Annotated in this window: 201 protein-coding genes, 7 tRNA genes and 3 pseudogenes (1 of these 211 cut by a window edge); 147 read left to right on the forward strand and 64 right to left on the reverse strand. The window is 71.4% G+C overall.

The annotated features are described in order from the left end of the window. Positions 1–47 precede the first annotated feature (47 nt). A complete protein-coding gene (locus ACF062_RS27770; RefSeq protein WP_392142288.1) occupies positions 48–1,103 on the forward strand; it encodes an LLM class F420-dependent oxidoreductase in 1,056 nt (351 codons plus the stop codon). 228 nt (positions 1,104–1,331) lie between these two features. Next, positions 1,332–2,117: pseudogene (locus ACF062_RS27775) on the forward strand (ferritin-like domain-containing protein); the annotation flags it as partial. A gap of 46 nt (positions 2,118–2,163) precedes the next feature. Here the strand turns inward: ACF062_RS27775 and corA are convergent. After that, entirely contained in the window at positions 2,164–3,162 is a 999-nt protein-coding gene (gene corA / locus ACF062_RS27780) for a magnesium/cobalt transporter CorA (protein ID WP_392142290.1), read from the reverse strand. 61 nt (positions 3,163–3,223) lie between these two features. On the opposite strand from corA, the gene ACF062_RS27785 reads away from it, so the two are divergent. The 5 genes from ACF062_RS27785 to ACF062_RS27805 all read left to right on the forward strand — a co-directional run bounded on the left by ACF062_RS27785 (position 3,224) and on the right by ACF062_RS27805 (position 9,853). Next, on the forward strand, positions 3,224–3,910 hold the full coding sequence (locus tag ACF062_RS27785; protein WP_392142292.1) for a histidine phosphatase family protein: 687 nt from the start codon (positions 3,224–3,226) through the stop codon (positions 3,908–3,910). A 70-nt stretch (positions 3,911–3,980) separates the two neighbouring features. After that, positions 3,981–4,571, forward strand: a complete 591-nt coding sequence (locus ACF062_RS27790; protein WP_356579244.1) for a DUF3090 domain-containing protein — start codon at positions 3,981–3,983, stop codon at positions 4,569–4,571. Further along, positions 4,535–5,356 (forward strand): SCO1664 family protein, encoded by an 822-nt coding sequence (locus ACF062_RS27795; protein ID WP_392142294.1) that lies wholly within the window; start codon positions 4,535–4,537, stop codon positions 5,354–5,356. The genes ACF062_RS27790 and ACF062_RS27795 overlap by 37 nt, the downstream gene beginning before the upstream one ends. 112 nt (positions 5,357–5,468) lie before the next feature. Then, a complete protein-coding gene (mshC, locus tag ACF062_RS27800) occupies positions 5,469–6,698 on the forward strand; it encodes a cysteine--1-D-myo-inosityl 2-amino-2-deoxy-alpha-D-glucopyranoside ligase (protein WP_392142295.1) in 1,230 nt (409 codons plus the stop codon). Positions 6,699–6,790: 92 nt separating this feature from the next. Continuing rightward, positions 6,791–9,853 carry an NPCBM/NEW2 domain-containing protein gene (locus tag ACF062_RS27805; RefSeq protein WP_392142296.1) on the forward strand — a complete coding sequence of 1,021 codons (3,063 nt, stop codon included), beginning with the start codon at positions 6,791–6,793 and terminating at the stop codon, positions 9,851–9,853. A gap of 61 nt (positions 9,854–9,914) precedes the next feature. On the opposite strand, the gene ACF062_RS27810 is transcribed toward ACF062_RS27805, so the two are convergent. The 10 genes and pseudogenes from ACF062_RS27810 to ACF062_RS27855 form a co-directional block, all read right to left on the reverse strand. Continuing rightward, positions 9,915–10,985: a PAC2 family protein gene (locus ACF062_RS27810; protein WP_392142298.1), complete on the reverse strand. Its 1,071-nt coding sequence runs from the start codon at positions 10,983–10,985 to the stop codon at positions 9,915–9,917. A 159-nt stretch (positions 10,986–11,144) separates the two neighbouring features. Further along, the gene (locus ACF062_RS27815) at positions 11,145–11,816 is read right to left on the reverse strand and encodes a FadR/GntR family transcriptional regulator (protein ID WP_223773707.1); all 672 of its coding nucleotides are present in this window, start codon (positions 11,814–11,816) and stop codon (positions 11,145–11,147) included. A gap of 78 nt (positions 11,817–11,894) precedes the next feature. Then, complete coding sequence (locus tag ACF062_RS27820; RefSeq protein WP_392142300.1) at positions 11,895–12,665, reverse strand: ferredoxin reductase; 771 nt, start codon at positions 12,663–12,665, stop codon at positions 11,895–11,897. Beyond that, complete coding sequence (locus tag ACF062_RS27825; protein WP_392142302.1) at positions 12,658–13,296, reverse strand: sulfite oxidase-like oxidoreductase; 639 nt, start codon at positions 13,294–13,296, stop codon at positions 12,658–12,660. Before ACF062_RS27825 ends, ACF062_RS27820 begins: the two co-directional genes overlap by 8 nt. Next, entirely contained in the window at positions 13,293–14,648 is a 1,356-nt protein-coding gene (locus tag ACF062_RS27830) for an amidohydrolase (RefSeq protein ID WP_392142304.1), read from the reverse strand. The genes ACF062_RS27825 and ACF062_RS27830 overlap by 4 nt, the downstream gene beginning before the upstream one ends. A gap of 34 nt (positions 14,649–14,682) precedes the next feature. After that, positions 14,683–15,453, reverse strand: a complete 771-nt coding sequence (locus ACF062_RS27835; protein ID WP_392142306.1) for a purine-nucleoside phosphorylase — start codon at positions 15,451–15,453, stop codon at positions 14,683–14,685. After that, positions 15,450–16,415, reverse strand: coding sequence for an ABC transporter permease (locus ACF062_RS27840; protein ID WP_392142308.1), 966 nt, complete (start codon positions 16,413–16,415; stop codon positions 15,450–15,452). The genes ACF062_RS27835 and ACF062_RS27840 overlap by 4 nt, the downstream gene beginning before the upstream one ends. Then, entirely contained in the window at positions 16,415–17,488 is a 1,074-nt protein-coding gene (locus ACF062_RS27845; RefSeq protein ID WP_392142310.1) for an ABC transporter permease, read from the reverse strand. Before ACF062_RS27845 ends, ACF062_RS27840 begins: the two co-directional genes overlap by 1 nt. Positions 17,489–17,855: 367 nt before the next feature. After that, a pseudogene (locus tag ACF062_RS27850) lies at positions 17,856–19,346 on the reverse strand (ABC transporter ATP-binding protein); the annotation flags it as partial. After that, entirely contained in the window at positions 19,330–20,388 is a 1,059-nt protein-coding gene (locus tag ACF062_RS27855; protein WP_392142312.1) for a BMP family ABC transporter substrate-binding protein, read from the reverse strand. The pseudogene ACF062_RS27850 and the gene ACF062_RS27855, both read right to left, overlap by 17 nt. Before the next feature lie 351 nt (positions 20,389–20,739). On the opposite strand from ACF062_RS27855, the gene mtnA reads away from it, so the two are divergent. Continuing rightward, on the forward strand, positions 20,740–21,798 hold the full coding sequence (gene mtnA, locus ACF062_RS27860; protein WP_392142314.1) for an S-methyl-5-thioribose-1-phosphate isomerase: 1,059 nt from the start codon (positions 20,740–20,742) through the stop codon (positions 21,796–21,798). Positions 21,799–21,873: 75 nt separating this feature from the next. Here mtnA and mtnB read toward each other — a convergent pair whose 3' ends face one another. The 7 genes from mtnB to ACF062_RS27895 all read right to left on the reverse strand — a co-directional run bounded on the left by mtnB (position 21,874) and on the right by ACF062_RS27895 (position 29,111). Further along, positions 21,874–22,488 carry a methylthioribulose 1-phosphate dehydratase gene (gene mtnB / locus ACF062_RS27865; RefSeq protein WP_392142316.1) on the reverse strand — a complete coding sequence of 205 codons (615 nt, stop codon included), beginning with the start codon at positions 22,486–22,488 and terminating at the stop codon, positions 21,874–21,876. Then, positions 22,485–23,219: an acireductone synthase gene (mtnC, locus tag ACF062_RS27870; RefSeq protein WP_392142318.1), complete on the reverse strand. Its 735-nt coding sequence runs from the start codon at positions 23,217–23,219 to the stop codon at positions 22,485–22,487. Before mtnC ends, mtnB begins: the two co-directional genes overlap by 4 nt. After that, a complete protein-coding gene (locus tag ACF062_RS27875; protein ID WP_392142320.1) occupies positions 23,216–23,827 on the reverse strand; it encodes an acireductone dioxygenase in 612 nt (203 codons plus the stop codon). Before ACF062_RS27875 ends, mtnC begins: the two co-directional genes overlap by 4 nt. Positions 23,828–23,976: 149 nt before the next feature. Further along, a complete protein-coding gene (locus ACF062_RS27880; RefSeq protein WP_356579217.1) occupies positions 23,977–25,587 on the reverse strand; it encodes a glycerol-3-phosphate dehydrogenase/oxidase in 1,611 nt (536 codons plus the stop codon). A 4-nt stretch (positions 25,588–25,591) separates the two neighbouring features. Continuing rightward, the gene (gene glpK / locus ACF062_RS27885; RefSeq protein WP_392142323.1) at positions 25,592–27,154 is read right to left on the reverse strand and encodes a glycerol kinase GlpK; all 1,563 of its coding nucleotides are present in this window, start codon (positions 27,152–27,154) and stop codon (positions 25,592–25,594) included. A 98-nt stretch (positions 27,155–27,252) separates the two neighbouring features. Next, positions 27,253–28,044 carry an MIP/aquaporin family protein gene (locus tag ACF062_RS27890; RefSeq protein WP_392142325.1) on the reverse strand — a complete coding sequence of 264 codons (792 nt, stop codon included), beginning with the start codon at positions 28,042–28,044 and terminating at the stop codon, positions 27,253–27,255. 302 nt (positions 28,045–28,346) lie between these two features. Next, complete coding sequence (locus tag ACF062_RS27895) at positions 28,347–29,111, reverse strand: IclR family transcriptional regulator (protein WP_392142327.1); 765 nt, start codon at positions 29,109–29,111, stop codon at positions 28,347–28,349. A 275-nt stretch (positions 29,112–29,386) separates the two neighbouring features. Between ACF062_RS27895 and metH the strand changes: the two genes are divergently transcribed. From metH to ACF062_RS27915, 4 genes are all read left to right on the forward strand, one after another. Continuing rightward, complete coding sequence (gene metH, locus ACF062_RS27900; protein ID WP_392142329.1) at positions 29,387–32,926, forward strand: methionine synthase; 3,540 nt, start codon at positions 29,387–29,389, stop codon at positions 32,924–32,926. Between the two features lie 101 nt (positions 32,927–33,027). Then, on the forward strand, positions 33,028–33,774 hold the full coding sequence (locus ACF062_RS27905) for an HAD family hydrolase (protein WP_392142331.1): 747 nt from the start codon (positions 33,028–33,030) through the stop codon (positions 33,772–33,774). Positions 33,775–34,112: 338 nt separating this feature from the next. Then, positions 34,113–35,720, forward strand: a complete 1,608-nt coding sequence (locus ACF062_RS27910; protein WP_392142333.1) for an ABC transporter substrate-binding protein — start codon at positions 34,113–34,115, stop codon at positions 35,718–35,720. 78 nt (positions 35,721–35,798) lie between these two features. Then, positions 35,799–37,385: an ABC transporter substrate-binding protein gene (locus ACF062_RS27915; RefSeq protein ID WP_392142335.1), complete on the forward strand. Its 1,587-nt coding sequence runs from the start codon at positions 35,799–35,801 to the stop codon at positions 37,383–37,385. Positions 37,386–37,467: 82 nt separating this feature from the next. On the opposite strand, the gene ACF062_RS27920 is transcribed toward ACF062_RS27915, so the two are convergent. After that, positions 37,468–38,139 carry a response regulator transcription factor gene (locus ACF062_RS27920; RefSeq protein WP_127912309.1) on the reverse strand — a complete coding sequence of 224 codons (672 nt, stop codon included), beginning with the start codon at positions 38,137–38,139 and terminating at the stop codon, positions 37,468–37,470. 14 nt (positions 38,140–38,153) lie between these two features. Continuing rightward, positions 38,154–39,035: a RecB family exonuclease gene (locus tag ACF062_RS27925; RefSeq protein WP_223773688.1), complete on the reverse strand. Its 882-nt coding sequence runs from the start codon at positions 39,033–39,035 to the stop codon at positions 38,154–38,156. A 495-nt stretch (positions 39,036–39,530) separates the two neighbouring features. On the opposite strand from ACF062_RS27925, the gene ACF062_RS27930 reads away from it, so the two are divergent. From ACF062_RS27930 to ACF062_RS27945, 4 genes are all read left to right on the forward strand, one after another. Beyond that, a complete protein-coding gene (locus ACF062_RS27930) occupies positions 39,531–41,042 on the forward strand; it encodes a site-2 protease family protein (RefSeq protein ID WP_392142686.1) in 1,512 nt (503 codons plus the stop codon). 58 nt (positions 41,043–41,100) lie between these two features. Then, positions 41,101–41,325, forward strand: a complete 225-nt coding sequence (locus tag ACF062_RS27935; RefSeq protein ID WP_223773686.1) for a cold-shock protein — start codon at positions 41,101–41,103, stop codon at positions 41,323–41,325. A 47-nt stretch (positions 41,326–41,372) separates the two neighbouring features. Then, a complete protein-coding gene (locus ACF062_RS27940; protein ID WP_223773685.1) occupies positions 41,373–42,275 on the forward strand; it encodes a tRNA (adenine-N1)-methyltransferase in 903 nt (300 codons plus the stop codon). A gap of 214 nt (positions 42,276–42,489) precedes the next feature. Then, complete coding sequence (locus tag ACF062_RS27945; protein ID WP_392142338.1) at positions 42,490–43,077, forward strand: hypothetical protein; 588 nt, start codon at positions 42,490–42,492, stop codon at positions 43,075–43,077. Positions 43,078–43,096: 19 nt separating this feature from the next. On the opposite strand, the gene ACF062_RS27950 is transcribed toward ACF062_RS27945, so the two are convergent. Continuing rightward, entirely contained in the window at positions 43,097–43,411 is a 315-nt protein-coding gene (locus tag ACF062_RS27950; protein ID WP_320591415.1) for a ferredoxin, read from the reverse strand. Positions 43,412–43,664: 253 nt separating this feature from the next. On the opposite strand from ACF062_RS27950, the gene arc reads away from it, so the two are divergent. The 6 genes from arc to prcA all read left to right on the forward strand — a co-directional run bounded on the left by arc (position 43,665) and on the right by prcA (position 49,750). Continuing rightward, the gene (gene arc / locus ACF062_RS27955; RefSeq protein WP_223773682.1) at positions 43,665–45,431 is read left to right on the forward strand and encodes a proteasome ATPase; all 1,767 of its coding nucleotides are present in this window, start codon (positions 43,665–43,667) and stop codon (positions 45,429–45,431) included. Between the two features lie 213 nt (positions 45,432–45,644). Further along, entirely contained in the window at positions 45,645–47,156 is a 1,512-nt protein-coding gene (dop, locus tag ACF062_RS27960; RefSeq protein ID WP_392142341.1) for a depupylase/deamidase Dop, read from the forward strand. A 123-nt stretch (positions 47,157–47,279) separates the two neighbouring features. Continuing rightward, complete coding sequence (locus ACF062_RS27965) at positions 47,280–47,498, forward strand: ubiquitin-like protein Pup (RefSeq protein ID WP_327174843.1); 219 nt, start codon at positions 47,280–47,282, stop codon at positions 47,496–47,498. Then, entirely contained in the window at positions 47,437–48,126 is a 690-nt protein-coding gene (locus ACF062_RS27970) for an endonuclease VII domain-containing protein (protein ID WP_392142687.1), read from the forward strand. The genes ACF062_RS27965 and ACF062_RS27970 overlap by 62 nt, the downstream gene beginning before the upstream one ends. Next, complete coding sequence (gene prcB / locus ACF062_RS27975) at positions 48,078–48,923, forward strand: proteasome subunit beta (RefSeq protein ID WP_392142343.1); 846 nt, start codon at positions 48,078–48,080, stop codon at positions 48,921–48,923. The genes ACF062_RS27970 and prcB overlap by 49 nt, the downstream gene beginning before the upstream one ends. Before the next feature lie 53 nt (positions 48,924–48,976). Further along, on the forward strand, positions 48,977–49,750 hold the full coding sequence (gene prcA / locus ACF062_RS27980) for a proteasome subunit alpha (RefSeq protein WP_392142345.1): 774 nt from the start codon (positions 48,977–48,979) through the stop codon (positions 49,748–49,750). A gap of 83 nt (positions 49,751–49,833) precedes the next feature. Here prcA and ACF062_RS27985 read toward each other — a convergent pair. Then, positions 49,834–50,865, reverse strand: a pseudogene (locus ACF062_RS27985) (LacI family DNA-binding transcriptional regulator); the annotation flags it as partial. Between the two features lie 128 nt (positions 50,866–50,993). Here ACF062_RS27985 and ACF062_RS27990 point away from each other — a divergent pair. From ACF062_RS27990 to ACF062_RS28075, 18 genes are all read left to right on the forward strand, one after another. Further along, positions 50,994–52,253 (forward strand): MFS transporter, encoded by a 1,260-nt coding sequence (locus ACF062_RS27990; protein WP_392142347.1) that lies wholly within the window; start codon positions 50,994–50,996, stop codon positions 52,251–52,253. A gap of 9 nt (positions 52,254–52,262) precedes the next feature. Then, complete coding sequence (pafA, locus tag ACF062_RS27995) at positions 52,263–53,624, forward strand: Pup--protein ligase (RefSeq protein ID WP_055567245.1); 1,362 nt, start codon at positions 52,263–52,265, stop codon at positions 53,622–53,624. Positions 53,625–53,795: 171 nt separating this feature from the next. Beyond that, positions 53,796–54,794, forward strand: a complete 999-nt coding sequence (locus ACF062_RS28000; RefSeq protein WP_356579184.1) for an FKBP-type peptidyl-prolyl cis-trans isomerase — start codon at positions 53,796–53,798, stop codon at positions 54,792–54,794. A 57-nt stretch (positions 54,795–54,851) separates the two neighbouring features. Beyond that, entirely contained in the window at positions 54,852–55,226 is a 375-nt protein-coding gene (locus tag ACF062_RS28005; protein WP_392142349.1) for an FKBP-type peptidyl-prolyl cis-trans isomerase, read from the forward strand. Positions 55,227–55,361: 135 nt separating this feature from the next. Beyond that, positions 55,362–56,315, forward strand: coding sequence for a helix-turn-helix transcriptional regulator (locus ACF062_RS28010; RefSeq protein ID WP_392142350.1), 954 nt, complete (start codon positions 55,362–55,364; stop codon positions 56,313–56,315). Positions 56,316–56,331: 16 nt separating this feature from the next. Continuing rightward, entirely contained in the window at positions 56,332–57,378 is a 1,047-nt protein-coding gene (locus ACF062_RS28015; protein ID WP_392142351.1) for a helix-turn-helix transcriptional regulator, read from the forward strand. Between the two features lie 11 nt (positions 57,379–57,389). After that, positions 57,390–57,647: a hypothetical protein gene (locus ACF062_RS28020; protein ID WP_223778944.1), complete on the forward strand. Its 258-nt coding sequence runs from the start codon at positions 57,390–57,392 to the stop codon at positions 57,645–57,647. Positions 57,648–57,656: 9 nt separating this feature from the next. Continuing rightward, positions 57,657–57,854 (forward strand): hypothetical protein, encoded by a 198-nt coding sequence (locus tag ACF062_RS28025; RefSeq protein ID WP_223773670.1) that lies wholly within the window; start codon positions 57,657–57,659, stop codon positions 57,852–57,854. A 206-nt stretch (positions 57,855–58,060) separates the two neighbouring features. Further along, positions 58,061–58,345, forward strand: coding sequence for a Sec-independent protein translocase subunit TatA (gene tatA / locus ACF062_RS28030; RefSeq protein ID WP_392142352.1), 285 nt, complete (start codon positions 58,061–58,063; stop codon positions 58,343–58,345). 92 nt (positions 58,346–58,437) lie between these two features. Continuing rightward, positions 58,438–59,331 carry a twin-arginine translocase subunit TatC gene (gene tatC / locus ACF062_RS28035; RefSeq protein WP_392142688.1) on the forward strand — a complete coding sequence of 298 codons (894 nt, stop codon included), beginning with the start codon at positions 58,438–58,440 and terminating at the stop codon, positions 59,329–59,331. Positions 59,332–59,354: 23 nt separating this feature from the next. Then, positions 59,355–60,245, forward strand: coding sequence for a diacylglycerol kinase (locus ACF062_RS28040; RefSeq protein ID WP_392142354.1), 891 nt, complete (start codon positions 59,355–59,357; stop codon positions 60,243–60,245). An 87-nt stretch (positions 60,246–60,332) separates the two neighbouring features. Next, a complete protein-coding gene (locus ACF062_RS28045; RefSeq protein WP_392142356.1) occupies positions 60,333–63,146 on the forward strand; it encodes a DEAD/DEAH box helicase in 2,814 nt (937 codons plus the stop codon). Between the two features lie 108 nt (positions 63,147–63,254). Beyond that, positions 63,255–64,313, forward strand: coding sequence for an alpha/beta fold hydrolase (locus tag ACF062_RS28050; protein ID WP_392142357.1), 1,059 nt, complete (start codon positions 63,255–63,257; stop codon positions 64,311–64,313). Positions 64,314–64,627: 314 nt separating this feature from the next. Further along, positions 64,628–66,286 carry an ATP-binding protein gene (locus tag ACF062_RS28055; protein ID WP_392142358.1) on the forward strand — a complete coding sequence of 553 codons (1,659 nt, stop codon included), beginning with the start codon at positions 64,628–64,630 and terminating at the stop codon, positions 66,284–66,286. Beyond that, positions 66,283–66,690 (forward strand): roadblock/LC7 domain-containing protein, encoded by a 408-nt coding sequence (locus tag ACF062_RS28060; protein ID WP_392142359.1) that lies wholly within the window; start codon positions 66,283–66,285, stop codon positions 66,688–66,690. The genes ACF062_RS28055 and ACF062_RS28060 overlap by 4 nt, the downstream gene beginning before the upstream one ends. Next, positions 66,687–67,115: a DUF742 domain-containing protein gene (locus tag ACF062_RS28065; protein WP_392142361.1), complete on the forward strand. Its 429-nt coding sequence runs from the start codon at positions 66,687–66,689 to the stop codon at positions 67,113–67,115. The genes ACF062_RS28060 and ACF062_RS28065 overlap by 4 nt, the downstream gene beginning before the upstream one ends. Continuing rightward, positions 67,096–67,719 carry an ATP/GTP-binding protein gene (locus ACF062_RS28070; protein WP_392142363.1) on the forward strand — a complete coding sequence of 208 codons (624 nt, stop codon included), beginning with the start codon at positions 67,096–67,098 and terminating at the stop codon, positions 67,717–67,719. Before ACF062_RS28065 ends, ACF062_RS28070 begins: the two co-directional genes overlap by 20 nt. Before the next feature lie 76 nt (positions 67,720–67,795). Then, entirely contained in the window at positions 67,796–69,280 is a 1,485-nt protein-coding gene (locus ACF062_RS28075; protein WP_392142365.1) for a cytochrome P450, read from the forward strand. Here ACF062_RS28075 and ACF062_RS28080 read toward each other — a convergent pair. Then, positions 69,274–70,251, reverse strand: a complete 978-nt coding sequence (locus ACF062_RS28080) for an RluA family pseudouridine synthase (protein WP_392142367.1) — start codon at positions 70,249–70,251, stop codon at positions 69,274–69,276. The genes ACF062_RS28075 and ACF062_RS28080 overlap by 7 nt on opposite strands. 103 nt (positions 70,252–70,354) lie before the next feature. On the opposite strand from ACF062_RS28080, the gene ACF062_RS28085 reads away from it, so the two are divergent. Next, on the forward strand, positions 70,355–70,945 hold the full coding sequence (locus ACF062_RS28085; RefSeq protein ID WP_392142369.1) for a GNAT family N-acetyltransferase: 591 nt from the start codon (positions 70,355–70,357) through the stop codon (positions 70,943–70,945). Positions 70,946–71,514: 569 nt separating this feature from the next. Here ACF062_RS28085 and ACF062_RS28090 read toward each other — a convergent pair. Together ACF062_RS28090 and ACF062_RS28095 are read right to left on the reverse strand one after the other, a co-directional pair. After that, positions 71,515–72,351 carry a siderophore-interacting protein gene (locus ACF062_RS28090; RefSeq protein ID WP_392142370.1) on the reverse strand — a complete coding sequence of 279 codons (837 nt, stop codon included), beginning with the start codon at positions 72,349–72,351 and terminating at the stop codon, positions 71,515–71,517. 52 nt (positions 72,352–72,403) lie between these two features. Continuing rightward, complete coding sequence (locus ACF062_RS28095; RefSeq protein WP_392142689.1) at positions 72,404–73,363, reverse strand: 5'-3' exonuclease H3TH domain-containing protein; 960 nt, start codon at positions 73,361–73,363, stop codon at positions 72,404–72,406. Positions 73,364–73,560: 197 nt separating this feature from the next. Between ACF062_RS28095 and ACF062_RS28100 the strand changes: the two genes are divergently transcribed. From ACF062_RS28100 to ACF062_RS28120, 5 genes are all read left to right on the forward strand, one after another. Continuing rightward, the gene (locus ACF062_RS28100) at positions 73,561–74,631 is read left to right on the forward strand and encodes a glycine betaine/L-proline ABC transporter ATP-binding protein (protein WP_392142371.1); all 1,071 of its coding nucleotides are present in this window, start codon (positions 73,561–73,563) and stop codon (positions 74,629–74,631) included. Continuing rightward, on the forward strand, positions 74,624–77,236 hold the full coding sequence (locus ACF062_RS28105; RefSeq protein ID WP_392142373.1) for an ABC transporter permease/substrate binding protein: 2,613 nt from the start codon (positions 74,624–74,626) through the stop codon (positions 77,234–77,236). The genes ACF062_RS28100 and ACF062_RS28105 overlap by 8 nt, the downstream gene beginning before the upstream one ends. A gap of 142 nt (positions 77,237–77,378) precedes the next feature. Then, positions 77,379–78,368 carry a hypothetical protein gene (locus ACF062_RS28110; RefSeq protein ID WP_392142375.1) on the forward strand — a complete coding sequence of 330 codons (990 nt, stop codon included), beginning with the start codon at positions 77,379–77,381 and terminating at the stop codon, positions 78,366–78,368. A 92-nt stretch (positions 78,369–78,460) separates the two neighbouring features. Then, positions 78,461–79,036 (forward strand): helix-turn-helix domain-containing protein, encoded by a 576-nt coding sequence (locus tag ACF062_RS28115; protein ID WP_223773654.1) that lies wholly within the window; start codon positions 78,461–78,463, stop codon positions 79,034–79,036. A 1-nt stretch (position 79,037) separates the two neighbouring features. Continuing rightward, positions 79,038–79,790 carry a helical backbone metal receptor gene (locus ACF062_RS28120; RefSeq protein ID WP_392142377.1) on the forward strand — a complete coding sequence of 251 codons (753 nt, stop codon included), beginning with the start codon at positions 79,038–79,040 and terminating at the stop codon, positions 79,788–79,790. On the opposite strand, the gene ACF062_RS28125 is transcribed toward ACF062_RS28120, so the two are convergent. Then, positions 79,717–80,883: a TDT family transporter gene (locus ACF062_RS28125; RefSeq protein ID WP_392142379.1), complete on the reverse strand. Its 1,167-nt coding sequence runs from the start codon at positions 80,881–80,883 to the stop codon at positions 79,717–79,719. The two genes, ACF062_RS28120 and ACF062_RS28125, sit on opposite strands and share 74 nt — an antisense overlap. Positions 80,884–80,954: 71 nt before the next feature. Between ACF062_RS28125 and ACF062_RS28130 the strand changes: the two genes are divergently transcribed. From ACF062_RS28130 to ACF062_RS28140, 3 genes are all read left to right on the forward strand, one after another. Further along, a complete protein-coding gene (locus ACF062_RS28130) occupies positions 80,955–81,935 on the forward strand; it encodes a LysR family transcriptional regulator (protein ID WP_392142380.1) in 981 nt (326 codons plus the stop codon). 93 nt (positions 81,936–82,028) lie between these two features. After that, positions 82,029–82,544 carry a DNA-binding protein gene (locus ACF062_RS28135; RefSeq protein ID WP_392142382.1) on the forward strand — a complete coding sequence of 172 codons (516 nt, stop codon included), beginning with the start codon at positions 82,029–82,031 and terminating at the stop codon, positions 82,542–82,544. Between the two features lie 41 nt (positions 82,545–82,585). Then, positions 82,586–83,554: a phosphotransferase family protein gene (locus ACF062_RS28140; protein ID WP_392142384.1), complete on the forward strand. Its 969-nt coding sequence runs from the start codon at positions 82,586–82,588 to the stop codon at positions 83,552–83,554. Here ACF062_RS28140 and ACF062_RS28145 read toward each other — a convergent pair. From ACF062_RS28145 to ACF062_RS28155, 3 genes are all read right to left on the reverse strand, one after another. Then, positions 83,523–84,239 (reverse strand): gamma-glutamyl-gamma-aminobutyrate hydrolase family protein, encoded by a 717-nt coding sequence (locus tag ACF062_RS28145; protein WP_392142386.1) that lies wholly within the window; start codon positions 84,237–84,239, stop codon positions 83,523–83,525. The genes ACF062_RS28140 and ACF062_RS28145 overlap by 32 nt on opposite strands. Before the next feature lie 5 nt (positions 84,240–84,244). Beyond that, positions 84,245–85,690 carry an ethanolamine permease gene (gene eat, locus ACF062_RS28150; RefSeq protein ID WP_392142388.1) on the reverse strand — a complete coding sequence of 482 codons (1,446 nt, stop codon included), beginning with the start codon at positions 85,688–85,690 and terminating at the stop codon, positions 84,245–84,247. 137 nt (positions 85,691–85,827) lie between these two features. After that, a complete protein-coding gene (locus tag ACF062_RS28155; protein WP_392142690.1) occupies positions 85,828–86,568 on the reverse strand; it encodes a FadR/GntR family transcriptional regulator in 741 nt (246 codons plus the stop codon). A gap of 120 nt (positions 86,569–86,688) precedes the next feature. Between ACF062_RS28155 and ACF062_RS28160 the strand changes: the two genes are divergently transcribed. From ACF062_RS28160 to ACF062_RS28185, 6 genes are all read left to right on the forward strand, one after another. After that, positions 86,689–88,059 (forward strand): glutamine synthetase family protein, encoded by a 1,371-nt coding sequence (locus ACF062_RS28160; protein ID WP_392142390.1) that lies wholly within the window; start codon positions 86,689–86,691, stop codon positions 88,057–88,059. A gap of 7 nt (positions 88,060–88,066) precedes the next feature. Beyond that, positions 88,067–89,443, forward strand: coding sequence for an aldehyde dehydrogenase family protein (locus ACF062_RS28165; protein WP_392142392.1), 1,377 nt, complete (start codon positions 88,067–88,069; stop codon positions 89,441–89,443). Then, entirely contained in the window at positions 89,440–90,222 is a 783-nt protein-coding gene (locus ACF062_RS28170; protein ID WP_223773644.1) for a 3-oxoacyl-ACP reductase, read from the forward strand. The genes ACF062_RS28165 and ACF062_RS28170 overlap by 4 nt, the downstream gene beginning before the upstream one ends. Positions 90,223–90,322: 100 nt before the next feature. After that, on the forward strand, positions 90,323–91,642 hold the full coding sequence (locus ACF062_RS28175) for a haloacid dehalogenase-like hydrolase (RefSeq protein ID WP_392142394.1): 1,320 nt from the start codon (positions 90,323–90,325) through the stop codon (positions 91,640–91,642). Positions 91,643–91,692: 50 nt separating this feature from the next. After that, positions 91,693–92,991, forward strand: a complete 1,299-nt coding sequence (locus ACF062_RS28180) for a haloacid dehalogenase-like hydrolase (RefSeq protein ID WP_392142396.1) — start codon at positions 91,693–91,695, stop codon at positions 92,989–92,991. Between the two features lie 28 nt (positions 92,992–93,019). Next, positions 93,020–93,976 carry a DUF2510 domain-containing protein gene (locus ACF062_RS28185; RefSeq protein WP_392142398.1) on the forward strand — a complete coding sequence of 319 codons (957 nt, stop codon included), beginning with the start codon at positions 93,020–93,022 and terminating at the stop codon, positions 93,974–93,976. 13 nt (positions 93,977–93,989) lie between these two features. On the opposite strand, the gene ACF062_RS28190 is transcribed toward ACF062_RS28185, so the two are convergent. Beyond that, entirely contained in the window at positions 93,990–95,204 is a 1,215-nt protein-coding gene (locus tag ACF062_RS28190; protein WP_392142400.1) for an amino acid deaminase/aldolase, read from the reverse strand. Between the two features lie 171 nt (positions 95,205–95,375). Here ACF062_RS28190 and ACF062_RS28195 point away from each other — a divergent pair, with 171 nt between their 5' ends. From ACF062_RS28195 to ACF062_RS28205, 3 genes are read left to right on the forward strand one after another with little or no spacing between them, the layout of a single operon-like run. Continuing rightward, positions 95,376–97,487: a hypothetical protein gene (locus tag ACF062_RS28195; RefSeq protein ID WP_392142402.1), complete on the forward strand. Its 2,112-nt coding sequence runs from the start codon at positions 95,376–95,378 to the stop codon at positions 97,485–97,487. Then, positions 97,487–98,680, forward strand: coding sequence for a type VII secretion-associated serine protease mycosin (gene mycP / locus ACF062_RS28200; RefSeq protein ID WP_392142403.1), 1,194 nt, complete (start codon positions 97,487–97,489; stop codon positions 98,678–98,680). The genes ACF062_RS28195 and mycP overlap by 1 nt, the downstream gene beginning before the upstream one ends. 46 nt (positions 98,681–98,726) lie before the next feature. Continuing rightward, positions 98,727–99,461 carry an SseB family protein gene (locus tag ACF062_RS28205; RefSeq protein ID WP_392142405.1) on the forward strand — a complete coding sequence of 245 codons (735 nt, stop codon included), beginning with the start codon at positions 98,727–98,729 and terminating at the stop codon, positions 99,459–99,461. Between the two features lie 25 nt (positions 99,462–99,486). Here the strand turns inward: ACF062_RS28205 and ACF062_RS28210 are convergent, their stop codons facing one another. Continuing rightward, positions 99,487–99,882: a DUF1844 domain-containing protein gene (locus tag ACF062_RS28210; RefSeq protein WP_392142407.1), complete on the reverse strand. Its 396-nt coding sequence runs from the start codon at positions 99,880–99,882 to the stop codon at positions 99,487–99,489. A 392-nt stretch (positions 99,883–100,274) separates the two neighbouring features. Between ACF062_RS28210 and infC the strand changes: the two genes are divergently transcribed. The 10 genes from infC (at position 100,275) to ACF062_RS28260 (ending at position 111,436) form a co-directional block, all read left to right on the forward strand. Further along, positions 100,275–100,937 carry a translation initiation factor IF-3 gene (infC, locus tag ACF062_RS28215; RefSeq protein WP_223778940.1) on the forward strand — a complete coding sequence of 221 codons (663 nt, stop codon included), beginning with the start codon at positions 100,275–100,277 and terminating at the stop codon, positions 100,935–100,937. Between the two features lie 107 nt (positions 100,938–101,044). Further along, a complete protein-coding gene (rpmI, locus tag ACF062_RS28220) occupies positions 101,045–101,239 on the forward strand; it encodes a 50S ribosomal protein L35 (RefSeq protein WP_007829094.1) in 195 nt (64 codons plus the stop codon). A 96-nt stretch (positions 101,240–101,335) separates the two neighbouring features. After that, positions 101,336–101,719 carry a 50S ribosomal protein L20 gene (gene rplT, locus ACF062_RS28225; protein ID WP_030783035.1) on the forward strand — a complete coding sequence of 128 codons (384 nt, stop codon included), beginning with the start codon at positions 101,336–101,338 and terminating at the stop codon, positions 101,717–101,719. Between the two features lie 192 nt (positions 101,720–101,911). After that, positions 101,912–102,757, forward strand: a complete 846-nt coding sequence (locus tag ACF062_RS28230; RefSeq protein WP_392142408.1) for a TrmH family RNA methyltransferase — start codon at positions 101,912–101,914, stop codon at positions 102,755–102,757. A gap of 95 nt (positions 102,758–102,852) precedes the next feature. After that, positions 102,853–103,995, forward strand: a complete 1,143-nt coding sequence (locus tag ACF062_RS28235) for an ATP-binding protein (protein WP_392142410.1) — start codon at positions 102,853–102,855, stop codon at positions 103,993–103,995. Positions 103,996–104,163: 168 nt separating this feature from the next. Then, positions 104,164–105,294 (forward strand): phenylalanine--tRNA ligase subunit alpha, encoded by a 1,131-nt coding sequence (gene pheS, locus ACF062_RS28240; protein ID WP_392142412.1) that lies wholly within the window; start codon positions 104,164–104,166, stop codon positions 105,292–105,294. After that, entirely contained in the window at positions 105,294–107,804 is a 2,511-nt protein-coding gene (gene pheT, locus ACF062_RS28245) for a phenylalanine--tRNA ligase subunit beta (RefSeq protein WP_392142414.1), read from the forward strand. Before pheS ends, pheT begins: the two co-directional genes overlap by 1 nt. 193 nt (positions 107,805–107,997) lie before the next feature. Continuing rightward, positions 107,998–109,176 carry a PP2C family protein-serine/threonine phosphatase gene (locus tag ACF062_RS28250; protein ID WP_392142415.1) on the forward strand — a complete coding sequence of 393 codons (1,179 nt, stop codon included), beginning with the start codon at positions 107,998–108,000 and terminating at the stop codon, positions 109,174–109,176. Positions 109,177–109,451: 275 nt separating this feature from the next. Next, on the forward strand, positions 109,452–110,801 hold the full coding sequence (locus ACF062_RS28255) for a tetratricopeptide repeat protein (RefSeq protein WP_392142417.1): 1,350 nt from the start codon (positions 109,452–109,454) through the stop codon (positions 110,799–110,801). A gap of 92 nt (positions 110,802–110,893) precedes the next feature. Continuing rightward, positions 110,894–111,436, forward strand: a complete 543-nt coding sequence (locus ACF062_RS28260) for an NUDIX hydrolase (protein ID WP_392142419.1) — start codon at positions 110,894–110,896, stop codon at positions 111,434–111,436. Here ACF062_RS28260 and ACF062_RS28265 read toward each other — a convergent pair whose 3' ends face one another. Both ACF062_RS28265 and ACF062_RS28270 read right to left on the reverse strand, forming a co-directional pair. Beyond that, on the reverse strand, positions 111,437–111,694 hold the full coding sequence (locus ACF062_RS28265; RefSeq protein ID WP_392142421.1) for a hypothetical protein: 258 nt from the start codon (positions 111,692–111,694) through the stop codon (positions 111,437–111,439). 193 nt (positions 111,695–111,887) lie between these two features. Further along, positions 111,888–112,748, reverse strand: coding sequence for a 3-hydroxybutyryl-CoA dehydrogenase (locus tag ACF062_RS28270; RefSeq protein ID WP_356574756.1), 861 nt, complete (start codon positions 112,746–112,748; stop codon positions 111,888–111,890). A gap of 179 nt (positions 112,749–112,927) precedes the next feature. On the opposite strand from ACF062_RS28270, the gene ACF062_RS28275 reads away from it, so the two are divergent. Continuing rightward, positions 112,928–114,163, forward strand: a complete 1,236-nt coding sequence (locus tag ACF062_RS28275; protein ID WP_392142424.1) for a glycoside hydrolase family 10 protein — start codon at positions 112,928–112,930, stop codon at positions 114,161–114,163. Between the two features lie 10 nt (positions 114,164–114,173). On the opposite strand, the gene ACF062_RS28280 is transcribed toward ACF062_RS28275, so the two are convergent. Both ACF062_RS28280 and ACF062_RS28285 read right to left on the reverse strand, forming a co-directional pair. Beyond that, complete coding sequence (locus ACF062_RS28280) at positions 114,174–114,368, reverse strand: DUF1918 domain-containing protein (protein WP_392142425.1); 195 nt, start codon at positions 114,366–114,368, stop codon at positions 114,174–114,176. 107 nt (positions 114,369–114,475) lie between these two features. Continuing rightward, entirely contained in the window at positions 114,476–115,435 is a 960-nt protein-coding gene (locus ACF062_RS28285; RefSeq protein WP_392142427.1) for a DMT family transporter, read from the reverse strand. On the opposite strand from ACF062_RS28285, the gene ACF062_RS28290 reads away from it, so the two are divergent. Together ACF062_RS28290 and ACF062_RS28295 are read left to right on the forward strand one after the other, a co-directional pair. After that, on the forward strand, positions 115,434–116,870 hold the full coding sequence (locus tag ACF062_RS28290; RefSeq protein WP_392142429.1) for a PLP-dependent aminotransferase family protein: 1,437 nt from the start codon (positions 115,434–115,436) through the stop codon (positions 116,868–116,870). The genes ACF062_RS28285 and ACF062_RS28290 overlap by 2 nt on opposite strands. 54 nt (positions 116,871–116,924) lie before the next feature. Continuing rightward, a complete protein-coding gene (locus ACF062_RS28295) occupies positions 116,925–117,362 on the forward strand; it encodes a GNAT family N-acetyltransferase (protein WP_392142431.1) in 438 nt (145 codons plus the stop codon). Here ACF062_RS28295 and ACF062_RS28300 read toward each other — a convergent pair. Further along, entirely contained in the window at positions 117,313–117,825 is a 513-nt protein-coding gene (locus tag ACF062_RS28300; RefSeq protein ID WP_392142433.1) for a DUF6314 family protein, read from the reverse strand. The genes ACF062_RS28295 and ACF062_RS28300 overlap by 50 nt on opposite strands. 16 nt (positions 117,826–117,841) lie before the next feature. Then, complete coding sequence (locus ACF062_RS28305; protein WP_392142435.1) at positions 117,842–118,831, reverse strand: aldo/keto reductase; 990 nt, start codon at positions 118,829–118,831, stop codon at positions 117,842–117,844. A gap of 228 nt (positions 118,832–119,059) precedes the next feature. Between ACF062_RS28305 and ACF062_RS28310 the strand changes: the two genes are divergently transcribed. Beyond that, positions 119,060–120,538, forward strand: a complete 1,479-nt coding sequence (locus tag ACF062_RS28310) for an alpha/beta hydrolase (RefSeq protein ID WP_392142437.1) — start codon at positions 119,060–119,062, stop codon at positions 120,536–120,538. Further along, positions 120,535–121,740, forward strand: a complete 1,206-nt coding sequence (locus tag ACF062_RS28315) for a serine hydrolase domain-containing protein (RefSeq protein WP_392142438.1) — start codon at positions 120,535–120,537, stop codon at positions 121,738–121,740. The genes ACF062_RS28310 and ACF062_RS28315 overlap by 4 nt, the downstream gene beginning before the upstream one ends. 236 nt (positions 121,741–121,976) lie before the next feature. On the opposite strand, the gene ACF062_RS28320 is transcribed toward ACF062_RS28315, so the two are convergent. After that, on the reverse strand, positions 121,977–123,374 hold the full coding sequence (locus ACF062_RS28320) for an MFS transporter (protein ID WP_392142440.1): 1,398 nt from the start codon (positions 123,372–123,374) through the stop codon (positions 121,977–121,979). Between the two features lie 131 nt (positions 123,375–123,505). Next, positions 123,506–124,102, reverse strand: a complete 597-nt coding sequence (locus ACF062_RS28325; RefSeq protein ID WP_392142442.1) for a TetR/AcrR family transcriptional regulator — start codon at positions 124,100–124,102, stop codon at positions 123,506–123,508. A gap of 129 nt (positions 124,103–124,231) precedes the next feature. On the opposite strand from ACF062_RS28325, the gene ACF062_RS28330 reads away from it, so the two are divergent. After that, a complete protein-coding gene (locus ACF062_RS28330; protein WP_223773619.1) occupies positions 124,232–126,451 on the forward strand; it encodes an NADP-dependent isocitrate dehydrogenase in 2,220 nt (739 codons plus the stop codon). Between the two features lie 98 nt (positions 126,452–126,549). Here the strand turns inward: ACF062_RS28330 and ACF062_RS28335 are convergent, their stop codons facing one another. Further along, positions 126,550–127,299 (reverse strand): LysR family substrate-binding domain-containing protein, encoded by a 750-nt coding sequence (locus ACF062_RS28335; protein ID WP_392142444.1) that lies wholly within the window; start codon positions 127,297–127,299, stop codon positions 126,550–126,552. 58 nt (positions 127,300–127,357) lie between these two features. On the opposite strand from ACF062_RS28335, the gene ACF062_RS28340 reads away from it, so the two are divergent. Then, positions 127,358–127,777 (forward strand): DUF5997 family protein, encoded by a 420-nt coding sequence (locus tag ACF062_RS28340; RefSeq protein ID WP_392142446.1) that lies wholly within the window; start codon positions 127,358–127,360, stop codon positions 127,775–127,777. A gap of 80 nt (positions 127,778–127,857) precedes the next feature. Here ACF062_RS28340 and ACF062_RS28345 read toward each other — a convergent pair whose 3' ends face one another. Continuing rightward, positions 127,858–129,039, reverse strand: a complete 1,182-nt coding sequence (locus tag ACF062_RS28345; protein WP_392142448.1) for an alanine--tRNA ligase-related protein — start codon at positions 129,037–129,039, stop codon at positions 127,858–127,860. Positions 129,040–129,451: 412 nt separating this feature from the next. Between ACF062_RS28345 and argC the strand changes: the two genes are divergently transcribed. The 5 genes from argC to ACF062_RS28370 are packed head-to-tail and all read left to right on the forward strand — an operon-like array spanning position 129,452 to position 134,339. Then, positions 129,452–130,492 (forward strand): N-acetyl-gamma-glutamyl-phosphate reductase, encoded by a 1,041-nt coding sequence (gene argC, locus ACF062_RS28350; RefSeq protein ID WP_392142449.1) that lies wholly within the window; start codon positions 129,452–129,454, stop codon positions 130,490–130,492. Beyond that, the gene (gene argJ / locus ACF062_RS28355; protein WP_392142451.1) at positions 130,489–131,640 is read left to right on the forward strand and encodes a bifunctional glutamate N-acetyltransferase/amino-acid acetyltransferase ArgJ; all 1,152 of its coding nucleotides are present in this window, start codon (positions 130,489–130,491) and stop codon (positions 131,638–131,640) included. Before argC ends, argJ begins: the two co-directional genes overlap by 4 nt. Then, entirely contained in the window at positions 131,637–132,587 is a 951-nt protein-coding gene (gene argB, locus ACF062_RS28360) for an acetylglutamate kinase (protein WP_392142453.1), read from the forward strand. The genes argJ and argB overlap by 4 nt, the downstream gene beginning before the upstream one ends. Beyond that, positions 132,584–133,789, forward strand: a complete 1,206-nt coding sequence (locus tag ACF062_RS28365) for an acetylornithine transaminase (RefSeq protein WP_392142455.1) — start codon at positions 132,584–132,586, stop codon at positions 133,787–133,789. Before argB ends, ACF062_RS28365 begins: the two co-directional genes overlap by 4 nt. A 7-nt stretch (positions 133,790–133,796) precedes the next feature. Next, positions 133,797–134,339, forward strand: a complete 543-nt coding sequence (locus ACF062_RS28370) for an arginine repressor (protein WP_223773610.1) — start codon at positions 133,797–133,799, stop codon at positions 134,337–134,339. Positions 134,340–134,363: 24 nt separating this feature from the next. Here ACF062_RS28370 and ACF062_RS28375 read toward each other — a convergent pair whose 3' ends face one another. Both ACF062_RS28375 and ACF062_RS28380 read right to left on the reverse strand, forming a co-directional pair. Next, on the reverse strand, positions 134,364–135,344 hold the full coding sequence (locus tag ACF062_RS28375; protein WP_392142457.1) for a bile acid:sodium symporter family protein: 981 nt from the start codon (positions 135,342–135,344) through the stop codon (positions 134,364–134,366). A 91-nt stretch (positions 135,345–135,435) separates the two neighbouring features. Then, the gene (locus ACF062_RS28380; RefSeq protein WP_392142459.1) at positions 135,436–136,023 is read right to left on the reverse strand and encodes a pyridoxamine 5'-phosphate oxidase family protein; all 588 of its coding nucleotides are present in this window, start codon (positions 136,021–136,023) and stop codon (positions 135,436–135,438) included. A gap of 133 nt (positions 136,024–136,156) precedes the next feature. On the opposite strand from ACF062_RS28380, the gene argH reads away from it, so the two are divergent. The 4 genes from argH to ACF062_RS28400 all read left to right on the forward strand — a co-directional run bounded on the left by argH (position 136,157) and on the right by ACF062_RS28400 (position 140,882). Beyond that, the gene (argH, locus tag ACF062_RS28385) at positions 136,157–137,587 is read left to right on the forward strand and encodes an argininosuccinate lyase (RefSeq protein WP_392142461.1); all 1,431 of its coding nucleotides are present in this window, start codon (positions 136,157–136,159) and stop codon (positions 137,585–137,587) included. A gap of 94 nt (positions 137,588–137,681) precedes the next feature. Continuing rightward, on the forward strand, positions 137,682–138,656 hold the full coding sequence (locus ACF062_RS28390) for an aldo/keto reductase (protein WP_392142462.1): 975 nt from the start codon (positions 137,682–137,684) through the stop codon (positions 138,654–138,656). A 133-nt stretch (positions 138,657–138,789) separates the two neighbouring features. After that, entirely contained in the window at positions 138,790–139,341 is a 552-nt protein-coding gene (locus ACF062_RS28395) for a TetR/AcrR family transcriptional regulator (RefSeq protein WP_392142464.1), read from the forward strand. Continuing rightward, complete coding sequence (locus ACF062_RS28400; protein ID WP_392142466.1) at positions 139,338–140,882, forward strand: MFS transporter; 1,545 nt, start codon at positions 139,338–139,340, stop codon at positions 140,880–140,882. The genes ACF062_RS28395 and ACF062_RS28400 overlap by 4 nt, the downstream gene beginning before the upstream one ends. Before the next feature lie 258 nt (positions 140,883–141,140). Here the strand turns inward: ACF062_RS28400 and ACF062_RS28405 are convergent, their stop codons facing one another. Further along, positions 141,141–141,830 carry a lysophospholipid acyltransferase family protein gene (locus tag ACF062_RS28405; protein ID WP_392142468.1) on the reverse strand — a complete coding sequence of 230 codons (690 nt, stop codon included), beginning with the start codon at positions 141,828–141,830 and terminating at the stop codon, positions 141,141–141,143. Positions 141,831–142,207: 377 nt separating this feature from the next. On the opposite strand from ACF062_RS28405, the gene ACF062_RS28410 reads away from it, so the two are divergent. From ACF062_RS28410 to ACF062_RS28450, 9 genes are all read left to right on the forward strand, one after another. Next, positions 142,208–143,386 carry a glycerophosphodiester phosphodiesterase gene (locus tag ACF062_RS28410; RefSeq protein WP_392142470.1) on the forward strand — a complete coding sequence of 393 codons (1,179 nt, stop codon included), beginning with the start codon at positions 142,208–142,210 and terminating at the stop codon, positions 143,384–143,386. A 96-nt stretch (positions 143,387–143,482) separates the two neighbouring features. Continuing rightward, a complete protein-coding gene (locus ACF062_RS28415; protein WP_392142471.1) occupies positions 143,483–144,010 on the forward strand; it encodes an RNA polymerase sigma factor in 528 nt (175 codons plus the stop codon). Between the two features lie 37 nt (positions 144,011–144,047). Continuing rightward, positions 144,048–144,551 carry a GNAT family N-acetyltransferase gene (locus ACF062_RS28420; protein ID WP_392142473.1) on the forward strand — a complete coding sequence of 168 codons (504 nt, stop codon included), beginning with the start codon at positions 144,048–144,050 and terminating at the stop codon, positions 144,549–144,551. A 508-nt stretch (positions 144,552–145,059) separates the two neighbouring features. Next, positions 145,060–146,565, forward strand: a complete 1,506-nt coding sequence (locus ACF062_RS28425; RefSeq protein ID WP_392142475.1) for a VCBS repeat-containing protein — start codon at positions 145,060–145,062, stop codon at positions 146,563–146,565. A gap of 88 nt (positions 146,566–146,653) precedes the next feature. After that, positions 146,654–150,322: a LamG-like jellyroll fold domain-containing protein gene (locus tag ACF062_RS28430; RefSeq protein WP_392142476.1), complete on the forward strand. Its 3,669-nt coding sequence runs from the start codon at positions 146,654–146,656 to the stop codon at positions 150,320–150,322. Between the two features lie 98 nt (positions 150,323–150,420). Next, the gene (locus ACF062_RS28435; RefSeq protein ID WP_392142477.1) at positions 150,421–157,236 is read left to right on the forward strand and encodes a polymorphic toxin-type HINT domain-containing protein; all 6,816 of its coding nucleotides are present in this window, start codon (positions 150,421–150,423) and stop codon (positions 157,234–157,236) included. Continuing rightward, a complete protein-coding gene (locus ACF062_RS28440) occupies positions 157,233–157,529 on the forward strand; it encodes an immunity 53 family protein (RefSeq protein ID WP_392142479.1) in 297 nt (98 codons plus the stop codon). Before ACF062_RS28435 ends, ACF062_RS28440 begins: the two co-directional genes overlap by 4 nt. A gap of 215 nt (positions 157,530–157,744) precedes the next feature. Then, on the forward strand, positions 157,745–157,888 hold the full coding sequence (locus ACF062_RS28445) for a hypothetical protein (protein ID WP_392142481.1): 144 nt from the start codon (positions 157,745–157,747) through the stop codon (positions 157,886–157,888). Between the two features lie 193 nt (positions 157,889–158,081). Further along, on the forward strand, positions 158,082–158,666 hold the full coding sequence (locus ACF062_RS28450; protein ID WP_392142483.1) for a hypothetical protein: 585 nt from the start codon (positions 158,082–158,084) through the stop codon (positions 158,664–158,666). A gap of 25 nt (positions 158,667–158,691) precedes the next feature. Here the strand turns inward: ACF062_RS28450 and ACF062_RS28455 are convergent, their stop codons facing one another. Together ACF062_RS28455 and ACF062_RS28460 are read right to left on the reverse strand one after the other, a co-directional pair. Continuing rightward, positions 158,692–159,141 carry a hypothetical protein gene (locus tag ACF062_RS28455; protein ID WP_392142485.1) on the reverse strand — a complete coding sequence of 150 codons (450 nt, stop codon included), beginning with the start codon at positions 159,139–159,141 and terminating at the stop codon, positions 158,692–158,694. Continuing rightward, complete coding sequence (locus ACF062_RS28460; RefSeq protein ID WP_392142487.1) at positions 159,134–159,493, reverse strand: hypothetical protein; 360 nt, start codon at positions 159,491–159,493, stop codon at positions 159,134–159,136. Before ACF062_RS28460 ends, ACF062_RS28455 begins: the two co-directional genes overlap by 8 nt. A 139-nt stretch (positions 159,494–159,632) precedes the next feature. On the opposite strand from ACF062_RS28460, the gene ACF062_RS28465 reads away from it, so the two are divergent. The 10 genes from ACF062_RS28465 to ACF062_RS28510 all read left to right on the forward strand — a co-directional run bounded on the left by ACF062_RS28465 (position 159,633) and on the right by ACF062_RS28510 (position 173,183). Next, on the forward strand, positions 159,633–160,280 hold the full coding sequence (locus tag ACF062_RS28465) for an HAD family hydrolase (protein WP_392142489.1): 648 nt from the start codon (positions 159,633–159,635) through the stop codon (positions 160,278–160,280). Between the two features lie 408 nt (positions 160,281–160,688). After that, positions 160,689–161,750, forward strand: a complete 1,062-nt coding sequence (locus ACF062_RS28470; protein WP_392142491.1) for a methionine ABC transporter ATP-binding protein — start codon at positions 160,689–160,691, stop codon at positions 161,748–161,750. Next, positions 161,747–162,493, forward strand: a complete 747-nt coding sequence (locus ACF062_RS28475) for a methionine ABC transporter permease (protein WP_392142493.1) — start codon at positions 161,747–161,749, stop codon at positions 162,491–162,493. The genes ACF062_RS28470 and ACF062_RS28475 overlap by 4 nt, the downstream gene beginning before the upstream one ends. A 101-nt stretch (positions 162,494–162,594) precedes the next feature. After that, the gene (locus ACF062_RS28480; RefSeq protein WP_392142495.1) at positions 162,595–163,428 is read left to right on the forward strand and encodes a MetQ/NlpA family ABC transporter substrate-binding protein; all 834 of its coding nucleotides are present in this window, start codon (positions 162,595–162,597) and stop codon (positions 163,426–163,428) included. 1 nt (position 163,429) lies between these two features. Continuing rightward, the gene (locus tag ACF062_RS28485) at positions 163,430–164,272 is read left to right on the forward strand and encodes a MetQ/NlpA family ABC transporter substrate-binding protein (RefSeq protein WP_392142497.1); all 843 of its coding nucleotides are present in this window, start codon (positions 163,430–163,432) and stop codon (positions 164,270–164,272) included. A gap of 135 nt (positions 164,273–164,407) precedes the next feature. Beyond that, positions 164,408–165,052, forward strand: a complete 645-nt coding sequence (locus tag ACF062_RS28490) for a GNAT family N-acetyltransferase (protein ID WP_205034848.1) — start codon at positions 164,408–164,410, stop codon at positions 165,050–165,052. Between the two features lie 151 nt (positions 165,053–165,203). After that, positions 165,204–166,418 (forward strand): precorrin-6y C5,15-methyltransferase (decarboxylating) subunit CbiE, encoded by a 1,215-nt coding sequence (gene cbiE, locus ACF062_RS28495; protein ID WP_223773592.1) that lies wholly within the window; start codon positions 165,204–165,206, stop codon positions 166,416–166,418. Positions 166,419–166,775: 357 nt separating this feature from the next. Further along, the gene (gene cobT / locus ACF062_RS28500; protein WP_392142500.1) at positions 166,776–170,873 is read left to right on the forward strand and encodes a nicotinate-nucleotide--dimethylbenzimidazole phosphoribosyltransferase; all 4,098 of its coding nucleotides are present in this window, start codon (positions 166,776–166,778) and stop codon (positions 170,871–170,873) included. 159 nt (positions 170,874–171,032) lie between these two features. Next, positions 171,033–172,265: a uroporphyrinogen-III C-methyltransferase gene (gene cobA, locus ACF062_RS28505; protein WP_392142502.1), complete on the forward strand. Its 1,233-nt coding sequence runs from the start codon at positions 171,033–171,035 to the stop codon at positions 172,263–172,265. A 99-nt stretch (positions 172,266–172,364) separates the two neighbouring features. Beyond that, complete coding sequence (locus ACF062_RS28510) at positions 172,365–173,183, forward strand: TrmH family RNA methyltransferase (protein ID WP_392142504.1); 819 nt, start codon at positions 172,365–172,367, stop codon at positions 173,181–173,183. 9 nt (positions 173,184–173,192) lie between these two features. Here the strand turns inward: ACF062_RS28510 and ACF062_RS28515 are convergent, their stop codons facing one another. Then, positions 173,193–174,557, reverse strand: a complete 1,365-nt coding sequence (locus ACF062_RS28515; RefSeq protein WP_392142506.1) for a serine/threonine-protein kinase — start codon at positions 174,555–174,557, stop codon at positions 173,193–173,195. Positions 174,558–174,752: 195 nt separating this feature from the next. On the opposite strand from ACF062_RS28515, the gene ACF062_RS28520 reads away from it, so the two are divergent. The 4 genes from ACF062_RS28520 to ACF062_RS28535 all read left to right on the forward strand — a co-directional run bounded on the left by ACF062_RS28520 (position 174,753) and on the right by ACF062_RS28535 (position 177,059). Further along, positions 174,753–175,019 (forward strand): hypothetical protein, encoded by a 267-nt coding sequence (locus tag ACF062_RS28520; protein ID WP_223773588.1) that lies wholly within the window; start codon positions 174,753–174,755, stop codon positions 175,017–175,019. A 200-nt stretch (positions 175,020–175,219) separates the two neighbouring features. Then, on the forward strand, positions 175,220–175,423 hold the full coding sequence (locus ACF062_RS28525; protein WP_223773587.1) for a hypothetical protein: 204 nt from the start codon (positions 175,220–175,222) through the stop codon (positions 175,421–175,423). Positions 175,424–175,695: 272 nt separating this feature from the next. Then, entirely contained in the window at positions 175,696–176,628 is a 933-nt protein-coding gene (locus ACF062_RS28530; protein ID WP_392142508.1) for a phosphotransferase, read from the forward strand. A 119-nt stretch (positions 176,629–176,747) separates the two neighbouring features. Next, positions 176,748–177,059, forward strand: a complete 312-nt coding sequence (locus tag ACF062_RS28535) for a zf-TFIIB domain-containing protein (protein WP_392142510.1) — start codon at positions 176,748–176,750, stop codon at positions 177,057–177,059. A gap of 55 nt (positions 177,060–177,114) precedes the next feature. Here the strand turns inward: ACF062_RS28535 and ACF062_RS28540 are convergent. From ACF062_RS28540 to ACF062_RS28560, 5 genes are all read right to left on the reverse strand, one after another. Beyond that, positions 177,115–177,189 (reverse strand) — tRNA-Val (locus tag ACF062_RS28540). Positions 177,190–177,218: 29 nt separating this feature from the next. Then, a tRNA-Val gene (locus ACF062_RS28545) sits at positions 177,219–177,290 on the reverse strand. Between the two features lie 51 nt (positions 177,291–177,341). After that, positions 177,342–177,413: transfer RNA gene (locus ACF062_RS28550), tRNA-Val, on the reverse strand. A 1-nt stretch (position 177,414) separates the two neighbouring features. Beyond that, positions 177,415–177,488 (reverse strand) — tRNA-Cys (locus ACF062_RS28555). A gap of 40 nt (positions 177,489–177,528) precedes the next feature. Next, positions 177,529–177,601 (reverse strand) — tRNA-Gly (locus ACF062_RS28560). Between the two features lie 187 nt (positions 177,602–177,788). On the opposite strand from ACF062_RS28560, the gene ACF062_RS28565 reads away from it, so the two are divergent. The 3 genes from ACF062_RS28565 to ACF062_RS28575 are packed head-to-tail and all read left to right on the forward strand — an operon-like array spanning position 177,789 to position 180,483. Further along, positions 177,789–178,814: a chorismate-binding protein gene (locus tag ACF062_RS28565; protein ID WP_392142691.1), complete on the forward strand. Its 1,026-nt coding sequence runs from the start codon at positions 177,789–177,791 to the stop codon at positions 178,812–178,814. Further along, positions 178,811–179,632 (forward strand): aminotransferase class IV, encoded by an 822-nt coding sequence (locus ACF062_RS28570; protein WP_392142512.1) that lies wholly within the window; start codon positions 178,811–178,813, stop codon positions 179,630–179,632. The genes ACF062_RS28565 and ACF062_RS28570 overlap by 4 nt, the downstream gene beginning before the upstream one ends. Positions 179,633–179,658: 26 nt before the next feature. Then, a complete protein-coding gene (locus ACF062_RS28575; protein ID WP_392142514.1) occupies positions 179,659–180,483 on the forward strand; it encodes a GNAT family N-acetyltransferase in 825 nt (274 codons plus the stop codon). Between the two features lie 3 nt (positions 180,484–180,486). On the opposite strand, the gene ACF062_RS28580 is transcribed toward ACF062_RS28575, so the two are convergent. Further along, positions 180,487–181,014: a DsbA family protein gene (locus ACF062_RS28580; RefSeq protein ID WP_392142516.1), complete on the reverse strand. Its 528-nt coding sequence runs from the start codon at positions 181,012–181,014 to the stop codon at positions 180,487–180,489. A 205-nt stretch (positions 181,015–181,219) separates the two neighbouring features. Between ACF062_RS28580 and ACF062_RS28585 the strand changes: the two genes are divergently transcribed. After that, on the forward strand, positions 181,220–181,666 hold the full coding sequence (locus tag ACF062_RS28585) for a hypothetical protein (protein ID WP_392142518.1): 447 nt from the start codon (positions 181,220–181,222) through the stop codon (positions 181,664–181,666). An 83-nt stretch (positions 181,667–181,749) separates the two neighbouring features. Here the strand turns inward: ACF062_RS28585 and ACF062_RS28590 are convergent, their stop codons facing one another. Further along, positions 181,750–182,541 carry a DUF4832 domain-containing protein gene (locus ACF062_RS28590; RefSeq protein WP_392142692.1) on the reverse strand — a complete coding sequence of 264 codons (792 nt, stop codon included), beginning with the start codon at positions 182,539–182,541 and terminating at the stop codon, positions 181,750–181,752. Between the two features lie 276 nt (positions 182,542–182,817). Here ACF062_RS28590 and ACF062_RS28595 point away from each other — a divergent pair, with 276 nt between their 5' ends. Further along, positions 182,818–183,039 carry a hypothetical protein gene (locus ACF062_RS28595; RefSeq protein ID WP_223773580.1) on the forward strand — a complete coding sequence of 74 codons (222 nt, stop codon included), beginning with the start codon at positions 182,818–182,820 and terminating at the stop codon, positions 183,037–183,039. Here ACF062_RS28595 and ACF062_RS28600 read toward each other — a convergent pair. Together ACF062_RS28600 and ACF062_RS28605 are read right to left on the reverse strand one after the other, a co-directional pair. Further along, positions 183,036–183,593, reverse strand: a complete 558-nt coding sequence (locus ACF062_RS28600) for a CGNR zinc finger domain-containing protein (protein ID WP_223773579.1) — start codon at positions 183,591–183,593, stop codon at positions 183,036–183,038. The two genes, ACF062_RS28595 and ACF062_RS28600, sit on opposite strands and share 4 nt — an antisense overlap. 229 nt (positions 183,594–183,822) lie before the next feature. Beyond that, positions 183,823–184,236, reverse strand: coding sequence for an SsgA family sporulation/cell division regulator (locus tag ACF062_RS28605; RefSeq protein ID WP_003959770.1), 414 nt, complete (start codon positions 184,234–184,236; stop codon positions 183,823–183,825). A 191-nt stretch (positions 184,237–184,427) separates the two neighbouring features. Here ACF062_RS28605 and ACF062_RS28610 point away from each other — a divergent pair, with 191 nt between their 5' ends. Next, the gene (locus ACF062_RS28610) at positions 184,428–184,871 is read left to right on the forward strand and encodes a TIGR02611 family protein (RefSeq protein WP_223773578.1); all 444 of its coding nucleotides are present in this window, start codon (positions 184,428–184,430) and stop codon (positions 184,869–184,871) included. A 66-nt stretch (positions 184,872–184,937) separates the two neighbouring features. After that, positions 184,938–185,009, forward strand: a tRNA-Val gene (locus ACF062_RS28615). A gap of 117 nt (positions 185,010–185,126) precedes the next feature. Here ACF062_RS28615 and ACF062_RS28620 read toward each other — a convergent pair. Then, the gene (locus tag ACF062_RS28620) at positions 185,127–187,595 is read right to left on the reverse strand and encodes an SCO7613 C-terminal domain-containing membrane protein (RefSeq protein ID WP_392142521.1); all 2,469 of its coding nucleotides are present in this window, start codon (positions 187,593–187,595) and stop codon (positions 185,127–185,129) included. A gap of 102 nt (positions 187,596–187,697) precedes the next feature. Here ACF062_RS28620 and ACF062_RS28625 point away from each other — a divergent pair, with 102 nt between their 5' ends. Continuing rightward, entirely contained in the window at positions 187,698–188,144 is a 447-nt protein-coding gene (locus ACF062_RS28625) for an SRPBCC family protein (RefSeq protein ID WP_392142523.1), read from the forward strand. A gap of 39 nt (positions 188,145–188,183) precedes the next feature. Beyond that, positions 188,184–188,255 (forward strand) — tRNA-Val (locus tag ACF062_RS28630). Between the two features lie 88 nt (positions 188,256–188,343). Here the strand turns inward: ACF062_RS28630 and ACF062_RS28635 are convergent. Continuing rightward, complete coding sequence (locus tag ACF062_RS28635) at positions 188,344–189,069, reverse strand: 3'-5' exonuclease (protein ID WP_392142525.1); 726 nt, start codon at positions 189,067–189,069, stop codon at positions 188,344–188,346. A 167-nt stretch (positions 189,070–189,236) separates the two neighbouring features. Here ACF062_RS28635 and ACF062_RS28640 point away from each other — a divergent pair, with 167 nt between their 5' ends. From ACF062_RS28640 to ACF062_RS28655, 4 genes are all read left to right on the forward strand, one after another. Beyond that, positions 189,237–189,803 (forward strand): DUF4365 domain-containing protein, encoded by a 567-nt coding sequence (locus ACF062_RS28640; protein WP_392142527.1) that lies wholly within the window; start codon positions 189,237–189,239, stop codon positions 189,801–189,803. Beyond that, complete coding sequence (locus tag ACF062_RS28645; RefSeq protein WP_392142529.1) at positions 189,803–191,044, forward strand: hypothetical protein; 1,242 nt, start codon at positions 189,803–189,805, stop codon at positions 191,042–191,044. The genes ACF062_RS28640 and ACF062_RS28645 overlap by 1 nt, the downstream gene beginning before the upstream one ends. Before the next feature lie 169 nt (positions 191,045–191,213). Next, complete coding sequence (gene thrS / locus ACF062_RS28650) at positions 191,214–193,193, forward strand: threonine--tRNA ligase (RefSeq protein ID WP_392142531.1); 1,980 nt, start codon at positions 191,214–191,216, stop codon at positions 193,191–193,193. Positions 193,194–193,269: 76 nt separating this feature from the next. After that, complete coding sequence (locus tag ACF062_RS28655) at positions 193,270–193,833, forward strand: HIT family protein (protein WP_392142533.1); 564 nt, start codon at positions 193,270–193,272, stop codon at positions 193,831–193,833. Positions 193,834–193,890: 57 nt separating this feature from the next. On the opposite strand, the gene ACF062_RS28660 is transcribed toward ACF062_RS28655, so the two are convergent. Together ACF062_RS28660 and ACF062_RS28665 are read right to left on the reverse strand one after the other, a co-directional pair. After that, positions 193,891–195,546 (reverse strand): hypothetical protein, encoded by a 1,656-nt coding sequence (locus ACF062_RS28660; protein WP_392142535.1) that lies wholly within the window; start codon positions 195,544–195,546, stop codon positions 193,891–193,893. A 225-nt stretch (positions 195,547–195,771) separates the two neighbouring features. After that, the gene (locus ACF062_RS28665) at positions 195,772–197,988 is read right to left on the reverse strand and encodes an elongation factor G-like protein EF-G2 (RefSeq protein ID WP_392142537.1); all 2,217 of its coding nucleotides are present in this window, start codon (positions 197,986–197,988) and stop codon (positions 195,772–195,774) included. Between the two features lie 257 nt (positions 197,989–198,245). Between ACF062_RS28665 and pgsA the strand changes: the two genes are divergently transcribed. The 13 genes from pgsA to secF all read left to right on the forward strand — a co-directional run bounded on the left by pgsA (position 198,246) and on the right by secF (position 210,334). After that, entirely contained in the window at positions 198,246–198,917 is a 672-nt protein-coding gene (gene pgsA, locus ACF062_RS28670) for a phosphatidylinositol phosphate synthase (RefSeq protein WP_392142539.1), read from the forward strand. Beyond that, positions 198,914–199,831, forward strand: a complete 918-nt coding sequence (locus tag ACF062_RS28675; RefSeq protein ID WP_392142541.1) for a phosphatidylinositol mannoside acyltransferase — start codon at positions 198,914–198,916, stop codon at positions 199,829–199,831. Before pgsA ends, ACF062_RS28675 begins: the two co-directional genes overlap by 4 nt. After that, entirely contained in the window at positions 199,828–200,988 is a 1,161-nt protein-coding gene (locus ACF062_RS28680; RefSeq protein WP_392142543.1) for a glycosyltransferase family 4 protein, read from the forward strand. The genes ACF062_RS28675 and ACF062_RS28680 overlap by 4 nt, the downstream gene beginning before the upstream one ends. 65 nt (positions 200,989–201,053) lie before the next feature. Beyond that, positions 201,054–201,599 (forward strand): hypothetical protein, encoded by a 546-nt coding sequence (locus ACF062_RS28685; RefSeq protein WP_392142544.1) that lies wholly within the window; start codon positions 201,054–201,056, stop codon positions 201,597–201,599. 157 nt (positions 201,600–201,756) lie between these two features. After that, a complete protein-coding gene (gene pdxS, locus ACF062_RS28690) occupies positions 201,757–202,668 on the forward strand; it encodes a pyridoxal 5'-phosphate synthase lyase subunit PdxS (protein ID WP_223773565.1) in 912 nt (303 codons plus the stop codon). After that, positions 202,668–203,273, forward strand: a complete 606-nt coding sequence (gene pdxT / locus ACF062_RS28695; RefSeq protein ID WP_223773564.1) for a pyridoxal 5'-phosphate synthase glutaminase subunit PdxT — start codon at positions 202,668–202,670, stop codon at positions 203,271–203,273. Before pdxS ends, pdxT begins: the two co-directional genes overlap by 1 nt. 76 nt (positions 203,274–203,349) lie before the next feature. After that, the gene (locus ACF062_RS28700; RefSeq protein WP_223773563.1) at positions 203,350–204,108 is read left to right on the forward strand and encodes a YebC/PmpR family DNA-binding transcriptional regulator; all 759 of its coding nucleotides are present in this window, start codon (positions 203,350–203,352) and stop codon (positions 204,106–204,108) included. 149 nt (positions 204,109–204,257) lie between these two features. Next, positions 204,258–204,839, forward strand: a complete 582-nt coding sequence (gene ruvC / locus ACF062_RS28705; RefSeq protein WP_392142547.1) for a crossover junction endodeoxyribonuclease RuvC — start codon at positions 204,258–204,260, stop codon at positions 204,837–204,839. Further along, positions 204,836–205,447 carry a Holliday junction branch migration protein RuvA gene (ruvA, locus tag ACF062_RS28710; protein WP_320591465.1) on the forward strand — a complete coding sequence of 204 codons (612 nt, stop codon included), beginning with the start codon at positions 204,836–204,838 and terminating at the stop codon, positions 205,445–205,447. Before ruvC ends, ruvA begins: the two co-directional genes overlap by 4 nt. Before the next feature lie 52 nt (positions 205,448–205,499). Beyond that, positions 205,500–206,606, forward strand: a complete 1,107-nt coding sequence (gene ruvB / locus ACF062_RS28715; protein ID WP_392142549.1) for a Holliday junction branch migration DNA helicase RuvB — start codon at positions 205,500–205,502, stop codon at positions 206,604–206,606. A 196-nt stretch (positions 206,607–206,802) separates the two neighbouring features. After that, the gene (gene yajC, locus ACF062_RS28720; protein WP_392142551.1) at positions 206,803–207,282 is read left to right on the forward strand and encodes a preprotein translocase subunit YajC; all 480 of its coding nucleotides are present in this window, start codon (positions 206,803–206,805) and stop codon (positions 207,280–207,282) included. A gap of 165 nt (positions 207,283–207,447) precedes the next feature. Then, entirely contained in the window at positions 207,448–209,208 is a 1,761-nt protein-coding gene (gene secD, locus ACF062_RS28725) for a protein translocase subunit SecD (protein WP_392142553.1), read from the forward strand. A 1-nt stretch (position 209,209) separates the two neighbouring features. Next, the gene (secF, locus tag ACF062_RS28730; RefSeq protein ID WP_356574879.1) at positions 209,210–210,334 is read left to right on the forward strand and encodes a protein translocase subunit SecF; all 1,125 of its coding nucleotides are present in this window, start codon (positions 209,210–209,212) and stop codon (positions 210,332–210,334) included. 102 nt (positions 210,335–210,436) lie between these two features. On the opposite strand, the gene ACF062_RS28735 is transcribed toward secF, so the two are convergent. Next, complete coding sequence (locus tag ACF062_RS28735) at positions 210,437–210,835, reverse strand: hypothetical protein (protein WP_392142555.1); 399 nt, start codon at positions 210,833–210,835, stop codon at positions 210,437–210,439. A gap of 208 nt (positions 210,836–211,043) precedes the next feature. On the opposite strand from ACF062_RS28735, the gene ACF062_RS28740 reads away from it, so the two are divergent. The 5 genes from ACF062_RS28740 to ACF062_RS28760 all read left to right on the forward strand — a co-directional run bounded on the left by ACF062_RS28740 (position 211,044) and on the right by ACF062_RS28760 (position 217,237). Beyond that, entirely contained in the window at positions 211,044–211,583 is a 540-nt protein-coding gene (locus ACF062_RS28740) for an adenine phosphoribosyltransferase (protein WP_392142556.1), read from the forward strand. A gap of 264 nt (positions 211,584–211,847) precedes the next feature. Continuing rightward, the gene (locus ACF062_RS28745; protein WP_223773555.1) at positions 211,848–214,388 is read left to right on the forward strand and encodes a bifunctional (p)ppGpp synthetase/guanosine-3',5'-bis(diphosphate) 3'-pyrophosphohydrolase; all 2,541 of its coding nucleotides are present in this window, start codon (positions 211,848–211,850) and stop codon (positions 214,386–214,388) included. Positions 214,389–214,432: 44 nt separating this feature from the next. Then, positions 214,433–215,725, forward strand: coding sequence for a protein kinase (locus ACF062_RS28750; protein ID WP_392142558.1), 1,293 nt, complete (start codon positions 214,433–214,435; stop codon positions 215,723–215,725). Then, complete coding sequence (locus ACF062_RS28755; RefSeq protein WP_392142560.1) at positions 215,722–216,111, forward strand: hypothetical protein; 390 nt, start codon at positions 215,722–215,724, stop codon at positions 216,109–216,111. The genes ACF062_RS28750 and ACF062_RS28755 overlap by 4 nt, the downstream gene beginning before the upstream one ends. Beyond that, the gene (locus ACF062_RS28760; protein WP_392142562.1) at positions 216,092–217,237 is read left to right on the forward strand and encodes a caspase family protein; all 1,146 of its coding nucleotides are present in this window, start codon (positions 216,092–216,094) and stop codon (positions 217,235–217,237) included. Before ACF062_RS28755 ends, ACF062_RS28760 begins: the two co-directional genes overlap by 20 nt. A 58-nt stretch (positions 217,238–217,295) precedes the next feature. Here ACF062_RS28760 and ACF062_RS28765 read toward each other — a convergent pair whose 3' ends face one another. Further along, complete coding sequence (locus ACF062_RS28765; protein ID WP_392142564.1) at positions 217,296–218,528, reverse strand: DUF349 domain-containing protein; 1,233 nt, start codon at positions 218,526–218,528, stop codon at positions 217,296–217,298. 134 nt (positions 218,529–218,662) lie between these two features. After that, on the reverse strand, positions 218,663–219,487 hold the full coding sequence (locus tag ACF062_RS28770) for a peptidylprolyl isomerase (RefSeq protein ID WP_392142565.1): 825 nt from the start codon (positions 219,485–219,487) through the stop codon (positions 218,663–218,665). Positions 219,488–219,688: 201 nt separating this feature from the next. Here ACF062_RS28770 and ACF062_RS28775 point away from each other — a divergent pair, with 201 nt between their 5' ends. The 5 genes from ACF062_RS28775 (at position 219,689) to rpsD (ending at position 224,807) form a co-directional block, all read left to right on the forward strand. After that, a complete protein-coding gene (locus tag ACF062_RS28775; protein WP_392142567.1) occupies positions 219,689–220,402 on the forward strand; it encodes an MBL fold metallo-hydrolase in 714 nt (237 codons plus the stop codon). 13 nt (positions 220,403–220,415) lie between these two features. After that, positions 220,416–221,678 carry a histidine--tRNA ligase gene (gene hisS, locus ACF062_RS28780; RefSeq protein ID WP_392142568.1) on the forward strand — a complete coding sequence of 421 codons (1,263 nt, stop codon included), beginning with the start codon at positions 220,416–220,418 and terminating at the stop codon, positions 221,676–221,678. A 113-nt stretch (positions 221,679–221,791) separates the two neighbouring features. Next, positions 221,792–222,433 carry a vitamin K epoxide reductase family protein gene (locus tag ACF062_RS28785; protein WP_392142569.1) on the forward strand — a complete coding sequence of 214 codons (642 nt, stop codon included), beginning with the start codon at positions 221,792–221,794 and terminating at the stop codon, positions 222,431–222,433. 46 nt (positions 222,434–222,479) lie between these two features. Beyond that, the gene (locus tag ACF062_RS28790; protein WP_392142571.1) at positions 222,480–223,838 is read left to right on the forward strand and encodes a replication-associated recombination protein A; all 1,359 of its coding nucleotides are present in this window, start codon (positions 222,480–222,482) and stop codon (positions 223,836–223,838) included. A 354-nt stretch (positions 223,839–224,192) separates the two neighbouring features. After that, the gene (gene rpsD, locus ACF062_RS28795; protein WP_055698916.1) at positions 224,193–224,807 is read left to right on the forward strand and encodes a 30S ribosomal protein S4; all 615 of its coding nucleotides are present in this window, start codon (positions 224,193–224,195) and stop codon (positions 224,805–224,807) included. On the opposite strand, the gene ACF062_RS28800 is transcribed toward rpsD, so the two are convergent. Further along, positions 224,795–226,927 carry an ATP-binding protein gene (locus tag ACF062_RS28800; protein WP_392142572.1) on the reverse strand — a complete coding sequence of 711 codons (2,133 nt, stop codon included), beginning with the start codon at positions 226,925–226,927 and terminating at the stop codon, positions 224,795–224,797. The two genes, rpsD and ACF062_RS28800, sit on opposite strands and share 13 nt — an antisense overlap. 188 nt (positions 226,928–227,115) lie before the next feature. On the opposite strand from ACF062_RS28800, the gene ACF062_RS28805 reads away from it, so the two are divergent. The 4 genes in view from ACF062_RS28805 to ruvX are tightly spaced (at most 7 nt apart) and all read left to right on the forward strand, a layout consistent with a single transcriptional unit that may run on beyond the window. Continuing rightward, positions 227,116–227,574 (forward strand): DUF948 domain-containing protein, encoded by a 459-nt coding sequence (locus tag ACF062_RS28805; RefSeq protein WP_392142573.1) that lies wholly within the window; start codon positions 227,116–227,118, stop codon positions 227,572–227,574. Positions 227,575–227,581: 7 nt separating this feature from the next. After that, positions 227,582–227,938, forward strand: coding sequence for a DUF6167 family protein (locus tag ACF062_RS28810; RefSeq protein ID WP_392142574.1), 357 nt, complete (start codon positions 227,582–227,584; stop codon positions 227,936–227,938). Continuing rightward, positions 227,938–230,607 carry an alanine--tRNA ligase gene (alaS, locus tag ACF062_RS28815; RefSeq protein WP_392142575.1) on the forward strand — a complete coding sequence of 890 codons (2,670 nt, stop codon included), beginning with the start codon at positions 227,938–227,940 and terminating at the stop codon, positions 230,605–230,607. Before ACF062_RS28810 ends, alaS begins: the two co-directional genes overlap by 1 nt. Then, positions 230,607–230,686: the 5' end (the start) of a Holliday junction resolvase RuvX gene (gene ruvX / locus ACF062_RS28820; RefSeq protein ID WP_356574902.1), read on the forward strand. It continues 415 nt past the right edge of the window; only the first 80 of its 495 coding nucleotides appear in the window; the start codon lies at positions 230,607–230,609; its stop codon lies off the right edge, out of view. Before alaS ends, ruvX begins: the two co-directional genes overlap by 1 nt.

A 230,686-nucleotide genomic window follows, 5' to 3' on the forward strand; every position in this document is an offset into this window, starting at 1 on the left:
CCGGCACAGGCACGTTACTCACGAGTACAGCGGTTAGGGGATCGGCCATGCAGCTCGGGATCAACCTCGGCTACTGGGGCGCTGGGATGGACGCGGACAATCTCGCGGTCGCCAAGGAGGCCGACCGGCTCGGCTACGCGGTCTGCTGGGCCGCGGAGGCGTACGGCTCGGACGCCGCGACGGTGCTGACCTGGGTGGCCGCGCAGACCGAACGCATCGACGTCGGGTCCGCGATCTTCCAGATCCCGGCGCGGCAGCCCGCGATGACCGCGATGACGGCCGCCACTCTCGACTCGCTCTCCGGCGGCCGGTTCCGCCTCGGCCTCGGGGTCTCGGGCCCACAGGTGTCCGAGGGCTGGTACGGCGTGAAGTTCGACAAGCCGCTGGCCCGTACGCGTGAGTACGTCGAGATCGTCCGCAAGGCCATGACCCGCGAGCGCCTCTCCTACGAGGGGGAGCACTGGACGCTCCCGCTGCCCGGCGGCCCCGGCAAGCCCATCAAGCTGACCGTCCACCCGCAGCGCGAGCACATCCCGCTCTACATCGCCGCGATCGGCCCGAAGAACCTGGAGCAGACCGGCGAGATCGCCGACGGCGCCCTGCTGATCTTCCCGGCCGCCGAGCACCTGGAGGAGACCGCGCTGCGGCACCTGCGCGCCGGGCGCGAGAAGGCAGGCAAGACCATGGAGGGCTTCGACGTCGTCCCGACGGTGCCGCTCGCGGTCGGCGCGGACGACCAGGTCGACGCCCTCGCCGACATGTTCCGGCCCTACACCGCGCTGTACGTCGGCGGCATGGGCAGCCGCAAGCAGAACTTCTACAACCAGCTCGCGCGGCGCATGGGGTACGAGAAGGAGGCCGCCGAGATCCAGGACAAGTACCTCGCGGGCGACAAGGAAGGCGCCGCCGCGGCCGTGCCGCGACAGCTGATCGACTCGACGACGCTGCTCGGTTCCGTGGACCGGATCGCCGACCGGATGCAGGCCTACGCGGCGGCCGGTGTCACCACCCTCACGCTGTCGCCCGCGGGCTTCACGCTGGAGGACCGGATCGCCGCGCTGCGGGCCGGCACCGAGGCGCTGGAACGCGCCGGACTGGCGTAACGAGGGGAGAGGGATTTCTGCGGCCGTGGTGGGGGCTCGGGGGGTCTTCCCCGCCACGGCCGTCACGCGGAACAACGCGGCACGGGCGCCCTCGGTTACGGCCTCGGGCCCGCCATCGGCGTCCTTCGGCCGGTCCACTCGCCCCGCACACCTGTTGCCCGGTGGCGGACCTCGCATTTGACTTCGTCTTCGCGGAGGTCCACGTCCAGGGGCATGGAGGTGCCAGTGATGCTTTCGGCCAGGAGTGTCTTCGAGGAGATCCTCGGCAACGACGAGTCGTTCCGGCTCTTCTGCTCCATCGCCGCCGGCGGGGAGGCACAGGGCGGCTGGGAGAACGGCCGCATCGCCGCCCTCGTCCCGGCGAGTGAGCGCGCGCTCGTGCCCAAGATCACCCGGCACGGCGCCGACGAGGACAAGCACGGCCGGATCTTCCGCGCCCTGATGAGGAAGCGCGGCCTGCGCCCCGTCGACGTACCGCACGAGACGGACTACACGATGCTGCTGGAGAAGCACGGCATCGGCCTCGCCCACGAGCGGCTGAAGACCGACCGGGAACTGACCGTCCGGGACATCGTCACCTACCTCGCGCACAGCCGGGTCACCGAACAGCGCGCCGCCGAGCAGATGCGGCTGCTGCTCAGGTACTTCGCCGACCACCCGGACATCGGCCGTGCCGTCCGGATGATCTCGGAGGACGAGGACAACCACCTCGCGTACTGCCACGAGGAGCTGCTGCGCTTCGCGTCCGCCGGCTACGGCCACACCATCCAGCGCGTCCTGCGCGACTACGCGCTCGCCGAGATCCGCGTCCACCGCGACGTGAGCCTCGCCGTGCTGGACCACATGGGGCGCATCCTCCACTGGCCGCCCACCAAGCGGAAGGTGCTCGCCGCCGGCATCCACGCCGCGTACACGTACGAGCGGCTCGGCGGCTGGCGGCGGATGGTCTCCCTGAAGCGGCCCGAGCGGCGCGACGCCCTGGGCGGCCCCGCGGCCCCGGCGCCCGAGTACGCCGAGGCCGCCTCTCCGAAGAGAAGGGCCACCTCTCCGAAGGAGCGGCCTACAGCCAGCCGCGGTGCTTGAACATGCGGTACAGGAGCACTTCCAGGACGACCATCACGAGGATCACGGCGGGGTACGTCCACGTCCAGTGCAGCTCCGGCATGTGGTCGAAGTTCATGCCGTAGATCCCCGCGATCATCGTCGGGACCGCGGCCATGGCCGCCCACGCCGAGATCTTCCGCATGTCGTCGTTCTGCCGCACGCTCATCTGCGCCAGATGCGCGGACAGGATGTCCGACACCAGCCGGTCGAGGCCCTCCACCGATTCGTTGACGCGCGTCAGGTGGTCGTTGACGTCCCGGAAGAAGGGCTGCGCCGTCTCGTCCGCGAACGGCACCGGAGGGCCGAAGGGGCCCGCTCCGGAGAGGCGCGCCAGCGGCAGGGACAGCGGCCCGGTCGCCCGGCGGAATTCGAGGATCTGCCGCTTGAAGTTGTAGATCCTGGACGCCGTGTGGCGCGAACCGCCGCCGTCCGGTGAGAAGACCTCCGTCTCCAGGACCTCCAGGTCCTCCTGGAGCTCGTCGGCGACCTCCAGGTAGTGGTCCACGGAGGCGTCGGCGATCGAGTACAGGACCGCCGTGGGCCCGTGCCTCAGGACGTCGGGATCGGCCTCCAGGCGGTCGCGCACGGCGCCGAGCGGCGCGCCCTCGCCGTGCCGGACGGTCACCACGAACGAGTCGCCCACGAAGATCATGACCTCGCCGGAGGAGACGTTGTCGGTGTGCGGCTCGTACACGACCGGCTTGAGGACCATGAACAGCGAGTCGTCGTACACCTCCAGCTTGGGCCGCTGATGGGCCTTGAGGGCGTCCTCCACGGCCAGCGGATGGAGCCCGAACTCCTCGCTGACCTTGTCGAACTCGCTCTCGGTGGGCTCATGCAGGCCGATCCAGACGAACGCCTCGCTCGTGGCCCGCGCCTCGCCCAAGGCGTCGGAGAAGTCCTGCGGGCCCTCGCTGCGACGACCCTCGCGGTAAATGGCACAGTCGACAATCACACCGCACATAGTTCCCAGCCACCCCGGGGGTATCACTTCTCCGGCGCTTAGGCTGGTCCGCATGCCCACGCTGATCCTCGTCCGGCACGGACGCTCCACCGCCAACACCGCGGGTCTGCTCGCCGGGTGGACCCCCGGTGTGGCCCTCGACGAACGCGGTGCCGAACAGGCCGCCGCGCTGCCCGCCCGGCTGGCCGGCGTCCCTCTCGCCGAAGTCGTCACCAGCCCCTTGCAGCGCTGCCGGGAGACCCTCGCGCCGCTGCTCGCCGCCCGCCCGGGGCTCCAGGCGCACACCGAGGACCGCATCGGGGAGTGCGACTACGGCGACTGGTCGGGCCGCAAACTCGCCGAGCTGGCCGACGAGCCGCTGATGGAGGTCGTCCAGCGGCATCCGTCCGCCGCCGCCTTCCCCGGCGGCGAGTCCATGCGCGCCATGCAGACGCGCGCCGCCGAGGCGGTGCGCGAGTGGAACGCGCGCGTGGAGCGCGACCACGGCGAGGACGCCGTCTACCTGATGTGCTCCCACGGGGACATCATCAAGTCCCTGGTCGCGGAAGCCCTCGGGCTCCACCTCGACCTGTTCCAGCGCATCTCCGTGGAGCCCTGCTCCGTCACCGTCATCCGCTACACCCGGCTGCGCCCCTTCCTCGTACGCCTCGGGGACACCGGCGACTTCGCCTCGCTGGTCCCGAGGGAGGAGCCGCCGGGCGACGACGCGACGGTGGGGGGCGGTGCGGGCGCACCGTGATCGTCGCCCGCAGTAGGGTGAAGCGGTTGAAGCAGCAGCCCCCTCGCAGTCGATCCAATGGAGACAGGACGTGTCCCGTCAGGTGTTCCTCTACGACCCCCCGGAGCGTTTCGTCGCGGGAACGGTCGGACTGCCCGGACGGCGTACCTTCTTCCTCCAGGCCTCGGCGGGCGTCAGGGTGACCAGCGTCGCCCTGGAGAAGACCCAGGTGGCCGCGCTCGCCGAGCGCATGGAGGAACTCCTCGACGAGGTGGTGCGCCGCAGTGGGGGCAACGCCGCCGTGCCGGCCGTCGCGCCCGCCGAGATCACCGACAGCGCGCCGCTGGACTCCCCCGTGGAGGAGGAGTTCCGCGTCGGCACGATGGCGCTCGCCTGGGACGGCGAGGAGGAGCGGATGATCGTCGAGGCACAGGCCCTCGTCGAACTGGACGCCGACTCCGAGGACGACCTCGCCGAAGCCGAGGAGAAGCTCCTCCAGGACGAGGAGAACGGCCCGCCGATGCTCCGCGTCCGGCTCACCGGCGCCCAGGCCCGCGCGTTCGCCAAGCGGGCCCTGGACGTCGTGAACGCGGGCCGCCCGCCGTGCCCGCTGTGCAGCCTCCCGCTCGACCCGGAAGGACACGTATGCCCGCGTCAGAACGGATACCGGCGGGGAGTGTGACCACCGACCCCGCCACGCTCCTCACGCACGGCGAGCTGACCGTGCGCGGGCAGATCCGCGAGGCCTCGAACGCGGTGCTCTACTGCACGGTCGCGTACGACGGCGAGGAAGCGCCCTGCGTCTACAAACCGGTCGCCGGGGAGCGTCCCCTGTGGGACTTCCCCGACGGCACGCTCGCCCAGCGCGAGGTCGCCGCGTACGAGGTGTCGCGGGCCACCGGCTGGGACCTCGTGCCGTCGACCGTGCTGCGCGACGGGCCCTACGGCCAGGGCATGTGCCAGCTGTGGATAGAGCCCTCGGGCGACGAGGCGCTGCTCGCCCTGGTCGACGCCGACGAGCCGGAAGAGGGCTGGAAGGCGGTCGGGCGCGCCCAGATCGACGAGGACCGCACCGCGCTGCTCGTGCACGCGGACGATCCCCGGCTGCGGCGGCTCGCGGTGCTCGACGCGGTGATCAACAACGGCGACCGCAAGGGCGGCCACCTGCTGGCCGCCGGCGGGCGCCTCTACGGCATCGACCACGGCGTCACCTTCAACGCCGAGGACAAGCTGCGCACGTTGCTGTGGGGCTGGGCGGGGGAGCCGCTGACCGAGGAGGCCGTCGAGGTCCTCCAGGCCCTGCGGGAGGCCCTCAAGGAGGGTGCCGCCCTCGCCGAGCGGCTCGCCGGGCTCATCACGGCGGCGGAGACCGACGCACTGCGCGCGCGGGTGGACGCCCTGGTGGAATCCGGCCGCCATCCCGAGCCGTCGGGCGAGTGGCCCGCCATCCCCTGGCCGCCGGTGTAAGGCACCGCGCGGGGCCCTGCACAGGCCGGGCGGTGCCGCAAGAGGGCCCGTCCGGCCACCGAACGATGATCCCCACTCGTATACGGACGCCCCGTCCGGTTAGGCTCAGGTCATGCATGCCTGGCCCGCTTCTGAGGTCCCCGCCCTTCCTGGCAAGGGCCGCGACCTCCGGATCCACGACACCGCGACCGGTGAGCTCGTCACCCTCGACCCCGGTCCCGTCGCCCGTATCTACGTCTGCGGCATCACTCCGTACGACGCGACCCACATGGGTCACGCGGCGACCTACAACGCGTTCGACCTCGTGCAGCGCGTGTGGCTCGACACCAAGCGGCAGGTTCACTACGTCCAGAACGTGACCGACGTGGACGACCCGCTCCTGGAACGCGCCAACCGCGACGGCAAGGACTGGGTCGAGCTCGCCGAGGGCGAGACCGCTCTGTTCCGCGAGGACATGACCGCGCTGCGGCTCCTGCCGCCGCAGCACTACATCGGAGCCGTCGAGGCGATACCCGGCATCGTGCCGCTCGTCGAACGCCTCCGGGACATGGGCGCCGCCTATGAACTGGAGGGCGACACCTACTTCTCCGTCGAGTCCGACCCCCACTTCGGGGAGGTGTCCGGGCTCGACGCGGCCGCCATGAAGCTGCTCTCCGCCGAGCGCGGCGGCGACCCCGAGCGCCCCGGCAAGAAGAACCCCCTCGACCCGATGCTCTGGATGGCGGCCCGCGAGGGCGAGCCGAGCTGGGACGGCGCCTCCCTGGGCCGCGGCCGGCCCGGCTGGCACATCGAGTGCGTGGCCATCGCCCTGGACCACCTGGGCATGGGCTTCGACGTGCAGGGCGGCGGCTCCGACCTCGCCTTCCCGCACCACGAGATGGGCGCCTCGCACGCCCAGGCGCTGACCGGCGAGTACCCCTTCGCCAAGGCGTACGTCCACGCCGGCATGGTCGCCCTGGACGGCGCGAAGATGTCGAAGTCCAAGGGCAACCTCGTCTTCGTCTCGAAGCTGCGGCGTGACGGCGTCGACCCGGCGGCGATCCGCCTCGCCCTGCTCGCGCACCACTACCGCGCGGACTGGGAGTGGACCGACGCCGTCCTCACGGAGGCCGCGGAGCGGCTCGGCCGCTGGCGTGCGGCGGTGTCCCGCCCCGACGGGCCCGCCGCCGAGGCGGTCGTCGAGGAGATGCGGGAGGCGCTCGCGAACGACCTCGACGCGCCGGCCGCGCTGGCCGCCGTCGACCGCTGGGCCGCCCGTCAGGCCGCCGAGGGCGGTACGGACGAGGGCGCGCCCGGTGTCGTATCGCGTGCGGTGGACGCGCTGCTCGGCGTGGCCCTGTAGCACCCGCCCCCTGAATGGGCCGCTCCACAAATCCAGGAGCGGCCCAGCAAAGTCCATGGCCCGGGCGGGGGTCGACGCGCTAGACCTCCGCCATGAGATCTCCCACACGCTTCAGAACGGCGGTCGCCGCCGCCCTGCTGGGCCTCCTCGCGGCGTTCGCGGTGCCCGGCGGCGACGCCCCGGCGCAGGCCGCCGACGACGGTGCCACCACCGTCGGGGACGTCACCGGCTTCGACCACGCGGGCGGCGTCTACCGCCTGAGCGCGGGCCGTGCCGTGGCCCGCGTCAGCTTCGTCTCCCCGGAGACCTTCCGGCTCGAACTCTCCCCCGACGGCACGTTCACCGACCCGACGGGCAAGGACATCGTCCTGCCGCAGGGCCGCGCTCCGCACACCAAGTGGCGCGAGAAGAGCGACCGCTACGAGCTCAGCACCTCCAAGGTGACGCTGCGCGCCTACAAGTCGCCGCTGCGCTTCGCCCTGTACCGCGCCGACGGCACCCGCCTGTGGGCCGAGACCAAGGGGTTGTCCTGGACGAAGGACGCCACCACGCAGAGCCTCGCGCGCGGCGCCGACGAGCAGTTCTACGGCGCCGGCATGCAGAACGGCCGCGGCAACACCTCGCACCGTGGCAAGAAGGTCGAGGTCGCAGTCGACTACAACTGGAACGACGGCGGCCACCCCAACTCCGTGCCCTTCTACCTCTCCTCGGCCGGCTACGGAGTCTTCCGCAACACCTACGCCCCCAACACGTACGACTTCGCCGAGCCCGTGACCGCCACCGCGAAGGAGCAGCGCTTCGACGCCTACTACTTCGCCGGGCGCGGCGCCGACGCGGCCAAGGACGTCATCGGCCAGTACACGAAGCTCACCGGCAAACCGTTCCTGCCGCCCATCTACGGCATGGAGATAGGCGACGCCGACTGCTACCTCCACAACGCCAACCGTGGCGAGCGGCACACCCTGGACGCACTCAAGGTCGCCGACGGCTACGTGGAGCACGACATGCCGAACGGCTGGATGCTCGTCAACGACGGCTACGGCTGCGGCTACGAGAACCTCGCCGAGACCTCCAAGGGACTCGCCGAACGCAAGATGAAGATGGGCCTGTGGACCGAGGACGGCCTCGACAAGATCGCCGAACAGGTCAAGGCCGGCCAGCGCGTCGCCAAGCTGGACGTCGCCTGGGTCGGCGACGGCTACAAGAAGGCGCTGGACGGCTGCAAGGACGCGTACCAGGGCATCGAGGACAACAGCGACGCCCGCGGCTTCACCTGGGCCCCCGAGAGCTGGTCGGGCGCCCAGCGTTGCGGGGTCCAGTGGTCCGGCGACCAGAGCGGCAGCTGGGAGTACATCCGCTGGCAGATCCCGACGTACGCCGGGTCCACCATGTCCGGCCTCGCCTACACGACCGGTGACGTCGACGGCATCTTCGGCGGCAGCCCCAAGACGTACGTCCGCGACCTCCAGTGGAAGATGTTCCTGCCCGTCACCATGACGATGGACGGCTGGGCCGCCAGCGACAAGCAGCCCTTCCGGTATGGCGAGCCCTACACCTCCATCAACCGCAAGTACCTCAAGCTGCACGAATCGCTGCTGCCCTACCTCTACTCGTACGCCCACGAGGCGACCGAGACCGGCGTCGGCGCCGTGCGGCCGCTGGCCCTGGAGTACCCCGACGACCCGAAGGCGGCGACCGACGCCGCCAAGTACGAGTTCCTGACCGGCGAGGACTTCCTCGTCGCCCCCGTCTACAAGGACGCCACCACCCGCGACGGCATCTACCTCCCCAAGGGCACCTGGACCGACTACTGGAGCGGCCGCACCTACCAGGGGCCGACCACGATCGACGGCTACAGCGCGCCCCTCGACACCCTGCCGCTGTTCGTCAGGGGCGGCGCGAGCGTGCCGATGTGGCCGGGCGGCATCCGGTCCTACGAGGACAGGAAGGCGGACTCACCGCTCGCCTGGGACATCTACCCGCAGGGGAAGTCCTCCTTCGAGCTGTACGAGGACGACGGCGTGACCCGGCAGCACCGCGAAGGGAAATACGCCACGCAGCGCGCCGACGTACGGGCGCCCCGCTCCGGCGCGGGCGACGTGAGCGTGCGGATCGGCGCGAGCAAGGGCCACTTCGCCGGGAAGCAGAGCACCCGGCCCTACGCGTTCACGCTGCACACCGGGGACGCGCCGAGCCGCGTGGAGCTGGACGGGCGCGGGCTGCCGCGGCTCGCGTCGGAGGCCGCGTACGAGAAGGCGGCGCGGGGCTGGTTCTACGACCGGGACGACCGGGGCGGTGTGGTGCACGTCAAGACGGCGTCCCTGCGCACCGACCGCGCCTTCGAGCTGACCCTCGACGACACCAGCGCGGTCGGCGGCGCCGTGCCCAAAGCAGCCGCCACCGTCGGCGCGCCCGCGGGCCAGGAGCTGGGCGCGGGCACGCCGGGCAAGGTCGCCGTCGACGTCACGGCGGGCTCGAAGGACGCCACCGACGTCGAGGTCACCCTCGACGTGCCCGAGGGCTGGAGCGCCGACACCCCGAAGGCCGACCGGATCCCGGCGGGCACCACGCGCCGCGTCGAGGTGGCGGTCACTGCGGCCAAGGACGCGAAGCCGGGTGAACAGCCGCTGACCGCGAGCACCCGCTACCGCTCGGCGGGCCAGGAACGCACCGCCGTGCAGCGTTTCGCGCTCGGCGTGATGCCCGAGTCACCGGGCAAGGACACCTGGGCGAGCGACATGGTGTGGCTGAAGTCCAGCAACGGCTACGGGCCGGCCGAACGCGACCGAAGCAACGGCGAGTCGGGCGCCGCCGACGGCCGGACGCTGACCCTCGCGGGCAAGGTCTACGAGAAGGGGATCGGCACGCACGCGGACTCCGTCATCGAGGTCTACCCGGGCGGGCGGTGCACGAAGTTCACCGCCGACGTGGGCATCGACGACGAGATCAACGGCTATGGGGAGGTGGCCTTCTCCGTCGAGGCCGACGGCGAGGTGCTGTGGACCTCGCCGAAGGTGACGGGCGCCTCGGCGACCGTGCCGGTGGACGTCGACGTGCGCGGCGCCCGGCATGTGGAGCTCAAGGTGCGGGACACCAACGGCTCCAAGAGCGGGGACCACGCGGACTGGGCGGCGGCCCTGTTCAGCTGCGGGTAGGAAGTGGGTGGCAGGGGCGGATGGAGCAATCCCTCCGCCCCGTGCCGACCGGCGGAATCTCTCAGTCGTCCGAGGAATCCGAGGAATCTGAGGAATCCGAGGGGCTCTCGCCGTCGCCCTCGCTCTCACCCTCCGCGACCGGCCCCTCCGCCACGGGTCCCTCCGCGACCGGCCCCTCCGCGACCGGCCCCTCCGCGTCCTGTCCGGGCCGCTGGGTGGGCTTGGGCTTCGGGGGGCGGGTGCGGTCGCTCGGCGGGGTGTCGCGGGAGAAGGTCCCGCCGCCCTCGCCGCCGCCGTCGCGGCGCCGCAGATAGCGCTCGAACTCCCGGGCGATGGCCTCGCCCGAGGCCTCCGGGAGCTCGGCGGTGTCCCGCGCCTCCTCCAGCGACTGGACGTACTCGGCGACCTCGCTGTCCTCGGCGGCCAGCTGGTCCACGCCGAGCTGCCAGGCCCGCGCGTCCTCGGCCAGCTCACCCAGCGGGATGCGCAGGCCGATCAGGTCCTCCAGGCGGTTGAGGAGCGCGAGCGTGGCCTTCGGGTTCGGCGGCTGCGAGACGTAGTGCGGGACGGCCGCCCAGAGGCTGACCGCCGGGACGCCCGCGTGCGTGCACGCCTCCTGAAGGATGCCGACGATGCCGGTCGGACCCTCGTACTTCGTCTCCTCCAGGTCCATGGTGCGCGCCAGGTCGGCGTCGGACGTCACGCCGCTGACCGGGACCGGGCGGGTGTGCGGGGTGTCGCCGAGCAGCGCACCCATGATCACCACCAGCTCGACGCCCAGTTCGTGCGCGAAGCCGAGGATCTCGTTGCAGAACGACCGCCAGCGCATGGACGGCTCGATCCCGCGGACCAGGACGAGGTCGCGGGGCTTGTCGCCGCCGACGCGGACCACCGAGAGCCGGGTCGTCGGCCATGTGATCTTGCGTACCCCGTCGTCGAGCCAGACGGTCGGGCGGTTGACCTGGAAGTCGTAGTAGTCCTCGGCGTCCAGCGCCGCGAACACCTCGCCCTTCCATTCCTTGTCGAGGTGCGCGACCGCGGCGGAGGCGGCGTCGCCGGCGTCGTTCCAGCCCTCGAACGCGGCCACCATGACCGGGTCGACCAGCTCGGGAACCCCCTCGAGCTCGATCACCCAGGCCTCCTTCCGATGTTCCCTTGCGTACGCCCCAACCTTACGGCGTCCGAAGGGGCCCCCAGCAGCCCCCTCGGTCGGGGGAATGCGTGATCACTGCCCACCCTCGGCGGCGGGAAACAGCGGGAAACGGCAGGTTCGCGCGGGCCGGTACCACCGTCACAGCGTGGAACGCAGCCACTGCTCCACACTCGCGATGTGCACCGTCGCCCACGACCTGGCCGCCTCCGCGTCGCGGTCGCGCAGCGCCGTGAGGATCGCGCGGTGCTCGTGCAGCGTGCGGCTGACGGCGTCCTCCTGGGTCAGGCCGCGCCAGATGCGGGCCCGGGTGGTGGGCCCGGAAAGGCCGTCCAGCAGGGAGCACAGCACGGAGTTCCCCGACGACTGGACGATGCCGCGGTGGAACTCCAGGTCGCAGGCGACCAGCTCCTCCACAGAAGGGGCGGCCCCCAGCTCGTCCAACTGCTGGGTCAGCGCGTCCAGTTCCGCCTCGCTGATGCGGGCGCAGGCCATCGCGGTGGCCGCCGGTTCCAGGATGCGGCGTACGGCGAGGAACTCCAGGACCGTGTCGTCGCGGTGGAAGTCGACGACGAAACTCAACGCCTCCAGGAGGAGTTGGGGGTCCAGACTCGTCACGTACGTGCCGTCGCCCTGGCGCACGTCGAGGATGCGGATCAGCGACAGCGCGCGGACCGCCTCGCGCAGGGAGTTGCGGGAGAGGCCGAGGTCGGCGGCGAGTTCACTCTCCTTGGGCAGCCGGTCGCCGGGACGCAGCGCGCCGGAGACGATCATGCCCTTGATCTTCTCGATGGCCTCGTCGGTGACAGCCATGGGGACCTCGCCTCAGGAATCAGAGAACCAACAGACATCCGATGTGCGAGCTGATTATGTCCCCTGCGCTGCGCGGCTTCAGCCGAAGCGTTCGATCCTGATCCGGTCCACCGGCTGGCCGCCCTCCACCAGCAGCCGAGAGGCGTGCTCCGCGAACCCGTTGGAGCCGCAGACGTACGCCTCCCAGCCGCCCTCGGGCCGCCCCGCTCCGCCGAGGAAGGGCGCCAGGTGGTCGGCGTTCAACCGGCCTTCGGTGCGGGTCAGCACGACGCTGGTCTCGTCCGCGTACTCGTCGGCGTAGATCAGGTCCTCCGGCGTGCGCGCGGAGACGATCAGCCGCAGCGGCACGGTGAGACCCGCGAGGCGGTGGTGGCGGATCATCGACATCAGCGGGACCACGCCCGACCCGGCGCCGAGCAGCAGCGCGGGGCGGTCGCCCGGCCAAGCGAAGAAGCCGGACAGCGGCCCGCGCACCTCGACCGTGTCGCCGACCCGCGCGACGGTGTGCAGGTGCCCCGACACCTCGCCGCCCGGCACATGGTCGAGGGTCAGCTCGATCTCGCCGCTGCCGTCGGGCGCGGAGGCGATCGAGTAGTGCCGCTGGGCGACATAGCCGTCCGCTGCCGTGAGCCGCAGCATCAGGTGCTGGCCCGGCAGGTGCCCCTGCCAGTCGGGGGCCTTGAGGCGGAACGTCGAGACGGCCGCCGTCTCCCGGCGGATCTCCGTGATCAGCGCCCGCTGCCACAGGGCGGCGGCGCGGTTGCTCACGGCGATCCGACCGGGCACGGCGAAGCGCGTCGGCGGCACGAAACGGTCGGTGCGTGCCGCGTGATACGAGTTCTCAGTCACCTGCGTAGCGCTCCTCGGCCCATGGGTCGCCCCGATGGTGATAGCCGTTCTGCTCCCAGAACCCCGGCTCGTCGCGGTCGAGGAGGCGCAGCCCCGCGATCCACTTGGCGCTCTTCCAGAAGTAGAGGTGGGGGACGATCAGCCGGGCCGGGCCGCCGTGCTCGGCGGGCAGCGGCTCGTCCCCGTACTCCCAGACGATCCACGCCTTGCCGTCGCTGACGTCGCTCAGCGGCAGGCTGGTGGTGTAACCGGTGTGGGAGTACGCGACGACGTGTGTGGCGCCGGGCAGCGGGCGGGCGGCGGCCAGGAAGGTGTCCAGACTCACCCCGCCGAAGCGCACCCCGAACTTGGACCAGCTGGTCACGCAGTGGATGTCGCCTCGGTACTCGGAGGGAGGCAGCGCGTGCGCCTCGTCCCAGCTCCAGGTGTGCGGGGCCGCCACGAGGCCGTCCACGCGGAACGTCCAGTCGGCGGCGGCCAGGTGCGGCGTCACCTCGGCCGACAGGACGGGCCAGCCGTCGCGCGCGTCGTACTGGCCCGGCGGCAGGCGCGGGTCGCGGTCGGCGGCGCGGGCGCGGCCGGTGAAGCCGCGGGTGGGCTCGCGGGTGGTGGTCCGCTCGTCGTACGTCATACGGTGCTCGTCACTTCGGGGTCGGTCGCCGCGTCCCGCAGGGCGCGCAGGACAGCCGGTTCGTCCAGCGTACGCAGGGTGCGCCCGCGCATCAGAATCCGCCCGTCGACGACGGTGTCCCGCACGTCCGCGGCCGTGGCGGCGTACGCGAGCGTCGACCAGGGGTCGTGCCGGGGCGCGAGGTGCGGCCGGTCCAGGTCGACGACGACGAGGTCGGCGCGCTTGCCCGCCTCCAGCGAGCCCAGTTGAGCATCGAGACCGAGCGCGCGCGCCGACTCGATCGTCGCCATGCGTACGGCCTGCTCGGCGCCGACCGCCGTGGGGTCGCCGCCCGCCTTGTGCACCAGCGCGGCCATCTTCACCGCGCCCAGCAGATCGAGTGTGTTGGAGCTCACGGCTCCGTCCGTGCCGAGGCCCACCGTGACGCCCGCGTCGAGCAGCTCCGGTACGCGCGCGATGCCGCAGCCCAGCTTGAGGTTGGACACCGGGCAGTGCGCGACGGCCGTGCCGGTGCGGGCCAGCGTCGCGATCTCCGCGTCGGTGAGGTCGACGGCGTGCGCGAGCAGCGTGTCGGGGCCGAGGACGCCGAGCGAGTCGAGCAGCTCCACCGGACGCATGCCGTGCCGCTCGGTGACCATCGCCACCTCGCCCGCGTTCTCGGCGGCGTGCAGGTGCAGCAGCGCGCCGTGCTCGCGGGCCAGCGCGGATATCTCCGTCAGCTGCGCGGGGTCCAGCGTGTACGCGGAGTGCGCGAAGACGACGGGGCGGGTACCCGGCGCGGCCGTACGGGACTTCAGGTCGGCCGCCGCCCAGCCGGCGCGCTCACCGTAGGGGCGGCCGTCCGGCGGGCCCGGCACGTCCATGAACGTCGGCCCGGTCAGCAGCCGCCACCCGGCCTCGCGCGCCACCGCCTCGGCCGCCTCGTGGAACCAGTACATGTCGAGGGCGGTGGTCACCCCGCCCCGCACGGACTCGGCGATCGCGGCGCGCAGCGCGGCCGTCACCGTGGCGGGCGAGAGGATCGCGGCCTCGCGCGGGATCACGCGGGCCAGGAAGCCCTGGAGGGTGACGTCGTCGGCGATGCCCCGCATGAGGTTCATCGCGAGGTGCGTGTGGGTGTTGATGAGGCCCGGCAGCACGAGGCAGCCTTGGGCGTCGATCTCCTCGGCGGCCTCGTACGCGGCGCGCAGCCGCCCGGCGGGGCCCACCTCGACGATCCGGCCGTCCCGGACGGCCACCGCGCCGTCCGCGACGACCGTGCCCGAGGCGTCGACGGTCAGCACGTCGCCGCCGTGCACCAGCAGGTCGAGGGAGCCGCCGCGGGCCTGGGCGGGCAGGTCGGTGAGCTGCATGGGTTCTGTTCTCCCTGGTCGCCGGGGTCGGACGTCAGTGCTCGGCCGCGGCCAGCAGACGCAGCGCGTCCAAGGCTATCCGGGCGCCCCGGTCGACCCCTTCGGCCACCACGTCGCGGTGCGGGTCGTAGCCGCTCGTCGAGAACGGCGCGTCCTCGGCGACGAGTTCGTCCGCGTTCGCGCCGTCCACCACCAGCGCGCCGCCCGCCGTCAGGCCGTGCGTGGAGGCGAAGACGTACAGCGCGGACAGCTCCATCTCGATGGCGGCGATTCCGGCGGCTGTGTACGCCGCGCCGGGCAGCGGCAGGAAGCCCGGCTGGAACGCGGCCCGCGTCCACACCACGCCCCGGTGGTAGGGGGCGCCGGCCGCCCGCGCCGCGCGCTCCAGGGCGATGACCGCCTCCGGGGCGGAGAACGCCGGGTACTCGGCGGGGATCAGCTGCTGGGTCACGCCGTCGTCGCGTACCGCCGCGTCCGCGATGACCAGGTCGCCGTCGCGGATGCCGGGGCGGATCGCGCCCGCCGTGCCGAGCCGCACCATCGTGCGGACGCCCGCCTCGGCGAGCTCCTGGAAGAGCAGGATCGCGCCGGGGGCGCCGACGCCGTGCGACGAGACGACGACCTCCGTGCCCTGCCAGGTGCCGGTGAAGGTGCGGTACTCACGGTGGTACGACACCTCCTTGGCGTCGGACAGCAGATCGGCGACGGCGGCCGCGCGGCCCGGGTCGCCGACCACGACCGCCTGGGCGGGCAGCCCGGTGCGCGGGACGCGGGTGATGGGCAGGGCGTCGGTGAGCGACGTCATGAGGAGGCTCCTACCAGGGGCTCGGGGTCCCGGGGCGCCGGGCCCCGGGCCTTGGGCCCCACGGACTTGAGGCGCTTTCGCCGCTTGCGGCGCGCCGTGGACAGGAAGAGGGCGATGAGGGTCACCACGTAGGGGGCGGCGTCGGTCGCCTGCTGCGGCAGGCCGTTGCCCTGGAGCCGGAAGCCGACCGCCTCCGCGACCCCGAAGAGCAGCGCGGCGAGCAGCACGCCGAGCGGCAGCGCCCGGCCCAGCATGACCGCGACCACGGCGATCCAGCCGCGCCCCGCCGTCATGTTCTCCGAGAACAATGTGACGTTGCCGAGGGCCAGTTGAGCCCCCGCGAGGCCGCACAGCAGGCCGCTGGTGAGCACGGCCGCGTAACGGTACTTGGCCGGGCTCACGCCGAGTGTCGCCGCCGCGTCCGGCGCCTCGCCCACCCCGCGGAGCCGCAGCCCCCACGGGTGCCGGGCGAGGAACACGGCCGCGACGGCAACGGCCGCCCAGGAGACGTACACCAGAGGGGAGTGGTCGGAAAGCGCCGGCCCGACGAAGGGGACGGCCTCCAAGCCCGGCAGGCCGATGTCGCCGAGGCCCGCCAGCTGCGGGTCGGAGAAGGTGCCCTGCACGCCGAAGACCGTACGCAGCAGGAACCCGGTCAGGCCGACCGCCAGGAGGTTGAGCGCGACCCCGAGGACGACGGCGTCACCGCGCAGCGTGATGGTTCCCACGGCGAGGATCATCGCGTACGCCGCCGAGGAGAGGGCACCGAACAGGACACCGAGCCACGCGCTGCCGGTGGACCAGCTGCCCGCGACCGCGCTGAAACAGCCGATCAGCATCATGCCTTCGAGGCCGATGTTGAACACGCCCGCCCGCTCGCAGATCGCGCCGCCGAGCGCGGCGAGCAGGATCGGGGTGAGGGCGAGCAGCGCCGAGTGGAACAGCGCGGAGTCGACGGACATCACAGGTCCCCCTTACGGCGTGCGGCCTTGGTGGCGCGCCGCCACGTCAGCTGGAGGCGCGCGGCGAGGAAGACGATGACGACGGCCTGGAGCACCTGGGTCAGCTCCCGCGGCACCTCGGTGGCCCGCTCCATGGCGAGCCCGCCGACGTCGAGCGCGGCGAAGAACAGCGCGGCGAGTGCCGTGCCGAGCGGCGCGGCGGAGGCGAGCAGCGCGGCGGTGAGCCCCGTCCACGTGTGTCCGGTGGCCGTCAGCGAGCCGTCGATGAAGCGGTACGGGAAGCTGAGCACCCCGATCGCGCCGACCAGCCCGGCGACCGCCCCCGACAGACCCATCAGCCGCAGCGTCAGACGCGGCCTGTCGACGCCCGCGTACGCCGCGAAGCGCGGATTGAGCCCCGTCATGCGGATCTCGTAGCCCGTGGCGGTGCGGGCGTCCGCGAAGGCGAACACCGCGGCGGCGAGCGCGACGAGCACGAGCCCCACGGTGACCGTCGAGGAGCCGAAGGCGGGCAGCGCGACGCCGTCCGGCAGCCGCCTGGTCTGCGGCAGGCTGGAACCGTCCTCCTTGAGCGGGAAACGCGCGAGGTAGGAGGCGAACGACATCGCGGGATAGCCGAGCAGCAGACTGCTCACCAGCAGCGGTACGCCGAACCGGTTCTGGCAGACGGCGGCGAGCGCGGCGTAGGCGCCGCCGGCCAGCGTCCCGGCGAGCAGCGCGGCGGCCACGGCGAGCGGCGCGGGCAGCGGGACGTACAGCCCGGTGGCCGCGGCGGCGATCCCGCCGAGCACCAACTGGCCGTCACCGCCGAGGTTCAGCAACCCCGCCCGCATCGGCAGGGCGAGCGCCACGGCGAGCCCGAGGATGCTGGTGCCGGTCGTCAGCGTGGACCCGATGCCGTCGGGCCCGAGGGCCCCGCTGATGACGGAGCCGTACGCCCCCACGGGGTCGGCGCCGGTCCCGACGAGGAACAGCGCACCGACGAACACGGCGGCGACGACGGAGTGCAGCGCGGAGGAACGCAGCACGCGGGCCGCGCCCGCGCGCCCGGCGACCGAACTCTGAACGGCCATGTCAGGGGGCCTCCTTCGGGGGCGTGGGCGTGGGCGTGGCCGTGGGCGAAGGCGGGGGTGCGGGCGCAGGCGTGGCCGTGGGTGCAGGCGTGGGCATGGGCTGGGCCTCGGCGGGCTCGTCCGTGGGTGGTGCGGCGCTTGGGCGGTCCACGGCCCCGGTGGGCGCCTGCCGCCGCGGGCTCGGGGCCGGCCGCGGCACGGGCGAGACCACACCGCCGGGCGCTGGGACGCCGGCGGCCTGGCGGCCGGCGCTTCCGGTGTCGCTTCCGCCGCCCCGGCCACCGTCGCTGTCGCTGTCGCCGCCCCGGCCGCTTCCGCCGCCGTCACTTCCGCTGTCGCCCCTCCCGCCGCCCGCGCAGGGCCCCGCTCCCGCCATCGCCAACCCCAGCGTCCTCTCGTCCGCCTCCGCGCGCGCGTACTCCGCGACGACCTCGCCCTCGTACATCACGAGGACCCGGTCCGCGAGGCCTCGGATCTCGCTCAGCTCCGCGGAGACCAGCAGGACCGCGTGGCCCGCGTCGCGGTGGGCGATCAGCTGGTCGTGGATCGTCTGCACGGCGCCGATGTCCACGCCCCGGGTGGGCTGCTCGACAATCAACAGCGGGGAGCCGTGGGCCAGTTCGCGGCCGATGACGAGTTTCTGGAGGTTTCCGCCCGACAGGGACCTGGCCGCGTGCCCGGTCGACGCCGCCTTGATGCCGAAGCGCTCGACCAGTGCCCGCGCATGCGCGCGGAGCCAGGCCGGGCGAAGCATGCCGTGCCCGCGGTGGTGGCCCATGGCGAGGTTCTCCGCGATCGTCGCCCCCGGCGCGGTGCCGACCGCCGAGCGGTCCTCGGGGACGTACGCGAGACCCGCCGCACGCCGTTCCGCCACCGTCGCGTCCGTGACGTCCCGCCCGGCGAGCGCGACGCGCCCCGCCGTCAGTGGCCGCAGGCCGGTGACGGCCTCGATCAGCTCCGACTGGCCGTTGCCCGCGACCCCGGCCACGCCGACGATCTCCCCGGCGCGGACCGTGAGCGAGACGTCCCGCACCCCGGCCGCCGTCAGCCCGGAGACCGACAGGACCTCGGCGCCCGGCGCGCCCGCCGGATGCGTCCGGTCCAGCTGCACCGCGCGCCCCGTCATGGCCGCCGCGATGCCGTCCGCGCTCGTCTCGGCGGTCCGCATGCGCGCCGCCACCCGCCCGTCCCGCAGCACGGTCACCGCGTCACTGCCCTCCATGACCTCGCGCAGCTTGTGCGTGACCAACAGGACCGTGCGGCCCTCGGCGGCGAGAGAGCGCAGCACGCCGAAGAGCGCGTCCGCCTCGGCGGGCGTCAGCACGGCCGTCGGCTCGTCGAGGATGAGCGTACGGGCGCCCCGGTAAAGGAGTTTGAGGATCTCCACGCGCTGGCGCACGCCGACCGGCAGATCCCCGGCCTTCGCCGCCGGATCGACGGCCAGCCCGTGCTCCTCGGCGAGCGCCGCCACCCGCCGCAGCGCCTCCCGGCGGTCGGTGAGACCGAACCGGCGCGGTTCGGCGGCGAAGACGACGTTCTCCGCGACCGTGAAGGACGGGAAGAGCTTGAAGCTCTGGTGCACCATCCCGAGCCCGGCCGCGATCGCCTCGCTCGGGCTCGCGAAGGACACCTCGCGGCCGTCCAGCAGGATCTGCCCCGCGTCCGGCCGGTGAAGGCCGTACAGGACGGACATCAGCGTGGACTTGCCCGCGCCGTTCTCGCCCATCAGCGCGTGGATCTCGCCGCGCCGGACGGTCAGGTCGATCCGGTCGTTGGCGAGCGTGCCGGGGAACTCCTTGGTGATGCCCCGCAGTTCGACGGCGAGCGCGCCGCCGGTGCCCTCAGGCGGCGGGGTCATCGACGGTCAGCTTCCCGGCGACGATCGCGTCGCGCAGCTTCTCGACGCGCTTCAGCACGTCCTTGTGGGCGGGCTTCGCGATCAGGCACTTGGAGCCGGCCACCCCCGGCTCCAGACCGGTCAGCGACATACCGCCCTCCTTGAGGCCGTACGACACCGTGGTGCCGCCCTTGCCGTCGAGGATCTGCGCGATGCCCTTCTCCACGGCGACGTCGGTCTTCTTCAGTACGTTGTCGACGACGACACCCGGGCTGCCCAGGCACTGGTTGGCGTCCACGCCGTACGCCGCAAAGCCCTTGTCCTTCGCCGCCTGGAAGACGCCCGTGTTGCCGCCCGCGGCGGCGGCCATCACCTGGTCGGCCCCGCCCGAACGGAGCGTCGCCGCCTGATCCTTGGCGCGCGCCGCGTCGTTGAACGGCGACTGCCCGCCCACGAACAGCGTCCGGGCGCTCACCTTCGGGTTCACCTTCTTCGCGCCCGCCGCGAACGGCTCGCTGTACCGCCGGAACTGCGGGGTGTCTAGCACGTCGACGGCCCCCACCTTCCCGCTCTCGGTGAGCAGCCCGGCCTCGGCGCCCGCGAGATACACCGCCTCGTGCTCGCGGAACACGGCGCACGTGACGTTCTCGTACGTCTTCTTCGTGCACGCGTCGACGAGCAGGAACTGCTGCTTCGGATGCGCCTCGGCCTGCTGCGCCACGATGTCCGCGAACTCGAAGCCGACCAGCGCCACGACGTCGGGCGCGGCGTCCACGGCCGAGGCGACGTTCTGCTGGCGCGAGCCGTTGTCGCTGCTCTGGAAGACCTTCTGCGAGCCGCCCTGCGCCTTCGCCGCGGCCCGCACCCCGGTGACGGCCAGTTTGAGGAACTCGTTCTGGGCGACCGGGTCGGGCGTGACCAGCGTGAACGTCTTGCCGCCCCCGCCCTTGCCCGCATCCCCGCCCTTGGCGGCGGCGTTGCAGCCGGTGGCGAGGAGCGCGGCACAGACGACGCCGGCGGTGGCGGCGGTGAGCCTCGGGGACGTACGCGTACGCAAGGACATGAGGAGCGCCTTCGTGGAGGTGCCCGGGAGCGGCCCGGGCGGTGGCAGGAGAGTCGTACGGCGTGAGCGGCGTCGCTCAGCGAGAACAGCGGCGACAGCCACACATTCGGTGGCCACACATGTGACGGCCGCAGGACACGGCGGGGCAGCGCGGCGCGGCGAGTGTCGCGGTCATGGGCTGCCTCCTCACACCGTGGATCGGACCGATCTGTCCTGGGTGGCGGTGAGAGTAGCACCGGGTTTCGGACACCCGCACGAACGTCTCGAAATATGGTTCGCGCACGTCAGGTACGGTGACGGCACCCCTCCTCCCATGGCCGGAATCGCCCCCATTCATTCGGAGTTGAGCACATGAACAGCCAGGATCTGCGCGCCGTGACATGGACGGCCGCCGCGGAGGACGGCGCGCCGTGCCTGTCCCTCATCGACCAGACGGCCCTTCCGCACGCGCTGGAACGGCTCGACGTCACGACGGTCGACGCGCTGATCGACGCGGTCGTGCGCCTCGTCGTCCGCGGGGCCCCCGCGATCGGCGCCGCGGGCGCGTACGGAGTGGCGCTCGCCATGGCGCAGGCGGAGCGCGACGGCTGGGACCGCGCCCGCCTGGACGCCGAGATCGCCCGCGTCCGCGCGGCCAGGCCCACCGCCGTGAACCTCATGGTGTGCGTGGACCGCGTGGCGGCGCGCGTCGACGAGGGCATCGCCGCGGTGCTGGCGGAGGCCGACGCGGTCGTCCGCGAGGACCTGGACGCCAACCACGCGATGGGCGCGCACGGCGCGGACTGGCTCCTCAAGCGCGTCGCCCCGAAGGGAGAACGCCCCCTGCGCGTCCTCACCCACTGCAACACCGGCGCCCTCGCCACGGCGGGCTGGGGCACCGCCCTCGGCGTCATCCGCGAACTCCACGCCCGGGGCCGCATCGAGGCGGTGTACGCCGACGAGACGCGCCCCCTGCTCCAGGGCGCGCGCCTGACCGCCTGGGAACTCGTCCAGGAGGGCATCCCGCACTACGTCCAGGCCGACGGCGCCGCGGCCGGCACGATCCTGCGCGGCGAGGTCGACGCGGCGATCGTCGGGGCGGACCGCATCGCCGCCAACGGCGACACGGCCAACAAGGTCGGCACGGTCGCCATCGCCCTGGCGTGCGCGCACGCGGGCATCCCGTTCATGGTGGCGGCGCCCACCACGACGGTGGACCTCGGCACGGCCTCGGGCCACGGCATCCCCATCGAACTGCGCGGCGAGGACGAGGTGTTGGAGTGGTCCGGCGTCCGCACGGCCCCGGCGGCCTCGCGCGGCCACAACCCCGCCTTCGACGTGACCCCGGGCTCCCTGGTGACGGCGCTGGTCACGGAGCGCGGCGTACTGGAGGTAGCGGCGGGGGAGCTGCCGGGCACCCACCTGAGGTAGCCCCCGGAGCACCCACCTGAGGCAGTGCCCGGAGCGCCCAGCCCGGGGCCCCGCCCGGACCGGCCCGCCCGGTACTCAGCCCCGCGCCAGCGCCAGCTCCAGCAGCCACTCCACGACCTCGGCCCGGTGCCGCGCCTCGCGGGGATCCGCGCCCCAGACGTAGATCCCGTGCCCGGCGACGACCACCGCCGGCATCCCGGGCCGCAGGACGGCCTCGAGCCGGTCACCCAGCTCGGTCATGTCCTGGCTGTTGGCGATCACCGGCAGGGTGACGGACACCTCGTGCGTCGGATGCCCGAGCCCCTTCAGCATCTCCAGGCCCTCGAAGGGGATCCCGGCGGGGGAGCGCTGCCCCATGACGACCGAGGCCACCGTGTGCACATGCACCACGGCGCCCGCGCCGGTGAGCCGCACCACACGCGCGTGCAGGGCCGCCTCCGCCGAGGGGCGGCCCGGACCGACGGCCGCGCCCTGACCGTCCGTCACCACCACGTCCGACGGCGTCAGTTCCCCCTTGTCCCGCCCGCTCGCGGTGACCGCGAGCCGCAGTGGCTCCCGCGAGAGCACCACGGACAGGTTCCCCGACGTGCCCCGCATCCAGCCGAACGACGCGAACCGCGCGGCCTCGGCGGCCAGCACGGCGCCGGCCTCCTCCACGTCCAGGGCGGCGGCAGGGGTGGTCTCGGTCATGAACTGCTCCCGGCGGAAAGGGAAAGGGAAAGGGTGATGTCGAAGAAGGCCGAGGCCACGGGATGGTCACCGAACTCGGCCTCGGCATAAGGCTCCCCGGCCCGGCGCACCCCGGCCGACCGCCAGCCCGCGGCCCGCGCCGCGTCCAGCTCGCCGGGCCGGTCGGAGAGGAAGAGCAGACGCCCGGGAGTGTCACCGGTGTCCGCGGCGATCGCCCGGTAGGAGTCCGGCTCCTGCTTGGGCCCCGCGTTCACGGTGTCGTACAACCCGCTGACGAGCCCCAGCAGATCGCCCTCGGGCGAGTGCGCGAACCACGCCCGCTGCGCCGCCACCGAACCCGAGGAGTACACGTACAGCCGGACCCCGTCCGCGTGCCAGCGCCGCAGGACGCCGATGACGTCGGGGTAGAAGTGCGAGACGAGCTCGCCGCGCGCGAAGCCCTCCGCCCAGAGGATGCCCTGGAGCGTCTTGAGGGGCGTGGCCTTGCGGTCCTCGTCGACCCACGCGCCGAGGACCTCCTCGACCCGGCCGGCGTCGGCGTCGGGCTCACCGATCTCCCGGCGCACCTCGTCGACGGCCCGCGCCACCTCCGGCTCCCCGCCCCGCGCGGACAGGAGCGTGCCGAACCGCTCGCGCGCGTACGGGTAGAGGACGTCCACCACGAAACCGGTGGCGCTCGTGGTGCCCTCGATGTCGAGCACCACGGCGTCCACGTCGAACCGGAGACTCACGCCGCGGACCCCGTGGCGCCCGCGGCCCCCGCGTATCCCGAGTGGATCTCGTCGAAGTCGGGGAAGCGGTCCGCGATCGGGCTGCCGGTGAAGTTCCCGATCCAGCCGTCCTCCTCGTGGAAGAAGCGGATCGCGGTGAAGGCGGGGGAGGTGCCCATGTCGAACCAGTGCGTGGTGCCGCGTGGCACGCCGAGCAGGTCGCCCTTCTCGCAGTACACGGCGTGCACTTCGCCGTCCACGTGGAGGTAGAAGATGCCGGCGCCCGCGACGAAGAAGCGCACCTCGTCATCGTCGTCGTGCGTGTGCTCGGCCAGGAACTTCTGGCGGGCGGCGGCCGCCTTCGCGGGCCACTCGGGAGATCCGTCGGGATGCAGCGCCACCACGTCGACGGTCCGGAAGCCCTCTTCGGCGTTGAGCTTGTCGATCTCCGTGCGGTACGCGGCGAAGACGGTGTCGCTGTCCGCGTCGGCCGGGACGTCCTCGCGCACCGGCCACTGTTCGAACCGCACGCCTATCGGTGCGAGGGCGGCGGCGATCTCGGCCGGGTCCGAGGTGCGGCGGACGACGGTGTCGGGCCCGGCCTCCGGCCAGGTCGTCAGGAGAGTCATGAGTCACTCCGGGGCAGGTCGGCGGGTGTTCCCGGGATCGTAACTCCCGGCCAGGACCCGTCCCAGGGTGTCCCAGTGCGTGGACGCGTAAGGGGCGGCCTCCATGGAGGCCGCCCCTTACTACGTGACTACGTACTGCCGATGGACCGTCAGGCCTTCTTGCCCAGCAGGTCCTCGACCTTGCCCCGCACCTCGTCCGTGGCCAGGCCGCGGATCGTCAGGGTGGTGCGGCGGCGCAGCACGTCGTCCGCCGTCTCGGCCCACTCGTTGTCACGGGCGTAGACGACCTGCGCCCAGATCTCCGGGGCGTCCGGGTGGACGCGCTCGGCCAGCTCCGGGTTGTCGTTCGCCAGGCGCGCGATGTCGAAGGAGAGCGAGCCGTAGTGCGTCGCCAGGTGCTTGGCGGTGTCGGCGGCCATGCGCGGGCCGGGCGCCGGGCCGTCCACCAGCAGGCGGTGGGCGACGGCGCGCGGGTTGGCGATGCCCGGCAGCGGCAGCTTCTTCGGCAGCTCGGAGATCGGCTCGTAGTCGTCGCCCAGCGGGTGGCCCGGCAGCGACTCCAGCTTCTTCATCACCGTACGGCCGATGTGGCGGAACGTCGTCCACTTGCCGCCCGCGACCGACAGCATGCCGCCGCGGCCCTCGGTGACGACCGTCTCGCGCTTGGCCTTCGAGGTGTCGCCGGGACCGCCGGGCAGCACCCGCAGACCCGCGAAGGAGTACGTGATCAGGTCGCGCGACAGCTGCTGGTCGCGGATGGAGAACGCGGCCTCGTCCAGGATCTGGGCGGTGTCGGCCTCGGTCACCTTCACGTCCGCCGGGTCGCCCTCGAACTCCTCGTCCGTGGTGCCCAGCAGCAGCATGTCCTCCCAGGGGAGGGCGAAGGTGATGCGGTACTTGTCGATCGGCGTCGCCAGCGCGGCCTTCCACGGGGCGGTGCGCTTGAGCACCAGGTGCGCGCCCTTGGAGAGGCGGATGGAGGGCGCCGCGTCCGGGTTCTCCATCTTGCGCAGGTGGTCGACCCACGGGCCGGTCGCGTTCAGCACGAGCCGCGCGTTCACGCCGAACTCGTCGCCGCTCATGCGGTCCTTCAGCTCCGCGCCCGTGACCCGGCCCCGGGTGAAGCGCAGGCCGGTGACCTCGGCGTGGTTGAGGACGGCGGCACCGGCCTCGACGGCCGCGCGGACCGTCATCAGGGCCATGCGGGAGTCGTTCATCTGGTCGTCGCCGTAGACCGCGACGGCCTTCAGGTTGTCGGTCCGCAGCTCCGGCACGTCCTGCGCGGCCTTGGAGGGCGACAGCAGGTGGCCGACGCCGTCACCGAACGCGGACAGCGCGCTGTAGGCGAAGACGCCCGCGCCCAGCTTGGCCGCGCCGTGCGGGCCGCCCTTGTAGACCGGCAGGTAGAACGTGAGCGGGTTCGCCAGGTGGGGGGCCACCTGACGGGAGACCGCGCGACGCTCGAAGTGGTTCTCCGCCACCAGCTTCACCGCGCCGGTCTGGAGGTAGCGCAGACCGCCGTGGAGCAGCTTGGAGGAGGCGGAGGAGGTGGCGCCGGCGAAGTCACCGGCGTCCACCAGGGCCACCCGCAGTCCCGACTGCGCGGCATGCCAGGCGGTGGAGATGCCCAGGATTCCGCCGCCGATCACCAGGAGGTCGTACGTCGCCTTGGAAAGCTGCTCCCGGGTCTCGGCGCGGCTCGGGTTGAGGCCGGCAGCCGGATGCGTCCCGAGGGCAGGGACGCTCTGCAGGGTGGTCATTGTCTTACTCCTCGCCACTCTCATCGAGCCAGCCCATCGACCGTTCCACGGCCTTGAGCCAGCTCTTGTACTCACGGTCGCGGGTGCCCGCGTCCATGTTCGGGGTCCATTCGGCGGCCCGCCGCCAGTTGGCGCGCAGCTCGTCGGTCGAGGACCAGAAGCCGACGGCGAGACCGGCGGCGTAGGCGGCACCGAGGCAGGTCGTCTCGGCCACCATCGGACGCACCACGGGCGCGTCGAGGAAGTCCGAGAGGGTCTGCATCAGCAGGTTGTTGGAGGTCATGCCGCCGTCGACCTTCAGGGCCGCGAGCTCGACGCCGGAGTCCTTGGTCATGGCGTCGGTGATCTCACGGGTCTGCCAGGCCGTGGCCTCCAGGACGGCGCGCGCGATGTGCGCCTTGGTGACGTACCGGGTCAGACCGGCGATCACACCGCGGGCGTCGGAGCGCCAGTACGGGGCGAACAGACCGGAGAAGGCCGGCACGAAGTAGGCACCGCCGTTGTCCTCGACCGACGACGCGAGCGTCTCGATCTCGGCGGCGGAGTTGATCAGGCCCATCTGGTCCCGCATCCACTGCACCAGCGAACCGGTGACCGCGATGGAGCCCTCCAGGGCGTAGACCGGCTTCTGGTCGCCGATCTGGTAGCCGACCGTGGTCAGCAGCCCGGAGTAGGAGTTGATGGCCTTGTCACCGGTGTTCATCAGCATGAAGGTGCCGGTGCCGTACGTGGACTTGGCCTCGCCCTCGGCGAAGCAGGTCTGGCCGAACAGGGCCGCCTGCTGGTCGCCGAGCGCCGAGGCGACGGGGATGCCACCGAGCAGGTCGCCGAGCTTGCCGCCGGTGACCTCGCCGTAGACCTCGGCGGAGGAGCGGATCTCGGGCAGCATCTGCTGCGGGACACCGATGGACTCGCAGATGCGCGCGTCCCACTCCATCTTGTGCAGGTTCATCAGCATGGTGCGGGAGGCGTTGGTGACGTCGGTGACGTGCCGGCCGCCGTTGACCCCGCCGGTGAGGTTCCAGATGACCCAGGAGTCCATGGTGCCGAAGAGGATGTCGCCCGCCTCGGCGCGCTCGCGCAGGCCCTCGACGTTGTCGAGCAGCCAGCGGGCCTTGGGGCCCGCGAAGTAGGAGGCCAGCGGCAGGCCGGTCTCGCGGCGGAAGCGGTCCTTGCCCACGTTGCGCCCGAGCTCCCGGCAGAGCGCGTCGGTGCGGGTGTCCTGCCAGACGATGGCGTTGTGCACCGGCTCGCCGGTGTTCTTGTCCCACAGCAGCGTGGTCTCACGCTGGTTGGTGATGCCGATCGCCTTGATGTCGTCGCGGGTGATCCCGGCCTTGGAGACGGCCCCGGCGACGACCTCCTCGACATTGGTCCAGATCTCGGTGGCGTCGTGCTCGACCCAGCCCGGCTTCGGGAAGATCTGCTCGTGCTCCTTCTGGTCGACGGAGACGATCCGGCCGTCCTTGTCGAAGACGATGCAGCGGCTCGAGGTGGTGCCCTGGTCGATGGCCGCAATGAACGGCCCCGCGTGGGAAGCAGTGCCTGCGGTGTGTGCGTCGGTCACGGTGTGCTCCAGAATTCTTTGCTGACGGCTCTCAGGCGTCGGTGGCGGTCATCCGTCTTACGCGGTCATCGGTCGCTGTCGCGGTTCCACTTGAACGCCTACTTGAAGGCGACGTTGTAGAGACCACCGGCGATGGCGCCGCCGATCAGCGGACCGACGATCGGCACCCAGGCGTACGACCAGTCCGAGCTGCCCTTGTTCGGCAGCGGGAGCACGGCGTGGACGATGCGGGGACCGAGGTCGCGGACCGGGTTGATGGCGTAGCCCGTGGGGCCGCCGAGGGAGAGGCCGATGCCGACCACGACGAGGGCGGTGATGAGGGCGCCGAGGACACCGAGGCCGTTGCCGCCGTCGTTCAGGCCCTGCGTGAGGATGGCGAGGACCAGGACGACCGTGGCGATGATCTCGGTCAGCACGTTCTGGACGTAGTTCCGGATCTCGGGGCCGGTGGAGAAGATGCCGAGCACCGGGCCGGCGGCGGGGGCGGCCTTCTGGTCGACCATGCCCTCTTCGGCGGGCTGCGCGGCGAGGATCTCGGGGTCGGTCAGGTGGGCCTTGAACTGGCCCATGTACGTGACCCACACCAGGACGGCACCGATCATGGCGCCGAGGAGCTGCGAGGCCAGGTAGAGCGGAACGTTGCTCCACTTGGTGCCGCCCTCGATGGCGAGGCCGAGCGTGACCGCCGGGTTGAGGTGGGCGCCGGAGACGCCGCCCGCGAGGTAGGCACCGGTCAGTACGGCGAAGCCCCACCCGAAGGTGATGGCGAGCCAGCCGGCGTCCTTGGCCTTCGAGCGCTTGAGCGTGACGGCGGCGCACACGCCGCCGCCCAGCAGGATGAGCACGGCGGTACCGATGGTCTCGCCGATGAAGATGTCGGAGCTGGACACCCGCGACTCCTTTGTCCTTCGTCCAGGGGAAGGCGAACCCCGGGTCCCTCCGGTGGTCCGCGACCTCAGGTGAGGTCGTTGCCGGCCCTTGGCCTTGTCACACTCTAGCGCGTAATGCCGGTAGGTGTTCGACAATGCCGACCGATGGACGCGAGTCTCGCCCCGGGGTTACTTGCTCGTCAAGAGTTCTGTTATTGAAAACACGATCGTTATTGATCGTTTCGCGTTATCGATGATTCCGCAGCTCGACGGTGGCTCGGCGGGGCGGGAGAAAGGGTTTCGCGGGGCGCCTGGGGGGCGGCTCAGAAGCGGCCGGCGCCCAGGTCCCGCGAGACGGCGCGTGCGCAGTCCCGTACGGCGGCGATCAGCTCGGGGCGCAGCTCCCCGTCCTTGCAGACGCGCTCCACGGCGCCGGTGACGCCGACCGCGCCGACCGGCATGCGGCGCCGGTCGTGGATGGGCGCGGCGACGGAGGCGATGCCCTCCCAGGTCTCCTCGACGTCCGCGGCGTACCCACGCGCGCGTGTGAGGTCGAGGACGCCCTCGAAGTCTTCGGGGTCGGTCACAGTGTGTGCGGTGAAGGTCTGGCGCTCGACCTCGACGGCTTCGTTGTGCGCGACCGGGTCGTAGGCGGACAGGACCTTGCCGAGGGCCGTGGAGTGCAGTGGCTGCATGGCCCCGACCTCCAGGACCTGGCGGCTGTCGTCGGGCCGGAAGACGTGGTGGACGATGAGCACGCCCTGCTGGTGCAGGACGCCGAGGTGCACGCTCTCGCCGCTGGAGCGGGCCAGGTCGTCGGTCCATACCAGGGCACGGGCCCGCAGCTCGTGCACGTCCAGGTAGCTGTTGCCGAGGCGCAGCAGCTCGGCGCCCAGCTGGTAGCGGCCCGACGCGGAGTCCTGCTCGACGAAGCCCTCCGCCTGGAGGGTGCGCAGGATGCCGTGGGCCGTACCCTTGGCCAGGTCGAGCGCCGAGGCGATCTCCGAGAGGCCGAGCCGTCGCTCGCCGCCCGCGAGCAGCCGCAGCATCGCCGCGGCCCTTTCGAGCGACTGGATGTTGCGTGCCATCGCAGCCCCGACCTCCGTCCCCTCGCACCATTCCACGTTCGACAATGCTGAACACTATCGGTCGTTGTCGACCTCTCGCTAATGCCCGGACAGCCCGTGTTGCTCCGCTCCGTGCTGTCAAGCCCCTGTTCGAGCCAGGTCAGGGGCGCACGTCCGGGCACGTCCGCCCCGTGGACGCCTTCACAACAGGACCTTGGTCCCGGCTACCCTGGCCGAGTGCGCCCTCCAACAGAAGGCGCAAAGCCGACAGCCGTCGCACTCCAGGGAGCTCTTTCATGGCCTCGTCGCCTACCCCGTCCTCGCAGCCCACGCCTGTCACGTCCGAGAGCAGGACCCGAGCCGACGCCCTCCGCGAGGCCCTCGCCACCCGGGTGGTCGTGGCCGACGGAGCGATGGGCACGATGCTCCAGGCGCAGGACCCGACCCTGGAGGACTTCCAGAACCTCGAGGGCTGCAACGAGGTCCTGAACGTCACCCGCCCCGACATCGTGCGCACCGTGCACGAGGAGTACTTCGCGGTCGGCGTCGACTGCGTGGAGACCAACACCTTCGGTGCGAACTTCGCGGCCCTCGGCGAGTACGACATCCCCGAGCGCGTCTTCGAGCTCTCCGAGGCCGGCGCCCGCATCGCCCGCGAGGTCGCCGACGAGTACACCGGCAAGACCGGACAGCAGCGCTGGGTCCTCGGCTCCATGGGCCCCGGCACCAAGCTGCCCACCCTCGGCCACGCCCCGTACACCGCCCTGCGCGACGCCTACCAGCAGAACGCCGAGGGCATGATCGCCGGTGGCGCCGACGCGCTCCTGGTCGAGACCACCCAGGACCTCCTCCAGACCAAGGCCGCGATCCTCGGCGCCCGCCGCGCCCTGGACGCCACCGGCGCGAACCTCCCGGTGATCTGCTCGGTCACCGTCGAGACCACCGGCACGATGCTCCTCGGCTCCGAGATCGGCGCCGCCCTGACGGCCCTGGAGCCGCTCGGCATCGACATGATCGGCCTGAACTGCGCCACCGGCCCCGCCGAGATGAGCGAGCACCTGCGCTACCTCGCCCGCCACTCCCGCGTCCCGATCTCCTGCATGCCCAACGCGGGCCTGCCGGTCCTCGGCAAGGACGGCGCCCACTACCCCCTGACGGCGCCCGAGCTGGCCGACGCCCAGGAGTCCTTCGTACGCGAGTACGGCCTCTCCCTGGTCGGCGGCTGCTGCGGCACCACCCCCGAGCACCTGCGCCAGGTCGTCGAACGCGTACGCGACATGCGGCCCCAGGCCCGCGACCCGCACCCCGAGCCCGGCGCCGCGTCCCTGTACCAGACGGTGCCGTTCCGCCAGGACACCGCGTACATGGCGATCGGCGAGCGGACGAACGCCAACGGCTCGAAGAAGTTCCGCGAGGCCATGCTGGAAGGCCGCTGGGACGACTGCGTGGAGATGGCCCGCGACCAGATCCGCGAGGGCGCGCACATGCTCGACCTCTGCGTCGACTACGTGGGCCGCGACGGCGTCAAGGACATGGCCGAGCTGGCCGGCCGCTTCGCCACCGCCTCCACCCTGCCCATCGTCCTGGACTCCACCGAACTGCCCGTCATCCAGGCGGGCCTGGAGAAGCTCGGCGGGCGCGCGGTCATCAACTCCGTCAACTACGAGGACGGCGACGGCCCCGAGTCCCGCTTCGCGAAGGTCACCGCCCTGGCCAAGGAGCACGGCGCCGCGCTGATCGCGCTGACCATCGACGAGGAGGGCCAGGCCCGCACCGTCGAGCACAAGGTCGCCGTCGCCGAGCGCCTGATCGAGGACCTGACCGGCAACTGGGGCATCCACGAGTCGGACATCCTCATCGACACCCTGACCTTCACCATCTGCACCGGTCAGGAAGAGTCCCGCAAGGACGGCGTCCACACCATCGAGGCCATCCGCGAACTGAAGCGCCGCCACCCGGACGTACAGACCACGCTCGGCCTCTCCAACATCTCCTTCGGCCTCAACCCGGCCGCCCGCGTCCTGCTGAACTCCGTCTTCCTCGACGAGTGCGTCAAGGCGGGCCTGGACTCCGCGATCGTGCACGCCTCGAAGATCCTGCCGATCGCCCGCTTCGACGACGAGCAGGTCACCACCGCCCTGGACCTCATCTACGACCGCCGCGCCGAGGGGTATGACCCCCTCCAAAAGCTCATGGAGCTGTTCGAGGGCGTCTCCACCAAGTCCATGAAGGCCGGCAAGGCCGAGGAACTCCTCGCCCTGCCGCTGGACGAGCGCCTCAAGCGCCGCATCATCGACGGCGAGAAGAACGGCCTGGAGGCCGACCTCGACGAGGCCCTGACCGACACGCCCGCCCTCGACATCGTCAACAACACCCTCCTGGAGGGCATGAAGGTCGTCGGCGAGCTGTTCGGCTCCGGCCAGATGCAGCTGCCCTTCGTGCTCCAGTCCGCCGAGGTCATGAAGACCGCGGTCGCCTACCTGGAGCCGCACATGGAGAAGGTCGAGGGCGAAGAGGGCAAGGGCACCATCGTCCTCGCCACCGTCCGCGGCGACGTGCACGACATCGGCAAGAACCTCGTCGACATCATCCTCTCCAACAACGGCTACAACGTCGTCAACCTCGGCATCAAGCAGCCCGTCGCCGCGATCCTGGACGCCGCCGCGGAGCACAAGGCCGACGTCATCGGCATGTCCGGCCTCCTGGTCAAGTCCACGGTGATCATGAAGGAGAACCTGGAGGAGCTCAACCAGCGCAAGATGGCCGCGGACTTCCCGGTCATCCTCGGCGGCGCCGCCCTGACCCGCGCCTACGTCGAGCAGGACCTGCACGAGATCTACGAGGGCGAGGTGCGCTACGCCCGCGACGCCTTCGAGGGCCTGCGCCTGATGGACGCCCTCATCGCCGTCAAGCGCGGCGTGCCCGGCGCGACCCTGCCCGAGCTCAAGCAGCGCCGCGTCCCCACCAAGGCCACCGCCGCGGTCCTGGAGGTGAACGAGGACGAGGGGCCCGCCCGCTCCGACGTCGCCACCGACAACCCCGTGCCCACCCCGCCGTTCTGGGGCACCCGCGTCATCAAGGGCATCCAGCTCAAGGAGTACGCCTCCTGGCTCGACGAAGGCGCCCTCTTCAAGGGCCAGTGGGGCCTGAAGCAGGCACGCACCGGCGAAGGACCCTCGTACGAGGAACTCGTCGAGACCGAGGGCCGCCCGCGGCTGCGCGGCTGGCTGGACGAGCTGCACACCAAGAACCTGCTGGAGGCGGCCGTCGTGCACGGCTACTTCCCGTGCGTGTCCAAGGGCGACGACCTCATCATCCTCAACGACGACGGCTCGGAGCGCACCCGCTTCACCTTCCCGCGCCAGCGCCGCGGCCGCCGCCTGTGCCTCGCGGACTTCTTCCGCCCCGAGGAGTCCGGCGAGACCGACGTCGTCGGCCTTCAGGTCGTCACCGTCGGCTCCAGGATCGGCGAGGCGACCGCCGAGCTGTTCGCCGCCGACTCCTACCGTGACTACCTCGAACTGCACGGCCTGTCCGTGCAGTTGGCCGAGGCGCTCGCCGAGTACTGGCACGCCCGGGTCCGCGCCGAACTCGGCTTCGGCGGCGAGGACCCCGCCGACGTCGAAGACATGTTCGACCTGAAGTACCGCGGCGCCCGCTTCTCCCTCGGCTACGGCGCCTGCCCCGACCTGGAGGACCGCGCCAAGATCGCCGACCTCCTCCAGCCGGAGCGGATCGGCGTCCACCTCTCCGAGGAGTTCCAGCTCCACCCGGAGCAGTCCACGGACGCGATCGTCATCCACCACCCGGAGGCGAAGTACTTCAACGCGCGCTGATCCGAGCACAGTCGTACACTGGTCGGTCCAGTGCAGGCCGGTTGCCCCGTCGTCAAAAGCGGGCAACCGGCCTTCTCGTCCCTCATGGAAGGTGTGGTCGCATGACCAGTACGGTTCCGGCGCTCGGCACCCCTCTCCACTCCGTCGGCTCTCAGGCACCGGCCCCCCTCGCCCCACCCGCCCCCCTCGTCGAAGGGGCCGCGCTGCAGGGTGTCCTGCTCGACATGGACGGCACGCTCGTCGACACCGAGGGCTTCTGGTGGGACGCCGAGGCCGAGGTCTTCGCCCGCCTCGGCCACACCCTCGACGAGGCCTGGCGCGATGTCGTCGTCGGCGGCCCCATGACGCGCAGCGCCGGCTTCCTCATCGAGGCCACGGGTGCCGACATCACCCTGGACGAGCTGACCGTGCTGCTCAACGACGGCTTCGAGGAGCGCATCTCCCGCTCCCTGCCGCTGATGCCGGGCGCCGCGAGCCTGCTCGCCGAACTCGCTGCCCAGGACGTCCCGATGGCCCTGGTCTCCGCCTCGCACCGGCGCATCATCGACCGCGTCCTCGACTCGATCGGCGCCCACCACTTCGAACTCACCGTCGCGGGCGACGAGGTGGCCCGTACGAAGCCCCACCCGGACCCCTACCTCCTGGCGGCGGCGGGCATCGGCGCCGACCCCGCACGGTGCGTCGTCATCGAGGACACCGCCACCGGCGTCGCCGCCGCGGAGGCCGCCGGCTGCCGCGTGGTCGCCGTACCGTCGGTCGCCCCCATCCCGCCGGCCGCGGGACGCACCGTCGTCCCCTCCCTCGAACACGTCAACCTTCCTTTCCTGCAAGGGCTCATGACCCTGTGACAGCTCCGGCGCACACCTGCACCAGAGTGTGACGTTTCCCACTCCATCCGGGGTCGACAGTGGGGGCGGTGTGTGCAGTGACCCCTTCCGGGGCCCCTGAGGGCATGACGTTTGGTCCCGATTGGTGGAAGCATGCGCGAAACCTTCCGGTGTTGGGTTATCGGTGCGTCCACGCCCGGTTTCCCTGCGTGATTGGGGCCCGGCTCCCACCCCGACAGGTGCTCAAGTGGTGCGGACTAATGTCGTCGCGAGAACATCGCCCCACCCCCCGTGCCCCATCAACCCACACCCCGCGTTGCGGGATTCACGGGATCCAAGAGCCCTGGAGAACGTCGAGCATGAACCGCAAGACTTTGGTGCTGCCGGCTGTCGTAGGTCTGCTCGCCCCCGCTCTCGCCGCATGCGGCGGATCGGGCAGCGGAGACGGTGACGACGCGATCGCCGTCGGCACCACGGACGCGTTCGCCATCTCGAAGGAGGTGCCGGCGCCCTTCGACCCCGCGTACGCCTACGACGCCGGCTCCTGGAGCCTGCTGCGGCAGACCGTCCAAGGGCTGATGGCCCTGCCGCGCGCCGGTGGCGACCCGCAGCCCGAGGCCGCCGAGCAGTGCGGTTTCACCGACACGGGCAACGAGCGCTACTCCTGCACCCTGCGCAAGGGCCTGACGTTCTCCGACGGCGAGCCGCTGACCGCGGCCGACGTGAAGTTCTCCATCGAGCGGGTCCGGGACATCAAGATCAAGGACCCCAGCGGTTCCGACGCCCTGGTGGCGAACGTCGAGGAGATCGAGACGCAGGGTGACCGCGAGGTCATCTTCCACCTCAAGTCGCCGGACGCGACGTTCCCCTACAAGCTGGCCACCCCCACCGCGGGCATCGTCAGCAAGGACCACTACCCCAAGAACAAGCTGCGCGACGGCTTCGAGGTTTCCGGATCCGGCCCGTACATCGCGGAACAAGAGGTCGACGGCGACCGCCTGGTGAAGACGGTGTTCACCAAGAACCCCAAGTACAAGGGGGAGTTCAAGCCCCAGAGCGACAAGGTGGAGCTGCACAGCTTCGACGACACCAAGTCCATGGGCAAGGCACTCGAGGACGGCGACATCGACCTGATGGCGCGCACCATGTCGCCCGAGCAAGTCAGGGACCTCGACGCCTCCTCGGACAAGAAGATCGACCTGGTCGAGATGCAGGGCCTGGAGATCCGTTACCTGGCCTTCAACACCAACGCCCCGGTGGCCAAGAGCAAGGCCGTCCGCCAGGCCATGGCGCAGGTCATCGACCGCGGCGCGCTGGCCTCCTCGGTGTACGGCCCGACGGCCGAGCCGCTGTTCTCGCTGGTGCCCTCCACCATCACGGGCCACGCCAACTCGTTCTTCAACAAGTACGGCAACCCGAGCCCGGCCAAGGCCCGCGCGCTGCTCGACAAGGCGAACATCTCCACGCCGGTGAAGCTGACGCTGCACTACACCACCGACCACTACGGTCCCGCGACGAAGAAGGAGTTCGAGCTGCTGCGGAAGCAGCTGAACGACTCCGGTCTGTTCGACGTCTCGATCAAGGGTGTGCCGTGGGGGACGTTCCGCCCCGCCGAGCGTGACGGCAAGTACGCGGTCTACGGCATGGGCTGGTTCCCCGACTTCCCCGACGCCGACAGCTTCATCGCGCCCTTCCTCGACAAGGGCAACTTCCTCGGCTCGCCGTACGCGAACCCCGACATCATCGACCAGCTGATCCCGACCTCGCGCCGCGAGGCCGACCGCCTGGCCGCGTCCAAGAGCATCCGCAAGATCCAGGACATCGTCGCCGAGGACGTCCCCGTCCTGCCGCTCTGGCAGGGCAAGCAGTACATCGCCGCACGGGACGACATCACGGGCGTCGAGTGGGCCCTCAACTCCTCCTCGAGCCTCCAGCTCTGGGAGCTCGGCCGCGGCGTCAGCGGCTGACCCTCCCGTGCGAGGAGGCGACCGGCCTCCGCGCCCCGCGAGAACCACCGAACGAACCCAAGATCTAAAGGCACGTAAGTGAATCGTCGTAACCAGTGGCTGGCCCTTCCCCTCACGGGAGGGCTGGCCGCCGCTTTGTTGACCGGCTGCGGAACGGAGTCGGGTGGAGCCGGGGACACGGGGGACGCGGTCGTGATGGGGATGTCCGACGACGTCCTCGCCACCGACCCGGCGTCCGGCTACGACCCCGGGTCGTGGCTCCTGTTCAACAACGTCTTCCAGTCCCTCCTGAGCTTCCCCAAGGGCGCCACCGAGCCGGAGCCGGAGGCCGCCAAGAGCTGCGCCTTCACGGACACGGAGACGAAGGTCTTCAAGTGTGAGCTGCGTGACGGACTGAAGTTCAGCAACGGCAACGAGCTCACCTCGAAGGACGTCAAGTTCTCCTTCGACCGCATGCGGAAGATCAACGACGACACCGGCCCGGCGATCATGTTCCCGATGCTCGACAGCGTCCGGACCCCGGACGCCAAGACCGTCGTCTTCCGGCTCAAGTACGCCGACGCGACCTTCCCCAGCAAGGTCGCCTCGGGCGCGGGCTCGATCGTGGACCACCGCGAGTACGACATGAACGCGCTGCGCAAGGACGGCAAGGCGGTCGGATCCGGCCCCTACAAGCTCGACTCGTTCGACAAGGAGGAGGCGAACTTCTCCGTCAACTCCTCCTACAAGGGCACCGCCAAGGTCAAGAACGAGGGTGTCGCCCTCAAGTTCTTCCACGGCGACCAGAAGGGCCTGAAGAAGGCGCTCCTGGCCCACGACATAGACGTGGCCTACCGAGGCCTCGCCGCCGCCGACATCGCGGACATCGAGCAGGACACCTCCGAGGCCGGCCGGGCCGTCGACATCGTCGAGGGCAGCAGCGCCGAGGTGCAGCACCTGGTCTTCAACATGAAGGACCCGGTCGCGGGCAAGCTCGGCGTGCGCAAGGCCATGGCCTACCTCCTGGACCGGGAAGCCCTCGTCCAGGAGGTCTACCAGAACACGGCCACGCCGCTGTACTCGATCGTCCCGGCGGGCATCGGCGGCCACAACACCGCGTTCTTCGACACCTACGGCGCCCGTCCGCAGCGCGCGAAGGCCGCCTCCGCACTGCGCGGCGCCGGCATCGACGGCAAGGTCAAGCTGACGCTCTGGTCGACCCCCACGCGCTACGGCCCGGCCACCGACCAGGAGCTGAAGGCCATCGCCAAGCAGCTCAACGCGTCCGGCCTCTTCGACGCCGACGTGAAGTCCGTGGAGTTCGAGCAGTACGAGAAGGACATCGCCGCCGGCAAGTACGGCGTCTACGTCAAGGGCTGGGTGCCGGACTACCCGGACCCGGACAACTTCACGCAGCCCTTCTTCGGCAAGGGCAACGTCCTCGGCAACCACTTCGAGAACTCCGAGATCACCGGGAAGATCATCCCCGGTACGGCGACCGAGAGCGACCGCACCAAGACCGACAAGCAGTACTCCGCGCTCCAGGACATCGTGGCCGAGCAGGTGCCGGTCCTGCCAGTCTGGCAGGCCAAGCAGTACGCGGTCGTCCAGGACAACGTCTACGGCCTGGAGTCGTGCCTGGACGCCTCCACGGTCTTCCGCTTCTGGGAGATCAGCAAGGGCTGACGGCACCTGACCGCGCCTGACCGCGACGACGACGGTGGCCGCCCCTTCGGGGACGGCCACCGTCGTCGTCGGCTTTTCAGGACTACTGCGCGCCGGGGCGCACCAGCCCGCTCTCGTACGCGTACACGGCCGCCTGCACCCGGTCGCGCAGGCCCAACTTCGTGAGCACGTGGCCGACATGGGTCTTCACGGTCGTCTCGCTCACGAAGAGATCCGCGGCGATCTCCGCGTTCGACAGGCCGCGGGCCACCAGCTTCAGGACCTCGACCTCGCGGTCGGTGAGCGTGTGCAGGGTGTCCGGCACCGGCTCCTCGCCGGACGGCAGGTGCGCGGAGTACTTGTCGAGCAGGCGGCGCGTGATGCTCGGCGCGAGCATCGCCTCGCCACCGGCGACCACGCGGATCGCCTGCACCAGTTCGTTCGCCGGAGCGTCCTTGAGGAGGAAGCCGCTGGCACCGGCGCGCAGCGCCTCCACCACGTACTCGTCCAGGTCGAAAGTGGTCAGCACCAAGACCTTGGCCGGACCGTCGCGGCCGGGACCGGTGATCTGCCGCGTCGCCTCGACGCCGTCCATCCGCGGCATCCGGATGTCCATCAGCACGACGTCGGGCTGGAGCGCCCGCACTTGATCGAGAGCTTGCAGGCCGTCTCCGGCCTCGCCGACCACCGCGATGTCCTGCTCGGCCTCCAGAATCATCCGGAACCCGGTGCGCAACAGCGGCTGGTCGTCGACCAGTAGGACGCGGATCGCCACGTAACTCTCCTTAGCTAGCCCGGGCCCATTCTGCCCTGCTCGCCCTCGGCGGAGTCGGGCGCCCTCACCGGAAGCGGATACGGCGGGGGAGTCCCACCGAATTCCGGACATACGGCTTGGTGATCGCACCAACCGCACAATTTCGTCGGCCGTGGGCGCCACTCGCCCGTCGCCGTCGCCAGCTCGATCGCCTCCCAGAGCGCGAGCAGCTTCCGCTCGACCCGCTCCAGGTCCGCCACCACCGGGTCGTACGTGATCACGTCACCGCTGCCCAGATACACCAGCTGGAGGCGGCGCGGGACGACGCCCTTCAGCCGCCACACCACCAGGGCGTAGAACTTCATCTGGAAGAGCGCGCCCTCCGCGTACTCCGGACGCGGGGCCTTGCCCGTCTTGTAGTCGACGATGCGGACGTCACCCGAAGGGGCGACGTCGACGCGGTCGATGATGCCGCGCAGCTTCAGGCCCGACGCCAGCTCGGCCTGCACGAACAGCTCCCGCTCGGCCGGCTCCAGGCGCGTCGGGTCCTCCAGGGTGAACCAGCGCTCGACGAGCTTCTCCGCGTCCGACAGCCAGCGCGCCATGCGCTCGCCCTGCGGGTCGTCGGCGAACAGCTCGGTCAGCTCGGGCTTCGTCTCGCGCAGCCGGTCCCACTGGCCGGGGATGAGCGACTTGGCGCGCGGCGCCGTGCGCTCGCTTGCGGGCGCGTCGAAGAGCCGCTCCAGGACGGCGTGCACCAGCGTGCCTCTCGTGGCGGCCTCGCTCGGCTTCTCGGGCAGCTTGTCGATCACCCGGAACCGGTAGAGCAAGGGGCACTGCATGAAGTCGCCCGCCCGCGAGGGCGACAGAGATGCCGGGCGCACGGCCGCCGCGGCACCGTCGGTGCTGGTTTCCATGAGGACAGACCCTACGACCCGCCACTGACAACGGCCGCATACCATCGACGACAGACCCTCTCGCCCTGCATGATCGTGCAGGTAATCGCGCCATACCGGGGCGAGGGACGCTTCGATCGAGGGGACATCGTGGACGAAAGCGGCGAGAGCGGCAGGCCGCGGTCCGACGGCGCCGAGGGGCTGCGGCCGAACGGGACGGACGGCTCCCCCGAGCCGCCACGCCCGGACGCCACCCCCCAGCACCCGACGCTCCCGGTCGACCCGGACCCCGCGTCCCGACCGGCCCCCCCTGTGACGAACCTCGCGGAAAACAAACCCGCCCAGCCCGACCCGACCCAACCCACCTCCCCAGAAGCGAAGCCCTCGCAGGGCGACGACGGTGCGACGGCCGACGGACCGGCCTCCGGCGCCCCGCAGCATCCCGCGCCGCGCCCGGCCGTTCCTGCGGCGGAGTCGCCGCGGGGTGACGACGGCGGGGCGGGGCAGCGGCGCCGGGTGCCCACGGTCGACGAGGCAGCCTCGGCAGCCGGTCAGCCGGCAAAGGCTCCGGACGGCGGGGCGGGCGAGCGGCGCCGGGTGCCCACGGTCGATGAGGCAGCCTCGGCAGCCGGTCATCCGGCAAAGGCCCAGGCCCCCGCCACCGACACGCCGCAGCAGCCCCCCGCACGGCCCGGCATCCCCATGACCAAGCCCCCGCGCGCCGGGCACGGCCAAGATCCCGCGCCCCCCGCCACCGGGCACGGCCAAGATCCCGCGCCCCGCTCCACCGAGCACCCGCCCGCACCCCGTCCCGGTGACGCCGCCTACGGAGCCGCCGACGGCAAGGGCGGGCCCACCCCGCCCAAGACGCGGAAGAACCCGGGCGGCGGGCTGCTCATGGGCAGGCCCTTCGGCGTGCCCGTGTACGTCGCGCCCAGCTGGTTCCTCGTCGCCGCCCTCATCACCTGGGTCTTCGGCGGCCAGCTCGACCGCGTCCTGCCCGAGCTCGGAGCCACCCGCTACCTCGTCTCGCTCTTCTTCGCCGTCGCCTTCTACGCCTCCGTACTCGTCCACGAACTGGCCCACACCGTCGCCGCCCTCCGCTTCAAACTGCCGGTACGCCGCATCCAGCTCCAGTTCTTCGGCGGAGTCTCCGAGATCGAGAAGGAGTCGGAGACCCCCGGACGCGAATTCATCCTCGCCTTCGTCGGCCCGCTCCTCTCCCTCGTCCTCGCCGGTGTCTTCTACGCCGGCATGCGCGCCGTCGAGCCCGGCACCGTCCCCGGCGTCCTCCTCGCCGGCCTGATGATCTCCAACCTCATCGTCGCCGCCTTCAACCTCCTGCCGGGCCTGCCCCTGGACGGCGGCCGCATGCTGCGCGCCGTCGTCTGGAAGATCACCGGCAAGCCCATGAGCGGAACCATCGCCGCCGCCTGGGTGGGCCGCGCGCTCGCCATCTCCGTACTGATCGGCCTGCCGCTCCTCAACCAGTCCGGCGCCCTCGGCGGCGAACCCCAGGACATCGGCGGCATGGACACCGTCACCGACGCCCTGCTCGCCGCCATCCTCGCCGCCATCATCTGGACCGGCGCCGGGAACAGCCTGCGCATGGCCCGCCTGCGCGAACACCTGCCCGAACTCCGCGCCCGCACCCTGACCCGCCGCGCGGTCCCGGTCGAATCCCACACCCCCCTCTCCGAGGCGCTGCGCCGCGCCAACGACGCGGGCGCCCGAGCCCTCGTGATCGTCGACCCCGACGGCGACCCGATGGCGGTCGTCCGCGAAGCGGCCATCGTCTCGGTGCCCCAGCACCGCCGCCCCTGGGTCGCGGTCAGCGGCCTCGCCCAGGACATCACCGAAGGCATGCGGATCTCCGCCGAACTCGCGGGGGAGGAGCTGCTCGACACCCTGAGGGCCACGCCCGCCACCGAGTACCTCGTCGTCGAGGACTCCGGAGAGATCTACGGAGTCCTCTCCGCCGCCGACGTGGAACGCGCCTTCGTCAAGGCGATGGCCCGGCCCTCCTGAGCCGCTCCCCGAACCCGGACGGACTGCCACCACCGTCGGCGTCCGTAGGATGCCGCCCATGGTGACTGCGACCGTCCGTGAGTGGCGCGACGAGGAAGGCTGGGGCGTGCTCGACTCCCCCGAGACGCCCGGCGGCTGCTTCGGCCACTACTCCGACATCCAGGCGACCGGCTTCCGCACGCTGTCCCCCGGCCAGCGAGTGGACCTCACCTGGGAAGCCCCCGGCTTCAAACAGGACGGCTACGACTACCGCGCCGTGAGCATCGTGCCCCGGCCCGCCTGACCTCCGCGATGGTCCGCAGCCCCCCGCGCGGCCGGTAGGCTGTTCACATGTCCGAACCGACCGGTGCCGCCCGCCGTCGCGGGCCCTTCAAGGTCGGGGACCAGGTCCAGCTCACCGACCCCAAGGGACGCCACTACACGTTCACGCTCGAAGCCGGGAAGAATTTCCACACCCACAAGGGTTCCTTCCCCCACGACGAGCTGATCGGTGCTCCCGAGGGCAGTGTTGTCCGTACCACGGGAAACGTCGCCTACCTCGCGCTGCGCCCCCTGCTCCCCGACTACGTCCTGTCCATGCCCCGCGGCGCCGCCGTGGTCTACCCCAAGGACGCGGGGCAGATCCTGGCCTTCGCCGACATCTTCCCCGGCGCACGCGTCGTCGAGGCGGGCGTGGGCTCCGGATCGCTCAGCAGCTTCCTGCTGCGCGCCATCGGCGACCAGGGAATGCTGCACTCCTACGAGCGCCGCGAGGACTTCGCCGAGATCGCGCAGGCGAACGTGGAGCGCTACTTCGGCGGCCCCCACCCCGCCTGGCAGCTCACCGTCGGCGACCTCCAGGACAACCTCAGCGACACCGAGGTCGACCGCGTCATCCTCGACATGCTCGCCCCCTGGGAGTGCCTGGAGGCCGTCTCCAAGGCACTCGTCCCCGGCGGCATCCTCTGCTGCTACGTGGCGACCACCACCCAGCTCGCCCGGACCGTCGAGTCCATCCGCGAGATCGGCGGCTTCAACGAGCCGACCGCCTGGGAGTCGATGATCCGCAACTGGCACATCGAGGGCCTGGCCGTCCGCCCCGACCACCGCATGATCGGGCACACCGGCTTCCTCCTCACCGCCCGCCGCCTCGCGGACGGCGTGGAGCCCCCCATGCGCCGCCGCCGCCCCGCCAAGGGCGCGTACGGCGAGGACTACTCCGGACCGAACGCCGACGGCGGCACCCCGCGCTGACCCGCGCGGCGAACCCCGCCCAATGAGCAGGCGCCGCCGCCGAGTTCCCTGACCGACCAGGGAACTCGGCGGCGGCGCCGTTTCGTTGACGGAACACCAGCCGCGTACCAAAAGAGCCACGAGTACCCCCGGACCCCGGTGTTCCACCTCACTGTGACCTATGGCACGATGCTGGCCACCCCACCGGCACAGCCCTCACAGGAGACACTTCCTCGTGCAGCACCCCGCCGTCCCGGAACTGGCACACACCGCCGCCCGCCCCATCCACTGGCTGGCCACCGCCGCCGCGCTGGCCGCCGTCGTCGCGGCCTCCGCCTTCCTGGAGCCCGACCCGGCGACCGCCGCCCAGCCGACGCCCCAGGCACACACCAGGGTCACCGCGGGCGCACCCGCACCGGCCCCCGCACCCGACCCCGCCGCCGTGGACTTCCCCCTCGAATGCGGCACCGTCGGATCCGTGGTGAAGAAGAAGGCCACCGGCGACCTCGACGGCGACGGCAGGGCCGAGACGGTGGCGGTCGTCCACTGCCGGGCGGGATCGGGCACCCCACCCGACGGGGTCTACGTGATCACCCGCCCCGACACGGGAAAGCCCCGCGTGGTCGCCACCCTCGTGAACCCCAAGGACGGACTGACCACGACGGACTTCGCCGTGCGTGACGGCGCGGTGACCGCCACCCTGCTCGGCTACTCCTCGCTGGACGTCCCCCGCTGCTGCCCCGACCGCAAGGACGCGGCCAAGTGGCAGTGGAAGGACGGCGCGTTCACCCGGACCACACCCGCCGACGCGCGCAGCGTCTGACGCGGCGGCCGACGGCGGCTCACTCCGCGTCGGGCCCGTAGACCTCGACCCTGTCCGAAACGCGACGTACATGGATGCAGTCGCCCGGGCACTCCTTCGCGGAGTCGACGACATCGCGGAGCAGCGGCAGCGGCACGGGCGTTGTGGCCCCAGGGGCCTGGAGCAACTCGTCGTCGCCGCTCTTCACATAGGCCAGGCCGTCGATGTCCAGCTCGAACACCTCGGGCGCGTACTGCGCGCAGATGCCGTCTCCGGTACAGAGGTCCTGGTCGATCCAGACCTCCAGCAGATCGTGGCCCTCACTGCCGGTCTCGGCGTCGTGCCGCACGGTCATCTCTCCTGCCGGTCGCTGCGTCGAGCGGCCTGACCATCCAGTAAGTCCGGCCAGCTCTGACGGGTGTTGAACGCTTCGACGATACAACCGCCCGCTTTCCGATGTTGTTGGGTGGGTATTCACCTGGTGTGAGGGAGAGCGCAAGGGTGAAGATCGGACACACCCCCTCGTCTTTGTGATCTAGGGGTTTCAATCGACACCCACCCAGGTAGGGTCTGGAAGCGTCCAGCTCCCCTTGGAGGAGGTGAGGACCGTGGCAGCCCACGACGACGACAACAACCGCGGCATCCGGCCGGGACGAGGGTCTGAAGACCCTGCCGGTCAGGTTGCCTATCTCGAGCAGGAAATCGCCGTCCTGCGACGCAAGCTCGCCGACTCTCCGCGTCATACGAGGATTCTCGAAGAGCGGATCGTCGAGCTGCAGACCAACCTGGCCGGCGTGTCCGCACAGAACGAGCGGCTCGCCAACACGCTCCGCGAGGCCCGCGACCAGATCGTGGCCCTCAAGGAGGAAGTCGACCGGCTCGCACAGCCACCGGCCGGCTTCGGAGTCTTCCTCGTGGCGAACGAGGACGGCACGGCGGACATCTTCACCGGCGGCCGCAAGCTCCGGGTGAACGTCAGCCCCAGCGTCGAGCTCGACGAGCTCAAGCGCGGCCAGGAAGTAATGCTCAACGAAGCGCTCAACGTGGTCGAGGCCATGGAGTACGAGAGCGTCGGCGACATCGTCACCCTCAAGGAGATCCTTGAAGGCGGCGACCGAGCCCTGGTGGTCGGACACACCGACGAAGAGAGAGTGGTACGGCTCGCCGAACCCCTCCTCGACGTCACCATCCGCGCCGGCGACGCCCTCCTGCTCGAACCCCGCTCCGGCTACGTCTACGAGGTCGTACCCAAGAGCGAGGTCGAGGAGCTCGTCCTCGAAGAAGTCCCCGACATCAGCTACGAGAAGATCGGCGGCCTCGGCGGCCAGATCGAGATGATCCGGGACGCCGTCGAGCTTCCGTACCTCTATCCCGACCTCTTCAAGGAGCACGAACTGCGGCCGCCCAAGGGCGTGCTGCTGTACGGGCCCCCCGGCTGCGGCAAGACGCTGATCGCGAAAGCCGTCGCCAACTCCCTTGCCAAGAAGGTCGCCGAGGTCACCGGCCAGCCCGCGGGGAAGAGCTACTTCCTCAACATCAAGGGCCCCGAACTCCTCAACAAGTACGTCGGCGAGACCGAGCGCCACATCCGCCTGGTCTTCCAGCGTGCCCGTGAGAAGGCGAGCGAGGGTACCCCCGTCATCGTCTTCTTCGACGAGATGGAATCCCTCTTCCGCACCCGCGGATCCGGAGTCAGCTCGGACGTGGAGAACACCATCGTCCCCCAGCTGCTCGCCGAGATCGACGGCGTGGAAGGGCTGGAGAACGTCATCGTCATCGGCGCCTCCAACCGCGAGGACATGATCGACCCCGCGATCCTGCGACCCGGACGACTCGACGTCAAGATCAAGATCGAGCGCCCGGACGCCGAGGCGGCGAAGGACATCTTCGCCAAGTACCTCACCGAGCGGCTCCCGCTGCACGCCGACGACCTGTCCGAACACGGCGCCGACCGGCACGCCACCGTGCAGGGCATGATCCAGTCCGTCGTCGAGCAGATGTACGCCGAGTCCGAGGAGAACCGCTTCCTCGAGGTCACGTACGCCAACGGCGACAAGGAAGTCCTGTACTTCAAGGACTTCAACTCCGGCGCCATGATCGAGAACATCGTGGGCCGCGCCAAGAAGATGGCCATCAAGGCCTTCCTCGAGGCGAACCAGAAGGGCATCAGGGTCTCCCACCTCCTCCAGGCTTGCGTCGACGAGTTCAAGGAGAACGAGGACCTGCCCAACACCACCAACCCCGACGACTGGGCCCGGATCTCCGGAAAGAAGGGCGAGCGGATCGTGTACATCCGCACGCTCGTCACCGGAAAGCAGGGCGCGGACACCGGACGCTCCATCGACACGGTGGCCAACACCGGTCAGTACCTGTAGAACGCAGGGCGGCTGCGGGTGTCCTTCACGGGTACCCGCAGCCGTCTGCTTTTCAATGAAGGCAATGATCTCCCCACCAGCGCAAAGGCGTTCTAGGCTCTTCAATACCGCCGAGTCGCGCAGTGCGGGGACGGGCACCGCACACGCACCGGAGAACCAGCGGTACTTGAGCGCCGTTCCCGAAGGGGAGCGCCGCCGGGCAAGGAGGGCCGCATGACCGTACGGCGAGTAATGGGCATCGAGACGGAGTACGGGATCTCCGTCCCCGGCCACCCCAACGCCAATGCCATGCTCACCTCATCCCAGATCGTCAACGCCTACGCCGCGGCGATGCACCGGGCGCGACGCGCCCGCTGGGACTTCGAGGAGGAGAACCCGCTGCGGGACGCGCGGGGTTTCGACCTCGCCCGCGAGGCCGCCGACTCCAGCCAGCTGACCGACGAGGACATCGGCCTCGCCAACGTCATCCTGACCAACGGAGCGCGCCTCTACGTCGACCACGCGCACCCCGAATACAGCTCACCGGAGATCACCAACCCCCTGGACGCCGTCCTGTGGGACAAGGCCGGCGAGCGCATCATGGCCGAGGCGGCCGACCGGGCGGCCCAGCTCCCCGGCGCCCAGCCGATCCACCTGTACAAGAACAACACCGACAACAAAGGCGCCTCGTACGGCACGCACGAGAACTACCTCATGAAGCGGGAGACCCCCTTCTCGGACATCGTGCGCCACCTGACACCCTTCTTCGTCTCCCGCCAGGTCGTCACCGGCGCCGGACGCGTCGGCATCGGCCAGGACGGCCACGAGCACGGCTTCCAGCTCAGCCAGCGCGCCGACTACTTCGAGGTCGAGGTGGGCCTGGAGACGACACTGAAGCGGCCCATCATCAACACCCGGGACGAGCCGCACTCGGACGCCGAGAAGTACCGCAGGCTCCACGTCATCATCGGCGACGCGAACCTCTCGGAGATCTCCACCTACCTCAAGCTGGGCACCACCTCGCTCGTCCTCGCCATGATCGAGGACGGCTTCATCGCCGTGGACCTCGCCGTGGACCAGCCGGTGCGCACCCTGCACCAGGTCTCCCACGACCCGACGCTCCAGCACCTGGTCACACTCCGTAGCGGACGCTCGCTCACCGCGGTGCAACTCCAGATGGAGTACTTCGAACTCGCCCGCAAATACGTCGAGGAGCGCTACGGCTCAGACGCCGACGAGCAGACCAAGGACATCCTGGCCCGCTGGGAGGACGTGCTCGGCCGCCTGGAGAGCGATCCGATGAGCCTCTCCGGGGAGCTCGACTGGGTCGCCAAGCGGGAGCTCATGGAGGGCTACCGCCGCCGCGACAGCCTCGACTGGGACGCCGCGCGGCTGCACCTCGTCGACCTACAGTACGCCGACGTACGGGCCGAGAAGGGTCTGTACAACCGCCTGGTGGCCCGCGGCAAGATGAAGCGGCTCCTGGACGAGACGGACGTCGAGCGGGCCATCACCAAGCCGCCCGAGGACACCCGCGCGTACTTCCGCGGGCGCTGCCTGGAGCAGTACGCGGACGACGTGGCCGCAGCCTCCTGGGACTCGGTCATCTTCGACCTGCCCGGCCGTGACTCTCTGCAACGAGTGCCCACTCTGGAGCCCCTGCGCGGCACCAGGAACCACGTCAAGGAGCTCCTGGACCGCTGCCGCTCGGCAGAGGATCTGGTTCGGGTGCTCTCCGGCGGCTGAAAGGTCACCGGCGGGGGAATCACTGAGGTGGGTCCCGCACGTTGAATGAACGCGGGACCGATGTCGGACCCGGCTTGTAGGGTCTGATCAAGAACGTCTAACCGAGCGAGCGGGGTGAGGTAGATGGCGACCAAGGACACCGGCGGCGGACAGCAGAAGGCGACGCGTTCCACCGAGGAGACCGAGGAGCAGGCGCAGGACGCGCAGGCCTCGGAGGACCTCAAGGAGCGGCAGGAGAAACTGAGCGACGACGTGGACTCTGTTCTCGACGAAATCGATGATGTGCTCGAGGAGAACGCCGAGGATTTCGTGCGGTCCTTCGTTCAGAAGGGCGGAGAGTGAGTTTGCCTTCGAATCGAAGGTTGAAGGTGTAGGGGGAGGCGTGTCGGAGCCACCTAAGCGGTGCGCGCGATGCCGGGAGTTCAGGCCGCGCGAGGCGTTTGCATCGAATCGGGCGTCGCGTGACGGCCTGCAGTGCTACTGCAGGCCGTGCGCTGCGGAGTATCACCAGGAGCGGCAGAAGGCCAAGGGGAAGCAAGTTCGGCCCAAGGTCGCAGTTCCGGCGGGCCACAAGCACTGCCGCCGGTGCGGGCAGATCAAGCCCCATACCGAGTGGGACCGAAACAAGACAGCCGCTGACGGCCTATCCACCCGGTGCAAAACGTGTCGAGCTATCGAAGGTCGTGCTGGCCATCTCAAGCGCCAGTACGGAATTACCGAGGCCGAGCGTGACGAACTGATCGGGTCCCAGAAGGGCCTCTGTGTGATCTGTCTCGAGGCACCTGCAGTGCATGTGGATCATTGTCACAAGACAGGTAAGGTCCGAGGCGTACTCTGCTTCAACTGCAATTCAGGCATCGGCAAGTTGGGGGACGACCCTGACAAGACCCGCCGAGCCACCGCTTATCTGGAAGGAAACGCGTGGAAGCCAATCCTCGTAGCACCGGGCGTCTACCAGCTGCCTTCCTGACGCCTGGCTCGTCGTCCTTCATGGACTTCCTGTCCGAGCACCAGCCCGAGATCCTGCCGGGCAATCGCCAACTGCCGCCCACCAAGGGTGTCATCGAGGCTCCGCACGGCACCACCATCGTGGCCGTGACGTTCCCCGGCGGTGTGGTCCTCGCCGGTGACCGGCGGGCGACGATGGGGAACGTCATCGCGCAGCGGGACATCGAGAAGGTCTTCCCCGCCGACGAGTACTCGGCGGTGGGCATCGCCGGTACGGCGGGCCTGGCCGTGGAGATGGTGAAACTCTTCCAGCTGGAGCTGGAGCACTTCGAGAAGGTGGAGGGTGCCACGCTCTCCCTGGAGGGCAAGGCGAACCGCCTCTCCACGATGATCCGCGGCAATCTCGGCATGGCCATGCAGGGCCTCGCCGTGGTGCCGCTCTTCGCGGGGTATGACGTGGACCGCGAGAAGGGCCGCATCTTCTCGTACGACGTCACGGGCGGCCGTTCCGAGGAGCACGGGTTCGCGGCGACCGGCTCCGGGTCGGTCTTCGCGCGTGGTGCGATGAAGAAGCTGTACCACGACGGTCTGACCGAGGAGCAGGCGACGACGCTCGTCGTCCAGGCGCTGTACGACGCCGCCGACGACGACTCGGCGACGGGCGGCCCGGACATGGCTCGTCGGATCTTTCCCATCGTCACCGTCATCTCCGACGAGGGGTTCCGGCGGCTCACGGACGAGGAGTCGGCCGCGATCGCGCGTTCGATCCTGGAGAAGCGGCTGGAACAGCCGGACGGCCCGCGCGCGGCGCTGCTCTGATCGCTCCGAATTCGCCACTGACTGAAGTTTTTTGACAGAAAGGGACGGATCCGGTGTCGACGCCGTTCTATGTATCACCTCAGCAGCAGATGGCCGACCGGGCGGAGTACGCCCGCAAGGGCATCGCGCGCGGCCGCAGTCTGGTCGTCCTGCAGTATGCCGACGGCATCGTGTTCGTCGGTGAGAACCCGTCCCGTGCGCTGCACAAGTTCAGCGAGATCTATGACCGCATCGGTTTCGCGGCCGCCGGCAAGTACAACGAGTACGAGAACCTTCGGATCGGCGGCGTCCGTTACGCCGATCTCCGTGGTTATACCTACGACCGAGACGACGTGACGGCGCGCGGTCTGGCGAATGTGTACGCGCAGACGCTGGGCACGATCTTCTCCAGTGCGGCCGAGAAGCCGTATGAGGTGGAGCTGGTGGTCGCCGAGGTGGGCGAGACCCGCGAGGGCGATCAGATCTACCGGCTGCCGCACGACGGTTCCATCGTCGACGAGCACGGTTCGCTCGCCGTGGGTGGTAACGCCGAGCAGATCAGCCAGTACCTCGACCAGCACCACAATGACGGCATGACGCTCGCGGAGGCGCTCAAGCTGGCCGTGCGGGCGCTTTCGAGGGACACCAACGGCACTGAGCGGGAGATTCCCGCCGAGCGCCTGGAGGTCGCGGTGCTCGACCGTACGCGTCCGCAGCAGCGCAAGTTCAAGCGGATCGTGGGGCGTCAGCTCTCGCGTCTGCTGGACGAGGGCGGTGCGACGGATGCGGCCGGTGATACGGATGAGGATGCCGGGCCCGCGCCGCGGTCCGGCGGCGACGTCGAGTAGTCCGTCGAGCGGTCCACTGTGGCGAACGCCCCGTGCTCCGGCCGTCCGGCCGGGGTGCGGGGCGTTCGCGTGCGTGGGGGCGCGGGGTGGGCTAGCGGGCGGCCGGTCGAGCCGCGGACGACGAGTTCGACGGGGAGCGGGGTGGCTTCGGGGGTGCGGCCCTCGACGACGGCGACCAGGGTTTCCATGCCGCGCTCGCCGAAGTGTTCGGCGGGCAGCCGTACGGTCGTCAGCTCCGGCTCGACGGCGGTCGCGAGGGTCATGTCGTCGAAGCCGGTCACCGAGAGGTCCTCGGGGACGCGCAGTCCGAGTCGGCGGGCGGCCTTGCAGACGCCGGCGGCGAGGAAGTCGTCGTCGCAGATGACCGCTGTGGGGTGGGGGCCCGGCGGGGCCAGGGCGGCTTCTGCGGCGGTGCGGGCGGCCTCGACGGTCAGGGGTGCCGTGATGCGCCGTACGGTCGCGTCCGTGCCGTGCAGGGCCGTGGTGAGGGCTTCGGCGCGTACGTCGAAGGTCCAGGAGTCGACGGCTGCCGCGAGGTGCAGGAAGTCGCGGTGGCCGAGCGCGAGCAGATGCTCTGTCGCCTGGCGCATGCCCTCGGCGAGGTCGAGGTTGACGGTGGCGGCGCCGAGGCTGTGCGCGGGGTCGCTGTCGAGCATGACCAGGGGCAGGTCGTCGCCGCGGATGGTGGCGAGGGTGTCCGAGGCCATGGAAGAGGCGAGGACGCCGTCCAGTGAGGCGCGTGCCGACTCGAAGGGGTCGCGGGCGGGGCCGGTGCCTTCGGGGGAGGGGTAGAGGAGGACGCCGAAGCCGTGCCGGGCGGCGACGCGGGCGGCTCCGGTGTAGACGTGCGCGAAGAACTCGTTGGTGAGGGCGGGGACGACGAGCAGGGCCGTCCTGGTCCTGCCGAGGCGCAGGTTCCGGGCGGCGAGGTTCGGGCGGTAGCCGAGGTGCCGGGCGGTGGCGCGCACACGCTCGGCGGTCGGTTCGGCGACGCGGCCGCGCCACTTGTCGCCGAGTACCAGGGAGACGGTGGCCTGTGAGACGCCGGCGGCGCGCGCGACGTCGCGGCTCGTGGGGGGCCGGGGGGTTCCGGCTTCCTGCTGTGGTCCGGCCACTGTCACCTCCCTGATCGGCCCGCGGGTGCGGGCGCGGTGGACCCGCGGACTGGGCTCATGGTACGTATGACGCTCGACGTTATACGTAAAACCCCGGCCGTGGCGGCGTGGGGGAGGGGCAGGACGGTATGGCTGCGGGTTACGCGGAGATCCTCCGGACGCGATACGCGACACGGCTGCTCGCCGGGACACTGGTGGGCCGGCTGCCCAACGCCACGGCCGCGATCGCGATCGTGCTGTTCATCCGGGCCGAGGGCGGCACCTACAGCCTGGCCGGTGCCCTCGCCGCGGTGTACGGCGTGGCCAACGCGGTGGGGCAGCCGCTGCTCGGGCGCCTCGTCGACCTGTACGGCCAGCCGCGCGTGCAGTTGCCCGCGGCCCTGCTCTCCGGGCTCGGGATGGCGGCCTTCGCGTTCACCGGCCCCGACCAGCTGGCCCTGGCCTACGTGGCGGTGGGCGCGGCGGGGCTGTTCACGCCGCCTCTGGAAGGCGGCCTGCGGGCCCTGTGGCCGAGCGTCCTCGGCAAGGAGGAGCAGGTCCACACGGCGTACGCCATGGACGCGATCGCCCAGGAAGTCATGTTCACCGTGGGGCCGTTGCTTGTGACGGGCTGTGTGGCCCTGTGGTCGGAGCAGGCGGCGCTGCTGGTGGTGAACGCCGTGGGCCTGCTCGGCGCTCTCTCCGTGGTGGTGTCGCAGCCCTCGCGTGCCTGGCGTTCGGAGCCGCGCGAGGCGCACTGGCTTGGCGCCCTGCGCTCGCCGGGGCTCCTCGCGCTCCTCGGCGCGTTCCTCTTCATCGGCATGGCGCTCGGCTCCATCACCGTCGCCGGTGTGTCGTACGCGGACGGGCACGGCGGCGACGCGGTGTACGGCTGGATGATGGCGGCGCTCGGGCTCGGCGCGCTGATCGGCGGTTCGGTGTACGGCGCGCGGCAGTGGAGCGGCGTGCCGGAGAAGCGCCTCAGCGTCCTGGTGGCCCTGCTCGCCGTCTGCTACGTGCCCTTGGTGTTGGTGCCCGGCGCGCTCGCGATGATCGCGCTCTCCGCTCTCGCGGGGGTCTTCCTCGCGCCGTCGCTGGCGTGTGCCTTCATCATCGTCGACCGGCACGCCCCGCGCGGGACCGTCACCGAGGCGTTCTCCTGGCTCGTGACGACGTTCACCGTCGGGGCGTCGCTCGGAACCGCGGCCGCCGGGCCCGTCGTCGAGTGGGGCGGAACGGCGGGGGGATTCGCGGTTCCCGCGCTCGCCGGGGCGGCCGCCCTGCTGGTTTTGCTGGCCACCGCTCGGGTACTGGTTCCGGCCCGTCAATCCGGGATCGTTGCAGGTTCATCGGAAAATGATCGAAACGGTGCCGTCGAACCCGGTTTCAGTGCCGGGCATCAGGCGTAATGTTCAGTCATGGACCGCCGCATTTTCGGGCTGGAGAACGAGTACGGCGTCACGTGCACGTTCAGGGGACAGCGCCGCCTGTCGCCTGACGAGGTGGCGCGCTACCTCTTCCGCCGTGTTGTGTCATGGGGCCGCAGCAGCAACGTCTTCCTGCGGAACGGCGCCCGCCTCTATCTTGACGTGGGATCACATCCGGAATACGCCACACCCGAATGTGACAACGTGACCGAGCTGGTCACCCACGACAAAGCAGGCGAGCGCATTCTGGAAGGCCTGCTCGTCGATGCCGAACGCCGCCTGCACGAGGAGGGAATCGCGGGCGACGTCTATCTCTTCAAGAACAACACCGACTCGGCGGGAAACTCCTACGGCTGCCACGAGAACTACCTGGTGGCCCGGCACGGAGAGTTCTCCCGGCTCGCGGACATTCTCATTCCGTTCCTCGTGACCCGGCAGCTGCTGTGCGGCGCGGGCAAGGTGCTGCAGACACCGCGCGGCGCCGTGTACTGCGTCAGCCAGCGCGCCGAGCACATCTGGGAAGGCGTCTCGTCCGCGACCACCCGCTCCCGGCCGATCATCAACACCCGCGACGAGCCGCACGCGGACGCCGAGCGCTACCGCAGGCTCCACGTCATCGTCGGCGACTCGAACATGTCCGAGACGACCATGCTCCTCAAGGTCGGAGCCACCGACCTGGTGCTGCGCATGATCGAGGCCGGCACGGTCATGCGCGACCTCACGCTGGAGAACCCGATCCGGGCCATCCGCGAGGTCAGCCATGACATCACGGGCCGCCGCAAGGTGCGCCTGGCCAGTGGCCGCGAGGCGTCCGCCCTCGAAGTGCAGCGCGAGTACTACGAGAAGGCGGTGGACTTCGTCGACCGCCGCGGCATCCGCACCGGCACCGTCGAGCAGGTGCTCGAACTGTGGGGCCGCACGCTGGACGCGATCGAGTCCGAGGACCTCGACCGCATCGGCACCGAGATCGACTGGGTCATGAAGTACAAGCTCATCGAGCGGTACCGCGCCAAGAACAACATGACCATGTCGCATCCGCGGGTCGCTCAGATAGACCTCGCCTACCACGACATCCACCGCCGCCGGGGCCTGTACTACCTCCTGGAGAAGAAGGGCCAAGCCGCCCGGATCTGCAACGACTTGAAGATCTTCGAGGGCAAGTCGGTGCCTCCGCAGACCACCCGGGCGCGGCTGCGCGGCGACTTCATCCGGCGTGCCCAGGAGCAGCGCCGCGACTTCACGGTCGACTGGGTTCACCTCAAGCTCAACGACCAGGCACAGCGCACCGTGTTGTGCAAGGACCCCTTCCGGTCGGTGGACGACCGGGTGGAGAAGCTCATCGCCGGGATGTGAGCCGGTGGGGCCGTGGCATGGCCGCGTGATGGCCTCGTGATGGCCGTGTGATGTGAGCGGCGTTGTGGGAACGCAACGCGGGCGCCGTACGTTCCTCGTGCGGCGCCCTTCTCACGCCGTAGAGTTGCGCGCACTCCAACCCACAAGATCGACCGATACGAGGCCCCCACCGTGCGCCGACGCTCACTCCTTCTTGCCGTCCCGGCCGGCTTGCTCACGCTGGCAGGCTGCGGTGACGACAAGGCCGACAAGGCCAAGTCCAAGCCCAGTGACAGCCCGACCAACTCGCCGTCGGCCGCGCCGACGGCGAAGATCGTGGCCGGACCGCTGCCCGAGATCACGAAGGGCACGAAGTTCGGCCAGAAGCCGACCGTCGCCAAGGGCCCCGGCAAGGCGTCCTCCGACCTCGCGGTCAAGACGCTGATCGAGGGCAAGGGCAAGGAGGTCGCCAAGGGCGACTACCTCCAGGCCCACTACCTCGGTCAGATCTGGGCGACGGCGAAGGTCTTCGACAACTCCTACGACCGGGGCAACCCCACGGTCTTCCCGATCGGCGTCGGCCAGGTCATCCCCGGCTGGGACCAGGCGCTCGTCGGCAAGAAGCTCGACAGCCGCGTGGAGCTCGCCATCCCCCCGAAGATGGGCTATGGCGAGGAGGGCAACAAGCAGGCGGGCATCAAGGGCTCGGACACCCTCGTGTTCGTCGTCGACCTGGTGAACACCTTCAACGCCAAGAGCTCGGTGAAGGGCCAGGAGGTCGCGCAGTCCAACAAGGACCTGCCCAAGGTCGGCACGAACACCGACGGCAAGGCCCCCTCGATCGACGTCCCGAAGACCGACGCGCCCAAGAAGCTCGTCGCGTCGTACGTCCTGGAGGGCGACGGCGACGAGATCAAGGAGACCGACAGCCTGCTCTGCCAGTACAAGGGCGTGCTCTGGGCGGACGGCAAGGAGTTCGACTCCTCGTACAAGAGCGGCCGGCTCGCCCAGTTCCAGCTTGCGCAGGTCGTCAAGGGCTGGGCGCAGGGCCTGACGGGCAAGAAGGTCGGCAGCCGCGTCCTCATCGTCATCCCGCCGGAGCTGGGGTACGGCGACCAGCCGCCGCAGGGCAGCTCCATCAAGAAGGACTCCACGCTGGTCTTCTGCGTGGACATCCTGGCGAAGGCGTAGCCCTTCGGGGATGTAAGACTGTCCGCGCTGACTTTCCGTACCAAGCAGGAGCATTTCGTGAGCATTGACAAGCCCGAGGTCGACTTCCCGGGTGGCGAGCCGCCGGCCGAGCTGCAGATCAGGGACATCTGGGAGGGCGAAGGCGCGGTCGCCAAGGCGGGCGACCGCGTCAAGGTCCACTACGTGGGCGTCGCCTTCAGCACGGGCGAGGAGTTCGACGCCAGCTGGAACCGCGGCACCCCGCTGGAGTTCCAGCTCGGCGCCGGCCAGGTCATCGCCGGCTGGGACCAGGGCGTGCAGGGCATGAAGGTCGGTGGCCGCCGCGAGCTGATCATCCCCGCGCACCTCGCGTACGGCGACCGCGGCGCCGGTGGCGGCCGCATCGCCCCGGGCGAGACGCTGATCTTCGTCTGCGACCTGGTCTCCGTCTGAGGACGTCCTTGACCTGATCCTTTCGCCGAGGGTCCATGCCTGACCAGGCATGGACCCTCGGCTTTGCCCGGACACCCCGGGGCGGTACGGTCATCGGTCGGAAGCACAATGTGTAAAGGCCGAGAAAGGGCGTCGATGGCCATTGCCAAGGCCGAGCGGCTCATGAATCTGGCGCTGTGCCTGCTCGGGACCCGGCGGCCGCTCAGCAAGCGGGAGCTGCGCGAGTCGATCGAGGCCTATCTGGAGGCGGGGTCCGACGACTCCTTCAACCGGATGTTCGAGCGCGACAAGGACGATCTGCGCGAGCTGGGCCTGGTCATCGAGACCGTGGAGAACCTCGACGGCGAGGTCGGCTACCTCGCCCGGCGCGACAGCAACCGCCTGCCGCCCATCACCATCGACGCCGAGGAGGCCGCGGCCCTCGGCCTCGCCGCCAAGGTGTGGCAGCAGGCGCGCCTGGCCGGAGCCGCCAGCGGCGCCCTCCAGAAGCTGCGCGCCGCGGGCCTGCCCGAGGACGCCGACCCGTACGGGGCGCACAGCGCCCTGGAGCCGCGCATCCCCGCGCACGAGGCGGCCTTCGAGCCGCTGATGCTCGCCTGCCGCGACCGCCGCCCCGTCGTCTTCGACTACCGCAAGGCCACCGCCGCCCGCCCCGAGCAGCGCCATGTGGAGCCCTGGGCGCTGGAGTGCTGGCGCGGCCACTGGTACCTCGCGGGCTGGGACCGCGACCGGGGCGCCGAGCGCGTCTTCCGGCTCTCCCGGATCACCGGCAAGGTCCGCGCCCGCGCGGGCAAGTACACCGCCGATGTCCCGGACGTCGTCACGGTCCGCGAGACCGTCGCGAGCTGGGCCGGGGAGAGCGCCGACCGCAGCGCGCGGATCCGGCTGCGCGCCGGGGCCGGCTATCCGCTGCGCGCCAAGGCCGCCTCGGTGCGGGAACTGGGCGACGGCTGGGACGAGTTGGAGATTCCCTACGGGCACGGCCTTGACGCCTGGCTGGTGGAGTTCGGGCCCGACGTGGTGGTCATGGAGCCCGCCGAGTTGCGGGCCGACGTCGTGGACCGGCTGCGCGCCGTGGCCAAGGGCTGAGGGGGAGCGGAGACCAATGGCCTCGAACGCCATCGACCAGACTCGGCGGATGCTGTCGCTGGTGACCTATCTGCGCGAGCGCCCCGGCGCCCACGTCGGCGACGTCGCCCGCGCCTTCGGCATCACCCCGGACGAGCTGATCTCCGACCTCGATGTGCTGCCCATGTGCGGGACCAGCTTCCGCGGCGGCGACCTGCTCGACATCGACACCGACGGCGACCGGATCTGGTGGCACAACCCCGACGACGTCGCGGCCCCGCTGCGGCTCGCCGCCGACGAGGCGACCGCGCTCCTGGTGGCCGCCCGCGCCGTGGCCACCCTGCCCGGCCTGCGCGAGAGCGACCGCCTCGCGCTGCTGCGGGCCACCGCGAAGCTGGAGACCGCCGCCGGCGAGGCGGCGGGCGCCAGCTCCCGCCTGTCGGTGACCTTCGAGTCCGAGGGCGGCGTCTTCGCCGACGTCGACCGGGCCATCTCCGAGCGCCGCAGGCTCTGGATCCGCTACTACTCGCCCGCGCGCGACGAGGTCACCGAGCGCGAGATCGACCCGATCCGCCTGGTGAGCGTCGGCCACACCTACGTGGAGGCGTGGTGCCGCCGCTCCGAGGCGCGCCGCACCTTCCGCCTGGACCGGGTCGCCGAGATCAAGATCCTCGACGAGCCGTCCGCGCCGCCCGAGGTCGAGCTGCGCGACCTCTCCGAAGGCCTCGTACAGCCCGCCGCCGAGGACCCCGAAGTCGTCGTGGAGGTCGGCCCCGGCGGCCGCTGGGTCGCCGAGTACTACCCCCACGACAGCGCCGAGGAGCTGCCAGACGGCGGCCTGCGGATCACCCTGCGCACCCCCGAGCCCGCCTCGCTGCGCCGCCTCGCGCTGCGGCTCGGCGGGGACGGCCGGATCGTCTCGCCGGCCCAGCTCGCGGACAGCGCCCGGCAGGCGGCACGCGAGGCCCTCGCCGCCTACGACCAGGACAGTGCCCAAGGCGCCGACGGGTCGTACGGCCAGGCGACGACCGAACCGTCGTACGACCAGAGCCAGGGCCACAAGCGGCAGGAGCAGGGGAGTTGAGTTCACCGATCATGTCCGGACTGCCGGGAGTGCCGGCGCAGCGGCCCGCCCCCGTGCTCTTCACCGCCGCCTGCACCGACTGCCGCGCCCGCTTCGAGCTCTCCGCGGGAGCGCTGCGCCTGGTGATGGGCGCCAGCCGCCGCACCACCTTCTACTCCTTCACCTGCCCCGAGTGCGGGGCCGCGGTGCGCAAGCCCGCGGGCGAGCGCATCGTCGAACTCCTCACGGGCGGCGGGGTGCGGACCCTGCGGCTGCACTCGACCGTCTAGGCTCGGCGCATGTTCTGGGCGATGCTCGCGATCGCGGCGGGCTTCTTGGGCCTCGCCGTCCTCGGCGTAATGGCGGTCAAGGTCTTCGTGGAGGCACAGCGCCTCGCACGTCAAGTGACCGAGACCACACAGCAGATCAACCGGGCGGCCGAGGACCTGGAGAAGGCGGCGGCCGGTGTGGCCCGTGCGGGACGCGAGGCTCTTTAGCGTCCGCGACCTGTCAACTCCCCGAGACCTGCGGGTACGCTGCGAACGCGGCCCGGATCGAGGCGGGGGCCGCACTCGGAGTACGCGCGGGGATTGCCGGGCGTTTACCCCGGGGGGTTACGATCGCTGACAGCGCGGAGATCGGATGTATGTCCGGTCTGCCAAGCCCCAGACTCCTGTCGCCTCGGTGAAGAAGGTAAACAGCTATGGGTAGGCTCGGCCCCACCGAGATCATTCTCATCCTCGTCGTCATCGTCCTGCTGTTCGGAGCCAAGAAGCTGCCCGACATGGCGCGCTCCCTCGGCAAGTCGGCCCGCATCCTCAAGAGCGAGGCCAAGGCCATGAAGTCCGAGAGCAAGGACGACGCCGCCGCTCCGGCCAACCCGCCGAGCGACCCCGCCGTCCAGCAGCGCACGATCCAGGCGGCCCCCGGCGACGTGACCAGCTCGCGCCCGGTCACCGAGCCGACCGACCGTACGACGAAGCGCTGATCCAAGGCCGGCGACGGTCGGCCTGCCGCACGAGATGAGGACGTGGGTTGCTCAAGTCTGCCCGCAAGAAGGAGAAGGACCCCGAGGGACGGATGCCCCTCGCGGAGCACCTTCGCGAGCTCCGCAACCGGCTCGCCAAGGGGCTCCTCGCGATCACGGTCGTGTCGGTCGTGGCGGCCTTCTACAGCCAGGACCTCATGGAGTTCCTGGCTGATCCCGTGCCGCGCTGCAAGCCCGGCATGAAGGTGACCGGCGGTCACTGCGCGAAGGTGACGTTCAACGACCTGCTGTCGCCCTTCACCACCACGGTGAAGGTCAGCCTCATGGTCGGCATCATCGTCTCCAGCCCGGTCTGGCTCTACCAGCTGTGGGCGTTCGTCGCTCCCGGTCTGCACAAGCACGAGCGGAAGTACACCTACTGGTTCGTCGCCGCCGCCGTGCCGCTCTTCTTCGGCGGTGCCTGGCTGGCGTACACGATTCTCCCGGTCAGCATGCGCGTCCTGCTCGGCATCACGCCGGACGGGGCCGAGAACCTCCTCCCGATGGACACGATCCTCGACTTCACGGTCAGGATGGTCCTCATCTTCGGCATCTCGTTCGAGCTCCCGCTGCTCCTGGTGATGCTCAACATGACGGGGATGGTGACCGGCCGCCGCATGGCGACCTGGTGGCGAGGCGTCGTCATGGGTGTCTTCATCTTCGGCGCGGTGGCGACCCCGACGACCGACCCCGTCGGCATGATCGCGCTCGCCGGACCGATCGTCGTCCTCTACTTCATGGCCGTCGGCATCTCCCTCCTGAACGACCGGCGCCGCCGTCGCAACGACCCCGACGCCGCGCTGGACGACGACGAGGCCTCCGACCTCGACCTCACCCCCGAGGCCATCGGCGAGATCGAGTCCGTCTCCGCGCCCAAGGCCCTGCCCGAGCAGGCGGGCACCGGCCGAGCCGATCACCGGGTCAACGGTTTCGACGACGTGACATGACATGACGTTGTAGGGTCCCCGCCGTGACCAGCGAGATCACCCTCTTCGTCAACCCCACCGCGGGCCGCGGCCGGGGCGCCCACGCGGCGCAGCCGGCCGCTTTCGCATTGCGGGACCGTGGCTTCTCCGTACGGACGGTCATCGGTGAGGACGCCCCCGATGCGCTGCGGCGGGCCCGCGAGGCGGTCGAGGGCGGTACGGGGGCGCTGATAGCCGTCGGCGGCGACGGCATGGCGAGCCTCGCGCTCCAGGCCGTCGCCGGGACGCGCACCCCGCTCGGGCTGATCGCCGTGGGTACCGGCAACGACTTCGCGCGGGCCCTGGGGCTGCCGGTGCGCGAGCCGGCCGCCGCCGGAAGGATCGTGGCCGAGGCGCTCAAGGGGGCCCGCACCCGTGACATCGACCTCGGCAGGGCGGGCGGCACCTGGTTCGGGACCGTGCTCGCGTCCGGGTTCGACTCGCGGGTCAACGACCGGGGCAACCGGATGCGGTGGCCCACGGGCCGCTTCAAGTACGACCTGGCGATGATCGCGGAGCTGGCGGCCTTCAAGCCCGTCCCCTACCGGATCACGCTGGACGGCGGCGACGTCCACGAGACGGAGGCCACGCTGGTCGCCGTCGGCAACGGATCCTCGTACGGCGGCGGCATGCGGACCTGTGCCGGAGCCGACCTGGGCGACGGCCTCTTCGACATCACCGTGGTGGGGGCGTGCAGCCGCACCACGCTGCTCAAGGTGTTCCCGCGGGTCTACAAGGGCACGCACCTCGACCACCCCGCGGTCACCGTCCACCGGGCCACCACGGTGGAGCTGGCCGCCCCAGGGATCACGGGGTACGCGGACGGGGAGCCGCTGGGCGCACTGCCGCTGGCTGCGGAGTGCGTGCCGGGGACCGTGCGGGTCCTGGCCCCCTGAGCGCCCCCGCCCGCGCTACCGCTGCTTACGGGGCCTGCGGATAATGATCGTCCGTTGTCAGTGGTGGCCGGTAGTCTCGAAAGCACGATGACAGAGGACCTCTCACCGGCCGAGCGGTACGCGGCGGCGCGCAAGCGCGCTGTCGAGCAGGCCACCGCACTCGCGTCCTTCCGCGAGATGTACGAATTCGGCCTCGACCCCTTCCAGATCGAGGCCTGCCAGGCGCTGGAGGCGGGCAAGGGCGTGCTCGTCGCCGCCCCCACCGGTTCTGGCAAGACGATCGTCGGCGAATTCGCCGTGCACCTCGCCCTGCTCCAGGGCAAGAAATGCTTCTACACCACGCCCATCAAGGCGCTCTCCAACCAGAAGTACACCGACCTCGCCAAGCGGTACGGCGCGGACAAGGTCGGCCTCCTCACCGGCGACAACAGCGTCAACAGCGACGCCCCGGTGGTCGTGATGACCACCGAGGTCCTGCGGAACATGCTGTATTCGGGCTCCCAGTCGCTGCTGAACCTCGGCTATGTGGTCATGGACGAGGTGCACTACCTCTCGGACCGCTTCCGCGGCGCCGTCTGGGAGGAAGTGATCATCCACCTCCAGGAGTCGGTCACCCTCGTCTCCCTCTCGGCGACGGTGTCGAACGCCGAGGAGTTCGGCGACTGGCTCGACACGGTCCGCGGCGACACCGAAGTGATCGTCTCCGAGCATCGGCCCGTACCCCTCTTCCAGCACGTGCTCGCCGGCCGTCGGATGTACGACCTCTTCGAGGAGGGCGAGGGCCACAAGAAGGCTGTCAACCCCGACCTCACGCGCATGGCGCGCATGGAGGCCAGCCGCTCGTACAACCCGCGCGAGCGACGCAAGGGCAAGATGGTCCGTGAGGCCGACCGCGAGCGCGAGCGGCGCCAGCGGTCCCGGATCTGGACGCCGGGGCGCCCCGAGGTCATCGAGCGGCTCGACGCGGAAGGCCTGCTGCCCGCGATCACGTTCATCTTCAGCCGCGCCGGCTGCGAGGCGGCCGTGCAGCAGTGCCTGTACGCGGGCCTTCGGCTGAACGACGAAGAGGCGCGGGCGAAGGTCCGCGAGATCGTCGAGGAGCGCACGGCCTCGATCCCGGACGAGGACCTCCACGTCCTCGGCTACTACGAATGGCTGGAGGGGCTGGAGCGCGGCATCGCGGCGCACCACGCGGGCATGCTGCCCACCTTCAAGGAGGTCGTCGAGGAGCTGTTCGTGCACGGCCTCGTCAAGGCCGTCTTCGCCACCGAGACCCTAGCCCTCGGCATCAACATGCCCGCGCGCAGCGTGGTCCTGGAGAAGCTCGTCAAGTGGAACGGCGAGCAGCACGCCGACATCACCCCCGGTGAGTACACCCAGCTCACCGGCCGTGCGGGCCGGCGCGGCATCGACGTCGAGGGCCACGCGGTGGTGCTCTGGCAGCGCGCGATGAGCCCGGAGCACCTGGCCGGGCTCGCGGGCACCCGCACCTACCCGCTGCGCTCCAGCTTCAAGCCGTCGTACAACATGGCGGTGAACCTGGTCGAGCAGTTCGGCCGGCACCGCTCGCGCGAGCTCCTGGAGACGTCCTTCGCGCAGTTCCAGGCCGACAAGTCGGTCGTCGGGATCTCCCGTCAGGTGCAGAAGAACGAGGAGGGTCTGGAGGGCTACAAGGCTTCCATGACCTGCCACCTGGGCGACTTCGAGGAGTATGCCCGGCTGCGCCGCAGGCTCAAGGACCGCGAGACCGAGCTCGCCAAGCAGGGCGCGGCCCAGCGCAGGGCCGCCGCCGCTGCCGCCCTGGAGAAGCTCAAGCCGGGCGACGTCATCCATGTGCCCACGGGGAAGTACGCGGGCCTCGCGCTCGTCCTCGACCCCGGACTGCCCGCCGGCCGGGCCAACGGCCACCGCGGCTTCGACCACGTGGACGGCCCGCGGCCCCTGGTGCTGACCGCCGAGCGGCAGGTCAAGCGGCTCGCGTCGATGGACTTCCCGGTGCCCGTCGAGGCCCTGGAGCGGATGCGCATCCCGAAGTCCTTCAATGCCCGCTCGCCGCAGTCCCGCCGCGATCTGGCGTCCGCGCTGCGCACCAAGGCCGGGCACATCGTGCCCGACCGGCACCGCAAGGGGCGTGCGGCGGCGGCCGACGACCAGGAGATCGCCCGGCTGCGCGCGGAGCTGCGCGCCCACCCCTGCCACGGCTGCGACGAGCGCGAGGACCACGCGCGCTGGGCCGAGCGCTATGACCGCCTCAAGCGCGACACCGCCCAGCTGGAGCGCCGCATCGAGGGGCGTACGAACACCATCGCCCGCACCTTCGACCGCATCGTCGCGCTCCTCACCGAGCTCGACTACCTGCGGGGCAACGAGGTCACCGCACACGGCAAGCGGCTCGCCCGGCTCTACGGCGAGCTGGACCTGCTGGCCAGCGAGTGCCTGCGCGCCGGGGTCTGGGAGGGCCTCGGCCCCGGTGAGCTGGCCGCGTGCGTCTCGGCGCTGGTGTTCGAGGCGCGGGTCGGCGACGACGCGCTCGCCCCCAAGCTGCCGTCCGGTGCCGCGAAGGCGGCGCTCGGCGAGATGGTGCGGATCTGGGGCCGTCTGGACGCGCTGGAGGAAGACTTCAGGATCAACCAGACCGAGGGTGTCGGTCAGCGCGAGCCCGACCTCGGCTTCGCGTGGGCGGCGTACATGTGGGCGAGCGGCAAGGGCCTGGACGAGGTGCTCCGCGAGGCTGAGATGCCGGCCGGTGACTTCGTGCGCTGGTGCAAGCAGGTCATCGACGTCCTGGGACAGATCGCGGCGGCGGCGCCTCGCGAGGGCGGCAGCACGGTCCCCAAGACCGCCCGCAAGGCGGTCGACCAGCTGCTGCGCGGTGTGGTGGCGTACAGCTCGGTGGGCTGACGCGATCCGGTCGGTGACGCGCCCCTGAGGGGCGTCGACTCCCGTGCCCCGCAGGGGCGTTGGTGCACAATGGCCGTACTGACGTGCTAGTGCACTGGGGGGTCCGTGATGACCACGCGCCGGAGACTGCTGGCCGCCGGAGCGGTCGCCGTGGCGGGAGCGGGAGTTCCCGCCGCGGCGACCGCCGCCGAGGGCGGACCGGCCGGGGGAGCCGCAGCCGTGTCCGGCCCCGGCCACGAGCCGCTCGGCATCGCCATGGAGGGCTTCCCCTCGCCCTTCCCGGTGCGCTTCCTGCGGCTGGTGATCGAGGGCGAGCACGTGAACATGGCGTACGTCGATCTCGCGCCGCGGGGCGAGCCGTCCGGGCGGACGGTTCTGCTGCTGCACGGCAAGAACTTCGACGGCGGGGCGTGGGAGCCCACCGCGCGGGCGTTGGTCGCCGCCGGGCACCGGGTCGTCGTACCCGACCAGATCGGGTTCGGGCGGTCCTCGAAACCGGCCTTGAAGAACTACAGCTTCGAACTGCTCTCGTCGAACACGGTTACGCTCCTCGACCGGCTGGGTGTCGAACGGGCCGACGTCGTCGGTCACTCCATGGGAGGCATGCTCGCCGTCCGCTTCGCCCTGCGGCATCCGGCGCGCGCCCGCAAGCTGGTCCTCGCCAACCCGGTCGGCCTCGAGGACTACCGCGATCTCGTTCCTGCGCTGCCCACCGAGCGGCTCTTCGCCGATGAGCTGGCCAACACCGACCTCGCCGCGATCCGCGCCTTCTACCGTGCCTACGTGGTGCGCTGGCGCCCGGCGTACGAACGCAACGTCGGCATCCGCTACCGGGTGACCCTCGGCGCCGAGTACCCGCGCTGGGCCATGGCCTCCGCGCTCACCTATCAAATGGCGTACCACCAGCCGGTGGTGGCCGATCTGCCGAGGCTGCGGCTTCCCGTGCTGCTCGTCATCGGGCAGCACGACCGCACCGCGATCGGCAAGCCGTACGCGGCCCCCGAGGACCGGGCCAAGCTCGGGAACTACCCGGTCCTCGGGAAGCGGGCGGCCGCCGCGATCCGCGGGGCGCGGCTGGTGGAGTTCGACGACGCCGGGCACCTCCCGCACCTGGAGCGCGGCGCGCGCTTCGAGAGGGAGGTCCTGGCCTTCCTGCGCCAGGACTGACCGCTGGCGGCCGGGCGCTCCGGCCGAGGGATCCTTGGGTCTCTTCGGTCATTCCGGCTGTTCGAAGGCGTCACGCCATGTGTTCGAATGATCGCCCCGCGTGTAAACGGGCGAGTGTATTCCTGTCGGTGGGGCCCGTGCAGGGGGATGCCGAATATGACTCGGCGATGTTTGCGGCGGACTAAGCTCGCCCGGAGCGCGGCGAGTTGAAGTGAGTTGCGAGGAATTCGCGCGCTTGTTCCCAATTCTTTCGATAGTTCGTTTTCGCTCCCCCCTTCCCCGAGTTCCCCAAGACGAGTGTTCAGAGGGCATACATGGTGAGTGTTCAATCGCCTCCCGGTGGCCGAGAAGTCCCTTATACGCGTGTGCTGTTGCTGCCCGCCATGCTCATGGCCGCGGCGACCGGAGCCGCCGTCGCGGTGGTGACGGAGCCGGCCAGGCCCGCGGTCGGCTGGTGCGGCGCCGTCGCCACGCTCGTGGTCGTCGTGGTCGGCATGGAAGCCGTGCGGCGCGGCAGGACCATCAGGGGCCAGCGCGCACAGTACGCACAGCGGCTCGCCTACCTCGAAGGGCGCATCGCATCCCACGACGACGAGACCGTGCGGCTGGGCCGGGACATCCTGCCCGACGCGCTCTGGCGGCTGCGGCAGGGCGAACCGCCCGCCGACGTGGTCCGCAACGTCGTCGACAAGGACGAGGCCTACCGCGATCTGCCCGACTCCCAGCGCCAGTTGCTCCGGTCGGTCCTGGAGACCCTGGACCACGAGGAAGCGATGCGCGAGTCCGCGCAGCGCGCCTTCGTGAACATCGCCCGGCGCGTCCAGTCGATCGTCCACCAACAGGCCGCGGAACTGCGGGAGATGGAGGAGTTCCACGGCCGCAACCCCGAGGTCTTCGACGACCTCCTGCGCATCGACCACGGCACCGCGCTGATCGGCCGCCTCGCCGACTCCATCGCCGTGCTCGGCGGCGCCCGGCCCGGCCGCCAATGGCCCAACCCCGTACCGCTGTTCAGTGTGTTGCGCGGTGCGATGTCCCGCATCCTCGACTACCCGCGCGTAGAGCTGCACTCGATCGCCGACGTCGCGATCAAGGGCACCTCCGTCGAGCCGCTCATCCACGCCTGCGCCGAGCTCCTCGACAACGCCACCCGCTACTCGCCGCCGCAGACCAAGGTGCACGTCACCGCCGTCGAGGTGCAGACCGGCATCGCCGTCGAGATCGAGGACGGCGGCGTCAGCCTCAGCGAGGAGGCCCGGGCCCGCGCCGAGCGCATGCTGGCGCAGGCCCAGGCCGGCATCGACCTCAACGACCTCGGGGACACCCCGCGCCTCGGCATGGCCGTCGTCGGCCGCCTCTCGCAGATGTACAACATGCAGATCTCCCTGCGGCAGTCCGCCTACGGCGGCGTCCGCGCTGTGCTCATCGTGCCGCGCGACATGATGACCACCGACCCGGCCCCCGGTCTCGCCCACGGCATCGGCGCCTCCGCCGTGCCCCGCGTGGACAACGGCGGACGGCTCATCGAGGAGCCCGTCCGCAACATCCGCCGCAAGAAGCCCCGTGTCGTCACCGCGGGCCCGCCACTGCGCTCCCAGCTCACCGCGACCATGGAGGACGACGTCCCCGAGGTCACCGAGTGGACCGAGAACGGCCTGCCGCAGCGCCGCAGCCGCGTCAAGATGTCCCTCAGCGAGCGGTACGCCAGGGAGGCTGAGGCCCAGCGGATCGCCGAGGCCCACGCCGCCGCGACCGCACAGCCGCCGGCCCCGAAGAAGCAGAAGACCGAACCGGGCCTGTGGATCGAGGCGTTCATGAAGGGCGTCAAGGGCGACGGCACGGGCGACCCCGATCCGTCCGCCCCGCAGGGCACGATCCCCCCGCAGGGCACGACGCCCCCGCAGGGCACCACCCCTCCGCAGGGAACCACCCAGAACAACCACGGCAACGCCGACGAGGGGGGCTGGCAGTGATCCAGCAGCGCGCCAATTTCGACTGGATGCTGAAGGAACTCGCCGACGGGGTGCCGCAGACACGGCAGATCGTGGTGCTCTCCGCCGACGGCCTGCGCATCGCGCGCTACGGCGGCGACCCGGACGCCGCCGACCGCATCGCCGCGGCCTGCGCCGGCCTGCAGAGCCTCGCCGCCGCCGTGGCCACGGAGATCCCGCGCAGCGACGGCGGGATGAAGATGGTCATCATCGAGATCGACGGCGGCTACTTCTACCTCATGGCCGCCGGTGCCGGTGCCTATCTGGCGGTGCTCGCCGACGAGACCGTCGACGCCGGTCTCATCGGCACCCGGATGCGCGACCTCGTCGTACGCATCGGGGCGCATCTGACGAGCCCGCCCCGGCGTGACGGGCAGGCCGTATGACTCCTCCGCAAGGCCCGTCAGCCGGCCCTTCGAACGGGGACCCGCCGTCCCGGCGGGACGCGCCCGACCCGGACGCCCCTCCCCAGCGCGAGCGACGCGGCCCCGACAACCCCGAGCGGCTCTACATCCTGACGGGCGAGGACTCCGAGCGGGCGCCCCTCGACCTCGTCACGCTGATCGTGGCCAACGGCGAGGCGTCCCCCATGGCGCAGCCGGAGCACTCGGCGGTGCTGCGGCTGTGCAGGACGCCGCTCTCCGTCGCCGAACTCTCCGCGTATCTGGCGCTGCCGTTCAGTGTGGTGACCGTGGTCCTGACCGAGTTGCTCGCGGCCGAACTCGTCCAGGCGCGCGCCCCTGTCGTCCGCTCCGCGCTCCCCGACCGATCCCTTCTCGAAGCGGTGATGCATGGACTTCAGAAGCTCTAAGAGCGCCGACACGATCACCGGCCCTCGCAGCGAGGACTTCCTGCCGCACACGGCCGCGGCCGCCGTGAAGGTCGTGATCGTCGGCGGGTTCGGCGTCGGCAAGACGACGATGGTCGGCTCGGTCAGCGAGATCCGCCCGCTGACGACCGAGGAGACGATGACCCAGGCGGGCATCGGCGTCGACGACAACTACGGATCCGAGTCCAAGACGGCCACCACCGTGGCCATGGACTTCGGCCGGATCAGCATCTCCGAAGAACTGGTGCTCTACCTCTTCGGCACCCCCGGCCAGGAGCGCTTCTGGTTCCTGTGGAACGGGCTCTTCGAAGGAGCGCTCGGCGCGGTCGTCCTCATCGACACCCGCCGCCTGGAGGTCAGCTTCGACGTGATCGGGCGTCTGGAGGAGCGCGGGGTGCCGTTCGTCATCGCCGTCAACGACTTCCCGGACGCGCCGCAGCATCCGGTCGAGACCCTGCGCAGGGCGCTTGACCTCGGACCCGGCGTCCCGATCATGGCCTGCGACGCCCGCCGCAGGGAGTCCAGCCGCGACGTCCTGATGACCCTGATGCGCTACCTCCACTCCCTGACCGTGGCCCGCGTCTGACCCGTCCGACGCCAGTGACCCGTCCCTTGCCACCTCTGCCACCCGGAACCCCTTCCGTCAACCCGGAGCGACGACCGTGACGACCCCCTCCCCCTCCTGGCCCGGCACCGACGACCCCGCCGCGCCGCCTCCCGGCTGCCCCGCCCATGGCCTCGGCCTCGGCCCCGGCGGTCTGCGCCGCCTCTACGGCCCCGAGGCGGGCGCCGACCTGGCCGGCCTGTACGAGAAGCTGCGCGCCGAGCACGGCCCGGTCGCCCCCGTGCTTCTCCACAACGACGTGCCGATGTGGGCCGTGCTCGGCCACAGCGAGAACCTCCACATGGTCCGCACGCCCTCGCAGTTCACCCGGGACTCGCGCATCTGGCGCGCGGTGCGGGACGGCAGCGCCGGGGCGGACCACCCGCTCGCCCCCGTCTTCACCTGGCAGCCCATGTGCAGCTTCGTCGAGGGCGACGAGCACCAGCGGCTGCGCGGGGCGGTCACCGGCGCCATGTCGACCATCGACCACCGCGGCGTCCGCCGCCACATCAACCGCTACACGAACCACCTGCTCAACGACTTCTGCGAGAACGGCACGGCCGACCTGGTCAGCCAGTTCGCCGAACACCTGCCGATGATGGTGATGTGCCACGTCCTCGGCATGCCCGAGGAGTACAACGAGCGGATGGTGCAGTCGGCCCGCGACATGATCAAGGGCACCGACACGGCCATCGCCAGCAACGCGTACATCATGGAGGTCCTGATGGGCCTCGTGGCGCGGCGCCGTGTCCAGCCCGAGGAGGACTTCACCACGAGCCTCATCGCGCACCCGGCGCAGCTCACCGACGACGAGGTCGGCGCGCATCTGCGGCTGGTGCTCATCGCCGCGTACGAGGCGACCGCCAACCTCATCGCGAACGTCCTGCGGATGGTCCTGACCGACCCGCGCTTTCGCGCGCAGCTCAGCGGCGGGCAGATGACGGTCCCCGAGGCGGTCGAGCAGTCCCTGTGGGACGAGCCGCCGTTCAGCGCCATGATCGGCTACTTCGCCAAGCAGGACACCGAGCTCGGCGGCCAGCGGATCCGGGCGGGCGACGGCCTGATCCTCGGCATCGCGCCGGGCAACGTCGACCCCGTCGTACGCCCCGACCTCGCCGCCAACATGCGGGGCAACCGCTCACACCTCGCGTTCAGCGGCGGGCCCCACGAGTGCCCGGGGCAGGACATCGGCCGGGCCATCGCCGACACCGGTGTCGACGCCCTCCTGATGCGCCTGCCGGACGTCGAACTGGACATCGACGAACGGGACTTGAGGTGGACGTCGTCGATTCTCTCGCGGCATCTGGTGGAGCTTCCGGTGCGGTTCGCGCCGCGCCCCCCGCAGGACGTCATGGCCCGGCCGTCGGCGCAGGTGCCTAGGCCCCGCACGGACTGGCAGATCTCCACGCCGCCGCGGCAGCCGCAGCCGGCCGTCGCCCGGGCCCCGCGGCCGCAGGTCGCCCCGGCGGCGGCGCCCGCGCCCGAGCCGGTCCAGGCGCAGGGGGCATGGCGGCGTTTCGTCACCTGGTGGCGCGGCTACTGAGCCGGGGCCGCGCGGCCACCGTGCGGCGGTTGGTTCCAGTCGTCGTACGCCGACCACGCGCCCAGCGTCCGCCCGCTCGTGAAGCGGTGCCGGGCGCCCGTGACCGGATCCGTGAACTCCAGGTCGCGTGCGAGGAGTTGCAGGGGCCGCCGGAAGTCGTCCGGCGCCGCGGGTCCGGTCACCACCGGGTAGAGCGGGTCGCCGAGGATCGGCAGGCCGAGCGCGTTCATGTGGACGCGCAGTTGGTGGGTGCGGCCGGTGCGCGGGGTCAGGCGGTAGCGGCCGAGGGCGCCGCGGTGCTCGATGAGCTCGACGTGGCTCTCGCTGTTCGGCTCGGCGCCCTCGACCTCGTATGCCGCGATGCGTCCGCGCTCCTTCTCGATGTGGCTGCGGACGGTGCGGGGGAGCGGCACGTGCGGGTCGTAGGGTGCCACCGCCTCGTACTCCTTGTGTACGAGGCGGTCGCGGAACAGCGTCTGGTAGGCGCCGCGTTCCTCGGGCCGCACGGTGAACAGGAGCAGCCCGGCGGTCAGCCGGTCCAGGCGGTGGGCCGCACTCAGCGTCGGGACGCCGAGCTGTACGCGTAGCCTGGCGAGGGCGGTCTGCGCGACGTGGCCGCCGCGCGGCATGGTGGCGAGGAAGTGCGGCTTGTCCACCACCACGATGTGCTCGTCGCGGTGGACGACGTCGAGGTCGAACGGCACGGTCACCTCCGGCGGCAGGTCCCGGTGGAACCACACGAAGGCGCCCGGTGCGTACGGGGCGTCCGGCGCGACCGGTGTGCCGTCCGCGCCGACGATCTCGCCGCCGCGCAGCATCGCGTCGATGACCCCGGGGCCGGCCGCGAGCCGCTCCACCAGATGGTCGCGGACGGTCGGCCACGCCCCGTCGGGCGGCAGCCTGACCCTGACGGGATCGACGCCGTCGCGCTGGGGCAGCGGGGCGGGAGGAATGCGGGGCTTGCGTCTCATCAGGAGGTCAGCGTACGGGGCGCCGCAGGTCAGGGCGGTGCGTCGACCGCCGGGGCCCGAAAACCAGTGCCGTCACGTGTGCCGCCGCTGCCACGATGAGGCCATGCCCTACCTGATCTCCGACGTAGTCGCCCCCGGCGCCCTCGCCTGCCGGCAGCAGCCGAAGCTCCCCGTCCCCGACGGCGGCCTGGTCCTGCGACCCTGGGCGCCCTCCGACGCACCCGCCGTGTACGAGGCGTTCCAGGACCCCGTGCTCCAGCGCTGGCACGCCCGTGTGGCCGACTCCGAGAGTGAGGCGCGCGACTGGATCGAGGACTGGCGCGCGGCCTGGGCCGGTGAACGGGCCGCGCACTGGGCGATCGCCGACGCCGCCACGGACCGGCTCGTCGGACGGATCGCCCTGCGGATGATCGAGCTCCCCGACGGTCAGGCCGAGGTCGCCTACTGGACCGTGCCGTGGGCACGCGGACGCGGCGTCGCCCCGCGCGCCGTCGAGACCCTCGCGCGCTGGTCCTTCGACGAAGTGGGCCTGCACCGCCTGGAGTTGACACACGCGACGGCCAACGAGGCATCGTGCCGCGTGGCCCTGAAGACCGGCTTCCCCGCGGAGGGAACCAAGCGCAGCGCGGTACTGCACGCGGACGGCTGGCATGACATGCATCTGCATGCGCGGGTCGCGGAGGCCTCCCTTTGAGCTAGGGGGAGTTGGGCGCCCCTGAAGGGGGCGCGGGGAACGGCGCGAGGACGGACCGCGACCGGCAGTCGGCCACGGACATCGGCCCCTACGGCGGCTGCCCGGCCGGCCCGGCGGCGAGCGCAGCGCCCCTGAAGGGGGCGCGGGGAACGGCGCGAGGACGGACCACGACCGGCGGTCGCCCACGGACATCGGCCCCTACGGCGGCTGCCCGGCCGACCCGGCGGCGAGCGCAGCGCCCCTGAAGGGGGGGCGCGGGGAACGGCGCGAGGACGGACCGCGACCGGCGGTCGCCCACGGACATCGGCCCCTACGGCGGCTGCCCGGCCGACCCGGCGGCGAGCGCAGCGCCCCTAAAGGGGGGCGCGGGGAACGGCGCGAGGACGGACCACGACCGGCGGTCGCCCACGGACATCGGCCCCAACGGCGGTTGCCCGGCCGGCCCGGCGGCGAGCGCAGCGCCCCTGAAGGGGGGCGCGGGGAACGGCGCGAGGACGGACCACGACCGGCAGTCACGCCACGGACATCAACCCCAACGGCGGCCAGCGGCCCGGCGGCCAGCGCAGCGCCTACGCCCCGTTCTCCTGCTCCGCCTCCACCCGCGCGTTCCACTCCCGCTTCGACGCCTGCCAGCCGTCCTCGTTGTGCCCGAGGCGCCAGTACCCGGAGATCGACAGGCGCTCACGCGGGATCTCGCGCTCGACGCGGAGGTAGCGGCGCAGCTCCTTCACGAAGCCCGCCTCGCCGTGGACGAAGGCGTGGACGTCACCCGGAGGGAACTCCAGGGAGCGCACGGCCTCGGTCAGGGCCTGGCCCACCGGTCGGCCGTCGCGGTGCAGCCAGACGACGTCGGCGTCCGTGAGGATCTTCTGCTCCTCCTTGGGCCCCTCGACCTCCACGAAGATCCGGGCGACCGCGCCTTCGGGGAGCACCTCGGCCGCGGCGGCGATCGCGGGCAGGGCGCTCTCGTCACCGGCGAGCAGATGCCAGTCGGCGGCCGGGTCCGGGGCGTAGCCGCCGCCGGGGCCGAGGAAGCGGATCGTGGTGCCCGCCTCGGCCTCGCGCGCCCAGGGCCCCGCGAGGCCCTCGTCGCCGTGGATCACGAAGTCGAGCGCCAGCTCGCGGGCCTCGGGGTTCCACCAGCGCACCGTGTACGTCCGGGTGACCGGCCACTGGTCGCGCGGGAACTCCTCGCGGACGCGCTGTATGTCGAAGGGCTCCGGATAGGTGACACCCTCGGCGTCGAAGAGCAACTTCACATAGTGGTCGGTGCACTCGCCCGCGCTGAATTCGGCGAGTCCCTCGCCGCCGAGCACCACGCGCTGCATGTGCGGGGTCAGCCGCTCCGTGCGCACGACCCGCCCCACGTGGGTCTTCGGTGCCTTGCGTGCAGGACGTTCTGCCATGGCGACGGCCTCCCCTGATCTTCAGATACTTAGGCTTACCTAAGCTAACACCTCAGGTCTGGAGAGTGGTGAGAAGCCGCTGGAGCGAGCCGCCCAGGTTCCAGCGCCGCGCCAGCTCGTCGAGCCCCGCCGGGTCGCGCGGCACGCGGGGCAGCGCCACGTCGACCTCGGGCAGCGGTACGTCTGCGGCGACCCGGACGACCTTCGGGGCGACCGCCACGTACGCCCTCGACTCGTCGAGCCGCCTGCGCTGCGATGGGGTGAGCTTCGACTTCGGGTCGTCGACTGCGGCCATGATCCCGGCCAGGTCGCCGAAGGCGTCGAGGAGCTTGGCCGCCGTCTTCTCGCCGATGCCGGGCACGCCGGGCAGCCCGTCGCTCGGGTCGCCGCGCAGCAGCGCGAGATCGACGTAGCCCGGGCCGTCCACCCCGTACTTCTCGCGCAGCCAGGCCTCGTCCGTGACCTGGAGCGTGCCGACGCCCTTCAGGGGATAGAGGACGCGGATACCGCGCTCGTCGTCGACCAGTTGGTAGAGGTCGCGGTCGCCGGTGACGATGTCCACCGGGCCCGCGGCGCGCGTCGCGAAGGTGCCGATCACGTCGTCGGCCTCGTACGCCGGCACGCCCACGCGCGCGATGCCGAGCGCGTCGAGGACCGCCTCGATGACCGGGACCTGCGGGGAGAGGGTGTCCGGGATCTCCTCGGCGTCCGGGCCCTGCGCGGTCTCCTCGGCCACGCGGTGCGCCTTGTACGAGGGGATGAGCTCGACGCGCCAGTGCGGGCGCCAGTCAGCGTCCATGCAGGCGACCAGGTCGTCCGGGCGGTGGTCCTGGACGAGGCGGGCGATGAAGTCGAGCAGCCCGCGCACGGCGTTGACCGACGTGCCGTCCGGGGCCTTCACGGAGTCGGGGACCCCGAAGTAGGCCCGGAAGTAGAGGGACGCCGTGTCGAGCAGCATGAGCCGTCGTGTTCGCTGAGTCACGGTGGGCATCATGCCGCACGCCACCGACATCCTTCCCGGACTCGGGGCGGTGGAAGTGAGCTGGGTCACTCTTGAGTTTGGTTCGCGTGACTGGGGGAAGGCGCGCCGCCGGAGCACGCCCCGTCGAGAATTCAACATTTCGACCGGGCAAGTGGGCAGAGGCCACGGCGCTCCACGGCCCGCCGGCGGGGGAGGCGGGCCGTCTTGGTTCGACCCGAGAGGTGTATGTGTCCAGGCTGCAAGCCGAGCACTTGTACAAGGTGTTCGGCAGACGACCCGCTGACGCGGTGGAGCGACTCCGCCACGGAGCCGACCGTGAGGAGCTGCGCGCCGACGGCACCACCGCCGCCGTGATCGACGCTTCCTTCGAGGTCGAGCCGGGCCAGATCTTCGTCGTCATGGGTCTCTCCGGATCCGGCAAGTCCACGTTGCTGCGCATGCTCAACGGGCTGTCGGAGCCGACGGCCGGTCACGTCCGCTTCGACGGTCAGGACCTCACCGAGCTGAACGCGCGCGAGATGCGCGAGGTGCGCTCCAAGAAGATCAGCATGGTCTTCCAGCACTTCGCGCTCTTCCCGCACCGCAGCGTCCTGGAGAACGCCGGCTACGGCCTGGAGGTGCAGGGCGTCCCGCGCGCCGAGCGTGAGCGGCGCGCCACCGAGGCGCTGGAGCTCGCCGGGCTCAAGGGCTGGGAGAAGTCCTGGCCCGACGAGCTGTCCGGCGGCATGCAGCAGCGCGTGGGCCTGGCCCGCGCGCTCGCCACCGACGCTGACCTGCTCCTCATGGACGAGTCGTTCAGCGCGCTCGACCCGCTGATCCGCCGCGACATGCAGGACCAGCTGCTCGAACTCCAGAAGCGGCTGAAGAAGACCATCGTCTTCATCACCCACGACCTGAACGAGGCCATGCGCCTGGGCGACCAGATCGCCGTCATGCGCGACGGCCGCATCGTCCAGATCGGCAACGCCGAGGACATCCTCGTCACCCCGGCCAACGACTACGTCGCCGCGTTCACGCGGGACGTCGACCGCGCCCGGGTGCTCACCGCCGGCGCGATCATGGCCGAACCGGCCAGTGATTTCGTCCAGGCCGACGCCCCCGCCACGGTCACCGCGGACACCCCGATCATCGAGCTGTTCACGCCCTGCTCCACCAGCGGTGTGGCGGTCGCCGTGACCGACGCGGACGGCAAGCTCATCGGCGTCGTGCCGCGGGCCCGGCTGCTCGCCGTACTCGGCGAGCCGATGGCTCCCGAGGACGAGCCGCAGGAGAGCAAGAAGGTGGTCAGCGGTGCCTAGGATTCCGTTCGGCGAGTGGGTCAACGACGCCGTCGACTGGCTGCTCAGCCACATGGCCTGGCTGTTCGACTTCCTCCAGACCGTCTTCCAGGGCGCCTACGACGGCATAGCCGACGTGCTCCAGGCGCCCGAGCCGCTGCTCCTCGCGGGCATCTTCGCCGTCATCGCCTTCTGGCTGCGCGGCGTGGTCGCCGGTGTGCTGACGTTCGCGGGCTTCGCGTTCATCATCTCGCTGGAACTGTGGGACCACGCGATGATGACGCTGGCCCTGGTGCTCGTCTCGACGATCATCGCGCTGCTCATCTCCGTGCCCGTGGGCATCTGGGCGGCGCGCTCCAGCACGGTCAGCGGCATCGTCCGCCCCGTGCTCGACTTCATGCAGACGCTGCCGGCGATGATCTACCTCATCCCCGCCATCCTCTTCTTCGGGATGGGCGCCCCCGCGGGCATCGTCGCCACCCTGATCTTCGCCCTGGCACCCGGCGTCCGCATGACGGAGCTGGGCATCCGCCAGGTCGACAAGGAACTGGTCGAGGCCGCGGACGCGTTCGGCACCACGCCGCGCAACATCCTGCTGCGCATCCAGCTGCCCCTCGCCCTCCCCACGATCATGGCCGGTGTCAACCAGGTCATCATGCTGGGCCTGTCCATGGCCGCGATCGCGGGCATGGTCGGCACCGAGGGCCTGGGCGCCGACGTCAACGAGGCCATCGGCCAGCTCAACGTGGGCCTCGGCTCCGAGGCGGGCGTCGCGATCGTCATCCTGGCGATCTACCTGGACCGGATGACCAGCTCGCTGGGCACCCAGGTCTCCCCGCTGGGCCGCCGCGCCGTCGCCAAGCTGCGCGCCGCGCGGGGCCTGAACATCTGGACCTACCGCCCCCAGGCCGCGGTCGCGGTCGTCGGCGTGGTCGTCCTCGCGCTCGTCGCGGGCGGCATGGGCGTCTTCGGCGGCTCGAAATCGGACGAGGCCGCCGCGGACACCGAGAACATCGGCCAGGGCAAGCAGATCAACATCGGCTACATCCCCTGGGACGAGGGCGTGGCCTCCACCTTCCTCTGGAAGGAGATCCTGGAGCAGCGGGGCTTCAAGCCGCAGACCAAGCAGCTGGAGGCCGGTCCGCTCTACACCTCGCTGGCCCAGGGCAGCGTCGACTTCCAGACGGACTCCTGGCTGCCGACGACGCACGCCGCGTACTGGAAGAAGTACGGCGACAAGCTGGAGGACATGGGCGCGTGGTTCGGCCCGACCTCGCTGGAGCTGTCCGTGCCCTCGTATGTGAAGGGCGTCGACTCCCTGGCGGACCTCAAGGGCAAGAGCGGCACGTTCAAGGGCAAGATCGTCGGCATCGAGTCGAGCGCCGGAATGATGGGGCTGCTCAAGGACAAGGTGCTGAAGGAGTACGGCCTCGACAAGGAGTACAAGGTCGTCGACGGCTCCACGCCCGCGATGCTCGCCGAGCTCAAGCGCGCGTACGCCAAGAAGGAACCGATCGTCACGACGCTCTGGTCGCCGCACTGGGCGTACAGCGACTTCGACCTGAAGAAGCTCAAGGACCCGAAGGGTGCCTGGGGCAAGGGCGACGGCGTGCACACGCTGGCGCGCAAGGGCTTCTCCGACGAGAACCCCCAGGTCGCCAAGTGGCTGAAGGACTTCAAGATGAGCGAGAAGCAGCTCACGGGTCTCGAGGCGGAGATCAACAAGGCGGGCAAGGGCAAGCAGCAGGAAGCCGTCCGTGCCTGGCTGAAGAAGAACCCGGGTGTCGTCGACAAGCTGGCCCCGCTGCCCGAGACGTCCACCCCCGCTGAGGCGAAGCGTCCGCTGAACGCCGCGTACTTCGCGTGGGACGAGAACATCGCCGTCACGAATCTCTGGAAGCGTGTCCTGGAGAAGCGCGGCTACAAGATGAAGCTGACGCCGTCCGACGTCGGCCCCGTCTACACCGCGCTCGCCCAGGGCGACCTCGACCTGGACCTCGACGCCTGGCTGCCGACGGCCCAGAAGCAGTACTGGGAGAAGAACAAGGCGAACCTCAAGGACCTGGGCTCCTGGTACAGCCCGACGTCGCTGGAGATCGCCGTCCCGTCCTACGTCAAGGACGTGAAGTCGCTGGCGGACCTCAAGGGCAAGGGCGACAAGTTCAAGGGCAAGATCATCGGCATCGAGCCCGGCACGGGCGTGATGACGGCGCTCAAGGACAAGGTCCTGCCCGGCTACGGCCTCGACAAGGAGTACAAGATCGTCTCCGGTTCGACGCCCGCGATGCTCTCCGAGCTGAAGTCGGCGTACGCCAAGAAGGAGCCGGTCGCGGTCCTGCTCTGGTCGCCGCACTGGGCGTACAACGAGTACGAGCTGACCAAGCTGAAGGACCCCAAGGTCGCCTTCGGTAAGGGCGACACGATCCGCACGATCTCCAGCAAGGAGTTCCCGGAGCAGTACCCGCGGCTCACGAAGTGGCTCAAGGACTTCAAGATGAGCGAGCCGCAGCTGGCCAGCCTGGAGAACGAGATCAACAAGGCGGGCAAGGGCAATGAGCCCGAGGCCGTCGACGCCTGGCTGAAGAAGAACCCGGGCTTCGAGGAGAAGATGACCTCCGCGAAGTAGCACGGCCGGTGTCTCCCGAGGGGTGGGCCTCGCCTTGTGGCGAAGCCCACCCCTCGGGGCGTTCCGGCGGGGGGCCGGGGTCCTTAACCTCGACTGGGCCCCGCCCCCCTTTTTTCGAACACCTGAACGTGAGATCCCGCCCGTGACCGCAAGGCAGCCGAGAACGGCGCTCTTCACCGTCGCCGCCGTCCTCGCCCTGGCCGCCGCCCTGCTCCTCGCGCAGCTGGCCCGCGCCGACGCCGCCCCCGCCTCCGCGGGCACCGCGCGCCTGGCCGCGCTCGCCGAGGACGTCACCGCCGCCGACGGCCACCGCTACGACGCGCGGGACCACACCGGCCGCACCATGGACGCCGCGCAGATCGAACAGGCCCAGGACGGCACCTACCTCGCCGTCTACCACACGCTGCTCGCCGACGGCCGCTTCCACGCCGCCGTCGCCACCTCCACCGACCTGCGGCACTGGCAGCGCCGCCACGACTTCGGGCCCGGCACCCACCAGGCCTCCCTCGCGCACGACGGCCGCGGCGGCTATGTCCTCGCGTACGAGAAGGACCCGCGCAACCACATCGCGGTACGCGCGTACGCCGGTCCGGCGGCGCTGCTCGACGGCCGCGCCGGCCGGGCCTTCGACGCGCCCCTCACCCTCTCCCGCTGCGCCGAGGGCACCCCGAGCATCACCGCCGTGCGCGGCGCGACCATCCGGCTCACCGGGCACTACCGCGCGGGCTGCGACACCGACCGCCAGCTGCGCGCCACCCTCACCGGCTTCCGGCACTGGCACGCCGAGCCCGACCGGAGGCTCGACCGCGCCGTGCGGACCTGGGGCAACGGCGGCAACATCGGTGACCGGGCGCCCGTGGAGCTCGGCGGGCAGCGCGTGGTGCTCGTCGAGGGACAGGGGCGGCGGGGCGACTTCGGCAGCTGGGGCACTTACGCGTACGACCCCACCAGCGGCCGGGCGGACCGCCTCCACATCCGTACGCACGGCGGCAGCCGCGCCTTCGCCAACCCCTCCGCGACCCTCCTGACCGATCCGCGGGGCCGCCCCGCCCTGCTCGTCAGCCTCTTCGTCCCGAGTGAGGGTTCCGCCCCCGGCGAGGCCGGGCAGCTGCTGTACTGGCACAGGCTGTAGCAACGGGGCGGAACCGTTTGGCGAACATGCGTAGGGTGCAGAAAACCCGTCAGGGTTGAGAGTGGACCGACGCGCTGAAGGGAGCCGAGGCGATGGACGAGCACAAGGAGACCCTCCGGGTGGGCTCGGCCGTGCGGCGGCGCCGCCGCCGGCTGGAGCTCACCCTCGCCGTCGTCGCCGAGCGCAGCGGCCTGTCGGTGCCCTTCCTCAGCCAGATCGAGAACGAACGCGCCCGGCCCAGCAGACGCTCCCTGCAGCGCGTCGCGGACGCGCTGCGCACCACCGACGTGGAACTGCTCGCCGCCGCCGACCCGGCCCGCACCGTCGAGGTGGTGCGCGCCGGAGACGACACGGACCTCGCCGGTTCGACGCCCGACGCGCGCGTGCGGGAACTGGCGCGCGGCCACCATCAACTGCACGTCCTCGAATTCATCGGGGACCACGACGCGGGCCGCGAGTTCCAGCACCGCAACGACGAGTTGATGTACATCGTCGAGGGCGCCGTCGAGATGGAGGCCGAGGGCCGCGCCTACCGCCTCGGGCGCGGCGACAGCCTCTTCCTCACCGGCGGGGTCCGCCACCGCTGGCGGGCCACGGTGGCGGACACGCGGGTCCTTGTGGTCGCCGTGGGGGACCACATCGAGGCGGTGGACGACGGAGGGCGCTGACATGCCGCGCGCCCGGACCGTGCCCAGGACCCCGCCGCGGGTCGTCTCCCTGGTGCCCTCGCTGACCGAGGCGGTCGCCGTGACCGTGCCGGGCGCGCTGGCCGGGGCCACCGACTGGTGCAGCCATCCGGGGGACCTCGACGTCACCAGGGTGGGTGGGACGAAGAACCCCGACGTGCCCCGGATCATCGCCCTCGCGCCCGACCTGGTGATCGCCAACGAGGAGGAGAACCGCGCCCCCGACCTGGCCGCGCTGCGGGCGGCGGGCATCGAGGTCCTCGTCACCGAGGTGCGCACGCTGGACCAGGCCTTCCGGGAGCTGAGCCGGGTCCTCGCCGCGTGCGGGTCGGCACAGCCGCGCTGGCTGGACGAGGCGCGGGCCGCGTGGTCGGACCCGCCCCGCCCGGCGCTCAGGCCGCGGGCGGCGATCCCGATCTGGCGGCGGCCGTGGATGGTGCTCGGCCGCGACACGTTCGCGGGGGACCTGCTCGCGCGCATGGGCGTCGACAACGCGTACGCCGCGCACGCCGAGCGCTACCCCCGCGTCCCCCTGGAAGACCTGCGCTCGGCCGGCCTGGACCTGGTGGTCCTGCCCGACGAGCCGTACCGCTTCACCCGCGACGACGGCCCCGAGGCGTTCCCGCCGGGTACGCCGGTGGCGCTGGTCAGCGGCCGACACCTCACCTGGTACGGGCCGTCGCTGACCGAGGCCCCGGCGGTGCTGGGCGCGGCGCTGCGAACAGCCTGCCGGTGACGGTGCCGCGCAAGGTGTGGGCCGACACCAGGGCCCAGGCGGCCACCAGGAAGGCGTAGAGGCCGGCCGCCAGCCAGTCGAAGGCCGCAAGGCCCGTGTGGGCGCCGAGGCCCTCGGCGCCCGTCACGCAGGTGCCGACCGGGAAGGTGAAGGCCCACCAGGTCATCGTGAAGCCCATGCCACCGCGCCGGGCGCGCCGCACCATGGCGGTCGCGAGCGCCAGCCACAGCAGCGCGAAGCCCATGACGGGTACGCCGTAGAGCACGGCGAAGGCGAGGAAACCCTGGTCGAGCGGGGCGGGCACGACACCGGGCGCGGCGTCCGCGAACTTGTTGGCGGCCGTCGTCGACTGGCCCAGCGGACCGAGCACCAGGAAGAGCGTGGGCGTGAGCGCCAGGGGCAGCGGGCCCGCGGTCACCAGGCGGGCGAAGATCACCGGCAGCATCACCAGGGTGGCGAGCAGACTCAGGCCGAACATCGCGCAGCAGGCGTACAGCATCGTCTGCTGCGCCTGGCCCGAGGGCAGGTGCGGCAGCAGCAGCGGGCCGACGGCCGCCGACACCATCGGGGCCACCACGGGCAGCAGCCACACGGGCGAGGCCTGGTCGGCGGTGATGCGGTGCCGGACCACCATCAGGTACGGGACGGCGACCGCGCCGGCGAGCCCTATCGCGGTGCCGGCGGTGAACAGCACGGCGCCGATCGCCACGGCTGCACCGGTGCCCGTCCAGTCCTCGCCCACGCTCAGCGTGCCGCCGCCGACCGCGAGCAGCGCCATCGACAGGCAGCCGTAGAAGGGCGCGACCGCCGGGTCGAGGAGGTGGGCGCGGGCCTGGTCGCGGTGGTGGATCCAGTGCGCGGCGCGAGCGGTGAGCAGCACGGCGAGCATCAGGAAGGAGAGCGCCCAGACGGCGGTGCAGGCGGTACGCAAACCTGTGACCTGGTACGGGAGTGTGGCACCGGCGTTGGCGACGACGGCGGTGCCCATGACGGACGCGTACCAGTTCGGGCCGAGGTGGCGGACCGTGGGGAGGCGGGTGCGGGGGGTAGGGGCGGCGGTGGCCAGGGGGGTGGGGTGGGCGGCGGTGACCATGGGTTCCACGGTCGTACGGGGGCGGGGCGGCCACCAGGGAGTACCTTCCTATGGGGGCATAAGCTGGACTTATGAGCCGCCGTCCCGCTTCCTCCGTTCCCTCGTCTTCGTCGTCCGTCCCGGCAGAGGCGTCGGTGCCGCTCGCGCACCGCGTGCCCGACCTCGGCGCGCTCCAGCTGCTGCTGGCCGTGGCCCGGCTCGGCAGCCTCGGGCGGGCCGCACGGGAGCTGGGCATCACCCAGCCCGCGGCGAGCAGCAGGGTCCGCGCCATGGAGCGGCAGCTGGGCGTCGCGCTCGTCGACCGGTCACCGCGCGGCTCGCGCCTCACGGACGCCGGGGCCCTCGTCACCGACTGGGCGGGGCGGATCGTGGAGGCGGCGGAGGCCTTCGACGCGGGGGCGCAGGCGCTGCGGGACCGGCGGGACTCGCGGCTGCGGGTCGCGGCGAGCATGACGATCGCCGAATATCTGCTGCCGGGCTGGCTGATCGCCCTGCGGACCCAGCGGCCCGACACGGCGGTCTCGCTGCTGGCAGGCAACTCCGCGGCCGTGGCGGCCCGACTGCTCACCGGCGAGGCGGACCTCGGCTTCGTCGAGGGGCTCACCGTGCCCGGCGGCCTCGACGGCGTGGTCATCGCCCATGACCGCCTGGTCGTCGTGACGGCACCGGGGCACCCTTGGGCGCGACGCGGGAAACCCCTCGGCGCGGCGGAGCTGGCCGCGACCCCGCTGATCCTGCGCGAGGAGGGGTCGGGCACCCGGCAGGTCCTCGACGCGGCGCTCGGCGGCCTCGCCCGCCCGCTGATCGAACTGTCCTCCACGACAGCGGTCAAGGCGTCGGCCGTCAGCGGCGCGGGCCCCTCGGTCCTGAGTGAACTCGCGGTGGGGGAGGAGCTGGCGGCGCGGCGCCTGGTGGAGATTCCGCTGGCGGAGGTACGGCTGCGCAGGGAGCTGCGGGCGGTCTGGCCGACGGGGCATCGCCCGGCGGGGCCGGGGCGGGATCTGCTGGCGCTGACTCGGGGCGGGTCGGGGGTCGGGGGCCGACGGAGCTGAGTGCGTCCGGATTCACGCCCCGAGCGAGCGCGCAAACAAACTGTTCACAATGAATAGTTGACTGCACGACGTGTGTTCACGCATGCTGCACGCATGTCGTCCCACTCTGAAAAGCCCCACCCCGAACAGTCCCGGCCCGAACAGCCGGGGTCCGAACAGCCCCGGCCCGCCGACCCCTTCACACCGCCCCACCCCGACCAGGCTCGCGCCCAGCGCGTGTACGCCTCGCTGACGCGCATCGCCGAGCGGCACGCGGCCGACGACGAGCAGCGTGAGCGCCAGATCCACCCCACCGTCATCGGGCCCCACGAAGCCGTGCGGCTCGTGTCGTTCCTGCTCAGCGGCGCCGCGAAGCCCGTCGCCGGCGAGCCGGCGGTGGACCACGCCGACATCACCGCGGCCCTCACGCTCCTGCCGCTGGTCAGAGGCGAATTGGACGAGCTGGAGACCGGCCTCCTCCAGATGGCCCGCGGTCGCGGCATGACCTGGCCGGACATCGCCTTCGGGCTCGGCCTCGGCACCCCGCAGGCGGCCCGGCAGCGGTATGAGCGGCTGGCGTCGCGGACGGCGGCCGGGGCGGAGCAGGGCGTGCCGCCCGCCCACGCGTAAATCCGTGGCGGCCGCTCCGCGTCCCGCCCACCATGGGGGACATGAACCCGACCGCGCCCCCGGCCACCGGCGTCCGCACGCCTTGGCGTCAACTCCCCGTGTACGTACGGGAAGGGGTGGAGGAGGCCCTCGGCGCGCCCGTGACCGAAGCGGTGACGCAGCACGGCGGGTTCTCGCCGGGTGTCGCCGCCCGGGTGCGGCTCGCCGACGGGCGGCGGGCCTTCGTGAAGGCCGTCAGCGCCGAGGCCAACCCCGGCAGCCCCGCCCTGCACCGCGCCGAGGCCAGGAACGCCGCCGCCTTGCCGGACTCCGTGCCCGCCCCCCGGCTCCTCGCCTCCTACGATGACGGGGCCTGGGTCGCGCTCGCCTTCGAGGACATCGACGGGCGCCAGCCCCGAGTGCCCTGGGACGCTGGCGAATTGAGGAGCGTACTGGACGCCGTGGACCGCCTCTCGCGGGTCCTGACGCCCGCGCCGGTCGACGCGCCGTCCGTCGTCGATGCGGTGGCGCGCCCCTTCCGCGGGTGGCAGCGGCTGGTCGAGAGCGGCGCGCAGGACGACGGCAGACTCGACCCGTGGGTCCGCCGCAACCTGCCCGCCCTCGCCGAACTCGCCGCCCCATGGCCCGAGTTCGCCGTCGGCGACACCCTCGCCCACGGTGACCTCCGCGCCGACAACATGCTGATCACGGCCGACGGAGGCCGGGTCGTCTTCGTCGACTGGCCGCATGCCCTGCGCGCCGCGCCCTGGTTCGACCTGCTCCTCATGCTGCCGTGCGTGCGGGCGCAGGGCGGCCCCGACCCCGAGGACGTGTTCAGCGCCCAACGGGTGGGCCGGGCGGCGGACCCCAGGGGTGTGACCGCGGTGCTGGCGGGCGTCGCCGGATTCTTCGTACGGGGGTCCCTTCAGCCGGATCCGCCCGGCCTGCCGACCCTGCGCGCCTTCCAGGCCGCCCAGGGCGCGGCCGCCGTCGACTGGCTCAGGAAGCGGCTCGGACCAGCGCTGCCATGACGCGGGTGTCCTCGCCCATCTCCGGGTGCCACTGCACACCCAACGCCCAGGAGGGGGTGGGCAGTTCGATGGCCTCGGGGGTGCCGTCCTCCGCGTACGCCGATACCGCGAGACCCTTGCCGAGGCGGTCCACGGCCTGGTGGTGGTAGGTCGGCACGTCCGTGGAGGCGTCCGGCACGATCGACTCGTACAGCGTGCCCGGCACCGGCTTCACGACGTGCGTGCCGAAGACGCCCGGTGCCACCGTGTGCCCGTCCATGTGCTGGACCAGCGTCCCGCCGAGCGCCACGTTCAGCAGCTGCATGCCCCGGCAGATGCCGAGCAGTGGTGTGCCCGACGCCAACGCGGCCTCGATGAGGGCGAGTTCCCAGGAGTCCCGCTCCCGCGCGGGCGGCCCCGTGTGCTCCTCCCGCTCCGTGCCGTACCGCACGGGCTCGACGTCGGGCCCACCCGAGATGACCACGCCGTCAAGACGGGCGACGACGGACGCCGCGTACGAAGGGTCGTCCGGCGGCAGCAGCGTGGCGATGCCGCCCGCCCGCTGCACCAGGCGCGGGTATCCGGCCGGCAGCAAGACCGAGGGCAGCTCCCACACGCGCCAGGTCGTCTTCTCCTCCAGGTAGGTACTGATACCGATCAGTGGCCTGCCGCTCACCGCGTTCTCCCTCACTGTGCTCCTGTCCATGGTCATCAGTCGCGTGCCAGCTCCGCCTCGGCGGCCGCCAGTGCCGCGAACTCCTCCTCCGGCGCGCGCGCCACCAGATGCTTGCGGCTGTACATCCCGAAGTACGCGATCGCGACCACGTACACCGCCAGCGCGATGAGCGCCGCCGTCACGTCCACCAGGAACGTCGCGACCAGCGCCGCACAGGCGAGGACCAGCGCGACCGACGACGTGAGGACACCGCCGGGAGTACGGTACGGCCGTTCCAGGCCCGGCTCGCGGCGGCGCAGCACGATGTGCGAGAGCGACATCAGGGCGTACGAGATGGTGGCGCCGAACACCGCGACGTTCAGCATGCGCGCCCCGTCCCCGGTCGCCGCGGCGAGCCCGAAGCCGATCGCGCCCGGGACGAGCAGGCCGAGGTAAGGGGCCTTGCGGCTGCTGGTGAGGGAGAGGAAGCGGGGGAGGTAGCCGGCGCGGGAGAGCGCGAAGAGCTGGCGCGATCCCGCGTAGATGAGCGAGAAGAAGGACGCGACGAGGCCGGCGAGGCCCGCGTAGTTGACGACGCGGCTGAGCGCCGTCGCCTCGCCGTCCGGTTGCAGGGCCTCCACCAGGGGGTTGCCCGCGTCCTGGAGCGCGTTCGCGCCGCGCGCGCCCGCCGAGGCGAAGAACGTGAGGAGCGCGAGTACGACCAGGATGGCCATCGACCAGCGGATCGCCCGCGGCAGCGTGCGCGCCGGGTCCTTGGTCTCCTCGGCCGCCAGCGGCACGCCCTCGACGCCGAGGAAGAACCACATGCCGAACGGGAACGCCGCCCAGATGCCCAACAGGCCCATCGGCAGCCAGGAGTTGGCGCCGAACGCGTCCGCCTCCACGGGGATGTCGTTCAGCTTCGACGCGTCGAAGTCCATGAACGCGCCGACCGCGAAGACCAGCAGCGCCGCCACCGCGATGCCGGTCACGACGAAGCTGAAGCGCAGCGCCTCGCCGACGCCCCACAGGTGGATGCCGATGAAGATGACGAAGCAGGCGAGGTAGACCGGCCAGCCCGAGGTGAGGCCGAACAGGCCGAGCGACTCGACGTAGTCGCCGATGAAGATGGAGATCGCCGCCGGGGCGAGGATGTACTCGATGAGGATGGCGGTTCCGGTGAGGAAGCCGCCCCACGGGCCGAGCGCGCGGCGCGCGAAGCCGTAGCCGCCGCCCGCGGTCGGCAGCACGGAGGAGAGTTCGGCGAGCGAGAAGACCATGCACGCGTACATCACGCCCATGAGGGCCATCGCTATGGCGAGGCCGCCGAAGCCGCCCTCGGCCAGGCCGAAGTTCCAGCCCGAGTAGTCGCCCGAGACGACGTACGCGACGCCGAGGCCGGTCAGGAGCAGCCAGCCCGCGCTGCCCCGGCGGAGCGTCCTGCGCTCCAGATAGTCGTCCGCCGGTTCGGCGGGACTCGGACTGCTGGACTCCACGGTCATGGCACGGCTCCTCTGTGGGGGCGGCACTGCGGGGCAGCGGCTTGGCGGCGGGGTGACTCAATGGAACGGATCCATACCTTTGCCGTGCCGGGGGTGAGAAAGCAAGACCCGTGCGTTACGCCGCGGTTAATCACGCCTCACGTCAGAAAGCCCCGCAGCAGCGCCGCCGTCCCCGCGCAGTGCTCCCGCATCATCTCCCGCGCCCCGTCCGCGTCCCCGTCGAGCACCGCCTCGACGAGCGCTGTGTGCTGGCGCTGCGAATGCTCCAGGTTCCGTACCAGCAGCGGGATGCAGTCCAGGAGGTCGTTCACCGTCGCGCGGACCGCCGCGTACTGCGCGGTCAGGGACGGTGAGCCGCACAGCTCGGCGAGGGTGAGGTGCAGCAGCGTGTCCCGGCGGCGGTACTCCGACAGGGGCGCGTCATGGGTGTGCGCGAGCGCCGCCCGCAGCCGGTCCGCCTGCTCCCCGGTGAGACCGTGCGCCGCGCAGAGCCCGGCCGCGCCCACCTCGAGGACCTCGCGGAAACGCAGCGCGTCCTCCACGTCGACGTCCTTGATGCGGCGCCGCAGCTCGTCCTCGCCCGGCGCCTCGGGGCGCGGGCGTACGAACGTACCGCCGTAGCGGCCGCGGCGCGACTCGACCAGGCCCTGGTCCGTCAGGACCTTCAGGACCTCGCGCAGCGTCACCCGGCTGATGCCGAGGCGGTCGGCCAACTCCCGCTCCGACGGCAGGCGTTCGCCGCCGGGCACCAGACCGAGGTGGACGACCTGGAGGATCTGCTCCAGGGCCTCCTCGAAGCCGTTGCCCGCCCGCACCGGACGCAGCACCGGAGTAAGCCGGTCGTCGTCGAGTGCGGCGGGCCACCCGCCCTGTGTCATGCCCTCTTCCGGGCCCTCGCCCGTGCCCTCTTCCGAGTGCGACATGTCCGTACCCCCTTCCCAAGCAAAGGTTCTCCGCAATACCTTATGGCTCCCGGCTGACCCAAGGAGGCTTTTCCCGTGGCAGACCGCACACCCCCGCTCGCCGTCCAGGAGCTGACGGCCCTGGTCGCGAGCGGCGAGATCGACACTGTCGTCCTGGCCTTCCCCGATATGCAGGGGCGGCTCCAGGGCAAGCGGTTCGCCGCCCGCTTCTTCCTCGACGAGGTCCTCGAACACGGCACGGAGGGCTGCAACTACCTCCTCGCCGTCGACCCGGAGATGAACACCGTCGACGGATACGCGATGTCCTCCTGGGACCGCGGCTACGGCGACTTCGCCATGCACGCCGACCTCACCACCCTGCGCCGCGTCCCCTGGAACGAGGGCACCGCGATGCTGATCGCCGACCTCGCCTGGAGCGACGGCTCACCCGTGGTCGCGGCTCCCCGGCAGATCCTCCGCCGCCAGCTGGAGCGCCTCGCCGAGCTGGGCTACACCGCCCACGTCGGCACCGAGCTCGAATTCATCGTCTTCAAGGACACCTACGAGCAGGCCTGGGACGCCGGGTACAAGGACCTCACCCCGGCCAACCAGTACAACATCGACTACTCCGTCCTCGGCACCGGCCGCATCGAGCCGCTCCTGCGCCGCATCCGCAACGACATGACCACCGCCGGTCTGGTCGTCGAATCCGCCAAGGGCGAGTGCAACCCCGGCCAGCACGAGATCGTGTTCCGCTACGACGAGGCCCTCGTCACCTGCGACCAGCACGCCATCTACAAGACCGGCGCCAAGGAGATCGCGGCCCAGGAAGGCGTCTCGCTCACCTTCATGGCCAAGTTCAACGAGCGCGAGGGCAACTCCTGCCACATCCACCTCTCGCTCCAGGACGCCGACGGCGACAACGCCATGCGGGGCTCCCAGGACGACCCGGGCGGCATGTCGCCCCTCATGCGGCACTTCCTCGCCGGACAGCTCGCCGCGCTGCGCGAGTTCTCCCTGCTCTACGCGCCCCACATCAACTCCTACAAGCGGTTCGTGCCCGGCTCCTTCGCGCCGACCGCCGCCGCGTGGGGCTACGACAACCGCACCTGCGCCCTGCGCGTCGTCGGCCACGGCCGCTCCCTGCGCTTCGAGAACCGGCTGCCCGGCGGCGACGTCAACCCGTACCTCGCCGTCGCGGGCCTGGTCGCCGCCGGCCTGTACGGCATAGAGCAGAAGCTCGAACTGCCGGACGAGTGCACCGGCAACGCCTACACCGGCGACTACGAGCACGTCCCCACCACCCTGCGCGAGGCCGCCGAGCTGTGGGAGAACAGCGCCATCGCCAAGGCCGCCTTCGGTGACGAGGTGGTCGCGCACTACCGCAACATGGCGCGGGTCGAGCTGGACGCCTTCGACTCCGCGGTGACCGACTGGGAGCTCCGCCGCTCCTTCGAACGCATGTGAGGCACCCTTGCTTGAGGTCCTGAAACTCGACGTACTGAACCCGGCGACCGAAGAGGTCGTCGCGACCGTCCCCGCCGCCACCCCGCAGGACGTCGACGCCGCCGTCGCCCGTGCCGCGCGGGCGCAGGAACAGTGGGCGGCCACCGCCCCCGCCGACCGGGCCCGGCTGCTGCGCCGCTTCGCCGCCCAGGTCGACGACCACCTCGAAGAGCTGGCCCAGCTGGAGGTCCGCGAGGCCGGTCACCTCATCGGCAACGCCCGCTGGGAGGCGGGCAACGTCCGCGACCTGCTCGACTTCTCCGCCGGGGGAGTCGAACGGCTGAGCGGCCGGCAGATCCCCGTACCCGGCGGCCTGAACGTCACCCTCCTGGAACCCCTCGGGGTCGTCGGCGTCATCGCCCCCTGGAACTTCCCGATGCCGATCGCCGCCTGGGGCACGGCGCCCGCCCTCGCCGCGGGCAACGCGGTGATCCTCAAGCCGGCCGAGACGACACCGCTCACCGCGCTGCGCCTCGCCGAACTCGCCCTGGCGGCGGGCCTGCCCGAAGGCCTCTTCCAGGTCCTGCCCGGGGAGGGCACCGTCGCGGGCAGCGCGCTCGTCGAGCACCCCGGCGTCGCCAAGATCGTGTTCACCGGCTCCACCCGCGTCGGCAAGCGGATCATGGCCACCTGCGCCGACCGGGTGAAGCGGCTGACCCTCGAACTCGGCGGCAAGAGCCCCAACATCGTCTTCGCCGACGCCGACGTGGAGGCGGCCGCCCTCGCCACCCCCATGTCGTACCTGGACAACTCGGGCCAGGACTGCTGCGCCCGCACGCGCGTCCTCGTACAGCGTTCGGTGTACGACCGCTTCCTGGAGATCGTGGCGCCCGCGATCGAGTCCGTCGTCGTGGGCGACCCGGCCGACGAGAAGACCCAGATGGGTCCGCTGATCTCCAGGGCCCAGCTGGACCGCGTCCGCTCCTTCGTCACCCCCGGCGACGGCATCCACGGGACGGCCCCCGAAGGTCCCGGCTTCTGGTTCCCGCCGACGCTGCTCACCGATGTCGACCCGGCCGCCCCGGTGGCCGCCGAGGAGGTCTTCGGCCCCGTCGCCGTCGTCATCCCCTTCGAGGACGAGGCCGACGCGGTGCGGCTCGCCAACGCCACCGAGTACGGCCTGTCCGGCTCGATCTGGACCCGCGACGTGGGCCGCGCCCTACGCGTCTCCCAGGCGGTCAGGGCCGGGAACCTCTCCGTCAACTCGCACTCCAGCGTCCGCTACTGGACCCCCTTCGGCGGCTACAAACAGTCCGGACTCGGCCGCGAACTCGGCCCCGACGCCCTGCACGCCTTCACGGAAACCAAGAACGTCTTCATCAGCACGGAAGGTCCCGCACAGTGACTGAGCAGAACATCTGCCGCCGCCTCGTCGGCCGCACCGCCGTCATCACCGGCGCCGGCAGCGGCATCGGCCTCGCCACCGCGCGCCGCCTCGCCTCCGAGGGTGCCAACGTCGTCTGCGGCGACATCGACGAGCGGGCGGGCAAGCAGGCCGCCGAAGAGGTCGGCGGGACCTTCGTGAAGGTCGACGTCACCGATGCCGAGGAGGTCGAGGCGCTCTTCAAGACGGCCTTCGACACCTACGGCTCCGTCGACATCGCCTTCAACAACGCGGGCATCTCGCCGCCCGACGACGACTCCATCCTGGACACCGGCCTGGAGGCCTGGAAGCGCGTCCAGGAGGTCAACCTCACCTCCGTCTACCTCTGCTGCAAGGCCGCCATCCCCTACATGCGCCGCCAGGGCAAGGGCTCGATCATCAACACCGCCTCGTTCGTGGCCCGGATGGGCGCCGCGACCTCGCAGATCTCCTACACCGCGTCCAAGGGTGGCGTCCTCGCCATGTCCCGCGAGCTGGGCGTCCAGTTCGCCCGAGAGGGCATCCGCGTCAACGCGCTCTGCCCCGGCCCGGTCAACACCCCACTCCTCCAGGAACTGTTCGCCAAGGACCCCGAGCGCGCCGCCCGCCGCCTCGTGCACATCCCCGTCGGCCGCTTCGCCGAGGCCGACGAGATGGCCGCCGCGGTGGCGTTCCTCGCCAGCGACGACTCCTCCTTCGTGAACGCGACGGACTTCCTCGTCGACGGCGGCATCTCCGGCGCGTACGTCACCCCGGTGTAGCCCCCGGCCGCAGCCCCCGCAGTTCACCCAGCGGCCACCCACAGGTCAGCCGGGCGTCGCGCGACACCCGGCTGACCTGCGTAAACACGGGAGTGTGTTCGTGAACTTCAAGCGCCGCGCCGTCGCGGCCGCAGCCGTACTCGCCGTCGCCTCAGCCGGTCTCGCCGCCGTCCAGGCCACCGCCGAAGCCACCCAGCCCGAACCCCACGCGCGGCCCGCGGCCTGCCCCGGCCTGACCGTCTCGCGGGGCTGGTACGGCGAGAACGAGGCGCGTCTCCAGCGCATGATCGACACGTACGGCCACTGCGGCCCCCGGAGCGAGCAGGGCGGCGCCCGGCCCGTCGCCGTCTTCGACTGGGACAACACCGTCATCAAGAACGACGTCGGTGACGCCACCCTGTTCTGGCTGCTGCGCCACGGCAAGATACGTACGCCCCGGAACGACGACTGGCACACCACCAGCCGCTACCTCACCGACACGGCCGCGAAGTCCCTGGCCAAGGCCTGCCCGGCCACCGGCACCACCCTGCCCACGCACCGCGACACCGCCCGGGGCGCCGCCTGCGCCGACGAGATCCTCTCCGTCTACGGCGAAGGCACCACGACCGGCGGCAAGGCGGCCTTCGACGGCTTCGACCACCGCCGCATGGAGCCGCAGTACGCCTGGCTCGCCCAGCTCACCCACGGCTGGTCCACCCCCCAGGTCAAGCGGTTCGCGGCCGCCGCACGCGCGGAGAACCTCGCCGCGCCCATCGGCACGCGGCAGCGGGTCGGCACCGGCGAGGTCACCGGCTGGGTCCGCTACTACGACCAGCAGCGCGACCTCATCCGCACCCTGAAGAAGGCCGGCTTCGACGTGTACGTCGTCTCCGCGTCCCCCGAGCCGGTCGCCGAGGTCTGGTCCGAGAGCGTCGGCGTCGACCGCCGCCACACCATCGGCATCCGCAACGTCACCGCGCACGGCCGGCACACCGCCCACCTCAAGGGCTGCGGCACCGTCGAGGACGGCGACGACTCGATGATCACGTACATCGACGGGAAGCGCTGCTGGATCAACCAGGAGATCTACGGCGTGCGCGGCGCCGCCGCCGAGAAGGTCCGACCGGCGGCGAAGCGGCAGGTGTTCGCCGCGGGCGACTCCGACACCGACATCTCCTTCCTGCGCGACGCCACCGCCCTGCGGCTCGTCCTGAACCGCAACAAGAACGAAGTGATGTGCCGCGCGTACGACAACGGCGACCGCCGCTGGCTGATCAACCCCATGTTCATCGAGCCCAAGGGCGAGAAGACCGGCCCGTACCCGTGCGCCACCACCGGTTACACCGAACGGAACGGCGACGCGGGCCCGGTGCGCCGCGCCGACGGCTCCGTGATCCCCGACCAGCGGGACACGGTCCACGCGCCCACGCGAACTCCCTGATCCCCGCCAGGCGTCGTCAGACCCGCAGAAAGAATGTACGGTCCACTCACATGCGTAACAGAAACACTTTGGCGCTGACCCTGGCCGCTGCCGCCACCCTGGCGGCCGTACCGGTGGCTCTCCCCGCGACCGCCGCCACGGCCGCCGACTCTCCCGCTGCCGCCGCGCGTTGCCCGCAGCTGTCGAAGAAGCTCGCCTGGCACGGCGACAACCGCGCCAAGCTCCAGCGGATGATCGACGAGCGCGGCCGCTGCTCCCACCCGCACCTGGGCCACGGCGAGAAGCGTCCGGTCGCCGCCTTCGACTGGGACAACACGGTCGCCAAGAACGACGTCACCGACGCGACCATCGCCTGGTCCCTGCGGCACGACAAGATCCTGCGCCCCAAGAGCTGGAAGTCCACCAGCAAGTGGATGACGGACGAGGCGGACCGCGCCCTCACCGAGGCCTGCGGCACCGACGTGCCCGTCGGCAAGCCCCTGCCGACCTCCGAGAACACCGCCTGCGCGGACGAGATCTTCGAGGTCCGCGAGGACGGCAAGACCATGAGCGGCGCCGCCGCCTTCGCGGGCGAGTGGGACCACCGCCACACCGTCCCGCAGTACGCCTGGGTGCCGCAGCTCTTCGCCGGGCACACCGTGCCCGAACTGGAGTCGTACGCCGCGAAGGCCCGCAAGGAGGCGCTCGCCGCCCCCGTCGGCGCCACCCAGACCGTCGGCACCCACGAACTCCCCGGCTACGTCCGCTACTACGACCAGCAGCGCGACCTGATCCGCACCCTGAAGAAGGCCGGGTTCGACGTCTACATCGTCTCGGCGGGCTCCGAGCCGGTCGCCGAGGTGTGGTCCAAGAGCGTCGGCATCGACCGCGCGCACACCATCGCCATCCGCTCCGTCCTGGACCGCGAGGGCCGCATCACCACCTGGAACCAGGGCTGCGGCGGTGTCCCCGTCAACAAGGGCGAGGCCATCCCGTACATCGACGGGAAGCGCTGCTTCATCAACCAGGAGATCTTCAAGATCAAGGGCAGGTCGGCCTGGGAGAAGCAGGACTGGGACCACCGCATCGCGCTCGGCGGCGGTGACGCCGACACGGACGTGACGTTCGTCGGCGACGCCACCGGCGCGCACCTCGTGCTGAACCGCAACAAGAGCGAGTTCATGTGCCGCGCGTACGACAACGCCGACGGCCGCTGGGTCGTGAACCCGATGTTCATCGAGCCGATGCCGCAGAAGAGCGGCACGTACCCGTGCTCGACCGCCGCGTACAACGAACACGACGGCCGCAAGGGTCCGGTGCTCCACGACGACGGCTCGGTCGTGTCCGACCAGCGGGATTCGGTGTACTGACCCGCGGGCCACGTCCTAGAGTGCCGGGATGAGCATGACACCTCCGCCCGGCTGGTACCCCGACCCGAACCAGCCCGCCGTCGAGCGCTGGTGGGACGGGACCGCCTGGACCGAGCACCGGCGCACCCCCGGGAACGCCCAAGTGGCCCCGGCGCCGCAGGGCTTCGGCCCGGCACCGGACCCGGCGGCGACCGCGGTCATCGCGCCGGCGTCCTCGTCCGGCGGCGGCCGAGCGAAGATCATCGCGCTCGCCGCCGCCGGAGCCGTCCTCGTCGCGTCGATCGTCACGGGTGTCGTCGTGCTCGGCAAGGACGACGGCGAGCCGCGGGGCGGCGGCCCCGCGCCGAGCCGATCGGCCACCACCGCCCCGGAGCCGACCGCCACGAAGTCGACATCGGCATCCCCGACGGCCGACCCGAACGTCCTCGTCGACGACCTCAACGGCGTCACGATCCCCATCATCGACGGCTGGGAGAGGGCCGAGGGCGCCGTCCAGGACGTGCCGACCCTCCAGACACCGGACACCTTCGACTGCCCGGGCGACCCGGGCATGTGCCGCTACGGCGAGGTCACCTCGCACACCGTGACCTCCACCGACGAGACGTCCCCGAAGGCGCTGGCCAGAGGCGACATCAAGGACGCGACCGACAGCGTCTACGGCAAGGACGTCCTCGACAACGAGCACTACGGCGGCGTGACCGGCCACCAGAAGGTCAAGGAAGGCACGGTTGCCGTCGCGGGCCGCAGCGGCTACTACGTCCGCTGGAAGGTGCGGACCGGCAAGGGAGCCGGAGGACACGTGCAGTCCGTGGCCTTCAAGTCCAGCATCGGCTCCGAACCCATGGTCATCGTCCGCCTCTCCATCGACATCGCCGATGACGCGCCGCCCCTCAGCGACATGGACCGCATCGTCAAGGGCATCCGGTCGTCCGGGGACAGCGCCACGGGCGGTGGCGTCGGCGAGGACGTCGGCGCGACGCCGTAACGATCCGGCGGGGTCACAGGAAGGTGCGGCCCTCGCCCCGGTACGTCGGCACGGTCCCCGCCACCCGGTCACCCTCCACCAGGTGCAGCGCGTCGAACCGTTCGCACAGCTCACCGGCCTTGGCGTGCCGGAACCACACCTTGTCACCGATCCGCAGATCGTCCGCCGGGAGCCCGTGCAGCGGCGTCTGCACCTCGCCCGCGCCCTCCTGCGGGTCGTACCGCAGCCCCTCCGGGAGATACGGCACCGGTGAGCGGTCGGGGCCCGCGACCCCCGACGCCGGATAGCCGCCGCCCAGCACCGTCACGGTCCCGGGGCCGGGCCTGCGCACCACGGGCTGGGCGAAGAGCGCGGCCGGACGCCCGCTGAACGACGTGTAGTTGTCGAAGAGCCGCGGCACGAAAAGCCCCGAGCCGGCGGCGATCTCCGTCACCGCGCGCTCGGCCGCGGTGTGCTGCACGCTGCCCGTCCCGCCGCCGTTCACGAACTCCAGGTCCGGCGCGACCGCCCGCACGGCGGCGATCGTCCTCGCCCGGCGCTCCGCCAGCTCCTTGCGGGCCGCGGCCTGCATCAGCCGGATCGCCCGCGAGCGCGCCGCGTGCCCCTCGACCGCGTCGCCCACCCCCGCGACATGGCCTTCGTACGCCATGACGCCGACGAGACGGAAGCCGGGCCGCCGGGCGATGGCCCGGGCCAGGGCGGCCACCTGCGCGGGGGAGTGCAGCGGTGACCGCAGCGCGCCGATCCGCACCTTGCCGCCCAGCGGCCGGAAGGAGGTGTCCAACTCCAGGCAGACCCGCACCTCTTCCTTCCCGCCGCCCCTGGCCTCGTCGATCAGCCGCAGCTGCGCCGGGTCGTCGACCATCACGGTCACGGCCGCCGCGAGCTTGGGATCGGCGCTCAGCTCGGCGAAACCGGCGCGGTCGGCGGAAGGGTAGGCGAGCAGGACGTCGTCGAAGCCGGAGCGGGCGAGCCACAGCGACTCGGCGAGCGTGAAGGACATGACCCCGGCGAAGCCCTCGCGTGCCAGGACCCGCTCCAGCAGGGCCCGGCAGCGCACGGACTTGCTGGCGACGCGGATCGGCTTGCCCTTGGCCCGGCGTACGAGATCGTCGGCGTTGGCGTCGAAGGCCGCCAGGTCGACGATCGCGAGGGGCGCGTCGAGGTGTGCGGTGGCCCGGTCGTAACGGGCCCTGTCTGCGGCACGGTCTGCGGCACGGGCAGTCATGGCCGAAGCCTGCCAGACACGATTACCCGAGGGTAGGGGGATGATCCGGGCAGATCGCCCGGGGTCGTGGACTGGGTTCCCGCGCGCCCCGCGTCTGCCCGTAGAGTGACGCGCACGGAGCCTCGCCGGGCCGAGCGTTCCGGCAGCCGGAGCGCGAGGAGACGGGGGAGCATGGGCACGGAGGCGGGACGCACCCCGATTCCCCCGCGCCCCACCGTGCCACCCCGCCCCACGACCCCACCGGACGAGCCCCCTCCGCCCCCGTCCGCCCGCTTCCCCGACGTCCGCCCCCCGGTCGGCGACGACTGGCTCCTGACCGCCCCGCGCCCGCCGGCCGGGCGGCCGGATGCGGATGTGGCCGCGGGGTCGATCGGGATGGGCGTGGATGTCGCCGTGGGTGGCACGAGCGTGGGTGCCGTCGCGGTCGACGCCCGCGTGGACGTCGGTGTGGTTGGCACCAGCATGGACTCCGATGCGACCGCCACCGGCGTGAACGCCGACGCGGCCGACCCCGGCACCGACGCCGAGGCCCTCGACCGGGCGTCCCGCGTGGAAGACCTCCTGGCCCCGTTCACCGAGGCCGCCCGCAGCCGAGGCCTGGCGTCCTCGCGCCGGGGGGATGTGTCAGCTGCGGGGGGAGGTGCCTCGGCCGTACGGGGCGATGACGTGTCCGCTGTGCGGGGAGGTGCCTCGGTAGCGCCGGACCGCGACGCGTCCGCTGTGCGGGGCCGTGCCTCGGCCGTACGGGGCGATGACGTGTCCGCCGTGCGGGGAGGTGCCTCAGTAGCGCCGGACCGTGACGCGTCCGCTGTGCGGGGCCGTGTCTCGGCCGTACGGGGCGATGACGTGTCCGCCGTGCGGGGAGGTGCCCCAGTAGCGCCGGACCGCGACGCGTCCGCTGTGCGGGGCCGTGCCTCGGCCGTACGAGCCGACGACGCGTTCGCCGTGCGGGAAGGTGCCCCAGCCCTGCCCGACCGCGACGCGTCCGCCCCGCACGAAGACCCCCCAGCCCTACGGGACGACAACGCCGCCACCCCGAACTCGTCCGCCAGGCAGGCCGCCCCCGAGGCACCCCCCAAGCCGAGCGGCCGGGCCGCCGAGTCGGCCGCGGCGGAGGCGGCCGCCGGGGCGGTCACGGGCTCCGTCACCGGCGCGGCCCGCACCGCTCCCCGCGTCCCGGCCTCCGCCGGTAGCGACGCCCCGCCACCCCCGCCCCCCGCCTCCGCCCGGCTCCCCGACACCCCGCCCGCGGCCACGGGCTCCCCGCGTGTCCTCGACGTGGACGACGCGCCGGAGGGGACCGCCGGGGGCGTGGCCGCCGGCCCTCCGGCCCCGGACATGGCGCCCGAGCAGACCACCACCCGGCCGCGCCCCACCGCCGACGACGCGCCGCCGGTCAAGGGCACCGCCGCCCGCCGTGCCGTCGGAGCCGTCGACCTGACGCCGGGGCCCGGCGCCGGGCGGCCCTTCGTGTCCTTCGCGCGGCCCGCCCTGTACGACGACACCACCACCCGGACGCGCCCCGTCGGCGCCTGGACCCGACCCCGCGCGGCCGCCGCCGCGGCCTGTGCCGTCCTCGGGCTCGGCCTCATCGGCGGGGCGGTGACCGGCAGTTGGCTGACCGGCGAGTCATCGGCCACCGGCTCCACCCGCAGCGCGTACGCGGTCACCGGCGAGCTCTGGCACAGCGTCCCCGTCGACCGGCTCTTCCCGCCCACCCTCAAGGGCGAGGGCGCGGGTCCCGGCGGCGCCGACCGCTCCTGGACCAGGGTCGCCGTCGCCCCGGACAGCACCTGCGAGGCCGCCTTCGACCCACTGCTGAGCAAGGCCCTCGCGCCGGCCGGCTGCCTGCGGCTGCTCCGCGCCACGTACACCGACGCGACCCGCAGCCATGTCACCACCGTGGGACTGCTGTTCACCAAGGCGGATGCCGACGGCATGCGCGCCCTGCGGAACCGTTTCACGGAAGAGGGCCTGGACCGGCGCCCCGACCTGATGCCCCGCACATACCCGGCCAAGGACACCGTCGCCGAGGACTTCGGGGACGCCCAGCGCGCCTCCTGGACCGTGTCCGTGCTGCCGGACGCGCCCGTCGTCGCGTACGCCGTGTCCGGGTTCGCCGACGGCCGCGCCGTCACGGACCCCGAACCCGCCCCCGAGGCGATGGGCGGCAACACCGCCTCGGCGCCCGCGCAGTCCGGCCTCGGTCACGAGGCGAAGGGCATCGCCGACCGCGTCGAGCGAGGCCTGCGCAAGACCATCGCCCGAGCGGAGGAGGCCTGATGAGGCCCCGGGGGACCCGCCGCCCCCTCGCCGCCGCCGCCCTCGCCGCCACGCTGGCCCTCGCCCCCGCCACCACGGCACACGCCGACGACGGCATCCGCGCCCAGCAGTGGGCCCTGGACACCATGCGCACCGGCGAGGCCTGGCAGACCACCAAGGGCAGGGGCATCACCGTCGCCGTCCTCGACACCGGCATCGACGCCCAGCACCCGGACCTCGTCGGCAACGTCCTCGAGGGCAAGGACATGGTCGGCTTCGGCGCCCGCCGCGGCGACCGCCCCTGGGCCCGCCACGGCACGGCCATGGCCGGCATCATCGCGGGCCACGGACACGGCATCGGCCGCGGCGACGGCGTGCTCGGCATCGCGCCCGAGGCGAAGATCCTGCCGATCCGCGTGATCCTCGAAGACGGCGACCCCGCCCGCAAGAAGGCCCGCAACACCCGCGGCAACGCGCTCGCCGAAGGCATCCGCTGGGCCGCCGACCACGGCGCCGACGTCATCAACCTCTCCCTCGGCGACGACTCGAAGTCCGCCCACCCCGAACCCGCCGAGGACGCCGCGGTCCAGTACGCCCTGAAGAAGGGCGTCGCCGTCGTCGCCTCCGCGGGCAACGGCGGCGAGCGCGGCGACCACGTCTCCTACCCGGCCGCCTACCCCGGCGTCATCGCCGCGACGGCCGTCGACGAGAACGGCGCCCGCGCCCCCTTCTCCACCCGTCGCTGGTACGCCACCGTCGCCGCGCCCGGCGACGACATCGTCATCGCCGACCCCGACCGCAAGTACTACGAGGGCTGGGGCACCAGCGCCGCCTCCGCCTTCGTCTCCGGCGCCGTCGCCCTGATCCGCGCCGCCCACCCCCGCCTCACCCCCGCGCAGCTCAAGCAGCTCCTGGAGGACACCGCCCGCGACGCCCCGCCCGGCGGACGCGACGACTCCCGCGGCTTCGGCCTCATCGACCCGGTCGCCGCCCTCGACCGCGCGGGCAGGCTCAGGACGGACAAGCAGGCGGCGGCGGTGTACGGAGAGAAGTACTTCGGCCGGGGGCCCGACGCACGCCAGGGCGACGACGGGCCCGCCGGTTGGGCAGGCCCGGTGGCGGGCGGTCTCGGCGTGGCCCTGCTCGCCGCGGCGGTCTCGCTCTGGCGGGGCAGGCGCGTCCCGCCGGAAGGACGCGGCACGGGCCCTCTGTAGGGTCGACACCGTGGCGAACACGGCGAACACGGTGAGCATTGCGAGCATGGCGAACAAGAACATTCCGGACCCCGGCTTCTCCGACGACGACGGCACCGCCGACCCCCGGCTGGCCGCGGCGCTCACCGCCTGGTCACAGGACCGCACGGCCCACGGCCCCGTCCTGGAGGCCCTCGCCGGAGCCCGGCTCCTCGTCCCCGTCGTCGCCGTGCTCGGCGAGGTGGAGGTGGACGAGAAGGGGCTGCGCCGCGAGAAGACCAGCGACATGGCCGTCCCCACCCTGAAGGCCGGAGACCGCAAGGCGCTGCCCGCGTTCACCTCCATCGAGGCGCTCGCCCTGTGGGACCCGGCGGCCCGGCCCGTCGCCGTCCCCCTGCACCAGGCGCTCCAGGCCGCCGCCCACGAGCAGGCCGACACGATCGTCCTCGACCTCGCGGGACCCGTCCCCTACGAACTGGGCAGGACCGCGCTGATCGCCCTCGCCGAGGGCCGCGCCAGCGTCGACCCGCTCGCCGACCCCGCCGTCACCGGCGCGGTGCGCGCGGCCGTCGCCGCCGAGCCCGCCGTGCTCCGCGCCCACCTCGGCCCCGGCAGCTCCGACGGCACCCTCGCCCTGGTCCTCGACCCGTCCGCCGCCCCGGCCGAGGCCGCGCAGCGGGTGGCCCGCCGCATCGCCGCCGACGAAACGCTGAGGGCCCGCCTGGTGCACGGCCTCGACCTGGCACTCCTGCCGGCCGAGGCCACGCCACCGGGCGAGCCCCTCTACGTACGTACGGTGTGACCGCACGTACCTACGATGTGCGGGCTCAGCCGAAGACCGGGCCCGTGTACTTCTCGCCCGGCCCCTGGCCCGGCTCGTCCGCCACGATCGACGCCTCGCGGAACGCCAGCTGCAAGGACTTCAGGCCGTCCCGCAGCGGCGCCGCGTGGAACGAGCTGATCTCCGTGGCGCTCGCGTCCATCAGGCCGGCCAGCGAGTGGATCAGCTTGCGGGCCTCGTCCAGGTCCTTGTGGCCCTCGCCGCCCTCGGCGAGGCCGAGGTTGACGGCGGCGGCGCTCATCAGGTGGACCGCCACCGTGGTGATCACCTCGACCGCGGGGACGTCCGCGATGTCACGGGTCAGGGTGTCGAAGTCGGGGGAGTCGGGCCCGGCGGTCCCGGCGGCCGCGGGAGACTCGGGGGTGGGGGTCGTGTCGCTCATGTCCCACACGATATGCCGAGCACCGCGGCCGCCCGGCCCCGGGAGCCGCCGCGCCCACCGGTTCGCTCCACCCCGGGGGAGCTGCTAACCTTGTGTAACGACCGGCCGGAGACCCGCGTGCCAACGCAAGGATCCGGCCCACAAGTGGAGGCTCCGATCTCCCACCTGACCGCTCCCCGGAGCGGCGGGTCACCGGTCAGGCGGCCGAAGCCCCGAGGCTTCGGGTCGCCCGATGTGCGCCCCGCGATCACCGCGGAGGTGCTCCGGTAGTACGCGGAGCCCCTTCTGTGATCGGTCGGGGCATTTTTTGTTGCCTCGCTCGGTTGGTCCAGTCAAACAGACGTAACGCGGCTGTCCGCCAGACGGTCGCGTGGTGCTACCGAGGAGGATCCATCAGCGCCGAGCCCCGCATCAACGACCGGATTCGCGTTCCCGAGGTGCGACTTGTCGGTCCCAGCGGCGAGCAGGTCGGGATTGTTCCGCTTGCCAAGGCCCTGGAGCTTGCGCAGGAGTACGACCTCGACTTGGTCGAGGTCGCGGCGAACGCCCGTCCGCCCGTGTGCAAGCTCATGGACTACGGGAAGTTCAAGTACGAGTCGGCCATGAAGGCCCGTGAGGCGCGCAAGAACCAGGCGCACACGGTCATCAAGGAGATGAAGCTCCGGCCGAAGATCGACCCGCACGACTATGACACCAAGAAGGGTCACGTCGTCCGGTTCCTCAAGCAGGGCGACAAGGTCAAGATCACGATCATGTTCCGTGGTCGCGAGCAGTCCCGCCCCGAGCTGGGCTTCCGGCTGCTTCAGCGGCTCGCTTCGGACGTCGAGGACCTTGGGTTCATCGAGTCGAACCCGAAGCAGGACGGCCGAAACATGATCATGGTTCTCGGTCCGCACAAGAAGAAGACCGAGGCGATGGCCGAGGCCCGTGAGGCCCAGGCGGCCCGCAAGGCGGACGCGAAGGCCAACCCGGGCCGCTCGCAGAACTCCGCCGAGGGGGAGGAGTCTTCCGAGGCTCCCGCCGAGGCCCCGGCCGAGGCCAACGCCGAGGCCTGATCTCCCGGACGCGAGTCCAGGGGATCGCCACCTGACACATATGGCTCCCGGATGCCCGGTTTCACGACCGGGCATCGGAGTGCCACTGACGAGGAGAGAACGGCGCTATGCCGAAGAACAAGTCGCACAGCGGTGCCAGCAAGCGCTTCAAGGTCACCGGCTCCGGCAAGGTGCTCCGTGAGCGCGCCGGCAAGCGCCACCTGCTCGAGCACAAGTCGTCCCGTCTGACGCGTCGCCTCACCGGCAACGCCGAGATGGCCCCGGGCGACGCCAAGAAGATCAAGAAGCTTCTCGGCAAGTGAGCCGGGGCGCGCACCGCGCGCCTGAGCTCTGACCGGGACCCAATCGATACCGGGTCGTGTGAGTCCAACCACGGCCCCGCTACAAGGAGTTAACAAGTGGCACGCGTCAAGCGGGCAGTCAACGCCCACAAGAAGCGTCGGGCGATCCTCGAAGCGGCCAGCGGCTACCGCGGCCAGCGTTCGCGCCTGTACCGCAAGGCCAAGGAGCAGGTCACCCACTCCCTGGTCTACAACTACAACGACCGCAAGAAGCGCAAGGGCGACTTCCGTCAGCTGTGGATCCAGCGCATCAACGCCGCTGCCCGCGCCAACGGCATCACCTACAACCGCTTCATCCAGGGTCTGAAGGCCGCCAACATCGAGGTGGACCGCAAGATCCTCGCGGAGCTTGCCGTCAACGACCAGAACGCGTTCGCCGCGCTGGTCGAGGTCGCGCAGAAGGCGCTGCCGAGCGACGTGAACGCGCCCAAGGCCGCGTGACACTGCGCTGAGCTGAGCGTTGTTTCGGACCCGTAAGCCGCTTGGCTTACGGGTCCGCTTGCGTTCGGCTCTCGTCTGCCCTCTTCTCTTGTCTGCCGTCCGCGGGCCGTGACCGGCTGGTCGCGCAGTTCCCCGCGCCCCTACGGGGCTGCCCCTGCGGGGGCGCCCGCATAGCTACCCGAAGGTGAGTTCATGACCGCCGCTCCCGAGTTGATCTCCCCCAAGTCGCCGCGCGTCAGCGCTGCCCGGCGGCTGGCCAAGCGGAACTTCCGGGGGAAGGAGCGGCTGTTCCTCGCCGAGGGGCCGCAGGCCGTGCGGGAGGCCGCCGGGCACGCGGACACCCTCGTCGAGCTGTTCGCCACCGTCGACGCCGCCGAGCGCTACGCCGACATCGTGGGGGAGGCCCGCGCCGCCGGGGCCCGCGTGCACCTCGCCGACGAGGACGTCATCGCCGACATCTCGACGACCGTCACACCGCAGGGGCTCGTCGGGGTCTGCCGGTTCCTCGACACCCCCTTCGAGGACATCCTCGCCGCCCGGCCCAAGCTCGTCGCCGTCCTCGCCCACGTACGCGACCCCGGCAACGCCGGGACCGTGCTGCGCTGCGCCGACGCCGCGGGCGCCGAGGCCGTGGTGCTGACCGACGCCTCCGTGGACCTCTACAACCCCAAGGCCGTGCGCGCCTCGGTCGGGTCGCTCTTCCATCTGCCGGTCGCCGTCGGGGTGCCCGTGGAGACGGCCGTACGAGGGCTGAAAGACGCCGGTGTGCGCATCCTCGCCGCCGACGGCGCGGGCGAGGACGACCTGGACACGGAGCTCGACAAGGGCACCATGGGCACCCCCACCGCCTGGGTCTTCGGCAACGAGGCGTGGGGGCTGCCGGAGGAGACCCGCGCACTCGCCGACGCCGTGGTGCGTGTTCCGATCCACGGCAGAGCCGAGAGCCTCAATCTCGCGACGGCCGCGGCCGTGTGCCTCTATGCCTCCGCTCGTGCACAGCGTGCCGCCGGAGGGTGCCGCTCCGTCACATCGAGCTAGTAGTGTGACGGGCTCGGGGGCCCTCCCCCAAGCTCACGCCTTTGCTCGAGCGGGGAGGCACCCCCACCGCCAGTCCGAGAGGTGGGGTACGGGGAATGAGTGTCGGCACCAGCAGAGCACCGGGAGTACCGGACATCGTCCGTGCTCGCGCGGACCGCCGCGGCCCCGGTGATCTCGGCGACCTCGGACTCGACCCCGACGAACTGCCCGACGGGCTCGTCGTCGCGGACGAGACGGGCCAGGTCATCTGCTTCAACGCGGCAGCCGCGCGGATCACCGCCGTCCCCGCCGCCGACGCCCTCGGCGCGCCCCTGGAGCACGCCCTCCCATTAGAGGACCTCGAAGGCCGCCGCTGGTGGCAGCTGACGAATCCCTACGGAGGCCTCGCCATCCGCGTCGGCCAGCCCGAGCGCAATCTGCTGCTGCCGGGCGGCCGCGAGGTCCTGGTCTCCGCCCGCTATCTGCGTACCACCCGCACCGGGCCCGTGCGCCGCGTCGTCGTCTGCCTGCGGGACACCGAGGCCCGCCGCCGCACCGAGCGCAGCCACGCCGAGCTGATCGCCACCGTCGCCCACGAGCTGCGGTCCCCGCTCACCTCCGTCAAGGGCTTCACGGCGACGCTGCTCGCCAAGTGGGAGCGGTTCACGGACGACCAGAAGAAGCTGATGCTGGAGACCGTCGACGCCGACGCCAACCGCGTCACCCGGCTGATCGCCGAGCTCCTCGACATCTCCCGCATCGACTCCGGGCGGCTCGAACTGCGCCGTCAGCCCGTCGACATAGGTGCCGCCGTCGGCCGGCACATCCAGGCGCACGTCGCCTCCGGCCAGGACGCCGCCCGCTTCCTGCTCCGCCTCCAGCAGCCGCTGCCCGATCTGTGGGCGGACCCCGACAAGATCGACCAGGTGCTGAGCAACCTGTTGGAAAATGCGGTGCGGCACGGCGAGGGAACCGTCACCATCGACGTGGCACCCTCCTCGTCCCCGCGTGAGCGAGGCGGCGCCGAGACCGCCGTGACCGTCAGCGACGAAGGTTCCGGCATTCCGGAGGAGTCGATGGGCCGCGTCTTCACCCGCTTCTGGCGGGGCAGCAAGCGCGGCGGGACGGGACTGGGGTTGTACATCGTGAAGGGCATCGTGGAGGCGCACGGCGGGACGATCACCGTCGGCCGCGCCCCGGGCGGCGGCGCCCAGTTCCGATTTACGTTGCCCGTGGGGGCTCCCGCGTATCTCCAGTGAGTCCACGGTGACTCCGGTGAGGACGTCCTGAGCAGCCCGCGGGCGCATTCGATCACCGCACCCCCGTTAGACTCGGTCGTTGGCACTTTGCGTCCCCAACCTTGGGACACTCCGTCTCCGATTCGTCGACGGGGACCATCCGCCAGCCAACCGGAAGCACGGGAAGAGATGTCGGCACCGAACAAGTCGTACGACCCTGTTGAGGTCGAGGCACTGAAACCTGAAGAGATCGAGCGCATGCGGGACGAGGCGCTCGCCGCCTTCGCGGCCGCAGACTCCCTCGACGCGCTCCAGGAGGCCAAGGTCGCGCACACCGGCGGCACCTCGCCGCTGGCGCTCGCCAACCGCGAGATCGGCGCGCTGCCCCCGCAGGCCAAGGCCGAGGCGGGCAAGCGCGTCGGCATGGCGCGCGGCGCCGTCAACAAGGCGCTGGCCGCCCGCCAGGCCGAGCTGGAGGCCGAGCGCGACGCCCGGGTCCTGGTCGAGGAGGCGGTGGACGTCACCCTGCCGTACGACCGCACGGCCGCCGGCGCCCGGCACCCGCTGACCACGATGATGGAGCGCGTCGCAGACGTCTTCGTCTCGATGGGCTACGAGGTCGCCGAGGGCCCCGAGGTCGAGGCGGAGTGGTTCAACTTCGACGCCCTCAACTTCACGCCCGACCACCCGGCCCGGCAGATGCAGGACACCTTCTTCGTCCAGGGCCCCAAGGGCACCGAAGGTGACGAGTCGGGTGTCGTGCTGCGGACGCACACCTCCCCCGTGCAGGCCCGCGCGCTCCTCGAACGCCGCGAGCCGCCCGTCTACATCGTCTGCCCCGGCCGCGTGTACCGCACGGACGAGCTCGACGCGACGCACACCCCGGTCTTCCACCAGATCGAGCTGCTCGCCGTCGACGAGGGCCTGACCATGGCCGACCTGAAGGGCACCCTCGACCACATGGTCCAGGCGCTCTTCGGCCCGGACATGAAGACCCGGCTGCGGCCCAACTACTTCCCGTTCACCGAGCCGTCCGCCGAGATGGACATGGTGTGCTACGTCTGCCGCGGCGAGTCCGTCGGCAACCCCGACCGCCCCTGCCGCACCTGCGGAAGCGAGGGCTGGATCGAGCTCGGCGGCTGCGGCATGGTCAACCCCAAGGTGCTGACCGCCTGCGGCGTCGACCCCCAGAAGTACAGCGGATTCGCCTTCGGGTTCGGCATCGAGCGGATGCTGATGTTCCGCCACAACGTCGAAGACATGCGAGACATGGTCGAGGGTGACATCCGGTTCACCCGGCCGTTCGGGATGGAGATCTGATGCGGGTCCCGCTTTCCTGGCTGCGGGAGTACGTCGACCTCCCCGCCACCGAGACCGGCCGTGACGTGCAGGCCAAGCTGATCGAGGTCGGCCTCGAGGTCGAGACCGTCGAACAGCTCGGCGGCGGCCTCAAGGGCCCGCTCGTCGTGGGCAAGGTCCTCACCATCGAGGAGCTGGAGGGCTTCAAGAAGCCCATCCGCTTCTGCACCGTCGACGTCGGCACCGCCAACGGCACCGGCGAGCCGCAGGAGATCGTCTGCGGCGCCCGGAACTTCGCCGTCGGCGACAAGGTCGTCGTGGTCCTGCCCGGCGCCGTCCTGCCCGGCGACTTCGCGATCGCCGCCCGCAAGACGTACGGCAAGACCTCGCACGGCATGATCTGCTCCGGCGACGAGCTGGGCATGGGCGACGACGGCAGCGGAGGCATCATCGTCCTGCCGCCCGAGCACGAGGTCGGCACCGACGCCATCGAGCTGCTCGAACTGGTCGACGAGGTCCTGGACATCGCCGTCACGCCCGACCGCGGCTACGCCCTGTCGATGCGCGGCGTCGCCCGCGAGACCGCCATCGCCTACGGCCTGCCGCTGCGCGACCCGGCGCTCCTCGACGTGCCCGCGCCGAACTCCTTCGGCTACCCCGTCAAGATCAGCGACCCGCTCGGCTGCGACCGCTTCACCGCGCGCACCGTCACCGGCCTCCAGCCCGAGGCCCGCTCGCCGATCTGGCTCAAGCGGCGCCTCCAGAAGGCCGGGATGCGCCCCGTCTCGCTCACCGTCGACATCGCGAACTACGTGATGCTGGAGCTGGGCCAGCCCCTCCACACGTACGACCGCTCCCGCATCCAGGGGACGATCGGCGTGCGCCGGGCCGAGCAGGGCGAGAAGTTCACGACGCTCGACGGCGCCAAGCGCGTCCTCGACGCCGAGGACCTGGTGATCACCGACGACCGCGGGCCCATCGGCCTCGCGGGTGTCATGGGCGGCGCCAACACCGAGATCGCCGACCACGACGCCGAGAGCGGCACCACCGACGTCGTCATCGAGGCCGCGCACTTCGACGCGCTCTCCGTCGCCCGCACCGCGCGCCGCCACAAGCTGGGCTCCGAGGCCGCCAAGCGCTACGAGCGCGGCGTCGACCCGCAGGCCGCGTCGGCCGCCGCCCAGCGGACCGTCGACCTCCTCGTGCTGCTCGCGGGCGGTACCGCCGAGGCCGGTGTCACGGAGATCATCGCGCCCACCGCGCCGCGCACGATCACCATGCCGGCCGACCACCCCGACAAGGTCGCCGGTGTCGCCTACGGCCGCGAGACCGTCGTACGCCGCCTCCAGCAGGTCGGCTGTGACGTGTACGGCCAGGACGACCTGACCGTCACCGTGCCGTCGTGGCGCCCCGACCTCGCGGAGCCGAACGACCTCGCCGAAGAGGTCATCCGCCTCGAGGGGTACGAGAACCTCCCCTCGACCCTGCCGAAGCCCCCCGCCGGCCGCGGCCTCACCGACCGGCAGCGCCTGCACCGCCGCTTCGGGCGCGCGCTGGCCGGTGCCGGGTACGTGGAGGCGCTGAGCTACCCCTTCATCGGTGAGAACGTCTTCGACCAGCTGGGCCTGGAGGCGGACGACCCGAACCGCCGCGTGGTCAAGCTCGTCAACCCGCTCTCCGACGAGGAGCCCGCCCTCCGTACGACGCTGCTGCCGGGCCTGCTCGCCGCGCTCCGCCGCAACGACGGCCGGGGCAGCCACGACCTGGCGCTCTTCGAGACGGGGCTCGTGTTCCACCCCCGGGAAGAGCTGAAGGTCGCCGTGCGGCTGCCCGTCGACCGGCGGCCCACCGACGAGGAGATCGCGTCCCTCACCGACGCGCTGCCCGTCCAGCCCCGGCATGCCGCCGTCGTCCTCGCGGGCGCCCGCGAGCAGGCCGGCTGGTGGGGCAAGGGCCGCCCGGCGGACTGGGCGGACGCCGTCGAGGCGGCGCGCACCCTCGCCCGCGAGGCCGGTGCCGAGCTGATCGTCGAGCAGGGGCAGTACGGCCCCTGGCACCCGGGCCGCTGCGCGGAACTGAAGGTCGTCATCGACGGCGACATCGTCTCCGTCGGCCACGCCGGCGAGCTGCACCCGCGCGTCGTCAAGGCGCTCGGCCTGCCCGCCCGCACCTGCGCGATGGAGGTCGACCTGGACCGCCTGGAGCAGGCCGGCGAGGGGACGCTGCGCGCACCGCGGATCTCCGCCTTCCCCGTGGCCACGCAGGACGTCGCGCTGGTCGTCGACAAGGAGGTGCCGGCCGCCGTGGTCGAGTACTACCTGACCGGCGGCGCGGGCGAACTCCTGGAGTCCATCCGGCTGTTTGACGTCTTCGAGGGCGAACAGCTCGGCGAGGGCAAGAAGTCCCTGGCGTACGCGCTGCGCTTCCGCGCGGCCGACCGTACGCTGACGGTCGACGAGGCGTCGGCGGCCCGAGACGCGGCCGTCGCCCTGGCGGCCGAGCGCACGGGAGCGGTGCTCCGCGGAGCGTAGTCACCGTCTGTAGGCGTCGCCAGGCGCACAATGGGGCGCAAAGAGGGGCTTACCCGGACCACCGGGTGAGCCCCTCACTCGTTGGGGTGACAAAGGGCTTCACGATGGCCCGATCGGGCCACTCGGTCGACAGAATCATTCCGGCCGTAGGGGTCGGTCTGCGCGCCGCACGGGCTGAGGGGGGGCCGACAGCATGATCCGTTTCAGGGCTGGGGCTCCCCGCGGGGTGATGCCAAGGGCGAGGGGGCCACGAGGGCGGGACCGGGGCCCGCGTGGCCGTGACACAGACCCCCGGCTGCCCTGCGTGGGCGGCCGTCGTCGGTTCCGGCGTGTGCTCGCGCTGGGGCTGCCGACGGTATGGGGCGCCGTCGCCATCACGTACAAACTGGCCTGTCCGCTGGCCCAGCAGGACGGCATGGGGGCGCGGATCGTCAGCAGCGCGGTCTTCTTCGCCGTCGGGACCGGGCTCATGGTGCACGTCCACCGCACGCTGCTGCGGGAGCTGAGACAGGTCCGCGAGGTCGCGGGCGCCGCGCAGAACGTGCTGCTGAGACCGCTGCCGCCTGTCGTGGAAGGGCTCGCTCTCGCCGCCGGACGGGTCTCGGCGTCGCGGGGCGCCTGTGTCGGCGGCGATCTGTACGAGGTCGCCGCCACAGACCACGGCGTGCGCGTCGTCATGGGTGACGTCCGGGGGCATGGCCTCGGCGCCATCGGGACCGTCGCCGCCGTCCTCGGGAGCTTCCGCGAGGCCGCCCACGACGAACCCGAACTGCCGGTGGTGATGCGCCGGTTGGAGCGGGCGCTCGGGCGGCACCTGCGGGAGCGCGCGCACGCCGAGCAGCCCGCGAGCGGAAGAGCGGCGCAGGACGGTGCGCTGGCCGAGGAGTTCGTCACCGTACTGCTCCTGGAGATCGGCGAGGACGGCGAGCTCCTGGCCGTCAACTGCGGTCACCCGTGGCCGTATCTGCTCAAGCAGTGGGCCCGGCCGCTGGCGGACGCCGAACCGCTGCCGCCGCTCGGCCTCTTCCCGCTCCCCGAGGTACTGCCCGTGCTGCGCTGCGGGCGGCTGCTGCCGGGCGAGACGCTCGTCCTGCACACGGACGGCATGGAGGACGCCCGCGACGCGGCGGGCGAGTTCTTCCCGCTCCAGGCCGCGCTGACCGCGGCGGCCCGGGGCCCGTCGATCTCCCCGCAGGACCTCATCGACGCGGTCTACGCCGACCTCCTGCGCCACGCGGGGCGGTCGCCGTCCGACGACGCGGCGCTGCTCGTCCTGCGCAACGACCGCGAGAACGACCGCGAGAACGACCGCGAGGAGGCCCCTCTCCCGCAGCAGGAGCCGGGACGGCGCGTCACCCGCCCCGTGAGCTGAGCTCCCCGATGGCCGGAAACGAGCCGCGCGCCGTCCGCCCCGCCATGGAGTTGTCGGGCAGACGGCGGGACGGACGGCTCCAGCGAGGGCCGCCGCACTGAATGAGGGGGGAGCCGGCGGCCCACCGGCCTCCTCAACTGATGAGGCACCTCAGTCAAGCGAGCCCACACAGGACGCGGCAGAGCGCACACCCCCCGGATCCGGGCACTCCGTTCACACCCCGTGTGAAGGCCTCTCCACTACCCTGAACAGCACCGAGCCACCGGAGGGCATCCATGCAGCCCAACACCCTGCTCGACGCGATCCTCGACGAAGCGGGCATCTCGCACGCGGGACTTGCCGCACATGTGAACCAGGCCGGAAAGTCCAGAGGCCTCGCGCTGCGCTACGAACACACCGCCGTCTCCCGCTGGTTGAAGGGGCAGCGCCCGCGCGGTCAGGTCCCGGACCTGATCTGCGAGGTGCTCGCCACCCGGCTCCAGCGGCCCGTCACGCTCGACGACATCGGCCTCGGGGTGCCCGGTGTCCCCGCCGCCCCCGCCGGCCCGGTCACCTCCACGCTCTCCGGCTTCGTGGAGCGCGCCACGGCCCTGTGGCGCTCGGACGAACAGCAGCGCCCCCACCTGCTCGGCGCGCCCGCGGTCACCGGCACCCCCGCGGTGATGCCGGTCTGGGAGTGGGAGAACCCGCCCGAGGACACCGATGTGTCCCGCGGCGGACGGCACCCCGTCAGCACGGCCGACATCGAGATGATGCGCGCGGCCCGCGCCCACTACGAGCAGATGTACCGCAAGACCGGCGGCGTCGCGACGCGCACCCGCATCGTCGGCTTCCTCAACGCGGAGGCCGCGCCCCTGCTGCGGGGCAGCTACACCGACGAGATGGGCCGCCAACTGCACCGCTCCACGGGCGGGTTGGTGGCGATCGCGGGGATCTGCGCCTACGACTCCGACGCGCACGGCCTCGCCCAGCGCTACTTCCACCAGGCCCTGCGCCTCGCGAAGGCCAGTGGGGACCGGGGTCTTGGGGCGTACGTCATCGCGCTGCTGGTCAACCAGTCGCTGTTCATGCGCGAGTACCGCCAGGCCGTGGCGTTCGCCGAGGCGGCGCTGCGGGCCTCGGGCCGTGACCTCACCCCGGCGCTCGCATCCGATCTGTACGCGATGCAGGCCAAGGCGTACGCACACCTGGGCGACGGCAGGAGCGCGCTGTCGTGCATCCGGCGCGCGGAGGCCGCGGCCGACCGGATCCTGCGGGGCCGCGAGCCGGACGAGACAGGGTACGTCCAGCCGGGACTGGTCAACGTACAAGTGGCGGAGGCCCTGCTCAGCCTCGGCGATCTGGTCAGCGCCCGTGAGCACGCCGCCGCGGCCGTCGACACGCCGGCGCACGACCGGGGCCGGGTCCACCGGCTCGCGATGCTCAGCCAGATCGAACTGCGCCAGGGCAACACCGACGAGGCGGTCGCCACGGCGGTGCAGATGGCGGAACAGGCCCGGGGGATGGAGTCCCAGCGGCTTCGGGACAGACTGCGCGCGGTACGCGAGCACCTGGTGCGCAGCGACTGCGCGGGCACGGCCGAGGCGGCCGAACTCATCGACGGGGCGTTGCGCGTCCCGCTCTGACCCTGGCGCCCCCTGGCGCCCCCTGACGCCCACTGCTCTGCGGTTCTCCCTGCTGCGATATTGCCGTCTACTCGGCGAAAGGTGGCAGAACCGTGCAGTGGACGAAACAGAGCGAACAAACTGTGTATGGAAACAGGTGGTTCACGGTCAATCTCGCAGATGTCGAGCTACCCGACGGCCGGCATCTGGACCACTTCCTGATACGGCTGCGGCCCGTCGCCGTGGCCACCGTCGTCAACGACGCCAACGAAGTGCTGCTGCTCTGGCGGCACCGCTTCATCACCGACAGCTGGGGCTGGGAACTCGCGGCGGGCGTCGTCGAGGACGGCGAGGACATCGCGTACGCGGCGGCCCGCGAGATGGAGGAGGAGACCGGCTGGCGGCCGGGCCCGCTGCGGCACCTGATGAGCGTCGAGCCCTCGAACGGGCTCACCGACGCCCGGCACCACATCTACTGGTCCGACGAAGGGACCTACGTCGGCCATCCCGAGGACGACTTCGAGTCGGACCGCCGTGAGTGGGTCTCTCTCAAGCTCGTCCCCGACATGGTGGCCCGTGGGGAGGTCCCGGCCGCCAACATGGCCGCGGCCCTCCTCCTCCTGCACCATCTGCGCCTCGGCCAGGACGCGCGCTAGCTAATGGCCGATCGCCTGCCAGACCGCCACGGCGAGCGCCGCGACCGCCGCGAGAGCGACGATCGTGGGGAGCGGCCAGCGCGTGTGTTCCAGGGCGGTGACCCGGGCCTGCAGGGCCTCCACGTTCTTGGCGGTCTGTTGGTCGTGCTGCGTCAGCAACGCCAGCCGTCCGTCGACGCGGGCCAGGCCCACGTCCAGGCTACGGCGTAACTCCGCGAGTTCTTCCGGGACCACGGCACTCTCGCCATCGGTGGTCACGAGTCCACTCCTCTCTGTAATGGCGCGTCCCCCCTTCATCCGCACGGGCAGTCAACTCGCGTGGCGGACAGGGCGGGAGAGTGTGCGATGGGCATATGCGAGCCCACCGCGCACACGGTGTGTGAACGCCGCGGGCCCGGCACTCGAAGGAGTGCCGGGCCCGTCGACGCGGAGCGGTTTCACACCGGATGTGTCACGTGTACGTGTAGAAGCCCGAGCCGGTCTTCCGGCCGAGGCGGCCCGCGTCCACCATGCGCTGGAGCAGCGGGGGAGCGGCGTACAGCGGCTCCTTGTACTCGGCGTACATGGAGTCGGCGACCGAGGCGACCGTGTCCAGGCCGATCAGGTCGGCGAGCTTGAGCGGGCCCATCGGGTGGGCGCAGCCCATCTCCATGCCGTTGTCGATGTCCTCGCGGCTCGCGATGCCCGACTCGAACATCCGGATCGCGGAGAGGAGGTACGGGATGAGCAGCGCGTTGACCACGAAGCCCGAGCGGTCCTGGGCGCGGATCGCGTGCTTGCCGAGGACCTTCTCGACCATGACCTGCGCCCGGCTGATGGTGCCCTCCGACGTGGTCAGCGCCGGGATCAGCTCGACGAGCTGCTGCACCGGCGCCGGGTTGAAGAAGTGGATGCCGATGACCTGGTCGGGCCGCGAGGTCGCGACCGCCAGCTTCACCAGCGGGATGGAGGAGGTGTTGGAGGCGAGAATCGCGTCCTGGCGCGTCACCACCTGGTCGAGCACCTGGAAGATCTCGGTCTTGACCTGCTCGTTCTCCACGACGGCCTCGATGACCAGGTCACGGTCACTGAACTCGCCGAGGTCGGTGGTGAAACTGAGCCGGGCCAGGGTCGCGTCCCGCTCCTCCTCGGAGATCTTGCCGCGCTCGGCGGCCTTGGAGAGGGAGTTGTACAGCCGTGTGCGGCCGATCTCCAGGGCCTCGCCGGTGGTCTCCGCGACCTTCACATCCAGTCCGGAGCGGGCGCAGACCTCTGCGATTCCGGCGCCCATCTGGCCACAGCCCACCACTCCGACGCGTGCGATATCGGTCATGGAGTCGGTCACCTCGTGCCTTTCGCTGATCAACGGGGCCGGCAGGTCCCCCGTATGGATGGTGCCTGCCTCGGCCGTGAACGTTACTCCGCAACCTGGGGTCCATGGCGTGCCGGGTCGGGCATGCTGGCCGCAACCCGGCGAAAGGTGCCGGACACAGCGAGCTCAGGGGCGTACAGATGAGGCGTATGTCACGTCGGGGTTTCTCGGTGGTGGCCGCGGCGACGATCGCGGGCCTGGCGACGGCGGGGGACGCGGCGGCGGCCCCCGACCGGCGCCGGAAGAAGGCGCGCGAGCTGCGGGCCATGTGGCTGGCGACCGTCGTCAACCGCGACTGGCCCTCCAAGCCGGGCCTGTCCGCGCAGCAGCAGCGGAGCGAGCTCCTCGCGTTCCTCGACTCGGCGGTGAACCGCAGACTGAACGCGGTGGTCTTCCAGGTGCGGCCCACCGCCGACGCCCTGTGGCCCTCGCCGCACGAGCCGTGGTCGGAGTACCTCACCGGGACCCAGGGCAAGGACCCGGGCTGGGACCCGCTGGGCACCGCGGTGAAGGAGGCGCACCGCAGAGGCCTGGAGCTGCACGCGTGGTTCAACCCCTTCCGCATCGCCAACCACACCGACCCGTCGCGGCTGGTGGCCACGCACCCCGCGCGCGTGCACCCCGAGTGGGTGGTGCCGTACGGCGGGAAGCTCTACTACAACCCGGGCCTGCCCGAGGTGCGGCGCTTCGTGCAGGACGCGATGCTCGACGCGGTCCGCCGCTATCCGCTGGACGCGGTGCACTGGGACGACTACTTCTATCCGTACCCCGTCGCGGGCCAGACCTTCGACGACGACGACGCCTTCGCGCGCTACGGCGGCGGCTTCCCGGACCGCGCCTCTTGGCGCCGCGACAACATCGACCGGCTGGTGCGCGAGATGTCCGGCCGGATCAAGAAGACCCGGGGGCGCACCCAGTTCGGCATCAGCCCCTTCGCGGTCTGGCGCAACAAGGCGACCGACCCGACGGGCTCGGACACCCGGGCCGGCGTACAGACGTACGACGACCTGTACGCGGACACGCGCGGCTGGGTGAAGAAGGGCTGGCTCGACTACATCGTCCCGCAGGTGTACTGGAACATCGGCTTCCCCGCGGCGGACTACGCCAAGCTGGTGCCGTGGTGGAACGACGTCGTACGCGGCACGGGCGTGCGCCTGTACATCGGTGAGGCCCTCTACAAGGCGGGCGATCCGGCGCAGCCCCCGGCCTGGCAGGACCCGGCGGAGCTGTCCCGCCACCTCACGTACGCCGAGGGCTTCCCCGAGGTGCGCGGGCACATCTACTTCTCGGCCAAGGAGGTCGGCGTCGACAGGAACGGCGCCATGGCGCGGGTCGTCGCCGACCACTACCAGGAGCCGGCGAAGCCGCCGCGCTGACGCTCCAGTCCTAGCTCGCCGGGTCCTCGTGCCGTACGACGGTGTCGGGGCCCGGCGACATCAGCGTCTCGTGGCCGTCCTCGAACCGGACGCGGTACGGCGGGCCGCCGTCCTCGCCGAGCACCTCGACGACCTCCGCGGTCCGGTCGTGCTGCCCGACGATCCTGCCGTGCACCACCAGCCTGTCACCTACGGTTGCGCGCATGTGGAGTACTCCCTCGTCCCGCTCTGCGGTCGCGTTCCGTGGCCTCCATTCTAGGGCGGAGGGCGGGAGTCGGCGCCCGGTCGGACGCCGGTCGGGTCGGCCTCGGGTCAGCCGCGGGCCCTCTGGGTGACCGCGATGCAGACGAGGACCGCGGCCGCCGTGAGGGGCGCGGCGACGGGCAGGTGCTCGCCGAGCAGGAACACCGACCAGACCAGGGTCAGCAGCGGCTGGGCGAGCTGGAGCTGACTGGCCTTGGGTACGCCGATGGCCGCCATGCCCCGGTACCAGACGACCAGGCCGAGGAACTGCGAGCCGATCGCGGAGTAGAGCAGGCCCGCCGTGCTGTGCCCGGTGAGCTGGAAGGACTCGTGCTGGAGGGCGAGGGCCGCGCCGAGCAGGTTGAGCGGCAGGCAGAGCATGAGCCCCCAGCCGATGACCTGCCAGCCGGGCATCTCACGGGCCAGGCGGCCGCCCTCGGTGTAGCCGGCGGCGCAGATCAGGAGCGCGCCGAAGAGGTAGAGGTCGGCGGCGGACAGCGCGCCGCCGCTCTGCTGCACGGTGAACGCGATCACGGCCGCGGCCCCGGCGAGCGCCGCCACCCAGAACATGCGCGAGGGGCGCGCCCCGGTCCGCAGCGCCGAGAGGACGGCGGTCGTCAGGGGGAGCAGGCCCACGACCACGGCCGCGTGCGCGGTGGTGGAGGTCTGGAGGGCGAGCGTGGTCAGCAGCGGGAAGCCGACGACCACACCGGCGCCGACCACCGCGAGCCCCGCCCAGTGGCGGCGGTGCGGCACCGGGACGCGCAGGGCGAGCAGGCAGCCGCCCGCGATGAGGGCGCTCAGCGCGCCGCGCAGGGTGACGAGGCTCCAGGGGCCGATGCCTTCGAGGCCCCAGGCGGTGGCGGGGAAGGTCAGCGAGAAGGCGGTGACGCCGAGGGCGGCCATCACGGTGCCGGTGCGGCGGGAGCCGTGCGGGGCGGGGGTGGCGGCCACGGGTGCCGTCGTACCGGTGGCGGCTTCACTGACCGCTATCCGCTTCGGGCGAGTAGCGCTATCCTGTGCTGTCATGCAAGACAGTAGCAGTGTGGGTGAACTGGCGAAACAGCTGCGGGACGAGATGGACCGCTACTCACCTGGAGGAAAGCTGCCGTCCAGCCGGTCCCTCGTCGAGCGGTTCCGGGTGAGCCCCGTGACCGTGTCACGGGCCCTGGCGCAGCTGGCCGCCGAAGGGCTCGTCGTCACCCGGCCCGGCGCCGGGGTCTTCCGCGCCGAGCCGACGGTGCCCGCCGTGCCCGCCGGCGACACCTCGTGGCAGGAGGTGTCCCTGAGCGCCGACGCCACCGCCGAGCTGGTGCCGCGCGCGGTCGACGCCTCCGGGGTGCTCGCCACCCTGGCCGCACCGCCGCCCGGCGTCATCGAGTTCAACGGCGGCTACCTCGACGCCTCCCTCCAGCCCGAGCGCGCCATGGCCGCGGCGCTCGCCAGGGCGGGGCGGCGGCCCGGGGCGTGGGGCAGGCCGCCGGTCGACGGCCTTCCGGAGCTGCGGGAGTGGTTCGCGCGCGGCGTCGGCGGGGCCGTCACGGCCGCCGAGGTGCTGATCACCGCGGGCGGGCAGAGCGCCCTGACCACGGCGCTGCGCGCGCTCGCCCCGCCGGGAGCGCCCGTGCTCGTCGAGTCGCCCACCTACCCCGGGATGCTGGCGATCGCCCGCGCGGCGGGGATGCGTCCCGTGCCGGTGCCCGTCGACACGGACGGGGTGCGCCCGCAGCTCCTGGAGGCCGCCTTCCGCGCGACGGGAGCCCGGGTCTTCGTCTGCCAGCCGCTGTTCCAGAACCCGACGGGCGCCGTACTCTCCGCCGAGCGCCGCCCGGAGGTCCTGCGGATCGCCCGCGAGGCGGGGGCGTTCGTCATCGAGGACGACTTCGTGCGCCGCCTCGTCCACGAGGACGCCGGGCCGCTGCCGCCGCCGCTCTCCGCCGACGACAAGGACGGCGTCGTCGTGCACGTCTGCTCGCTCACCAAGGCCACCTCGCCGAGCTTCCGGGTGAGCGCGCTCGCCGCGCGCGGACCGGTCCTGGAGCGGCTGCGCGCCATCCAGGTCGTCGACCACTTCTTCGTGCCCCGACCGCTTCAGGAGGCGGCGCTCGAACTGGTCGGCTCCCCGGCCTGGCCGCGCCATCTGCGGGCGGTGGCGGGCGAGTTGAGGATCCGCAGGGACGCCATGGCCGCGGCGCTGCGGCTGCGCCTGCCCGAACTCGCGATGCCGCACATCCCCGCGGGCGGCTACAACCTCTGGGTGCGGCTGCCCGACGGCACCGACGAGACGGCGCTGGCCTCGGCCGCCCTGCGCGCGGGCGTGGCCGTGGCCCCCGGCCGTCCGTACTTCGCGGCGGAGCCCACGGCGGCGTACGTCCGGCTGAGTTTCGCGGCGGTCGCGGGGGTGGGGGAGATCGGCGAGGGGGTGCGCAGGCTGCGGGCGGCCTGCGACGAGGTCCGGGGGTAGCCGCCGGGCGGAAAGCGGTCGACGGGACGCACGGGGTGCTGCGAGGGTCGGGGCATGAACGACAGTGTCACGCTCCACGGTCCGTACGAGATATCCGCCGACCCCGCCCGCGTCGACGCGGCCCGCGTCCACCAGTGGCTCTCCACGGACGCGTACTGGGCGCTCGGCCGCAGCCGCGCCAAGCAGGACGCGGCGATCGCCGGGTCGCTGAACTTCGGCGCGTACGACGGAAGTTCGGGGGATCAGGTGGCGTACGCACGCGTGGTGACCGACCGGGCCACCTTCGCCTGGCTCTGCGATGTGTACGTCGCCCCGGACGCGCGCGGCAGCGGCCTCGGCACCGCCCTCGTGGACGCGGTCCGCGCGCACCTGGAGCCGTTCGGCCTGCGCCGCGTGCTGCTGGCCACCGCCGACGCGCACGGCGTCTACGAGAAGGTCGGGTTCAAGCCCCTGGACGACCCGGAGTCCTGGATGGCGCTGGGCGGTCAGTGACCGCCGGGCCCCGGGCGGCCCGTACGTACTCCGTGACGAGCAACAGATCCTTGGCGGGGCCGCTGACCCTCCACCGGCTGCGCCAGTGATCCGCGTCGTCCACCTCGAACTCGCCCCGGTAGAGGTCCGCCGCGCACGGATGGTCCGTCGCGTGCCGGCCGGAGCGCAGGTCAAGGTCGTGGAAGAAGCGCCCGTCGGCGAACTCGACGCGGGCCGTGCCCGGGGTCGCGCCCGGCAGGAAACGCAGGGTGCGCTCGGCGGGGCGCGCGGTGCCGTGCCAGGTGAAGACGCCCGACTCGTGGTGGAGGAGCCCGCCCTCGTGCGGGGCGGGCAGCGGCGAGAAGAGCGTCGTACCGCTGAAGTGGCCCTCCGAGCCGTCCGCGAGGTCGCGGACCGTGCGGGTCACGCGCCACTCGCCGACGAGATGGGCGAGTGGCTCCGGGACGGGGCGGAGGGAGGACATACCGGCAGGTTAGCCGCTACTTGTCCAGCACCGACATGCTGCGCGCGTCGTACCGCGTGCCCGCGACCTTGTCGGCGGGAGCCGCCGCGTCGATCGCCGCGAGGTCCTCGGCGGACAGTTCGAGCGTGGCGGCCGCGATGTTCTCCTCCAGGTACTTCTCGCGGCGCGTGCCCGGAATCGGCACGACGTCGTCGCCGCGGTGCTGCACCCAGGCGAGCGCGAGCTGCCCGGCGGTGACGCCCTTTTCGGCGGCGAGCGCGTTCAGCGTCTCGACGATGGCGAGGTTCCGCTCCAGGTTGCCGTCGGTGAAGCGGGGCTGGGTGCGCCGCAGGTCGCCCTCGGGCAGCGCGTCGAGCGAGGTGTAGCGGCCGGTGAGGAAGCCGCGGCCGAGCGGCGAGTACGGCACGATGCCGATGCCGAGCTCCCGGCAGAGCGGCGCGATCTCCGCCTCCAGGTCCCTGGTCCACAGCGACCACTCGCTCTGGAGCGCGGCGATCGGATGCACGGCGTGCGCCCTGCGGATCGTGTCCGCGCCCGCCTCGGAGAGCCCGATGTGGCGCACCTTGCCCGCCTGGACCAGCTCTGCGAGCGCGCCGACGGTCTCCTCGATCGGCACGGTCTTGTCGATCCGGTGAGCGTAGTAGAGGTCGATGTGGTCGACGCCGAGGCGCCGCAGCGAGGCGTCGCAGGCCTCGCGTACGTACGGGGCGTCGCCCCGGATGTGCGTCGGCTCGCCGAAGCGGTTGGTGAAGCCGAACTTGGTGGCGAGGACCGCCTCTTCACGGCGCGGGCCCGCGAGGGCGCGGCCCAGGAGCTGTTCGTTGTGGCCGCTGCCGTAGAAGTCGGAGGTGTCGAGCAGGGTGACGCCGAGGTCCAGGGCGCGGTGGATCGTCGCGATCGACCGGTCGTCGTCCGACGCGCCGTATCCCTGGCTCATCCCCATGCATCCGAGCCCCTGGGCCGAGACCGTCAGCGCGCCGAGCCGGCGGGTGGGAAGACTGGTCATGGTGGTACCTCCTGGCTGGTGCTCCGTGGTCGGCTCCGACACTAGGAGCTGGAGCGGACTCCAGGTCAAGGCCGGACGGCCTCGGGAGAACCGGAGCGCGCCTACGGGGGTTGTCCCCAGGGGGATTCGGCCCGGTGGCCCGATGGTGGCGGGCCGCGCGCCTTCCTAACGTGGTGATCGTCTCCGGCCGGGTGGGCCGGGGCGGACACCGACGGACCAAGGAGCACGATGCGCGTCGCCTCGACCATCACCGCGGGCTTAGGACTGGCCGGTCTCCTCGCGGGCGGAGTGTCCGCCGCGACCTCTCCCCCCAAGCCGGCATCGCAGACGCTGAGTTGGGGCGCCTGCTCGGCCGGTCAGAAGGAGCTGATCGCGGCGGGCGCGCAGTGCGCGAAGGTCACCGTGCCCCTCGACTACGCCGACCCCGGCGGCCGTACGATCCAGCTCGCCATCTCCCGCGTCAAGGCGAAGTCGTCCGAGCGGCGCGGCATCCTGCTCTCCAACCCCGGCGGTCCGGGCGGCACCGGCCTCGCCCACACCCTCGCCCTGCGGCCCACGCTGAAGGACGTCGCCGACCAGTACGACCTGATCGGCTTCGACCCCCGCTTCCTCGGCGAGAGCACCCCGCTCACCTGCGGCCCCGCCCCGCGCCCGGCCCCGCCCGCGCCGACGACCACACCGCGCGAGGACTTCGAGGCGTCGGTGCGTGCCGCCCGGGACACCGCGCGCCGCTGCCAGCAGCACGGCGACAACGCCGCGCTGCTCCCGCACGCCTCGACCCGCAACGTCGCCCGCGACATGGACGCGATCCGCGCCGCCCTCGGCGAGCGCAAGCTGTCGTACTACGGCGTCTCGTACGGCGCGGACCTCGGCGCCGTCTACACCCAGCTGTTCCCGCGCCGCGCCGACCGCGTCGTCCTGGACTCCTCGACGGACCCGGCGGCCACGCAGTACGAGCTGTTCCAGCGCTCGGGAGCGCCCGCGGAGGCCGCGCTGGCGACGCGAGTGCGCGCTGACGTACGGGAGTTGCTGGCCCGGGCCGAACGGCACCCCATTCCGGTCCAGGGGCAGCGGCTGAACGCCCCACTCCTGCGCATGATCTTCAAGCAGCTCGTCCAGCACGAGGAGTACGGCCCCCAACTGGCAGAAGTGGTCGGCGACTTGAAGAAGGCGGCGGCGGGCGAGGGCATCGAGCCGGGCCCCGCCCTCGCCGGGCTCCTCGAACTCCTCTCCTCGCCGGAGCTGGAGAGCAGCATGGTCGGCGGCGCGATCTTCATGTGCGGCGACGGGGGGTGGCCCGCGGGCGGCTGGCCGAAGAACCCGGCGACGTACTGGAAGAACATGCAGCGCAGCCGTACCACGCAGCCGGTCTTCGGCCCGTACGTCAACGGCATGATCGCGCCGTGCGCGTTCTGGAAAAGCGAGCCCCGCGAACCCGGCACGAAGATCGGCAACGACGTGCCGGTCCTGCTGCTCCAGGCCCGTCACGACAACAACGTGCCCTACGAAGGCGCCCTCGCCCTGCACCGCAGGCTCACCGGATCGCGCCTCCTGACGGCGGACATCCGCTCGCACGGCGTCTACGGCCGGGGGAACGACGGCCTGACCCCCGTCCCCTGCGCCGACCGCGCCGTCAACACCTACCTGCGCGACGGCGAGCTGCCCGCCGCCGACCTCACCTGCCCGAAGCCGGAGGCGCGCTCATGACGGAGATCAGCAGGCGTACGGGGCTCGCGGCCGCCACGGCGGCGCTGCTCACGGGGGCGGCGGCCCCCGCCTCCGCGGTGGCGCCCCGGCGGGAGCGGGCCCTGCAACGCCACGTCGACGCCCTCCTCGCCACCGGAGTGACCGGCGTCCTCGCCGAGGTGCAGGGCGCGCACGGCCGCACGGCCGCCCGCGCGGGCGTCGCCGACCTCGCGGCGAAGGATCCGGTGCCCTGGGGCGCGTACTACCGGATCGGCAGCGACACCAAGACGTTCACCGCCACGCTCCTCCTCCAACTCGTGGGCGAGGGAAGGCTGAAGCTCACCGACACCGTCGAGCGGTGGCTGCCCGGCGCGGTCCGTGGCCACGGCAACGACGGCCGCCGGATCACCGTCACCAACCTGCTGCGGCAGACCAGCGGCCTGAACGACTACTTCGCGGTCGCGGCGGACCCCGCCGACCTCACACCGGAGGCCTACCGCCGCGACCGCTTCCGCCCGCAGACCCCCGAGGAGCAGCTGACGGCCGCCCTGAGCAAGCCCCCGGAGTGGCTGCCCGACGCCGACGATCCGGCGGGGGAGCGACGCTGGGCCTACTCCAACACCAACTACGTCGTCGCCGGGTTGCTCATCGAGGCGGTCACGGGCCACCTCTGGGCGCAGGAACTCCACGAGCGGATTATCGAACCGCTCGGCCTGCGCGACACCCTCACGCCGGGCACGTCGTCATATGTGCCGAGGCCGACGGCCACCGGTTACACGTACTTCCCGAACGGCACCCGGCCCATCGACACGACCCTCGGCTTCGGCGGCGGCGCGGACGGCTGCCTCATCTCGACGCCCCGGGACCACGGCGTCTTCCTGCGCGCCCTGCTCGGCGGGCGCCTGCTGCGCCCGGCCGAGCTGGCGGCGATGCGGCAGACCGTGCCCGTGAAGGACTGGATCCCGGCCGACGGCGTCCGCTACGGCCTCGGCATCGCCTGGCGGCCGGTGACCGGCCGCCGCGACGGCATCTGGTTCCACGGCGGAACCAGCCTCGGCTGCGTCAGCGAATGCGGTGTCACCCCGGACGGAGCCACAGCGGTGACCAGCGCGGCGTTCACGCTCCGCTTGGACAGCCGCGAACGGAGCGAGAGGCAGTCGCGGGCGGCTTTGCGGATGGTGGATGGGGTGCTGGGGGAGGCTCTTTCCGGGGGCGGGCGGTAGCTCTGGCGGGGGTGGGGGCCCGGTGCCTTGGCTGCCGGACTCGCCGCGTCGTGCGTGCCTCGGGGGCGGCTTCCGGAGCCGGTGGCTAGCCCCGGCCGGGTGGTCGACTCGGTGGTGGGGACCCGGCGTCGTGGCCGCCGGGTCTCGCCACGTCGTCCGTGCCTCGTGCTGCGCTGCCGTAATGGCCCGACTGCGCGTGGTCGATGCGGCGCTGGTGGGGCTTCCGGCGCTAGCCGCTAACCCCGGCCGGAGGGGATCCCCTCGGTGGCGGGGCGCCCCGCGTCTTCGTCGCCGGGTCGCGTCAGTCGTCCCGGCAGCCTCGTCGCCGCCGCCGCGCCCAGCGCCGCCACGGCCGCCAGGGTCGCCAGTGTCGGGGCCATCGCGGAGAGGAAGGCGCCGTCGGTCCGGTGGGGCTCCGTGCCGGGTGCGTGTCCCGCGAGCGCGGTCATCAGGGTGGTCGCCAGGGCGATGCCCAGCGTCGGGCCCACGTTCATCGCCGTCTGCTGGAGGCCGCCCGCGACGCCCGCCTCGGCTACGGGGGCGTGCCGTACGACGACGGCCGTCGCGGCCACCATCACCGTGCCGAAACCGGTGCCCACCAGCAGGAATCCGGCCCCGTCCGCGACCGGCCCCGACGCCTGGTCCAGGCGGGACAGGGCGAGGACGCCGAGGGTGAGCACCGCCATGGCGGCCGTGATCGTCCGCCGGGGCCCGTACCGGCGCAGCAGCACCGCCGCGTACGGCGCGCTCACGATCATCATGATCGCGAGGGGCAGCGCCCGCAGCGCGCTGTGCAGCGGGTCGAGCTCCAGCACGTCCTGGAGGAAGTACGTGCCCACGAAGAGCGCACCGAACATCGCCGCGGAGGCCGCCACCAGGATGCCGAGGGCGGGCCCGACCGCGGTCGAGCCGATCAGGAGGGGCGGTATCAGCGGACTCGCGGCGCGGCGTTCGTGCCGGACGAATACGGCCGCCGCGAGCACCGCCCCGCACGCCCCGAGCACGGTGGCCGCCGGCCGGCCGCTCTCCGAGGCGCCGACCAGCGTGTGCACGAGGCACGCCAGCGCCACCGCGAGCAGCCCCGCCCCGGTCAGGTCGAGTCCGGGCGCGGGCCCCTCCCGGGGCGGCGCGGGCACGCGCACCAGCAGCGCCAGTACGCCGATCACCAGCGCGGGCACCACGCTCAGGAAGAACACCGAGCGCCAGCCCAGCTCCGTCGCGAGCGCCCCGCCGAGCACCGGCCCGGCCGCCGCCGCGACGCCGATCGCGCTGGTCCGCACCGCGATCGGCAGCCCGATCCTGTCGGGTGGGTACGCGGCCCGCAGCATCCCGAGCGTGGCGGGCTGGAGCAGCGCGCCGAAGACGCCCTGGGCGACGCGCAGCGCGATCACCCAGCCGATGTCCGACGCGAGGCCGGTCCCCGCCGAGGCGAGCGCGAAGCCAAGCGTCCCGACGGCGAAGATCCGCCGGTGTCCGTACCGGTCACCGAGCCGCCCCGCGAAGACCAGCAGGCTCGCCACGGCGATCAGATAGCCGGTGCTGGTCCACTGCACCTGCGTGAACGACGCGTCCAGATCACGCTGGAGGGCGGGCTGCACGGCGGTCAGCACGGTGCCGTCCAGAGCGACGACCATCGCGCCGAGAACACTGCACGCGAGGGTCAGGTTCCGCTGCGTCCGCGGGCCCGGCGTCCGCGGACGGCTCGCCCTGGGCGTGGGCCGTGTCTTTGCGCCGAACACCCCCTCACCCCCCAGCCGAACGGCAGTCACGCCCGCTCCGCACCGAGATGCGCGTCCAGCGCCGCCTCGATCAGTGGTTCCACGTCCGCCGCCCCCGACGCCAGCCGCAGGCTGCCCCACCCCCACAGCTGCGCGATGCCGTGCAGGTTCGCCCACAGGGACCCCGCGGTGATCCGCGCCCCGGCGCCGGACGCGGGGCGTGCCTCGGCGACCAGGCCGACCAGGACGTCGAAGAGCGGCAGGCTGGTCTCCCGCAGGCCGAGTCCGTCGCTCTCCAGGAGATCGTGGCGGAACATCAGCTCGAACATCCCGCGGTGGTCCGCCGCGAAACCGAGGTAGGCACGGCTCAGCGCCTTCAGCCGCGTACGCGCATCGCCTTCGGCCGCCGCCCGCTCCACCTCCGCCGCCAGCGCCGCGAACCCGCGCCGCGCGATCGCCGACAGCAGCTCCACATGTGTGGGGAAGTAGCGGCGGGGCGCCCCGTGCGAGACCCCGGCCCTGCGGGCGATCTCCCGCAGGGTCAGCGCCTGCACACCCTCGGCCGCCAGGAGTTCCACGCCCACGTCCACCAGGCGGGCCCGCAGCCCGGCGTCCTGTGGCTTGTCTGTCTCGTCTTGGCTCATAGACACTGTCTACTACATCGCGTAGACAGTGTCTACGCGGAAGGAAATGGCCAGGGCCCTGTCCGTACGGGGGAAGGTAGGAGATATCTTGATGTCGAGCAATGTTGCAGACGCGGAGCGGAGCACCCGGTGACTGACTCGACCATCATCTACACCCACACTGACGAGGCCCCGGCCCTGGCGACCCATTCGTTCTTGCCGGTGGTCCAGGCCTACGCCTCGACGGCAGGCGTCAGCGTGGAGACCCGTGACATCTCGCTCGCGGGCCGGATCATCGCGAGCTTCCCCGAGCGCCTCGAAGAGGGCCAGCGCATCAACGACGCCCTCGCCGAGCTGGGCGAACTCGCCAAGACGCCCGGGGCGAACATCATCAAGCTGCCCAACATCTCGGCCTCGATCCCGCAGCTGAAGGCCGCGATCGCCGAGCTCCAGGGCCAGGGCTACGCGCTCCCCGACTACCCGGACGACCCCAAGACCGACGAGGAGCGCGACATCCGCGCCCGCTACGACAAGGTCAAGGGCAGCGCCGTCAACCCGGTCCTGCGCGAGGGCAACTCCGACCGCCGCGCCCCCGCGTCGGTCAAGAACTACGCCAAGGCCCACCCGCACCGCATGGGCGCCTGGACGTCCGAGTCGAAGACGAACGTCGCCACCATGGGCGAGAACGACTTCCGCTCCACCGAGAAGTCCGCGGTGATCACCGAAGCCGGCGCGCTGCGCATCGAGCTCGTCGGTGACGACGGCTCCACCACCGTCCTGCGCGAGTCCGTACCGGTCCTCGCGGGCGAGGTCGTCGACGCCTCCGTCATGCGCGTCGCCGCGCTGCGCGAGTTCCTCAAGCAGCAGGTCGCCCGCGCCAAGTCGCAGGGCGTGCTCTTCTCCGTGCACCTCAAGGCCACGATGATGAAGGTCTCCGACCCGATCGTCTTCGGCCACGTGGTCCGCGCCTTCTTCCCGAAGACCTTCGCCGCGCACGGCGAGACCCTCGCCGCCGCCGGCCTGACCCCGAACGACGGCCTGGGCGGCATCTTCAAGGGCCTGGACTCGCTCCCCGAGGGCGACAAGATCAAGGCGTCCTTCGAAGCCGAGCTGGCCGAGGGCCCGGAGCTGGCCATGGTCGACTCCGACAAGGGCATCTCCAACCTGCACGTCCCGAGCGACGTCATCGTCGACGCCTCCATGCCGGCCATGATCCGCACCTCCGGCCACATGTGGGGCCCGGACGGCGAGGAGCACGACACCCTGGCCGTCCTCCCGGACAGCAGCTACGCCGGCATCTACCAGGTCGTCATCGACGACTGCCGCGCCAACGGCGCCTTCGACCCGTCGACCATGGGCTCCGTCCCGAACGTCGGTCTGATGGCGCAGAAGGCCGAGGAGTACGGCAGCCACGACAAGACCTTCGAGATCCAGACCACCGGCACCGTGCGCGTCGTCGACGCCGCGGGCAACGTCGTCCTGGACCAGGCCGTCGCCGTCGGTGACATCTTCCGCATGTGCCAGACCAAGGACGCGCCGATCCAGGACTGGGTCAAGCTCGCCGTCACGCGCGCCCGCGCCACCGGCAGCCCCGCCGTGTTCTGGCTGGACGAGACCCGCGCCCACGACGCCGTGCTCATCGGCAAGGTCAAGCAGTACCTCGCCGACCACGACACCGCGGGCCTGGACATCCGGATCATGTCCCCGGTCGAGGCCACCGCGTTCTCCCTGGAGCGCATCCGCCGCGGCGAGGACACCATCTCCGTCACCGGCAACGTCCTGCGTGACTACCTCACCGACCTCTTCCCGATCCTGGAGCTGGGCACCAGCGCCAAGATGCTGTCGGTCGTCCCGCTGATGAACGGCGGCGGCCTCTTCGAGACCGGCGCCGGCGGCTCCGCACCGAAGCACGTCCAGCAGCTGGTCAAGGAGAACTACCTGCGCTGGGACAGCCTGGGCGAGTTCCTCGCCCTCGCGGTCAGCTTCGAGCACCTCGCCACCACCACGGGCAACGCCCGCGCGCAGATCCTCGCCGACACCCTGGACCGCGCGACGGCCACGTTCCTGGAGAACGACAAGTCGCCGAGCCGCCGCCTCGGTGGCATCGACAACCGCGGCAGCCACTTCTACCTCGCCCTCTACTGGGCCCAGGAGCTGGCCAAGCAGACCGAGGACACGCAGCTCGCCGAGGCGTTCGCCGCCCTGGCCAAGACGCTGGCCGAGCAGGAGCAGACCATCGTCGACGAGCTCATCGCCGTCCAGGGCTCCCCGGCCGACATCGGCGGCTACTACCAGCCGGACGTCGCCAAGGCCACCGAGGTCATGCGTCCGTCCGCGACGTTCAACCAGGCGCTGTCGATCCTGGGCTGACGTCCGGCACAGTCGTGAAGCCCGGCACACAGTCGTGAAGGGGGCCTCCCGCCGCTCGGCGGGAGGCCCCCTTCACGTGCCTTCATGTGCGTACGCGACTACGAGCGCCGCCGCGGCTTGCCGCGCTTGGCGGGCTTCGGGCGGGACACGGCCTTCTTCTTCGGCTGCGCCGCGGCCTTGGGCCTGCCCTTGGCCTGCGGCTTTGCCTGGGACTTCTCCTTCGCCGCCGGGGCCTGCGCGCGCCCCCGAGAGCTGTTGACCGTACGGCCGCGGACGATGCCGATGAAGTCCTCGACCAGCTCCGTGGTCCCGTCCTCCCGCCACGAGAGGGCCACACGCGACTCGGGGGCGTCCGTGACGGGGCGGTAGGTGAGGTCCTTGCGGTGGTGCAGCCGCGCGAGGGACTGCGGGACGAGGAGCACCCCCACGCCCGCCGCGACCAGCTCGATCGCGTCGGCCGTCGTCGCCGGGCGCTCGGCGGCGGGCACCCCCGGGCGCCGCTCCCACTCCAGCGTCTCGTCCAGCGGGTGGAACACGATCTCGTCGGCGAGGTCCTCGGGGGACACCTCGTCGACCGCGGCCACGACGTGGTCCTTGGGGATCACGACGACCGTGGTCTCGGCGTAGAGGGGGATCGCGCTGAGGTCCGTACGGTCGATCGGCAGCCGTACGAACCCGGCGTCGGCCCCGCCCGCGCGCAGCACGTCAGGTGCCTCGCCGGGAGAGACCTGGAGAAGGGTCAGGGGGACGTCGGGCAGCCGCTCGTTCCAGATACGCACCCACTTGGTGGGCGTCACCCCCGGGACGTAGGCGAGCCGGAACGAAGGGGTTACTTCCGAGCCTGTCACCTCGCCAGGCTACCGGTCGTGGTCAGAGGTAGCGCACATGCTCGATACCCTTGACACCATGACGTCGCACCAGAACACCCAGACCATGAAGCCCGCGACCGCGGCGAAGAAGCTGGGTGTGCTCCTCCAGGCCACGCCCGCCGAGTTCCAGGAGGGTGTCGTCTCGCGCAGCGAGCTGAACTCGCTTCAGGCCGACCCGCCCGAGTGGCTCCAGGAACTGCGGCGCAACGGCCCCCACCCCCGCCCGGTCGTCGCCGCCAAGCTCGGCGTCTCCATCGCGGGCCTCGCCCGGGGCGGGGTCACCGAGCCGCTCACCACCGAGCAGATCGACGCGCTGAAGGACGAGATGCCCGGTTGGCTGCGCCAGGAGCGCGCCACCCAGGCCGAGGTCCGCAAGGAAGCGGTGCGGATCAAGGAGAAGCAGGCCGAGCAGGCCCAGAAGCGTGCGGCTCGCGCCGACGAGGACGCCCGCTCCTGACCCACGCCGGCCGCTGAGCGAGGGGCCCGCTCCCGCATCGGGCCCCCGACCACGCACCGCCCGGTCCCGCGTGCGCAGGCTCAGCCCTGCGTGCGCAGGCTCACCACCAGTTCGCGCGGCAGGCCGTGGGTGTCGTGCAGGTAGCGGAAGTCCTCCTCGTCCAGCGGGCCCCGGAAACGGGGCCGGGCCAGCACCTGCCGCCCGCGCTCCAGGAGTCGCCCGAAGCGATGCTCCTCCTCGACCAGCACCCGGTGCACGGCACTCGGATCGGCGTCCTGCCGGAAGCGGTCCAGGGTGTGCCGCACCAGTTCGTCCGGGAGGTCGCCGAGCGTGCGCGAGGCGTCGTCCCGCCACAGCACAGTGAGTACGCGACGCACCAGCCGCCGCAGCACATAGCCGCGTCCCGAGGCGGCCGGGCCCACGCCGTCGCCGATCACCACGACAGCCGAGCGCAGGTGGTCGCAGACCAGCCGCAGCGACGGCTCGTCCAGCGGCCACAGGCCCGGCACGAGCCGCCGCCAGAGGTCGAAGACGTCGCTCTCGAACACCGACCGGCGGCCCTGGAGCAGCGAGGCCAGCCGCTCCAGGCCGAGGCCGGTGTCGACATTGCGCTGGACCAGCGGTACGAGTGAGCCGTCGTCGAGGCGGCGATGGCGCATCATCACGTGGTTCCACACCTCGACCCAGCGGTCGTCGCGCGTCGGGGTCGACTCCGGCGGTCCTTCACCGGTCCACAGGAAGATCTCCGAGTCGGGCCCGCACGGCCCGGCCGATCCGCTGGGCCACCAGTTGTCCTCCACGGTCAGCTCCACCGGGACCCCTCGGTCCTGCCACAGCTCCAGGGAGGCGGTGTCGGGCCCGGTCCGGTTGTCGCCGCCGAAGACCGTGGCGTGCAGCAGCCCGGGGTCGACGCCGAAGCCGTCGGTGAGCAGCTCGTACCCCCAGGCCAGGCTCTGCGGGCCCTCGTAGTCGCCGAGCGACCAGGTGCCGAGCATCTCGAAGACGGTCAGATGGGTGGGGTCGCCGACCTCTTCGAGGTCCGTGGTGCGCAGACACCGCTGGACGTTGACGAGCCGCCTGCCGAGGGGGTGCGGGCGCCCTTCGAGGTACGGGATGAGCGGGTGCATCCCCGAGGTGGTGAAGAGCACCGGGTCGCCGGGCGGCGGCAGCAGGGTCGAGCCGGTGATCCGGCGGTGCCCGCGCTCCTCGTAGTACTCGACGAACGTACGGACGATCTGCTCGGTGCTGAGGGGGGTCTTCATGGGAGTGGCTCCTTCGCGTCGCGACGGGAGGCACCGGAAGACGGCCCGTGCGATCACCGGAACCGGGACGAGGGAACCACGGAACCACCGGCGGGCCGTTTCCGGTCGCCGGTGGAGAGTTCAGGACGTACGTACGTCAGGCGGCGGCGACCGGCGAGCGGGGCGCTCGCGCGGTCGCGGTGAGGCTGAGGCCGGTGACGTTCATAGGGCCGAAGATAACGCGGCGGGGATGTGGACGGCACGCGATTTACGGCCGCCGGCCCGGACCGGGAGCCACTTCTGACAGGAGCCCGTGACGACTAATGTAAGGGTACCCTTACCTAAGGGGTCGCCCTTGCGGCGTGGGCATGAGGGTGGCGTTGCATAAAACTGCGGCTATGCGTATAGTCATGCCATCCAAGAGGAGGGTTCCATGGCGGTACGCGCAGCAGTGGCAGGGGCGAGTGGGTACGCGGGCGGCGAGTTGCTGCGCCTGTTGCTCGCCCACCCCGAGGTGGAGATCGGCGCTCTCACCGGGAACTCGAACGCGGGCCAGCGCCTGGGAGCGCTGCAACCGCATCTGCTCCCGCTCGCCGACCGCGTTCTTGAGCCGACCACCCCGGAGATCCTCGCGGGGCAGGACCGGCCGCACGACGTGGTCTTCCTCGCGCTGCCCCACGGGCAGTCCGCCGCCGTCGCCGAGCAGCTCGGCCCCGACGTCCTCGTCGTGGACATGGGCGCCGACTTCCGGCTGAAGGACGCGGGGGACTGGGAGAAGTTCTACGGCAGCCCGCACGCCGGCACCTGGCCCTACGGGCTGCCCGAACTGCCCGGCGCCCGCGCCGCGCTGGCGGGCACCAAGCGCATCGCGGTGCCCGGCTGCTATCCGACCGCCGTCTCGCTCGCGCTCTTCCCCGCGTACACGGCGGACCTCGTCGAACCCGAAGCGGTGATCGTCGCCGCGTCCGGCACCTCCGGCGCGGGCAAGGCCGCCAAGCCGCACCTGCTCGGCTCGGAGGTCATGGGGAACATGTCCCCGTACGGAGTCGGCGGAGCGCACCGGCACACCCCCGAGATGATCCAGAACCTGAGCGCCGCCGCGGGCGCCCCGGTCACCGTCTCCTTCACGCCGACCCTGGCCCCGATGCCGCGCGGCATCCTCGCCACGTGCAGCGCGAAGGCCAAGGCGGGCGTCACCGCCGAGACCGTGCGGGACGCGTACGCCAAGGCCTTCGCCGACGAGCCGTTCGTCCACCTGCTCCCCGAGGGGCAGTGGCCCGCGACCGCCGCCGTGTACGGCTCGAACGCCGTACAGATCCAGGTCGCGTACGACGAGGCGGCCGGCCGCGTGATCGTGATCAGCGCCATCGACAATCTCGCCAAGGGCACCGCGGGCGGCGCCCTCCAGAGCATGAACATCGCCCTCGGCCTCGACGAGGCGACCGGGCTCTCTACGATCGGAGTCGCGCCGTGAGTGTGACGGCAGCCAAGGGATTCACGGCGGCGGGCATCGCCGCCGGCATCAAGGAGAACGGCAACCCGGACCTGGCCCTCGTGGTCAACACCGGGCCCCGCCTGGCCGCCGCGGGCGTCTTCACCTCCAACCGCGTCAAGGCCGCGCCCGTCCTCTGGTCGGAGCAGGTCCTCAAGGGCGGACTCGTCTCCGCCGTCGTCCTCAACTCCGGTGGCGCCAACGCCTGTACGGGACCCAAGGGCTTCCAGGACACGCACGCCACCGCCGAGAAGGTGGCCGAGGTCCTCTCCCTGAACGCGGGCGAGGTCGCCGTCGCCTCGACCGGGCTCATCGGTGTCACGCTGCCCATGGACAAGCTCCTGCCGGGCGTCGAGAAGGCCGCCGGTGAACTCTCCGCGCACGGCGGCGAGAAGGCCGCCATCGCCATCAAGACCACCGACAGCGTCCACAAGACGTCCGTGGTGAGCAGGGACGGCTGGACCGTCGGCGGCATGGCCAAGGGCGCCGGCATGCTCGCCCCCGGCCTCGCCACGATGCTGGTCGTGCTGACCACGGACGCCGACCTCGAAGCCGACGTCCTGGACCGGGCGCTGCGGGACGCAACCCGCCTCACCTTCGACCGCGTCGACTCCGACGGCTGCATGTCCACCAACGACACGGTGCTGCTGCTCGCCTCGGGCGCCGCCGAAGTCACCCCGGAGTACGCCGAGTTCGCCGAGGCCGTCCGCGAGGTCTGCGACGACCTCGGCCGGCAGCTCATCGGCGACGCCGAGGGCGCCAGCAAGGACATCAAGGTCGAGGTGGTCAACGCGGCCAGCGAGGCCGACGCCGTCGAGGTCGGCCGGTCCATCGCCCGCAACAACCTCCTCAAGTGCGCGCTGCACGGCGAGGACCCCAACTGGGGCCGGGTGCTCTCCGCGATCGGCACCACGTCCGCCGCCTTCGACCCGAATCAGCTGAACGTCGCCATCAACGGCGTATGGGTCTGCAAGAACGGCTCGGTGGGCGAGGACCGCGACCTGGTCGACATGCGCTACCGCGAGGTCGTCATCACCGCCGACCTGGCGGCGGGCGAGGAGACCGCGACGATCTGGACGAACGACCTGACCGCGGACTACGTCCACGAGAACAGCGCGTACTCCTCATGAGCAAGGACCCGGGCTCCCAGCCCACCGCCCGCAAGCACACCGCGCTGCCCAAGGCGCAGATCCTCATCGAGGCGCTGCCCTGGCTGACCCGGCACCGCGGTAAGACCGTCGTCATCAAGTTCGGCGGCAACGCCATGGTCGACGAGGAGCTGAAGGCCGCGTTCGCCCAGGACGTCGTCTTCCTGCACCACGCGGGCCTGAAGCCGGTGGTCGTGCACGGCGGCGGACCGCAGATCAGCAAGGCGCTCGAACGGCACGGCATCGTCAGCGAGTTCAAGGCGGGCCTCAGGGTCACCACCGAGGACGCGATGGACGTCGTACGCATGGTGCTCGCCGGTCAGGTGCAGCGCGAACTGGTCGGCCTGCTCAACCAGCACGGGCCGCTCGCCGTCGGGCTCACCGGCGAGGACGCGCACACCATCACCGCCACCAAGCACCAGCCCCGCATCGAGGGCGAACTGGTCGACATCGGCCGGGTCGGCGAGATCACCGAGATCGACACGGGCGCCATCGAGGCGCTGCTCGCCGACGGCCGCATCCCGGTCGTCTCCTCGATCGCCCGTTCCCAGGACGATCACCATGTCTACAACGTCAATGCTGATACGGCGGCTGCGGCACTCGCTGCGGCGCTTGATGCCGAGACCCTGATGGTCCTCACCGACGTCGAGGGCCTCTACGAGGACTGGCCCAACAGCGACGAGGTGATCAGCCGCCTCACCGCGAAGGAGCTGGAGAAGCTCCTGCCCGAGCTGGCCAGCGGCATGGTCCCGAAGATGGAGGGCTGCCTGCACGCCGTGCGCAACGGCGTGGAGACCGCCCGCGTCATCGACGGCCGCGTCCAGCACTCGATCCTGCTGGAGATCTTCACCGACGAAGGCATCGGCACCATGGTCGTGCCGGACGCGCCGCACGACGACACGCAAGCCGACACCGAGGGGGAGTCATGAGCAACCAGGAGCTGACCGCGCGCTGGCAGGGCGCGCTCATGGACAACTACGGTACGCCGCGGCTGCCCCTCGTGCGCGGCGCGGGCAGCAGGCTGTGGGACGCCGACGGCAAGGAGTACGTCGACTTCGTCGGCGGCATCGCCGTCAACGCGCTCGGCCACGCCCACCCGGCGATCGTCGAGGCCGTGAGCGCGCAGATCGGCGCGCTCGGCCACGTCTCGAACCTCTTCGTCGCCGAACCGCCCGTCCGGCTCGCCGAACGGCTCCTGGGGCTCTTCGGGCGTGAGGGCCGCGTTTTCTTCTGCAACTCCGGCGCGGAGGCCAACGAAGGCGCCTTCAAGATCGGCCGGCTGACCGGCCGCCCGCACATGGTCGCCACCGACGGCGGCTTCCACGGCCGGACCATGGGCGCGCTCGCCCTCACCGGACAGTCCGGCAAGCAGGAGCCGTTCCTGCCGCTGCCCGGCGACGTCACCCATGTGCCGTACGGCGACGTCGAGGCCCTGCGCGCCGCCGTCACCACCGAGACCGCCTTCGTGATCATCGAGCCGATCCAGGGTGAGAACGGCGTCGTCATGCCGCCCCCGGGCTACCTCACGGCGGCCAGGGAGATCACCCGCGCCACCGGGACCCTCCTCGTCCTCGACGAGGTGCAGACCGGAATCGGCCGCACCGGCCACTGGTTCGAGCACCTCGCGCACGAGGGCGTCGAGCCTGACGTCGTCACACTCGCGAAGGGTCTGGGCGGCGGTCTGCCGCTCGGCGCGACCGTCGCGTTCGGCGCCGCCGCCGAGCTCTTCAGGCCCGGTCACCACGGCACGACGTTCGGCGGGAACCCCGTCGCGTGCGCCGCGGGGCTCGCGGTCGTCGACACCATCGTCGCCGAGGGGCTCCTGGAGAACACCAAGCGGGCGGGCGAGAAGCTGCGGGGCGGGATCGAGTCACTCGGCCACCGGCTCGTCGGGCATGTCAGGGGCGCGGGCCTGCTGCTGGGTATCGTGCTCACCGAGCCGCTCGCGCCGCAGGTGCAGCAGGCGGCTCAGGACGCCGGCTTCCTGGTGAACGCGCCCGCCCCCGATGTCGTACGGCTGATGCCACCGCTGAACGTGCGGGGCGACGAGGTGGACGCGTTCCTCCGGGTGCTGCCCGGCATCCTGGACAAGGCGGCCAAGGCCGACGGGGACGGACGATCCGGAGAATGAGACGACGATGAGCCAGGCGCAAGGCAACGAGCACGGCGACCACGCGGGTCCCGCCGTGCCGCAGACCCGCACCGCACGCCACCGCCGGATCGTGGACATCCTCAACCGGCAGCCGGTGCGCTCCCAGAGCCAGCTCGCGAAGCTGCTCGCCGACGACGGTCTGAGCGTCACCCAGGCGACGCTCTCGCGGGACCTGGACGAGCTGAACGCCGTGAAGATCCGCAACGCCGAGGGCGACCTCATCTACGCGGTGCCGAGCGAGGGCGGTTTCCGCACCCCGCGCGCGCCGCTCGGGGAGTCGGCCAAGGAGGAGCGGATGCGGCGCCTCTCCGCGGAGCTGCTGATCTCCGCGGAGGCCTCGGCCAACCTCGTCGTGCTGCGTACGCCGCCGGGCGCCGCCCAGTTCCTGGCGTCCGCCATCGACCAGGCCGAGCTGCACGACGTCCTCGGCACGATCGCGGGCGACGACACGCTGATGCTGATCAGCAGGGAGCCGGCGGGCGGCCAGGCGCTGGCGGACCACTTGCTGCGGCTGGCCTCAAACGAGTGACCCCGGGCCGCGCCCGGCCCGGCCTCAGCTGCCGGAGGGGCGTGCACTCCTGCGCGCCATCCACGCCGCCACCAGCGCCCCCGAGATGTTGTGCCACACCGAGAACACCGCTGAGGGCAGCGCGGCCAGCGGGCTGAAGTGGGCCGTGGCCAGGGACGCCGCGAGGCCCGAGTTCTGCATGCCGACCTCGAAAGCCATGGCGCGGGACGCGGGCGGGCCGAGGCGGGCCAGCTTGCCCGCGCCGTAACCGAGCGCGAGGCCCAGGCCGTTGTGCAGGAACACCGCGAGGAACACCAGCGCCGCGGCCGACTTGATGGCCGCGGCGCTGCCCGCGACCACGATCGCCACGATCGCGGCGATGGTCAGCGCCGACAACCACGGCAGCGCGCCGAGCACCCGGTCCACGTACCGCCCGAAGAGCAGCCGTACGCCGAGCCCGGCGATGACCGGGAGCAGCACGGTCTTCAGGATGTCCGTGACCATCGAGCCCGCGTCGACGGGCAGGTACTCGCCCGCGAGCAGCAGCGTCAGCGGCGGCGTGACCAGCGGCGCGAGGACGGTCGACACGGTGGCGACCGACACGGACAGCGCCACGTCGCCGCGCGCCAGATAGGTGACCACATTGGAGGCGGTGCCGCTCGGCGCGCAGCCGACCAGGATCACTCCGGCCGCCAACTGCGGTGACAGGCCGAGCGCGTGGGCTATCAGCCAGCCGAGGCCCGGCATGATCACGTAGTGCGCGACGAGCCCGAGGGCCACGGCCCAGGGCCGCTTGACGACGCCCTGGAAGTCCAGCGGGGTCATGGTCAGCCCCATGCAGAACATCACCACGCCGAGCAGGTACGGGACGCTCGTGCCCCAGCCCTCGAACGCCCCCGGCACGGCGAGGCCGAGGGCGCCGGCGGCCAGCACGAGGACGGGGAAGACGGTGACGGCGCGGCGGGCGGCCTTGTCGGCGTCGCTCGTGTCGTCGGCGGGATGAGGGATCGTCTGTTCGGGTCGCACGGCGCGATGCAACGCCCCGCCCCCGCACGCGTGCAACCCCGTCTCGGTATGTGGTCGTTACACGGAGTGGGCCGGACGGTGGGCCCGTGGCTCAGACGGTGGAGGGCGGCAGGGGAAGCGGCAGCCCGGGTAGCCCGTCGATGCTCTGCGCGATGTACTCCTTCTTGCCGAAGTAGGCGTTCAGCGAGGCGTCGTCCTCACGTGCGAAGCGCTTGGCGTGCAGATCGCGGTCCTCGTCGTACGTCATGCAGGGCACCGCGTAGCCGCAGCTGTCCCGGACGAGGTCGGCCGTCACGAGGATGACGGCGCGCAGGCCGTGCGGCGTGGGGTCGATGCCGGGAAAATGGCCGAGCAGATCCTTGAAGCGCGGGTCGTCACGGAAGACGGGCTCGCCGCGGCCGTGCACCCGCACGATGTTGGGCGGCCCCTGGAAGGCGCACCACATCAGCGTGACGCGGCCGTTCTCGCGCAGGTGCGCGATGGTCTCGGCGTTGCTGCCCGCGAAGTCCAGGTAGGCGACGGTCAGTTCGTCGATGACCGCGAAGGAGCCCTTGAGCCCTTTGGGGGAGAGGTTGATCGTGCCGTCACCGGAGAGGGGAGCGGTCGCCGTGAAGAACATCGGCTGTTCTTCGATGAAGGTGCGGAGCCGGCCGTCTATGCGTTCGTAGGTCTTTCCCATGGTGCCGAATTTATCCCCGAAATCCTTCACCTGACTAACGACTTCGAGAATTGACGAAGCATGCAGAGTTCTGCATACTCATGCATAACGCATATCGGTGAACCCGCAAGCGACAGCCTGAGGAGCACGTGCAGTGAGCAGCAACAACGGCGGTGACGTCCGGCTCTGGGGCGGACGGTTCGCCGACGGGCCCGCCGAGGCCCTGGCCAAGCTGTCCGCGTCGGTCCACTTCGACTGGCGCCTCGCGCCGTACGACATCGCCGGTTCCCGTGCCCACGCGCGTGTGCTCCACAAGGCGGGCCTGCTCACCGAGGACGAACTGACCCGCATGCTGGCCGGGCTCGACCGCCTCGAAGCCGATGTGACCGACGGCTCGTTCGTCGGCACCATCGCCGACGAGGACGTGCACACCGCCCTGGAGCGCGGCCTCCTGGAGCGGCTCGGCCCCGACCTCGGCGGCAAGCTGCGGGCGGGACGCTCGCGCAACGACCAGGTGGCGACGCTCTTCCGGATGTACCTGCGCGACCACGCGCGGATCATCGGCGGCCTGATCGCCGACCTCCAGGGCGCGCTCATCGGTCTCGCCGAGGCGCACCCGGACGTCGCGATGCCTGGCCGCACGCACCTCCAGCACGCCCAGCCGGTGCTCTTCGCCCACCACGTCCTCGCGCACGTCCAGTCCCTCTCCAGGGACGCGGAGCGGCTGCGGCAGTGGGACACGCGGACGGCCGTCTCGCCGTACGGCTCGGGGGCGCTGGCCGGATCGTCCCTCGGCCTCGACCCGGAGGCGGTCGCCGCGGACCTCGGCTTCGAGCGCGGCAGCGCGGGCAACTCCATCGACGGCACGGCCTCCCGTGACTTCGTCGCGGAGTTCGCCTTCATCACCGCGATGATCGGCGTGAACCTCTCGCGGATCGCCGAGGAGATCATCATCTGGAACACGAAGGAGTTCTCCTTCGTCACCCTCCACGACGCCTTCTCGACCGGCTCGTCGATCATGCCGCAGAAGAAGAACCCGGACATCGCGGAGCTGGCGCGGGGCAAGTCGGGCCGCCTGATCGGCAACCTCACGGGGCTGCTCGCCACGCTGAAGGCGCTGCCGCTCGCGTACAACCGCGACCTCCAGGAGGACAAGGAGCCGGTCTTCGACTCCTGCGACCAGCTGGAGGTCCTGCTGCCCGCCTTCACCGGCATGATGGCGACGCTCACCGTCCACCGCGAGCGCATGGCGGAGCTGGCCCCGGCCGGTTTCTCGCTCGCCACCGACATCGCCGAGTGGCTGGTCAGGCAGGGCGTGCCGTTCCGTGTCGCGCACGAGGTCGCGGGCGAGTGCGTGAAGGCCGCCGAGGCCGAGGGCAAGGAGCTGGACGACCTCACCGACGATCAGTTCGCCGAGATCTCCGAGCACCTCACCCCCGAGGTCCGCACGGTCCTGAACGTGCCCGGCGCCCTCGCCTCGCGCGACGGCCGCGGCGGCACCGCTCCCTCGGCGGTCGCCGTCCAGCTCGCGGAGGTCAAGGCGGACCTGGCGGCGCAGCGGGAGTGGGCGGCGGCGCGGAAGTGACGGCCGTGCGGGAGTGACGGCCCGCGTGGGTGGCGAAGGGCGTCGCGGGTTACGTTGGCGGGGGAAGATCCCCTACGACCAGGAGGAGCCCGCGATGCCCTTCGCCCGGCTGGCCGCGGCCACGACCCCGACCGCGCACATAGGGATCGGCCTCGCCGCCGTCGGCAGGCCCGGCTACATCACGCTGGGCCGCGAGAGCGACCTGCCGCCGTCCCGCAGCGTCGAGGCCCTGCGCGAGCGCACCTTCGAACTCCTCGACGCCGCGTACGCGTCGGGGGTCCGCTACGTCGACGTGGCGCGTTCGTACGGCCGTTCCGAGGAGTTCCTGGCCGACTGGCTGCACGCCCGGCCCGACAACCGTGACGTCGTCGTCGGCAGCAAGTGGGGCTACACGTATACGGCCGACTGGCGTACCGACGTCGAGGGAGCGCACGAGGTCAAGGACCACAGCGTCGCCGCCTACGACCGGCAGCGGGCGGAGAGCGCCGAGCTGCTCGGCGACCGGCTCGACCTCTACCAGATCCACTCCGTCACGCCCGAGAGCCCGGCGCTCACCGACAAGGAACTCCACGCGCGCCTCGCGGGGCTGGCGGCCGAGGGGGTGACCATCGGCCTCTCGGTGAGCGGTCCCGGGCAGGCGGCGGCGATCCGCGCCGCCCTTGAGGTCACCGTGGACGGTGAGCCGCTCTTCCGTACGGTCCAGGCCACGTACAACCTCCTGGAGACCTCGGCGGGGCCGGCGCTCGCCGAGGCGCACGACGCGGGTCTCACCGTCATCATCAAGGAGGGCATGGCCAACGGCCGGCTCGCCGCCCCGCAGGCGCCCGCCCCGCTGCGCGAGGTCGCCGAGGGGACCGGGTTCGACTGCGACGCGGTGGCGCTCGCGGCCCTGCTCCGCGAGCCGTGGGCGGGTGTCGTCCTGTCCGGGGCGGCGACCTCGGTCCAGCTCGTCTCCAACCTGCACGCCGCCGCCGTGGACCTGGACGCGGACCGTCTGGAACGCCTCGCGGGGCTGGTGGAGGAGCCGGCGGAGTACTGGGCGCGACGCGCGGCTCTGCCCTGGCACTGACCAGGCCGTCCTGCCTTGGTACTGACCAGGCCGTCCTGCCTTGGCACTGAGCGCGCGGCCCTGGCCTGGCACCGGCCAGGCCGCCCAGGGACCCCCTGAGACATATCCGTCTCAATAGGCTTATGGTTGTCTCATGTCAGTCGATCGCGACCAGGTACTGCGGAGCGCCGCGGCCCTGCTCACCCGCAAGTCCACCTCCACGATGGACGAGGTCGCCCGCGCCGCGGGGATCAGCAGGGCCACCCTCCACCGCCATTTCGCGGGCCGTGACGCGCTCGTACGCGCCCTGGAGGACCTGGGGCTCCAGGAGTGTGAGGCGGCCCTGGACCGGGCGGGGCTCCGGGACGGCAGCGCGCAGGAGGCCCTGCGGCGCCTGGTGAAGGAGATCGAGCCCGCCGCCGGGCTCCTCGCGTTCCTCTACACCGAGAACCAGCTCTTCGAGGGGGAGACGCAGAACGAGGGCTGGTCGCGGATCGACGCCCGCCTCGCCGCGCTCTTCCGGCGCGGCCAGGAGAGCGGCGAATTCCGCATCGACCTGACGCCCGCCTGGCTCACCGAGGCGCTCTACGGCCTCATCGGCTCCGGTGCCTGGGCCGTGCAGGACGGCCGGGTGGCGGCCAAGGACTTCTCGTACATGATTGCCGAGCTGCTGATCGGCGGCGCACGGCGGAGAGTGGAGTCATGACCAGCACCCACCAGCGGGCCGCCGGGGCCGACGTGGAGCGCGGCCCCGGCCGCTGGCTCGCGCTCGCCGTGCTCGTCCTCGCCGTGCTCCTGGTCGCCGTCGACGCGACCGTGCTCGGCCTGGCGACGCCGTACATCAGCGAGGACCTCAAGCCCTCCGGCACCCAGCTGCTGTGGATCGGTGACGTCTACTCCTTCGTCATCGCGGGACTGCTGGTCTCCATGGGCAGCCTCGGCGACCGCATCGGCCGCAAGAAGCTGCTGCTCACCGGCGCCGTCGCCTTCGGCGCGGTCTCCGTTCTCAACTCCTACGCCACCAGCCCGGAGTTGATGATCCTGGCCCGCGCGCTGCTCGGTGTCGCGGGCGCGACCCTCATGCCGTCGACGCTCGCGCTGATCCGGAACATCTTCCACGACCCGCGCGAGCGCAGCCTCGCGGTCGGCATTTGGGGCGCCATGGCGTCCGCGGGCGCGGCCGTCGGGCCCGTCGTCGGCGGCTTCCTGCTCGAACACTTCTGGTGGGGTTCGGTCTTCCTCATCAACCTGCCGGTGATGGCGGTCCTGGTCCTCGTCGGCATCAAGCTGCTCCCCGAGTCGAAGAACCCGGCGCCGGGCCCCTGGGACCTGGTCAGCGTCGTGCTCTCGCTCATCGGCATGATCGCCGTGGTGTACGCCATCAAGGAGGCGGCCGCGCATGGCCTGCGCTGGGACGTCGTGGTGGCGGCGGTCGTCGGCGCGGCGGCGCTCACCTGGTTCGTACGCCGCCAACTGACCCTCGACGCGCCGCTCCTTGACATGCGGCTCTTCCGCAACCGGGGCTTCTCCGGGGCGGTGCTCGCCGACCTGCTGACCGTCCTCGGCCTCTCCGGCCTGGTCTTCTTCCTCTCCCAGTTCCTGCAACTGGTGCAGGGCCGACGGCCGTTCGAGGCGGGCCTCGCCGAACTGCCGGCCGCGGTGGGCGCGGTGGCGGCGGGCCTGGTCGCGGGCGTGGTGGCGCGCCGCTTCTCCGTCCGTATCGTGGTCGCGGGCGGACTGGCGGCGGTCGGGCTATCGCTCGCCGCGCTCACCGGCCTGAGCCAGTCCACCGGCTATCCGCTGCTCGGGGCTTCGCTGCTGGTGGTCGGCATCGGCGCGGGCTTCTCGTTCACGGTGACCGCCGACGTCATCCTCTCCAGCGTCCCCAAGGAACAGGCGGGCGCGGCCTCCGCGGTATCGGAAACGGCGTACGAACTGGGCGCGGCGCTCGGCATCGCCCTCCTCGGCTCCATCGTCACCGGCGTCTACCGCGACTTCACGGCCCCACCGGGCACCCCGCCCGCCGTGGCGTCGGCGTCCCACGAATCCCTGGGCGGCGCCGTGGAGTCGGTGGCGGACCTGCCGCCCCACCAGGCGGACGCCCTGCTGGCAGCGGCCCAGACGGCATTCGTCGACGGCCTGAGACTGGCGGCGACGGCCGGCGCGGCGGTCCTCCTGGCGACGGCGGTAGCAGCGTGGTTCCTCCTGAAGGGCCAAAAACTCGCAGAAACCCCAGAAGACCCCTGACCACCCCCCCGCCCCGCAAGGGGCGCGGGGAACTGCGCGAGCAACCCCCACACCCCCCGCACGAATCCACCGGCCGTCGCCCCGCAAGGGGCGCGGGGAACTGCGCGATCAGCCCCCACAAACCCGCAGACGAACCGCCCCCACCCCTCACCCATAACCCGCGATCCGCAAAAACACGAAACGCCCGCCCCGGCCCGGAGGGCAAAAGCCCCCCACACCGACGCGGGCGCACCAACAAACCGCCCAAGCCCCGCAGGGCTACGCCGCTTTGGCCTTGGTCGCATACATGTCCACATACTCCTGCCCGGACAGCTGCATGACCTCCGTCATCACGGAGTCCGTCACCGCCCGCAGCACATAACGGTCACGATCCATGCCGTCGTACCGCGAGAACTCCATCGCCTCGCCGAAACGAACCGTCACCTTGCCCGGCCGCGGCAACCCCTTGCCGCCGGGCTGAAGCTTGTCCGTGCCGATCATCGCGAACGGCACGACCGGCGCCCCCGTCATCAGCGTCAGCCGCGCGATCCCCGTACGGCCCCGGTACAGCCGCCCGTCGGGCGACCGCGTGCCCTCGGGGTAGATGCCGAAGACCTTGCCGTCATCGAGAATGCGCCGACCGGTCATCAGCGCGGCGACACCGCCACGCCCGCCGTCCCGGTCCACCGGGATCATGCCGACGCCCGTGAAGAACCACGCCATCAGGCGGCCCTTGAGGCCCTTGCCGGTGACGTACTCGTCCTTGCCGATGAAGAACACCGGACGGTTGGTCACGAGCGGCAGGATCATCGAGTCGATGAACGTCAGGTGGTTTCCGGCCAGAATGACGGGCCCGGTCCCGGGAATGTTCTCGGCGCCTTCTACCCGTGGGCGGAACATCAGGCGCAAGATCGGTCCGAGCACTGCCTTGATGAGCGCTAGACGGGACAACAGGCCCTCCGGTATCAACGGGTCGACGACGAGTAGGTGACGAGTAAGTGCAGGTGAGTACGGTACTCGCGGGTCACCGCCGTTTGCACATCGGGTTCACGCACCCGATACGCAGTGTTGACACGGCCCTGTGCCACGTCGCCCCGGGGCGTGGCCCGTGCGACGACCGTATCCCCGCGGGAACGGTGTGGCCCGAAGCAGTGGTCCTTGTCACCCACACACTTCTCTCTGCGTAACGGCCCTTCCGCACGGGCCGCAGCCTCCATGGTGCGCCCATTCGCCATGCCGCGTCACCCCGCCGTTCCGTCCAGGGTCTCCCACACGTCACTCGCGGCCACCTACGATCAGTCCCGCTTTGTCAGGTGCAAGGCGGATGCACAACGGGAGGAGCGCCAATGGCGACGCAGGAGTCGGGTCAGCAGCAGTCGGGGACGAGCCGGGGGCGTCGAGCGGTACTGGGGGCTGCGCTCCTCGGCGCGGGCACCGCCGCGGTCGGCCTGCCCACTGTGGCGAGAGCCGACGAGCGGCACGGACCCGGGCACGGGCACGGCGGGTACGAGAGCCTGCCGAAGCCGACCGTCGTCGCGCACCGGGGGGCCAGCGGCTACCGGCCAGAGCACACGCTCGGCTCGTACCAGCTCGCCCTGGACATGGGTGCCCACGTCATCGAGCAGGACATCGTCCCCACCAAGGACGGCCACCTCGTATGCCGTCACGAGAACGACATCACCGGGACGACGGACGTCGCCGCGCGCCCCGAGTTCGCCTCCCGCAAGACCACCAAGTCCGTGGACGGCGCCAAGCTCACCGGCTGGTTCACCGAGGACTTCACGCTCGCCGAACTGAAGACGCTGCGCGCCAAGGAGCGCATCCCGGGCACCCGCCAGCGCAATACCCTCTATGACGGCCGCTGGGACGTGCCCACCCTCGAAGAGGTCTTCGAGTGGGCCGAGAAGCAGGGCCGCAAGCGCGGCAAGCCGATCTGGCTGCACATCGAGACAAAGCACCCCACCTACTTCCGTGGGCTGGGCCTCGGCCTCGAAGAGCCGCTCGCCAAGCTCCTGCGCCGCTACGGCCGCCACAAGAAGAACTCGCCGAACTTCCTCCAGTCCTTCGAACCCAGCAGCATCCAGCGTCTGGCCAAGCTGGTCTCCGCGCCGCGCATCGTCCTTCTTTCCAGCGCCGCCAGCCGCCCCTGGGACTTCGTCGAGGCCGGCGACCCGCGCACCGTCGCCGACCTGATCAAGCCCGAGGGCCTGCGGTGGATGGCGCGCTTCGCGCAGGGCATCGGTCCGACGCTCGACCTGGTCATCCCGAAGAAGGCCGACGGCAGCCTCGGCACGCCGACCACGCTCGTCGAGGACGCGCACGAGGCGGACCTGATCCTGCACCCGTACACGATGCGCAACGAGAACACCTTCCTGCCCGCGAACTTGAGGAAGGGCACCGACCCGGCCGCCTACGGAGACGCCTTCGGCGCCCTCAAGGCCTACTTCGAGACGGGCATCGACGGCATCTTCTCCGACAACCCGGACACCGCGCTGCTGGCCGCCGCGGACTTCGACAGGGACTGAGCGGCGCCCCGTCAACGACTGGGTGAGCGCCCCCGGTTGGGGTGAGAGACGGCCGCTCCGGCAACCTCGTGCCGGAGCGGCCGCGTCCCGCCGTGCATGACGTACGAGCTCATTCCCACGCTCATCCCCACCCTGCGTCCGCTGCTCGCCGCCGAGGCATCCGCGGAGGCACTCGATTCCGGCGCCGACGCGCGCGACCTGGAACAAGCCGTCTGGCTGCGCCTGCTGGAGCGCCTGGAGTCCGACGGTCCGCCCGCCGACCCGGCGCTATGGCTGCGCGGCGCCGTCCAGTCCGAGGCGCGCCGCTCCCGCCGCACCAGCCGGCAGGAGGTGGCGTACGCGGCCGAGCCCGCCGACGACTCCGACCGCGGCCCCGAGCAGCGCGCCCTGACCGCCGACCGGCACCGCACCCTGCACGCCGCGGTGCGCAGGCTGCCCGGCCGCTGCCCCCGCCTCATGGCCGCGCTGCTGTCCCCCAAGGACCTCACCTACCGAGAAATCGCAGGGGAGTTGGGAATGTCACAGGGGAGTCTGGGGCCGGAACGTTCCCGATGCCTGGGATGCCTGCGCAGAATGCTGGCGGCGGAGGTTGCAGCTCCTGAACCGCGGGGAAAGGAGCGTTAGACAACCGGTGGAGCAGGTGAGCGGGAGGCATGCACACATGGGCATGAGCGTGACCATCTCGGAGGCGACGGAAGCGGACGCCGAGCAGATCCTCAAACTGCAGTACCTCTGCTACCAGAGCGAGGCCGAGCTCTACGGCGACTACTCGATCGAGCCGCTGACCCAGTCCCTCGACTCCATCAAGGCCGAACTGATCACGGGGACCGTCTTGGTGGCCCGCCTCGGCGACGAGGTGGTGGCCTCCGTGCGCGGCACGGTCGACGCCGACGGCACGGCGCGGATCGGCAAGCTCATCGTCCACCCCAGGATGCAGCGGCACGGCCTGGGCGGTCGGCTCCTGAACGCGATCGAGCGACAGCTCGGCGCGGACGGCACCACCAAGAGCTTCCAGCTCTTCACCGGCCACCGCAGCGAGCAGAACCTCCAGCTCTACCGCAAGCATGGCTACGCCCCCGTGCAGACCCGGCGGGTGAACGACCGGCTCACCGTCGTGACCCTGGCCAAGGACTCCGACACCCGCGCGTACGTGGCGAGCGCCTAGCGAAGCCACTGGCTCCCTGGCACCGGCCGGCCGACCCGAACGCCCTCGTCCCAGGGTGCTCGCGTCGGCCGTCGGCATGTGCGCGGCGCCCTGCATCGATTCCGCCGCGGCGCCACGCGGACATTTCACCCGGCGGATCCGCCAATTTTCCCGTGCCGTTTCCTCGCGTTCCGTAATGCCCCCGAGCCGCCCCGTCGCAGGGGATGGCTGATTCATGGGGCACCAAGTCGCCCCACAGAGCGCCACACGGCCCCCGTGAAGCGCTTCCGCCCCTTGTTCCACGGGCGACCGGTGAATGGCCGGGAGTCGTCGCATACGCATACGTTCAGTCACCACTGATGGCCTCGCGTCAGATGCGTGTGTCCTGCGTCACGTTGACGCCCTGGCTGGGTGGAGCTTTAACTCAGCCCGCTGTGAACATCCTGTGACGATGTTCCGTAACTCTTGGGTGGGGGCTGTGGAGTTGATGCCAAGCGTGTGCGGGTGCGTACGGGCGACCAGGTGGGGAGTGGCCGCGGCCCTTGTCGTCGCGGCCACGACGTCGTTCTCGGTCGGCGCATCGCCCGCGGCTGCCGTCTCGTGCACCGCAGGTCTGGGGTCGGACTTCAACGGCGACGGCATCCGCGACATGGCCGTCGCCGACCCCGAGGCCACGGTCGCGGGGAAGGCGAACGCCGGCCTGGTCCGCGTCGTCCTCGGCGGCGACAAGGGCGTCACCGAGATCTCCCAGTCCCTGAGCGGCATGGCCGCCGATCCCGAGACGGGCGACAAGTTCGGCGCCTCGATCGCCATGTACGACGCCGACAAGGACGGCTGCGACGACCTCGTCGTGGGCGCCCCGTACGAGGACGTCACCACAGCCGACGGCCCCCAGGCCGACGCCGGAGCCGTCTACGTCATCCACGGCAGGCCCGCGGGGATAGGCGCGGGCTCCACCATCAAGAGCTACACCCAGGCCGGTCTCGACGGGGGCACCGTCACCGAGGCCGGGGACCTCTTCGGCTACGCCTTGGCGGCCGGCATCAAGTCGGGAGGCAAGCCGTACCTGGCCATCGGCGTGCCGGGGGAGGCCATCGGTGCCGTCTCGGACGCCGGATGCGTCCACTACGTCCAGGGCACGACCGAGACCACGGTCAACCAGGACGACCCCGACGTGCCCGGGGTGGCGGAGGCCAACGACCGGTTCGGACGCTCCCTCGCCGCCACGAGTCGCTTCATCGCGGTCGGGGCGCCCGGTGAGGCGATCGGCGACGAGTCATTCGCCGGCGCGGTGACGCTGTTCAACCACACCATCGAGGACGGGCGTCCGACAGCATTGGACGGCGTGGACGAGAACCACCCGGCCCTGGTGTCGGGCGCCTCCGCCAAGGACGACCGGTTCGCCACGGCTCTGTCGATGGTCCCCTACCGGCCCTCGGGCGCGGAGTCCGAGACGGACGCACTGCTGGCCGTCGGGACACCCAACGAGAACGTGGGCACGGTCGCGGACGCGGGCGCGGTCACGGTCCTCCGGATCAAACCGTCCGGCGCGCTCACCGAAGTCGGCTTCATCGACCGGCTGGCGTCCGGTGGCGAGGAACGGCCCGCGACGGCGGACTTCTTCGGCCAGCGGGTCGCCCTCGGCAACACCGACCCGGGCGCGATCAGCACCGCCGAGACGATCAGGCTGGCCGTCAGCGTCCCCAACCAGGAGGTGGGGGAGATGGAGAACGCGGGCGCCGTCCACGTCCTGTCGCCCCTCGGCCCGTCGGGGAGAGCCAAGGTCCTCACGCGGGGCAACGGCCTGCCGGGCACGGCCGAGGCGCGTGACTTCGCGGGGCTCGGGCTGTGGGCCACGTACAAGGACCTGTACGTCGGAGTGCCCTACAGCAAGACGCCGGCCGACCGGAAAGGCCTGGTGTACGCGATGTCCTGGAAGCACATCGACGGTGGCACGGGGTCGGTGCGCACGGTGAAGCCGGGGACCGAGGGCATCCCGGACGAGGGCAAGGCGTTCGGCTCGGACATTCGATAGGCGCCGTCGGGCGGCGCGTGCGCCACGGCGTGCCCGCCCGCACTCCGGCCGCGGTGCAGGCGGCTCTCGACGCAGGGGATCAGGGGACATGGGGAAGAGCTGGGCAGTGCGGCGTGCGCGCGGAGCGGCCGTCACGGTGGGGCTGATCACTTCCGTGCTGGCGGCCGGAGTCACCGCAGTGCCCGCGGCGACCGCGGTGCCGTCCGAACGGGCGCCCGCATCCGGACGTGCCGCGCCGGGCGCCGAACCGACGAGCGACGCGGCCGCCCGGCGTGCGGGCGCGTCAGGGAAGCGGGTCGAAGTCCTCGGTCGGCGCACCGAACGCGGCCAGACGTTCGCGAACCCGGACGGCACCTTCACCACCAAGGAGTACGCGCAGCCGGTCCGTACCCGGAAGGGCGACAGCTGGACCGACATCGACACGACGCTGGTCGAGCAGCCGAACGGCGGCTTCGCTCCCAAGGCCACCCCCACCGCTGTGACGCTCTCCGGCGGTGGTGAGGGCCCGTTCGCCACGATGGCGCGCGACGGCAAGACGCTCGCCCTGTCCTGGCCCGGCCGGCTCCCCGCACCCGAGATCAAGGGCGCCACCGCCACCTACCGCGCGGTCCTGCCGGACGTCGACCTGGTCGTGCGCGCCGAGCCCGAGGGCTTCGCGCACCTGCTGGTCGTCAAGTCCGCCAAGGCCGCCGCCGATCCGCGGCTGACCGGCATCGACCTGCCCCTCACCGCCCGCGGCCTCGACGTACGCGAGACGGCCGGCGGCGGACTCGTCGCCAAGGACGCGGGCACGGGCGGCACGGTCTTCGAGGCGCCCCAGCCCGTCATGTGGGACTCCAGCGGCGACAGCGCCGCCGGCGCGCGGCACCGAAGCGCAGCGGCGCTGGCACAGGCCGCGCCCGGCGACGGCGCCCGGGTCGCGGACGTCTCACTCGGCCTGCGGCGCGACACCATGACCCTGAAGCCCGACCTGAGCCTGCTCAGAGGCAAGGCCACCCGCTACCCGGTGATCATCGACCCGGTCGCGAGGACGAAGAGCCGCACCTCCTGGACCTGGGTGTCCTCCGCGAAGCCGAGCCTCGAAGGATGGAAGTTCCCCAACTCCGACGACGGCATCGAGTCCGGCAAGGGCGTCGGCCGCTGCCCCGCGAACTACTCCGTGCGCTGCACCGGCAGCGACGACGTCCAGCGGCAGTACTACGCGCTGCCGACGGGCAGTTTCGAGGACAAGAGGATCCTCAAGGCCGAATTCGCGATCACGCTGGTCCACACGTACAACAGCGAGGCGCGCTCGGTGCAGCTGCACCGCGTCAACAGCTCCGGCGGCAGCGCCATCAACTCCCGTACGAACTGGTCCAACCGCCCGTCGAGCAAGGACCACATCGCGTCCGAGTCACCGACCGACACGACCGGATCCTGCTCGGCGACCAACCAGAACGTGCGCTTCGACGTGCGGGGCACCGTGCAGAAGGCGGCGTCCAGCGGCTGGGACACCACCACGTTCGGGCTCCAGGCCGCCACCGAGGACTCATACGTGTCATGGAAGCGGTTCTGCAACAACGCGGCGCTGGAAGTGACGTACAACCGGCCGCCCTACCAGCCGAAGCTGGACGAACTGTCCATGGACCCCGGCGGCAAGTGCGCCTACGGAGAAGCCACCAAGCACTACACGAAGAAGACACCGACGCTCTCCGCGATCGTGTGGGACCCCGACCACGGTGACGTGAAGGGCAACACGGAGAAGCTCCGGGCCCAGTTCGAGATCTTCTGGACGGACAAGGACGGCCGGGAGAAGAAGTACGTCGTCACGACCGGCTACCAGCAGTCGAACACGGACCGGAGCCGGGACAGCGGTTTCGAGGAGTTCACCTACAAGGTGGGCGAGGACATCCGCGGCGACGGCACGGCGTCCTTCACGCTGCCGCAGAACACCGTGATCGGCTGGTGGGTGCGCGGCGGCGACGACATCGGCGGGTCGGACGAGTCCTGGGGCCCGTGGAGCCACGAAGGGAGCGGTACGCGCTGCGAGTTCATCCTCGACTCGACGAAGCCCGACGCGCCGGAGGTGAAGTCCGAGAAGTACCCCAACGACGAGAAGTGGCACGCGGGCGTCGGTGAGTACGGCACCTTCGAACTGCACTCCGAGGGCACCGACGTGGTCAAGTACCGCTACCAGTTCACGGGCGAGGCGGAGCGGACCGTCGTACCGAGCGCCCCGGGCAGGCCGGCCCTCGTGCGGTGGATGCCGCAACGGGAGCGCCCCGTGACGCTGTATGTCGAGGCGGAGGACCGCGCGGGCAACAACCGCGAGATCACCAAGTCCTACCGCTTCCGGGTCGCCAAGGGACGCTCGGCGAAGGCGTCCTGGGCGCTGGCCGATCCCGTCGGTTCGCGGCAGGCTGCGGGCGGCGACGGAACCCAGGCGGCGACCGCGGGCTCCGGCGTGACCTTCGGCGACGACGGCCCGCACGGCTCGGTGCGCACGGCGGCGACACTGAACGGCACCGGCGGCGCCTACCTCAACACCGGTCAGCACGTGGTCGACACCGACCAGACCTTCTCGGTCGCGGGCTGGGTGCTGCTCCCCGAACTGCCGACGACGTCGATGAGCGTGGTCAGCCAGGACGGATCGGCGCAGTCGGGCTTCTCGCTCGGGTACGACGCCGCTTCCCGACGGTGGTCCTTCCTGGCGCCCGACAGCGAGATCGACTCGACGGTCTCCTGGGAGGTGCGGGGGCCGAAGGCGGTGCCCGGCGACTGGACGCACCTGGTCGGGGTCTACGACAAGGACGAGGCCGGGGGCGGCAGCGCGGGCACGATGCGGATGTACGTCAACGGCACGCTCGTGCACGGCGACATCCAGGAACGCCCGACGACGTGGAACGCCAGCGGCTCCCTGCAGATCGGGCGGGCGCTGGAACCCGCCGGATACACGGCGAACCTGAAGGGCACCGTGGCGGACGTCCAGGTCTTCGACCGCGTCCTCGCCGCGTCCGAGACGCAGAGCCTCGGCGGCATCCCGCCGTATCAGCGCGCCTACTGGGACATGGACGAGTCCGACGGCGGGACGGTGCCGGACCGCAGGGACGGCCCGGGCATGACCCTGCGAGGCGGCGCCTCCGTCCACCAGCCGGACGACACCTGCGACGTCCTCGATCCGAACTGCAAGCCGGCCGAGGAGCCGGTGTGGGGCGACGGCCACCTCGCCCTGAACGGCAAGGACGGATACGCGATCCGCGTGCCCGGACTGTTGAAGGCCAAGGCCAGTTTCACGGTCACGGCACGGGCCAGGCTCGGGTCGCCCGACGCCACGGCGACCCAGGCGGTGTTCTCGCTGCCCGGCACCAAGGGATCCGTGGCCAGTGTCCGGTTCGACAAGGACAGCAAGCACTGGAAGCTCAGGCTGACCGAGAAGGACGCCTCCGACGCCACGGTGACGGAAGCCGAAGCCGGTGCCGTCCAGCCCAGCAGCGAGGGACGGGGCGACCACCTCGCCCTCTCCTACAACGCGCTGTTCGAAGAAGTCCGCCTGTACGTCAACGGCGAGTGGACGGGCCAGATCGTGCGGTGGTCCAACGACTGGGACTTCTCCACGGCGGGCCTCCAGGTGGGGCGCGCGGGCCTGACCTCCGGGTCGCAGTACTTCTCCGGGGCCATCGACGAGGTACGTGTCTTCGACGGCGCGCTCGACGAGCCGCTCGTCGCCGCCGTCGCGAACCTGAAGTCCGGCGTGAATCTGGACGGCACGGTGACCTAGCCGCCGGGAGGCGGGGCGGGCCGACATCCACACGTGTCGCCCGCCCCGCTCCGCATCTCTGAAACCTCCCCCCTCCTTTGCGCCCCCGGAGACGACACGTGTCTACGTCACAGTGGTTCCGCCTGCCTTCCTGGCCCGCCCGCCGCCGCCCCCGCCTGCGCCGCCCCGTCGTGGTCACGCTGGGTGTCTCGCTCGCCGTGGGACTCCTGCCGCAGTACGCCCCGCAGGCAACGGCCGACGACAAGGGCGGCACCCGCCCGGGCGTCCAGAAGGACCTCGGCGCACCCGTGCCCGGCACCGAGCTGAAGGCAGGCAAGAGCCGGCCCAATCCGGCGGAGAAGGCGCGGGCGAAGGGGCCGGCCGACGTCACGTGGCCCCGGGCGGCGACCGACACCGTGTCGCTCGGCGGCGAGGCCACGCGGACGGTCAAGGTGAAGGGCCTGCCCGTCGAAGTCGGCCCGCCCCGAAAACACGCCCGGCACAGACCCGTGACTCCCGAAGCGGTGACGGTCGCCGTCGCCGGACGGCAGCAGGCGCGGGCCGCAGGCGTCGACGGAGTCCTGCTCACGCTCGCGGACGCGGGCAAGGACACGAGGGCGGCCCGCACCGGGAAGCAGACGGCGAAGCCCGCCGGTACGCGCCTCACCCTCGACTACTCCGAGTTCGCCGACGCGTACGGCGCGGGCTACGGCTCCCGCCTCCGCCTCGTGGAGCTCCCGGAGTGCGCACTCAGCACTCCGGAGAAGAAGGGTTGCACGACCCGGCGTGAGCTGCCGACGGCCAACGACGCCGAGACCCGGACGCTGAGCGCCGACGTTCCGGTGCGGGCCCGCGGCGACCGGGCCGCCGGCCCCGCCACCGTGCTCGCCGCGACCGCCGGCTCCTCCGGCGACCAGGGCAGCTTCGGCGCCACCCCGCTGGCGCCGTCCGCCGAGTGGAGCGTCTCCAACTCCTCGGGCGGGTTCAACTGGACGTATCCTCTGCGCACACCGCCCGCTCCGGGCGGACTCGTGCCCTCGGTCGGCCTCTCCTACAACTCGCAGTCCGTCGACGGCCAGACCGCCGCCACCAACAACCAGGGGTCCTGGATCGGGCAGGGCTTCGGCTACGAGCCGGGCTTCATCGAGCGCCGCTACAAGCCGTGTGCCGACGACGGCCACGCCAAGACCAACGGCGACCAGTGCTGGGCGTACGACAACGCCACCATCCAGCTCGCCGGCGGCAGTTCCGGCGAACTGATCAAGGACGACAAGACCGACACGTGGCGGATCAGCGGCGACGACAACAGCAAGGTCGAGAAGCTGGCCGGTGCGAGCAACGGCGACGACAACGGCGAGCACTGGCGCCTCACCACGACCGACGGCACCGAGTACTACTTCGGCCTGGACAACCTGCCCGGATACGCCTCGGGCAAGGAGCAGACCGGCTCCGCCTGGACGGTTCCCGTCTACGGCGACGACTCCGGTGAGCCCTGCTACGCCGCGACGTTCGCCGACGCCCACTGCAAGCAGGCCTGGCGGTGGAACCTGGACTACGTCGTGGACCCGCACGGCAACGCCATGTCGTACTACTACGGCAAGGAGACCAATTACTACACCCAGGGCCTGAAGACCGACGAGAACGGCAAGGCGTACACCCGCGGCGGCTACCTCAAGCGGATCGACTACGGCCAGCAGGACGGCAAGGTCTACAGCACCCCGGCCGCCGCCCGCATGGTCTTCGACACCGACGAGCGCTGCCAGGGCGCGGCGGCGGACTGCGAGACCGGTGACCTGACGGACGCGACCGCGGGCCGCTGGCCCGACGTCCCGTGGGACCTCAACTGCAAGTCCGGCACCAAGTGCAAGGGCCAGAACAGCCCCACCTTCTGGACCCGCAAGAAGCTGAACACGATCACCACGCAGATCCGGTACGGCGAAGGCTACGCGGACGTCGACTCCTGGTCCCTCGGCCACCTCTTCACCGACAACGGCGACAGCTCCAAGTCGCTCTGGCTCAACACCATCAAGCAGACGGGCCACGCCGGATCCGGCACGGTGAGCACACCGGCCGTGGAGCTGCTCGGCGCCCAGCTGCCCAACAGGGTGGACAAGCCCGGGGACAACATCCAGGCGATGAACCGCTTCCGCCTCGCCGGTGTCGACAACGGCACGGGCGGCCGGATGGACGTCCTCTACCGCGACGCGGAGTGCAAGGCGGGCGATCTGCCGGCGGCGGACGCGCCGAAGACGGCCTGCTACCCGGTCAAGTGGAACCCGCCGGGCGCCGAGGACCCCATCACCGACTGGTTCCACAAGTACGTCGTCGCCCGCGTGGTCGAGGACGACGTGACGACGGACGCGCCCAACCGCGTCAGCGACTACGACTACCTCGGCGACGCCGGCTGGAAGAAGGCCAAGGCCGACGGCATCACCAAGGACGAGTACCGCACGCACAGCGACTGGCGCGGCTACGGCAGGGTCCGCGTGACCAGGTCCGGCGGCACCGTGAGCACCGCGGACCAGCGCACGGAGCACGTCTTCCTGCGTGGTCTCGGCGGGGAGGTCGAGGACTCCACCGGCAAGAAGCATGCCGACGACGAGGAGCTCTCCGGCCAGGAACTGGAGACGATCACCTACAACGGCGCCTACACCGCCGACAAGATCGTGTCGAAGAGCGTCAGCACCTCGTGGTCACACGTCACAGCGACACGTGTGAAGGACTGGGGCACGCGCAAGGCGTACTACGTGCGTCCGCAGACCACCCGGACGTATACGGCCCTCGACGGCGGCAAGTGGCAGGAGACCGCCGCCACCAGCCGCTACGACGCCGAGACCGGCCGCGTGGTCGAGACGGACGACTACGGCAAGATCGGGGACGGTTCCGACAACCAGTGTGCGCGCACCGAGTTCGCGGACAACAAGACCAAGCACATGTACGAGCTGGTCTCCCGGGTCGAGAAGGTCGCCGTCACCTGTGAGACGAAGCCGGACCGCAAGACCCAGGTCATCTCCGACGACCTGACGTTCTACGACGGAAAGGGCCTCGGCGAGGCACCGGTCAAGGGCGACGTGACCAAGGTGCAGCGGCTGTCGAAGCACGACGGCACCACCGCCACGTACCAGACGGTCACGGAGTCCGCGGCGACGGACTTCGACCGGTTCGGCCGTCCGCTGAGGGTCACGGACGCCAAGGGCACCGAGACGAAGTTCGCGTACGTCGAGACGGACGGCCTGACCACCAAGCAGACGGAGACCAACCCGCTGGGCTGGCAGGTCTCCACCGAGTACGTGCGCTCCTGGGGCAGCCCGGCCGCGCAGATCGACATGAACGGCAAGCGCAGCGAGACCGCCCGTGACGCGCTCGGCCGCGTCACCGCCGTCTGGCTGGCCGACCGGTCGAAGAGCGAGCCCGCGTCGATCAAGTACACCTACCTGGTCCGCAAGAGCGCACCGACCGTGGTCAAGACGGAGAAGAGCGAGAAGCACGGCACCTACGGCGTCGAGTACACGCTCTACGACGGCTTGCTGCGGCCCCGCCAGCAGCAGTCCGAGGGCCCGAACGGCGGCCGCGTCCTCGCCGACACGCACTACGACGGTCTCGGCAACGTCGTGGAGACGACGTCGGACTACTACAGCGCCACGCCCCCCACCGACACGGTCTTCAAGCCGACGGGTGAGGTGGACGGCCAGACCGTCACACGGTACGACGGCGCGGGACGCAAGACGGCCGAAATCCAGCAGGTGGCCGACGAGGAGAAGTGGCGCACCACCTACTCGTACGGCGGCGACCGCGTCCACGTCGACCCGCCGGCGGGCACGGCACCCACGACGACGATCACCGACGGACGCGGCAGGACGACGGAGATCCGCCGCTACAAGGGCGACAAGCCCCTGCCGACCGGCACGTCGGCGGATTACGAGAGCACGCGGTACGGCTACACGCCGGCCGGACAGCTCAAGACCGTCGAGGACGCGGCGGGCAACACCTGGTCGTACGGCTACGACCAGCGGGGACGCAAGACCTCGGCCACCGACCCGGACACGGGCAAGTCGACGTACGCGTACGACACCTTGGACCGTCTCGTCGCCACGACGGACATGCGGAACAAGACGGTGGCCACGAAGTACGACGTCCTCGGCAGGCCGACGTCCACATGGGACGGCGAGCCGGACAAGGGCACACAGCTCACCGCGACCACCTACGACGAGATCGCCAAGGGCCAGCCGTACGGCACCTACCGGTACGACGACGGCAAGGTGCAGACGGCGACGCTCAACGTCCACCTCGACGACTTCTACCAGCCGGAACTCACCAAGGTCGTGCTCGGCGGCGACGTCGCCGAGGAGCTCAAGGGCACCTACGAGTACAGCACCGAGTACAACGCGGACGGCACGGTCCAGTCCCAGCAGCTCCCCGCGGCCGGCGGCCTCGGCCCCGAGACCCTCACGTACACCTACGACGAGTTGCAGCGCCCGACCCAGCTCCTGTCGAACCTCGACGGACAGCAGCAGGGCGCGTACGTCGGGCAGGCGTCCTACGCCCCGACGTCCCAGCTCCAGCAGCTCGAACTGGGCACGATCGGCGGTTCGGACGGCAGGAAGGCCTGGCTCACCTACGAGCGTGAGCGCGGCACCGACCGCCTGACCAACTCCAAGGTGGACGTCTCTGGCGTCGACGCGGTCACGTATGACGCCGACTACACCTACGACGCGTCCGGCAACGTCACGTCGGTCGCCGACACCCCGACGGGCGGCCAGGAGGACGTCCAGTGCTTCCGCTACGACTGGCAGCGGCGGCTGAAGTCCGCCTGGGCGACGGCCAACTCCTCCGACGAGGCCGCGGGCACCGGCAAGCAGAACAAGGCGTGCGCGAGCGACCCGAGCGCGCCCACGCTCGGCGGCCCGGGGGCCTACTGGCAGGACTTCGACTACGACGCGTCCGGCAACCGCAGCAAGCAGGTCCTGCACGGTGTGGGCGGCAAGCCCGACGTGACCCGTACGTACACGTACGGCAAGGACGCCGAGGGCGACGGCGGCCCGCACACCCTCACCAAGGTCGTGACGGACACGCCGGGCAGTGGCAGCGGCCCGGCCGTCAAGTCCCAGGACACCTTCGCCTACGACGCCGCGGGCAACACCGCGCAGCGGGTGCTGAACGGGACGACGCAGGACCTGACCTGGAACGCCGAGGGCAAGCTGACCAAGTCGTCGAAGCCGGACACGGAGGCCACGTCCTTCCTGTACGGCGCCTCGGGCGAGCGTCTGCTGCGCAAGGAACCCGGCAAGCAGACGTTGTACCTGCCGGGCATGGAACTCACCCTGAAGACCGACTCCCGCGCGGTGGAGGCGACCCGCTACTACAGCTTCGCGGGCCAGACGGTGGCGATGCGCACCCCGAAGGGCGTGCAGTTCCTGGCGGGCGACCACCACGGGACGTCACTGGCCGCGGTGGACGCGAAGTCGGGCGCGGTCACCCGCCGCCGGATGGACCCGTTCGGCAACGAACGCGGCACGGCGGTGACCGAGCCCTGGGTGGACGACAAGGGCTTCCTCGGCAAGCCGGCCGACGCGTCGACGGGCCTGACCCACATCGGGGCGCGGGAGTACGAACCGGAGAACGGCCGCTTCATATCCGCCGACCCGCTGATCGACTTCACGGACCCGCAACAGATCAACGGGTACGCGTACGCCAACAACAGCCCGGTGACGCTCTCCGACCCGACGGGTCTGAAGCCGGACGAGTGCGTGCTCGCGGGTGTGCAGTGCCGGATGAAGAGCAACGGCGGCTGGGAATCCAAGCCCACGAAGACCTATTACAAGTATTACCAACTGGACAAGACCCCGGCCCAGCGGAAGGCCATAGCCGCGCGGTCCAGAGCCGACGTCGAGAAGAGCTTCGCGGTCGCGGCCGCCAAGGAACTCGGCCAGATCCTCTCGGACGAGCTGGGCATCACGGACGCGCTCGACTGCTTCAGCACCGGCAGCCTCGGTTCTTGCGGGGCCACGATCCTGAACGTCGTCACGAGCGCGATCGGCGCGAAGATCGGCCAGTTGGCCAAGAAGTACTTGTGGAACTGGAAGAAGGGCGCCGCCCTCGCCAAACGGGTCTGGGGACTGCTCGGCAAACTCAAGAGCAGCTACGGCAAGTGGCGCAGCCTGGACAAGAAGGCGGACCGGCTGGAAGACATAGCGGAAAGCTGTGGAACGGCCAATAGTTTCGCTCCTGGCACCAGAGTCCTGATGGCGGACGGCAGCACGAAGTCGATCAGAGACGTCGACGTCGGCGACAAGGTCGTCGCCACGGACCCGAAGACCGGCAAGACAAAGGTCCGCACGGTCACGGCGGAGATCAAGGGCAAGGGCGCCAAGCGCCTGGTCAAGGTCACGATCGACGTCGACGGCAAGAAGGGCACGAAGAAGTCCTCCGTCACGGCGACGGACGGCCACCCCTTCTGGGTCCAGGAGCTCGGCGAGTGGATCGACGCGACGGACCTGCGGCAGGGCCAGTGGCTGCGGACGAGTTCGGGCACGTACGTCCAGATCACATCGGTCAAACGCTGGACCAAGCCGGCGACGGTGCACAACCTGACGGTTGCGGATGTGCATACGTACTATGTGGTGGCGGGGGCGGCGCCGGTCCTGGTTCACAATTCTCGCGCTGGAAATCTGTGTCCGAACCCAGACGCGGAAGGGCCGCATACGTCGTTTCGTCGCGATGGAACGACTGGGGAGATCGACCACTATGAATCCTATGACCGGCCGTCAGACCCCCGGGATCCGAGGCCGTTCATTCCGACAAAACGAGTCGATGTGAAGGGTAAACCTCACTATGACAAGCAGACTAAGACAAGAGTTCCGACGCCGCACGTAAACCTTCCGGATGGATCGGCAATTCCTGCTGCCCCCTGGGAAATTCCTAGAAGAAACCCATGATCTCGAACTTGAAGGTGCTACAACAGTGGTACACGGCCGCCTGTGATGGAGACTGGGAACACTCATACGGCATTCGAATCGAAACAACCGATAATCCTGGATGGATCCTCTCTGTCGACCTGACCCGAACCACTCTTTACGGCCGCACGTGCGAGAGGGAAGAGCGAGGCGCTGATGGGTCCTGGATCTCGACAAAGAGTGACGGAACCGAGTTTGTTGCAGGATGTGATCCAGGCTCACTGGAGACGGTGATCGGCTATTTCATTGAATTCGCTGCTTCCGGTCCTGCATGATGGCGGTCATCCAGCGGCAGTAGCGATGGACAACATTTACGGTTTCCCGCCGCGTAACGTAGCGAGCCCTCGTAGCCGTGGTGGGCTGGAACCGTCCCAGGGATACGTCATGTCGTGGGGCAGCTGGAGCAATTCGCGGCAGGTGTCTGCCAGTGCTTCGACCTGCTTCTCGGGGCGCTGAGGATCACAGTCGTCTCTCACCGGAGCGATTTGCCGTGGACGATTTCGCTGAGTGCCTTGTGGTCATCGCGGGGATCGACAGTGGCTCATGGGAGGTGGCCGTCGAGGAGCGTCTCGAAGAGGTCATCGGCCTCGCGGCGAAGCTCAGGGAACGCTATGCGTCCGATTCGAAAGGTTGATGGTCAGGTGCGTAGAGGTGCCTATGGCGTGCGTCGCCATACGCAGTACGTGAGTGCCCTTGTGGTCCCGCTGCTACTGGGGGCCGTGGCATGCGGCACCGATTCCGGTGAAGGGGAGGAACGCGCCGGGGGAGCCGAAAAGGAGAGCGGTGCGCCGCAGAGGCAGGAAGGGCGGGCTGACGCGCTGAAGGCCATGGAGCTCACCGGGGAAGACATCGGCCCGCGGCGCAAGACGCGGGCCTTGAACAACGGCTCGGCCGCCGCCTACGGCAAGTCCGACTCCGCCGCCGACCCCGCCGCGTGCCGGCCGCTCGACCTCATGTCGTCCTACAGCTCCAGCCCCAAGCCGAAGGCGTTCCACCCCTACGCGGTCGTCGAGAAGGGGACCACGTACGACAAGCCGAAGGGCACCGAACTCGTCGTGGGGCTCGCCGCGCATGACGAGGCGGGGGCCAAGAAGGTGATGGCCGGCCTGCGGGACGCCGTGAAGAAGTGCGGCAAGGGGTTCGAAAGCGCCGAAGGGACCTACGGCGAGGTCCGGGACTGGCCCGCGCAAGGCATCGGGGACGAGGCCGTCGCGTACGTTCTCCGGGGCGGCATGCACGGCGAACTCGCGAGCGCCCGGTTCACCGTGGTGCGCAGCGGCTCCACCGTCGTCACCTTCCAGGCCACGAACCTGGAGGCGCCCGGGGAACTCACGGGGCCCGACCCGGAGTTGATCGACGCCCAGTTGGCGAAGGTGGCCGAGTCGGCGACGGCGGGAGCCAAGGGAGCCTGACCCCCGCCCGGCCCGCGCGCGGCGGTCAGCGCCCCGCCCGGCCCGTCCGCCGCGCCCTCACCAACCAGAAGATCGCCGTCACCGGCAGGATCACCGGAATGAAGAGGTAGCCCATCCCGAAGTCCGACCACACCGTGGAGTCGGGGAAGGCGGACGGTTCCGCCAGCGTCCAGGTACCCACGACCAGCACGCCCACCAGCTCCACGGCGCAGCACACCAGCGCCGCCTTGCGGGCCGTGTCGCCGCCGCGCACCAGCGAGTACGTGATGAAGCCGTAGACGAGGCCCGCGAGGGCCGACAGGGAGTACGCGAGCGGGGCCTTGTCGAAGTCCGTCGAGATCTGCACCGCCGAGCGAGACACCGCGCCGACGACCATCACGCCGTACAGCCACAGCAGCAGGATGCCCGGCCCCGTGATCAGCTTCTGGCGACCGTCGGCCCGCACGCTTCCCTTGGTGTCCGTCACCTCAGCCACCCCAGATGTCGTAGAGCCGTACCTGGAGCACGGCGAGGACCACGCCGCCCGCGGTGACCGTGAGCGAGCCCCAGCGCGTGCGCTCGGCCAGCGACATGAAGCCCGCCGCCGGCACGCACGCGAAGGAGCCGAGCAGATACGCCACGAAGATCGTCGTGCCCTGCTCCGGGTCCTCGCCGCGCGCGAGCTGGACGATGCCGACGATCAGCTGGACCAGGGCCAGCAGGGTCACCACGCCCATGCCGATGAAGTGCCAGTCCTTGGTCGGCTGGTCGCGGTACGCGGCGAAACCGCACCAGGCGGCGAGGGCGAGCGCGGCCACGGCGGTCGCGATCGTCAGGGCAACAAGCATGTCCGTGACTTTATTACGGGCCCTTTGACCCGATGCGCCTGCCCCCGTGGTGCCCGTGCGCCCGCACCCCGGAAGACCCGGCCGGTCGGGCCCAGGGTCCTCGTGAAGCGCGCCGGGGCGCCCCGTACGCTCGGACACCATGAAGATCCAGGCTGAAGCGCTCCTGTTCGACAACGACGGCACCCTCATCTCCTCCCTGGAGTCGGTGTACCGCTGCTGGACACGGTGGGCGCGGGAGTACGGGATCACCGCCGCGGAATTCGCCCGCGTAGAACTGCACGGCCGCCCCGCCGCCGAGATAGCCGCCGACCTGCTGCCCCCGGAGAAGGTCCCCGCGGCCGTCGCCCGCATCGAGGAGCTGGAGGTCTCGGACGTCGCCGGCGGCGTCGAACTGCTGCCCGGGACCCGTGAACTCCTGGAGTCGCTGCCCGCGGACCGCTGGGCCGTGGTCACCTCCGCGACCCGCGTCCTGGCCGAGGCCCGCCTCGCCGAGGTCGGCATCCGCCCCCGTCTGCTGATCGCCGCCGACGACATCACGCGCGGCAAGCCTGACCCCGAGCCCTACCTCCTCGCAGCCGAGAAGCTCGGCGTCGACCCGGCGCGCTGCGTGGTCTTCGAGGACGCCCCGGCAGGCCTTCAGGCCGGACGGGCCGCGGGCATGACCACCGTGGCCTTGGCCACAACCCACGACGCCGCCGAGCTGTCCGCGGACGTCCTGGTCAAGGATCTCTCCGCCGTGTCCGCGCAGGCCACGGACGAGTTCGTGGAGATCGCCGTCGCCGGCTGACCGCCCCGCCCGCACCGCCCGGCCCCGTCCCAGCGCTGTCCGCTATACGGACAGCGGTGGCGGGCCGTGACCTCACGCGTGTTTTACTTGGGCCCATGACCACGACGAGCAGCCGCACCCTTGCGACCGAGGCGACGATGACGCCCGGTGCTCGTTGTATGTGTCGAATGTGCGCCTTCTGAGGGCCCCCGCACCACGAAGAGCCTCGCGCCCCGAAGCGAAGCCGCTGTGCCGCACCCCCTGCACGACGTACGCGACGAAAGATCCGTACCGACGTAGGAAGCGAGCCTGCCCCGCGCACACGTCCTCCGGTTCCTTTCGCCACCGCGAGAACCGTGCCGCGTTCCGAACGAATGCCCCGTGCCCGGCGACACCCGCGCCGCGCACTCGACAGTGACGGAAACCCCTGTGATCACCACTTCCGGCCTCACCAAGGTCTACCGCTCACGCGGTCGTGAAGTAACCGCCCTCGACGGAGTCGACCTGCACGTCCGCGAGGGTGAGGTGTACGGCGTCATCGGCCAGTCCGGCGCCGGCAAGTCCTCCCTCATCCGCTGCGTCAACCTCCTGGAGCGCCCCACCTCCGGCACCGTGACCGTCGCCGGACAGGACCTCACCGCCCTCGCCGGCCGCGGCCCGCGCGCGGGCAAGGAGTTGCGCCGGGCACGCAGCCGCATCGGCATGGTCTTCCAGCACTTCAACCTGCTGTCCTCGCGCACCGTCCAGGACAACGTCGAACTGCCGCTGGAGATCCTCGGCCTCTCCGGCCAGGAGCGCTCCCGCAAGGCCCTCGAACTCCTCGACCTCGTCGGCCTCGCCGACAAGGCGAAGTCCTACCCGGCGCAGCTCTCCGGTGGCCAGAAGCAGCGCGTCGGCATCGCCCGCGCGCTCGCCGGTGACCCCAAGGTGCTGCTCTCCGACGAGGCGACCAGCGCCCTGGACCCGGAGACCACCCGCTCCATCCTCCAGCTCCTGCGCGACCTCAACCAGCAGCTCGGCCTGACCGTCCTGCTCATCACGCACGAGATGGACGTCGTCAAGAGCGTCTGCGACTCCGCCGCCCTCATGGAGCGCGGCCAGATCGTCGAGTCCGGCACCGTCAGCGAACTCCTCGCGACGCCCGGCTCCGAACTCGCCGCCGCGCTCTTCCCCGTCAGCGGCGACACCACCGGCGAGGACCGCACCGTCGTCGACGTGACGTTCCACGGCGAGGCCGCGACCCGGCCCGTCATCTCGCAGCTGTCGCGCACGTACAACATCGACATCTCGATCCTCGGCGCCGCGATGGACACCGTCGCGGGCAAGCAGGTCGGCCGCATGCGCATCGAACTGCCCGGCCGCTTCGAGGAGAACGTGGTCCCGATCGGGTTCCTGCGCGAGCAGGGCCTCCAGGTCGACATCGCGGGCGATGACCCGGCGGCGAACGCGCCCCGCAACGAGACGCTGCTGGTCAAGGAAGGTGCCAAGTGACCTGGTCGGAGATGCGCCCGCTGCTGGAGCAGGCCTGTTGGGACACGCTCTACATGGTGGGCTGGTCGACGCTGATAGCCGTCGTCGCCGGACTGCCGCTCGGCATCCTGCTCGTCCTCACCGAGCGCGGCGGCCTCCTGCAGAACGCCGTGCTCAACAAGGTCATCGGGCAGATCGTGAACATCGCCCGTTCGATGCCCTTCATCATCCTGATGGTCGCCCTGATGACCTTCACGCGCTGGATCACCGGCACCACGATCGGCCGCGAGGCCGCCCTCGTGCCGCTCGCCGTCGGCGCCATCCCGTTCTTCGCGCGACTGGTCGAGACCTCGATCCGCGAGGTCGACGGCGGGCTCGTCGAAGCCGTGCAGTCGATGGGCGGCTCCACCTGGACCGTCGTACGCAAGGTCCTCGTCCCCGAGTCGCTGCCCTCGCTGATCTCGGGCGCCACCACCACGATCGTCGCGCTCATCGGCTACTCCGCGATGGCGGGCACGGTCGGCGGCGGCGGCCTCGGCGACCTCGCGCTGCGCTACGGCTACCAGCGCTTCGAGACCGAGCTGATGTGGATCACCGTGGCGATTCTCGCCGTGGTCATCTCGATCATCCAGTTCGCGGGCGACTACGCGGCCCGCAGGCTCCACAAGCGCGGCGGCGGCTCCGCTCCGCTGCTGCTGTTCCGGCCGCTGCGCGGCGTGCTCCCCGGCACCGCCGCCGCCGAGTCCACCACCAAGACCGGCTGACCGGGACCGCCACCCCCCGCAGGCCTCCCCGCCACCCACGCGGGCCGCACCACCGGCACAACCGGCACCACCAGCACCACCTACGGAGAAAGGCACTTTTCGTGCGTAACACCGCCAAGATCACCACCGCTGTCCTCGTCGCCTCAGCCCTCACCCTCGGGCTGAGCGCCTGCGGCTCCGACAAGGGCTCCGCGGGCGACAAGGACGGCCCGCTCGTCGTCGCCGCCACCCCGACGCCGCAGGGCGAGATCCTGGACTACGTCCAGAAGAACCTCGCCAAGAAGGCCGGCCTCGACCTCGAAGTCCGCGAGTTCACCGACTACGTCACGCCGAACACTGCCGTCCAGCAGGGCGAGGTCTTCGCGAACTACTTCCAGCACAAGCCGTACCTGGACGACTTCAACAAGAAGAACGGCACGGACGTCGTGCCCGTCCCGAACGCCACGGTGCACCTGGAGCCGCTCGGCGTGTACTCGAAGAAGGTCAAGAAGCTCGGCGAGCTGAAGGAAGGCGCCACGGTCGCCGTCCCGAACGACACCACCAACGAGGCCCGCGCCCTCAAGCTCCTCGCCGACAACGGCCTCATCGAGCTCAAGAAGGGCGTCGGTTACGACGCGACCCCCAAGGACGTCGCGAAGAACCCGAAGAACCTCAAGTTCAAGGAGCTGGAGGCCGCCCAGCTGCCCCGCTCCCTGCGCGACCTCGACGCCGCGGTGATCAACGGCAACTACGCCCTGGAAGCCCAGCTCAGCCCCGCCAAGGACGCCCTCGTCGCCGAGAAGGCCAAGGGCAACCCCTACGGCAACTTCCTCGCCGTCAAGAAGGGCGACGAGAACGACCCGCGCGTGAAGAAGCTCGCCAAGCTCCTCACCTCGCCCGAGGTCAAGAAGTTCATCGACGAGAAGTACGACGGCGCCATCGTCGCGGCGTTCTGACATGCGTACGTCCGTCATCGCCGCCGCGGCGGGCACCCTGGCCCTCGGCCTCGGGCTCACCGCGTGCGGCGCGGGCTCGGGCGACGGCTCCGACGGCGACCGGCTCGTCGTCGGGGCCACCCCGACCCCGGCCGGTGAAGTCCTCACGTACATCCAGGAGAACCTCGCGAAGAAGGCGGGGCTCGACCTGGAGATCACGGAGTTCACGGACTACGTCACGCCGAACACCGCGCTCCAGGAGGGCTCGCTCGACGCCAACCTGTACCAGCACACCCCGTACCTCGAGGACTTCAACGCGTCCAAGAAGACGGACCTCGTGCCGGTCACCGAGGTGTACCTGCCGCCCATGGGCGTGTACGCGAAGAAGGGCACCCGCGACATCGCGAAGCTGAGGGCGGGCGCGACCGTCGCCGTCCCCAACGACACGACCAACGAAGGCCGGGCCCTCCAGCTCCTCGCCTCCAAGGGCGTCATCGGGCTCAAGAAGGGCGTCGGCACCACCGCGACGCCCGAGGACATCACGTCCAATCCGAAGAAGCTCACCATCAAGCCGCTCGACCCGGCGCAACTGCCGCGCTCGCTCGACGACCTCGACGCGGCCGTCATCAACAACAACTACGCCCTCGACTCCGGGCTCAGCCCCAAGAAGGACGCCATCCTTCTGGAGTCGCCGAAGGGCAACCCGTACAACAACGTCCTCGCCGTCAAGAAGGGCGACGAGGACGACCCGCGGGTCAGGAAGCTGGCGAAGCTGCTCACCTCGCCCGAGGTGAAGCGGTTCATCGAGGACGAGTACAAGGGCTCCGTCCTGCCCGTCGAAGGCACGGCCGACACGGAGAACTGACGCACAGTCCGTTCCCTCCCGCACCACGGGGTCCCCTCCTGAGGAAGGAGCGGACCCCGTGGTGCGTCCGCGCGCCGACATGCTGCATGCTGGGCACTTCAGCAGGCCCGAGGGTTCCAGGTTACGGAGCGGCGCATGACGACCACCTTCCCCGATATCTCCATCAGCACGGAGCGGTTGGTGCTGCGCCCGTTCGAGGACGCCGACGTCCCCGCGTACGCGGAGATGATGAACGACGAGATGGTCACCGCCTGGACCTCCGTCCCCCAGCCCTACACCGAGGCCGACGCCCGCGACTGGATCACCCGCCTCGCCCCCGCCGAGCGCACCGAGGGCCGCGGAATCGCCCTCGCCGTCACGGAGTTCCTCACCCAGCGCCTGGTCGGCGTCGTCCACCTGCGCAACACCGACTGGCGGGTGCGCGCCAGCGAACTCAGCTACGTCGTCGCCCCCTGGGCCCGCGGCGAGGGCTACGCCTCGGAGGCCGCGCTCGCCACCGCCCAGTGGCTCTTCAAGGACCAGGCGTTCGAGCGCATCGAGCTGCGCACCGCCGCCGACAACACCGCCGCCCAGCAGGTCGCCCAGAAGATCGGCTGCATCAGCGAGGGCGTCCTGCGCGGCGCCTGGATAGCGCGCATGAGAAACGGCGGCGACCCGTTCGGCGGCTGGCTTGAGGTGCGCACCGACCTCATCGTCTGGAGTCTGCTCCCCGAGGACCTCGAAGGCGTCAGTGACAGCCTCGCCGACAGCGGCTTCTCCGCCTTCTCCGACTGGAACTGAGTCCGCGCCGCACGGCCCGGCACACCCCCCGGAGGACCCGGACACTCCGGAGCCCCACCAGGTACGCTCGCCCCTGGCCGCGTGCGCGGTCGCTCCCGCAGCCACCGCCGCCCGCACTGAAGACCCGCGAGAAACCAGGAGACAGACGACGATGGCCGACCGGGTCACGGTGATCGGCTGGGACGGTACGCCGCTGACCGCCGCGGCACGCTCCGCGCTCAGCGCCGCCACGCTCGTGGCGGGCGCCGCCCACCACCTGGCACTGGACGAACTTCCCGCCCGCGCCGAGCGGATCCGCCTCGGCAGCGTGAGCCTCGCCGCCCGCCGCATCGCCGCCCACCGCGGCACCGCCGTGGTCCTCGCCGACGGCGACCCCGGCTTCTTCGGCGTCGTACGCACTCTGCGCGCCCCCGAATTCGGTCTTGAGGTCGAAGTGGTGCCCGCCGTCTCCTCCGTCGCCCAGGCGTTCGCCCGCGCGGGCATGCCGTGGGACGACGCCGAGGTCGTCGTCGCCCACCGCCGCACCCTGCGCCGCGCCGTGAACGTCTGCCGCGCCCACACCAAGGTCGCCGTCCTCACCTCGCCCGGTGCAGGCCCCGCCGAGCTGAGCCTGCTGCTCCAGGGCGTCCACCGGACCTTCGTCATCTGCGAGGAGCTCGGTACCGACCGCGAGCGGGTCACCGTCGTCACCTCCGACAAGGCCGCCGACCACGCCTGGCGCGACCCGAACGTCGTCATCGTCATCGGCGGGACGGCCGCCGCGTCCGACACCGGCTGGATCGCCGGGCGCGAACCGGCCGGCTCGCCGCGCGGCTGGGCGCTGCCCGCCGCCGAGTACGGCGGGGACATCTGGCTCGGCGAGGGGGAGAACGACCGGCTGCGGGCCGCCCAACTCGCTCGCCTCGGGCCCCGCGTGGGAGACCTCGTCTGGGACATCGGCTGCGGCAGCGGTGCCTTCGCCGCGGAGGCGGCCCGCTTCGGCGCCGCCGTGATCGCCGTCGACCACGACGCCGACGCCCTCGGCCGCACCACCGCCGCCGTGCGCCGCTTCGGCGTCCAGGCGCAGACCGTGCACGGAGTCGCGCCGCACATCCTCGAAGATCTGCCCGAACCCGACGTCGTACGGGTCGGGGGCGGGGGCGCCGCGGTCGTCTCCGCGGTCGCCGACCGGCGCCCGGAGCGCATCGTGACGCACGCCGCGACACGCGACGCGGCCGAACTCATCGGCAGGGATCTGTCCGAGCACGGATACACCGTCGAATGCGCCCTCCTCCAGTCCGTGGAGCTCGACACCCGCGCCTGGCGGGAGGAGAAGCGGACCGTGGCATTCCTGCTCTCCGGGCGCCTTCCGGACCGTTCCCCGTGACCCTGTCGCGGCACGGCGCGAGGTAGGCTGGCCGATCGTTGTACCGCACCCGGGTGCCCGGCGATTCGTTGGTCAAGGTCCGGAAAGTCCACCCGTTTTGGGGGACCTGTGTGGTACGGCAGGACCGGAGGACGCGCAACGTGGCGCAGTCCACAGCGGGCCGTGGCCGATCAAGCTGCCGCGGCGGCGGGCCGACCGGGACAATGCCTGTTGTCCGGTAAGCGGTTCGTGCCGCGCGGCGCGCACGCTCGTTGAGAATGACGGGCGGTTGGTGCGCCGCTCCGGTCAATGGGGCCTCCCCGGCCGAAGGCTGAGGGGCGGTCGAAGAAGCACTAACCGATGGGCGAGGGGTTACGCATGACCGACACCGGCCAGGTCCCGGGCGAGGGGCTGCCGGAGGGCGCAGGCGACAGTGTGCCTTCCGGGCCCGTGCAGGGCATGGGGGCACAGCAGCCGGGCGTCCCGGCTGCGGATGCGTATACCTTCATGGACCCCGCCGCCCCCGCCGATCCGTCGGCCAACCCGGCCGATGACGACGACCTGCTGCTGATGCCGAGCGCCCAGGGGGCGTGGAGCGAGGCCCAGGCGGCGGCGCACGCCGCGCACCAGGGCCAGGCTCCGGCGGGACAGCCGCAGGCGGCTCAGGCCGTCCAGGCAGCCCAGGCCGTTCATCAGCCGGGCCCGCACGAGACGGCCGGTCGGGACAGCGGCTCGGTCGACCTCAACGGCGTCCGCATGCCCGGCGCCGCCCCGGCCGCGTCCCACCCGGGCGCCACCCGCAGACCGCTGCACCGCGGCCCCTCGGGCCCCGCGGTGCCCGACAGCTCCGGCAGCCCCGTGCGCTCGCTCGCCGACCGCGGGCCCGCCGGAGCGGTGACGCCGCCGGCACAGCAGCAGGCCGCGCCGGTCCGGCACGCCGGGCCGCCGACCATCGGGCCCGAGTACCTCGACATCCCGCGCGACGATGCCGCTCTGCCCGGGCCGCAGCTCGGTGAGATCCCGCCGCAGGGCGGCGCGCCCTGGGCTCCGCAGCAGGCGCAGCCGCAGGCGCCCGCGCAGGAGCAGGTGCCGCAGCCTCAGCAGGCGGCGTACGCCGTACCAGCAGAAACGGTCGTCCCGGAGGGCACGGCGGACACAGACGTCTCCGGGGCCACAGACGTCTCCGGCGCAACGGACGTCTCCGGCGCCACAGAGGTCACAGGCACCCCGGGTGTCACAGAAGCGGTTGAAGCTGACGCCGCCGTGGCGCAGGAGCCGCAGGCCGCCCAGGACCAGCAGGCTCCCGGAGCGCAGCCGGCGGCGGAAGCCCCGCGGGTCGCCCCCGAAGCCCCGCAGGCCGGCGCCGAATTCCCCCAGGGCACGGACGCCCCGCGGGCACCGGAAGCCGCCCCCTCCGAGCTGCCGCTGCCCGCACAGTTGCCCGAGCAGAGCGCCCCGGCTCCCGCCGCCCCGGAGTCCGCCCCGTTCCCCCACGCCGCCGAGGCCGGACAGGTCCCGGCGGGGGAGCAGCCCGCCTTCGCCGAGGCCGGGCCGACCACCGGGCAGCCCCCGTTCGCCGTCGCCTCCGCACAGCCGTGGGGCGAGAGCGCCCCGGCCCCGCACACCGACGAGTACGGCCGGCCCGGCTTCGCCCCCGACACCGCCCAGGGCGCGTACGCCGCTGCCGTCGGCGCCCAACACGGCCACGCGCCGCACGGCGGCCACCCCGCCGAAGCCAGGCACGCCGCGCCCGCCCCGCACCACCCCGAGCAGCCCGCCCCGCAGGACGCCGACGCACCGGAGTACGCGTCGCTCCCCGGCGAACTCGGCGGGGCCGAGGCACCCATGCCGATCGGCCAGTTCGTACCGGTCGAGGGCTCGGTGCCGACCACGCCCCACCTGGCGCCGACGCCGCCGCGCCACCTCGTCGTGGAGCAGGAGCAGGAGCAGGAGCAGCAGGCCGCCGAGGCGCACCCCGCCCCCGAGGCCCCCGAGAACGCTCAGGACCTCCCGGGCGCCGAACAGCCCATGGCCCAGCAGGCACCCGCCGCACCGGCGGAGCCCGGCGTAGTCCCCGGCACCCCCACCCCGGTACCGCCGGTCGTCGAACCGGCCGAGGCGGTGGTGAGCGAGGCCGCACCCGCTGTGGCCCCGGCCATTGGCGAGAGCCCCGAAGCCGCGCGGCCCGCCATCACCGTGCCCGCCCCGCGCGACGGAGCCGAGCCCACGGAGGCGCCGCCCGCCGAGCCGGACGCCGTGCTCCCGCAGGAAGCGGCGGGCGAGGCGGCGGGCGAGGCGACGGCCGAAGCGGCACAGCCCCTCCAGGACGCGCCGGTTCCGGCCGCGGCCACGGAGGCCCCTGTTGCCACTGCCTCCCCTGTTCCCCCTGTTTCCGCGGTGGTGGCCCCGGCCGAGTTCCCGGCCGCCCCCGAGACGGCCGACCAGGCCGACGAGTTGGACGAGGCCGACGAAGTCATCTCGTTCGAGCCCATCGAAGCGAACGAAGTGACCGAAGTGGCCGAAGCACCCGAGATGGCCGAAGCGCCTGAAGCACCCGAGACGGCGGAGGGCCCCGAGCTCCTCGTGGCCGAGGACGCCCCGGCGGCGGAGACACAGCCCGTCGCCGAAGCCCCCGGCCTCCTCGTCATCGAGGACGAGACCGAGGACGTCGACCTGCCCGAGGACGGAGGTCGGCCCGAGGAGGCGGACCGGCCCGAAACCGCCGGGCCCGCGACCTCCCCCGGCACCGCCGCCCCCGGCTACGACGACGCCGAGCGCGAGGCCGTCCTGCGCGTCATGCGCGAACGCCGCGACATCCGCAACGGCTTCCGTTCCGACCCCATCCCGCACGAGGTGCTGCTCCGCGTCCTGGAGGCGGCCCACACCGCGCCTTCCGTGGGGCACTCGCAGCCCTGGGACTTCGTCGTCATCAAGTCCGCGGAGACCCGGCGCACCATGCACGAACTGGCCATGCGCCAGCGCGACGCGTACGCCAAGTCCCTGCCGAAGGGCCGCGCGAAGCAGTTCAAGGAACTGAAGATCGAGGCCATCCTCGACACCCCGGTGAACATCGTCGTCACCGCCGACCCCACCCGTGGCGGCCGCCACACCCTCGGCCGGCACACCCAGCCGCAGATGGCCCCGTACTCCTCGGCGCTCGCCGTCGAGAACCTCTGGCTCGCCGCCCGCGCCGAAGGCCTCGGCGTCGGCTGGGTCAGCTTCTTCGACGAGCGCGAGATGGTCCGCGCCCTCGGCCTGCCCGAGCACCTCGAAGTCGTCGCCTACCTCTGTGTGGGTTACGTCGACGAGTTCCCGGACGAGCCCGAGCTGATGCAGGCGGGCTGGTCCAAGCGGCGTCCGCTGTCGTGGGTCGTCCACGAGGAGACGTACGGCCGCCGCGCGCTGCCCGGTGAGGACCCGCACGACCTGCTCGCCGAGACCGTCTCCAACATCCGCCCGCTGGACGCCAAGGCACTCGGAGAGGCGTGGGAACGCCAGAAGCGGATGACGAAGCCGCCGGGCGCCCTCGGCATGCTGGAGATCATCTCCGCGCAGCTGTCGGGCCTGTCCCGGATGTGCCCGCCGCCGATCCCGGAGCCCGCGGCCGTCGCGATCTTCGCGGGCGACCACGGCGTGCACGCGCAGGGCGTCACCGCCTGGCCCCAGGAGGTGACCGCCCAGATGGTCGCCAACTTCCTCGGCGGCGGCGCGGTCTGCAACGCCTTCGCCAACCAGGTGGGCGCCGAGGTCTGCGTCATCGACGTGGGCGTGGCGAGCGAGTTGCCCGCCACGCCGGGCCTGCTGCCCCGCAAGGTGCGCGCGGGCACGGCCGACATGACGATCGGCCCCGCCCTGACCCGCGAAGAGGTCAAGGCCGCGCTCGAAGTCGGCATCGAGACGGCCCGCGACCTGGTGGCGGCGGGCAACAAGGCCCTGCTCACCGGCGAGATGGGCATCGCGAACACCACCGCCTCCGCGGCCCTGATCTCCGTCTACACGGAGACGGACCCCGCCGAGGTCACCGGCCGCGGCACCGGCATCAACGACGAGATGCACGCCCGCAAGGTCGACGTGGTCCGCCGCGCCCTGGAGCTGCACCAGCCCGACCCGGCGGACCCGATCGGTGTCCTCGCGGCGGTCGGCGGCCTGGAGCACGCCGCCATGGTGGGCCTCCTGCTCGGCGGCGCTTCCTTGCGTACGCCGGTGATCCTGGACGGCGTGAGCGCCGGCGCGGCCGCCCTGGTCGCCCGCGCCGTCGCCCCCGAGGTCCTCGCGGCCTGCATCGCGGGCCACCGCAGCGCGGAGCCGGGCCATGTGGCGGCCCTGAACAAGCTGGGCCTGCGCCCCCTGGTCGACCTGGACCTGCGCCTCGGCGAGGGCACGGGCGCGCTCCTGGCCCTGCCGATCGTCCAGAGCGCGGCCCGCGCCATGCACGAGGTCGCCACGTTCGACTCGGCCGGCGTCACCGAGAAGTAGCCGCCGTGGGGCGAAGCCCCGCATTCCGGCACCGGGCGGGGCTGGGGGAGACCTCCGGCCCCGCCCCCGCCATACTGAACCCGCACGTCAAGCAGCCGCTCCAGCGCAGCAGCGGTAGCGCACCTTGAAGACTCCGCCCGCACGAGGAGCCGTAGAGCCATGGCCGAAAACCCCGCCTACCCCGTAGGCCTCCGCCTGACCGGCCGCAGGGTCGTCGTCCTCGGCGGCGGCCAGGTGGCGCAGCGCCGCCTCCCCGCCCTGATCAAGGCGGGCGCCGACATCCTCCTCGTGTCCCCCTCGGCGACCCCCTCCGTGGAGGCGATGGCGGACGCGGGCGAGATCACCTGGGCCAGGCGCCGCTACGAGCACGGTGACCTCCAGGACGCCTGGTACGCCCTGATCGCCACCAGCGACGCCGAGGCGAACACCCGTGCCTCGGCGGAGGCGGAGGCCGGCCGCGTCTGGTGCGTACGCTCGGACGACGCCGAGGCGGCCACCGCCTGGACCCCGGCCACGGGCCGCTCCGAGGGCGTCACCGTCGCCGTACTCAGCAGCGACGTGCACGACCGCGACCCGCGCCGCACCGCCGCCATCCGCGACGCGGTCGTCGAGGGCCTGCGCGACGGCAGCCTCGTCGCCCCCCACCTGCGGACACGCGCCCCGGGCGTCGCCCTGGTCGGCGGCGGACCCGGCGACCCCGACCTGATCACGGTCCGCGGCCGCCGCCTGCTCGCCGCCGCGGACGTCGTCATCGCCGACCGGCTCGGCCCCCGCGACCTCCTCGACGAACTCCCGCCGCACGTCGAGGTCATCGACGCCGCGAAAATCCCCTACGGCCGCTACATGGCGCAGGAGGCGATCAACAACGCCCTGATCGAGCACGCCAAGCAGGGCAAGGCCGTCGTACGCCTCAAGGGCGGCGACCCCTACGTCTTCGGCCGCGGCATGGAGGAGGCCCAGGCGCTCGCCGAGGCGGGCATCGCCTGCACGGTCGTCCCCGGCATCTCCAGCTCGATCTCCGTCCCCTCTGCCGCCGGAATCCCCGTCACCCACCGCGGCGTCGCCCACGAGTTCACCGTGGTCAGCGGCCATGTGGCACCGGACGACGCGCGCTCCCTGGTCGACTGGGAGTCCCTCGCCAAGCTGCGCGGCACCCTCGTGATCCTCATGGGCGTCGACAAGATCGGCAAGATCGCCCGGGCTTTGATCGCCCACGGCAAGGCGTCCGACACCCCGCTCGCCCTGATCCAGGAGGGCACGACGGCCGCCCAGCGCCGCGTCGACGCGACGCTCGGCACGGTCGCCGAGGCGGTGCGCACCCACGAGGTGAAGCCCCCGGCGGTCATCGTCATCGGGGACGTCGTACGCGTGGGCCCGGAGCCCGTCGTCTAGCGAGCCCCGCACACCCCTGAGAACCACCCGAGTAACCAGCGGTAACGGAACACGCCCCCGGCCGTTGGCACCACACCCAGGACAAGGCAGTATCACCCTGTGGCCGATCTCATCACCGTCGACGACCCCGACGACCCCCGCCTGCGCGACTACACGGGCCTGACCGACGTCGAGCTGCGCCGCAGGCGCGAACCGGCCGAGGGGCTGTTCATCGCGGAGGGCGAGAAGGTCATCAGACGGGCCAGGGACGCCGGCTACGAGATGCGCTCGATGCTGCTCTCCGCCAAGTGGGTCGACGTCATGCGCGACGTCATCGACGAGCTCCCCGCCCCGGTCTACGCGGTCAGCCCCGACCTCGCCGAGCGCGTCACCGGCTACCACGTGCACCGCGGCGCCCTCGCCTCCATGCAGCGCAAGCCGCTGCCGACGGCCGACGAACTCCTCGCGACCACCCGCCGGGTGGTCGTCATGGAGGCGGTGAACGACCACACGAACATCGGCGCGATCTTCCGCTCGGCGGCGGCGCTCGGCATGGACGCGGTCCTGCTCTCCCCGGACTGCGCGGACCCGCTCTACCGCCGCTCGGTGAAGGTCTCGATGGGCGCCGTCTTCTCCGTCCCCTACGCCCGCCTCGAGTCCTGGCCCAAGGGGCTGGAAGGCGTACGCGAGGCGGGCTTCAACCTCCTGGCGCTCACGCCGGACGAGAAGGCCACATCCCTGGACGAGGCGGCCCCGCACCGCATGGACCGCGTCGCGCTGATGCTCGGTGCCGAGGGCGACGGCCTCTCCACCCAGGCGCTGGTCGCCGCCGACGAATGGGTCCGCATCCCGATGGCCCACGGCGTCGACTCACTCAACGTGGGCGCGGCGGCGGCGGTCGCGTTCTACGCGGTGGCGACGGGCCGCCCACCGGCCTGACGCCACGGCTCAGCTCCGGGGTGCCTGCCCCGGAGCGAGGGGACCGCTCTGCGTCCACTGCTGGCGTACGTCCATGCCGCCGAGGCTCTTCGCGGGCCCCTGGCAGCCCTGCGCCGCCGCGATCCCGAGCGCCACGAGCAGCGTGACGACCACGAACACGAAGAGGCGCTGCCGCAGCAGCCGGGGGTTGGCGGGCATCCGCCGGCCCGTCCCCGTGGGGCGCGGCCCCTGCCGCCCCGTGCCGCCGCGCGGCGCGGGGCGGCCGCCGGAACGCGTGGTGTCGCGGGGCGCGCCGGGCCGTGCCCCGCCGGTCCTCGACGAACCCGTCCTGGAAGCACCGGTCTTCGACGCCCCTGTCTTCGAACTCCCGGTCCTGGACGACCCGCTCCTCGCCGGACCGCCCCTGGACGCGCCCGGGCGGGGCGGGGGAGTGGCGCCGGGGGCGGAACGCCGCTGGGTGCGCTGATCCGCGTAGCTCTCGGCGAGTCGTCCCGTCGGCCGGTCGTGGTCCTGACGGGGCGCGGGCGGCCGCACGTCACCGAGACCCTGGGCCTCGCGCGCGGCGATCTCCTTGAGCCGGAGCGACAGCTGGAGGGTGCTGGGCCGCTCCTCCGGGTCCTTGGCGAGGCAGGCGCGGATCAGCGGGGCCAGGGCGTCGGGGACGCCGTTCAGCTGCGCCTCCTCGTGGACCACCCGGTAGAGCATGACCTCGGAACTGCCCTGCCCGAAGGGCGAGTCCGCCATGCCCGCGTACGCGAGCGTCGCACCGAGGGCGAAGACGTCGGTGGCGGGCGTGACGGCGGCGCCGCGCACCTGTTCGGGCGCGAGGAATCCTGGCGAACCGACGGCCGTGCCGACATGGGTGAGCGTCGAGGCGCCGGTGGCCCAGGCGATACCGAAGTCGATGATCCGCGGCCCCTTCGGCGACAGCAGGATGTTCGACGGCTTCAGATCGCGGTGTACGACACCGGCCTCGTGCACGGCCACGAGTCCCTCGGCCAGCGCCGAACCGACCACGGCCACGTCGGCCGCGGAGAGCGGCCCCTCGGCGGCGACCTTGTCGTGCAGGGAGGGCCCGGGAACGTACTGGGTCGCGAACCACGGCCGGTCCGCTTCGAGGTCGGCGGCGACGAGCCGGGCGGTACAGCCGCCGCGAATGCGCCGGGCGGCCGAGACCTCCCGCGCGAACCGCGACCGGAACTCCTGATCCTCCGCCAGGTCCGGCCGGATCACCTTCAGCGCGACGCGCTGGCCCCGCCGGTCGGAACCCAGATAGACGACCCCCATACCGCCGGCGCCCAGGCGCCTGTGCAGCCTGAACGAGCCGACGACACGCGGGTCCTCGCGCCGGAGCCGCATCATCGCCATGTCCATCCCCGCTACCCGGTCCGTTTGACGAGCCCAGCTTACGTTTCCACGGGCGGGCACGTGCAGAGGCCGCGCCCTCGCGGGGCGATCGATTGTCAGTGCCGGGTGCGAAAATCGAAGAGTGGTCAGGGGGCGCGGGACAAGGGGCCGTTGACGCCACCCCGAGCCCCAACCATCCATCGCTGAAGGGGGATTGATCCCGTGAAGGGTGATCGCGTGGAGATAGTCGTGGATGCCGGGGACACGACGAGGACGTACGAGGTGGTGGCGAGCCGGGCGGGGCGCCGCGTCGAGACGGCCGTGCGCAGAGGAGTGGTGGAAGTGAGCGAAGTCACCCGTACCGGGACAGTGGTGCGTACGGCCCGGTTCATGGCGACGCGCGTCCTGGCCCTGGTCGAGCAGCCCGTCCCGAGGGAGGACGCCTCCGAGGCAGCGGCCCGCCCCCTCCGGGAAGACCCTGAGTCCTAGGTCCCCGTCTCCACCCCTGGGAGTACACGCGCGGTGGTCGGTCATCCTCCGGGAGGCCAGCCAATCGGTACGAAGGCATGACGCCAGGTGTCGCCCCCGCACCTAGATTTGAGGTCAAGCGGCGGGTGCAGCACTCGTCCCCCGAGGTCAGACACCCGCCGCTTGCCAAAACCACAACGAGATCGGTCAGGAGAGGAACCATGGCGGACACGGCACCGCGGACCATGGTCCGCACGCAAGGGCGCAGGTTCTCGGCGTTCGGCGTACGCCCGTCCGGCACGCGCCACCCCCTGGTGGCGACGGCCATGGTCCTCCCCCTGGCAGCCCTGCTCGTGGTCGTCTTCGGCGGCTGGGAAGCAGTGGTCACACAAGCGTCGTCCGTGGGCGTGATGCTGGGGCGCTGAGCGGCGCCCCAGGCCCGGAAGAGCGGTCCGGGCGGGGACATCCGGCCAGGAAACCCCGTGGGGACGGGGGTGCGGCGGACGGCACAGATGCCCGCGCAGCTGGGGAGCTGCGCGGGCATTGCCACGTCCCGGGCGCTGCCCGCAAGGGGCGCGGGGAACCACGCGCCCAGCCCCGACGAACCCGCACCCGGTCCACCAACCGCACACAAGCCCGCCCGACCCCAGTGGCTACGCTTCGGCCGTAAGCCACCCGCCCCACCCCCGGGACCCCTGTGACCGCGCTCCTCCCCGCCCTCACCGCCAAGGCCAGGCACACGGCCCACCCGCTCCCCGGCTCCTGCGCCTGCGGCGAAGGCGAAGGTGAAGGCGCCGCCGACGGCACCGTCCTCGCGGACCGCCCCGACGCCACAGTCGTACGCCACGGCGACATCGTCGCGAAGGCCCACGCCCAGGAGACGCACCCGGAAGACCTGGCGGTACGCCTCACCGTGGCCGCCCGCCTCCCCGACACCCTCCTCCCGCCCCTGCGCACCACCCCCACCGCCCTCCATGGCCGCCTCGTCACCTTCTGGCCCCACGGCACCCCCGTGGACCGCGACGACCCGGACGCGGCCCCTTGGGAGGCGGCAGCCGCCCTGCTGACCCGCCTGCACGGCACGGACCCGGCGAGCCTCCCGCACCCGCTCCCCGCCATGCGCGGCCCGGCCAAGGCGGCCCGCGCCGTCGCCCGCCTGCGCGCCGCGGGCCCGCACCCCGCGGCGCCGCCGGTCCTGCGGGCCTGGCGGGCCCTGCCGCCCTGGGCCCGCGACGAGACCTCGGCACCGGCCCCGCCGCGCCTGTGCCACGGCGACCTCCACCTGGGCCAGCTCGTCCGCACGCCGGACGGCACCTGGCTGCTGATCGACGTGGACGACCTCGGCGCGGGCGACCCGGCCTGGGACCTGGCCCGTCCCGCCGCCTGGTACGCCTGCGGGCTGCTCGCTCCCGAGGAGTGGACCCGCTTCCTGGACACCTACCGGAGGGCAGGCGGCCCGGCCGTCCCGGCGGGCGGGGCCGACCCCTGGCCGGCCCTCGACGTCCCGGCCCGCGCCCTGACCGTGCAGACGGCCGCCCTGGCGATCACCAAGGCCGTCGCCGCCGACCGCCCCCTGGACGAGATCGAGCAGGCCTTGATCGACGCCTGCGACCGGATGAGCAGGGCCTGAGCCGAGTGGGTGCCCTCCCGCCCGAGTTGACCCGGGACGCGACGAAGTAGGGTGCGACGCACCGAAGCCGGGCAGGGATCCGGCGAAGCAGTTACCACCGGCGAGGAGTTGAGCCGTCCATGCAGTGCCCCAAGTGCCACGCACCGATGCACACGTACAACCGAAATGGCGTCCAGATCGAGCAGTGCAGTGGCTGCCGCGGCATTTTCCTCGACTACGGCGAGCTCGAGTCCCTGACCCGCCTGGAGTCCCAGTGGGGCCAGCAGGCCCCGCCGCCGCCCGCGCCCCCGGCCCCGCAGGCCTATCCCGCGGCTCCCGCCCCCGCCTGGGGCGCCCCGCAGGGCGGTCATGGAGGCCACGGCGGCCACGGCGGTCACTATGGTCACGGCAAGCGCCACAAGAGCTTCGGGCACATGCTCTTCTCCTCCTGAGCACCCGGGAACGACGGAGCCCCCGGCCGTGGGAACGGCCGGGGGCTCCGGAATGTGGTGCGCGATACTGGGATTGAACCAGTGACCTCTTCCGTGTCAGGGAAGCGCTCTCCCGCTGAGCTAATCGCGCAGGTCAACCTGCGTGTGCTGCGTACTGCGTGCGCGATACTGGGATTGAACCAGTGACCTCTTCCGTGTCAGGGAAGCGCTCTCCCGCTGAGCTAATCGCGCGGGTTCGACCTTCATGGAGCACACCGCCGAAGCGGTTCTCGCGAAGATCAGTGGACGATACTGGGATTGAACCAGTGACCTCTTCCGTGTCAGGGAAGCGCTCTCCCGCTGAGCTAATCGTCCTTGGAGGTGGAGACGGGATTTGAACCCGTGTAGACGGCTTTGCAGGCCGTTGCCTCGCCTCTCGGCCACTCCACCAGGAGTGCGGGGGTTCGGGAAGATCCCCCACTTTCCTGCGAGCGGACGACCAGGTTCGAACTGGCGACCTCAACCTTGGCAAGGTTGCGCTCTACCAACTGAGCTACGTCCGCTTGTCTTTCCCGGTCCGCTTGCGCGTCCCGGCGACGTGTTGAACTCTAGCGGATTCCTGGGCCAGTACAAAAACGCGTTTGCGCAGCGTGCTGCGCTGTCGTCGGCCCGGGGCGCGGCCAGGACGCCGGTCATAGACTCGCAGGCGTGCACAACCCCCCTCAGACGTCCTCTCCGGCGCTCCCTCCCATGGCCCGCTTCGGCGGCCTCGTCGCCACCGGCCTGCGCGACGTGACCAGCGACCCCGCGGCCCTGGACTCCGCCGGCTTCTGGGCGGTGTCCGCCGACTTCGAGGGAGGTCTGGTCTGCGCCCGCTTCGACGACGTACGCGAAGAGCCCGTGCCCGCCCCCGTGCCGGGCCGGTGGCAGGGGCCTGCCGCCGATGACTGGACGTCGTCCCTGGACCGCGCCGCGTACACGGAGGGCGTACGACGGATACGCGCGTACATCGCGGCCGGCGAGGTCTATCAGGCGAACCTCTGCCGCGTCCTGTCCGCGCCCGTCCCGCCCGACGCCGACGTGGACGCCCTGACGGCCCTCCTCGCGCGCGGGAACCCCGCTCCGTACGCAGGAACGATCCGCCTGCCCGCCCACGGCGTGGAGATAGCCACCGCCTCCCCCGAGCTCTACCTGCGCCGCGCGGGCCGCGTCGTGGAGTCGGGCCCCATCAAGGGCACCGGCCGCACGGAGGCGGACCTCCTGGAGAAGGACTACGCCGAGAACGTCATGATCGTGGACCTCGTCCGCAACGACCTCGGACGCGTCTGCGCGACCGGCTCGGTCACCGTCCCCGACCTCTGCGTGGCGGAGAAGCACCCCGGCCTCGTCCACCTTGTCTCCACCGTCCACGGTGAGCTGCGCACCGGCGCCGGCTGGCCGGAGCTGTTCGCGGCGACCTTCCCGCCCGGTTCCGTCACGGGAGCCCCCAAGTCCAGCGCCCTGCGGATCATCGACGAGCTGGAGACGGCGCCGCGGGGCCCGTACTGCGGCGGCATCGGCTGGGTCGACGCCGACCGGGGCACCGGAGAGCTGGCCGTCGGCATCCGCACCTTCTGGATCGACCGGGCCGATGGCGTGCTGCGCTTCGGCACCGGGGCGGGCATCACCTGGGGCTCGGACCCCGAGGGGGAGTGGCGGGAGACCGAGCTGAAGGCCGCGCGACTGCTGGCGGTAGCGTCAGGGGCGTACGAAGCGAGTGGAGGAACCCGAACGTGAAGATATGGCTCAATGGCGGGCTGCGGGACGTCGACTCCGCCCGCGTCTCCGTGTTCGACCACGGCCTTACGGTGGGCGACGGCATCTTCGAGACGGTGAAGTCGGTCGAGGGGCGGCCCTTCGCCCTCACCCGTCATCTGGCCCGGCTCACCCGGTCGGCGCGCGGCCTGGGGCTGCCCGAGCCGGACCTCGACGAGGTGCGCCGCGCCTGCGCCGCCGTCCTGGAGGCCAACCCGCTCCCGCTGGGGCGGCTGCGGATCACCTACACCGGAGGGCTCTCGCCGCTCGGCTCCGACCGCGGCGACCAGGGGACCACGCTCATCGTGGCCCTCGGCGAGGCCACGCGGCGCCCCGACTCCACCGCCGTGATCACGGTGCCGTGGACCCGCAACGAACGGGGCGCGCTGACCGGCCTGAAGACCACCTCGTACGCGGAGAACGTCGTCGCCCTCGCCCGCGCCCGCGAGCAGGGTGCCTCGGAGGCCCTGTTCGCGAACACCGTCGGGCAGCTCTGCGAAGGCACCGGCTCCAACGTCTTCGTCGTGCTCGGCGGGGAGATCCTGACCCCGCCGGTCGCCTCCGGGTGCCTCGACGGCATCACCCGCGCGCTGGCCGTCGAGTGGACGGGCGCCCGCGAGGCCGACCTGCCGTTGGACGTCCTTGAGCGCGCCGACGAGATCTTCCTGACGTCGACGCTGCGCGACGTCCAGGGCGTGCACCGCGTGGACGGGCGTCAACTGCCCGGCGCCCCGGGCCCGATGACCACCAAGGCGATGCGGACGTTCGACGAGCGGGCCGCCGACGATCTGGATCCCTGAGTCCCCGGGCGGGTAGAACGCCTTCGATGACCACGACCCTGCGGCCGACCGGGCCGCTTCAGCGGAGCGCCGACGGCGTCAAGGCGCGCACGTACGACGTCTGTGTGAACAGCCGCCCCGTGGGCTCGATCACGCTCGCGACCCACGCCGTCTTCGGCCCCGGGGTCTGCCGGGTGACGGATCTGCGGATCGCCGAGCCCGACCGCGGGCGGGGGCGCGCCACCGTGGCCGCGCTCGCGGCGGAGGAGGTCGCCCGCGGCTGGGGCTGCGAGCGCATCGAGGCGGACATTCCGGCCGAGTCGGCCGCCGCGCTGCGCCTGGCGACGGCGCTCGGCTATGTGGAGCGCGACCGCCGGATGGCGAAGCCGGTGCCGGCCGAGCCGGCCGCGCTGCCGCCCGGGGTCCAGGGTCGGCCGATGACCGAGGACGAGTACGAGGTGTGGCTGGCGCGGGCCCGGCGGAGCTGCACGCGCGACTGGATCGACGGGGGCGTGCCAGAGGCGCAGGCGCGCGCCAAGTCCGAGGCCGACTACGCCGAGCTGTTGCCCCAGGGCCCGGCCACCCCCGGCACCCTGCTGAGCGTGCTCACCCAGGAGGGCGCGAAGGCCGGCACCCTGTGGCTCACGCTCCGCGACGACGACGCGTTCGTCTTCCGCGTCGAGGTCGACGAGGACTGCCGGGGGCGCGGCCACGGCCGTTCCCTGATGCTCCTGGCCGAGGCTCAGGCCCGCGCGGCGGGCCGGGACCGCATCGGCCTCGACGTCTTCGCGGGCAACGCCCCGGCCCTGTGCCTGTACGACTCGCTCGGCTACGAACCCGTCTCGTACTCCCTGTACAAGCCGCTGCTCTAGGGACTAGGAGCCCTCGGCCGCCAGCAGCCGGTCGGTGATCTCCTCGATGCGCTCGCGCAGCCCTTCCTGGCTCTTGCCGCCGTCCAGGCGCTCGCCGCCGATGACGTACGTCGGCGTGCCGGTGACCCCGATCGCCTTGCCCTCGGCCTGGTCGGCGTCGACGATCAGGATGTGCCGGCCGTCGATGAGGGCGGTGTCGAACTCCTCGGCGTCCAGACCGAGTTCCCTGGCGGTGTCCACCAGGAACGGCTCGCCCCGGCGGTCCAGTTCCTCGACCCCGGCGAGCACGGCCTCGACGTACGGCCAGCCCTTGCCCTGCTCGAAGGCCTCCTCGGCGGCCTGCGCGGCGGCGAAGGAGTGCTTGTGCTTCTCCAGGGGGAAGTGCCGAAGGCGCAGCTCGACGCGGTCGCCGTAGCGCGCACGCAGGGCGCGTACGTCGTCGAGGGCGGTACGGCAGTCGGGGCACTGGAGCTCGCACCAGACGTCGAGGACGACGGGGCGGGCGGAGTGGTCAGGAGGGGAGTCGCTCATGGGCACAGTCTCCCAGCCGCCGGTGACGCCTCCCAACCGGGAGCGGGAGCGCGGACCGGCACCTGGGGAGGAGGCCGGACCCCGAGATGACCCGGATATGTCCCTGAGGTCCGGCCCGGGCGTGGCTTGGCGGGGCCCACCCGGTGCAGGATGGAAGGGACGACCACGTCACGCACGACGTACGCCTGTATGCCTGGAGGGCCGGATGATTGCCGAGACCGTCTGTTCCGCCGTATCCGCGGCCGGGCTCGGCATCGCCGCGGTCTCGGCCTACCGCAAGCGGTTCCTGACCGCGGCCCGCCTCGCCGCGTACTCCCTGGTGCCCGTCGGGCTCGTCCTGACGGGCGTCGTCGGATGGGCCGCCGACACCGCGTTCAGCCTCAAGGCGTGGGTCGGCTTCGGCGTGCTCGGCGCGGCCTGGCTGATCTTCCTCGGCACACGCGCGGTGGAGCGCCGCAGGGGCGGCACCCGCAAGGAACGCAAGGCCGCGAAGGCCGACCGGCGCGAGGCGGTGGCCCCCACGGCCTCCGCGCCCTCGCTCGGCGAGGGCGCCCGCCCGGCCGCCGCGCGCCCCGCCGCCAAGCCGAAGGCCGCCGCGCCCACGGAGGACTTCAGCGACATCGAGGCCATCTTGAAGAAGCACGGCATCTGACACGGGCGGCCCGAAGGCCCGAAGGCCCCGGCACGCCTTTGGCCGGGCCCGCCGTCAGGGCAGCCGGACCTCGGCCAGCACGTTCACGCCGTCCACCCACGCCACCGAGGCGTTCGCGCACCGCACGGCCCGGCCGCGTGCGGGGAACGCCGGGTCGGGCAGGGCGAGCCCGATGCGGTGCGGACCCCGCGCACCGGCGGGCAGGGCCAGCTCCGCGCGCACCGTCGAGGGCGCGGCGCGTGGTCGTCGCCGGTCTCCGCGCGCCCCTGGGGTCGCCAGTCGCGCCAGTCGGCGCTGGTGTCGGCCGCGGCCACCGTCCGCCCTCGTGCGTCGAGCAGCACCAGCCGTACGGGCCGCCGGTGCTTGGGCGGTGCGAAGCCGCGGTTGACGACGTCCACCTCCACCGGCAGCCGGCCGCGGCGCAGCGCCGCGGCCAGGTCGTAGCGCGTCTCGCGCACCTCCACCCGGTAGCCGAGGTGGTCGCGCAGGTACTCGAACTGGGTGCGGGCCGCCGGTCGCCCCTCGCGATCCCTGAAGTACCCGTCCGACACCGGGAGACGGGCGTCCAAGGCCTGCCGCTCGGTGAGCGGCGCCGCCTTCCAGGCCGGGACGGTGACCGTGGCGTTGTGCACGAGCGAGAGGGTGTCGAAGCGGAGTGTCTGGAGCCGCCGGGCGGCGGCGACACCGGGGATGACGGTGCTCCACGCGTACGGGTCGGAGCTCTGGCCCTTGTCCCAGGGCATCTCCCCGTCCATCATCCGCGTCCCCGAGACGTCGAGATACGTGGGCCACCCGGGGTTGCCGGGAACGAAGTAGTCCCACCGGCCCTCGCCCAGCGTGAGGTAGTCGTTGTGGAACCCGACGCGGTCCAGGATCGCCGGCCGTGGCCGACGCGGCGGGGAGCGGGGCGGCGGACAGGGCGCCCGCGCCGAGCGCGGTCGTCAACAGCCGTCTGCGTTCCATGACCATGGCTGCTCCCTCGTTCGAGTGCGGGCGGTGCCGCCGAGTGTCGCGGGGGTGGACGGCCGGGGGCCATGGACGGAACGTGTCGGGCCCTGGACTTTCCCTGTTCACGGGATCCGGCGAACTGCCCCCTCGTTCGGGCGTGTTGGTCAGCGGGGACCCGCCGCCTGCGTCATCATCAGCGCGAGATGCTGGACACCACCACACAGGGCGATGCGGCCGCGCCGGACGACGGACGGCAAGCGGTACCGGCCCAAGAGCGACGACCTGCCGACGAAGAGCGGCACGCCACCGACGAAGAACCGCGAGGCTGCCTCTTCGCCCTCTCCCAGCCACCGCTGATGATCTTTCTGACGGTGGTCGGCATGCTGATCCTGCTGGCGTCGCTCCACGACCTGCTGCTTCTCTAACCCGCGGCTTCCTTGCGGCGCGCCCGGTACGCGGCGACATGCAGACGGTTGCCGCAGGTACGGCTGTCGCAGTAGCGGCGGGAGCGGTTGCGGGAGAGGTCGACGAAGGCGCGCCGGCAGTCCGGTGCCTCGCAGCGCCGCAGCCGCTCCTGCTCCCCGGCGACCACGAAGAAGGCCAGCGCCATCCCGCAGTCGGCCGCCAGGTGGTCCGCGATGGACGCCCCCGGCGCGTAGTAGTGGATGTGCCAGTCGTAGCCGTCGTGGTCGGTGAGGCGCGGCGTGGTGCCCGCCGCCGCGATCAGCTCGTTGATGATCGTGGACGCGGCCCGGGGCTCGGGGTTCGCGAAGACCTCGGCGAAGCGGCCGCGCACCCGGCGCACATCGGCGACGTCACGCTCCGAGAGCACTCCGACGTCGCTCACTTCGTGCGTTCGTACGAAGTCACTGAGCGCCGCGAGGTCCGCGAGGCCGTCGGGGCCGTCCTCCTCGGGTGCGGTGTTCACCAGATCGACCACGGCGTCGAGAGAACACCGGTTGTCGTGGGTGATCAGCACGATGCGCTCCCTGGCCTGGGGGGTCGGGCTTGTGCCCGCCGATGCTGGCCGATGCTAGCGGCTCTCCCGGGAGACGCACCGGCGCCGTCACCGCGGGGTACCCGCGGTGACGGCGCCAGTGACTGTTCTGTTCGCCTTGTCTCGGCTTGTCGCGCCTTGTGGTGTCGTGACTGCCTGCGCCGTCGCCCCGAGTCGGACGGCGTGAGGGGATCTCGACGCTCCCGCGCCGTTAGCTTTCGGCCAGGATGTGTGACAGTTCCGTGTCGAGATCGAAGTGGCGGTGCTCCGTGCCGGGCGGCACGGCCGCGTCTGTTCGCTTCAGGAAGGACTCCAGGGCCCGCGCCGGGGCCTCGAGCAGAGCCTCGCCCTCCGGCGAGCTCAGGGCGATGCAGACAACGCCCTGACCGTGGCTCCGGGACGGCCAGACTCGGACGTCGCCGGTTCCGGTGGGCCGGTGCAGGCCCTCGGCGAGGAGGTCGCGGGCGAACACCCACTCGACCGTTTCCTCGGCTCCGGTGTGGAAGGTGGCGTGCACGGCATAGGGATCGGCCGTGTCATACCGCAGTCCTGCGGGTACAGGCAGTGAGGACTCGCTCGACACAACGAGGCGCAGGTGCAGCTCGCAGCTGACCGTGGTGTTCATAAGCGCCAGGGCCTTTCGCTCAGTGTGCGCTCGGGGATTCGCACGTCGGCGAAATCGACATGCCACCTACGGTGCCGTTGTAAACCCCTCTGAGGGTTTTGCGTGTCTTTAGGTAGCTCGACTGGCGGGTTCTCTCTTCTGTCCGTGCACCCATTCCGGTGACGGGTTTCCGTCCGGTAGGGTTTGGCCGTATGAATACGGGGAGTAACGGGCGTAAGGAGCCCACGGGGGTCGTGGAACCGGCCCCCGGGACGCAGGCCGAGCAGCCGCTCGGGTCGCGGGCGCCGCAGTACATCCAGGCCCGCAAGGCGCTGCACCTGAGCTGGCAGGTCGGCGTGTTCATCGTGGGGCTCGCGGTGGTCGTCGCGGGCATCATCATGCTTCCGCTGCCCGGCCCCGGCTGGCTGGTGATCTTCGGCGGAATGGCGATCTGGGCGACCGAGTTCGTCTGGGCCCAGCTGGTGCTGCGCTGGACGAAACGCAAGGTCACCGAGGCCGCACAGCGTGCGCTCGACCCGAAGGTGCGCCGCCGGAACATCATCCTGACGACCATCGGCCTGGTGATCGTCGCGGTGCTCGTCGCGGTCTACGTCTGGAAGTTCGGCATCACGATGCCGTGGAAGATCAAGGAGTGACCGAGGGGTGACTCCGGGGCGGTCGGAAGCACCCGCTGACATGCGGTAATGTTCTCCGTGCGCCCGGGGCGATTAGCTCAGTGGGAGAGCGCTTCGTTCACACCGAAGAGGTCACTGGTTCGAACCCAGTATCGCCCACCCCGGATTGCGGCCCGGAGGCTTTGAGCCTCCGGGCCGTTCTCGTATTTCCTCTGTTTTTCAAGGGAATTGACGGGTCCACATATGGCGGACGCCGTCGTGTGCCACGGCCCGTATTCAGTGCATTCGGCCGAGGACATTCCGCAACCGCCGCGCGTCGCGCAGCCGTTGCTCGTACGTCGCGCCGACGGCCAGGAGCAGCAGTCCCGCCAGCGCGGGCGGCAGCCAGCGGGGTAGGGCACCCGCCACCTGTACGAGGTACGGGGCCAGTTCGTGCAGCGCGTCCAGGGCGAGCGCCGTGCCGCCGAGGACCAGCGGGGCGCGCAGCCGGTGCCGGGCGCCGGTCAGTGTCAGGGTGAGCGCCGCGACGCCGAGCAGCAGCGGGCGCTGCCAGTGCGGGTCGCCCCAGGTGACCGCGAGGCTCGGCAGCAGCGTCAGGGCGAGACCGGGACCGTAGGCCACCCAGGAGGAGACCTCGGGGTCGCGGCGGCGGCGCAGCAGGCCGATGAGGAGCGCGGGGACGGTGGCCGGCAGCGTGTACGCCTCCGGTGTCGCCACCTCCCAGGAGGCGAGGCGGACCCAGCTCGCCAGGAGGAGCAGGGCCACGGCCGCGCAGCCCACCGGGCGGCGGTCGGGACGCAGTGCCGTGCCCGCCGCGATGAGCCCGCAGAGGGCCAGCGCGAGCGCGAGCGTCGGGGCATGCGCCACCGTGAGCGTGAGGGCGAGGACCCCGGACGCGGCCGCCATGATCTCGATCGGCAGGGCCGCCGGGTGCGGCCCGAGGCGGGCTGCGGCGAATGCGGCGAGGGCCGGGACGGCGAGGACGGCCGGCCCGATGTGCTCCGGGCGCAGCCCCGCCGCGGCGCCGGCGGCGCAGACGAGCGCGGTGGCGTACGCGAGGGCCGCACACGCGGTGAGCGCGACCGCGCCGGGCCCATGCGGCGCCGGAGCCGCGGCCCCCGCCACCGGCCCACCCGGTGTCGATGGCAACCGACGTGCCGTCCGGACGCAGGCGGCCAGGAACAGGGCCGTGAGCGCGCCGAGCGTGCCGAGGGTCGCCGCCTCCGTGGCCAGCGAAAGGAACGCGACGCTCACCGAGGACACCAGGGCCAGAGCCGAAGCCGTCAGGGCGGAAGCGGTGGACGTGGCGCGCGCGGCGACGATCAGCAGGATCGCGGCCACGGTCATCTGGGCCCCCAGCCCGGCCGCGTACGGAAGGCCCAGCGCGGACGGCAGGGCGACACCGGCGGCCCAGACGAGTGCCGCCGCGCCGTAGCGGATGACGGGATACGCGGCGGCGCCACTCCCGAAGAGCGAGCCGAGCGAAGCCGACCCCCTGCTGAGCGCTCCGGAGACCATGAGCAGGACCGCGGCGACGGTCGTGAGGACCAGGGGCGCCAGGAGCGGGTGGAACAGGGGTGGTTCGACGAGGAGGGCGGCCCGGGCGTCCCGCGGGGCGCCCGTCCAGATCCGCGTGACCCAGCCGAGCGGGCCGATCAGGGCCACGGCGGCGACGGGGAGCGCCCACAGCACCGCGAGGCCCTGGACCACGGCGGACGCGCCCGCCGCGCCGATCCGCACGGGCCGGGGCAGAGCCGTGCGGACGGCGGTCAGCAGCGCGACGCCGCACACCAGGCAGGCCGGGACGGTCCACTCGGGCGGCAGGACGGTGCGCAGCACGCCACCGCACGCGGCCACCACGAGCAGGCCACCCGCGCCCGCCGCACCGGCGGCGGTCCGCGTCTCCTTCGCCCGCCACGCCACCACCAGAACGATCAACGCGGCGAAGAGCAGCAGCACCCCGGCGCGCGCCGCCTCCGTCGGGTCCGTGGCCCGCAGCGACAGCAGGCCCGCGCCCGCCGCACCCCACAGGCCGAGCGCGCAGCCGCCGACGACCGCGACGACCCGTACGGACCTGACGGTCGCCCACAGCGCGAGCGCGGCGTCGAACGCCGCCGTCACGAGCAGCGCGGCCGCCATCGCGTGCTCGCCCGCGTCCACGACGCCCGCCCAGAGGATCAGGGGCAGTTGGGCCGTCGCCACCGCCGTCGGCAGCGGCAGGCGCAGCTCGCCGAGGAGCAGGCCGTACCCCGCCCACAGCGTGGCGAGGACCACGGAGGTGCCCGCGGCGTAACCGAGCGTCGCCGTCTCGGGAAGGGCGAGGTAGCGCAGCGCGTACGAGTCGAGGACGGTCAGCGCGAGCCCCAGGCCCGCCACCGCCTCGGCCGTCGAGCGCAGCGAACGCCGCAGCAGCAGCGCGGGAGCGGCGAGCGCCGCCAGGGTCACCACCCCGAGGGCCGCGCTGCGTCCGGCGATGCCCAGGTGCCCCCAGCTCACCACCGTGAAGGCGATCGCGGCGATGGTCAGCAGCACGCCGCCCAGCGTCAGCAGGACGTTCTGCGCGCTCGGGGGAGCGGGGGCGGCCGGGCCGGCCGGGTGAGAGGGCGGCACGGCCGGGCCCGCCGCGCGCAGGACACCGAGCAGCCAGGCCCGGCGGCGCAGCAACTGCGCCCTGCGCGCGTCCAGCCGGCGCAGCTCCCAGTCGAGGAGACGCAGCTCGTCGGCCGGTGGCGGAATGTTCGTCATGCCTGGGGAGTGTGTTCGGCGCCACGTCCGGCGGCATCGGCGCGGATACTCAGGACGTACTCAGATCCGGTGCCCACCGGCCCCACCGGGCAGGATCCCTCCATGAACTGGTGTCACTACCGCTTCCGCAGCCTGTGGGATCTGCCCGGTACGCCCGTACAGGCCTACGCCGTCCTGGAGCGCGTGGAGGACTATCCGCTGTGGTGGCCACAGGTGCGCGAGGCGACCTCGGACGACGACCGCAACGGTGTCTTCCGCTTCCGGTCCTTCCTCCCGTACGACCTCGTCGTCACCGCGCGGGAGCGGCGGCGCGACCCCGAAGCCGGGGTCCTGGAGATCACCATGGCCGGGGACTTGGAGGGCTGGGCGCGCTGGACGGTGACCGATGGGCCGAGAGGGACGCGCGCCCGCTACGACCAGGAGGTCGAGGTGCGGCGGCCGCTGATGCGGCGCCTCGCGGTCCCCGGAAGGCCCGTGTTCCTGCTCAACCACGCCCTCATGATGCGGGCGGGCCGCAGAGGTCTCGCGGCGTATCTGGCAGCGGTTTGAAGGAAAGGCGCCCGGACCTGTATTGTTCAGTCCGTTCCCGGGCGATTAGCTCAGTGGGAGAGCGCTTCGTTCACACCGAAGAGGTCACTGGTTCGAACCCAGTATCGCCCACCCGGAGAATGCCGGTCCGTCAGCAGACGGACCGGTTTTTTCTTGCCCGCGCGGCGTCGCGCTGCGGGTGTGCGCGGCCGGTCGGGCCTCAGGCAGCCGCCCGGAGTTCGGGACGCAGTGGCCATGCCGGGTCCACCGCCTCCGGTGAGCCGCTCTTGGCGAACCACGCCTGGAGCCCGCGCGCCTGCGCCGCGTGCCAGACGGCCTGGAGCGTGTGCAGCTCGCCGGGGGAGAGCCGCTCCAGACGGGCCGAGAAACGGCGCCCCACCGCTCGTACGACATCGAGAGCGGCCTGCGCGTCCGCCGCCGCGTCGTGCGCCTCCGCCAGCTCCACCTCGTAGTGCGCGCACAGATCGGTCAGTGTGCGGCGGCCCTTGCGGTAGCGGTCAAGCTGCTTGTCCAGGACCCGTGGGTCGATCACACAGAGGGGCGAGCCCTCCATGTAGCGGCTCAGCGACGAGGCACGGTGCCGGCGCAGCTCCCGGTCCAGGATGGTCAGGTCGAACGGCGCGTTCATCACCACGATCGGCCGTCCTGCCGCGCCCTGTTCGGCCAGATCGCGCGCTATCTCCTCCATCACCGGCGCGGGCCAGCGGCCGTTGCGCTGGAGATGATCCTCCGTCAGTCCGTGGACGGCGGTGGACTCCTCGGGCACCGGAACGCCCGGGTTCACCAGCCAGCGGGTGACGCGCGGACGGGTCCCCGCGCCCTGCTGGACGACGACGGCGGCCGACACGATGCGGTCGGTCTCGACGTCGACGCCCGTGGTCTCTGTGTCGAATGCGGCCAAGGGCCCCTCGTACCAGCACGTCATGGTGACGCAACTCCTCGATCAGTCCCGGCAGATGACGTCGGTCCCCTGCCCACGCTGGTGATACCCGGGCCGTTTGCGCTGTACGCGGCCCGGAGACAACAGAGGTACCGGGCCTTGACATTGACGGCCCGAGCGGGGAAGTACCGTTGTGGAAAGGCCTGTTGGACATGGCGCTCGCGCGGCCCGAACAGGGTGGGCTGCTGCCCGAGCGGATCGCACCGCCGCGCGGCACACTCGCCGTCACCGCCTGTATGGAGACCCTCCAGGTGGGCTATCTGCACGCCGTCGCTGCGGCCGCGGGATGCTCGCTCTCCCAGCCCTTTCCGGACAACGGCATCGACTGGCACGTCAGCCACAGCGCCCCCGGTCACACGGTCGACGACGAGGTCACCATCAAGGTCCAGCTGAAGTGCACCTACCAGACGGCGCCGGACCCGGACCGGCCCGCCTTCTCCTTCACGCTCGACAACCCGCACCTGGAGAAGCTCGCCCGCACGCCGGTCTCGGTCCACAAGATCCTCGTCGTGATGCTCGTGCCCAGGTCCCAGGACGACTGGCTGCGCGCCGGTCACGACCGGCTCGACCTGCGGCACTGCTGCTACTGGACCAACCTCGCCGGGCACCCGGTGACCGGCCGGCGCAGGACCACCGTGCGGATATCGACCTCGCGGATCTTCGACGACCGCGCGCTCCGCGAGATCATGACGCGGGTCGGGACGGGAGACAGCCCCTGATGCGCCGCCCCCACGACGAGCCCCCGCACCCCGCCCGTCCGCACCCGCACCTCGCCCCGGTCGCGGGCCCGTGGACCGCCTCGCCCGAGCCCGCCCCGCCCGAGCCCGGCACCGTCGACCCCGCGGTGCTCGCCGCGCTGCTCGCCCGGCACGGCTGGCAACGACGCGGAGGAGCCCCGGGCCGCTATGCCCGCTGGACGCCGCCGGGGCCCGACGGCAGGGGCACCAGCCTCCTGGTGCCCGAGAGCCGGGCCTTCCCCGACTGCGAGGACTTGATCGGCGAGGCCCTCGTCGCGCTCTCCCGCAGCGCCTCGCCGGCCGCCCGTGACGTGCTCGTCGGGCTCTGCGTGCCCAGCGACGAGATCCACTGGTGGCGCGATGTGCCGACGGGACCCGCCGGGGCCGCGCCCTGGCCGGTGGAGGAGCAACTGCGCTCCGCGGCCCGGCGGATGCTGCTCGCCGGGGCGCTCGCCGCGCGCGGCCGGGCCGGGTACTACGGCGCCCGGCACCGCGGGCCCGCCACCGCCGCCCTGGAGAGCGTCCTGGTGGGGCCCGCGCCCGACGGTCGCCGGCTCACCGCGTTCGTGCCCGTGCAGACCGGGCGGCCACTCGCGGTCCGGCTGCACCAGGCGCTGTACGCGGCCCGCGAGGCCGTCGACTACCAGCGCGCCACCGGCGGCATGGACGCCTTCGACGGGGCGGTCGAGGCCGGTGTGAGCCATGAGCTGACCGAGGCGATCGTGGCCCTGGTGCGGGGCACCGAAGGGGCGCGTATCGCCGTGGAGTGGGCGCCCGGCGCACAGGTGCCCGAGGGATGCGCGGCGTACGCCGAGCCCGTCGAGTTCTCGCCCGGCGACCTGACGGCGCTCCGTGAGGCGGGCGCCCGCTATCTGCGCGACGAGCCGTCGGTGCCGGTGCGGATCACCGGGACCGTGGTGCGGATGCGGCGCTCCTCGCCGGGCGGGGAGGGCACGGTGCGGCTGCGGGTGATCGGCGGGGCGGAGATCCCGCACGTGCGGATGACCCTGGACGAGGAGTCGTACCGCGTCGCGGGCCACGCCCATCTGGTCGGGCTGCCGATTCGGGTGCACGGGCGCCTGGAGAGCCGGGGCGGGTTCCGGCGGCTGACGGAGGCGACCGGGGTGGTGCCGGTGCGGGTGGACGAGGGGGACCGGGACCGGCTCATGAAGTCGATCCAGGAGAACCTCGACTTCTTCGGGGAGGCGTGTGGCGGCGACTGAGCGAGGCGTGCGGCGGCGACTGGGCGCGCCCGCCGGGAGGCCGGTGCGGAGGGGGCGCTTCCGGGCGGCGGGGACAACCGTTTCGCGGCGGGTGCCCCCGGCTCGGTACGATCCTTAGTGCGCGCGCATCAGAGAGAGCGCCGCAGCCCCCTTCTGCAAGGAGAGACCGGTGTCTGACGTCCGTGTGATCATCCAACGCGATTCCGAGCGGGAAGAGCGCGTGGTGACGACGGGCACTACGGCCGCCGAGATCTTCGCCGGTGAGCGCACCATCGTCGCCGCCCGCGTGGCCGGCGAGCTGAAGGACCTGGCGTACGCCGTCGCCGACGGCGACGAGATCGAGGCCGTGGAGATCTCCTCCGAGGACGGCCTGAACATCCTGCGCCACTCGACCGCGCACGTCATGGCGCAGGCCGTGCAGGAGCTCTTCCCCGAGGCCAAGCTGGGCATCGGCCCGCCCATCCGGGACGGCTTCTACTACGACTTCGACGTCAAGGAGCCGTTCACCCCTGAGGACCTCAAGCGCATCGAGAAGAAGATGCAGGAGATCCAGAAGCGCGGCCAGCGCTTCTCGCGCCGCGTCACCAACGACGACGACGCCCGCGTGGAGCTGGCCGACGAGCCGTACAAGCTGGAGCTCATCGGCCTCAAGGGCAACGCCGCGAACGCCGCCGACGGCGCGGACGCTGAGGTGGGCGCCGGCGAGCTGACCATCTACGACAACATCGACGCGAAGACCGGCGAGCTGTGCTGGAAGGACCTCTGCCGGGGTCCGCACCTGCCCACCACCCGGAACATCCCCGCGTTCAAGCTGATGCGCTCCGCCGCCGCCTACTGGCGCGGCAGCGAGAAGAACCCGCAGCTCCAGCGCATCTACGGCACCGCGTGGCCGTCGAAGGACGAGCTGAAGGCGCATCTGGAGTTCCTCGCCGAGGCCGAGAAGCGCGACCACCGCAAGCTCGGCTCCGAGCTGGACCTCTTCTCCTTCCCGGAGGAGCTGGGCCCGGGCCTCGCGGTCTTCCACCCCAAGGGCGGCGTGATCCGCAAGGTGATGGAGGACTACTCCCGCAAGCGGCACGAGGACGCGGGCTACGAGTTCGTGAACACCCCGCACATCTCGAAGGAGCACCTCTTCGAGACCTCCGGGCACCTGCCGCACTACGCGGAGGGCATGTTCCCGCCGATCGAGTTCGACGGGCAGAACTACCGCCTGAAGGCGATGAACTGCCCGATGCACAACCTCATCTTCAAGTCGCGCGGCCGCTCCTACCGCGAACTGCCCCTGCGGCTCTTCGAGTTCGGCACGGTCTACCGCTACGAGAAGTCGGGCGTCGTGCACGGCCTGACCCGCTCGCGCGGCTTCACGCAGGACGACTCGCACATCTACTGCACCAAGGAGCAGATGGCCGAGGAGCTCGACAAGCTCCTCACCTTCGTCCTGGACCTGCTGCGCGACTACGGCCTGAACGAGTTCGAGTTGGAGCTGTCCACCCGCGACGACTCCGACAAGTTCATCGGCTCCGACGAAGACTGGGCGGAGGCCACCGAGGCGCTGCGCCAGGCGGCCGAGAAGCAGGGCCTTCCGCTGGTCCCGGACCCGGGCGGCGCCGCGTATTACGGCCCGAAGATCTCGGTGCAGGCCAAGGACGCGATCGGCCGGTCCTGGCAGATGTCGACCCTCCAGGTCGACTTCAACCAGCCCAAGCGGTTCGGTCTGGAGTACACCTCGGCGGACGGCTCCAAGCAGCAGCCGGTCATGCTGCACCGCGCGCTGTTCGGATCGATCGAGCGGTTCTTCGGCGTGCTCCTCGAGCACTACGCGGGCGCGTTCCCGGCGTGGCTGGCCCCGGTCCAGGCGATCGGCATCCCGGTCGGCGACGCGCATGTGCCCTACCTCCAGGAGTTCGCCGAGGAGGCGAGGAAGCGGGGCCTGCGGGTCGAGGTGGACGCCTCGTCGGACCGCATGCAGAAGAAGATCCGCAACGCGCAGAAGTCCAAGGTGCCGTTCATGGTCATCGTCGGTGACGACGACATGAACGCCGGAGCGGTCTCCTTCCGCTACCGCGACGGGTCGCAGGAGAACGGGATTCCCCGTGACGAGGCGATCGCGAAGCTCGTCGATGCCGTGGAGCGTCGCGTGCAGGTGTGACGTGCTCCCCGCCGCCGCGGGGTTCCAGGGGCGGTCCCGTTCGGGGCCGCCCCTCGGCACGCACCCGCCGGGGAATATGCTGACCACCATGACGAGTGAGCCGGAGCAGCAGATCGGAGTGGGTACGCAGGACGCGTTCCAGCGCCTGTGGACGCCCCACCGGATGGCGTACATCCAGGGCGAGAACAAGCCCACGGGACCGGGGGCCGACGACGGCTGCCCGTTCTGCTCCATCCCGGCCAAGTCCGACGAGGACGGCCTGGTGATCGCGCGCGGCGAGCACGTGTACGGGGTGCTGAACCTCTACCCGTACAACGGCGGCCATCTGATGGTCGTGCCCTACCGGCACGTCGCCGACTACACCGATCTCACCGCCCCCGAGACCGCCGAGCTGGGCGAGCTGACCAAGCAGGCGATGACGGCCCTGCGCGCCGCGTCCGGCGCGCACGGCTTCAACATCGGCATGAACCAGGGAGCCGTGGCGGGTGCTGGCATCGCCGCGCACCTGCACCAGCACGTCGTCCCGCGCTGGGGCGGCGACACCAACTTCATGCCGGTCGTGGGGCACACGAAGGTGCTGCCGCAGCTGTTGGCCGACACCCGCAAGATGCTCGCGGACGCCTGGCCCGCGACCAGCTAGCACTGCCGGCCACGGCCCGCGGCCCCGGAGCACCGCCGGGTCGCGGGCCGACGGCCGTCACGCGTCGTACACGTCCGCCTTCCTCGGCATCGGGTCCTGGATCGCCCCGCTGAGGAAGCCGGAGCGCGTGCCGAACTTCTCGGTGTTCACGCCGTTCTCCGCGAGGACCTTGATGGCCGCGGAGTGCACCACGCGCAGCACGGGCGTGGCGGCGCGCAGCGCGTCGTCGGCCATGAAGCGGTGCCGCCACGGCTTGTCGGCCCAGGCGTGCCGCAGGCCGAAGGGCTCGGGCAGGACCAGCTTGCCGCCGAGGTGGTCCAGGAGCGGCGGGTACCAGGTGAAGGGGGCGCGCACGGCGAGGCGTACGACCTCGTCGGCGTCGACCAACGGCAGGTGGCGGTCGACGGTCTCCCAGAACTTGATGGCCTTGGAGACGGTCTTCGTCTTGGGCTCGGGTTTGGTCGTGAACAGGGAGTGCACAGGGCCCAGCGCGTGCCCGGTGACCTCGATGCGCAGCGTCTCGTGCAGCACCGTCACCGTGATGAGCATCGTGATGACCAGCTGGCCGTCCCAGAGGGTGAACTGGACACCGAGGTAGTGCCGGTCCCCGCTGCCGAACTGCTGTTCGTTGCAGATGCGCTGTATCTCGTGGCCGCGGATCTGGAAGGCGTCGACGTCCGTGCCGGTGGGGCGGGCCACCGATCCGGCGTTCTCCCCGATCGGGGAGACGATCCAGTGGTTTATCGACGGGGTCGGGAAGCCGCCGGTGTGCAGGGGACCGCGCTCCAGCATGCGGAGCTGGTCGTGCACCGCCCGTATGACGTCCCAGCTGCGGAAGGGGTGGATCTCCTTGCCGTCCTCGGCGGGCACCAGCTCCTCGGCCAGCTGCCAGCTGCCCCAGCGCGTGCCCATGCCCAATATGCCCTTGGGCCCGGCGTAGAACACGGAGTTGCTCTGCTGCTCGGCGGAGAGCCTGGCCAGGCCCTGCCGCAGCCGCTCGGCGGCCGTCTCGCCGGGACTGCCCGGCACCGCCTCGGGGATCTTTGCGCCGATGCCGCCGCCCGAGAGCAGGCTCCCCCAGCGCTCGCGCATGTCCCTGGCGGTGCGCTCGGCGATCTGCTTGGCCCAGAACCAGCCGACCACCGGCAGGACGATCGACGCCCGCAGATACCAGGCCCAGAAGCCGTCGAAGGGCAGCTTGAGCAGGGCGAGCACGGCCAGCACGCCCATGGCGACCAGGACGGCCGAGGCGAGCGCGCCCGCCCGCTTGTTCTCACCCTTGGCGACCTGGCGCCTGATGGTGAAGACGAGCAGCCAGACGATCAGCCCCGGCAGGAACAGCAGGCCGCACAGGACCATCACCGCCGTGAGCCAGCTGTCGCGCTCCTTGCGGATGCGGTTCGCCGCGAGGCAGTGCTCCACCACCGACTGCGGCTCGATGCCGAAGGACTGGATGAGCGGCTTGCGGCCGCCGCCGAGCATCCGCACCTGCACGGTCCGCGCGAACGCCTCACCGAGGCTCGGCTTGAACAGTGACCAGAGCCCGGGTTTGACCACGGACTTGTGCCACTCGCTGTTGGCCTTCAGGATCTCGTCGACATCTCCGTCGCGGTACGCCGCCGAGGCCAGGGCGTGGGTCGCCGCGGTCTGTCCCGCGGCGCCCGAGAGCGGGACCTGTGCCCCGGGCCTGAAGTCGAATACATCGTCCGCCACTGCCGCCCCCTCGCCGCGACGCCTTCGCTCCTGCGGCTCTTCCCGACTTCCTTGTCCGGCACACCTGTTGCCGCCCGGCACATCCGGTGATCAGGTCATCAGCGTATCGGTGCGCACCGACATCCGTCAGGGCGCACCGGATCCGCCGGGGAGTGCGAAAGGCCGCCCGCCCGAGAGTGGCGGGGCGGGCGGCCTCATCCGCCGGTCCGGCCCGGCCCGGCTCAACTACGAAGCGCCCTGCGCCTGTTCGCGGATCCGCTCCGACAGCTGAGGGGGCATCGGCTCATGGCGGACGTACGCGCGGCTGAACCGGCCGGTGCCCTGGGAGAGGGAGCGCAGATCCACCGCGTACCGGCCGATCTCGATCTCGGGGACCTCGGCCCGTACGAGTGTGCGCCCGCCCGGTGCCTGCTCGGTGCCGACCACCCGGCCGCGACGGCCCGACAGATCGCTCATCACCGCGCCGACGTGGTCGTCACCGACCAGCACCTGCACTTCGGCCACCGGTTCGAGCAGATGGATCCTCGCCCCGGCGGCCGCCTCCCGCAGCGCGAGGGCGCCCGCCGTCTGGAACGCGGCGTCCGAGGAGTCCACCGAGTGCGCCTTGCCGTCCAGCAGCGTGACGCGAACGTCGATGAGCGCGTACCCGGCGGCGACGCCCTTCGCCGCCTGCGCGCGCACGCCCTTCTCGACGGACGGGATGAACTGCCGCGGAACCGCGCCGCCGACGACCTTGTCGACGAACTCGATGCCGCTGCCGCCGGGCAGCGGCTCCACCTCGATCTCGCAGATCGCGTACTGGCCGTGCCCGCCGGACTGCTTCACATGGCGCCCGCGCCCCGTCGACCGGTCCGCGAACGTCTCCCGCAGGGAGACCTTGTGCGGTACGACATCGACCTGCACGCCGTACCGGCTGCGCAGCCGCTCCAGAGCCACGTCGGCGTGTGCCTCGCCCAGGCACCACAGGACCACCTGGTGGGTGTCCTGGTTCTGCTCCAGGCGCATCGTCGGGTCCTCCGCGACCAGGCGCGAAAGCCCCTGCGAGAGCTTGTCCTCGTCCGCCTTGCTGTGCGCCTGGATGGCGAGCGGCAGCAGCGGGTCGGGCATGTCCCAGGGCTCCATCAGGAGCGGGTCGTCCTTGTCCGAGAGCGTGTCACCGGTCTCCGCGCGGTGCAGCTTGGCCACGCACGCCAGGTCGCCCGCCACGCACCGGGTCAGGGTGCGCTGCTGTTTGCCGAAGGGTGAGGAGAGCGCGCCGATTCGTTCGTCGGCCTCGTGGAGGGCGCGGCCCTCACGACCCCGGTCGGCCAGGCCGTGGCCGGAGACGTGCACCGTCTCGTCGGGGCGCAGGGTGCCGGAGAAGAGGCGTACGAGCGAGATCCGGCCGACATACGGGTCGGAGGCGGTCTTGACCACCTCGGCCGCCAGCGGGCCGTCCGGGTCGCAGGTGAGCGCGGGCCGGGCCTTGCCGTCCGGCGTGGTCACGGCCGGCGCGGGGTGCTCCAGCGGGGTGGGGAAGCCACCCGTGACCAGCTCCAGGAGTTCGACCGTGCCGATGCCCTGACGGGCCCCCTGCGCTGCGGGTCCCGCGGCGAGCACGGGATGGAAGATGCCGCGCGCCACGGCGCGCTCCAGGTCGTCCACTAGTGTCTTGTAGTCGATGTCCTCGCCGCCGAGATAGCGGTCCATGAGGGACTCGTCCTCGCTCTCGGCGATGATCCCCTCGATCAGCTTGTCGCGCGCCTCCCGGATGAGCGGCAGCTGGTCGCCGCCCGGCTCGGACTCCTTGCGCTCCCCGGAGGCGTAGTCGTAGATCCGCTGCGAGAGCAGCCCGATCAGGCCGGTCACCGGCGCGTGCCCGTCGGGGCCCTGCTCACCGTGGAGCGGCAGGTACAGCGGCAGCACGGCGTCCGGGTCGTCGGCGCCGAACGCCTCGGCGCAGCAGCGCGTGATGTCGGTGAAGTCGGTGCGGGCCGACTCCAGATGCGTGACCACGATGGCCCGCGGCATGCCGACCGCCGCGCACTCCTCCCAGACCATGCGGGTGGCGCCGGTGATGCCCTCCGTGCCCTCGGCCGCCGAGACGACGAAGAGGGCCGCGTCCGCGGCGCGCAGACCGGCCCTCAGCTCACCGACGAAGTCGGCGTACCCGGGGGTGTCCAGGAGGTTGATCTTGATGCCGTCCCATTCGAGGGGCACCAGGGACAGCTGCACCGAGCGCTGCTGCCGGTGTTCGATCTCGTCGTGGTCGGAGACGGCGGTGCCGTCCTCGACCCGGCCCGCCCGGTTCACCGCCCCCGCGGTCAGCGCGAGGGCCTCCACCAGGGTCGTCTTGCCCGCTCCGCTGTGGCCGACCAGCACCACATTCCGTACGGACGCGGGGTGGTCGGCCGTCACTGCCCTGCCGGCGGCTCCGGGGTGTGCGTTCGCCTTGTCGCCCATGCCTTGCCTCCCGGTCACGTGCACGGTGAGGAGGCTCAGCCCCCTCGGCGATGCTGGCTGCTGCGGACGCGCTGGGGCCCGGTGCGGGGCGGCTCCGACGGCGCCCGTGGTGCTTCCGAGCTTTCCACTCGGCTCCCGGTGCGTCCATACGTCGTACGCGATCGTGAGGGGGCGAGCCGGGCCCGCAGCGGCGTGACTACGATGGGTCGGCCGGTGGCCAACGGGGCCACGCGGCGCACCGACCCCTCGGGAAGGCCATGCTGAACAAGTACGCGCGTGCATTCTTCACGCGTGTCCTCACACCGTTCGCCGCGTTTCTCATCCGCCGCGGGGTCAGCCCCGACGCGGTGACCTTCATCGGCACGGCCGGTGTGGTGGCGGGAGCGCTGGTCTTCTTCCCCCGTGGCGAGTTCTTCTGGGGCACGATCGTCATCACGCTGTTCGTCTTCTCCGACCTCGTCGACGGCAACATGGCCCGCCAGCTCGGCCGCTCCAGCCGCTGGGGCGCCTTCCTCGACTCGACGCTCGACCGGGTGGCCGACGGTGCGATCTTCGGTGGCCTCGCCCTCTGGTACGCCGGATCGGGTGACGACAACATCCTCTGCGCCGTCTCCATCTTCTGCCTGGCGAGCGGCCAGGTGGTCTCGTACACGAAGGCGCGAGGTGAGGCGATCGGCCTGCCCGTCGCCGTCAACGGCCTGGTGGAGCGCGCCGAGCGCCTGGTGATCTCACTGGTCGCCGCGGGGCTCGCGGGCCTCCACACGTTCGGCGTCCCCGGCATCGACATCCTGCTGCCCATCGCCCTGTGGATCGTCGCGGTGGGCAGTATGGTCACCCTCGTCCAGCGCGTCGTGACCGTGCGCCGCGAGTCGGCGGAGGCCGACGCCGCCCCGGCAGGTCCGGGCCAGGAGAGTGAGACCGCGCAGTGAAGGACCGACTCACCGACGCGCTGTACGGTCTCGGCTGGAGCACCGTCAAGAAGCTCCCGGAGCCGGTCGCTGAGCGGCTCGGCAGGACCATCGCCGACGCGGTCTGGAAGCGCCGCGGCAAGGGCGTGCTGCGGCTGGAGTCCAACCTCGCGCGCGTGGTGCCCGACGCCGGCCCGGAGCGGCTCGCCGAGCTCTCCAGGGCGGGCATGCGGTCGTACCTGCGCTACTGGATGGAATCCTTCCGGCTGCCGTCCTGGAGCCGGGCGCGCATCAAGGACGGTGTCGACGTCAAGGACCTGCACCACCTCACCGACGGGCTCGCCGCCGGCAAGGGCGTCGTCATCGCGCTGCCGCACCTCGCCAACTGGGACCTCGCGGGCGCCTGGGTCACCACCAAGCTGGAGACCCCCTTCACGACCGTCGCCGAGCGCCTGAAGCCCGAGACGCTCTACGACCGCTTCGTCGCCTACCGCGAGAGCCTCGGCATGGAGGTTCTGCCGCACACCGGCGGCTCCGCCTTCGGCACGCTGGCCCGGCGGCTGCGCGCGGGCGGCCTGGTCTGCCTCGTCGCGGACCGCGACCTGTCGTCCTCCGGAGTCGAGGTGAAGTTCTTCGGGGACACCGCCCGGATGCCGGCCGGCCCCGCCATGCTGGCCCAGCAGACCGGTGCGCTGCTCCTGCCCGTGACGCTCTGGTACGACGGACCCGTCATGAAGGGCCGGGTCCACCCGCCCGTCGACGTCCCCGAGACAGGTACCCGCGCCGAGAAGACGTCTGTCATGACGCAGGCGCTGGCCGATGCCTTCGCCACCGGTATCGCCGATCACCCGGAGGACTGGCACATGCTCCAGCGACTGTGGCTCGCCGACCTGGAGCCCCGCCCCGACGGGTCCGCGGCGGGGGAGTCCTCGTGAAGATCGGCATCGTCTGCCCGTACTCGTGGGACGTGCCGGGCGGCGTCCAGTTCCACATCCGGGACCTCGCGGAGCACCTCATCAGGCAAGGCCACGAGGTGTCCGTCCTGGCCCCGGCCGACGACGAGACCCCCCTCCCGCCGTACGTCGTCTCGGCGGGCCGCGCTGTCCCGGTGCCGTACAACGGCTCGGTGGCACGGCTCAACTTCGGCTTCCTGTCCGCCGCGCGGGTGCGCCGCTGGCTGCACGACGGCACGTTCGACGTGATCCACATCCATGAGCCGACGTCGCCGTCGTTGGGGCTGCTCACGTGCTGGGCCGCGCAGGGCCCGATCGTCGCGACGTTCCACACGTCCAACCCGCGCTCGCGCGCCATGATCGCCGCGTATCCGATCCTCCAGCCCGCCCTGGAGAAGATCAGCGCCCGCATCGCCGTGAGCGAGTACGCGCGCCGTACCCTCGTCGAACACCTGGGCGGCGACGCGGTCGTCATCCCGAACGGCGTCGACGTCGACTTCTTCGCCAAGGCCGAGCCCAGGCCCGAGTGGCAGGGGGAGACGATCGGCTTCATCGGCCGCATCGACGAGCCCCGCAAGGGACTGCCGGTGCTGATGAAGGCGCTGCCGCAGATCTTCGCCGAGCGCCCCGGGGCGCGGCTCCTGGTCGCCGGGCGCGGCGACGAGGACGAGGCGGTGGTCACGCTCCCCGCCGAACTGCGCTCCCGCGTGGAGTTCCTCGGCATGGTCAGCGACGAGGACAAGGCACGGCTGCTGCGCAGCGTCGACCTGTACGTCGCCCCGAACACCGGCGGCGAGAGCTTCGGGATCATCCTGGTCGAGGCGATGTCCGCCGGTGCGCCCGTGCTCGCCAGCGACCTCGACGCCTTCGCGCAGGTCCTCGACCAGGGCGGCGCGGGCGACCTGTTCGGCAACGAGGACGCGGAGTCCCTCGCCAAGGCGGCGGTGCGCCTTCTCGCCGACCCCGAGCGCCGCGAGGGCTTGCGCGAGCGCGGCAGCACACACGTGCGGCGCTTCGACTGGTCCACCGTCGGCGCGGACATCCTCGCTGTCTACGAGACGGTGACGGACGGCGCGGCCTCGGTCGCCGAGGACGAACGGTCGAGCCTGCGGGCGCGCTTCGGACTGGCCCGGGACTGACCTTCTGAACCCTCGGGGTGCCCGGCGGCCCGCCCGGCCCACCGGGGGGACTAGCGTGTAGGCCCGTGACCTCCACATTGATCTGGATCGCGGTAGCCCTCTTTGCGATCGGCCTCTACCTGAGCTGGACCGCCGGCCGGCTCGACCGGCTGCACGCGCGCATCGACGCGTCCCGCGCCGCCCTCGACGCGCAACTCCTGCGCCGCGCCTCGGTCGCCCAGGAACTGGCCACCTCCGGAGTCCTCGATCCCGCCGCCTCGATCGTGCTCTACGAGGCGGCGCACGCGGCCCGGCAGGCGGAGGAGGAGCAGCGCGAGGTCGCCGAGAGCGAGCTGAGCCAGGCGCTGCGGGCCATCTTCGGCGAGAGCCAGCAGGTCGAGGCGGTGCGCGAGGCCCCGGGCGGGGACGAGGCGGCCACCGAACTGGCCGCGGCCGTACGCCGGGTGCCGATGGCCCGCCGCTTCCACAACGACTCCGTACGCGCCGCCCGCGCCCTGCGCAGGCACCGCAAGGTCCGCTGGTTCCGTCTCGCGGGCCACGCGCCCTTCCCGATGGCGTTCGAGATGGACGACGAGCCCCCGGTGGCCCTGGCGGACCGGGCCACTACGTAGCGGGGTGCCGAGTTGCTGGAACAGCGCTGACCAGGGACGTCCCGAAAAAACGAGCCACCGGTCATTCATTGGCCCTTGCTGTGGCCTGGTGGCCGGGCGTTTCCTCAAAGGCGCAGTAACTGTCTCCAGCGAGTCTTCAGCGAGTGAGGTCAACTCCGTGTCCAGCCCCGCCAGCAACAACCCGTCCCCCGAGACCGGCACCGCGCGCGTGAAGCGCGGCATGGCCGAGCAGCTCAAGGGCGGCGTCATCATGGACGTGGTCAACGCCGAGCAGGCGAAGATCGCCGAGGACGCCGGCGCCGTCGCCGTCATGGCGCTGGAGCGGGTGCCCGCCGACATCCGCAAGGACGGCGGCGTCGCCCGGATGTCCGACCCGAACATGATCGAAGAGATCATCGAGGCCGTCTCCATCCCGGTCATGGCCAAGTCCCGCATCGGCCACTTCGTCGAGGCCCAGGTCCTGCAGTCCCTCGGCGTCGACTACATCGACGAGTCCGAGGTCCTGACCCCGGCCGACGAGGTCAACCACAGCGACAAGTTCGCCTTCACCACCCCGTTCGTGTGCGGCGCCACCAACCTGGGCGAGGCCCTGCGCCGCATAGCCGAGGGCGCGGCCATGATCCGCTCCAAGGGCGAGGCCGGCACGGGCAACGTCGTCGAGGCCGTCCGCCACCTGCGCCAGATCAAGAACGAGATCGCCAAGCTGCGCGGCTTCGACAACAACGAGCTGTACGCCGCCGCCAAGGAGCTGCGCGCCCCCTACGAGCTGGTCAAGGAGACCGCCGAGCTCGGCAAGCTCCCGGTCGTGCTCTTCTCCGCCGGTGGCGTCGCCACCCCCGCCGACGCCGCCCTGATGCGCCAGCTCGGCGCCGAGGGCGTCTTCGTCGGCTCCGGCATCTTCAAGTCCGGCGACCCGGCCAAGCGCGCCGCCGCCATCGTGAAGGCCACCACCTTCTACGACGACCCGAAGATCATCGCGGACGCCTCCCGCAACCTCGGCGAGGCCATGGTCGGCATCAACTGCGACACCCTGCCCGAGACCGAGCGCTACGCGAACCGAGGCTGGTAATGACCACTCCCGTAGTGGGCGTCCTCGCCCTCCAGGGGGACGTACGGGAGCACCTGATCGCCCTGGCCTCGGCGGACGCCGTGGCCAGGCCGGTGAGGCGCCCCGAGGAACTGGCCGAGGTCGACGGCCTGGTCATCCCCGGCGGCGAGTCCACCACCATCTCGAAGCTGGCCACCCTCTTCGGCGTCATGGAGCCCCTACGCGCGCGCGTGCGCGACGGCATGCCGGTCTACGGCACCTGCGCGGGCATGATCATGCTCGCCGACAAGATCCTCGACCCGCGTTCGGGCCAGGAGACGGTGGGCGGCATCGACATGATCGTGCGGCGCAACGCCTTCGGGCGGCAGAACGAGTCGTTCGAGGCGGCCGTCGACATCAAGGGCGTCGAGGGCGCTCCCGTGGAGGGCGTCTTCATCCGCGCGCCGTGGGTGGAGTCGGTCGGAGCGCAGGCCGAGGTGCTCGCCGAGCACGGGGGCCACATCGTCGCCGTGCGCCAGGGCAACGCCCTCGCCACGTCCTTCCATCCCGAGCTGACGGGCGACCACCGGGTCCACGCTCTGTTCGTGGAGATGGCGCGGGGTAACCCGCGCGCGGGATCCTTGTAGGATCTCCCGGGGTATCTCCCGGGCCCTCAAGACCCGGGAGTTCGTACAGGTTGGGTAACGCGAAGGAGACAGGCAGATGTCCGGCCACTCTAAATGGGCTACGACGAAGCACAAGAAGGCCGTGATCGACGCCAAGCGCGGCAAGCTCTTCGCGAAGATGATCAAGAACATCGAGGTCGCGGCCCGTACGGGCGGCGCCGACCCGGCCGGTAACCCGACCCTGTTCGACGCCATCCAGAAGGCCAAGAAGAGCTCGGTCCCGAACAAGAACATCGACTCCGCGGTCAAGCGCGGCGCCGGCCTCGAAGCCGGTGGCGCCGACTACGAGACGATCATGTACGAGGGCTACGGCCCGAACGGCGTCGCGGTGCTCATCGAGTGCCTCACCGACAACCGCAACCGCGCCGCGTCCGACGTCCGCGTCGCCATGACGCGCAACGGCGGCTCGATGGCCGACCCGGGCTCCGTCTCGTACCTCTTCAACCGCAAGGGCGTCGTGATCGTCCCCAAGGGTGAGGCCGGGCTCTCCGAGGACGACGTCCTCGGCGCGGTCCTGGACGCCGGTGCCGAAGAGGTCAACGACCTCGGCGACACCTTCGAGGTGCTCAGCGAGGCCACCGACCTGGTCGCGGTCCGCACCGCGCTCCAGGAGGCCGGCATCGACTACGACTCGGCCGACGCCAACTTCGTCCCGACCATGCAGGTCGAGCTGGACGAGGACGGCGCCCGGAAGATCTTCAAGCTGATCGACGCCCTGGAGGACAGCGACGACGTGCAGAACGTCTTCGCCAACTTCGACGTCTCCGACGAGGTCATGGCCAAGGTGGATGCCTGAGCCGCGGCTCCGCTGACGGGCCGGTACGCCTGCGCCGACGGGCCGACGGGGACACGCCCCCGTCGGCCCGTCGCGTTGTCGGTGCGAGGCGTTGTCAGTGCGAGCCGATAGCCTGCACAAACAGGTGAGCGAAGAGGTGGGGGGCTGTCGTGCGGGTGCTGGGCGTGGACCCGGGTCTGACCCGGTGTGGTGTCGGCGTCGTCGAAGGCGTCGCCGGACGCCCCCTGGCCATGCGCGGTGTCGGAGTCGTACGGACGCCGGCCGACGCCGAGTTGGGCCACCGCCTCGTCGCCATCGAGCAGGGCATCGAGCAGTGGCTCGACGAGCACAACCCCGAAGTCCTCGCCGTGGAGCGGGTGTTCAGCCAGCACAATGTGCGTACGGTCATGGGCACCGCCCAGGCCAGCGCCGTCGCCATGCTCTGCGCCTCCCGCCGCGGCATCCCCGTCGCCCTGCACACCCCGAGCGAGGTCAAGGCCGCCGTCACCGGCAGCGGCCGCGCCGACAAGGTCCAGGTGGGCGCCATGGTGACCCGGCTGCTGCGGCTCGACGCACCGCCGAAGCCCGCCGACGCCGCGGACGCCCTGGCCCTCGCCATCTGCCACATCTGGCGCGCCCCCGCACAGAACCGCCTCCAGCAGGCCGTCGCCCGGAACCGCCTCCAGCAGGCCGCGGCAGCGCACGCCAGGAAACCCCCGACAGCAGCAGCACAGAAAGGCCGTACCGCATGATCGCCTTCGTCAGCGGCCCCGTCGCCGCCCTCGCCCCCGATACCGCGGTGGTCGAGGTCGGCGGCATCGGCATGGCCGTCCAGTGCACGCCGAACACCCTCTCCACGCTCCGGGTGGGCCAACAGGCCAAGCTCGCCACCTCCCTGGTCGTGCGCGAGGACTCCCTGACCCTGTACGGCTTCGCGGACGATGACGAGCGCCAGACCTTCGAGCTGCTCCAGACCGCGAGCGGCGTCGGCCCGCGCCTGGCCCAGGCCATGCTCGCCGTACACAGCCCCGACGCCCTGCGGCGCGCGGTCTCCACCGGCGACGAGAAGGCCCTGACCGCCGTGCCCGGCATCGGCAAGAAGGGCGCCCAGAAGCTCCTCCTGGAGTACAAGGACCGCCTCGGCGAGCCGCTCGGCACCGGCGGCCCCGCGATCGGCAAGGCCGTCACCTCCGGCTGGCGCGACCAGCTGCACGCCGCGCTGATCGGCCTCGGGTACGCCACGCGCGAGGCGGACGAAGCCGTCGCCGCCGTCACCCCGCAGGCCGAGGCGACCGAGGGCACCCCGCAGGTGGGCCAGCTCCTGAAGGCCGCACTCCAGACCCTGAACCGCACCCGCTGAGCGCTCCCGCGCCCGCCCCCCGACCCCTGAACCGCATCGCGAGGCACACCGCATGAACTGGGACGACAGGCCCGAAGACGCAGCAGCCGCTGCCGCCGCGGCCGAGCGGCTCGGCGGGCCCGCCGCGGAGCGGCTGGTGGACTCCGGCGCCGACGGCGAGGACCAGGCCGTCGAGGCCGCCCTGCGCCCCAAGGACCTGGGCGAGTTCATCGGCCAGGAGAAGGTCCGCGAGCAGCTCGACCTCGTGCTGCGGGCCGCCCGCGCGCGCGGCGCCACCGCCGACCACGTCCTGCTCTCCGGCGCTCCCGGCCTCGGCAAGACCACTCTCTCGATGATCATCGCCGCCGAGATGGGCGCCCCGATCCGCATCACCAGCGGCCCCGCCATCCAGCACGCGGGCGACCTCGCCGCGATCCTCTCCTCTCTCCAGGAGGGCGAGGTCCTCTTCCTCGACGAGATCCACCGGATGTCCCGGCCCGCCGAGGAAATGCTCTACATGGCCATGGAGGACTTCCGTGTCGACGTCATCGTCGGCAAGGGCCCCGGCGCCACCGCCATCCCCCTCGAACTGCCGCCCTTCACTCTCGTCGGCGCCACCACGCGCGCGGGCCTGCTGCCGCCGCCGCTGCGCGACCGCTTCGGCTTCACCGCGCACATGGAGTTCTACGAACCGGCCGAGCTGGAGCGCGTCGTCCACCGCTCCGCCCAGCTGCTCGACGTGGAGATCGACCCGGCGGGCGCCGCCGAGATCGCGGGCCGCTCGCGCGGCACGCCCCGTATCGCAAACCGCCTGCTGCGCCGCGTGCGGGACTACGCCCAGGTCAAGGCCGACGGCAGGATCGACCGCGAGATCGCGGGCGCGGCCCTCGCGGTCTACGAGGTCGACGGACGCGGCCTCGACCGTCTCGACCGCGCGGTCCTGGAAGCTTTGCTCAAACTGTTCGGCGGCGGCCCCGTCGGCCTGTCCACTCTCGCGGTCGCCGTGGGGGAGGAGCGCGAGACCGTCGAGGAGGTGGCCGAGCCCTTCCTCGTACGGGAGGGACTGCTCGCCCGCACCCCCCGCGGCCGCGTCGGAACCCCCGCCGCATGGGCGCACCTGGGCCTCACACCCCCGCAGAAAGCGGGCGGAGCCGGTCAACAGGATCTGTTCGGGGCGTGACGACGACGCAACCGCCCCCACGGACGACAGAACGGCGCGGATAGTCGTCCGGTCAGGAACTGCGGTGCCATGCTGAGCGTTGTTCCTTAGGCGCGGACTCGCTTAGACTCCGCCGACGCCGCCTTTGCGGGCGGCGTGCCCACCCCCATCCATCAGGCCGCTTACCCGCGCGGTCGTGCGAAGGAAACTCCGTCCCGTGAATATCGTGACCCTCCTCCCGTTCATCGTGCTCATCGGGGCCATGTTCCTGATGACCCGGTCTGCGAAGAAGAAGCAGCAGGCCGCCGCGCAGATGCGTAACGAGATGCAGCCCGGCACCGGCATCCGCACGATCGGGGGCATGTACGCCACCGTCAAGGAGGTCCACGACGACGCCGTCCTCCTTGAGGTGGCCCCCGGTGTCCACGCGGTTTACGCGAAGAACGCGATCGGCGCCGTTCTCGCCGACGACGAGTACAACCGCATCGTGCACGGCACCGAGGACAACCTGAACGAGGAAACCCCCGTCGTTCCGGACGACGCCTCCTCCCTGACCGAGTCTGCCGAGCCTGTTGAGCCCGCCGACGCCTCCGACGACTCGCGCATCGACCTCGGCAAGAAGGACGCGGCCGCCGAGGCCGAAGACGCCGACGACGCGAAGCCGAAGAAGACCGACGGCGAGTCCGACGCGAAGTAGTCACGACCGGGGCCCGTGGGGCGCGCCGCTCGCGCGCCACGGGCCCCGGACCACGTGCATTTCGCGCCGAATCTCGACACCACTTCATGGCCGCCCGCCCGGGCCCTCCCCGCACCGTTCGGGGCCGGACCGGACGCCGGGCGGTTGGACAGGGAGAACGAGAAGGTGGCAGCACCGAAGAAGGGCCGAAGGCAGGGCGGCCAGGGGAAACCGGGCCGTTCCCTGGCCCTCATCCTGATCGCCATGGTGGCGCTCACCGGGGGAATGTTCCTCTCCGGTCACACCACCCCCCGGCTGGGCATCGACCTCGCCGGTGGTACGAGCATCACGCTCGGCGCCAAGAGTGAGCCCGGCAAGCCCAACGCGGTCAACCAGACCAACATGAACACGGCCGTGGGCATCATCGAGCGCCGCGTCAACGGTCTCGGTGTCTCCGAGGCCGAGGTCCAGACCCAGGGCGACCGCAACATCATCGTCAACATCCCCAAGGGGACGAACCAGAAGCAGGCGCGTGAGCAGGTCGGCACGACTGCGCAGCTCTACTTCCGTCCGGTGATGACGTTGGCGGCCGGCGCGCCCACCCCCGATCCTTCCAGCAGCCCTTCGGCGTCCGAATCACCCAAGGCGACCGACAAAGACGGCAAGGACGGCAAGGACGGCAAGGACACCGCGTCCGACCCCAAGGCGACCAAGAGCCCCCAGGGCCGGGCTGTCTCCGACGCCCTGAAGGCCGACTCGACTCCGTCGTCCAAGGGTTCGGACAAGCCCAAGGACGACAAGTCCCCGGCGCCGACCCCCACGGGCGACGCGGCGACCAAGGCGCTCCAGGAGAAGTTCGCCGCGCTGGACTGCACCAAGCAGAGCAGCCGGATCAAGGCGACTGAAGGCGTCAAGCCGAGCGACCCGATGGCGGCCTGCGGCAAGAACAGCGCCGGCCAGTGGGAGAAGTACATCCTCGGCCCGGCCGAGGTCGAGGGCAAGGACGTCAAGGACGCCAAGGCCGTGCTCGACCCCGAGCGCGGCATCTGGATCGTCACGATGGACTTCACCAAGAACGGTGCCAAGAAGTTCGCCGCGACCACCGGCAAGCTGATGAAGCAGGCCGAGCCGCAGAACCAGTTCGCGATCGTTCTGGACGGGGACGTCGTCTCGGCCCCGCGCGTGAATTCACAGCTGAGTGCCAACGCCGAGATCAGCGGCGACTTCAACCAGGAGTCGGCCAAGGACCTGGCCAACATGCTGTCCTACGGAGCCCTGCCTCTCACCTTCCACGAGGACAGCGTCACGACCGTGACCGCGGCGCTCGGCGGCGAGCAGCTGCATGCCGGTTTGATCGCCGGTGCCATCGGCCTCGCGCTGGTCGTCATCTACCTCGTGGCGTACTACCGGGGTCTGGCCTTCATCGCGCTGCTGAGCCTCATCGCCTCCGGGGTCCTCACTTACACGATCATGACCCTGCTGGGTCCGGCCATCGGCTTCGCACTGAACCTGCCGGCGGTGTGTGGTGCGATCGTTGCGATCGGTATCACTGCGGACTCGTTCATCGTGTACTTCGAACGCATAAGGGACGAGATCCGCGAGGGCCGCACGCTGCGCCCCGCCGTCGAGCGGGCCTGGCCACGTGCTCGGCGCACCATCCTGGTCTCGGACTTCGTGTCCTTCCTCGCCGCCGCGGTCCTGTACATCGTCACGGTCGGTAAGGTGCAGGGCTTCGCCTTCACCTTGGGTCTCACCACTCTGCTCGACGTCGTGGTGGTCTTCCTCTTCACCAAGCCGCTGATGACGATCATGGCCCGGAAGAAGTTCTTCGCGAGTGGCCACAAGTGGTCCGGGATCGACCCGACGCGCCTGGGTGCCAAGCCTGCGCTGCGCCGCACCCGTCGTACCTCTGGTTCCGCCGGCCCCGTCGACCCGAAGGAGGCGTGAGATGTCGAAACTCGGCAACCTCGGCGCCCAGCTCTTCCACGGCGAAGTCGGTTATGACTTCATCGGCAAGCGGAAGATCTGGTACGGCGTCTCTGTTCTGATCACCATCACGGCGATCGTCGCCCTGGCCGTCCAAGGCCTCAACATGGGCATCGAGTTCAAGGGCGGTGCGGTCTTCACCACACCGAAGACCACCGCCTCGGTCGAACAGGCCCAGGAGTCGGCGGAGAAGACTTCGGGACACCAGGCCATCGTCCAAAAGCTCGGCAACGACACGATGCGCGTCCAGATCTCGGGCGTGGACACGGCCAAGTCCGACCAGATCAAGGAAGACCTGGCCAAGGACCTCGACGTCCCGGCCAAGGACATCAACGCGGACCTGGTCGGCCCGAGTTGGGGTGAGCAGATCGCCAACAAGGCGTGGACCGGCCTCGGTGTCTTCCTCGTCCTGTGCGTGCTCTACCTGGCGATCGCCTTCGAGTGGCGGATGGCTGTGGCCGCGCTGGTCGCGCTGATCCACGACATCACCATCACGGTCGGCATCTATTCCCTGGTCGGCTTCGAGGTCACCCCGGGTACCGTGATCGGTCTGCTGACGATCCTCGGCTACTCCCTCTACGACACGGTCGTCGTCTTCGACTCGCTCAAGGAGCAGGGCAAGGACGCGGCCAAGCAGACGAGGTTCACCTACAGCGAGATCGCCAACCGGTCGATCAACAGCACCCTGGTGCGTTCCATCAACACCACCGTGGTCGCGCTCCTCCCGGTGGCGGGTCTCCTCTTCATCGGTGGCGGTGCGCTCGGCGCGGGCATGCTGAACGACATCTCGCTGTCGCTCTTCGTCGGCCTCGCGGCCGGTGCGTACTCCTCGATCTTCATCGCCACTCCGCTGGTCGCCGACCTCAAGGAGCGCGAGCCGGCGATGAAGGCCCTGAAGAAGCGGGTGCTCGCCAAGCGCGCGGCCGCCGCGGCCAAGGGGGAGTCGCTGGACACCGAGGAGCCTCTGGGTGAGGACGGCGACGAGCCGCAGGACGTCCCGGCGGCCGCCGGAGTGGTCGGCAGCCAGCGTCGTACGCAGCAGCCCCGTAACCGCGGTCGTGGCCGCCCGACGGGGAAGCGCCGCTGACCCGCACGGGATCAGCCGGACAGAGCAAGACAAGTGATCGGGCCCCGCTCCTGCACAGGAGCGGGGCCCGATCACTTGTCTCAGCTCAGAGGCTGACGAGGGTTACTGCCACTTGAGGAGCGAGAAGCCCTTGATCTTGATCTCAGGGTGTGCCGCGACATTTCCCCAGGGCACGTTCTTGATGAACCCGCTCTTGCCGCAGCCGGCGTTGTACCACTTCGCCACGTAGTTCTTCTTCGTCTTGCTCCACTTGAAGCCCTTGACCTTGATGCACGGCGTGCCGCGCTCGGCCGCCCAGCGGTAGCGGACCTTCAGGCCCTTGTAGCCCCACAGCGAGCACGGGTCCTTCGACTTGGTCCAGCGACCGGCGATTCCCCCCGCGTTCTGCCAGCCGTTGCAGCTGGCCATGGTCGTGACCGATCCGCTCTTGGTGGTTCCTGCGGTGGCGGCGCCGACGGGAGACGCCGCAGTGGCGAGAGCGGCCATTGCCACGAGGGGCACGACCCCAGTGGCGATCTTGCGAGAAATATGCACTGTTCCTCCGTTTTAGCCCTGAGAGAGGGCGGTCGCGGATGATCTTGTCATGCGGTCGCGTGACGATTCCAATCGCTTGAGCAACGGCTCTCTGAGCTCTTGAGCAACGGCTCTCTGAGCTAGAGTGACTCGCTGCCATGACGCGTTCGATCATCAAAAGCAATGAGGTGGGCAGATGACTCCCGCACAGGAACTGCTGCTCAGCCGCATCCGTGACGTCCCGGACTACCCGGTGCCGGGCGTGACGTTCAAGGACATCACCCCGCTCCTCGCGGACCCCGTGGCGTTCACGGCGCTCACCGACGCGCTGGCCGACTTCAGCGTGCGGCACGGCGCCACGAAGATCGTCGGCCTGGAGGCCCGCGGCTTCATCCTCGGCGCCCCGGTCGCGCTCCGCGCGGGGCTCGGCTTCATCCCCGTACGCAAGGCGGGCAAGCTCCCCGGGGCGACACTGAGGCAGAGCTACGACCTGGAGTACGGCAGCGCCGAGATCGAGGTGCACGCCGAGGACCTGGCGGCGGGCGACCGCGTCGTGGTCATCGACGACGTCCTCGCCACCGGCGGCACGGCCGAGGCCTCACTGGACCTGATCCGGCGCTCCGGCGCCGAGGTGGCCGGCGTCGCGGTCCTGATGGAGCTCGGCTTCCTGGAGGGCCGGCGCAAGCTGGCCCAGGCCCTGGACGGGGCGCCCCTGGAGGCGCTGATCACCATCTGAGCGACACACGCGACCCACGCGACAGCGCGACGGACGCCCCGGCACCGGCCGGGGCGTCCGTCGTCGTTTCCGGCGGCATCCCGGGCTCCCTGGGGCCCGGGGTTGTCGTGTCCGGGGCGGTCGGCGGGAATCGATGTTCCGCCCCGCACGTTTCTCCTGTACAGAGGCGTCTCACCGGCCGCAGGCGAGCCGAAGCCCCAGGATCGATACCATGGGTACTTCGGGGCCTGTCCGGGGGACCCCGATCGCGCACAGGGAGCGCTCTTGCCAGACGAGTCCCAGCCACTCACCGCCGCCAAGGCCGCCCAGAAGGCCCAGCAGGCCTCGGCGGGCTCCGCCGCGCCCGCGAAGAAGGCAGAAGGCGCGCAGGGCGGCTCGTCCGCGCAGCGCGCCAAGGGAGAGGTTTCCCGGGGCGACAAGCCAGCCGAGCAGCCCCGCCCGAAGCCGCCCGCGGACCACCACCCGACGGCTCCCGCGATCCGTCCCGCCACGGGCCAGCCCACGCGCTCCGGCTCCTCCAACCGCGTACGGGCCCGGCTCGCCCGCCTCGGCGTCCAGCGTTCGAACCCGTACAACCCGGTCCTGGAGCCCCTGCTGCGGATAGTGCGCAGCAACGACCCCAAGATCGAGACGGCCACGCTCCGCCAGATCGAGCGGGCCTACCAGGTCGCCGAGCGCTGGCACCGAGGCCAGAAGCGCAAGAGCGGCGACCCGTACATCACGCACCCGCTCGCCGTGACGACCATCCTCGCCGAGCTCGGCATGGACCCGGCCACCCTGATGGCCGGTCTCCTGCACGACACCGTCGAGGACACCGAGTACGGCCTGGACACTCTGCGCCGCGACTTCGGCGACCAGGTCGCACTGCTCGTCGACGGCGTGACCAAGCTCGACAAGGTCAAGTTCGGCGAGGCCGCGCAGGCCGAGACCGTCCGCAAGATGGTCGTCGCCATGGCCAAGGACCCGCGCGTCCTGGTCATCAAGCTCGCCGACCGCCTGCACAACATGCGCACGATGCGGTACCTCAAGCGCGAGAAGCAGGAGAAGAAGGCGCGCGAGACCCTGGAGATCTACGCGCCGCTCGCCCACCGCCTGGGCATGAACACCATCAAGTGGGAGCTGGAGGACCTCGCCTTCGCGATCCTCTACCCCAAGATGTACGACGAGATCGTGCGCCTGGTCGCCGAGCGCGCCCCCAAGCGCGACGAGTACCTCGCCATAGTGACCGACGAGGTCCAGGCCGACCTGCGCGCAGCCCGCATCAAGGCCACCGTCACCGGCCGCCCGAAGCACTACTACAGCGTCTACCAGAAGATGATCGTCCGCGGCCGTGACTTCGCGGAGATCTACGACCTGGTGGGTATTCGGGTGCTTGTCGACACCGTGCGCGACTGTTACGCCGCGCTCGGCACCGTCCACGCGCGATGGAACCCGGTCCCCGGCCGGTTCAAGGACTACATCGCGATGCCGAAGTTCAACATGTACCAGTCGTTGCACACGACGGTCATCGGCCCCAACGGCAAGCCCGTCGAGCTCCAGATCCGTACGTTCGACATGCACCGCCGCGCCGAGTACGGCATCGCCGCGCACTGGAAGTACAAGCAGGAGGCCGTCGCCGGCGCCTCGAAGGTGCGTACGGACGTGCCGAGGAAGGCCGGCGGCAAGGACGACCACCTCAACGACATGGCGTGGCTGCGCCAGCTCCTGGACTGGCAGAAGGAGACCGAGGACCCCAGCGAGTTCCTCGAATCCCTGCGCTTCGACCTGTCGCGCAACGAGGTCTTCGTCTTCACGCCGAAGGGCGACGTCATAGCGCTCCCGGCGGGCGCCACCCCCGTCGACTTCTCGTACGCGGTCCACACCGAGGTGGGCCACCGCACCATAGGGGCCCGGGTCAACGGCCGCCTCGTGCCGCTCGAATCGACCCTGGACAACGGCGACCTGGTGGAGGTCTTCACCTCCAAGGCGGCAGGCGCGGGCCCGTCGCGCGACTGGCTCGGCTTCGTCAAGTCGCCGCGGGCGCGCAACAAGATCCGCGCGTGGTTCTCCAAGGAGCGCCGCGACGAGGCGATCGAGCAGGGCAAGGACGCCATCGCGCGCGCCATGCGCAAGCAGAACCTGCCGATCCAGCGGATCCTGACCGGCGACTCCCTGGTCACCCTCGCGCACGAGATGCGCTACCCCGACATCTCGTCCCTGTACGCGGCGATCGGCGAAGGCCACGTCACCGCGCAGTCCGTCGTGCAGAAGCTGGTCCAGGCACTCGGTGGCGAGGAGGCCGCCAACGAGGACATCGCCGAGAGCGCGCCGCCCTCGCGCGGCCGCAGCAAGCGCCGCTCCAACGCCGACCCGGGTGTCGTGGTCAAGGGCGTCGACGACGTGTGGGTCAAGCTGGCCCGCTGCTGTACGCCCGTCCCCGGCGACCCCATCATCGGCTTCGTCACGCGCGGCAGCGGCGTCTCGGTCCACCGGAGCGACTGCGTGAACGTCGACTCGCTCTCGCGTGAGCCGGAGCGGATCCTGGAGGTCGAGTGGGCGCCGACCCAGTCCTCGGTCTTCCTCGTCGCCATCCAGGTCGAGGCCCTGGACCGCTCCCGTCTCCTGTCCGACGTCACGCGCATCCTCTCCGACCAGCACGTGAACATCCTCTCGGCGGCGGTGCAGACCTCCCGCGACCGCGTCGCCACCTCCCGCTTCACCTTCGAGATGGGCGACCCGAAGCACCTGGGGCATGTACTCAAGGCCGTCCGAGGAGTAGAGGGTGTGTACGACGTGTACCGGGTGACGTCGGCGCGCAGGCCCTGAGCGGGCGCGGCGCGCGGAACGGGGGGAAGGCGATGGACCACGGCGTGGGCGCGACCGTTGCCGGGCGGTACCGGCTCCTCGGGCCGCTGGGCCGCGGCGGCATGGGTGTGGTGCACGAGGCCGAGGACACCCGCCTCGGGCGGCGCGTGGCCGTGAAGATGCTGACGGCCGTCGAAGGCCTCGCCGAGGACGGTGAGGCCCGCGACCGGTTCCTGCGCGAGGCGCGGGCCCTCGCGCGCATCGACCACCCGGGTGTGGTGACGCTGTACGACGCCGGGGTGGCCGACGGGACGCCCTACCTCGTCATGCAGGTGCTCGACGGACTGAGCCTCGCGGAACTGGTCAAGCGGACCGGGCCGCTGCCGGTGCCCGTCGTCGCCCTGATCGCCCTGGACGTGGTGCGCGGCCTCGCCGCGGCGCACGGATCCGGCGTACTCCACCGGGACGTCAAGCCCTCCAACATCGGCATCAACCGCGGCGGCCACGTCGTCCTGCACGACTTCGGGCTGGCCCGGCTCGCGGGGGAGCGGGCCATCACCAGGACGGGCGAGCTCATCGGCACCCCGCAGTTCATGGCCCCCGAGGCCATCCGGGGCGTGACCCCGTCACCGGCCGCCGACCTGTACGGCCTCGGCGCCTGCATGTACCTCATGCTCACCGGGGAACTGCCACTCGGTGACGCCACGGTCGACTACGGCGCCATCGTGGACCGCGCGCTCGGCGACGGCGTCCCCAAGCTCTGTGAACGAAGCAGCCGGGTCCAAGGTGCACCAGCCCACCTCCTCGACCTGGTCGACCGGCTCTGCGCCCAGGACCCCGCCGACCGGCCGCAGCACACCGGCGCCACCGAGGAACTGCTCGAACGGTACGCGGACGGCGGCCGGGAGGCCCTGGCCGCGCTCCTGGCAGGTCAGGTGAGGGACGAGGCGGTGCGCTCCCTCGGCGAGCAGGCGGCCGTCGCCGAGGAGCCGGAGTACGACTGGGAAGAGGCCGTCCCGCACCCGAGGGCCGCACCCGCCGACCCCCTGCACCCGCCGACGCTCAGCGAGGCCACCCGCCGCATCGTGCTCAGCAGCATGACCCCGCAGAGCGCCCTGTCCCGCCAGCGTGAGGCGGTCAACCTCGTGCTCCGCGGCGAGCTCCAGGAGGCCGCGCAGATGCTGGCCGCGGTGGTCCCCGTCTGCCTCTCGTCGCTCGGGCCCACCCACCCGACGACGCTCATCAGCCAGTACTGGCAGGCCGTCTGCCTGGCCCGGCTGGGCGCGGGAGACAAGGCCGTGGAACTGCTCGCCCGGGTGAACCGTCATGTGGACCAGCGAAGAGGGAGTGAGCGGTGACCGATCTGGTGGTGGAGGTCCGGGAAGCCGACGCCGAGGACGAACTGCGGTCCCTGGCCGCCTGGCTGCGCGAGGACGAGTCCCTCGACGGGCACCTTCGGAGCAGGGTCGCCTCGGCCACGCCCGCCCCGGCGGACCACATGGGCGCGGGCATCGACGTCCTCGAACTCGCCCTCGGCACCTCCCTGTCCACCGCGGCCCTGGTCGTCTCCCTGCTCCAGTGGCAGCTCTCGCGCCGCCGGGCCCCGGCCCTCGTGCTGAGCCGCGGCGACGTACGCGTGGAGCTCACCCAGGAAGCGGCGCGCGACGAGGAGACACTGCGGCGCGTCATGGCGGTCCTCGAACCCGGCGAGGGAGGCGCGGCCGATGGCGACGGCGCTCCCTGACCCGGCCCGCTCCCGCGCCGTCCTGGTCGGCACCGCGTCCTACCGCCACCTGCCCCAGCTGCCGGCCGTCGAGGCCAATGTGGTGGACCTGGCGGCCGAGCTGTGCGACGCGACCGTCTGGGGGCTCCCCGTCCAGCACTGCACCGTGGTCACCGACCCGCAGAGCGTGCCCGCCATGCTCGACCCCGTGCACCAGGCCGCCGACGAGGCCACGGACACCCTCGTCGTGTACTACGCCGGACATGGCATGCGCGACTCGGAGTCCACGGACCTCTATCTCGCCCTCGGCGACTCGCGCGACACCATGGGGTACACCGCGGTCGCCTACCAGCACTTGCGCACCGCGCTGCGTGGCTCCCGCGCCCGGCGCAAGATCGTCGTACTCGACTGCTGCTTCAGCGGACGTGCCGCCCGCACGCTCTCCGGCGGTGACGTGCTCGCCGCGCAGGCCGCCGTCGACGGGGCGTACGTCCTCACCGCCTCGCCCCGCGACCGCGTGGCCCTCGCGCCCGACGGGGAGCGCTACACGGCGTTCACCGGCGAACTCCTGACCGTCCTGCGCGGCGGCGTCCCCGACGGCCCCGAGTTGATCGACCTCGAAACGCTCTACCGCGTCCTCGAGGAACGGCTGCGCGCCAAGAACCGTCCGCTGCCCCAGCGCTCCCAGGAGAACGGCGTCGGCCGCCTGCCGTTCGCCCGCAACAAGGCCCGCGCCGCCCACAGTGCCCCCGCGGGCCCCGTACTCGCCACCGACATCCGCGCGGCCATGGTCGCCACCGGACTGAACGTCGCCCGGCTGCTGCGCGCCGAGGGGAACACCCGGGACGCGCTGCCCGTGCTGCGCCTCGCGCTTCAGGAGCAGGTCAGCGACGGCCGGGGCGAACTGCTCGCCGTACAGCTGGAGTTGTCGGAGCTGCTGGCCGAGACCGGGCAGATCCGCGAGGCCATCGAAGTCCTGGAACTCGCCTTCCAGCAGGTGCACAAGGTGTATGGGCCCGAGGCCGTCCTCGTCTGCCGCAGGCTCGCCGATCTGCTCCAGGAGTCCGGCAACCACATCCAGGCCTGCGAGGTCCTCAAACACGCGCTGGACATCAACGAGTACGGGGGAGCGCGCACCCCTCCATAGCCAGAGCCGAAGGGCCCGGCCGGTGGTCGCCGGCCGGGCCCCTCGCACGTCCGCGGGGTCAGCCGCCGAACTCGTGCAGCCCCTTCAGCGCCTGGTCGAGCAGCGCCTGGCGGCCGTCCAGCTCCTTCTGGAGCTTGTCGGCCTTGGCGTTGTTGCCCGCCGCGCGGGCCGTCTCGATCTGGCCGCGCAGCTTGTCCACGGCCGCCTGGAGCTGGCCGGTGAGACCCTCGGCACGCGCGCGTGCCTCCGGGTTCGTGCGGCGCCACTCGGCTTCCTCGGACTCCTGAAGGGCGCGCTCCACGGCGTGCATGCGGCCCTCGACCTTCGGGCGGGCGTCACGCGGGACGTGCCCGATGGCCTCCCAGCGTTCGTTGATCGAACGGAACGCGGCGCGCGCCGCCTTCAGGTCCGTCACCGGGACGAGCTTCTCGGCCTCCTCGGCCAGCTCCTCCTTGAGCTTCAGGTTCTCCGACTGCTCGGCGTCACGCTCCGCGAAGACCGCGCTGCGTGCCGCGAAGAACACGTCCTGGGCGCCGCGGAAGCGGTTCCACAGGTCGTCCTCGTGCTCACGCTGGGCGCGGCCCGCGGCCTTCCAGTCGGCCATCAGCTCGCGGTACCGCGCGGCCGTCGGACCCCAGTCCGTCGAGCTCGACAGCGCCTCGGCCTCGCCGACCAGCTTCTCCTTGGTCTTGCGGGCCTCCTCGCGCTGCGCGTCCAGCGACGCGAAGTGCGCCTTGCGGCGCTTGGAGAACGCCGAGCGGGCGTGCGAGAAGCGGTGCCACAGCTCGTCGTCCGACTTGCGGTCGAGACGCGGCAGACCCTTCCAGGTGTCCACCAGGGCCCGCAGCCGCTCACCGGCCGCCCGCCACTGCTCGCTCTGGGCCAGCTCCTCTGCCTCGACGACCAGGGCCTCCTTGGCGTGCCGTGCCTCGTCGGACTGCTTCGCCTTCTGGGCCTTGCGCTCCTCGCGCCGGGCCTCGACGGTCTCCACGAGCTGGTCGAGCCGTTTGCTCAGGGCGTCCAGATCGCCGACCGCGTGCGCCTCGTCGACCTGCTGGCGCAGATGCCCGATGGCGGTCATCGCGTCCTTGGCCGACAGGTCGGTCGTCTTCACCCGGCGCTCGAGAAGTCCGATCTCGACGACCAGACCGTCGTACTTGCGCTCGAAGTAGGCGAGGGCCTCATCAGGAGATCCTGCCTGCCACGAACCGACCACTCGCTCGCCGCCGTCGGCCGTACGCACGTACACGGTCCCCGTCTCGTCGACGCGGCCCCACGGGTCGCTGCTCACAGCGCCTCCTCCACATGATGCCTGCGCAGGGCCGTCGGGCCCCCGGCATCGTCCACAGTTTCGTCACCGCCAACATAGGCGACCGGCGGGGCGGCTGTCCGCATCCCGCACGACCGAAGTTTGCCTGGCGGGGCTCAGGATTTGGTGACGGTCGCCTTGTCGATGACGACGGTCGCGTTGGGGGCGCCGTCACCCTGCCCGGAGCTCTCCCCGGCCGCGGCGATCTTCTTGAGCACCTTCATCCCGGAATCGGAAATGGTCCCGAACGGTGTGTAGTCGGGCGGGAGCTGACTGTCCTGGTAGACGAGGAAGAACTGGCTGCCGCCGGTGTCGCGGCCCTTCTTCGTCCGGGCGTCGTACTGGTTCGCCATGGCGACCGTGCCGGCCGGATAGACGCCGCCCTTCAGGCGCTTGTCCTTGAGGTTCTCGTCCGGGATCGAGTAGCCCGGACCGCCCTTGCCGGTGCCCTCCGGGTCGCCGCACTGGAGGACGTAGATGCCGCCCGTGGTGAGGCGGTGGCACTTGGTGTGGTCGAGGTAGCCCTTGTTCACCAGGAAGTCGAACGAGTTGACCGTGTGCGGGGCCTTCGCCGCGTCCAGGTCGAGGCCGATGTCGCCGCACGTCGTCTTCAGGTCCATCGTGTACTCGGCGGACTTGTCGACCTTGAGCGCTGGCTCCTTCTTGAAGCTCAGTGGCTTCACCTTGCCGGGAGCCGCCTTCGCGCAGGGGTCCTCGGGCGTGCTGGTGGGCGTCGCGCCCGCGTCGTCCTGCGTCGAACCGTCGCCGTCGAAGGCCCCCGCCGCGTACGACACCGCGCCGCCCGCCACCACCACCGCGAGCGCCCCCGCGATCACGCCGTTGCGCAGACGAGCCCTGCGCCGCGCGGCCTCCCGCCGCTGCTGCTGCCGCTCGAACTTCTCCCGGGCGAGCTGCCGCCGCCGCTGATCGTTGCTGACCACCGGGTTCTCTCCCCTTTTCCGGTTCTCCGGTTTCCCGGTTCCCACAGAGCGCGGCCGCCCTTTCGCGGGACCGCCTGAATGTGCCCCGTACCGTATATGGGTTACCTGTGGAATCGGCAGCGCCGGTAGGCTCTGATCTGCCGCATTCTCCCGTTCCGGGGGCTGCGGCCCCTCCCGCCGGACGACGAACGAAGGACGATCGTGCTCATTGCCGGGTTCCCCGCCGGGGCCTGGGGCACCAACTGCTACCTGGTCGCCCCCGCCGCAGGCGAGGAGTGCGTGATCATCGACCCGGGCCATCAGGCCGCGCAGGGAGTCGAGGACGCACTCAAGAAGCATCGGCTCAAGCCCGTCGCGGTCATCCTCACCCACGGCCACATCGACCATGTCGCCTCGGTCGTCCCGGTCTGCGGAGCGCACGACGTGCCCGCGTGGATCCACCCCGCCGACCGGTACATGATGAGCGACCCCGAGAAGGCGCTCGGCCGCTCCATCGGGATGCCGCTCATGGGCGAGCTGACCGTGGGGGAGCCCGACGACATGCGGGAGCTGGCCGACGGAGCCGAGCTGAAGCTGGCGGGCCTCGACTTCTCCGTCGCGCACGCGCCGGGCCATACGAAGGGGTCGGTGACCTTCCAGATGCCCGAGACGGCCGAGATCCCCTCGGTCTTCTTCTCGGGCGATCTGCTCTTCGCCGGCTCCATCGGACGCACCGACCTGCCCGGCGGCAGCCACCCCGAGATCCTCCAGTCGCTGGCCCGCGTGTGCCTGCCGCTCGACGACTCGACCGTGGTGCTGTCCGGCCACGGCCCCCAGACATCCATCGGCCAGGAGCGCGCCACCAACCCGTACTTGCGGCAGGTGGCATCCGGCCTGGGCGCGGACCCCACGTCCGCCCCGCGACGAGGAATGTGACGAGAAGAATCCCGTGAGCACCTTCAAGGCCCCCAAGGGCACGTACGACCTGCTTCCGCCGGACTCCGCGAAGTTCCTGGCGGTGCGCGACGCGATCGCCGGCCCGCTGCGCAACTCCGGCTACGGCTACATCGAGACGCCCGGTTTTGAAAACGTCGAGCTGTTCGCGCGCGGTGTCGGTGAGTCCACCGACATCGTCACCAAGGAGATGTACGCCTTCACCACCAAGGGCGGCGACGAGCTCGCGCTGCGCCCCGAGGGCACCGCGTCCGTGCTGCGCGCGGCGCTTGAGGGCAACCTCCACAAGGCGGGCAACCTCCCGGTCAAGCTCTGGTACTCGGGCTCCTACTACCGCTACGAGCGCCCCCAGAAGGGCCGCTACAGGCACTTCTCCCAGGTCGGCGCCGAGGCGATCGGCACCGAGGACCCGGCGCTCGACGCCGAGCTGATCATCCTGGCCGACCAGGCCTACCGCGCCCTCGGCCTGCGGAACTTCCGCATCCTGCTGAACTCGCTGGGCGACAAGGAGTGCCGTCCCGTCTACCGCGCCGCGCTCCAGGACTTCCTGCGCGGCCTGGACCTGGACGAGGAGACACGTCGACGTATCGACATCAACCCGCTCCGTGTCCTCGACGACAAGCGCGCCGAGGTCCAGAAGCAGCTGGTGGGCGCCCCCTCGCTGCGCGACTACCTGTGCGACGCGTGCAAGGCGTACCACGAGCAGGTCCGCGAGCTGATCACGGCGGCCGGTGTCGGCTTCGAGGACGACGAGAAGCTGGTCCGCGGTCTGGACTACTACACCCGCACCACCTTCGAGTTCGTCCACGACGGCCTCGGCTCGCAGTCCGCCGTCGGCGGCGGCGGGCGCTACGACGGCCTCTCCGAGATGATCGGCGGCCCCTCGCTGCCCTCGGTCGGCTGGGCGCTCGGCGTGGACCGCACGGTGCTCGCCCTGGAGGCGGAGGGCGTCGAGCTTGAACTGCCCTCGTCCACCAGCGTCTTCGCCGTCCCGCTCGGCGACGAGGCGCGCCGCGTGCTCTTCGCCAAGGTGACGGAGCTGCGCAAGGCCGGGGTCGCGGCGGACTTCTCGTACGGCGGGAAGGGGCTGAAGGGGGCGATGAAGAACGCGAACCGCAGCGGCGCGCGCTTCACCGTCGTCGCCGGTGAGCGTGACCTCGCCGAGGGCGTCGTCCAGCTCAAGGACATGGAGTCCGGGGAGCAGGAGGCCGTCGCGGTGGACGAGATCGTCGCCGTCCTGAAGGACAGGCTCGCCTGAAACCGGGCTCCTCGTAGCTCCTCGTACCTGTGTGTCCAACGCCCGGTGGACACACAGGTACATGCGGCACAATGTGCGTGCCCACAGGCCCCCTCAAGCGACGGAACGGCGTGATGACCAAAACGATGTCAGCGAAGGACGGCGCCTTGGACCACGACGAGCAGGTGGAAGCCCCGCGCGCCTTCGGTGGAAGCCGTGCGTTCGCCCTGCTCCTGGTGATCACGGGCGCGGCCGGTCTGCTCGCCTCCTGGATCATCACCCTCGACAAGCTGGAACTCCTGAAGAACCCCGATTTCCAGCCCGGGTGCAGCATCAACCCCATCGTGTCCTGCGGCAGCATCATGAAGAGCGAGCAGGCGCAGGCCTTTGGCTTCCCCAACCCGATGCTCGGCCTGGTCACCTACGGCATCGTCATCGCCGTCGGCATGAGCCTGCTCGCCGGGGCGCGCTTCCCGCGCTGGTACTGGCTGACGTTCAACGCGGGCACCCTCTTCGGGGTCGGATTCTGCACCTGGCTGATGATCCAGTCGCTCTACCACATCAACGCGCTCTGCCTGTGGTGCTGCCTGGCCTGGGTCGCCACCCTCCTGATGTTCTGGTACGTCACGTCCTTCAACATCCGCCACGGCTTCCTGCCCGCCCCGCGCTGGGCCAAGAGCTTCCTGGACGACTTCACCTGGGCCCTGCCCGTGATGCACACCGGCGTCATCGCGATGCTGATCCTCACGCGCTGGGGCGCCGACCTCTGGGCCTGAACCGCGCCCGGAAGGATTGTCAGTGGGGTGACATAGGGTTCTGGACGTGGAGCCCGACCTGTTCACCGCCGCAGCCGAAGACCGCCAGGAGAAGGATCCGTCCAGCAGCCCCCTGGCCGTCCGGATGCGCCCCCGTACCCTCGACGAAGTCGTCGGCCAGCAGCATCTGCTGAAGCCGGGCTCGCCCCTGCGCCGCCTGGTGGGCGAGGCCGGTGGCGGGCCCGCGGGGCCCTCCTCCGTCCTCCTGTGGGGCCCGCCCGGCATCGGCAAGACGACTCTGGCGTACGTCGTATCCAAGGCCACGAACAAGCGCTTCGTGGAGCTCTCGGCGATCACCGCGGGCGTCAAGGAAGTGCGCGCGGTCATCGACGGCGCCCGCCGGGCCATGGGCGGCCACGGCAAGGAGACCGTCCTCTTCCTCGACGAGATCCACCGCTTCAGCAAGGCCCAGCAGGACTCCCTCCTGCCCGCCGTCGAGAACCGCTGGGTGACGCTGATCGCGGCGACCACCGAGAATCCGTACTTCTCGATCATCTCCCCGCTCCTGTCCCGCTCCCTGCTGCTCACCCTCGAACCGCTCACGGACGACGACCTGCGCGACCTGCTGCGCCGGGCCGTCACCGACGAGCGGGGCCTCGGCGGCGCGGTCGAGCTGCCCGAGGAGGCCGAGGAGCACCTGCTGCGGATCGCCGGCGGCGACGCCCGGCGCGCCCTCACCGCCCTGGAGGCGGGTGCCGGCTCGGCCCTCGCCAAGGGCGAGGAGACCATCACCCTCCAGACCCTGGAGGAGTCGGTCGACCGGGCCGCGGTGAAGTACGACCGCGACGGCGACCAGCACTACGACGTGGCGAGCGCCCTCATCAAGTCCATCCGTGGCTCCGACGTCGACGCGGCCCTGCACTATCTGGCGCGCATGATCGAGGCGGGCGAGGACCCCCGCTTCATCGCCCGGCGCCTGATGATCTCCGCCAGCGAGGACATCGGCCTCGCCGACCCGAACGCCCTGCCCACCGCGGTCGCCGCCGCCCAGGCCGTCGCCATGATCGGCTTCCCGGAGGCCGCGCTCACCCTCAGCCACGCCACGATCGCCCTCGCCCTGGCCCCCAAGTCGAACGCCGCGACGATCGCCATCCAGCAGGCCCAGGCCGACGTCCGCGGTGGCCTCGCCGGCCCCGTCCCGCCCCACCTGCGCGACGGCCACTACAAGGGCGCCGCCAAGCTGGGGCACGCGCAGGGGTACGTGTACCCGCACGACGTCCCCGGCGGCATCGCCGCACAGCAGTACGCCCCGGACACCATCGAGGGCAAGCGCTACTACCAGCCCACGAGATACGGCGCCGAGGCGCGGTACGCCGACGTGGTCGAGCGGGTCCGCGCCCGCCTCAAGGGCGAGCAGCCCGAGTAGCCGCACCGCCCGGCTGAGGCACCCCACCGCACCCGGTACACTTGCCCGAAGTGCTGCGTCCCGTGTCCGGTCTCGTACCGGCACCACCAGAACGGGACATCCAGCCGGAACCCCGCCGCCGCAAGGCACGGGGATCCAGGAGCGTCGCGCACCGTCGAAGGTGTCGCGGGCAGCCCACCACCACCCCGGAGCCCCGGGAATCGGTCGGTGGGCCACTCGCGTGCTGCACATAGTGCCCAGACCAGGGAGCGGCTGCCTCGAGAGCCCATGGCTCACGAGGTTTCCCAGGCTGCGGATGCGACCTCCCCTAACCACTGGTGAAGCCGAATTCACATTGAACAGAGAGGTTGGTTCATGCCGAACCAGTCCCGCCCCAAGGTCAAGAAGTCGCGTGCTCTTGGCATCGCGCTGACCCCGAAGGCCGTCAAGTACTTCGAGGCCCGCCCCTACCCGCCGGGCGAGCACGGCCGTGGGCGCAAGCAGAACTCGGACTACAAGGTCCGTCTGCTCGAGAAGCAGCGTCTGCGCGCGCAGTACGACGTGTCCGAGCGCCAGCTCGTCCGCGCCTACGAGCGTGCCGCCAAGACGCAGGGCAAGACCGGTGAGGCCCTGGTCATCGAGCTGGAGCGTCGTCTCGACGCCCTGGTTCTGCGTTCGGGCATCGCCCGCACGATCTACCAGGCCCGCCAGATGGTCGTGCACGGCCACATCGAGGTCAACGGCCAGAAGGTCGACAAGCCGTCCTTCCGCGTCAAGCCGGACGACGTCGTCATGGTCCGCGAGCGCAGCCGCGAGAAGCCGCTGTTCCAGGTCGCGCGTGAGGGTGGCTTCGCCCCCGACGGCGAGACCCCGCGCTACCTCCAGGTGAACCTGAAGGCCCTGGCCTTCCGCCTGGACCGCGACCCGAACCGCAAGGAGATCCCCGTGATCTGCGACGAGCAGCTCGTCGTCGAGTACTACGCCCGCTGACCCGGACGTAGCTCACCCTGCTTCAGCCCGTCGCCTCCCCGCCCTTCCCGGCGGGGCGGGCGGCGGGTTCGCTCGTTCCCGGGGCCCGTCCGCAGCGCCCGCGCGACCGCCGCGTCCAGCCCGAGCGCCGCCCCCGCCCGCAGGCACTCCTCGTACCGCTCGTCGCCGAGCGCCGCGCGGGCCTGCTGCTCGCACAGCGCGTGCGGCCCGCCGAAGTACCCCGAGCCGAACAGCGGCAGCCCCACCGAGGGCCAGATGCGGGACGCGGCCCCCTGGAGCACCGCCGCCTCCGCCGGATCGCCCTCTGCGGCCGTGAACAGCGCGAGGAGCTCCAGGGACAGGACCGTGCCCAGCAGATCGTGGAAGCGGTGGTCGAGATCGAGCGACTCGGCGAGCAGCGCACGCGCCTCCTCGGCCTCGCCATGGGTCCACGCCGCGAAGCCGAGGACATACAGGGCGTACGCGAGCGCCCAGCGCTCGCCGTGGTCCTCGCAGACCCGGCGGACGTCCTCGCACAGCTCCACCGCGCCTGCGAGGTCGCCGCGGAAGGCGAGGGCCATCGCCAGTTCGACCCGGCCCATCAGGACATTGCTGTTGAGCTCACCGATCTCCTGGTAGCGCTCCAGCGCCGAGCGCAGCAGCCTCTCCGCACGCGGAAGGTCGTCCGTGACCAGCGCCAGACAGCCGATGCGGTGCTCGGCGTAGGCCGCCGCGACCGCACTGCCCGAGCGCTCGGCGCCGTCGCGGCACTCGTGCAGCGCGGCCAGGGCGGCGACCGTGTCGCCCTGGAGCACCGACACGTAGCCGAGCACCCACAGTGCCTTGAGCCGCGCGTGCTCGTGGCCGCCCGCGAGCTCCAGCGCCCGGTCGAGCCAGTGCCTGCCCTCCGCGAGCCGCCCGCACCCCACCCAGTAGAACCACAGGGTGCCCGCGAGGTACTGCCCGAGATGGGCCTCGCCCTCCTCGGTGAGGCAGAACTCCAACGCCGCGCGCACATTGGGCAGTTCGGCGTCGACCAGAGCGGCGACCTCCGCCTGGCGCGGCGAGAACCAGTCCACCTCGCACCACGTGACGAGCCCCATGTACCAGTCGCGGTGCCTACGCCGCAGCCGCGTGGCCTCGCCCGCGGCCTCCAGCCACTCCGCGCCGTACGCCCTCACCGTGTCGAGCATGCGGTAGCGCACGCCCGCGGGCCCCTCCTCGCGGTTCACGACGGACTGCGTGAGCAGTTCGTCCAGTACGTCGATGATGTCGTCGGCGTGCAGCCCGTCCCCGGCGCAGATGTACTCGACCGCCTCCAGATCGAACTGCCCCGCGAACACCGACAGCCGCGACCACAGCAGCCGCTCCCGGGGCGCGCACAGCTCATGGCTCCAGCCGATGGCCGTACGCAGGGTCTGATGGCGGGGCGGCACGTCGCGGCGCACGCCCGTCAGCAGCCGGAAGCGGTCGTCGAGCCGAGAGACCAGCTGAGCGGGGGAGAGGACCCGCAGCCGGCCCGCCGCAAGCTCGACGGCGAGCGGGATGCCGTCCAGGCGCCGGCACAGTTCGAGGACGTCCTCACGGCTGCCGTCGTCCAGGGTGAAGCGGGGCACGCACGCCGCCGCCCGGTCCGCGAAGAGCTCGGCGGCTTCCTCCGGGGGCAGCGGCGCCAGCGGCAGGAGCCGCTCGCCCTCGGTCTCCAGCGGCCTGCGCCCCGTCGCGAGCACCCGGAGCCCGGGGGAGTGCACCAGCAGCTCGCGCACCAGCGAGGCGCACGCGTCCACGAGGTGCTCGAACCCGTCGACGACCAGGAGGAGTTCCCGCTCCGCGAGGTGCTCGCGCAGCACTTGGCGCGGCGGCCTGCTCGTGTGGTCGGTCAGCCCCAGGGCCTCGGCGACGGCGTGCTCCACCAGGTCCGCATCCCGCAGCGGCGCCAGGTCCACCAGCCAGGTGCCGTCGCGCGGCCTGCGCCGTCCCGCGGCCCGCACGGCCAGCCGCGACTTCCCCACTCCGCCGACCCCGGTGATCGTGACGAGCCGGCCGGTCTCCAAGGCCGCGGCCAGCTCGGCGAGTTCGCCGGAGCGCCCGACGAAGGCGTTCAGTTCCAGAGGGAGGCTGCCGGGTTGAGAGGGTCGCATGGGGTACGGAGCGTACTCATGCGCATGCGGTCCGTACAATCACGTGAGGCAACTCCTGTGACGGCGAGCGGGAATGCGGTACGGACCGAACGCCCCGGCGCGATAGGCTCGGGGGACGACTTTTCGATGTTCACATTCGATGTTCACGTTTCGATGTTCAGGGACGATGTCTCAGGGAGCGGTGCCAAGTGACCGGTGGAGAGGTTGCCGGGATCCTGGTGGCCGTCTTCTGGGCGATCCTGGTCTCCTTCCTCGCGGTGGCACTGGCGAGGCTGGCCCAGACGCTCAGGGCGACCACCAAGCTCGTCGCGGACGTGACCGAGCAGGCGGTTCCCCTCCTGGCAGACGCCTCCTCGGCGGTGCGCTCCGCGCAGACGCAGATCGACCGCGTCGACGCCATCGCCTCCGACGTCCAGGAGGTCACGTCGAACGCGTCGGCGCTCTCCAGTACGGTCGCCTCCACCTTCGGCGGCCCGCTCGTCAAGGTGGCCGCGTTCGGCTACGGCGTGCGGCGGGCCATCAGCCGCAAGACCGGCCCCGAGGCGAAGGACATGCCCGCCAAACCGTCCCGGCGTACGGTGATCGTGGGCCGCACCGTCCCCTCCGCACGGCAGCGGAAGCGGGACAACCGGAATAAGAGGGACTGACGCAGCGATGTTCCGCCGTACGTTCTGGTTCACCGCGGGCGCAGCCGCCGGCGTATGGGCCACCACCAAGGTCAACCGCAAGCTCAAGAAGCTGACGCCGGAGAGTCTTGCCGCGCAGGCGGCGAACAAGGCGATCGAGGCGGGTCACAAGCTGAAGGACTTCGCACTCGACGTCCGCGACGGCATGGTCGAGCGCGAGGCCGAACTGGGCGAGGCCCTCGGCCTGAACGATCACCCCGACGCCGCACTCCCCGTCGGGCGCCGCTTCGCGGTCATCGAGAACACCACACACGACAGCGACAACAAGAAGACGAAGTACCTCGACGACACGAGGCACTCGTACAACCGGAATGAGGACCACTGATGGAGTCGGCTGAAATCCGCCGCCGCTGGCTGAGCTTCTTCGAGGAGCGCGGGCACACCGTCGTCCCTTCGGCGTCGCTCATCGCCGACGACCCGACTCTGCTCCTGGTCCCCGCGGGCATGGTGCCCTTCAAGCCCTACTTCCTCGGTGAGGTCAAGCCGCCCGCGCCGCGCGTGACCAGCGTGCAGAAGTGCGTGCGTACGCCCGACATCGAAGAGGTCGGCAAGACCACGCGGCACGGCACGTTCTTCCAGATGTGCGGCAACTTCTCGTTCGGCGACTACTTCAAGGAAGGCGCCATCGAGCTGGCCTGGGAGCTGCTCACCGGCTCCGTGGCCGACGGCGGCTTCGGCCTCGACCCCGAGCGCCTGTGGATCACGGTCTACCTCGACGACGACGAGGCCGAGCGGATCTGGCGCGAGAAGATCGGCGTCCCCGCCGAGCGGATCCAGCGCCTGGGCAAGAAGGACAACTTCTGGTCCATGGGCGTCCCCGGCCCCTGCGGCCCCTGCTCCGAGATCAACTACGACCGCGGCCCCGAGTTCGGCGTCGAGGGCGGCCCGGCCGTCAACGACGAGCGGTACGTCGAGATCTGGAACCTCGTCTTCATGCAGTACGAGCGCGGCCAGGGCACCTCGAAGGAGGACTTCGAGATCCTGGGCGAGCTGCCCACCAAGAACATCGACACCGGTCTCGGCCTCGAACGTCTCGCCATGATCTTGCAAGACGTGCGGAACATGTACGAGACCGACACCCTGCGCGTCGTCATGGACAAGGCCACCGAGCTGACCGGCGTGCGCTACGGCGCCGACCACGGCTCGGACGTCTCCCTGCGCGTGGTCGCCGACCACATCCGTACGTCCGCCATGCTCATCGGCGACGGCGTCACGCCCGGCAACGAAGGCCGTGGCTACGTACTGCGCCGCATCATGCGCCGCGCCATCCGCAACATGCGCCTGCTCGGCGCCACCGGCCCGGTCGTCCAGGAACTCATCGACGTCGTGATCGACACGATGGGCCTCCAGTACCCCGAGCTGATCACCGACCGCAAGCGCGTCGAGACCGTCGCCCTCGCCGAAGAGGCCGCCTTCCTCAAGGCCCTCAAGGGCGGCACGAACATCCTCGACACCGCCGTCACCGAGACCAAGGCCGCGGGCGGCAAGGTCCTCTCCGGCGACAAGGCGTTCCTGCTGCACGACACGTGGGGCTTCCCCATCGACCTCACCCTGGAGATGGCCGCCGAGCAGGGCCTTTCCGTGGACGAGGACGGCTTCCGCCGGTTGATGAAGGAGCAGCGCGAGCGCGCCAAGGCCGACGCCCAGGCCAAGAAGACCGGCCACGCCGACCTGCTCGCCTACCGTGAGATCGCCGACGCCGCTGGCGCCACCGACTTCACGGGCTACTCCCTCACGGAGAACGAGGCCGTGATCGTCGGCCTGCTGGTCAACGGCGTCTCCTCGCCCGCCGCCACCGAGGGCGACGACGTCGAGATCGTCCTCGACCGCACCCCGTTCTATGCCGAGGGCGGCGGCCAGATCGGCGACACCGGCCGCATCCGCCTGGACAGCGGGGCCATCGTCGAGGTCCGTGACGTGCAGAAGCCGGTCCCCGGCGTGCACGTCCACAAGGGTGTCGTCCAGGTCGGCGAGATCACCGTCGGCGCCCCGGTGTGGGCCTCGATCGACTCGCACCGCCGCCGCGCCATCGCCCGCGCCCACTCCGCCACGCACCTGACGCACCAGGCGCTGCGCGACGCGCTCGGCCCCACGGCCGCCCAGGCCGGTTCGGAGAACCAGCCCGGCCGCTTCCGCTTCGACTTCGGTTCGCCGTCCGCCGTGCCCACGGCCGTGATGACGGACGTCGAGCAGAAGATCAACGAGGTCCTCGCCCACGAGCTGGACGTCCAGGCCGAGGTCATGTCCATCGACGAGGCGAAGAAGCAGGGCGCGATCGCCGAGTTCGGCGAGAAGTACGGCGAGCGCGTGCGCGTCGTCACCATCGGCGACTTCTCCAAGGAACTGTGCGGCGGTACGCATGTGCGCAACACCGCCCAGCTCGGCCTGGTGAAGCTGCTCGGCGAGTCCTCCATCGGCTCCGGCGTGCGCCGCATCGAGGCCCTGGTCGGCGTCGACGCGTACAACTTCCTCGCCAAGGAGCACACCGTCGTCGCCCAGCTCCAGGAGCTGGTCAAGGGCCGCTCCGAGGAGCTGCCCGAGAAGATCTCCGGCATGCTCGCCAAGCTGAAGGACGCCGAGAAGGAGATCGAGAAGTTCCGCGCGGAGAAGGTCCTCGCGGCCGCCGCCGGTCTCGTCGACTCCGCCAAGGACGTACGCGGCGTCGCCCTCGTCACCGGCCAGGTGCCGGACGGCACGGGCGCCGACGACCTGCGCAGGCTCGTCCTCGACGTGCGTGGCCGCATCCCCGGCGACCGCCCCGCCGTGGTCGCGCTCTTCACGACGGCCAACGGCAAGCCGCTCACGGTCACGGCCACCAACGAAGCCGCCCGTGAGCGCGGCCTCAAGGCCGGAGACCTGGTTCGTACGGCCGCCAAGACTCTCGGCGGCGGTGGCGGCGGCAAGCCGGACGTCGCCCAGGGCGGCGGCCAGAACCCGGCCGCGATCGGCGACGCCATCGCCGCCGTCGAGCGCCTCGTCACCGAGACGGCCTGATGACCGGGCCCGCCCAGCCGGCCCCGGGCATGCGCAGGGGCCGGCGGCTGGCCATCGACGTCGGTGACGCCCGGATCGG

This window comes from Streptomyces sp. NPDC015345 (assembly GCF_043078805.1).
GTDB lineage: Bacteria > Actinomycetota > Actinomycetes > Streptomycetales > Streptomycetaceae > Streptomyces.

Excerpts from the sequence above, each read along its gene's own strand:
- ACF062_RS28665 (WP_392142537.1), bottom strand. The coding sequence starts at position 197,988 with ATGGGCGACAAGGCGAACGCACACCCCGGAGCCGCCGGCAGGGCAGTG.
- ACF062_RS27795 (WP_392142294.1), top strand. The coding sequence starts at position 4,535 with ATGCCCGCGTCAGAACGGATACCGGCGGGGAGTGTGACCACCGACCCC.
- ACF062_RS28760 (WP_392142562.1), top strand. The coding sequence starts at position 216,092 with ATGGCGACGGCGCTCCCTGACCCGGCCCGCTCCCGCGCCGTCCTGGTC.
- ACF062_RS28250 (WP_392142415.1), top strand. The coding sequence starts at position 107,998 with ATGATCCGTTTCAGGGCTGGGGCTCCCCGCGGGGTGATGCCAAGGGCG.
- ACF062_RS28185 (WP_392142398.1), top strand. The coding sequence starts at position 93,020 with ATGAGCATGACACCTCCGCCCGGCTGGTACCCCGACCCGAACCAGCCC.
- ACF062_RS28365 (WP_392142455.1), top strand. The coding sequence starts at position 132,584 with ATGAGCAACCAGGAGCTGACCGCGCGCTGGCAGGGCGCGCTCATGGAC.
- ACF062_RS28810 (WP_392142574.1), top strand. The coding sequence starts at position 227,582 with ATGTTCCGCCGTACGTTCTGGTTCACCGCGGGCGCAGCCGCCGGCGTA.
- mshC (WP_392142295.1), top strand. The coding sequence starts at position 5,469 with ATGCATGCCTGGCCCGCTTCTGAGGTCCCCGCCCTTCCTGGCAAGGGC.
- pafA (WP_055567245.1), top strand. The coding sequence starts at position 52,263 with ATGGACCGCCGCATTTTCGGGCTGGAGAACGAGTACGGCGTCACGTGC.
- ACF062_RS28010 (WP_392142350.1), top strand. The coding sequence starts at position 55,362 with ATGGCCATTGCCAAGGCCGAGCGGCTCATGAATCTGGCGCTGTGCCTG.
- eat (WP_392142388.1), bottom strand. The coding sequence starts at position 85,690 with ATGACCGTGGAGTCCAGCAGTCCGAGTCCCGCCGAACCGGCGGACGAC.
- ACF062_RS27935 (WP_223773686.1), top strand. The coding sequence starts at position 41,101 with ATGGTGACTGCGACCGTCCGTGAGTGGCGCGACGAGGAAGGCTGGGGC.
- ACF062_RS27990 (WP_392142347.1), top strand. The coding sequence starts at position 50,994 with ATGGCTGCGGGTTACGCGGAGATCCTCCGGACGCGATACGCGACACGG.
- ACF062_RS27965 (WP_327174843.1), top strand. The coding sequence starts at position 47,280 with ATGGCGACCAAGGACACCGGCGGCGGACAGCAGAAGGCGACGCGTTCC.
- ACF062_RS27910 (WP_392142333.1), top strand. The coding sequence starts at position 34,113 with ATGAACCGCAAGACTTTGGTGCTGCCGGCTGTCGTAGGTCTGCTCGCC.
- ACF062_RS28625 (WP_392142523.1), top strand. The coding sequence starts at position 187,698 with ATGAACTGGTGTCACTACCGCTTCCGCAGCCTGTGGGATCTGCCCGGT.
- ACF062_RS28325 (WP_392142442.1), bottom strand. The coding sequence starts at position 124,102 with ATGAGCCAAGACGAGACAGACAAGCCACAGGACGCCGGGCTGCGGGCC.
- ACF062_RS28430 (WP_392142476.1), top strand. The coding sequence starts at position 146,654 with ATGGGGAAGAGCTGGGCAGTGCGGCGTGCGCGCGGAGCGGCCGTCACG.
- ACF062_RS28305 (WP_392142435.1), bottom strand. The coding sequence starts at position 118,831 with ATGACCAGTCTTCCCACCCGCCGGCTCGGCGCGCTGACGGTCTCGGCC.
- ACF062_RS28050 (WP_392142357.1), top strand. The coding sequence starts at position 63,255 with ATGACCACGCGCCGGAGACTGCTGGCCGCCGGAGCGGTCGCCGTGGCG.
- ACF062_RS28565 (WP_392142691.1), top strand. The coding sequence starts at position 177,789 with ATGGCCCGCTTCGGCGGCCTCGTCGCCACCGGCCTGCGCGACGTGACC.
- metH (WP_392142329.1), top strand. The coding sequence starts at position 29,387 with ATGGCCTCGTCGCCTACCCCGTCCTCGCAGCCCACGCCTGTCACGTCC.
- ACF062_RS28415 (WP_392142471.1), top strand. The coding sequence starts at position 143,483 with ATGACGTACGAGCTCATTCCCACGCTCATCCCCACCCTGCGTCCGCTG.
- pdxT (WP_223773564.1), top strand. The coding sequence starts at position 202,668 with ATGACCACTCCCGTAGTGGGCGTCCTCGCCCTCCAGGGGGACGTACGG.
- ACF062_RS27835 (WP_392142306.1), bottom strand. The coding sequence starts at position 15,453 with ATGACGTCGCTCACCGACGCCCTGCCCATCACCCGCGTCCCGCGCACC.
- ACF062_RS28020 (WP_223778944.1), top strand. The coding sequence starts at position 57,390 with ATGTCCGGACTGCCGGGAGTGCCGGCGCAGCGGCCCGCCCCCGTGCTC.
- ACF062_RS28465 (WP_392142489.1), top strand. The coding sequence starts at position 159,633 with ATGAAGATCCAGGCTGAAGCGCTCCTGTTCGACAACGACGGCACCCTC.
- ACF062_RS28070 (WP_392142363.1), top strand. The coding sequence starts at position 67,096 with ATGGACTTCAGAAGCTCTAAGAGCGCCGACACGATCACCGGCCCTCGC.
- ACF062_RS28640 (WP_392142527.1), top strand. The coding sequence starts at position 189,237 with ATGGCGCTCGCGCGGCCCGAACAGGGTGGGCTGCTGCCCGAGCGGATC.
- ACF062_RS27845 (WP_392142310.1), bottom strand. The coding sequence starts at position 17,488 with ATGGCCGTTCAGAGTTCGGTCGCCGGGCGCGCGGGCGCGGCCCGCGTG.
- ACF062_RS28120 (WP_392142377.1), top strand. The coding sequence starts at position 79,038 with ATGCCGCGCGCCCGGACCGTGCCCAGGACCCCGCCGCGGGTCGTCTCC.
- ACF062_RS28410 (WP_392142470.1), top strand. The coding sequence starts at position 142,208 with ATGGCGACGCAGGAGTCGGGTCAGCAGCAGTCGGGGACGAGCCGGGGG.
- argC (WP_392142449.1), top strand. The coding sequence starts at position 129,452 with ATGGCGGTACGCGCAGCAGTGGCAGGGGCGAGTGGGTACGCGGGCGGC.
- ACF062_RS28740 (WP_392142556.1), top strand. The coding sequence starts at position 211,044 with ATGACTCCCGCACAGGAACTGCTGCTCAGCCGCATCCGTGACGTCCCG.
- ACF062_RS27840 (WP_392142308.1), bottom strand. The coding sequence starts at position 16,415 with ATGTCCGTCGACTCCGCGCTGTTCCACTCGGCGCTGCTCGCCCTCACC.
- ACF062_RS28190 (WP_392142400.1), bottom strand. The coding sequence starts at position 95,204 with ATGACTGCCCGTGCCGCAGACCGTGCCGCAGACAGGGCCCGTTACGAC.
- ACF062_RS28195 (WP_392142402.1), top strand. The coding sequence starts at position 95,376 with ATGGGCACGGAGGCGGGACGCACCCCGATTCCCCCGCGCCCCACCGTG.
- ACF062_RS28135 (WP_392142382.1), top strand. The coding sequence starts at position 82,029 with ATGTCGTCCCACTCTGAAAAGCCCCACCCCGAACAGTCCCGGCCCGAA.
- ACF062_RS28280 (WP_392142425.1), bottom strand. The coding sequence starts at position 114,368 with ATGCGCGCAACCGTAGGTGACAGGCTGGTGGTGCACGGCAGGATCGTC.
- ACF062_RS28610 (WP_223773578.1), top strand. The coding sequence starts at position 184,428 with ATGAATACGGGGAGTAACGGGCGTAAGGAGCCCACGGGGGTCGTGGAA.
- ACF062_RS28180 (WP_392142396.1), top strand. The coding sequence starts at position 91,693 with ATGCGTAACAGAAACACTTTGGCGCTGACCCTGGCCGCTGCCGCCACC.
- ACF062_RS27875 (WP_392142320.1), bottom strand. The coding sequence starts at position 23,827 with ATGACTCTCCTGACGACCTGGCCGGAGGCCGGGCCCGACACCGTCGTC.
- tatC (WP_392142688.1), top strand. The coding sequence starts at position 58,438 with ATGCCCCTCGCGGAGCACCTTCGCGAGCTCCGCAACCGGCTCGCCAAG.
- ACF062_RS28015 (WP_392142351.1), top strand. The coding sequence starts at position 56,332 with ATGGCCTCGAACGCCATCGACCAGACTCGGCGGATGCTGTCGCTGGTG.
- ACF062_RS28585 (WP_392142518.1), top strand. The coding sequence starts at position 181,220 with ATGATTGCCGAGACCGTCTGTTCCGCCGTATCCGCGGCCGGGCTCGGC.
- ACF062_RS27940 (WP_223773685.1), top strand. The coding sequence starts at position 41,373 with ATGTCCGAACCGACCGGTGCCGCCCGCCGTCGCGGGCCCTTCAAGGTC.
- cbiE (WP_223773592.1), top strand. The coding sequence starts at position 165,204 with ATGGCCGACCGGGTCACGGTGATCGGCTGGGACGGTACGCCGCTGACC.
- ACF062_RS28295 (WP_392142431.1), top strand. The coding sequence starts at position 116,925 with ATGAACGACAGTGTCACGCTCCACGGTCCGTACGAGATATCCGCCGAC.
- ACF062_RS28235 (WP_392142410.1), top strand. The coding sequence starts at position 102,853 with ATGAGTGTCGGCACCAGCAGAGCACCGGGAGTACCGGACATCGTCCGT.
- ACF062_RS28115 (WP_223773654.1), top strand. The coding sequence starts at position 78,461 with ATGGACGAGCACAAGGAGACCCTCCGGGTGGGCTCGGCCGTGCGGCGG.
- rpmI (WP_007829094.1), top strand. The coding sequence starts at position 101,045 with ATGCCGAAGAACAAGTCGCACAGCGGTGCCAGCAAGCGCTTCAAGGTC.
- ACF062_RS28310 (WP_392142437.1), top strand. The coding sequence starts at position 119,060 with ATGCGCGTCGCCTCGACCATCACCGCGGGCTTAGGACTGGCCGGTCTC.
- ACF062_RS28290 (WP_392142429.1), top strand. The coding sequence starts at position 115,434 with ATGCAAGACAGTAGCAGTGTGGGTGAACTGGCGAAACAGCTGCGGGAC.
- ACF062_RS28080 (WP_392142367.1), bottom strand. The coding sequence starts at position 70,251 with ATGAGACGCAAGCCCCGCATTCCTCCCGCCCCGCTGCCCCAGCGCGAC.
- ACF062_RS27785 (WP_392142292.1), top strand. The coding sequence starts at position 3,224 with ATGCCCACGCTGATCCTCGTCCGGCACGGACGCTCCACCGCCAACACC.
- pheS (WP_392142412.1), top strand. The coding sequence starts at position 104,164 with ATGTCGGCACCGAACAAGTCGTACGACCCTGTTGAGGTCGAGGCACTG.
- ruvA (WP_320591465.1), top strand. The coding sequence starts at position 204,836 with ATGATCGCCTTCGTCAGCGGCCCCGTCGCCGCCCTCGCCCCCGATACC.
- ACF062_RS28285 (WP_392142427.1), bottom strand. The coding sequence starts at position 115,435 with ATGACAGCACAGGATAGCGCTACTCGCCCGAAGCGGATAGCGGTCAGT.
- ACF062_RS28525 (WP_223773587.1), top strand. The coding sequence starts at position 175,220 with ATGGCGGACACGGCACCGCGGACCATGGTCCGCACGCAAGGGCGCAGG.
- ACF062_RS28645 (WP_392142529.1), top strand. The coding sequence starts at position 189,803 with ATGCGCCGCCCCCACGACGAGCCCCCGCACCCCGCCCGTCCGCACCCG.
- ACF062_RS28085 (WP_392142369.1), top strand. The coding sequence starts at position 70,355 with ATGCCCTACCTGATCTCCGACGTAGTCGCCCCCGGCGCCCTCGCCTGC.
- ACF062_RS28345 (WP_392142448.1), bottom strand. The coding sequence starts at position 129,039 with ATGAAGACCCCCCTCAGCACCGAGCAGATCGTCCGTACGTTCGTCGAG.
- ACF062_RS28395 (WP_392142464.1), top strand. The coding sequence starts at position 138,790 with ATGTCAGTCGATCGCGACCAGGTACTGCGGAGCGCCGCGGCCCTGCTC.
- ACF062_RS28580 (WP_392142516.1), bottom strand. The coding sequence starts at position 181,014 with ATGAGCGACTCCCCTCCTGACCACTCCGCCCGCCCCGTCGTCCTCGAC.
- ACF062_RS28275 (WP_392142424.1), top strand. The coding sequence starts at position 112,928 with ATGAGGCGTATGTCACGTCGGGGTTTCTCGGTGGTGGCCGCGGCGACG.
- ACF062_RS28230 (WP_392142408.1), top strand. The coding sequence starts at position 101,912 with ATGACCGCCGCTCCCGAGTTGATCTCCCCCAAGTCGCCGCGCGTCAGC.
- ACF062_RS28535 (WP_392142510.1), top strand. The coding sequence starts at position 176,748 with ATGCAGTGCCCCAAGTGCCACGCACCGATGCACACGTACAACCGAAAT.
- secF (WP_356574879.1), top strand. The coding sequence starts at position 209,210 with ATGTCGAAACTCGGCAACCTCGGCGCCCAGCTCTTCCACGGCGAAGTC.
- ACF062_RS28145 (WP_392142386.1), bottom strand. The coding sequence starts at position 84,239 with ATGGACAGGAGCACAGTGAGGGAGAACGCGGTGAGCGGCAGGCCACTG.
- mycP (WP_392142403.1), top strand. The coding sequence starts at position 97,487 with ATGAGGCCCCGGGGGACCCGCCGCCCCCTCGCCGCCGCCGCCCTCGCC.
- pheT (WP_392142414.1), top strand. The coding sequence starts at position 105,294 with ATGCGGGTCCCGCTTTCCTGGCTGCGGGAGTACGTCGACCTCCCCGCC.
- ACF062_RS28320 (WP_392142440.1), bottom strand. The coding sequence starts at position 123,374 with ATGGTCGTCGCTCTGGACGGCACCGTGCTGACCGCCGTGCAGCCCGCC.
- ACF062_RS28490 (WP_205034848.1), top strand. The coding sequence starts at position 164,408 with ATGACGACCACCTTCCCCGATATCTCCATCAGCACGGAGCGGTTGGTG.
- ACF062_RS28155 (WP_392142690.1), bottom strand. The coding sequence starts at position 86,568 with ATGACACAGGGCGGGTGGCCCGCCGCACTCGACGACGACCGGCTTACT.
- ACF062_RS28400 (WP_392142466.1), top strand. The coding sequence starts at position 139,338 with ATGACCAGCACCCACCAGCGGGCCGCCGGGGCCGACGTGGAGCGCGGC.
- ACF062_RS28270 (WP_356574756.1), bottom strand. The coding sequence starts at position 112,748 with ATGACCGATATCGCACGCGTCGGAGTGGTGGGCTGTGGCCAGATGGGC.
- ACF062_RS28255 (WP_392142417.1), top strand. The coding sequence starts at position 109,452 with ATGCAGCCCAACACCCTGCTCGACGCGATCCTCGACGAAGCGGGCATC.
- ACF062_RS28515 (WP_392142506.1), bottom strand. The coding sequence starts at position 174,557 with ATGGACATGGCGATGATGCGGCTCCGGCGCGAGGACCCGCGTGTCGTC.
- ACF062_RS28380 (WP_392142459.1), bottom strand. The coding sequence starts at position 136,023 with ATGGGAAAGACCTACGAACGCATAGACGGCCGGCTCCGCACCTTCATC.
- ACF062_RS28575 (WP_392142514.1), top strand. The coding sequence starts at position 179,659 with ATGACCACGACCCTGCGGCCGACCGGGCCGCTTCAGCGGAGCGCCGAC.
- ACF062_RS28460 (WP_392142487.1), bottom strand. The coding sequence starts at position 159,493 with ATGCTTGTTGCCCTGACGATCGCGACCGCCGTGGCCGCGCTCGCCCTC.
- tatA (WP_392142352.1), top strand. The coding sequence starts at position 58,061 with ATGGGTAGGCTCGGCCCCACCGAGATCATTCTCATCCTCGTCGTCATC.
- ACF062_RS28635 (WP_392142525.1), bottom strand. The coding sequence starts at position 189,069 with ATGACGTGCTGGTACGAGGGGCCCTTGGCCGCATTCGACACAGAGACC.
- ACF062_RS27925 (WP_223773688.1), bottom strand. The coding sequence starts at position 39,035 with ATGGAAACCAGCACCGACGGTGCCGCGGCGGCCGTGCGCCCGGCATCT.
- ACF062_RS28620 (WP_392142521.1), bottom strand. The coding sequence starts at position 187,595 with ATGACGAACATTCCGCCACCGGCCGACGAGCTGCGTCTCCTCGACTGG.
- ACF062_RS28130 (WP_392142380.1), top strand. The coding sequence starts at position 80,955 with ATGAGCCGCCGTCCCGCTTCCTCCGTTCCCTCGTCTTCGTCGTCCGTC.
- cobA (WP_392142502.1), top strand. The coding sequence starts at position 171,033 with ATGGCCGAAAACCCCGCCTACCCCGTAGGCCTCCGCCTGACCGGCCGC.
- ACF062_RS28595 (WP_223773580.1), top strand. The coding sequence starts at position 182,818 with ATGCTGGACACCACCACACAGGGCGATGCGGCCGCGCCGGACGACGGA.
- ACF062_RS28485 (WP_392142497.1), top strand. The coding sequence starts at position 163,430 with ATGCGTACGTCCGTCATCGCCGCCGCGGCGGGCACCCTGGCCCTCGGC.
- cobT (WP_392142500.1), top strand. The coding sequence starts at position 166,776 with ATGACCGACACCGGCCAGGTCCCGGGCGAGGGGCTGCCGGAGGGCGCA.
- ACF062_RS28655 (WP_392142533.1), top strand. The coding sequence starts at position 193,270 with ATGCTGACCACCATGACGAGTGAGCCGGAGCAGCAGATCGGAGTGGGT.
- ACF062_RS28340 (WP_392142446.1), top strand. The coding sequence starts at position 127,358 with ATGACGTCGCACCAGAACACCCAGACCATGAAGCCCGCGACCGCGGCG.
- ACF062_RS28140 (WP_392142384.1), top strand. The coding sequence starts at position 82,586 with ATGAACCCGACCGCGCCCCCGGCCACCGGCGTCCGCACGCCTTGGCGT.
- ACF062_RS27950 (WP_320591415.1), bottom strand. The coding sequence starts at position 43,411 with ATGACCGTGCGGCACGACGCCGAGACCGGCAGTGAGGGCCACGATCTG.
- ACF062_RS28315 (WP_392142438.1), top strand. The coding sequence starts at position 120,535 with ATGACGGAGATCAGCAGGCGTACGGGGCTCGCGGCCGCCACGGCGGCG.
- ACF062_RS28095 (WP_392142689.1), bottom strand. The coding sequence starts at position 73,363 with ATGTCGGTGGCGTGCGGCATGATGCCCACCGTGACTCAGCGAACACGA.
- ACF062_RS27855 (WP_392142312.1), bottom strand. The coding sequence starts at position 20,388 with ATGTCCTTGCGTACGCGTACGTCCCCGAGGCTCACCGCCGCCACCGCC.
- pgsA (WP_392142539.1), top strand. The coding sequence starts at position 198,246 with ATGCTGAACAAGTACGCGCGTGCATTCTTCACGCGTGTCCTCACACCG.
- ACF062_RS28300 (WP_392142433.1), bottom strand. The coding sequence starts at position 117,825 with ATGTCCTCCCTCCGCCCCGTCCCGGAGCCACTCGCCCATCTCGTCGGC.
- mtnA (WP_392142314.1), top strand. The coding sequence starts at position 20,740 with ATGAACAGCCAGGATCTGCGCGCCGTGACATGGACGGCCGCCGCGGAG.
- ACF062_RS27825 (WP_392142302.1), bottom strand. The coding sequence starts at position 13,296 with ATGACGTACGACGAGCGGACCACCACCCGCGAGCCCACCCGCGGCTTC.
- ACF062_RS28045 (WP_392142356.1), top strand. The coding sequence starts at position 60,333 with ATGACAGAGGACCTCTCACCGGCCGAGCGGTACGCGGCGGCGCGCAAG.
- ACF062_RS27830 (WP_392142304.1), bottom strand. The coding sequence starts at position 14,648 with ATGCAGCTCACCGACCTGCCCGCCCAGGCCCGCGGCGGCTCCCTCGAC.
- ACF062_RS27815 (WP_223773707.1), bottom strand. The coding sequence starts at position 11,816 with ATGGCTGTCACCGACGAGGCCATCGAGAAGATCAAGGGCATGATCGTC.
- argB (WP_392142453.1), top strand. The coding sequence starts at position 131,637 with ATGAGCAAGGACCCGGGCTCCCAGCCCACCGCCCGCAAGCACACCGCG.
- ACF062_RS28440 (WP_392142479.1), top strand. The coding sequence starts at position 157,233 with ATGATCTCGAACTTGAAGGTGCTACAACAGTGGTACACGGCCGCCTGT.
- alaS (WP_392142575.1), top strand. The coding sequence starts at position 227,938 with ATGGAGTCGGCTGAAATCCGCCGCCGCTGGCTGAGCTTCTTCGAGGAG.
- ACF062_RS28420 (WP_392142473.1), top strand. The coding sequence starts at position 144,048 with ATGGGCATGAGCGTGACCATCTCGGAGGCGACGGAAGCGGACGCCGAG.
- ACF062_RS27895 (WP_392142327.1), bottom strand. The coding sequence starts at position 29,111 with ATGGCACGCAACATCCAGTCGCTCGAAAGGGCCGCGGCGATGCTGCGG.
- ACF062_RS28065 (WP_392142361.1), top strand. The coding sequence starts at position 66,687 with ATGACTCCTCCGCAAGGCCCGTCAGCCGGCCCTTCGAACGGGGACCCG.
- ACF062_RS28370 (WP_223773610.1), top strand. The coding sequence starts at position 133,797 with ATGAGCCAGGCGCAAGGCAACGAGCACGGCGACCACGCGGGTCCCGCC.
- ACF062_RS28700 (WP_223773563.1), top strand. The coding sequence starts at position 203,350 with ATGTCCGGCCACTCTAAATGGGCTACGACGAAGCACAAGAAGGCCGTG.
- ACF062_RS28025 (WP_223773670.1), top strand. The coding sequence starts at position 57,657 with ATGTTCTGGGCGATGCTCGCGATCGCGGCGGGCTTCTTGGGCCTCGCC.
- ACF062_RS27880 (WP_356579217.1), bottom strand. The coding sequence starts at position 25,587 with ATGACCACCCTGCAGAGCGTCCCTGCCCTCGGGACGCATCCGGCTGCC.
- ACF062_RS27970 (WP_392142687.1), top strand. The coding sequence starts at position 47,437 with ATGTGCTCGAGGAGAACGCCGAGGATTTCGTGCGGTCCTTCGTTCAGA.
- mtnB (WP_392142316.1), bottom strand. The coding sequence starts at position 22,488 with ATGACCGAGACCACCCCTGCCGCCGCCCTGGACGTGGAGGAGGCCGGC.
- ruvB (WP_392142549.1), top strand. The coding sequence starts at position 205,500 with ATGAACTGGGACGACAGGCCCGAAGACGCAGCAGCCGCTGCCGCCGCG.
- ACF062_RS28210 (WP_392142407.1), bottom strand. The coding sequence starts at position 99,882 with ATGAGCGACACGACCCCCACCCCCGAGTCTCCCGCGGCCGCCGGGACC.
- dop (WP_392142341.1), top strand. The coding sequence starts at position 45,645 with ATGACCGTACGGCGAGTAATGGGCATCGAGACGGAGTACGGGATCTCC.
- ACF062_RS27770 (WP_392142288.1), top strand. The coding sequence starts at position 48 with ATGCAGCTCGGGATCAACCTCGGCTACTGGGGCGCTGGGATGGACGCG.
- ACF062_RS28090 (WP_392142370.1), bottom strand. The coding sequence starts at position 72,351 with ATGGCAGAACGTCCTGCACGCAAGGCACCGAAGACCCACGTGGGGCGG.
- ACF062_RS28390 (WP_392142462.1), top strand. The coding sequence starts at position 137,682 with ATGCCCTTCGCCCGGCTGGCCGCGGCCACGACCCCGACCGCGCACATA.
- ACF062_RS28785 (WP_392142569.1), top strand. The coding sequence starts at position 221,792 with ATGACCAAAACGATGTCAGCGAAGGACGGCGCCTTGGACCACGACGAG.
- ACF062_RS28125 (WP_392142379.1), bottom strand. The coding sequence starts at position 80,883 with ATGGTCACCGCCGCCCACCCCACCCCCCTGGCCACCGCCGCCCCTACC.
- ACF062_RS28605 (WP_003959770.1), bottom strand. The coding sequence starts at position 184,236 with ATGAACACCACGGTCAGCTGCGAGCTGCACCTGCGCCTCGTTGTGTCG.
- ACF062_RS27905 (WP_392142331.1), top strand. The coding sequence starts at position 33,028 with ATGACCAGTACGGTTCCGGCGCTCGGCACCCCTCTCCACTCCGTCGGC.
- rpsD (WP_055698916.1), top strand. The coding sequence starts at position 224,193 with ATGCCGAACCAGTCCCGCCCCAAGGTCAAGAAGTCGCGTGCTCTTGGC.
- ACF062_RS28205 (WP_392142405.1), top strand. The coding sequence starts at position 98,727 with ATGGCGAACAAGAACATTCCGGACCCCGGCTTCTCCGACGACGACGGC.
- ACF062_RS28450 (WP_392142483.1), top strand. The coding sequence starts at position 158,082 with ATGGAGCTCACCGGGGAAGACATCGGCCCGCGGCGCAAGACGCGGGCC.
- ACF062_RS28055 (WP_392142358.1), top strand. The coding sequence starts at position 64,628 with ATGGTGAGTGTTCAATCGCCTCCCGGTGGCCGAGAAGTCCCTTATACG.
- ACF062_RS28800 (WP_392142572.1), bottom strand. The coding sequence starts at position 226,927 with ATGCGACCCTCTCAACCCGGCAGCCTCCCTCTGGAACTGAACGCCTTC.
- ACF062_RS27805 (WP_392142296.1), top strand. The coding sequence starts at position 6,791 with ATGAGATCTCCCACACGCTTCAGAACGGCGGTCGCCGCCGCCCTGCTG.